The organism is Azospirillum argentinense (genome assembly GCF_000632475.1).
Taxonomy (GTDB): Bacteria; Pseudomonadota; Alphaproteobacteria; order Azospirillales; family Azospirillaceae; genus Azospirillum; species Azospirillum baldaniorum.
Genome location: NZ_CP007793.1, coordinates 1 through 222,343, shown reverse-complemented (window position 1 = coordinate 222,343; position 222,343 = coordinate 1). Strand labels below are relative to the sequence as shown.

Here is a 222,343-nt window from a genome sequence, read left to right as displayed (position 1 = left end):
GGGCGGCGGCGCGGGTCAGTGAAGGCGCCCTCCGCGGTGATCCACAGCATGGAGCGCGGGTCGGCCAGGATGCGCCGGCCGTGGCGCAGAAAGGCGGCGGCCCCGGCCCGGCCCGGCTCGACCCCGAACAGGCCGATGCGCGCCATGAAGCGGTAGCGGCGCAGCATCGCCGCGTCGATGGGGCCGTAGCCCGGCCGGTCGCGGTAGCGGGTGGTCCCCATCACGATCAGCAGGGCGGGGTCCCACCAGGACGGGTGGTTCAGGCAGACGATCACCGGCCGGTCCGCCGGCAGGGCCGGCCAGCCCGGCCGGGCCAGCCGCACCGCGTGGAAGTCGTGCCGCATCCGCCGCGCCATGACGGCGCCGAAGAAGCGGCAGAGCGCCGGCGAGCGCCACGCGACCGGATCGTCCTTCAGCCCATCATCCCCCTTACCCTGCCCCATGCCTGGCCCGCCGCTCAGGCGACGGCGCGCAGGTCGCCGTCGCGCGCTCTGCTCCGGAGGTCCTGGTCCAGGCTGTCGGCGGCGATCCAGCCCGACATCAGCACCATCGGCATGCCCGGCCCCGGATGGGCGGCCCCACCGGCCAGATACAGCCCCGCCACGTCGCGCGAGCGGTTGCCCGGCTTGAAGGCGCCCATGAAGCGGCCGTGGCTGGCCAGCCCGTAGATGGCGCCGTTCAGCACGCGGTAGCGGTCGTGGATGTCCTGCGGGGTCAGGACGCGCTCGACGCGGATGCGGTCCTCCAGGTCGGCCATGCCGGCGGTGCGCTTCAGCTTGTCGAAGACCACGCGGCGGTAGTCCGGCAGCATCCGCGACCAGTCGTGGTGCGGCCGCAGGTAAGGGGTGTGGACCAGCACATAGAGCGCCTCGCCCCCCGGCGGCGCCACGCCGGGCTCGGTGCGGGCGGGGGCGGCGATGTAGCAGGTCGGGTCGGGGGCCGGCTCACCGCGGCGGTAGATCCAGTCGAACTCCTCCGCCGGGTCGCGGGAGAAGACGAAGTCGTGGTGCAGCAGGTGATCGTAGCCGCGGTCGAGCCCGAGATAGAAGACCACGCCCGAACAGGCCGGCTCGTAGCGGCGGCGCTTGCGGAAGCGCTTGGCCGGGGCCCCACCCACCAACTCCTCGTAGGTGCGGACGGAATCCATGTTGGAGACCACCGCCGACACCGGAATGCGCTCTCCGCCCTCGGTCTCGACGGCGGTGACGCGCTTGTCGGTCACCTCCAGCCGGCGCACGCCGGTGCCGGTGCGGATCTCGACGCCGAGGCGCCGCGCCACCCGCTCCAGCGCCACCGGAACGGCGCGGGTGCCGCCCATCGGGTACCAGACGCCGTCGTTGGTCTGCATGTGCGCGATGGCGCAGAGTACCGCCGGGGAGCCGTAGGGGGACGAGCCGACATACTGGGTGAAATGGTCGAGCATCTGGGCGGCGCGGGCGTCGGGGACGTGGCTGCGGATGGTGCCGGCCACCGTGCTGCCCATGCGCAGCGCCAGCACGTCGGACAGGGTGCTGGCGTTCATGCTCTCGCGGACCTTCAGCGTGTCGCCCAGATCCTCCACCGACTTCCAGAAGAAGAAGCGTTCGGAAATGCCGTGCAGACGCTCCGACAAGGCCTGGAAGCGGCGATAGCCCTCCCCGGCGCCGCGGCCGGGGGTCAGCCGGTCGAGTTCCGCGGCCATCGCGCCGATGTTCTCCGACAGGTCCAGCACGGTGCCGTCGTCGAAGAAGCAGCGCCATTGCGGCTCCAGCCGAACCAGCTCCAGCTCGCGGTCGAGGTCGCAGCCGGCCTCCGCCAGGATGCGGCGCAGGACGCGCGGCACCGTCAGGATGGTCGGCCCCATGTCGAAGCGGAAGCCGCCCTCCTCCAGCACCGCCGCCTTGCCGCCGACCCAGCCGTTCTTCTCCAGAAGCACCACCTTGTGGCCGCGCGCCGCCAGAACCACCGCCGACGCCAGCCCTCCCAGGCCGCCGCCGATCACCGCGATCCGATCCGTCATGCCAATCCCCCCGCTACGGCCCGCTTGGGCAGGCCGGACAGTCCCATGGTCTCGCTGCGCCAAGGCGTCGGCAGGCCCAGTTCCGAGGCCAGCAGCCGCGACGTGATGCGCGCGCCTTCGAAGATCACCGGCAGGCCGCTGCCGGGGTGGGTGCCGCCGCCGACCAGATAGACGCCGTCCAGATCCTCGAAACGGTTGTGCGGACGCAGGTGGAGCATCTGGCCCAGGCTGTGCGCCAGATTGAAGGTGGCGCCGCGGTGCACCGCGAACTGGCGGTCCCAGTCGGCCGGAGTCACCACCCGTTCCACCCGGATGCGGCGCTCCAGATCGCTCAGGCCGAAACCGGCCAGCCGGTCGAGCACGAGGCGGCGATAGCGCGGCGCCTCGGCCGTCCAGTCGATGTGGCCGCGCTGGTGGCCGACCGGCACCAGGATGTAGAGGGTGCTGCCGCCGGGCGGGGCGAGATCCGGGTCGCTGACGCAGGCGTTCTGGACATAGATCGACGGCCGGCGCGGCATCTCGCGGCCGTCCTCGATCTCGGCGAGGTTGCGGGCGTAGTCCTCCGCCAGATAGACGGTGTGGTGGTCCAGCCCCTCCATCCGGCCCTCGATCCCCAGATAGAGCATGAAGGTGGAGCAGGAGAATTTCTTGGTGGCGATGCGGGCGTCGCTCCAGCGGCGGCGCAGGTCGTCGGGCACCAGGGTCGTCATCGCGCGCGCGAAGTCGGCGTTGATGACCAGCGCGTCGGCCGGATACTCGCCGGCCTCCGTCCGCACCCCCACGGCGCGCCGGCCCTGGAAGCGGATGTGGCGCACCGTCTCGTTCAGCCGCACGGTGACGCCGAGATCCTCGGCCACCCGCCGCATCGCCTCCATCACCGCCTCGGTGCCGCCGCGCGGGTGGAAGACGCCGTGCTCATGCTCCAGGAAGGAGAGGATGGTGAACAGGCTGGGGCAGCGGAAGGGCGACATGCCCAGATACTTGCTCTGGAAAGAAAAGGCGAGGCGGACGCGCGGGTCCTGGAAGTAACGGGACAGGTCGCGATCGACCGAGCGCTGCGGCGAGAGCCGTCCCAGCGCCTTCAGCATCGGCAGCGAGGCCAGCGCCCAAGGGCTGGAGAAGTCGGTCTCCAGGATCGGGCGGAACAGCCCCATCTTCGCCCGGTTGTCGGCCAGGAAACGCGGCAGCCCCTGGGCGTCGCGCGGGTTGAGGCGCGCGATCTCCGCCATCAGCGCCTTCATCTCGCCGTGGACCCGCAGCTCCCCACCGGCCTCGAAGACCAGCCGGTAGAGCGGGTCGAGACGGATCAGGTCGACCTCGTCCGACAGGCGGCGCCCGCAGGCCTCGAAGATCTCCTCCAGGATGCGGGGATAGAGGAAGAAGGTCGGGCCGCTGTCGAAGCGGTACCCGTCGAGCGCAAAACCGGCCGACCGGCCGCCGACGCGGTCCTGCCGTTCCAGCACGGTGACCTTCGCCCCGGTGAGCGCCAGAAGCATTGCGGATGCCAATCCACCCGGCCCAGCGCCAATGATCACGACTTGCCGTTCCATCCGCTTGTCAAACGCTCCCGAGCTGCCGACTTGTGTGAAGGCAGTTACGAACATGGACCGGAAATGGATCACAGCCACAATCACACCCCTCCGGGTGTAACCCCTTGGACAGGCGGGAGCGGCGATCCATTTTCATCTGCGCGCGCGGCGTGGGCCGTCGGCAATACAGGCGAAAGACTGTCCATCATCCGCAAAATCCGCCGCCGCATCGCGGCGGATGCGGAGGAACTTGTGCACACGCTGGCGACCCGCCCCGGACGCAGCGCGGCCGAAAGCCTGAGCGCGGAGGTCCTGCCGCTGGCCGAGGCCTGCCGCTTCCTGGAGCGCGAGGCCGCCGCGCTGCTGGCGCCACGGCGCCTGGGCGCGCGTGGCCGCCCGGTCTGGCTGTTCGGAGTCACCGCGGAGGTGCGACGGGAGCCATTCGGCACCGTCCTGATCGTCGGCCCGTCCAATTACCCGCTGCTGCTGCCGGGGGTGCAGGCGCTTCAGGCGCTGACCGCCGGGAACGCGGTGCTGGTCAAGCCGGCGCCCGGCTGCTCCGCGCCGATGGAGCGGCTGGCCGACTGGCTGGCCGAGGCCGGACTGCCGGACGGCCTGTTCCAGCTTTTGGACGAGTCCCCCGACGCGGTGTCCGACGCGATCACCGCCGGCATCGACAAGCTGGTGCTGACCGGATCGGCCCCCACCGGCCGGGCCGTGGCCCGCCAGCTCGCCGACGGGCTGGTGCCCTCCACCATGGAATTGTCGGGCAACGACGCGGTCTTCGTCCTGCCGGGGGCCGACCTCGGCACGGTCGCCCGCGCGCTGGCCTTCGGCCTGCGCCTCAACGGCTCCGCCACCTGCATCGCGCCGCGCCGGGTCTTCGTGCCGCGCGCCCTGGCGGCCGAGCTGGAGCATTCCTTGACGCGCAGCGTGGCGGCGATCCCGCCGGCAGCGGTGCCCCTGCCGGTGCGGCGGCGCCTCGTCGGGCTGGTCCGCGCGGCGATGGCGGAGGGCGCCCGCCCGGTTGGTCCGCTGCCCGAGGACGCCGACCCGGCGATGGCGCCGCTGATCGTGGCCGACGCGCGGCCGGGCATGGCGCTGCTGCGCGAGGAGCTGTTCGCCCCCATCCTGTCGCTGGTGCCCGTCCGCGATGTCGAGGAGGCGCTGGAGGCCGCCGCGCAGAGCCCCTACGCGCTCGGCGCCTCGGTCTTCGGGCCGGAGGAAGAGGCGCGCGCCCTGGCCGGACGGCTGGACGCCGGGACGGTGACGGTCAACGACCTGATCGTGCCGACCGCCGACCCCCGCCTGCCCTTCGGCGGACGGCGTGCCAGCGGCTGGGGTGTCACGCGCGGGGCCGAAGGGCTGCTGGAGATGACGCGGGTGAAGACCGTTTCGGTGCGGCGCGGCCGGCGGCTTCCCCACACCGACCCGCCGCGCGACGGCGACGCGGCGCTGATGCTGGCGGCGCTCCGCCTGCTCCATGGCGGTCCCGGCGCCCGCGCCGGGGCGGTCCGGACCCTGATCCAGGCCCTGCGCGACCGCCGGACCGACTGACGCGGAGACCCCCGTGACGATAGCTTTGATCCTCGCCGTCCTGATCGGCGCCGTCGCCGGTTCGCGCACCATGCTGGCGCCGGCGGCGGTCTCCTGGGCCGCCTATGGCGGCTGGCTCGACCTGTCGGGAAGCTGGCTGTTCTTCCTCGGCCACCCGGTCTCGCCCTGGGTCTTCACCGCCATGGCGGTGGGGGAGCTGGTCACCGACAAGTTGCCGAACACCCCCAGCCGCAAACGCCCCTTCCCCTTCGCCAGCCGGATCGCCAGCGGCGCCATCGCGGGCGCGGCCATCGGCGCGAACGCAGGCGCATGGGTCCCCGGATTGCTCGCCGGCGGGCTCGGCGCGGTCGCCGGCACGCTCCTCTGCTACGAGGCGCGCCGGCGCATGGCCGCCGCCTTCGACCGCGACCGGCCGGCGGCGCTGATCGAGGACGCGGTGGCGCTCACCGTCGCGCTGCTCGTCGTCGCCGCGGCGTAAACGGCTTTCCGGAAAGAGGGCGTCAGCGCGGCGCGGCGCCCTGCTCCGGGAACAGACCCAGCAGCCCCTCCCGGCTCGCCGGGCAGACGCCGCGCTCGGTCACCAGACCGGTCACCAGACGGGCCGGGGTGACGTCAAAGCCGTAATTGACCGCCGGGCTGCCGGCCGGGGTGACGCGGATGGTCTCGATCCGCCCGTCGGCGGTGATGCCGGTCAGCTCGGTCACCTCGCGAGCGTCGCGCTCCTCGATGGGGATTTCCCTCACCCCGTCCGCCATGCCCCAGTCGATGGTCGGCGAGGGCAGCGCGACGTAGAAGGGCACGCCGTTGTCGTGGGCGGCCAGAGCCTTCAGGTAGGTGCCGATCTTGTTGCAGACGTCGCCGGTCGCCGTGGTGCGGTCGGTGCCGACGATGCACAGATCCACCATGCCGTGCTGCATCAGATGGCCACCGGTGTTGTCCACCACCACCGTGTGGGGCACGCCGTGGCGGTTCAGTTCCCAGGCGGTCAGGCTGGCGCCCTGGTTGCGCGGACGCGTCTCGTCCACCCAGACATGCAGGCGGATGCCCTCCTCGAAGGCGACATAGACCGGGGCGAGCGCCGTGCCCCAATCGACGGTGGCGAGCCAGCCAGCGTTGCAGTGGGTCAGCACGTTCACCGGCTCGCCCGGGGCCTTGCGGCGGGCGGCCTCGCGGATCAGAGCGGCGCCGTGCTCGCCGATGGCGCGGTTGATAGCGACATCCTCGTCGCAGACCGCGGCGGCCTCGGCGTAGGCGGCCTCGGCGCGGGCGGCGGGCGGCAGCGGCGCCAGACGGGCGCGCATCCGCTCCAGCGCCCAGCGCAGGTTGACCGCGGTCGGGCGGGTGGCGAGCAGCCGGGCATGGGCCGCCTCCAGCGCCGCGTCGGACGGGTCGGCCCGCATGGCCAGCGCGACGCCATAGGCGGCAGTCGCCCCGATCAGCGGCGCGCCGCGCACCAGCATGGCGCGGATGGCGTGGGCGGCCTCTTCCAGGTTGGTCAGCCGCGCGACGGCGAAATCATGCGGCATCCGTGTCTGGTCGATGATCTCCACCGCCCTGCCGTCCTGCGCCAGCCAGATGGTGCGGTAGGCCGTGCCGTCGATCTTCATACGCCATACTCCCCGCGCTCGATGCCGCTTCGGCCTTTCGGCCCGACGCGACAATAGGGGGTGGCGCGGCGCGGTTCAACGGGCGTACCCAGGGAACAGGAGCCTGCAAAAAAGTGTTGGTCCGCCACGAAAGCCACCACCTTCCATGCCCCGAAGCATCGTCCCCATGCCCCTGCGCGCCCTGCGATCCAAAGGTTCCCCTCTGCTCTACCGGATGCCGGGGTCGGCGCTGGTCCTGATGGTCTGCGCGGTGGCGCTGCTGCTGACGCTCGGGCTGTCGGCCAGCTTCGCGTTGCGCGACCGGGCGGCGGCCCTGCAGCACGCCCAGGACACCGCCGGCAACGCCAGCCTGCTGGTCGCGGAGCACGCGGCCCGGCTGGTGGAGACCAGCGACCTGATCCTGAAGCAGGCGGTCCAGCTCGCCGGGCCGGCGGACGCCCCGCTGCCCAGCGACCGGGCGGGCTGGGAGCGCTACGCGGCGCTGGTGCGGGGCACGCCTTATCTGGTGTCGATCTGGCTGTTCGACGCCGAAGGGAACGCCGTCCTGAGCACCCGCCGCTTTCCCACCCCGGCGATGAACGTCGCCGACCGCGATTACTTCGTAGCCCAGCGGGCCGGCGGCAGCGAGGCGGGGGGAAATCTCTTCATCACCGCTCTGGACAGCAACCGCTACAGCCAGGAGCCGCTGATCCTCCTCGCGCGCCCGCTGGCCGCCGCGCCGGGGCAATTCCGCGGCGTGGCCCTGGTCGCTGTCTCGCCGCGCTACGTCCGCGACATCTACAAGAGCTTCGACTTCGACTACGCCCGCTCCATCACCCTGCGCCGGGCCGACGGCACGGTGCTGCTGCACGAGACCCAGGGACCGGACGCCACCGACAGCGCCGCGGCGGAGGCCGCCGGGGAGCCGGAAATTTCGGCGCTGCGCCGGGTGGACAGCGTGCCCGTGACCGCCGAGGTGGCCATCCCGGTGAGCAGCGTCATGGAGCGCTGGCACGGCCAGTTGTGGACCTACATCTCCTACGCGCTGGCGGCCTTGGCCGCCGTGTCGGTGGTCGGCGGAATGGCCCTTCAGCGCGCCCGGCGCGAGCGGCAGGCGGAGAGCGCGCTCCAGCACGCCTACGACACGCTGGAGGAACGGGTCCACCAGCGCACGGCGGAGCTGGAACAGACCAACGCCCAGCTCGAAACGGCGGTGACCGACAAGGAGGTCCTGCTGAAGGAGGTCCAGCACCGGGTGAAGAACAACCTTCAGGTCATCTGCAGCCTGCTCCGCCTCCAGGCCGCCCGCATCGACGAGCCGGCCCGCCGCGCCTTCGACGAGAGCCTGCGCCGCATCCAGTGCATGAGCCTGATGCAGGAGCTGCTCTACCGCTCCGACCAGCCGGCGCGCGTCGACTTCGCCGATTACCTACGCCAGCTCTGCGACGGGCTGGTCCGCTCGACCAACCCGACCGGGGCGCGGCTGACCGTAAACGCCCCCCAGCCCTGGAGCCTGGACGTGGATCAGGCCACCCCGCTCGCCCTGATTGCCAGCGAGCTGGTGTCCAACGCGCTGCTCCACGCCTTCCCCCTCGGCCACCCCGGCACGATCACGGTCGAACTGCTCCCGGAGGGTGAGGAGGGCATGCGGATGGTGGTGCGCGACGACGGCACCGGCCTGCCGCCGGACCCATCTGCCACCCAGGGCCGCCCGAACGAAAAGCGCCAGAACGGGCTGGGGCTGGTTCTGGTCCGCGCGCTGGCCCAGCAGGCCGGAGCAGCGGTAACCATCGACCGCCAGCCGGACGGCAGGCCGGGCACCCGCTTCATCGTGTCGGTGTCCACCCTCGCCAAGTCGCAGACGAAAGCCGCCTGAATGGGGCTGCCTGAGGAGCCGTCAGGGCCGTGGCGGCTCCAGGCGCAGATAGACCATGGCGGCGGCGAGCGCACTGGCGTAGGCGTCCTCCCCGCCACGCGGCGGCAGGTCGAGATCGCGCAGGATGCTGTCCAGCCGCAGATCGACCGCGTATTTGCCGGGCGCCTTGGCCTTGCGGCCGTAATAGAGGCTCGACACCTCGATGCGCTGGTTCGGCAGGGCCATGCCGACCATCGGCTGCACCAGCCGGTCGAGAAGCCCCACGGTGAAATCCAGGTAATAGCCGACCAGCGGCCGGTTGCCGATGAAGGCCAGCAGGCGGGACAGCGCGGGCTCCGCCGGTTCGGTGGGCCAGAAGGACAGGATCAGACGCTGGCTGGTCAGGACGCGCCCGCCGCGGATGCGCAGCGCCGCGATGCTGCGCAGATCGGCCGTGGCCGCGTCGAAGGAGGTGGCCTCGCAATGGATCGCCACCCGCTCCCCGCTCTCCTCCCCCGACAGCAGCAGGGCGCGGTCGGGATGCTCGGGCATCGCCGGAACGGACGGCGCCCCCCCGATGGCGACCACGCTGGCAATGGTTTCGGTCGGCATGCCGCCTCCTCTCCCCGCGCGCCCGGCGGGTCAGTGGTTCAGGGTCAGTGGTTCAGGTGGAAGTGGTAGGCGAGCAGTTCCTTGAACTTCTTCACCAGCGCCAGGCAGTCCTTGAACTGGTCGCGGTCGAGCTTGCCCAGGGACTCCGTGCGGACGAGGTTGTCGGTCTGGGTGCCGGACACGCTGCCGTCCAGCCCGGCCTTCAGCCGCAGCGTCGACAGGAAGGTGAAGGCGTCGGCCAGTTCGCCCGCCATGCCGCGATCGAGAACGCCCTGGTCGGCGAGCGCCCAGATGCGTTCGGTCGTGTTGGTCTCCGCCATGTGCTTTTCCAGCGCCAGCGCGCGGACTCCGTGGACGATGGGGAAGATGCCGGCCTTCTTGATGTCCACCGCCTCGCTGCGGCGCCGCTCGAACAGCCCGCCGAACAGACCCGACGGCGTGTCGAAGGCGAGCGCCGGGCGGGCGAAGGCGGTGAAGAACATCTGGTTGTCCTGAAGCCGGCCGAGCAGATAGCCCTTCGCCTCGGCCAGCAGGGCGGCGTCCCCGGCCACCGCCGCCGCGTCGTAGAAGATGGCGAGGTTCATCTGCGCCGCCTCGTCGGGCCGGTGGATCCAGTGGAAGAGGGAATCCTTGTAGAGCGCCAGCGGGCGCGTCCAGTCCGGGTTGGACACCATGATGCGTCCCGGACAGGGCGGGTAGCCGAACTCGACCAGATGGCGGGTGAAGGCGCCGGTCACCTGCGACAGCGACGGGCAGTCGTAGCCGTCGCGCAGGATCAGCCCATTGTCCTGGTCGGTCTTCAGAAGCTGCTCGCCGCGCCCCTCGCTGCCCATCACGATCAGGCAGGAGTTGGCCAGCAGGTCCGGCGGCGCCAGCAGTTCGAACAGGCGGCGGAAGATCTTGCGGTTCAGCTCGGTCACGAGGTCGGCGATGAAGGACACCTTGACGCCGGTACCGTGCAGCGTGCGGATCAACCCGACGATGTCCTGGCTGGCCCGGCCCAAATCCTCCGGCGTGGCGGCGCGGTCGACCTTCAGCGCGACGACCTGGGAATGATTGGACAGGACGGCCAGCAGGTCGGTCTGCTCCAGCAGGCCGACGACCGCCCCCTGCTCGGTGATGACCAGACGGCGCACCGAATGCTTGGTCATCAGGATCAGCGCGTTGAACAGCAGGTCGTCGCGATCCAGCGCCAGCAGCTCGTAGCGGGCGAGCGGCCCCACCGGGCTGTCCACCGGCCGCCCCTCCAGCACCACGAGGTCGCGCAGGTCGGTGCCGGTCAGAATGCCGACGCGGCCACCCTTTTTGGGATCGCCGTCGCGGACCAGGACACTGCTCGCCTGGTCCCTCTTCATCGCCGCCGCCGCGTCGCGCAGGGACGCCCCGGCCTCGACGAAGACCGGTGGGCGGAGATAGGCCTCCCGGATGCGCGCCATCGTCAGCGCGGCGGTTTCGCGGTTGGACCGCTCGTTGGCCAGCGCGCTCAGCCGGTCGGCAAACTCCTGCTGGATCACCGCGCCGAAGGCGGCGTTCTCGTGCGCCAGTTCGAGAAGGATCGGACGGGGCACCAGATCGCACAGCGTGTCCTCCGCCGCGACGAAGCTGCGCGCCTGCCCATCGGAGAACAGCGCCTGAAGGTCGAAGCTGTCGTGGGCGCCGTACACCGCCACCACCTCGCCGCCCCGGCGTTCGTGGACCAGCCCCTGCCGCACCACGAACAGGCAATCCGCCGGCTCGTCCCGGCTCAGGATCACCCCGTCCCGCGCATAGACGCCGAGGTCGAGCGCGGCGGCGAGCCGCTGCCGCTGCTCCGGCGTCAGACGGTCGAAGGGCGGAACGGAAAAATCGAAGGCGTCGGACAAAAGCCGCTCCACGAACCGGTGGGGTGAATAAAAAAGGCGCCCCAAGACCGCGGTCTTGAGGCGCCTTGAAGATTACACCAGCCCCTTCATCTGCGGAAGGCGGGTGCGACCATTCGCATTAGTGAGCGGAAGCCCCTTCAGCACCCAGGCCGGTCTGCGACCGGATGTACTGGGCCTTGTAGGCCTCGCGCTCGTCCTGCGCCGCCTTGCTGTTGTCGGTGATCGAGAAGAACCAGATCGCCAGGAACGACAGCGGGATGGTGAAGACGCCCGGGTTGTCGTACGGGAAGAGGGCGGCCGGGTTGCCCAGCACCGACTTCCACACGGTCGGGCCCATGATCAGCAGGCTGACCGACGAGACCAGCCCGATCCAGCCGCCGAGAACGGCGCCGCGGGTGGTCATCCGGCTCCAGAACATCGACATCAGCAGAACCGGGAAGTTCGCCGAGGCCGCGATCACGAAGGCGAGGCCGACCATGAAGGCGACGTTCTGGTTCTCGAAGGCGATGCCGAGGAAGATCGAGACGATGCCGATGACCACGGTGGTGATCTTCGACACGCGGATCTCGTCATGCTCCGACGCACGGCCCTTGGCGATCACCGAGGCGTACAGGTCGTGCGACACGGCCGAAGCGCCGGCCAGCGTCAGGCCCGCGACCACTGCGAGGATCGTGGCGAAGGCCACGGCCGAGATGAAGCCGAAGAACAGGTCGCCGCCCACCGCGTGCGCGGTGTGGATGGCCGCCATGTTGGAGCCGCCGATGATCATCGACGGGTTGGGCTTGCCGCCCGCCGCCGCCAGCTTGGCCGCGTCGAGGAACGGATAGGCGCCGGTGGCGTCCGGGGCCAGCAGCAGCACGATGGCGCCGAAGCCGATGATGAAGGTCAGGATGTAGAAGTAGCCGATGAAGCCGGTCGCGTAGAACACCGACTTGCGGGCCTCCTTGGCGTCCGACACCGTGAAGAAGCGCATCAGGATGTGCGGCAGGCCGGCGGTGCCGAACATCAGCGCCATGCCCAGCGAGATTGCCGAGACCGGGTCGGTGATGAGGGCGCCCGGCGCCATGATGCCGGTCGCCTTCGGGTGGACCTGCACGGCCGTGGAGAACATCGCCTCCGGGCTGAAGCCGAACTTGGCGAGCACCGCGAAGGCCATGAAGGAGGCGCCCGACAGCAGCAGCACCGCCTTGATGATCTGCACCCAGGTGGTGGCGAGCATGCCGCCGAAGGTCACGTAGGCGATCATCAGGACGCCGACGATCACCACCGCCCACAGGTAGTCCATGCCGAACAGCAGCTGGATCAGCTTGCCGGCGCCGACCATCTGGGCGATCAGGTAGAAGGTCACCGTGGCGAGCGAGCCGCAGGCGGCCATGGTGCGCATCGGGGTCTGCTGGAAGCGGTAGGAGGCGACGTCGGCGAAGGTGTACTTGCCGAGGTTGCGCAGGCGCTCAGCGACCAGGAACAGGATGATCGGCCAGCCGACCAGCCAGCCCACCGAGAAGATCAGGCCGTCGAAGCCGGAGGTGTAGACGAGGCCGGCGATGCCGAGGAAGGAGGCCGCCGACATGTAGTCGCCGGCGATGGCGAGGCCGTTCTGGAAGCCGGTGATGCCGCCGCCCGCAGCGTAGAAGTCCTTCGCCGACTTCGTGCGGCGCGCCGCCCAGTAGGTGATGCCGAGCGTGGCCAGCACGAAGACCAGGAACATGACGATCGCCGAAAAATTCGTCGCCTGCTTCTGGACCGCACCTTCGACCGCCGCCGCGTGCACCGACGCGGGGATGAGCGCGCCGGCCGCGACGGCCGCGACGCCCACACGATTGACCAGCGAACGCATCACTTCGACTCCTCCATGATCTGCCGGTTCAGCTCATCGAACTCGCCGTTCGCCCGATGCACGTAGATGCCGGTCAGGATGAAGGCCGAGATGATGGTGAAGAGGCCGACGGGGATACCCCAGGTGGTCACGCCGCTGCCGATCGGGGTACCCAGGAACCCCTTGCCGAAGGCGACCAGCAGGATGAAGCCGAAGTAGATGACGAGCATGGCGATCGAAAGCGTCCACGCGAATGCGCTACGCTTCTGCACCAGCTCCTGAAACTTGGGATTCGCGAGAATCCTCTGAGCGTTTTCTTTCATAGTGCGTCCCCTCGCGAGTGCCGAGCGATTTTTGCAAGGTCATATTAGACACTCGGACCATATGGTCTTTGTAACGAACTATCCCGTCAACAACTTTGATGCAGGCCAACCGCTAAAAAGCGCCTTGACGCAGCCCGCGGCCGTTGTTCCGGGGGATCGTTCACTAACCCATGGCAGCGAAAGGGCAAGGGGTGCACGAAATATTGTGAAGCGTGGGCTTAAGAATTGGTGCGCGGAAGCCAAGGTATGCGACCAAAAGTCACACCTTCCTCCTTCAACTCCTCCGCTTCCTTGTCGGTGGCCTCGCCATAGATTCCGCGCGGATCGGTTTCGCCGTAATGGATGCGCCGCGCCTCCTCGGCGAAGCGGTCCCCGACGTAATCGCAATTCGTTTCAACCGTGCGGCGAACTTCCGTCAAATGACGCATGACTTCCGCCGCGAAACGCTAGTCCGTGGTGTGGTCGGCGTCTCTCAAGGGCGAGACGCCGACCACACCACTCGTACCGCGCCGCCGCCCGCCGCGGGCGCGGCCTCCGGCGCGCCGCCCTCCCGGGCCGCGTCGTCCTTGGCGCGCCCCCCCTTGGCGATGCGCGGGGCCATGGGGGCCTTGGTGATGTGCGTGTCGCCGCAGACCGGGCAGGCGATGGCCTTGGCGGCGGCCTGCGTCTCGTAGGCGTCGCCGTTGCGGAACCAGGCTTCGAACCGGTGGTCGGCCGTGCATTTCAGAACGAAGAGGATCATGTCCCCGTCGGATGCTCCAGGATGAGAAGACCGGATGGTCATGATATACGGTCGGTGACCGCTTGCCAGTTCAGCACGACGGCGGCGTCGCGGTCAAACACACGTCATGAGAAGAGCGGGAGCGTCCGTCCCTTGTCCACACCGCCGTCCACCTCCGGGTCGCCGCACGCCGCGATCAGTCCGCCCTCCCCCTGGGTCGCGCGTTTCGCGCCGCTGGTGCCCACGGGCGGCACGGTCCTCGACCTCGCCTGCGGGTCGGGACGGCACCTGCGGCTGTTCCAGGCGCGCAACCACCCGGTGGTCGGGCTGGACCGCGACCTGCGCGGGGTGGCCGACCTGTCCGGGACGGCGGGGGTGGAACTGGTGGAGGGCGATCTGGAGAGCGGAGCGCCCGTGCCGCTGCTGCGCGACCGCCGCTTCGCCGCGATCGTGGTGACCAACTACCTGCACCGCCCGCTGTTCCCCGCCATCCTCGACGCGCTGGAGCCGGGCGGCCTTCTCCTTTATGAGACCTTCGCCCTGGGCAACGCCCGCTTCGGCCGCCCCGCCTCCCCCGCCTTCCTGCTGCGCAGCGGCGAGCTTCTGGAGGTGGCGCGCGGGCGTCTCCAGGTCGTCGCCTACGAGCATGGCGAGGTCGCCTCGCCCAAGGCGGCGGTGATGCAGCGGCTGTGCGCGGTCAAGGACCTGGAGGCCGGACACGACCTGGACGGCGACCCGGAACCCCGGCCCCTGCCCGCCTGACGGCCGCTCAGAAGCCGACCCGGTCGAGCGTGAAGGTCCGGTCGTGAGTGAGGGCCGGCACCATGCGGCGGGCCTCCTCGACGCGGGCCATGTCCAGCTCGGCCAGGACAAAGCCCACCGCCTCCTCGGCGTCGGCCAGCACCTCGCCCCAAGGCGCGACGATCAGGGAATGGCCGTAGGTCAGCCGCCCCTGGTCGTGGCTGCCGGTCTGGGCGGGGGCCAGCAGGAAGCAGCCCGTCTCGATGGCGCGGGCGCGCAGCAGCGTGTGCCAGTGCGCCCGCCCGGTCGGCACGGTGAAGGCCGCCGGCACCGTCAGGATCGCCGCCCCGGCCTGGGCCAGCGCCCGGTAGAGATAGGCGAAGCGCAGGTCGTAGCAGACGGTCATCCCCACCCCGCCCCAGGGCGTGGCGGCCAGCACCGCGCGGTCGCCGGGCCGGAAGGTCGCGGATTCGCGATAGCTCTCCCCGCCCTTCAGGTCCACGTCGAACATGTGGAGCTTGTCGTAGTGGGCGACGGCCCGCCCCTCGGCGTCGAACAGGTAGCTGCGGTTGGCCACCCGCCCGTCGTCGAGCAGGACGCCCAGCGTCCCGGCGAGCAGCCAGGCCCCGGTCTCCCGCGCCAGATCGGCGAAGAAGGGGATCGCCGGATGCTCGTCGGCCGTCCTCACCCGCTCGAGCACCTTGGCGCGGCCCTGGACGATCATGCTGACATTCTCGGGCAAAGCGATGAAGTCCGCCCCGGCGTCGCGCGCCCGGCGGACCAGATCGCCCGCCGCCTGAAGGTTCGGAAGGATCTCCGTGCCCGCGTTGACCTGGACGCAGGCGGCCTTCAGGACGCCGCTCATCCCCCGATTCCCAGGATCGGGTCGAGCTTGCCGGCGCGGTCCAGCGCGTGGATGTCGTCGGAGCCGCCGTAGGGCTTGCCGTCGATGAAGACCTGCGGGACGGTCATGCGCCCCTCGGCCCGCTGCACCATCTCCTCGCGGCGGCCCGGCTGCATGTAGAGGTCGATCTCCTCGTACGCCACCCCCTTGCTGTCGAGCAGACGCTTGGCGCGCGAGCAATAGGGGCAGAAGGGCGTGGTGTAGATGACGACGTCGGCCATGCGGAGGGCTCCTTGGCTGTTTTGAACGGTTATAAGATCAACCGCCGCACGGCGTCACCCGTTACGTTTTCATGGCTCACGTTCACGGTTCACGTCTTGACGACGCGCGCCAGGGTCAACGCGTCCACCCGCTCCGCCCCGGCGCGCAGCAGAACCCGCGCGCATTCCGACAGGGTCGCCCCGGTGGTCAGCACGTCGTCGACCAGGACGATCCGCTTTCCCGCCACCCGCGGCTCCAGCCCCGGCCGGACCGCGAAGGCCCCCTTCACGTTCCGCCGCCGCCCCGAGCGGTCGAGCCCGCCCTGCGACGGGGTAGACCGGCGGCGGACCAGCAGGTCGGGAATCACCGGGCGCCCGGCCTGCCGGCCCGCCGCCTGGGCGAGCAGGGCCGCCTGGTTGTAGCGGCGCCGGAACAGCCGAAGGCGGTGCAACGGCACCGGGGCCAGCAGGTCGGCGTCGGCCAGCAGCTCCGCCCCGGCGCGGGCCATCCAGGCGCCGTAGGCGCTGGCGGCGTGGATGCGGTCGCCGTGCTTGAAGCCGAGGACCAGCGGGCGGCTGCCGTCGTCGTAGGCCAGGACGGCGCGGGCGCGGGCAAAGAGCGGCGGTTCGGCGATGCAGGCGCCGCACAGCGGCTCCCCCTCCAGCGCGAAGTCGAAGGGCGTGCCGCAACAGGCGCAAGCGGGCGGCGCGATGAAGGTCAGGCCGCTCCAGCACGGCGCGCACAGCCCGCCCTGCCGGTCCACCGCCCCGCCGCAGCACAGGCAGCGCGGCGGCAGCAGCGTGTCGAGAATTCCCCCGAGAACCCTGGTCGCTAGCCGCTGCGGAAGGGCCATGGCGGCGCGCCCCCTCAATTCAGGCCGGCGATGCGGTCGAAGATCACGAAGGTGTAGTCGCGCAGCGCGATGTAGATCGCCGGCCCGGTGATGAACAGGATCGCCAGCGTGGCGAAGATCTTCAGATCCTGCTGCAGCGTCGATTCGTTGATGTTGGTCGCCTGCTGGAAGATGGTCAGCAGCATGCCGAGCACCGTGGTGACGACGAGGACCGGGGTGGTGATCTTGATGATGACGATCAGCGCCTCGTAGGTGGCGCCGATGGCTTCCTCGATGCCCATGGCAAGCTCCCGCAGGTTCGCGGCCGACCATAGCACGATGGCGCCCTTTCGCCGATGGTTGTAGCCCGCCGGGGCTGGGCTATATTGCGGGCATGACCACGCCCGACAGCATGACCGTCTTCGACCGCGCGCTCGTCCGCCGCCGCCGCGACCGCGCCGTCCCCGCCTTCGCCGAACACGCCTTCCTGTTCGAGGAGGTCGCCGAACGCCTCGTCGACCGGCTGGAGGATGTGGCCCGGCCCTTTCCCACCGTCCTCGACCTCGGCGCCCACGACGGGGTGATGGGGCGGACGCTGCGCGGGCGCAAGGGCGTCGAGACGCTGGTCGCCTGCGACCTCTCCCCCGGCTTCGCCCGGCGGGCCGGTCCGCTGGCCGTCGCCGCCGACGAGGAGCTTCTGCCCTTCGTGCCGGAGACCTTCGACCTCGTGGTCAGCAACCTCAGCCTCCACTGGGTCAACGACCTGCCCGGCGCGCTGGTCCAGGTGCGGCAGGCGCTGAAGCCCGACGGCTTCTTCTGCGCGGCCATGCTGGGCGGGGAAACGCTGCTGGAACTGCGCCGCTGCCTGTACGAGGCGGAGATGGAGGTGGCCGGCGGCGTGTCGCCCCGCGTGTCGCCCTTCGCCGAGATCCGCGACGTCGGCGGGCTGATGCAGCGCGCCGGATTCGCCCTGCCGGTGGTGGACAGCGACGTCATCACCGTCACCTACAGCGACGCCTTCCGCCTGATGCGCGACCTGCGCGGCATGGGCGAGACCAACGCCGTGCTGGCCCGCCGCAAGGTGCCGGCCACCCGCGCCCTGCTGTTCGACGCCGCCCGCCGCTACGCCGAGCGCTACGCCGAGCCGGACGGGCGCATCGAGGCGACCTTCCAGATCCTCTATCTGGCCGGCTGGTCGCCGCACGAAAGCCAGCAACAGCCGCTCAAGCCCGGCTGCGGCGAGGTCCCGCTGGGCGAGGCGTTGAAGGGATCGGCGGAAAAGCTCCGGTAATCCGGAGCGGGAAGGCGTTCACCCGATCATCCGGATCGCCATCCAGCCGAGCACTCCGGCGTTCACCACCATGATGACCGGCGCCGCCCGCGCCACCGCGGAGCGCCACGTGCGCCCCGCCAGATGCCCGGCGAGGCCGACCGCCAGCAGGCTCGGCAGCGTGCCCAGCGCGAAGGCCGCCATGCCCAGCGCCCCGGTCAGCGCGCTGCCGCTGGCCGCGGCCACCGCCACGGCGCCATAGAGAAGGCCGCAAGGGATGAAGCCCAGCGCCAGTCCCAGCCCGTAGCCGCGCCAGCCCGTGGGGTTGCCGAACAGGGGGCGGGCCAGCCGGGACACCCGGTCGCCCCACCAGCGCTGCACCGCGCCGTCGAGCTTGGGCACCCAGGCGGTCAGCCCCTTCACCGCGTAACCGAGGAAGAACAGCGCCGCGAAGGCCAGCAGCGCCACCGACAGCCATTTCAGCCCGGGCAGCGCCCCGACATGGCCGGCGACCGCCGCCGCCGCTGCGCCGATCAGCGTGTAGGTGGTGCCGCGCCCCAGATGGTAGGGCAGCACTGCCGCCCCGGCCAGCCGGTGGAACTCGCTCATCCGCGAGGCCGGGACCTGCTCCAGCCGGGCGGTGACCTGGGCCAGCACGAAGGGGCCGCACATGCCCGCGCAATGGGTCGATCCCCCGACCAGCCCTGCGGTCAGCAGCGCGACCAGCAGCCCGCCGTCGCGGTCGATGACGACGGCGCACTGGTTGAGGCCGGCTTCGAGAAGCGTCAGGGCCGAGTGGGCGTCCAAGGCGGACCTCCGGTTGGAAGACCGCCCGTGTATAGGGGAAGCCCGCCGCGAAGGCCATGACCTGAGTCAACGCGCTCCAGCCCGCGCCGGGTCGGTCTTCGGGATCAGGTCTCGGAACCGGACTGCGCCACCTCGTGCACCTCCACTGGCTGCGCGGCGTGGCGGTTCATGATCTCCAGCGCCTGCTGCTCACGCCCGGCGTCGGCCAGATTGACCCACAGCAGGATGCCGCCCTTGTCGAGGTGCTGGAGCATCGGCTCGTTGCGCTTGTCGGTCAGCCAGTTCGACATGACCGAGCCCATGGCGCCGCCGCCCACGCCCGCCGCCGCCGCCGCGGCCGCCGCGGCCAGGGCCGTGCCGCCGGTCGCCAGGACGGCGCCGGTCGCCAGGATCGCCCCGACATAGGCCGGGAACCCGACCGCCACGCCCTTCACGCTGCCGACATCCTCCGGCGAGACGTAGGACTGGCGCGGCGCGTCGGGATCATGGGCGATGTCCTCCGCCCGCTCCGGCACATGGCCGAGATGGTCGCGGATGGTCTGGTCGTTGGCGAGCACGCTCAGCTCATGGCGCTGGAAGCCGGCCAGGGTCAGCTCGTCGACGGTTTTCTGCAGGGCGTCGCGGCTGGCGAAGATGCCCACGGCCTCGCGCACGGCGCCGCGCAGATGGCCGGCGGAGCGGTTCGCGTTCACATCGTTCTCGAAGGTCATGGCGGTCTTCCCCTGTTGCGCTTCCCGGTTGAGCTTCAACCATGGGCGCGGAGCGGAGGTTCCCGCCGTGACACCAGGCGGCGTCAGGGCTTTGCCGCGGCGGCGGGCGGAGTCACCACGCCGCGCGGCTCCGGCATGGTCCCGAGGAACCACCACAGGCCCAGCGCGATCAGCGCGGCCTTCACCGCCAGGAACAGGGCGATGTGGCGGGCGAGCGGGTTGCGGACCATGGGCGGCTCCATTGCAGCGGGTCGCCGTCGCCAAACCGGGCCAAACTGGATAGTATCCCCGGCCGAAAGACGGATCACACACGGATCGCACAAAAGGACGCGCCATGAAACGGTTGCTGATGCTCAGCCTGCTGGCCCTCGGCCTGACTGCCCCCGTCGCCACGCCGGCCCTGGCCCAGATCAACCTCCTGGAAGGTCCCTCCATGGTCAAGGCGGTGGCGTCCAACGACGTCAGCGCGCTGCGGCTGCTGCTGCTGAAGGGGGAGAACCCGAATCAGGTCGATTCCAACGGGCGCCCCGTCCTGCTGGTGGCCATCGGCAACGGCCATCCCGAGCTGGTGCGTCTGCTGCTGGACGGCGGGGCGAACCCCAACCGCGCCGACAAGTCCGGCAACACCCCGCTGCACTACGCGGTGGAGGCCGACACGCCGGAGGCGGTGGACCTCCTGCTGGCCAAAGGCGCCAAGGTCGACCAGGACAACCGCCAGGGCGTCACCCCGCTGATGACCGCGGCGCGCTTCGGCCGCGTCGATCTGGTGGAGCGGCTGCTGAAGGCCGGGGCGCAGGCCGACCGCTCCGACTTCACCGGCCGCACGACGCTGAGCTGGGCGCAGGACAGCCGCAACGCCCGCGTGGCGAACCTGCTGCGTCAGGCCGGCGCGCGCTGAGGCCGCGATGGGCGACGCCCTGCTCACCTCCGTCCTCGGCGCCGCCCCCCTGAACGGTCCGGGGCCGCTGTTCTTGCTGCTGCTGGCCCTGGCCATCGACGCCGCCGCGGGCGACTGGATCGGGCGCGTCCTGCCCGACCCGGCGGCGCTGGCGCAACGCGTCTGCGCCTGGGCCGACCGGCGGCTGAACCGGGTGGAGCGCGGCAAGACCGCCCGCCTGCTGCGCGGCGCGTTGGTCGTGCTGGCGCTCGTGCTGGCCGCCGTCGCCATTGGCCTGATCGTCGAGCGGATCGGCGCGCAGAGCCGCGGTTGGCTGCTGGAACTGGCGGTGATCCTCGCCACCCTGCGCGGGCGGAGCGCCTGGGCGCGGGTGCGTGCGGTGCGCCGTGCCCTGGACAAGGGCGGCGTCGCCCCGGCGCGGGACGCCGTCGCCCCCCTCACCCGCCGCCACGCCTTCAGCCTGGACGAGCACGGCATCGCCCGCGCCGCCATCGAGGCCGCCGCCAAGGGCTTCGCCCGCAAGCTGGTGGCCCCGGTCTTCGGCTACGCCCTGCTCGGCGTGCCCGGCCTGCTGGTCTGGGCGGTGGTGGACGGCGCCGACACCGCGCTGGGCCACGCCGGCGTGCGGCACGAGCGGTTCGGCCAGACCGCGGCGCGGCTGGACGACGCGCTGAACGCCATCCCGGCGCGGCTGGCGGCGGTTCTCCTGGCGCTGGCCGCACCCTTTGCCGGAGCGAAGGCCGGCGGCGCCTTCCGCACGATGATGCGGGACGGCGGCAAGGCGGCTTCCCTCAACATGGGCTGGCCGACCGCCGCCATGGCCGGCGCGCTGGGTCTGGCGCTGGGCGGGCCGCACCGCGACGGCGGCGTGGTCATCACCGAACCCTGGATCGGCGAGGGCCGCGCCCGGGCCACCGCCGCCGACATCGGGCGGGCGCTGGCGGTCTACGCCGTGGCCGGGTTGATCCTGGCGCTGCTGGTGGCGCTGCTGCTGTGGGGGATCGCGGGGTTGTAAAGCCCTGCCCCCGTCGCCACGGTCATCCCAAGAAAAAAGGCGCGGCCCCGAGGGACCGCGCCTTTTTCATGTCAGCGGCGAACCGCTGTTACCACTTGGACGCCCGGTGCGCCGGCTTGCCGCCCTGGGAGTCGCGGCGGGCGTGACCGCCGTGCTCGTTGCGGGCATGGTCGCTGCGGCCATGCTCGTTGCGGTTCATCGGACGACCCTGCGGACGGCCACCCGGGGCGCCGTTCGGCTTGCCGCCCTCGGCGCCGCCGTTGGCGTTGCGCACCCACGGCTTCTTGTTGTAGCCGCCGCCGTTGCCGCCACCCGGACGGCCACCCGAACGGCCCGCCGGACGGCCGCCGCCGCCGGTCTGGAACGGACGCTGCGGCTCCAGGCCCGGAACGACGTGGATGTCGAGGCGGGTGCCGGTGTAGCGCTCGATCCGGAACAGGGCGTCGCGGTCGGCGCGGGCGGCGAAGGAGATCGCCACGCCCGAGGCGCCCGCACGGCCCGTGCGGCCGATGCGGTGGACATAGTCCTCCGCCGAGCGCGGCAGGTCGAAGTTGATGACGTGGGTGATGTCGCGCACGTCGATGCCGCGCGCCGCCACGTCGGTCGCCACCAGCAGGCGGACCTGGCCGGTGCGCAGGCGCTGGAGCGTGCGGTTGCGCTTGAACTGGTCCATGTCGCCGTGCAGGGCGGCGGCGGCGTGGCCGGCGTCGCTCAGCTCCTCGGCCAGCGCATCGGCGTCGCGCTTGGTGGCGGCGAAGATGATCGCCTTGCCGACCTCGGGCAGGTCCGCGAAGTGCTTCAGCAGGCGGCGCTTATGGTCCATGTCGTCGGCATGGTGCAGGCGCTGCTCGACGTTCACCGAGGTGGTGGCGCTTTCCACGGCGACGCGCACCGGGTTGCGCAGCAGGTTGCCGGCGAGCTGGGCCATGCGGCGGTCCAGCGTGGCGGTGAACAGCAGCGTCTGGCGGTTGTCCGGGCAGCACTTGGCGATGGTTTCCACATCGTCCAGGAAGCCCATGTCGAGCATGCGGTCCGCCTCGTCCAGGATCAGCACCTCGACGGCGCTGAGGTCGATGCGGTTGCGCGACACATGGTCGAGCAGACGGCCCGGCGTGGCCACCATCACGTCCACCGCGCGCGACAGCAGGCGCAGCTGGTCGCGGTAGGGCATGCCGCCGACCACGTCCACGATGTTGTACTTCATGAACTTGGCGTACTTGCGGGCGGCGTCGGTGACCTGCTTGGCCAGCTCGCGGGTCGGGGCCAGAACCAGCACGCGCGGGGCGGCCACGCCGAGGCGCGGCAGCTCGACGGTGCGGGTCAGCGCCGGCAGCATGAAGGCGGCGGTCTTGCCGGTGCCCGTCTCGGCGGTCGCCAGGATGTCGCGGCCTTCCAGGGCCGGCGGGATCGCCTCGGCCTGGACCGGGGTCGGGGTGTTGTACTCGAACGCCTCAAGCGCCTTCACGACGAGCGGGTGAACGCCCAGCCCGGCGAAAGCGTTGGCGGTAACGGTTTCAGTGGTGTCGGTCACGGTTTCGTCGGCGACGGCAACCTCGGTGACGGCAGTCTCGACGACAGAAGTCTCGGCGACGGCGGTCTCAACAACGAGGGCGTCGGCGGCGGTGATTTCGATGGACGACAAGTAGGGTAACCTTTCCTCAGGACCAAGACGGCGCACGGCCGCCGCACCAGGATGGTGAGCGGTGGAACGCCGGCGTTTTCGCCGGGAGGAGGTCGGAAGAGGGAGAGGCGTCTGTCCGAAGCAACGGGCGACCGGGTCCCAAGGAAGGCCGTCCCGCAATATCAAAGCGCGTCTCGCTCAAGAGACGCGCGAGCCTCCAGCGATCAAGACGCCTTACATAATGGGTTGCGCTGCACAATCCAAGAAGATTCTTTCACGCCCCCGGTCGCGTCGTGTCCCCCGGGGCGGGTGCCTGCCGTGCGCGCAGCGCATCGCGGATCTCCTCCAGCAGAACCTCCTGGCGGGGCGGTGCCTTCGGCTTGGAATCCTGGAGGAAATGCAGGCGGTTGACCTGCCGCACGATGAGGAACAGCGCCCCCGCCACGATGAAGAAGTTGATCAGGGCGTTGATGAAGCGGCCGTAGTTGATGGTCGCCGCCCCCGCCGCCGCCGCCGCGGACAGGCTCTCGTAATGGCCGCCGGACAGGTTCAGGAAGTAGTTGGAGAAGTCGATCCCGCCCATGACCCAGCCGATGGGCGGCATCAGCATGTCCTTGACCAGCGAGTTGACGATGCCGGTGAAGGCCGCGCCGATGATGATGCCGACGGCCAGTTCAACGACGTTGCCGCGGCTGATGAAGGTCTTGAACTCCTGCAACATGGCTGCGCTCCCGCTTGTTGACCGGAAGAACGCCACAGCCCAGCCGAAGTTTCCAGGGCCGCAAAAGGAAAGGGGCCAGACCCTGCGGCCCGGCCCTTTCCGAAACATCCCCGGCGGCGTTCTTCGCGGCGGCGCTTAGCCGACCTTGCCGTGGCAGTGCTTGTACTTCTGGCCCGAGCCGCAGGGGCACGGCGCGTTGCGCGGCGTGTTCGCCCAGGCATTGGGGTCGGCCCCCGGCACCACCGAGGCGGTGGCCTCGCGGCGGACCATGCCGGCGGGCAGCGGCGCGTCGGCCGGCGGGTAGCCCTGAGCGGCCCCGGCTCCCGCTTCGGCCATCGCCAGCGCCGGATCGTCGCGGCCCTCGTGCATCTCCTGCGGCGGACGGGCGTACAGCTCCTCCGGCTGCGGGGCAATGCGGATCTCGACATGCATCAGCACGGCGGTCACCTGCTCGCGCAGGGTCGACAGCATGGTCTCGAACAGCTCGAAGGCTTCGCGCTTGTACTCGTTCAGCGGGTCCTTCTGGGCGTAAGCGCGCAAGGAGATGCCCTGGCGGAGATGGTCGAGCTGGAGCAGGTGATCCTTCCATTCCTGGTCGAGGATCTGCAGCAGCAGGCTCTTCTCCACATGGCGCATCGTGTCGGCGCCGTAGGTCTCCACCTTCTCCGCATACTTGCGGTCGGCGGCCTCGCGGACGCGTTCCTCGATCTCCGGCTCGGCGATGCCCTCCTCCTTGGCCCAGTCGGCCACCGGCAGGTCCATGCCCAGGAGGCGGTTCACCTCCTCGTGCAGGCCGGCGATGTCCCAGGCCTCGGAGTAGGAGTTCGGCGGGATCGCCTTGTTGACCATGTTGGAAATGACCTGATGGCGCATCTCCAGGACGGTCTCGGCGATGTCCTCGGTGTCCATGATCTCGCGACGCTGCTCATAGACGACCTTGCGCTGGTCGTTCATGACGTTGTCGAACTTGAGCAGGTTCTTGCGGACCTCGAAATGGTGGGCCTCGACCTTGGTCTGGGCCTTCTCCAGCGCCTTGTTGATCCAGGGGTGGATGATCGCCTCCCCCTCCTTCAGGCCCAGGCGCTGCAGCATGCCGTCCATGCGCTCCGACCCGAAGATGCGCATCAGGTCGTCGTCCAGCGACAGGAAGAACTTCGACGCACCCGGATCGCCCTGGCGACCCGAACGGCCGCGCAGCTGGTTGTCGATGCGGCGGCTCTCGTGCCGCTCCGTGCCGACGACGTAGAGGCCGCCGGCCTGCTTGACCAGCTCGCGCGCCTCGGCCACCTCGGCCTCGATCTGCTTGACCTTGGCCTCGCGCTCCGGCCCCTCCGGCAGGTTGGCCAACTCCATCTGGATGCGCATCTCGACGTTGCCGCCGAGCTGGATGTCGGTGCCGCGGCCGGCCATGTTGGTGGCGACCGTGACGGCGCCCGGACGGCCCGCCTGCGCGACGATGTAGGCTTCCTGCTCGTGGTGGCGGGCGTTCAGCACATTGTGCGGGATGCCGCGCTTCTTCAGCAGCTCGGCGATCAGCTCCGACTTCTCGATGGAGGTGGTGCCGACCAGCACCGGCTGCTGGCGCTTGCGGGCGTCCTCGATCAGGTCGATGATCGCGTCGTACTTCTCCGACGCCTTGCGGTAGACCTCGTCGTCCATGTCCTTGCGCTGGACCGGCACGTTGGTCGGCATGTCCACGACCTCGAGGCCGTAGATCTCCGCGAACTCCGCCGCTTCGGTCATCGCCGTGCCGGTCATGCCGGCCAGCTTCGGGTAGATGCGGAAGTAGTTCTGGAAGGTGATGGAGGCGAGCGTCTGGTTCTCGCGCTGGATCGTCACCTTCTCCTTGGCCTCCAGCGCCTGGTGCAGGCCTTCCGAATAGCGGCGGCCCTCCATCATGCGGCCGGTGAACTCGTCGATGATGATGACCTTGTCGTCCTTGACGATGTAGTCCTTATCGCGCTGGAACAGCGTGTAGGCGCGCAGCGCCTGCTGGGAGTGGTGGACCAGCGCCACGTTCTGGATGTCGTACAGCCCGCCCGCCTTCAGCAGCCCGGCCTCGGACAGAAGCTGTTCCATATGCTCCTGCCCGGCCTCGGACAGACTGACCGTGCGGTTCTTCTCGTCCAACTCGTAGTCGTCCCGCGTCAGCTGCGGGATCAGCCGATCCACCTGCACGTACATCTCCGACGAATCGGTCGACGGGCCGGAGATGATCAGCGGGGTGCGCGCCTCGTCGATCAGGATCGAGTCGACCTCGTCGACGATGGCGAAGTTGAAGGGCCGCTGGACCATGTCCTCCAGCCGGAACTTCATGTTGTCGCGCAGATAGTCGAAGCCGAATTCGTTGTTCGTGCCGTAGGTGATGTCGGCGGCGTAGGCGGCGCGGCGCTCCTCGTCGTCCAGCCCGTGCACGATGCAGCCGGTGGTCAGGCCGAGGAAGCCGTAGATGCGGCCCATCCAGGCGCTGTCGCGCGAGGCCAGATAGTCGTTCACGGTGACGACGTGGACGCCCTTGCCCTCCAGCGCGTTCAGATAGACGGCCAGCGTGGCGACCAGCGTCTTGCCTTCGCCGGTGCGCATCTCGGTGATCTTGCCCTGGTGCAGGACCATGCCGCCCATCAGCTGCACGTCGTAATGCCGCTGCCCCAGCACGCGCTTGCCCGCCTCGCGCACGGTGGCGAAGGCGTCGGGCAGGATGGCGTCGAGCGTCTCGCCCTGCGACAGCCGGCCGCGCAGCCAATCGGTGCGGGCGCGCAGCGCGTCGTCGGAGAGCGCCGCCAACTCGGGCTCCAGCGCGTTGATCTGCTGGACGGATTTTTGCAGCGCCTTGACGGTGCGCGTGTTGGCGGTGCCGAAAATCTTGCGGGCGAGAGCACCGAACATGAAAACCTCGGGGGTGGAACGTCGTGAAGCCGGCTTTTTGACCGGTCTCACATAGGCCCGAAGCAAGTTTCTGTCAACGAGACCCGCCCCTTTGCCCGGCCCTTTGAGGGGTCGTCGCGGGGGTGCCGACGCTGCACGGGGCGGGGATCGGCGTGTGGCGCGCCCTGGAAGCACCACCGTTCCGCCGCCATATCGCCTTGAACACGGTCGAAGCAAGGGGCCGAAGGAAGGCGGCATGGCCGCTCATCACGACCGCTTGCCCCGCGCCGCGAACCCATGCTTAATCCCCCGCGGATTCGGGCGCGGGGCCGGATCGTCCGCACAGCCGCCACCAAATCAACGGCCGCCGCCAATCATAAGACGTTCTGTCATGCCATTGACCGTGACAAGACACATCCGCCGGAAGGAAAAGACTCCATGGTGAATCGAGTGTTCCGCGCCGCCCTGCTGTCGATGGCCGCCTGCGGCCTCGCGCTGGCCGCACACGCCCAGACTCCGGCGCCGACTCCGGCCCCCGCGGCCACGCCCGCCCCCGCCGCGCAGGCCGCTCCCGCCCCGGCGGACGCCGATCCGGTGGTGGCGCGCGTCAACGGCGAGGCGGTCCACCGCTCCGACGTCCAGCGCATGGTCGCCCAGCTTCCGCCGCAGGTGCAGCAGATGCCGCTGGAGATGATCTACCCGGCGGTGATCGAGCAGCTCGTGAACTCCAAGCTGGTGGCCGAGGCCGGCTACAAGGCCAACCTCGCCGGCTCGCCGGAGGTCAAGGACGAGATCAAGCGCGCCGAGGAGCGCGCGGTGCAGCGCGCCTACATCCAGAAGGAAGTGCAGTCGCGCATCACCCCGGCCAAGCTGGACGAGGCCTATCAGGCCTTCCTGAAGCAGAACCCGGCCCAGGAAGAGGTCAAGGCCAGCCACATCCTCGTCGAGAAGGAGGATGAGGCCAAGGCGATCATCGCCCAGCTCAAGAAGGGCGGCGACTTCGCCAAGCTGGCCAAGGAGAAGTCGAAGGACCCGGTGGCTGCCGAGCAGGGCGGCGATCTCGGCTACTTCACCAAGGACACGATGGTCGAGCCCTTCGCCGACGCCGCCTTCGCCATGAAGAAGGGCGAGGTGAGCAAGGAGCCGGTGAAGACGCAGTTCGGCTGGCACATCATCAAGGTCGAGGACAAGCGCACCCAGCCGCAGCCGTCCCTGGACGAGGTGAAGCCGCAGCTCGAGCAGCAGCTCAGCAAGGACATCGTGACCAACGTCGTCGACGACCTGCGCAAGGTCGCCAAGGTCGAGACCTTCCAGCTCGACGGCTCGCCGATGCCGAAGGAAGAGCCGGCCCCGGCCGCGGACGCACCGGCCCAGAGCGCCCCGAAGGCCGAAGAGCCGAAGAAGAACTAAGGTCCGGCAGCGGTTGCAAGCGCCCGCACATCAACACCCCCCACCCCCGCTCCACCAGCCCCACGAGCCCGTCCCCATGGCCACGACCGTCTCCCCCTTGGCACCCGCCGGCTTCCCGACGCTCCCGCCCGTCGCGGGCGTGCGCATCGCCACCGCCAACAGCGGCATCCGATACAAGGGCCGTGACGACCTCATGCTGGCCGTGCTCGACGCGGGCACGACGGTGGCCGGCGTGCTGACCAAGTCGCTGACCTGCTCCGCCCCGGTGATCTGGTGCCGCGACAGCCTGCCCCGCGGCTCGGCCCGTGCGGTCGTGGTCAACGCCGGCAACGCCAACGCCTTCACCGGCAAGGCGGGCGACGCCACCGTCCAGGCGACCGTCGAGGCCGCCGCCAGGATCGCCGGCTGCGCCACCGACGAGGTCTACGTCGCCTCCACCGGCGTGATCGGCATCCCGCTGGCCGCCGACGCCATCGCCAAGGTCCTGCCGGGCATGGTCCCGGCGCTGAAGGACGACTCGGCGGCGCTGGAGGCCGGTGCGCGGGCCATCATGACCACCGACACCTTCGCCAAGGGCTCGACCCGTCAGGTCGCCATCGGCGGGACGACGGTGACGATCAGCGGCTTCGCCAAGGGTTCCGGCATGATCGCCCCGGACATGGCGACCATGCTGGGCTTCCTCTTCACCGACGCGGCCATTGCCGCCCCGGCGCTGCAGTCCATGCTGTCGGAGTTCACCGAGCGCAGCTTCAATGCCATCACGGTGGACGGCGACACCTCGACCAGCGACACGCTGCTGCTGTTCGCCACCGGCAAGGCCGGCAACGCCCCGGTGACCGACGCCAACGCGCCGGAGCTGGCCGCGTTCCGCAAGGCGCTGGAGGAGGTGATGCTCGACCTCGCGCTGCAAATCGTGCGCGACGGCGAGGGGGCGACCAAGTTCGTCTCCATCACGCTGGTCGGCGCCGAGAGCGACGCTGCCGCCAAGCGCATCGCGCTCACCGTCGCCAACTCCCCGCTGGTCAAGACCGCGCTGGCCGGCGAGGACGCCAACTGGGGCCGCATCGTCGCCGCCATCGGGCGGGCCGGCGAGCGGGCCGACCGCGACCTCATCAAGATCACCATCGGCGGCACGCTGATCTGCGCCGAGGGCATGGAGGTTCCGGGTTACGACGAGGCGCCGGTCGCCGCCCACATGAAGGGCCAGGAGATCGACGTGCACATCGACCTGGGCATCGGCACTGGCACGTCCCGCGTCTGGACCTGCGACCTGACCCACGGCTACATCGACATCAACGGCTCCTACCGGAGCTGAGATCGAAGCGGAGACCATGACCGGCGCGCCTCTGCCCGACCGCCTCGACACGGCGCGACTGACGCTCCGCCCCTTCCGCCTGGAGGATGTGGAGCGTTTCGCGCCGCTGATCGGGGACCAGGAGGTGGCGCGCTGGCTCGCCCGCGTGCCCCATCCCTACGGCCCGGAGGACGGGCGCGCCTGGGTCGCCCTGGCTGCCCGCAACCGGGCGGAGCGCGCGGCGCTCGACCTGCTGGCGGTCCGTAAGGACGATAACCAGCCGGTCGGCGGCATCGGCGTGATCCTGGCGGACGGCGAGGTCGGCTATTGGCTCGGCCGGCCGCACCAGGGTATCGGCTATGGCACGGAGATGCTGCGGGCCGTCATCCCCGCCGCCTTCGCACTGGGCCTGCCCCGCCTGTGGGCGCGGATCGCGCCGGACAACCACCGCTCCCGCCGCGTGCTGGAGACGGTCGGCTTCACACCGCTCGATGCTGCCGACCATTATGAATTGACCGCCGGACGCTGGCGGTTCCTCACCCAGGAGACCGCGTGATGCCGGCTTGCTTCGATCCCTCCTCCACTCCGGCCCCCGGTTCCCTGCCAACCCTGCTGGTCGTCGCGGTCGCCCTGGTGGACGCCGACGGCCGCGTCCTGCTGGCCCAGCGCCCGCCTGGCAAGTCGTTGGCCGGGCTGTGGGAGTTCCCCGGCGGCAAGGTCGATGCGGGCGAGACGCCGGAGGCCGCGCTGGTCCGCGAACTGAAGGAGGAGTTGGGCATCGACACGGCGGCGAGCTGCCTTGCCCCCTTCACCTTCGCCTCGCACAGCTACGAAAAATTCCACCTGCTGATGCCGCTGTTCGTCTGCCGCGTCTGGGAAGGCGACGTGATGGCGCGGGAGGGGCAAAAGCTCGTTTGGGTCTACCCGAACCGCATGGGCGACTACCCCATGCCCCCCGCCGACGTGCCGCTGGTGGCGATGCTGCGCGACCTGCTGTAGCCGGCCGAAGAACGCCACGGTTTTTCCCGCATCGCGCGATGCGCCACCCTTGTCCCCACACCTCTTCCGGATTGCGGCTTCACGAATCGGGTGATCTGTGCCACATCATAGCCGTCGCGTTCGGGATCGCATCCCGGCCACCGGATTTTGACCCGACCACCAGATTCTGAATCGTCCAGAGACGGACCCGCATCTGAACCGCATCGGCGTGGACTCGCTTTTCAATCTCAAGGCCCCCCCGGCGGAGCCGGCCCAGGACCCTGACGGCAACCCCGCCCTGGAGGTGCTGCGGTCGGTCTTCGGCTACTCCGCCTTCCGTGGGCAGCAGGCCGACATCATAGCCCACGTCATCCGTGGCGGCGACGCGCTCGTCCTCATGCCCACGGGCGGCGGCAAGTCGCTGTGTTATCAGGTGCCGGCGCTGGTGCGCGACGGCGTGACGGTGGTCGTCTCGCCGCTGATCGCGCTGATGCGAGACCAGGTGACGGCGCTGCGCGAGCTGGGCGTGCGGGCGGCCTTCCTCAACTCCTCCCTCGACGCCGGCGAGGCGCGCGAGGTGGAGCGGGCCATGGTCCGCGGCGAGATCGACCTCGTCTACGTGGCGCCGGAGCGGCTGGTCACCCCGCGCTTCCTCGACCTGCTGGACCGCACCAAGCTCGCCCTCTTCGCGCTGGACGAGGCGCATTGCGTCAGCCAGTGGGGCCATGATTTCCGGCCCGAGTATCTCCAGCTCTCCATCCTGCACGAGCGGCACCCGACCGTGCCGCGCGTCGCGCTGACCGCCACGGCGGACGCGCAGACCCGCGCCGAGATCAAGGAGAAGCTGGGGCTGACCGAGGCCCGCGTCTTCCTGTCCAGCTTCGACCGGCCCAACATCACCTACCGCGTCGTCCCGAAGAAGAGCGAGCGCCAGCAGATGCTGGCGTTCCTGCGGGAGAACCACCCCGAGGACGCCGGCATCATCTATTGCATGTCGCGGGCGAAGGTGGAGGACACGGCCAACTGGCTGAACCAGCAGGGGCGGGAGGCGCTTCCCTACCACGCCGGGCTGCCGTCGGAAGTGCGCGAGGCGAACCAGGACCTGTTCATCAAGGGCGAGGGCATCGTCATGGTGGCGACGGTGGCCTTCGGCATGGGCATCGACAAGCCGAACGTGCGCTTCGTCTGCCACCTCGACCCGCCCAAGAGCCTGGAAGCCTATTATCAGGAGACCGGCCGCGCCGGGCGCGACGGCCTGCCCGCCGACGCCTGGATGAGCTACGGCATGGCCGACGTGGTGGGCTTGCGCCAGATGCTGGAGCAGTCGGAGGCCGGCGATTCCCACCGCCGCGTCGAGCGCTCCAAGCTGGAGGCGCTGCTCGGCTTCTGCGAGACCTCGGCCTGCCGCCGCAAGGTGCTGCTGAACTATTTCGGTGAGACGCTGGAGGCGCCCTGCGGCAACTGCGACACCTGCCTGGAGCCGGTGGAGACCTGGGACGGCACCGTCGCCGCGCAGAAGGCCCTGTCGGCGGTCTACCGCACCGGCCAGCGCTACGGCGCCGGGCACCTGATCGACGTGCTGCTGGGCAACGCCACGGAGAAGGTGGCGCAGCAGGCCCACGACGCGCTGAAGACCTTCGGCTGCGGCAAGGAACTGTCCAAGGCGGAATGGCAGTCGGTCTACCGCCAGCTCGTCGCCGCCGGCTATCTGACGGTCGATCTGGAGGGTTATGGCGGCTTCCGCCTGACCGACGCCGGCATCCCGGTGATCAAGGGCCAGCAGACGGTCAAGCTGCGCAAGGACCCGGTGGTGGAGAAGCGCCGCGGCGTCCACGACGCGCTGCGCCGCCACGTCTCCCGCGGCGGCTCTACTCCTTCCGGCGGCCTGTCCGGCGAGGGCGTGTCGCGGGCCGGCGCGCGCGGCGCCCTGTCGCCGGCCGACGACGCGCTGTGGCACGCGCTGAAGGACTGCCGCACCGAGTTGGCCCGCGCGCAGGGCGTGCCGCCCTATGTGATCTTCCACGACAGCACGCTGCTGGAGATGGTCGCGACGCGCCCGATGGACCGCGCCGCCTTCGCTCGCCTGCCCGGCGTCGGTGCCCGCAAGCTGGAGCGTTATGCCGACCCCTTTTTGGACGTCATCCGCCAGAAAGGATAATTTTATCCATCTCCCAAAAAAGCGCTTGCGCCGGTCCGCCCCCGCGGTTAATTTCCGCGCCCACGACGCACCGACGTCGGCGCCGCAGTAGCTCAGGGGTAGAGCAACTGATTCGTAATCAGTAGGTCCGGGGTTCAAATCCCTGCTGCGGCACCACTCTAAGGCCCTGGAAGGTAACGCCTTCCGGGGCCTTTCCATATGTGGCATGACTCATCGCGCCCGCTTTCCGCAGCAAGGCCGATGTCCCAGCCACTCACCACCTCCCCCCTCACCGACCTCGCCGCCGCACTGCGCCGGCCCGTGATGAGCGGGCGCGACCTGAAGGCCGTCGAAACCCTCTGCGAGGCTTTTCTCGACCGGCCCAGGGCCGAGCGGGCGCGGGCGGCACGGGAGTTGCCCCGCTTGGCGCGGGGAACGGACACCGTCCTGCTGCTGTCGGCCATGGCCGCCGTCTCCGGTGACCTGCGCTATTACGACGAGTTGCTCGACGTGGTGGAGGCCAACATCGCGCAATCCGGGCTGGAAGGGCTGCTGCACATCCACGCCGGCATCGGGCGCCAACTCTTCCTGATGCGCATGAACCCGGCGAGCCGCTCCGGCTTCTTCGAGGAACGGCAATTCCCCTTCTACCGCCGCATCCTCGACGAGATCCGCCGTCGTCAGGCCGTCGTTCCACCCGCCCGCCGGGCCGGGGGAGCGGACAGCGGGCGGGTTGTGCTGGTGACCAACCAGTTCCTGTCGCTGCGCCACCAGCCGTCGCGCGACTTGCTGTCCTACGCCGCCCTGCTGGAGGACCGCTGCGGGCGGGAGGTGGTGATCCTCAACACCAACATCATGCCGACGGAGGTGCACAGCCTGTTCGTGCCCTCCTTCGCGGCGTCGGTGGAGCCCACCCTCTCCGGCGATCAGAGAATCGAAGCGGACGGGCGTACGTACCGGATGCTGTCGTCGGTCGAGCCCTGCGTCAGCCCCGGCAAGATCGCCTGGTTCCTGGAGGCCATCACGGCGCTCGACCCGGACGCCGTTCTGTCGCTCGGCGGGTCCTGCGTCGTGGCCGACCTGATGGCCGGGGCGCGCCCCACCCTGTGCATCCCGACCACCAGCGGTGCCACCCTCTCGCTGGCCGACATCGTGCTGGATTTCGGCGGAGGCGCGGCACCCACCCACGGGCCGCTGGCCCGGTCCTGGCGGCCCTTCCGCTTCCTGCATTCGCTGGCCGGGGCCACCCCGAGGAAAGAGGGATCGCGCGCCACCTTCGGGCTCGATGAGGGCGCCTTCGTCTGCGCCGTCGTCGGCAACCGGCTGGACGAGGAGGCGGACGGCGCCTTCCTCACCATGCTGGAGGCGCTGTTCGACCGCGTGCCGCGCGCCGTTGCCGTCTTCACCGGGCACGCCGACGCCCTGCCCCGGCGGCTGGCCGTGTCACCCCATGCGGCACGGCTGCAATGCCTGGGCTATGTGTCGGACATGGGCGCCCTGCTGGCGGTCTGCGACGCCTATGTGAATCCCCGGCGGACCGGCGGGGGCGCCAGCGCCGCCGAGGCCCTGGCCGCCGGGGCGGTGCCGCTGTCGCTTCCCGGCGGCGACGTCGCCAGCGTCGTCGGCCCGCGCTTCATCCACCCCGACTACGGCGCCTTCGTCGAACGGCTGGCCGCGTTAGCCGCCGACCCCGCCGCCCTGGCCGCCGCCGCCGCGGAGGCCCGTGTCCAAGGGTCGCGCCGCGCCGGACCGACGGAGGCCGCCGCCGACCTGTCGCGCTATCTCGACGAGGCGGCGGCGCTGTTCCGCAGCCGGCGGTCCCGCGGAGTGATCGGTGCGGAGTGATCCGGGCCGCCGCCGTCAACCGCTTTATCGCACAGGCGGAGCAAACTCCCGGCTTGCTTTGGCGCCGGTGCCTTTCCAATATTCCGCGCTCCCCGACCGGGCGTCCGCTGGGACGCCGCGGCGGGTGTCTTATTTTCTGCAACGAGGACCTTTTCATGCGCGCCTTCGACGGCCAGCATTCCGACAACGTCGCCATCAAGCGCACGCGGGAGCAGAAGCAGCTTCAGCTCCAGCAGTTGAAGGAGCAGCTCGCCACCCTGAAGTCCCACGCGGCCCCGGCGATCCGTGAAGCGCTGGTGAAGCGCATCGCCGAGCTGGACGCGGAGATGCGCCAGCCGCCGAAGCCGCCGCGCGAAGGCCGCGGCGACGGTCCCCGTGGCGAGGGGCGCGGCCCCCGTGGCGATGGTCCGCGCAGTGACGGTCCCCGCGGCGACCGCCCGCGCCGCGAGGGCTTCTCCCGCAGCGAGAGCTTCCGGTCGGATGGCCCGCGCGGTGATGGTCCCCGGGGCGATGGTGCGCGTGGCGATGGCCCCCTTTCGCCCTTCGCCTCCCCGCGCCGCCGCGGCTGAGCCGCGGAACCCACCTTGAGGCGTCCAGTCCGATGAGTTGCCAGCCGTGAGCGAAAACGCCACCCCCGCCCGCCGCCGCCTGTTCGATCAGGCGTGGCTTCTGATGATGTTGCCGCCGCTGTTCTGGGCCAGCAACGCCGTCCTGGGCCGCGCGGTGTCGGGCGAGGTGCCGCCGGTCGGGCTGGCCTTCTGGCGCTGGACGCTGGGGATGCTGCTGGTGCTGCCCTTCGCGTGGCGGCACCTGCGGCACGACGCGCGGGCGCTGGCCGCCCAATGGCCGGTCGTGCTGCTGCTGTCGGCGCTGGGCATCGCCGTCTTCAACACCTTCCTCTATGTCGGGCTGCACACCACCACGGCGCTGAACGCGGTGATGATGCAGTCCTCCATGCCGGTGCTGATCGTGCTGATGAGCTTGGCGCTGTTCGGCGACCGGGTGACCCCGCTGCAGGGGGTGGGCATCGCCGTGTCGCTGGCCGGCGCCCTGACGCTGATCGCGCGGGGCGACCCGGCGGTGCTGATCGGGTTGCAGCTCGCCGCCGGGGATTTGTGGGTGCTGGCGGCGGTGCTCGGCTACGCCGCCTACACCGCCCTGCTGCGCCGCCGCCCGGCGGTGCACGGCCTCAGCTTCATCGCCGTCACCTTCGCGGGCGGGGCGGCGATGCTGCTGCCCTTCTATCTCTGGGAAAGCGTCGGCGGGAACCCCATGCCGATCACCCCGACGGCGCTGGGGGCGGTCGCCTATGTGGCGCTGTTCCCGTCAATCGCCGCCTATCTCTGCTTCAACCGCGCCGTGGCCCTGGTGGGCGCCAACACGGCGGGGATGTGCATCCATCTGATGCCGGTGTTCGGGAGCATCCTCGCCATCCTGTTCCTCGGCGAGCAGCCCCACCTCTACCACGCCGCAGGCATCGGGTTGATCGCGGCGGGCATCCTGCTGGCGACCCGCCGGAAGGGCTGAGGCGGGGACGCGCAAGGCGCCCCCGCGTCCGTCACCCTCAGTAGCCCAGGCTGCGCGGCAGCCAGAGCGCCAGCCCGGGGAAGACCACCACCGCGGCCAGCGCCAGGAACATCGCCAGGATCAGCCAGCCGACCCAGCGCACCGTGGCTTCCATGGTGGTGCCGGCGATCTTGCAGGTGACCATCAGGTTGACGGCCATCGGCGGGGAGAACTGGCCGATCGCCAGCTTCATCGTCAGGATCACGCCGAACCACACCAAGTCCCAGTTGAAGTGGTTGGCGATGGGCACCAGGATCGGCAGCAGGATCAGGAAGGTGGACACCCCGTCCAGGAACATCCCGATCACCACCAGCGCTGCGATCAGCAGGGCGAGAACGCCGTACTGCCCGATGCCGAGATCGACGATCCCCCGGGCGATGGGGTCGATGACGCCCAGCGTCCCGGTCGCCCAGGCGAAGACGCCGGCCAGCGCCACCACCATCAGGATGATCGCGGAGATCTCCGCCGACTCCACCAGCACGTCGTAGACCATGCGCAGGGTCAGCGTCCGGTAGATGAAGAAGCCGACGAACAGGCCGTAGACCGCGGCCACCACCGCCGCCTCGGTCGGGGTGAACAGGCCCGCGCGCATGCCGCCCAGGATGACCACGGGCGCCATCAGGCCCCAGATCGCCTCTTTGAAGGCCTTCCAGATCGACGGGCGCGTCTCGCCCGCCCGCGCGACCTCGCCGAAGCCGTTGCGGCGCGACATCCAGACCGCCGGGATGACCAGGGCCAGACCGGCCAGGATGCCGGGGATCATGCCCGCCGCGAACAGGGCCGGCACCGACGCCTGCGGCACCATCACGCTGTAGATGATGAAGGCGATGGAGGGCGGGATCAGGATGTCCGTCGCCGCCGCCGCGCCGATGACACTGGCGGTGAAGGCCCGCGGATAGCCCTCGCGCAGCATGGCCGCGGTCATCACCGCCCCCACCGCGGCGGAGGTCGCCGGGCCGGAACCGGAGATGCCGCCCATGAACATCGCCACGATGATGGCGACTGCCGGCAGGGCGCCCTGCCGCTTGCCGATCACGGCCAGCGCGAACTTCACCAGACGCTCCGCCACGCCCGACCGCTCGAAGATCAGGCCGGTCAGGACGAACATGGGAATGGCAAGCAGCGGGTATTTTGCCATGCCGGTGTAGACGGTGGTCGGCAGCGACATGATGCCAAGGCCGGCGACACCGATCACCACGGCCCCGGCGAGCGCCAGCGCCGCGCCGATGGGCACGCCGGCGATCAGCAGCGCGAAGAATCCGCCGAACAGCAGCGCGGTGGTCATTGCTCGTTCCCCCGCGCGACGCGGATGCCGCGGCCCAGCGCCCGCAGCACGATGACCACCGACAGGACCGGCAGCCAGATCGAGTAGATCCACTGCGGCACGCCCAGGCCGGGCGACGTCTCCTCGAACCGGTACTCGTCCCAGACCATCCGCGCGCCGTAGACGGCCAGCCCCAGGAAGACCAGCGCCGTGATGGCGATGGCGAACAGCTCGGCCCGGCGGCGCATGACCGGGCGCAGCCGGTCCACGAAATAGGTGATGCGGATGTGATGGTTGCGCACGACCGCGACCGAGGCGCCGAGCATGGTCATCACAACCATCAGGGCGATGGCGTATTCCTCCGTGAAGGCGAGCGAGATGTTGGTCAGATAGCGCGTGATCACGTTGGCGAAGGTGATCACCCCCATCGCCGCGATGGCCAGCGCCGCCAGCGCCTCCTCGATCCGGATGGGAACGCGCGGGCGCGGCTCTTCGCGCGGCGTCAGTTCGGGGTCTTCGGTCATGAACGGGTTCTCTGGACGGGGACGGGCGGGCTGGAACGGACTTTGGAAAGGAATGGCGCCCGCCCGCTCACCGCCGGAGCGGAAGCGGACGGGCGCCGGGCAGGCTTAGTTGCGGCCGGCGATCGAGGTCTCGGCGGCCTTTACGAGGTCGGGGCCGATGGTCTTGGCCCACTTGTCGTAGACAGCGCGGGTGGCGGCCTGGAAGGCCTTCTGCTGCTCGGGCGTGAGCTGCACGACCGCCACGCCCTGGCCGGCCAACTCCTTCAGCAGGCTGTCGTCCTGGGCGGTGATGCCCTTGCGGGCGATGGCGACCTCCTCCGCGGCGGCCTGGACGGCGGCGGCGCGCACCGCCTCCTGGTCCTCCTTGGACCAGCTGTTCCAGACCTCCTTGTTGACCACGAAGATCAGCGGGTCGGCGACGTAGCCCCACAGGGTCAGGTGCTTCTGGCCGAGCGTCGGCAGCTTGGCGGCGGTGAAGACGGCGACCGGGTTCTCCTGCCCGTCGACGGCGCCGGTGGACAGGGCGGGCTGCGCGTCGGCCCAGCTCATCTGCGTCGGGTTGGCACCCAGCGCGGTGAAGGTGTCGAGGTAGAGCGGCGAGCCGACGACGCGGATCTTCAGGCCCTTCAAATCCTCCGGCTTGCTGATGGCGTGCTTGGAGTTGGAGACCTCGCGGAAGCCGTTCTCGCCCCAGGCCAGCGGCACCACGTCCTTGGTGGCGAGCAGGTCGAACAGCTGCTTGCCGACCGGTCCCTGGGTCAGCGCGTCCATCGCCTTGTGGTCGGGCATCAGGAAGGGCAGCGAGAAGAGGTTCAGCTCCTTCACCTGCGGCGACCAGTTGATGGTGGAGCCCACCGCCATGTCGATCACGCCCTGGCGCAGCGCGGTGAATTCCTTGGTCTGGTCGCCGTTCACCAGGGCGGAGCCGGGATACATCTTCACATTGATGCGCCCGTTGGTCTTTTCCTTGACCAGCTCGGCCCAGCGGTCGCCGCCGATGCCCCAGGGGAACGGCTTGCCCAGCACGGTGGACAGCTTGTACTCGGCCTTGTAGTCCGCCGCCGCCGCGCCGTTGGCGACCACGCCTGGCAGAACCATGGCGGCCAGAGCCAGACCGGCGAACAGCGCCTTCATCGACTTCATTCTTGTTTCCTCCCGCATACCGCAAACGAAAGATCGGACCGGGATCGTACAGAGGCACGCACGACTGTTCCACGCGGAATTTGACGGCCCGCCCCCAAGCCTGGGACAATGCGGGCATGCACATGCGGATGTTCCCAACAATCGGGATTCTGGCGTTCGGACTTTTAGGGGACGGGCTGGCCCTTCCCGCGGGTCCGGCCCTGGCGCAATCGGCGGCGGCACCCGCCGTCCCGCTCGGCCCCAACCCCAGCGAATGCGAGATCCAGGCCGCCTTGTTCGGCGCCGCCGGACCCGGCTGCCCGCCCATCGTGATGAAGCGCCCGCCGCCGCCGCCCGTCGCGGCGGCATCGTCCCCGGCTCCCGCACCGGCCCCCGCACCGGTGGCGGTGCCCGCCCTGCCGGGGCCGCCGCAGGACCCGCCCGTCGCGGCGCTGAAGGCCGGGCTGCGCGCCGCCTTCCGGATCGGCTTCGACTTCAACTCGGCGCGCATCCGCCCGGAATCGCGGGCGGTGCTCGACCGCATCGGCGTGGTGATGACGGCGCCGGAGACGGCCAAGGCCCGCTTCCGCATCGTCGGCCACACCGACGCGGTGGGCGGCGACGCGGCCAACCGGGCGCTGTCGCAGCGCCGGGCCGACGCCGTGGCGGATTATCTGGCGGAGCGGCACGGCGTGCGCCGCGACCGGCTGGACACCGCCGGGATGGGCGCGCGGGAACCGCTGCTGCCCAAAAAGCCGAAGGCCGCGGAGAACCGGCGGGTGGAGATCGTGAATTTGGGCGGGTGAGGACTGTTCTCCTCCCCCTGCGAAGCGGGGGGAGGTCGGGAGGGGGGCTCGACGCTTGAACCTTTCCCCCTACCCGTCCAGATCGTCCCAGCCCCGCCGCTCCCAGGCGCCGTCGATGAAGGCGGCGGCGCGGGACGAGCGCGGCAGGCCGCAGCAGGTCAGCACCGAGGGCGGAACCCGCCCGCCGCCGCGGCTCCACCACAGGCTGGCGCGGGGCGGCAGCGGGCCGACGCGCTCCTCGACCACTGTGGCGACGGTGGGGTCGGCGCCGTTCGGTTCCGGGCGGCCCAGGATCGCCATGCGGGCGGGCAGCGCGTCCACGTCGGCCCCGGCGCGGCAGGCGTCGGCGGCGATGGATTCCGCGCGGGTGAACCAGTGCAGGCAGGCCACCGGCACCACCGCGAGGTCGGTGCCGTAGGGCAGCGTGCCGACGATGGTGAAGGGGTATTGCCGGCCCACCCGGTCGGCGCTGGGCATCATGATGCCGGCCAGCGGCGGCTCCCCGCACAGGCCGGGCGACAGGGCGAAGCGCCAGACCGGGGCCGACTGGAACAGCCGCTCCCAGGGCGAGCCGAGCTGGCGCACCGCCGCGTCCAGGACCTCCGTCAGCCAGGCGTCCCAGGGAAGCAGCACGCCGCGCGGCAGGCCGTAGCCGACAAAATCACCGCGCGCCGGCACCTTCCCGTGGAAGCCCACCGCGAAACCGGGGCTCATCAGCCGGCCCCGCCGTTGTTGGGGATGCGCGGCATCGGCGCGGTCGGCTGGCCCAGCACGTCGAGGACGCGCGACACCAGAGCCTCGTCCGGCGGCACCGGGGCGAAGCCGGCCTCGACCAGAGCGGCCAGATGGTCGCCGAGCGCCCGGCGCTCCGCCTCATGGGCGGCGCCGGGAAGCGTGCGCTGCCAGTCGGCGGCCAGCCATTCGGCCAGAACCGTTGGGTCCAGCGGCTCGCGCCCGCCGATCATGGCGTAGGCGCGCAGGCTCTGCCGCAGCAGGTCGGGCCGCGCCCAGCCGGTGCGCAACTGCTCCTCCAGCCGCAGCACGATGCGCGACAGGAACACGCTGCGCAGCGCCCGGCGGTAGACGTCCTCGGCGGGCAGGCCGACGCGCTCCCCCTGCGACAGGCCGAAGCCGAGCAGGGACGCCCGCCGCTCCGCCCGCTCGGTCCAACCGGCGGGCAGCGCGCGCAGCGCGTCGAGCGCCGGCAGGACGGCGAGGAAGTCGGAATCCTCCACCCGCGTCAGCGAGCGCGGCGGGGTGTCGAGGGCGCGCAGCCGCTCCTCCGCCACCGCCACGGCGGCCTCCGCTCGCGCCAGCAGCGCCTCGTTGGCGCGGTGGCTGCTCAGCCCGGCCAGCCCGAGCAGCAGCCCTGCCGCCGCCGTCCCGCCCAGCGCCCAGACGTGGCGCCGCCGCCGCGCCCGCTCCAGCGCGCGGTCCACCCCGACCATGTTGGCCTCGGGGAAGACCACCTCGGGCAGCAGACGCTCCAGGAAGAAGGTCTGGGCCGGCGATTCCGCGGAGGCGCCGGGCTGCGTGGCGCTGGTCAGGTAGATGCCGCGCAGCAGCGGCACCGCCTCCTCGGCCTCCGCGGTGAAGGCGGTGTCGACGAGGTCGGCCAGCGCCGCCTCGAAGCCCGCCATGCGCAGCGGGAAGGCGAAGGCGTCGCCGCGCCGCTGGATGTCCGGCTCCTGGTGCAGCCGTTCGGGAAGACGCTCCTCCAGCCGGCGCAGCAGCGCCGCGTATTGTGCGTGGAAGCTGGCCAGCGGGCCGGGCGGCAGGTCCTCCACCGGGAAGGTGATGCCCCAGATCTGGGCGCGCTCCGCCCGGTCCAGCGGGTCGAAATAGGTGGTGAAGCCGTCCACGAGGTCGGCCTTGGTGCACAGCAGATAGACCGGCACGCGGATGCCGAGATGGGCGCGCAGCTCGCCCAGCCGCTGGCGGATGGTGATGGCGTGGTTGTGCCGCTCCGCGTCGCTCCAGCCGGCGAGATCGGTCAGGCTGATGGTCAGAAGCACGCCGTTCACCGGCTGGCGCGGGCGGTGCTCCTTCAGCAGGTCGAGCAGGCCGGACCAGACGCGCCCGTCGATGGCGCGGCGGCTGTCCTGGGTGGTGTAGCGGCCCGCCGTGTCGATCAGCACCGCCTCGTCGGTGAACCACCAGTCGCAGTTGCGCGTGCCGCCCAGATTCTGCACCGGCATGCCGTCCAGACCGCCGCCCAGCGCCGCGCCCAGCCGGGCGTTGGCCAGCGCCGTCGTCTTGCCCGAGCCGGGGGCGCCGATCACCAGATACCAGGGAAGTTGGTAGAGATACTGACCGCCCCAGCGCGCGCCGAAGCGCTGCGTCTTCAGCCGGTCGATCACCGCGTCCAGCCGCTCGCGCACCGTGCCCAGCTCGTCCAGCGACGCCTTCAGCTCGGGATCGCGGGACGCCGCCAGCGCCTCGACGAAGCGGGCGTTGGCCGCACTCTGCCGGCCGTCCTCGTGCCGGTTCAGCGCGTACCACAGGCCGAGCAGGACCAGCGCCGGCAGCAGGCGGGCCAGGCCGCCGAAGCCGAGCAGCGGCATCACCGCCCAGCCGAGCAGCCCGACCGACAGGGCGACCGCGAGCGTGGTCCACCAGCGCAGGCGCGGCGCCATCGCCGGGTCGGCGCGGCGGGACCGGTTGCGGTTGCGGGAACGGGAGTCGGGGCGGGTGCGCGGGGACGGTTCGCTCATGGACCGCGGCCTATTCGGGGTAGAGGCGGACATCGACGCGCCGGTTGGCGCCCCGGTTGGCCGGCGTGGTGTTGGGGGCCAGCGGTTCGCGCTCGCCCCGCCCTTCGGCTGTCAGGCGCTCGGCGCCCAGCGTGCGCTCCAGGATCTTCAGAACGGCCACCGCCCGCGCCTCGGTCAGCGCCTCCGGCGTCGGCAGCCCGCCGCCGCGCGGGGTCTGGTCGTCGGTGTGGGCGACCACCACCACGCGCCCCGCCTCGGGACCCAGCGCCTGCCCGACGCGGTCGACCACGGCGCGGTAGCGGGCGCGGATGGCGTCGCTGCCGGTGGCGAACATGCCCGCCCCCTCGATGCGGATCACCAGCGCCCCGTCGTCGCCGGCCAGCACCGCCACGGCGCCGGAACGGATCTCCGGCTGGAGCAGGGCGGTGACGCGGACGGCCAGCGCCGGACCCGCGCTGGGCGGCGGCGGCGGGACGGCGCGGACCAGCTCCAGCGGCCGGTCGGGGAGCAGCGCGCCCATCCGGGCCACCACCGCGTCCGCCCGGCCGCCCAGCGAGGCCGACAGGGTCAGGAACAGCCCGCCGAGCAGCGTCGCCACCGCCACCGCGGCCAGCCAGGGCGGCAGCACATGCCCCAGCGGGCGGAAGCGTTCGGCGACGCCGCGCCATTGCGGCGACAGCGCGCGCTCCCGCTCGCCGCGCAGGCGGCGCAGCACGCGGAACAGCTCGTCCCGCAGATGGGCGAGGTCGTGGGCGCCGCGCGGCTTGTCGCGGAACTTGCCCTCGAAGCCCAGCGACAGGCAGGCGTAGAACAGCTCCAGCTCCAGCCGGTGCAGGCGCGGGTCGCTCAGCATGGTGTCGAGCAGGTCGAAGAAGCGGTCCGGCCCGCCGGCGCCGGGATCGACCACCACCGCCAGCCCCTCGCGCGCCCAGCGGCAGCGCGCCCCCCAGGGGGTTGCCCGCACCACGTCGTCCAGCATGGTGCACAGGGCGAAGCGGGCGACGCGCACCTCCTCCGGCGGGACGCCGATGGCGGCGGCCTCCTCCTCGAAGCGGCGGACCTCGGCGAGGATGACGTCGCGCAGCCCCTCCGGATTCTCGTGCCCCGAGCGTTCGCGCAGCGACCCGGCGAGGTCCAGCAGTGGCCCGGCAGCGGCCAGCAGCGGGTTCAGCGCCCCACGCAGCCGCGCCGGCTGGTCCGGCGGCGCCTCCGCCGGCGGGCGGTCCTCCGGGGCCACGGCGGGCCCCGCCGCGAGGAAGGCCGGGAGCGCGCGCGGCCCACCGCCGGACTCCGCGGAAAACTCCCCGCCGTCCCGCAGGCCCGCCCCGCCGCCGAAGCGTCCGTCCGATTCCATGCCCCCGCCGCCGCTCTGCTGTATGATGATCCGTGTGATGGGAAATCCCCCGCCGGAGGAGGTATAGCAGGCCCAGCCGGATGGGGAAATCGGAGGGTTTGATGCAAATCGCGGAAGAGGTGCGCGGCGATGTGACGATCCTGCGCCCGGTGGGGCCGATCGACAGCGCCGCCGCCCCCCGGTTCGAGGCGCGGCTGTCCGCAGCGCTGGCCCCCGCCACCCCGGACCCCGCATCGGACGCGCCCGGAAAGACGCCGGCCGGGCTGGTGCTCGACCTGTCGGCGGTGACGCAACTGACCCCGGCGGGACTGCGCTCGCTGCTGTTGGCGGTGCGGCAGGCGCGGCCGGGCGCGGGAAGCGCAGGGGTGCGGTCCGGCGTGCGGATCGTGCTGGCGGCGGTGCCCGGCCCGATCCGCGGCGTGCTGGAGGAGGCCGGGCTGGCGGCGCTTCTGGAGAGTCACGGCGACCTTGAGGCCGCCGTGCGCGCCGCCTCACGACAATGAACTAATCCATATTGCGAAGACTGGAGTCGTAGAGCTGCTGCGCCAGGATAGTCTTCAGCAGCGCCTCGACGGTAACGCTCATGTAGCGCGCCTGCTGTTCCAGACGCCGATAGACGTCGAGCGGCAGATCAAGCGTAACGTTGACCCTGCTGGCGTGGGGAAACTCGGCCATATCCCCTCTCCATCTCTGTGAACCGCGTCGCGCGACGCCGGGCCACAGACGATAAGACTCCCCTCGGGCGCGGTCCATGGCGCAGTCCGCGAAGCGCGCTGTGCGGTTGCGCCGGGCCTCTCCCCCAATTTGGAGCGCGTCAGGCCGCGGCCCGCAGCGCCCCGTGGACCTCCGCCAGAATCTCGTAGGAGCGCACCCGCGCCGCGTGGTCGTGGATGGCCGAGGCCACCATGATCTCGTCGGCCCCGGTCTCGGCGAGGAAGGCCTCCAGCCCGCGCCGCACCGTCTCCGCCGAGCCGACGAAGGAGCAGGACAGCATGTTCATCGCCTGCGCCTTCTCCAGCGGCGACCAGAAGCTCTCGATGTCGTCGATGGGCGGCGGCAATTGGCCGCGGGTGCCGCGGATCAGACGGGCGAAGCTCTGCTGGGCGGAGGTGAAGAGCCGGCGCGCCTCCGCGTCGGTCTCGGCGGCGACGACGTTCACCCCGACCATGGCGTAGGGCCGGTCGAGCTGCGCCGAGGGGGTGAAGTTCTCCCGGTAGACCTGCAACGCCCGCATCAGCGCGTCCGGCGCGAAGTGCGAGGCGAAGGCGTAGGGCAGGCCGAAGGCGGCGGCAAGCTGCGCGCCGAACAGGCTGGAGCCAAGGATCCACAGCGGCACGTTCGACCCGGCGCCGGGCACCGCCTGCACGCGCTGGCCCGGCTGGACGGGGCCGAGCAGGGCCTGAAGCTCCAGCACGTCCTGGGGGAACTGCTCCGCCACCGACGGGTCGCGGCGCAGGGCGCGCAGCGTCATCTGGTCGGTGCCGGGCGCCCGGCCCAGCCCGAGGTCGATGCGGCCGGGGAACAGCGCCTCCAGCGTGCCGAACTGCTCGGCGATGACCAGCGGCGAGTGGTTGGGCAGCATGATGCCGCCGGCGCCGACGCGGATGGTCGCGGTGCCCGCCGCCACATGGCCGATGACGACCGAGGTCGCGGCGCTGGCGATGCCGGTCATGTTGTGGTGCTCGGCCAGCCAGTAGCGGCGGTAGCCCAGCCGCTCGGCGTGGCGGGCGAGGTCCAGCGTGTTGCGCAAGGCGTCGCCCGGCGTGCTGCCTTCCGGCACCGGGGCGAGGTCGAGGACGGAGATGGGGAAGCGGGAGGTGTCGTCGGTCGGCATGACGGGGGTATCCAATGAAACGGGAGGTTTGGGGGAGGTGCTGTTGCACGAGGGAGGGGCCAAGCGTCTGCTAGAACGCCGCTCCCTCCTCCACCCAGTCCTGAACGCTCCTCGCCGGCGTCCGCCCCTCGGGCAGGAAGGCCAGCGAGACGGAGTTGATGCAGAAGCGCATGCCGGTCGGCGGCGGGCCGTCCGGGAAGACGTGGCCCTGGTGGCTGCCGCAGCGGGCGCACAGCGTCTCCACCCGCACCATGCCGTAGCTGTTGTCCTGCACCAGCTTCAGATGCGCGTTCTCATAGGGCGCGGTGAAGCTGGGCCAGCCGGTGCCGGATTCGAACTTCGTCCCGGACCGGAACAGCGGCAGGCCGCACAGCCGACAGGCGTAGGTGCCCGGCTTCTTGTTGTCGAGCAGGCCGCCGCAGAAGGGCGCCTCCGTCCCGTGGCTCAGCAGGACATGCCGCTCCTCGTCCGACAGGCGCTCCACCAGCACCGCGCGCTGCTCCGGTGTCGGCGGCGTCAGGTCGAAGGGTCCAGCGGTCGGGGAACGGTCGGCGGGGGCGGACATCGGGCGGCTCCAGTGACGGGGTGACGGTCCTAGGGGATATGGGCCAGTCGGTCGCGGATGACACCCGGCGTCAGGCTGCTATCTTCCCTGCACGGAACGAATGGAGGGAGAGACCAGCCATGACCGGAACGACCACCGGCACGACCGGCGCCTGGACGCACCTGACGGCGTCCGACGGGCACCGGCTGACCGCCTACGAAGCCCGGCCCGTCGGGCCGGAGAAGGGGCGGCTTCTGATCGTCCAGGAGATTTTCGGGATCAACAGCCACATCCGCCGCGTCTGCGACGGCTACGCGGCCGACGGTTACCGCACGCTGGCCCCCGCCTTGTTCGACCGGGCGCAGCGCGGGGTGGAACTGCCCTACGACGAGGCCGGCGTCCAGCGCGGTCGCGACCTGATGAATGCGGTCAGCGTCGAGGACGCTCTGACCGACGTGGCGGCGGGGCTCGCCCATCTCGGCGGGGCGGAGGGGGCGGCCATCGCCGGCTATTGCTGGGGCGGCACCATCGCCTGGGCCGCCGCGTCGCGCCTGCCGGTCCGCGCCGCCGTCGCCTATTACGGCGGCGGAATCGGCAACCGGCTGGACGAGGCGCCGCGCACGCCCGTGCTGCTGCATTTCGGGGAGACGGACCACGCCATTCCCCTGACGGTGGCCGAGGCGGTGCGCCAGCGCCATCCCGCCGCCATCACGCACCTCTATCCGGCCGGACACGGCTTCAATTGCGACGAGCGCGCCAGCTACGACGCGGCCAGCGCCGCCCTGGCCAAGCGGCGCACGCTGGGCCTGCTCCAGGCGGTGTTCTGAAAAGAAAAAGGCCCTTCCTCCGCCGCGGAAGGAAGGGCCTTTTCCGTCAACCGTCTTCGATCAGGTGGCAACGTCCGGCTTGGTGCGGCCGGTGTGGCGCTCGATGCCGGCCAGTTCCGCAGCCAGATCGGCCAGCGGCTTCAGTGCCACCGGGGCGTCCAGCCCATGCTCGCCGCCGACCGGTTCGTACCGCTCGAAATAGACGCGCAGCGTGGCGCCCGACGTGCCGGTGCCGGACAGGCGGTAGACGATGCGCGACCCGTCCTCGAAGCCGACGCGCAGGCCCTGCCGCTCCGACCGGCTGCCGTCCACCGGGTCGGTGTAGGCGAACTCGTCCGCCGCCGCGACGGTGCGCCCGCCGAGGACCGTGCCGGCCAGCCCCGGCAGCGTCCCGCGCAATTCGGCGATCAGGGCGTCGGCGGCCTCCTGCGGGATGGCCTCGTAATCGTGGCGGCCGTAATAGGTGCGCCCGTAGGTGCCCCAATGCTCGGCCATCAGCTCGGCCACCGACAGGCCGCGGGCGGCCAGCACGTTGAGCCACATCAGGACGGCCCACAGCCCGTCCTTCTCGCGCACATGGTCGGCGCCGGTGCCGAAGCTCTCCTCGCCGCACAGGTTGATGCGCCCGGCGTCGAGCAGCGTGCCGAAGAACTTCCAGCCCGTCGGCGTCTCGTAGCAGGAAATCCCCAGCTTCGCCGCCACGCGGTCCACCGCCCGGCTGGTCGGCATGGAGCGGGCGACGCCCGCCAGACCGCCCTTGAAGGCCGGGACGTGGGTGGCGTTGGCGGCCAGCACGGCGAGGCTGTCGCTGGGCGACACGAAGACGTTGCGGCCCAGGATCATGTTGCGGTCGCCGTCACCGTCCGAGGCGGCGCCGAAGTCCGGCGCGTCCGGCCCGAACAGCCGCTCGACCAGCTCCTCGGCATGGGCGAGGTTCGGATCGGGATGGTGCCCGCCGAAATCCTCCAGCGGCGTGCCGTTGATGACGGTGCCGGCGGGGGCGCCCAGCCGGCGTTCCAGGATCTCCGTGGCGTAGGGGCCGGTGACCGCGTGCATGGCGTCGAACACCATGCGGAAGCCCGACGCGAACAGCTTGCGGATCGCCGCCATGTCGAACAGCGATTCCATCAGCTCCGCGTAGTCGGCCACCGGGTCGATGACCTCCACCGCCATGCCGCCGAGCGCCGTCTCGCCGAGCCGGTCGAGGTCGAGGTCCGGCGACTCCAGCGTCCTGTATTCGGTGATGGCCTTGGAGCGGGCGAAGAAGGCGTCGGTCATCGACTCCGGCGCCGGGCCGCCGTTGGCGGCGTTGAACTTGATGCCGAAATCGCCGTCCGGGCCGCCGGGGTTGTGGCTGGCCGACAGGATCACGCCACCGATGGCGCCGCGCTTGCGGATGACGCAGGAGGCCGCCGGGGTGGACAGGATGCCGCCGCGCCCGACTACCGCGCGCGCGACGCCGTTGGCCGCGGCCATGCGCAGGATGGTCTGAACGGCGGTGCGGTTGTGATACCGCCCGTCGCCACCGATCACCAGCGTGGCGCCGGACAGGCCGTCCACGCAGTCGAAGATGGATTGGACGAAGTTTTCCAGATAGCGCGGCTGCTCAAAGACCTTCACGGCCTTGCGCAGCCCGGAGGTGCCGGGCTTCTGGCCGTCGAAGGGCGTGGTTGGACAGGTGACGGGAACCACTGGACGTCCTCTCTTGGTCGTGTCGGGCCGGGGCGGCGCGCCGTCGCACCGCCGTCCCGGCCCCGCCACGATGCGCGGCTTTGCGCCGCCGTTCAACTGGGCCGAACGACACCTTACCTTCGGTAGGCCAACGCTTTACGCCTCTTCGACCGAGACGGCTTCCGGACCCTTGTCGCCCTGGCGGATGGAGATGCGGACGCGCTGGCCGTCGTTCAGCCCCTGCAGGCCGGAACGCTCCACCGCCTTGACGTGAACGAATACGTCCTGGCCGCCACCGTCCTGGGCGATGAAGCCGAAGCCCTTGGTGGCGTTGAACCACTTCACGGTGCCCTCGGTCTGGGTGGTCGGGCCGCCCGCCGCCGGACGGCGCGGGCCGCCGAAGCCGCCGCGGTCGCCGCCCCGGTCATTGAAGCCGCGATCACCACCCCGATCGTTGAAGCCACGGCTGTCGCCCCGGCCAGCGAACCCGCGGTCGCCGCCACGATCACCGCCGCGATCCCCACCCCGGTCGTTGAAACCACGGTTGCCGAACCCGCGGTCGCCACCGCGGTCGTTGCGGTCGCCGAAGCCCCCGCGGTCACCGAAGGACGGGCGTGGGCCCTGGGCACGGGCCGGGCGGGCCGGAGCGGCGGTGGAGGTGTCCACGGAATGCAGGGCGGAGACCTGGTTGCCCTTGCGCCCCTCGACGATGTCCACCACGACGGTGGCGCCGTCCGGCAGGGACTCGTGGCCGGCGGTGCCGACGATGGCGGCGGGGATCAGGGCGTCGGGCGACCCGTCCTCGAACTTGACAAAGCCGAAGCCGCGGGTCGGATCGTACCACTTGACGGTGGCCTGAACCTGGGTGCCGAGGACGACGGGCTGGCGGTAGACGTGCTGGCGCGGGGGTTGACGGTGCATGAGACCCACTGAACTCCAAGAGGCGACTCGGCACCGACCTTCGGTGCCGAGAGAAGACATCGCCTTTCCCCGCGCGAATCACAAGACCGCAGGCGCGCCGTTTCGCGCTCCCGCGGCCCTGGTGCCATTTTTCTCCCGGACCAGCCTCTCGACCGGCCTCACTCAGGCCAGCCGCTCGGGGTTGGGCGGCGGTTCCTCCGGGGGAACGGGGATGGCGTCCGGCGGCTCCTTGATCGGCGGCCGCGAGGGGTCGCCGGGCATGTCCGGCATGCCGGGCGGCGGCACCGGCATGTCGGGAGTCGGCGGGGAAGGAGGAAGGGGGCCGGCGACGCTGAGGTCGGCGGCCATCAGTTCGGCCATCATCCGCACCGTCGCCATCAGCCTCCCCCGCCCATCGTGCCACCCGTAGCACCCGGCGCGGCGCGGGTCAGGCCGCGCGCCTTGTCCAGGGAGTCCATGCAAAGCTGCTCGTTGCCGTCCTTCGCGGCGGAGCGAGCGGCGGTCACCAGCGATTCGATCTGGGCGTTGCGCGCCGCCTGCCCCATCGACCCGCTTTCCATCGAGGAGCCGCTGTTCGGCGCGGCATCGGGCCGCACCGCCGGAGCGGTCGGCATGGGAGCGCCGGTGCGCGGCGGCTCGATCACCGCCCGGTCGCCCGAGGCCGGCGGCGCCACCACCCCGCCCGAGCGGGCGAGCTGGTCCGGCGTCGTGCCGGAGCTTCCACTCGGCAGCGATCCATCCCCCGCGGTGGAGCCGGAACTGCCCGGCGGAGTCGCGACCGGCGGTGGGCTGGCCGACAGATTGTTCTCGGCGGCGAAACGGTCGACCAGCGCGGCGCAGCTTCCCTGCGCCAGGGCGGGACCGGCGCCGCACAGCACGAGGCCGGCGGCGAGCAAAAGGCCCTGTGGGATCGGATGTCGTGCCATCGGTTGCCTCCCCATCAGCAATACCACCCTCAACCGGTGTAGCGGTGCTGCGGTTCCACCCGCCTTTGCCCGCATTTTTCCCGCCATGGACTCCATTCGGTGGTGCCGTTTCGCCCGCTCCTCCTGTTGAAGGCGCAACGGACAACGGCGGGGGAGAGGGGGTGCGATGGACGGCAACTGCGAAAGCCGGGAACGCGAAGGCCGTGCGCACGTTTCGGCCGAGGCCGAGGCCTTCTACACGGAGAGTCTGAAGGTCCTGACGGAGTCCGGCATACCTTTCCTGCTGGGCGGCACCTACGCGCTCAGCGCCTACACCGGGATCACCCGGCCGACCAAGGACATCGACGTGTTCTGCCGGGGCGGCGACTTTCCGCGTATCCTCGCGCATTTCCAGGACCGCGGCTTCGCGACGGAGATCGAGGACGAGCGCTGGATCGGCAAAGTCCTGCACGGCGACCTGTTCTTCGACGTGATCTTCAACTCCGCCGCCGCCATCAACCCGGTCAACGACCGTTGGTTCGAGGAGGATCACCGCGCGCTGGTCTGCGGCGCCGACGTGCAGCTCATCCCGCCGACGGAAATGGTCTTCTCCAAGGCCTTCGTGCAGATGCGGCACAAGTACGACGGCCCCGACGTCGCCCACATGATCCTGAAGCAGCACGCCCACATCGACTGGAAACGGCTGCTCGGCCACATGGAGCAGTATTGGGAAGTGCTGCTGATGCACGTCCTGAACTTCCGCTTCATCTACCCGACGGAGCGCGACCACATCCCCGCCTGGCTGTTGCAGGAGCTTCTGGACCGGCTGAACGAGCGCGCGAAGCTGCCGGTGCCGCAGACCCGCATCTGCCGGGGGCGGCTGTTCTCGCGCGAGGATTATCGGATCGACGTCACGGACTGGGGGTTCGCCGACGTCGTCGGCGAGGAAACGAAGCATGGTTGAACACACTCGGGCTGAAGGAACGATCAAGGTCGCCGCCATCGGCGACATCCATGTGGGGGAAACCTCCACCCACCCCTACCGCGAGCTGTTCCAGGAAATCGCCGACCGGGCGGACGTCCTGGCGCTGGCCGGCGACCTGACCAACCACGGCAAGCCGCGCGAGGCCGAGGTGCTGGCCGAGGACCTGCGCGCCATCGGCATCCCGGTGGTCGCCGTGCTGGGCAACCACGACCACGAATGCGGCCATGTCGAGGAGCTTCAGCGCATCCTGGAGCAGGCGGGCGTCCGCTTCCTCGACGGCAACCCGGTGGAGATCCGCGGCGTCGGCTTCGCCGGGGTGAAGGGCTTCGGCGGCGGGTTCGAGAACCGCATGCTCGACGCCTTCGGCGAACCGGCGATCAAGCAGTTCGTGCAGGAGTCGCTGAACGAGGCGATGCGGCTGGAAAGCGCGCTGCGCCAGCTGGAGACCGAGCGGACGATGGTCGTTCTGCACTACGCCCCGATCGCCGAGACGGTGCGCGGCGAACCGACCGAGATCTACCCCTTCCTCGGCTCCTCCCGTCTGGCGGAGACCATCGACCGCTTCCACGTCCAGGCGGTCGTCCACGGCCACGCCCACCACGGCAGCTACGCCGGCAAGACCCTGCGCGGCACGCCGGTCTACAACGTCGCCCAAACCATCGAGAAGGAGTCGGGGAGGCCCTACGCCCTGATCGAGCTGTGATCGAACCGGCGGGGCGTCAGCGCGGCCGCCGCGCGCCGGCCCACAGCGTGCCCAGCCCGGCCGCGGCGATCAGCGCCCCGCCCAGCAGCACCGCCGGCGACGGGCTTTCGCCCCACCACAGGAAGCCGATGGCCGCCGAGGCGGCGATCCCCAGATAGTCGATGGGCGCCAGCACCGCCGCCGGCGCCCGGCGGAAGGCGGCGGCGTTCAGCAGGATGGCCGCCCCCGCGGCAAGACCCAGCAGCAGGAAGGCCGGCAGGTCGGCCGCATCGGGCAGCCGGAAGCCGGTCAGCAGGGCCGCCGGGGCGGTCAGCAGGCACCCGGCCAGCACGAAGACCAGCCCGGTCGCCGCCGGGCCGTCGGCCTGGGCCGTCCGCCGGGTCGCCAGGATGCAGACCGCGTTCAGGAAGGCCATGGCGAGCATGGCGAGGCTCCACGGCTCCAGCCGCGTCGGCGGGGCGATAAGGAGGACCCCGGCCATCCCCAGCGCGACGCAGACGGCGGAGGCCGTCCCCGTCCGCTCCCCGATGGCCCGGCCGGACAGCAGCACCACGAACAGCGGGGCCGCGTAGGACAGGGCGACCAGATCGGCGAAGGGCAGATGCTGGGTCGCCGCGTAGAAGATCAGCGCCGCGCCGACGCCGCTCAGCGCCCGCACCGCGTGACCGCCGGGCCGGGTGACGGACAGGGCGCGCCGCCCGGCCATCGCGACGGCCGCCGGGACGACCACCAGCAGCGACAGCAGGAAGCGCAGGAACAGCACCTCCGCCGCGCCGTAGCGGGCGCCCAGCTCGCGGGCCAGCGCCCCGGCGGTCAGCACCAGGGCGAGCGACGCCGCCATGAGGACCGCCGCCCCCACGATGCCGGGTTGCCACCCCACGCCCGTCCGGATGGTCCGGGCGGGCAGGATGGCCCGCTCAGCGGGCGGACCGCTCAAGCGTCGCGCACTCCCTCAGGAACTCCTCGCGCAGCTCGCGCGACTCCAGCATCTCGCCGTGGAAGGAGCTGTTGACCATGCGGCTGTCATGGCCGGCGCGCACGCCTCGGTGGGTCTTGCACATGTGCACGGCGCTGATCCGCACGGCCAGCCCGCGGGGCCGCGTGGCCTCCACGATGAAGTTGGCAATCTGCTTGACCAGCTCTTCCTGGATCTGGAAGCGGGCGGCGAAATGGTCGACGATCCGGTCGTACTTGGACAGGCCCAGGATGTTGCCGCCCTTGGCCGGCAGGATGCCGATGAAGGCCGTGCCGTAGATCGGCATCAGATGGTGCGCGCAGGTGGAGCGCACGGCGATCGGGCCGGTGACGATCAGATGGTCGAACTCCTCGGCGTTCCGGAACTCGGTCAGTTCGGGCGGCGCCGTGAAGCGGCCCTTCAGAAGCTCGCGCACCAGCATCTTGGCGACGCGGCGCGGCGTGTCGCGGGTGTTGTGGTCGTTGCGGTGGTCGATCCGCAGCACGTCGAGCAGTTCTTCGACCTTCCGCGCCGCGGCGTCGATCATGGCAGCCTCGCCCGCGGCGTCCAGCGGCGTGTCGAGCGCCTCGTTCGACCGGCGCGCCTCCATCGCCTCTTGCACGAGGGCGAGAACATTTGCCTGCACCGTCATAAAACCCGATCCCTTCTTTCTTCTTTCCACACCCGGCGAGACTGACGCCGGCCTTCCTAAAGCTGGGCCTCAAAGCTGGCCGGCCGGCTCCGGACGCGTCATCGGCCCGCCGACCCGTTCCGCCGGGAAATGGAGGGACGCCCGAAGGCCGGCCCCCGCCTCGCCTTCCAGCAGCAGCTGGCCGCCATGCGCCTCCATCAGGCTCTTCACGATGCTGAGCCCCAGCCCCGACCCCTGGAAACGGCGGGTCGCCCCGTCCTCCGCCTGATAGAACGGCTGCGCGGCCTTTTCAATCTGCTCCGGCGTCATGCCGATGCCCTGATCCTGCACGGCGATGACGAAACCGCCCTGCGGGTCCAGCCACGCCTGAACCTCGATCGCCGACGGGGCGGAGCTGAACTTCACCGCGTTGGACAGCAGGTTCAGCAGCATCTGCCGCACCGCCCGCTCGTCGACCTGAAGCACCGGCCAGACCGCCCCCGCCGCCGTCCGGATCGTCCGGCCGCGCCCGGCCTGGGTGCCCTGCACCGTGGCGATGGCGGTGCCGACCACCTTGCGCGGGTCCACGGATTCGAAGGTCAGGTTGGCATGGCCCGATTCCATCTGGGCCACCGTCAGGATGTCGATGACCAGACTGAGCATGTGCCGGGCGCTGCCCAGGATGTAGCCCGCATATTGGGCGTGTTCCCGGCGGGTGCCTTCCTTCGCGCTTCCCGTTGCGCCCCCGCCGGAAGCTCGGCCGTCGCCCTGGACGCCTTCGTCGTCGCGGATCAGCTCCGAGAAGCCGATGATCGCGTTCAGCGGGGTGCGCAGCTCGTGGCTCATGGTCGCCAGGAAGCGGGTCTTGGCCTGGCTGGCTTCCTCCGCCTGGGCGATGGCCGTCTGCAGGGCGCCGGCCATCGCCTCCATCCGGTCGTGCGCGCGCCGGATGGTCCGGTTCTGGATCAGCAGCACCGTGATGAACAGGACGCCGCAGACCGCCAGACCGGCGGCCAGCATGGAGAACAGCCCATGCAGATAGAGCAGGTGGTCGTGTCCCTCGTCCACCAGCTCCCCGCCGAACTGGGAGGCGACGGAGGCGAAGGCGTTCAGCTCGCGGTCGACCGGTTCCAGCACCGCCAGGGCGGCAAGCGCCTTCTCCGCCGGCGGCAGCGGCCCGGCCAGGATCGTGCCGACGCTGTCCAGCGCCTGCTCCAGCCGCGCCACCGTGCGGCGATGCTGCGGGTAGCGGTCCATGAAGAGGGAGGCCTGCCCCCGCCCCAGCACGGCGATGCGGTTGCGCACGATGTCCAGGCGGAGTTGCACCTCCTGCGCATCGATGTTGGTTCCGGGAAGCGCGCTGGCCAGGATGCGCTGCTCCAGCCGCGTCACCTCGCCCACCGTCTGGCCGGCGGCCCAGGCGAAGTTGTAGGGGGCGGCCCCGCGCAGCGCCTCGCCGTAATTCACCACCAGCAGGGACAGATAGGCGGCGGCCAGACCGAATGCGCCGGTCAGGATGGCCAGCCAGAGACCCAGGCGGCGCGCGCGGTCCTCCGACGCCCAGCCCAACAGGCGGGACAGCCGCGTGCTCCCGTTCGGCGCGGTCTCGGTCGGCAAACTCACGGAGGGTGCCTTCACTTCACGGTCAACCGGGCGACCTGCCAGACCGAGCGTGCGAAATACTTCTGCCGGTTGGCTTCCGGATCATGGTCGAAATCATAGACGATGAACAGCGGCCCCTTGTCGCTGACCGGCATGTAGGCCCCGTCGCGCTTCAGCGCCAGGATCACCTTGCGGTTGCGCACGTCATCCATGGGGATTTCGCCGGTGTAGTCGTTCAGCGCCGTCGCGGTCAGCGTTTCGCCGCGCGCCTCGACACGCTCCATCAGGCGGGCCAGCGGCACGCCCTCGAAGGTCACCGGCTCCTTGTACCAGGGCGTGGCGGTGGTGAAGGACACCATGCCCAGCCCCTCCAGCATGGGACGGTCGAAAACCGCCATGCCGTCCTGGTTCGTCGTTCCGATCAGGCCTGACACGACCAGGACCGGCTTTTCCGTCGGCGTCGGCAGCGTTCCGGCGCTCGCTGCGCCGGCAAGTACAAACAACGCCAGGGCGACAAAACGGTAAAGGATTCCATTCACCATATCGGCTAACCGTCGGCAATTCGGCCATGCAACCTTTATCATGATTGCTTTCTATGAACGTTCCAACGAAAATTCTGTAAAAAACAGCCATCGAATTTTCACATACGGAAAGATGTATCGAAATTCGCTCATATTTGCCTCGTGAAATGATCGCCCTGCAACAATTCGGCATCATCGTTTCTGTTCGGCTTTTCACATCTTTCCTATGCACATCCCGATCGACGGAACGCCCATGGACGCCCTGATTCCGATGCCCGCCGCCATCGCGCCGACAGCCGGCTACATCCTGGGAATCGGAACCAATCTGGACCCGGACCGGAACGCGGCGCGAATCGCCGCCCATCTGGCCGATGTGTTCGGCGGTGTGCTGCTCAGCCGCTTCTACCGCACCGCACCGGTCGGCATGGCAAGCGCCCACGCCTTCGTCAATTACTGCGCCTATGTGCCGAGCGCGCTGGACCCCTCCTGCTGCAAGGGACTGTGCGTGGGGATCGAGCTGGCGCTGGGCCGCGACCGCGCCCACCCCGGCTGCAAGACTCGCGACCGGCCCGCCGACATCGACCTGATCGGGCGGGTGAACCGCTCCTTCCCGGCGGACGGCTTGGCGGCCCTGCGCCCGGACGCCTATCTGGCCGCCCCCTTCGCGGAAATCGTCGCGCTGCTGACTGGGCGGCCCGTCCCGCCGCCGCGGGGCGACCTGTGCGCCACCACCATCCCGGGCTGCCGCCTTGGCTCGCCCCGGTTAGGCGAGGCGCCGGCCACCGTCCACCGCGACGACGGCACCGGTCTGATAGTGGTTCCGCAGGATGGCTTCCACCGCCAAACCGATGGCCTCCACCCCGCCCTCCTCGCCGAGCAGCGTCTCTGACAGCACGCGCGCCCGCGCCTCGGGACCGTGCCACTCCTTGAACAGGATCGGCCCCGGCTGGACGACGTTGACCTTCACCTTGGGGGCCAGCCGCTTGGCGAAGGACAGCGCGAGGTTCTGGAGCCCGGCCTTGCTGGCGCAATAGGCGTCAAAGGCCGGGTTGGGGTTGTCGGCGTAGATGTCGGTGATGTGGACGATGTCGGCCCGCCGCGCCGAACAGGCGTCCAGCAGCGGCGCCAGTTCGCGGTTCAGCGCGAAGGGCGCGCGGACATGAACGGCGTAAAAGACGTCGAGCTGCCGCAGCGCGTCTCCGGTGTCCACCGCCGTCACTTCGAAGGCCGAGGCGTTGTGGATCACCGCACGCAGGCTGCCCGCCACGCCGCGCACCGCCGCGGCCAGCCGCGGCCCACCGTCCGGTTCGGCCAGATCGCCCGGCAGACAGGCCGCCCCGGCGGCGCGCAGCCGCTCCACATCGTCAGTGAGCGTGCGGTAATGGGCGACGACGGGGTGCCCCAACGCCATCATCCGCTCGGCCAGATGCAAACCGACGCGGCGGCCCGCGCCGGTGACGAGAACGGCGTCCTGCAACAGGGATGTGGTCATGGGAAAGCCCTTCGGCAGATGGCCGGCTGGCGGACGACGGATTGGTCGCGGAAATGAGGTGGTGACCCCGGCTGGACTCGAACCAGCTGCCTACGGTTTAGGAAACCGTCGCTCTATCCAGATGAGCTACGGGGCCACGGCGCTGAACATAGCGGCTCCGCCACGACTTGCCAACCATCCGTCTCTGGACGGCCCGCCGGGATGACCCGTCGGGACGGCCGACCGAAAAGGTCACCGCCGGCACCGGCGCGGCGCGCGGCGCGTGCGGCGAATCCGCTGGGCTTGGGCACGCCGCTGCGTATACTGCGCCCATGGCACGCATGCTTTACCTGCGCGACATCGAGGTCGATGTGCACGTCCGCTGCCGCGCCTGCGGCCACGAGGGCGTGCTGCCGCGCGCGGACATGAACCGGCGCTTCGGACCCAACTACCCCGTCCTGTCCATCGCCCCCCATTACCGCTGCTCGCGCTGCAATTCCCGCGACACCGAAAGCCGCCCGGCGCCCCCGCCCTTCGCCACGCCCGTGACGGCGACGACCATGGCGGAGGAGGCCCCGTCCTTCGCCGGACCGCTCGCCGCCCTGCAAGGGCTGCTCGACGCGGTGCGGGCCCGCGGCGATGCGATGGACGAGCCCGACGCGGAAGACGCGGCCCCGGTGACGCGGGCGCCCATCCCGGTGCCGGCCGCCGCCCGGCCCGCCCCCACCGCTCTGGATCCGGATTTGGACCTGGAGCTGGAACAGCTGGTTGCGGACGGTGACGCCACCCCCGAGTCGGGCCGGCGCCCGCTGTGGGAGCCGGTGTCGCTCGCCGATCTCGCCGGCCATGACGAAGACGCGGACAGCACCAAGCGGGACGCCGAGAGGGACGCCGACGACACGAATGCCGATGACACGGATTTCGATGACGGGGACTGGAGTCCGCGCCGCTGGACGCTCGTGGACCGGGACGCGGACGAGGATGACGGCGGGGACGACGAAGCAAATCGGGTCGAGGCCATGGCTCCGGCCCCTCGGACGAGCCACCCGGCGGCCGAGGACGATCCGGACGACGACGCTTCCCGCTCCTTCGACCGCACCATCGCGGCGCTGCGCAGCATCCTCGACGGCCGCGGCGACGGTGCTCGCGCGGAGGAGGCGCCTCCACCGCCGGCCCAACCGACAGCCTTTCCGCTCAGGAACGCCGTCGATCACCGGGACGACGAGCCGGACGAAGACGCCCCCAGTGCCCTCCCTAACGACGAACCCGAGAACGCGGAGCCGTCCAACGACGACATCCTGGGCTTCGCCATCCGCGACCCGGACAAGGCCCCGCCCCCCTGGGAGCGGCCGCGGGAGCGCGATCCCGCCCCGACCGGCAGCGAACCGCTGGACCGCACCATCGCCGCCCTGCGCAGCATGGTCCAGAAGGCCGCCGCCGACCGCGACGAGGACGATGACGCGGGGACGGGCCGTGGCCGGCCGGACGCGGAGGAGGAGCGCGACGGCGGCGTGGTGACTCCGCTGTTCGGCCGGTCGCGCAAGCCGGTCCTCGACAGCTCCGACGATCGGGAGGACGAGGACGCGGAGGAGGAGCAAGGCGACGCCGACGACGCCTTCTGGAGCCGCGACGACTCGGACGACGACGCCGGCCGGGACGACGACGAGCCGGACGAGGACGGCGCCCCGGTGCTGCGCAAGTCCACCCAGGAACAGGAGATGGAGGAGGCATTGCGCGCCCTGCGCGCTCTCGTCGAGGCGGAAAGCGATCTGGACGACCCGCCCAGCCCGGCCTGGACAAGCGAGGCGACCAGCCGTCCCGAGGCGGACGCCCTGCCCGGCTTCAAGCCGCTGCCGCGCCGCACGCCGGAAGAGGCCCCGGACGAGGACGACGAGCCTCTGGACCTCGTTGAGCCGGCCCCGGTGATCGAACCGGAAAAGCCCAAGCCCGGCGCCGGAAAGCGGGCCGAAAGCAACGAGTCCGCGAAGAAGACCGTGAAGGACGACTCGGGCACGCTCGGCAAGACCCTCGCCGCGCTGCGCAACATGCTGGAGTTGGACGGCAAGCAGGGACGCTGAGGCCCCGCTTGCCCATCCGTCAGATTCAGCCGTTCTCCGCCAGGACCGTGCCCGCCAGATAGAGCGAGCCGCAGATCAGCACGCGGGCCGGGCCATCGACCCGCCCCGTCAGATCCTCCAGGGCGCTGCCCACGTCCGCCGCCGCCGCGCTGTCGGCGATGCCGCAGGCGCGGGTGGCCGCGGCGGTGTCCTCGGCCGGCAGCGACGCCTCCTCGCCGGGGATGGCGACGGTGCGGGCGACGGTGACGAAGGGCGCCAGCGGACCCAGGAACTCCCGCGGCTCCTTGCTCGCCAGCATGCCGTAGACCAGCAGCAGCGGCCGTTTCGGCTCCTCCTCCGCCCAGCGCGCGGCCTGGATCGCCAGCACCTCGCCCGCCGAGTCGTTGTGGCCGCCGTCCAGCCACAGGTCCCAGCCGGCGGGCAGGGCCTCGGCCAGGGGGCCGCGGGTCAGCCGTTGCAGGCGGGCGGGCCACTCCACGGCGGCGAGGCCGCGGCGCACCGCCGCGTCGTCGACCTTGACCGGCAGATGGTCCAGGCAGGCCAGCGCCACCCCGGCGTTGAGGATCTGGTGCGCCCCGGCCAGCCCCGGCAGCGGCAGTTCGATGCGGCGGCGGTCGCTTTCGAAGCGGAAACCGCCCTCGGTCGGGGTGACCGACCAGCCGGGAACCGGCGCGCCCACCGTCTCGGCCCGGATGGCCAGGGTGCGGGCGGCCTCTTCCGCGGGCTGCGGGTAGATCACCGCGGGGACTCCCGGCTTGAAGATGCCGGCCTTCTCGCCCGCGATGGCCTCCAGCGTGTCGCCGAGGAACTGGCGGTGGTCGTAGGAGATGCGCGTGATCGCGGTGACCGCCGGGCGGTCCACCACGTTGGTGGCGTCAAGCCGCCCGCCCAGCCCGGTTTCCAGGAGGACCACGTCCGCCGGTTCCCGCGCGAAGGCGAGCAGGGCGGCGACCGTCGTCACCTCGAAGAAGGTGATCGGTCCGCCGCCGTTGGCCGCCTCGCACTCCTCCAGCAGAGCGGCCAGCCGGTCGTCGTCGATCAGCGTGCCGGCCAGCCGGATGCGCTCGTGGAAGCGCACGAGGTGGGGCGAGGTGTAAACATGCACCCGCAGCCCGGCGGCCTCCAGCATCGCCCGCAGGAAGGCGAGCGTGGAGCCCTTGCCGTTGGTGCCCGCCACATGGACCACCGGCGGCAGGCGCCGCTCCGGATGGCCCAGCGCGGCGAGCAGCCGGTGCACGCGGTCCAGCGACAGGTCGATGACCTTGGGGTGCAGCCCCTTCAGCCGGTCGAGAACCGGATCGGCGAGCGACTCAGCGAGCGGCATGGCGGGATCAGGCCGCCTGCTCGGAGCCGGTCCTCTCGGCGCCCGCCTGGGCCGGCGTCTCGTCGGCGGCCTCGGCCTGGCTGCGCGGCTCCTCCGTCTGGACGGCGGCCGGCGCGGCCGGCAGCGCTTCAGTCACCACGGCCAGGACCGGCTGCATCAGCAGGGTCAGGACGCGCGACAGGGTCGGGCGCAGGTCGCGGCGATGGACGACCATGTCCACCATGCCGTGCTCCTGGAGATACTCGGAGCGCTGGAAGCCCTCCGGCAGGGTCTCGCGGATCGTGCTCTCGATCACGCGGGCGCCGGCGAAGCCGATCTGCGCGCCCTTTTCGGCGATGTGGATGTCGCCGATCATCGCGAAGGAGGCGGTGACGCCGCCGGTCGTCGGGTCGGTCAGCACCACGATGTAGGGCAGGCCGGCTTCCTTGACCATCTCCACCGCGATGGTGGTGCGCGGCATCTGCATCAGCGACAGGATGCCTTCCTGCATGCGCGCCCCGCCCGAGGCAGGGACGACGATCAGCGCCGCCTTCTGGGCGATGGCGGTGCGGGCGGCGGCCAGGATGCCTTCGCCCACCGCGATGCCCATGGAACCGCCCATGAAGCCGAAGTCGAAGGCCGCGACGACCGCCGGCTGCCCGCCGATCAGGCCGGAGCCGACGACGATGGCGTCATGCCGGCCCGTCTTGGTCTGGGCCTCCTTCAGGCGGTCGGTGTAGCGCTTCTGGTCGCGGAACTTCAGCGGATCGACCACCGACTTCGGCAGTTCGACCGACTGGTAGTCGCCCTCGTCGAACATCGAGGCCAGCCGCTTGATCGGGTCCAGCCGCATGTGGAAGCCGCAATGCTGGCAGACGTTGAGGTTCTCCTCCAGATCGCGGTGGAAGAGCATCGCCTCGCAGCTCGGGCACTTGTGCCAGAGGTTGTCGGGAACCTCCTTGCGGGCATAGAGGGCGCGGATCTTGGGACGGACGTAGTTGGTAAGCCAGTTCATCGAATTCTTCCTGATATCCCGCTCAGCCAGCGCTCGCAGGCCGACGCACTCAGACGCGCGCGCCGCGCACGCCGTCGGCCAGTTCCCGGACGAAGCCCAGCACATCCTCGGCCAAGCCCGGACGGGCCTTGCCGTCCGCGTCCAGGCCGCCGGCCAGCCGCGTGACGATGGCCGAGCCGACCACCGCCGCGTCGGCGACGCGGGCAACATCGGCCGCCTGCTCCGGCGTCTTGATGCCGAAGCCGACCGCCACCGGCAGGTCGGTGTGGCGCTTCAGACGCTCCACCGCAGCACCCACCGCGGCGTTGTCGGCGCTGGCCGCGCCGGTGATGCCGGCGATCGACACGTAATAGACGAAGCCCGAGGTGTTCTGGAGCACCGCTGGCAGGCGCTTGTCGTCGGTGGTCGGCGTCGCCAGACGGATGAAGTTCACCCCGGCCTTCAGCGCCGGGATGCACAGCTCCTCGTCCTCTTCGGGCGGCAGGTCGACGACGATCAGCCCGTCCACCCCGGCCTCGATGGCGTCGGCCAGGAAGCGGTCCACCCCATAGGCGTGGATCGGGTTGTAATAGCCCATCAGGATCACCGGCGTGTCGGCGTCCGTTTCGCGGAAGCCGCGCACGAGGTCCAGCGTCTTGCGCGCCGTCGTCCCGGCGTGGAGCGCGCGCAGGCTCGCCGCCTGGATGGCCGGGCCGTCGGCCATCGGATCGGAGAAGGGCAGCCCCAGCTCGATCAGATCGGCGCCCGCGGCGGGCAGGCCGTGCAGGACGGCGCGGCAGGTCTCCAGGTCCGGGTCGCCCGCGGTGATGAAGGTGACGAGGCCGGCGCGGCCCTCCGCCTTCAGCGCGGCGAACCGCCGGGCGATGCGGCCATTGTCAACGGCCTTGTCGTTGAGGGCGCTCACAGCTTCACTCCCAGATGCTGGGCGACGGAGAAGATGTCCTTGTCGCCGCGGCCCGACAGGCAGAGCACCATCAGGTGGTCCTTGGGCAGTTTCGGGGCGCGCTTCACGATCTCCGCCAGCGCGTGCGCCGATTCCAGCGCGGGGATGATGCCCTCGGTGCGGGCGCAGAGCTGGAAGGCGTCCAGCGTCTCCTGGTCGGTGGCCGAGACATACTCGACGCGCCCGATGTCGTGCAGCCAGGAATGCTCCGGCCCGACGCCCGGATAGTCCAGGCCGGCGGAGATGGAGTGGCCCTCCAGGATCTGCCCGTCCTCGTCCTGCAGCAGGTAGGTGCGGTTGCCGTGCAGGACGCCGGGACGCCCGCCGGTGATCGAGGCGGCGTGGGCCAGCGGTCCCTTGTCGATGCCGTGGCCGGCGGCTTCCACCGCGACCATCTGCACCGACGGGTCGTCGAGGAAGGGGTGGAACAGGCCGATGGCGTTGGAGCCGCCGCCGACGCAGGCGACGAGGCTGTCCGGAAGACGGCCCTCCAGCTCCTGCATCTGCACGCGCACCTCGTCGCCGATCACCGACTGGAAGTCGCGGACCATGGCGGGGTACGGGTGCGGGCCGGCGGCGGTGCCGATCAGGTAGTAGGTGTCGGCGACGTTGGTGACCCAGTCGCGCAGCGCCTCGTTCATCGCGTCCTTCAGCGTCCGCGCGCCGGAGGTCACCGGAACCACCTCGGCCCCCAGCAGCTTCATGCGGAAGACGTTGGGCTGCTGGCGGGCGATGTCGGTCTCGCCCATGTAGATGACGCAGGGCATGTCGAACAGCGCGCAGACCGTGGCGGTCGCCACACCATGCTGGCCGGCGCCCGTCTCGGCGATGATCCGCTTCTTGCCCATGCGGCGGGCGAGCAGGATCTGGCCGATGCAGTTGTTGATCTTGTGCGCGCCGGTGTGGTTCAGCTCCTCGCGCTTGAAGTAGATCTTCGCGCCGCCGAGCTTCTCCGTCAGGCGTTCGGCGTAATAGAGCGGGTTCGGGCGGCCGACATACTGCTTGAGCTGCTCGCGGATCGCGCCCTCGAAGGCGGGATCGGCCCGGGCCTCGCGGTAGGCTTTCTCCACCTCAAGGATCAGGGGCATCAGCGTCTCGGCGACGAAGCGTCCGCCATAGATGCCGAAATGCCCGCGCTCGTCGGGACCGGAACGGTAAGTGTTGGGTCTGGTCATGGCCTGGGAAACTGCCTGAAGCGGGCCGCGCGGCGCCCGGAAGGCGCCACCATAGCGGCGGTTCGCCCGGATTTGAAGCGTTCGCCGAACCTTTCGCCGAACATGCCCACAACATGGGAAAAGCCGGGGCAAAGGCAATCCGGCAATGCGGCATGGCCGGCCGAGCGGCATGGCAAAACGCCGCCACCCTCAGGCCCGCCCTCACCCACCTTCATCCCCCCAGCGGCGGGGCGTAATGCAGACCGCCGTTCATCCACAGCCCGTTCATCCCGCGGTCGATGCCCAGCGGCGAGGCGGCTCCCAGATGGCGGTCGAAGATCTCGCCGTAGTTTCCGACCTGTGTGATCACGCGGAAGGCCCAGTCGTCGTCCAGCCCCAGCCCCCAGCCGACCCCGGTGGTGGCCCCGAGGAGGCGACGCACCTCCGGGTCCTCGGCCTCCTCCTTCAGGCGCGGGGCGTTGGCGGCGGTGATCCCCTTCTCCTCGGCCAGGACGGTGGCCAGGAACACCCAGCGCACGATGTCGAACCACCGCCGCTCGTCCGGGCGCACCATCGGCCCCAGCGGCTCCTTGGAGATCGCCTCCGGCAGGATGACGTAGTCGTCGCGCTCGGGCGCCTTCAGCAGGCGCTGGGCGTGCAGGCCGATGCGGTCGCTGGTGTAGAGGTCGCAATGGTGGTTGAAAAAGGCCGACAGCGCCCCCTCGGTCGAGCGCACCGGCTTCAGACGGAAGCGCAGGCCGGTGCGGGCCATCCAGTCCTCCAGGTTGCGCAGGGTGGTGGTCTGCTCAATCACGCAGACGGAGGCGCCGGCCGGCAGGTCGGACAGGCGGGCGACGCCCTGGGCGCGGTGCGCGATGAATCCCTGGCCGTCGAACAGGTAGACCACCGGAAAATCGATGCCGAAGGTGGCGTCGCGCTGCAGGGTCCAGGTCGTCCCCTCCATCACCACGTCCACCTCGCCGTTGCGCAGGATGGCGAAGCGGTTCTCGGAGTTGGTCTCGACAAACTCCACCCGGTCGGCCTTGCCGGCGACGGCGGCGGCCAGCGCCCGGCACATGTCCACGAAGAAGCCGCGCCAGTGGCCGCTGTCGTCCACCGCCGCCAGACCGGCGCCGCTGGACGAGACGCCGCAGCGCAGCAGCCCACGCTCCCGCACATCCTCCATGGTTTCGGCCCGCGGACCGCCGGATGGCGCGGACACCGCCGCCAGAACCGCGGCGACCACCGCGGCGCGCGCGAAAGACCGGACCAAGCCCATCGACCATCCCTCTTTGCCGCCGACCTTTGCCGCCCGGGGATCAGCTTTGGTCCGGCAACCGGCGCGGGTCAAGCCCGCCCGGTGCCCCCTTTCCCGATGCCCGAGTGCGCAGCGTGCGATTGCGGCGCGGGGGGTGTGAATTGCGCCCGGTCGATTGCCCGTGTTATCTCAAGCGGACGACAAGAAATCGAGGCACGGGCATGCGGCTTCCCCGGCTGGGCGTGGCGTTTCGCATCCTGGCGGGTCTGACCGTGATCGCCGGCCTGACCGCCGCCACCGGCGTGGTGGCCGTGTCCCTGTTCGGCCGCTTCCACCAGGGGTTCGAGCAGATCGCCACGGCCAAGGTGCCGGGCCTCGTCAACGCCTCGCAGCTGGCCCAGCAGAGCGGCACGCTGGCCGCCAACGCCCCGGCCCTGGTCGCGGTGCAGAGCCAGTCGGTGCGCGAATCGGTGATGGCCCGGCTGAGCGACCAGATCGCCCTGCTGGAAGACCTGATGACCCGGCTGCGCGACCGCGACACCGACGTGGCGGACGTGGCCGAGCTGCAGCGCCGCAAGAACGAGCTGGTCGCCAACCTGATGACCCTGAACACCCAGGTGGAGCGCCAGCTCGCCGCCGCGGCGGAGACGGGCGGGCTGGTCGGTCGCCTGATTCAGCTCGCCGAGCGCATCCGCGACGCCGAGGGCACGCTGCGGGACAAGACCGCCGCTCCCCGGACCCCGGAGGACTGGGAGGAGGCTCGGGGCGTCGAACGGCGGGTCGACCTGTGGACGGCGGAGGCGCAGCACGCCATCCTGCTGATGCTCGCCGCCTCCCGCGCCGACCACGAGGCGCGGGTGGACCGGCTGCGGCAGGACTACCGCGCCGCGATGGACCGCGCGGCGGAGGCGGTGTCCGGCCTGCCTCCGGGTTCCGCCTTCGACCTGGAGCCGCTGTACCGGGAGCTGGAGGCGCTGGGGCTGGGGGAACACAACCTGTTCACCAGCCGCCTGACGGAGATCGGGCTGGCCCGCGCCATCAAGGGCTCGGTCGCCCGCAACCAGAACGTCTCCGACCGGCTGGTCGGCGCCGTGTCCGATCATTTCCTGGCCATTGAGCAGGACATCGCAGCGCGCTCCGGCGAGTTCGAGCGGGTGATCCGGGACGGCAATCACGCCATCCTGGCGATGGCGGTGATCTCGATCCTCGGGGCCCTCGGCATCTTCCTCTACATCCACCGCAACGTGGTGCGGCGTTTGCGCGGGCTGCAGACGGCCATGGCCGCGTCGGCCGCCGGTCGGTCCATCGCCATCCCCACCCACGGGCAGGACGAGATCGCCGACATGGCGCGCGCCCTGCACTATTTCGTCGCCACCATCCGCTCGCGCGAGCACGCCCTGTCGGACAGCGAGCGCCGCCTGCGCGCGATCCTGGAGCAGAGCCCGGTCGGCGTGTCGATCGGACGGCCCGACGGCTCCGTGGCCTTCGCCAACGCCCGCGCGGCGGAGCTGGCCGGTCTGCCGCCGGACGCCTTCGTCGGGCGCCGCCACGCGCTGGCCCTGCCGGGCGCCACCCTGCAGGGGCGCGCGCCGCCGCACGACGGCGCCGGGCTGGTCGCCCGCGACGTCGAGGTGGCGGTGGACCGGCCCGACGGCAGCCGCGTCTGGGCACTCCAGACGCTGCAGCGCACGGAGTTCGAGGGGGAGCCGGCGATCCTCGCCTGGAGCTACGACATCACCGGCCGCAAGCGCGCCGAGGAGGATCTGCGCCACGCCAAGGACCAGGCGGAGGTCGCCGCCCGCTCCAAGTCGGAATTCCTGGCGACCATGAGCCACGAGATCCGCACCCCGATGAACGGCGTGCTGGGCATGCTGGAGCTGATCGCCCTGACGCCCCTGGACGCCGAGCAGACCGAGCTGGTCACCACCGTGCGCGACAGCGCGACGGCGCTGCTGCGGATCATCGACGACATCCTCGACCTGTCCAAGATCGAGGCCGGCAAGCTCGACCTCGACGAGATGGACCTCGACCCGCGTGAGCTGGTGGAAGGGGTGGCGGAGCTGCTGGCCCCGCAGGCCCACCACAAGGCGCTGCTTCTCGTCTGCGACCTCGACCGCAAGGTGCCCGCGGCGGTGCGCGGCGACCCCGGGCGGCTGCGCCAGATCCTCTTCAACCTGACCGGCAACGCCATCAAGTTCACCGACACCGGCCGGGTCGTCCTGCGCACCCGGCTGGAGCCCTCCGCCGCCGGGTCGGACCGGCTGCGGCTGCGCTTTTCGGTGGAGGACACCGGCATCGGCATCAGCAGCGCCGGTCAGGCCCGCCTGTTCCAGCCCTTCAGCCAGGCCGACAGCTCGACGACCCGCCGCTTCGGCGGCACCGGGCTGGGGCTGGCCATCTGCGCCCGTCTGGTGGAGATGATGGGCGGGCGCATCGGGGTGGAGTCGGCGCCGGGCTGCGGCGCCACCTTCTGGTTCACGGTCGATCTGGCGCCGGGAGACCCGCGCATGGTCCCCGGCGACGACACCGACCTGTCCGGCCTGTCGATCATCGTGGCCGAGCCCGACCCGGTGCAGCGCGCCGTCCTGATCCGCACGCTGGAGGACAAGCGCGCCGCGGTCGCCGACGCCACCACGGCGGACGAGGCGGTGGAACTGCTGACGATGACCGACGCCGACCTGCTGGTCCTCGCCGACGGCCTGCTGGAGCACCATCCCGACGACGCGCCCGGCGCGCCCAACCCGCGGCTGTCCGCTCCGGCGGTGCTCGCCCGCATCGCCGCCGCCGGTGTCCGTCCGCCGCCCACGCTGCATCTGGTGGACGGGCGGGAGCAGGCCAGCGACTGCCCGCCGGAAAGCGGTGAGGAGAGCGGCGCGCCGTCCACGGCGCACCCGCCGCGCCACGACCATCTCGGCCGCCCGATCCGCCGCGACGCGCTGTTCCGCCGTCTGGCCGCCCTGGCCGGGCGCGCCGTTCCCCCGGAGCGTCCCGCCGACTCACCCTCCTCCGTGACGGACGACGGTCCGGCCGCCCTCGACATGGCGGCCCAAGACATGACGGACCCCGGTGCGGCCGCGGCCCCGCCGATGATCCTGGTGGCGGAGGATCATCCGACCAACCAGCAGGTGATCCTGCGCCAGCTCCGCCAGCTCGGCTTCGAGGCCGACATGACCGGCGACGGGCTGGAGGCGCTGGCCGCTTGGCGGACGCGGCTCTACCGGCTGCTGATCACCGACTGCCACATGCCGCGCATGGACGGCTACGAGCTGTCGCGCCAGATCCGCAGCGCCGAGTCGGCTGCCGAGTCGGCCCCCGATTCGGCCTCCAACCCGGCGCCCGGCGCCCGCCCGCGCACCGCCATCATCGCCATGACCGCCAACGCCCTGGCGGGGGAAATGGAACGCTGCACCGCCGCGGGCATGGACGACTACATCGCCAAGCCAGTGACGCTGCGCCAGCTCGCCGCCGCCCTGAACCGCGCCTTCGGCGAGGGCAGCGCCGCGGCCCCCGACGAGCCGCCCGCTACGGAGGCCGCCGGGGCGGCGGACCGGGCGCTGGACCTCGACCATGTCCGCACCACCTTCGGCGCGCTCGACGGGATGGCGCTGGACATGCTGGATTTCTTCCTGGAGACCACCCGCCCGCTGCTGGACGAGGCCGCCGCCGCCCTGGAGCGCAACGACCTGGAGGCCCTGCGCGGCGCCGCCCACACGCTGGCCGGGGCCGCCCGCACGGCGGGGGCCGAGTGGCTGGGCCGCAGCGCGTCGGCCCTGGAGCTCGCCGCCCACCGCGGCGATCCGGACGGGGCGGCGCAGGCCCTGGCGGCGGTGCGCACCGCCTATCCGGCGGTGGAAACAGCGATCCGCGCCTTGCGGATCGGGGAAGCGGTGTAGCCGGGAGAACGCGCCTCACCACCCCGAAAGTGGCACCACCGCCGGCCCACCTTGCCCCGCCGGGAGGCGTGGACTAGTCTCACCCGCGTGAGCGTCCTGACCCGATCATACGCCTATGCCGCGCTGGGACTGGCGGTGGGAGTCGGCCTGATGGCCGGCCCCTCCGGCTCGTCAACCATGCTGGGCTTTGCCGGCGTCCTCGGCGCCGCCGGCTTCGGCGGGCTGTTCTGGACCGGCAAGGAGCGCCGCCGCAGCGACCGGCTGGCGGCCGACGTGGCGCGCCTGGAAGCCCTGCTGGCCGCCTCCCCCCACCCCTGGTGCGCCTGGAACGCCGACGGCGGCGCCAGCGCGGCTCCGGACTGCACCAAGCTGCTCGGCGCGGCGCCGGGCCAGGACATCGCGAACGCTTTCGCCGACGCCGACGCCCCCCGGGTCGCCGAGGCCGTCCGCCGCCTGCGCACCGCGGGCGAGGGCTTCCGAATCGAGGCGACGACCCGCGGCGGGCGGCGCCTGTTGCTGAGCGGGCGGCGGGCGGCCGAGCCGTCCACCGGGACCGGCGCCGCCGGACATCAGGACGTCGTCTGGCTGGAGGACATCACCGACCGCAGCGCCGAGCGCGAGGGGCTGACCCAGGGGCGGCACGACGCCGAATCGGCGCTGGCCGAGCTGCGCGCGGCGGTGGACGCCCTGCCGCTGCCGGTGTGGCTGCGCGGCGCCGGGCAGACGCTGTCCTGGTGCAACCGCGCCTACGCCCGCGCCGTGGATTCCGACCCCGCCGCCGTTCCGGACAGCGGCCGGGAACTGACCGCGGACGGCACCGGGCGCGCCCTGGCGCAGCGGGCGCTGCACAGCGGGGTCGCCCAGTCGGAGCGGGTCTCCGCCGTCATCGGCACCGAGCGCCGCCTGCTGGAGGTCACCGAGGCCCCCCTGCCCGCCCCCGACGGCGGCACGCTGGTCGTCGGCTACGCGCTGGACGTCACGGCGGTGGAGGAGATGCGCGGCGAGCTGAGCCGCCATCTCGCCGCCCACGGCGAGGTGCTGGAGCGGCTGGGCGCCGCTATCGCCATCTTCGGCGCCGACACGCGGCTGACCTTCTTCAACCAGGCCTACGCCCGGCTGTGGGACCTGGAGGAGTCCTGGCTGCGCAGCCAGCCCACCCACGGCGAGATCCTTGAGGAGCTGCGCACCCGCCGCCGCCTGCCCGAATACGCCGACTACCAGAGCTACAAGCGCGAGCGGCTGAGCCGCTACACCCGCCTGCTGGAGCCGGTCGAGGAGCTGATGCACCTGCCGGACGGCACGACCCTGCGCAGCCTCGCCGCCCCCCACCCGCTGGGCGGGCTGATGCAGATCCTGGAGGACGTGACCAACACGCTGGCCCTGGAATCCTCCTACAACACGCTGATCGCCGTGCAGCAGGAGACGCTGGACAATCTGGCCGAGGGCATCGCCGTGTTCGGCGGCGACGGCCGGCTGAAGCTGTCCAACCCGGCCTTCGCACGCGTCTGGGACCTGGACGACGAGGACCTGCTGGGCGAGCCGCACATCTCCAGCCTGTTCGAGCGGATGCGGCCCTTCCTGGAGAATGGCGGCGACTGGGACAGCCTGAAGGACGAGATGATCGGCGCGACGCTGGAACGCGCCGTGCGCTCGGGCCGGCTGGAGCGGGCGGACGGGTCGGTGGTGGAGTTCTCCACCCTGCCGCTGCCCGACGGGGCGGTGCTGAACAGCTATCTCGACGTCACCGACAGCGCCCGGCTGGAGCAGGCGCTGCGCGCCTCCAACGCCGCGCTGGAGGCCGCCGACCAGTTGAAGAGCGAGTTCATCGCCAACGTCTCGCACCATCTGCGCAACCCGCTGAACGGCATCATCGGCTTCGCCGAGGTGCTGGCGAACCAGTATTTCGGGGAGCTGAATCCGCGCCAGATCGAGTATGTGAAGGGCGTCCTCAACGCGGGCGAGCGGCTGCTGGAGCTGATCGACGACGTCGTCGACATGACCAGCCTGGGAGCCGGCGTGACCACGCTGGACCGCGCCGTCGTGGACGTGCCCGACCTGCTGGAGACGGTGGGCGAGCTGACCCGTGAATGGGCGCGGCGCGAGGGGCTGCGCCTCGACCTCACCGCCCCGTCGTCGCTGGGCGAGGCGGAGGGCGACGCCCGGCGGCTCAAGCAGGCGCTGTTCACCCTGGTCGTCGGCGCCATCCGCCACCCGCCGACGGACCGCCGCATCCTGCTGTCGGGGGAACGGACCGCCGGGACCATCGTGCTGACCGTGGGCAGCGTCGCCGGGCCGGGCGAGGCCGCCCTGCCCTCGCGCTACGACCGCAACGACCCGCGCGGCGCCGCGGCGCTCGGCCTGTCGCTGGTCCGCAACGTCATGGAGCTGCACGGCGGGCGGCTGGAGGTCGAGGAGTGGCCGGGCCACGGCACCCGCTTCCGCTGCGTCCTGCCGCTTCCCCCCGCTTCCGGTCCAAAGCCCTCCTGACCCGGAGCCGTCAGCCCTGGCCGCGCCTCACGTCCCGGAAGGGCTCGGCGCTCCCGCCATGCGGCGAGGTGACGGACTCGGCCGCCGACACCGGGCGGTCGGTGGTGATGAGCCGCGCGCCGCGCTGGTAGGTGGCCCAGCGCCACAGCCACTGCATGGTGACCAGCACCCGCTTGTGGAAGTTCACCAACAGATAGACATGAACGATCGCCCACAGCACCCAGGCGAACCAGCCCTTCAGCTTGCGCGTCCCGAAATCGAAGACGGCGGCGCTGCGCCCGACGATGGCGGTGTTGCCGCGGTTGCGGAAGCGGAAGGGCTCCAGCGGCTGGCCGCGCAGCAGGCTCGCCTCCAGCCCGCCGCCGAGATGCTCGCCCTGCTGCTTGGCAACCTGGGCCAGACCGGGCAGCGGCTTGCCGTCGTCGCCGGCCAGCGCCGCCGTGTCGCCCAGCGCGTAGACGTCGGGCACGCCCGGCACCGCCATGTCGGCGTTGACCAGGATGCGCCCGCTGCGGTCGGTCTCCACCCCCAGCCAGGAGCCGGCGGGCGACGCCTTGACCCCGGCGCCCCACACGATGGCCCCCGCCGGGATGAAGCGCCCGCCGACCGTCGCGCCCTCCGGCGTGATGCTCTCCACCGCCTGCCCGGTCAGCACGACGACGCCCAGCTCCTCCAGCTTGCGGCGGGCGTACTGGCCGAGGTCGTCGGGGAAGGTGGACAGGATGCGCGGCCCGGCCTCGACCAGCAGGACGCGGGCGGTGCGCGGGTCGATGCGGCGGAAGTCGCGGGCCAGCGTGAAGCGGGCCAGCTCGGCCACCGCCCCGGCCATCTCCACGCCGGTGGGACCGCCGCCGACCACGATGGTGGTCATCAGCGCCTTCTGCCGGGCCGGGTCCTCGCACATCTCCGCCTGCTCGAAATTCATCAGCAGCCGGGCGCGGATCCGCCGGGCGTTCTCGATGGTCTTGAGGCCGGGGGCGATCTCCGCCCAGTCGTCGTGCCCGAAATAGCTGTAGGAGGAGCCGGTCGCCAGCACCAGCCGGTCGTAGGGGACGAAGCTGCCGTCGGCCAGCTCCACCCGCTTGGCCGTACGGTCGATGCCGGTCACCTCGCCCATCACCACGTCGATGTTGGGGTGGCGGCTGACGATGCGGCGGATCGGCTCGGCGATGTCGGCGGGCGACAGGGCGGCGGTCGCCACCTGGTAGAGCAGCGGCACGAACAGGTGATAGTTGTTCCGGTCGATGATGGTGACGCGGATGTTCGTCCCGCCCAGGGCCTCCGCGCAGGCCAGCCCGCCGAACCCCGCCCCGACGATCACGACATGGGGGCGGCTGTCCACGGGCGAGGGGGTGCGGTCGATCTGCGGCACGGCGGCAACCTCCGGTGACGTTGATCCTGCACCGTTAAACGCCAATGCGCCGCCGATGTTGCGGTGCATTCCGGAGTCTAACGGATGCCGCCCTTGCCCCTCCCTAACCCTCCCCCGCCTTTGCAGGGGAGGGAACTGCCGCCCATTCGCAACAATCTCCCTCCCCTCGCGCAGCGGGGGAGGGCCGGGGTGGGGGCAAAGCTACCGAAATTGATGCCTATGCGAGGTCCATAAAGCTCACCGCGGCAGGGTCACCGTCACCCGCAGCCCTCCCTCCGGACGGTTGGACAGCGCGATGTCGCCGCCGTGGCCGCGCACCACCGTGCGGGCGGTGGCGAGACCCAGCCCCACCCCGCCGGTGTCGCGGGAGCGCGAACGCTCCAGCCGGTAGAAGGGGGCGAAGACCTTCTCGAACTCCGCCTCCGGGATGCCGGGACCGCCGTCCTCGATCTCCACCCGCAGCTCCCCGTCCGCGGGCCGTAGCCGCACGGTGAAGCCGCCGCCATAGGCGATGGCGTTGTCCATCAGGTTGGCGAAGGCGCGGCGCAGGGCCACCGGGCGCCCGTCCACCGTGGCGTGCGCCGGCCCCTCGTAGGCCGCCGCGTGCCCGGCGTCCACGCGGTCGTCGCACAGGCTCTGCAGCAGGTCGGCGAGGTCGAGCGGGCCGCGCGGCTCGTGCTTGGCGTCGTCGCGGGCGAAGGCCAGCGTGGCGTTGATCATCGCCGCCATCTCGTCGAGGTCGGCGAGCATCTTGCGCTGCATCTCCGGGTCCTCGACCAGCTCGGCGCGCAGGCGCAGGCGGGTCAGCGGCGTGCGCAGGTCGTGGCTCATCGCCGCCACCATCTGCGTGCGGTCGGCGACGAAGCGGGCCAGACGCGCCTGCATCCGGTTGAAGGCGCGGGTGGCGGCGCGCAGCTCCTGCGGGCCGGCTTCGGGCAGGGGCGGCGCCTCGCCGTCCACGCCCAGCCGCTCCGCCGCGTCGGCGAAACGCGCGATGGGGGCGGTCATGCGGCGCGCGGTCCAGACCGAGACCAGAGCCACCGCCCCGACGATGCCGGCCATCCACAGCGCGAAGCGCAGCAGCCGGAACGGCCCCTCCAGCGGGTCGCCGCCGACGAAGGTCAGCCAGGACCCGTCCTTCAGCCCCACCGACAGCCGGACGTCGGTGCCCCAGCGGTGCTCCTCCACCGGGAAGGGGCCGGGCATGGGGCGCTCCCGCCGGACCTCGACCACCACGGCGCGGTCGGGATCGTCCAGCTCGCCGCGGATGGCCCGGCGCAGCCGGTCGAAGGGAAAGCCCTCGCGCTGGTTGGCGAAGCGCGGCGTCTCGGGATTCCAGTCCACCCGCAGCACCGGGTCGTCAATCGCCTTGACCAGCCGCCGCCGCTCCTGCGGCGGGGTGCTCTCCACAAGCTGGACGATGGCCGTCACACGCTGGACGAGGACGCGCATGCTGTGGGCCGGCGGTCCCGGAGGGCGGTCGGTGAGGTAGACCAGCGCGCTGACCGCCTGGGTCAGCAGAAGCGCCAGCACCACGGTCAGCACCAGCCGCGAGGCGATGCTGTCCGGCAGCCAGCGCCGGGCCACCAGCAGGCGGCTCTTGCGGCCCACCTCCAAGCCGGGATTGCTCATCTCAGGCCCCCGTCACCGCCGGGGTGAACAGATAGCCGCCGCCGCGCACCGTCTTGATCATGGTGGGGTCGGCGGGGTCGGGCTCGATCTTGCGGCGCAGGCGGCTGACCTGCACGTCGATGGAGCGGTCGAAGGGCACCGCCGAGCGGCCGCGCGCCAGATCAAGAAGCTGGTCGCGGGTCAGCACCCGCTGCGGATGCTCCACGAAGGCGACCAGCAGGTCGTATTCCCCGGCGGACAGCTGCACCAGCACCCCGTCGGGCGAGCGCAGCTCCCGCTTGGCGAGGTCGAGCGTCCAGCCCTCGAAGCCCAGCGTCTTGCCCGCCGCACCACCGGACACCGGCGGGCCGGAGGCGCGGCGCAGCACGGCCTTGACGCGGGCCAGAAGCTCGCGCGGGCTGAAGGGCTTCGCCAGATAGTCGTCGGCGCCCATCTCCAGCCCGACGATGCGGTCCGTCTCCTCGCCCATCGCGGTCAGCATGATGACCGGCGTCTGCGCCGTCTCCGGCGTGGCGCGCAGGCGGCGGCACAGGCTCAGCCCGTCCTCCCCCGGCATCATCAGGTCGAGCACGATCAGGTCCACGCGCGCGCTGTCCAGCGTGCGCATCATCTCCACCCCGTCCTTGGCCCCGGTGACGCGGAAGCCGTGCCGCGTCAGGAACTGCGACAGGAGGGTGCGGATTTCGCGGTCGTCGTCGACCACCAGCAGGTGAGGGGTGCGGTCCATGGAACGCATGATCCGACGCGCGGGCGCCGGGGTGAAGAAGAAATGTGTAACGCCACGTTACGGGGAGGCCGGCTGTTACACAGCGTTACCAATTCACGGAAGGCCGGACATCAACCGGATACGTTGCCGGCCCATCATCGGGGTCATCGGGAACGCAAGACCCCGTCGATAACAAGGAGCATCCCCATGAAACGCGCTATGATGACCACCGCCGCGCTGGTTCTCGGCCTCGGCCTCGCCGTGCCGGTCTTCGCCCAGCAGCAGCCGGGTCCCGGCGCCGGCCCTGGCCCCGGTCCGGACGGCGGCCGGCATTTCTCCCGGATGTGCGAGGATCAGGACGCCCGGCTGGCCGGCATGCTGGCCTACGCCGAGAAGAAGCTGAACATCACCGACCAGCAGCGCGCCGCCTGGACCAAGTTCGCCGATGCCGCGAAGGCGAGCCAGAAGCCCACCCAGGACCTCTGCGCCAAGTACAAGGACCAGCCGATGCCCGCCGCGGCGCCGGCCCGGCTTGAGCGGATGGAGGCCATGATGTCGGCCCGCCTCGCCCAGCTCCAGCAGGTGCGCCCGGCGGCGACCGACCTCTACGCCCAGCTCACCCCGGACCAGCAGAAGCAGGCCGACCGCTTCCTCGATCGCGCCGGGCACGGCATGATGGGCGCCGGCATGGGCGGTCCCGGCCCGCGCCATCACGGCCCCGGCCATGGCCCCGGCCCGGGTCCCGACAAGGCCCCCCGCGGCGGCTGATCCCTTGCCTCCCAAGGCTGTCGCATTCGGACTTTATGAACCCTCTCCCCTCCGGGGAGAGGGTGGCCCGGAGGGCCGGTGAGGGGGATGTGCGTGGCGGCAAGTCCGGCAAAAGCGCAACCCCCTCACCCTAACCCTCTCCCCAGAGGGGAGAGGGAAACTTCGAATGCAGCCCCCCTGTCATGCCTCCCGTCAGCCGTTGACGGAGCGGGCCGCCGGTACTTCCGGCGGCCCGTTTCCGTTCTTACTCGGCGCCCGGAACGCCCTTGGAGGTCGAATATTCGAAGTGCAGCGCCTCGCCCGGATGGACCAGCGGGTGGATGGCGTGGGCCGCCTGCGCCGCCTCGGAGAAGCCGCAGAGGATCAGCTTCAGCTTGCCGGGATAGGTCGCGATGTCGCCGATGGCGTAGACACCGGGGGCGCTGGTGGCGCAGCCGGGCAGGCTGACGCCGATGTGGCTGCGCTCCAGATTCAGGCCCCACTCGGCGATCGGCCCCAGATTCATCGACAGGCCGAAGAAGGCGAGCAGCGCGTCGGCCGGCAGGTCCTTCTCCTCGCCGTCCAGCGTGGCGACGCGCACGGCGGACAACTGGCCGTTCTCGCCGACCAGACCGGAGAGCTGGTAGGGCACCACCATCTCCACCTTGCCCTCGCGGACCAGGACGTCCATGCGGGCGACGCTTTCCGGGGCGGCGCGGAACTTGGGCCGGCGGTGGACGACGTAGACCTTCTCCGCCACGTCGGCCAGCGACAGCGTCCAGTCCACGGCGGAGTCGCCACCGCCGGCGATGACCACGCGCTTGCCGGCGAAATCCTGCTTGCGGCGGACCATGTAGAAGACCGACGTGCCCTCATACTGCTCCAGCCCGTCCAGCGGCGGGCGGTTGGGGCCGAAGGCGCCGCAGCCGGCGGCGATGATCACCGCCTGGGTGTCGATGCGCGTGCCGATGCTGGTCTCCACCAGCCAGCGCCCGTCGTCGGTCCGGGTCAGCTTCTCGACCTGCTGGCCCAGATGATAGGTCGGGTTGAAGGGGGCGGCCTGCTCCGCCAGCCGGTCGATCAGGTCGGCGGCCTCGATGGCCGGGTGGGCCGGGATGTCGTAGATCGGCTTTTCCGGGTACAGCGCGGTGCACTGCCCGCCCACCATGTCCAGCGCGTCCACCACATGGCATCGCATCTTCAGCATGCCGCATTCGAACACGGCGAAGAGACCGACGGGGCCGGCGCCGACGATGACGACGTCGGTGCGATGGACGGTGTGCGACATGGGACGCGCTGCCTTGTGCAAACGGGGGAACGATGACGCCTTCAATTGTCCGGTTTCGTGCCCCCGGTCAACCCCGCCGTCACCAGTGCCCTGCACGGGGAGAGCGAACGGCGCGCGCAAAATGGGTGCGGTCCCGCCGATTTCCTTCTGGGCGTGCGGTCGCGGTGGGGTAGGATTTGCCCGTTTCCTCCGTGCCGGAGCGGCCGCAATGAAGGACTGGCGATGAAGGAGCTGCGCTGCCTCGTGTTCACCGACCAGGAGGTCGTGAAGGCCGTGCTCGACCGCCGCCGCCGGATGAAGGAGCCGCTGCCCAGCGGCACGGTCGGCACGGTCACCTACCGCCCCGGCCAGCCCGGCGGCGGCGGGGTGGAGACGCTGATCCAGGTGACCGGGGACGAGGGCGACGACCGCAGCATGACCCTGCACGAGTCCGAGGTCGCCGCGGCGCTGGTGTCCTATTGCATGGGCCGCAAGATTCCCCTGCCCGTCGAGTCCGACAAGATGCTCCACCTGATCAACGGCGCCCTGACGCTGATGATCACCATGAACTTCAAGAAGCCGCCGCGTCTGGTGGAAGACCGCGTCGAGGCGACGGAACCGCCCCCCGCTCCTCCCCCGGTGCCGCGCAAGGCCGCCTCCCGCCGTTGATTGCCGCCGTTGATTTGACCGATCCCGTGACATGACCCAGACCGATTCCCCCAACACGCGCGCCGTCACGCTGCCGAGCGAGGAGGCGACCGCCGCGCTGGCCCGCCGTTTGGCCGCGGCGCTGGTTCCCGGCGACCTCGTCGCCTTGCGCGGCGACCTGGGCGCCGGCAAGTCCGCCCTGTGCCGCGCCCTGATCCGCGCCGTGACGGAGGACGACGCGGAGGTGCCGTCCCCCACCTTCACGCTGGTGCAGACCTACGACACCGACATCGGCCCGGTCTGGCATTTCGACCTCTACCGCCTGTCCGGCCCCGACGAGGTGACGGAACTGGGCTGGGACGAGGCCCGCGCCGAGGCTGTCCTGCTGGTGGAATGGCCGGACCGGCTGGGTCCGCTGCTGCCCGCCGACCGCCTCGACATCGCGATGAGCTTCGCCGGACCGACCGAGCGCCGCGCCACCCTGACCGGCCATGGCGTCTGGGAAGCGCGCTTGCACGCCCTCGACCTCACCGGACTGGGCCTTTCCGGACTGGAGGGGCCGTGACCGACCGCGCGTCGCAGATCGCCGCCTTCCTCGCCCGCCACGGGCTGGAGGGGGCCAAACGCGAGCCGCTGGCCGGCGACGCCTCGGCGCGCCGCTACGAGCGCCTGACCACGCTGGACGGCGGCACGCTGATCCTGGTCGACACCCCCGTCCCGGCCGAGGATCTGGTGCCCTTCATCGCCATCGGCGCGACGCTGGACCGGCTGGGCTTCTCCGTCCCCGCCATCCTGGCGGCGGAGGTCGAGGCGGGGCTCGCCATCCAGGAGGATTTCGGCGACGGCACCCTGACCCGCCTGCTGAACGCGGGGGAGGAGCCGCGCCCGCTCTACGAACTGGCGACCGACGTCCTGATCGAACTGCACCGCCGCTTCCCGGTGGAGGAGGCAGCCTGCCTGAACCTGCCGCTCTACGACGCGGCCCTGTTCACGCAGCAGGTGGCGCTGTTCGCCGACGTCTACCTGCCCGCGGCGACGGGAAAGCCCCTGTCGGACAAGGCCCGCTCCGACTTCGACGCGGCCTGGGCCGCCGTCGTTCCGGAAGCCTGCGCCGGGCCGCAGTCGCTGCTGCTGCGCGATTACCATGTGGACAACGTGATGCGGCTGCCGCGGCCCGGCCTGCGGGCGGCGGGGCTGATCGATTACCAGAGCGCCGGGCTCGGCCCCGTCGCCTACGATCTGGTGTCGCTGCTGGAAGACGCCCGCCGCGACCTGCCCGCCGGGCTGGAGGGCGTGCTGCTGGACCGCTACCGGGCCTCCTTCCCGGATCGGGACTGGGGCGCCTTCCGCCGCTCCTACGCGGTGCTGGGCGCGATCCGGCACACCCGCATCGTCGCCATCTTCGTGCGTCTGGCGTTGCAGCGCCGACGCGGCTATCTCCTTCACCTGCCGCGCGTCTGGCGGCTTCTGGAAGGCCAGCTCGCCAAGCCCGAACTGGCCCCGGTCGCCGACTGGTTTGCCCGTCATCTGCTGCCGGGTACCCGCGCGGAGCTTGTCGTTCCGGAGCCGGATTGATTATGTCGCCTGTCTCGAAGAAGACCCGTCCCAAGACGCCGCCTGTGACCACCGCCCCCGCCAAGGCCATGGTGATGGCCGCCGGACTGGGCCTGCGGATGCGCCCGCTGACCCTGGAGCGCCCGAAGCCCCTGATCCCGGTGATGGGCAAGCCGATGCTCGACCACGCGCTCGACCGGCTGGAGGAGGCCGGCGTGGCCTCCGCCGTGGTGAACAGCCATTACAAGGGCGAGATGATCGCCGCCCATCTGGCGGGACGGACCAGCCCGGCCATCACCCTGTCGCCGGAGGACACGCTGCTGGAGACCGGCGGCGGCGTGAAGAAGGCCCTGCCGCTGCTCGGCACCGACCCGGTCTATGTGGTCAACGCCGACATCCTGTGGCTCGACGGCCCCTCCCCCACGCTGGCGCGGCTGGCCCGCCACTGGAACCCGGACGAGATGGACGCGCTTCTGCTGCTGATGGCGACCACCAAGGCGGTGGGATACGAGGGGCGCGGCGATTACCACATGGACCCGCTGGGCCGTCTGACCCGGCGCGGCGAGCAGGAGATCGCCCCCTTCGTCTACGCCGGCGTCCAGATCGTGAAGCCGGGTCTGTTCGGGCAGGACACCCCCGACGGCGCCTTCTCCACCAACCGCGTCTGGGACCGCGCGCAGGAGGCCGGGCGCCTCTTCGGCCTCGCCCATGACGGGCTGTGGTTCCACATCGGCACCCCCGACGCGCTGGCCGAGACGGAGGAGATGCTGTCGATGAGCGACGTGTCGGTGGTCACCACCTGACCGGCCTCCTAACCGTCCCTTTGTGAGAATTTTTGTATTCCTTGACGCTTTGTGGTCTCATTGCCCCACATCTAGTATCCTCACGCGTCTGACGATACAGCTTCCGGGGCAGGCATGAGCGGCAGGGCGGAGCCCAAGGTCTATTCGATTCCCACCGGCGTGTCCTTCGTGGACCAGCTCGCCGCGGGCATCCTGGACCGCGTGGGGAACGACCCGCTGGCGTTGGCCGGGGTGACCGTCCTGCTGCCGACGCGCCGCTCCTGCCGCTCGCTGCGCGAGGCTTTCCTGCGCCGCTCCGGCGGGCAGCCGATGCTGCTGCCGCGGATGAGCCCGCTGGGCGAGCTGGACGCCGCCTCCCTCAGCCTGACCTCGGCGGAGGAGCTGCCCGGCGTCCCGCTGGAACTGCCGGACGCTGTTAAGCCATTGTCACGCCAACTCACGCTTGCACGTTTCGTTCTAGCAGCTGAAGGCATGTCCTCCACCACTGCACAAGCAATTCGTCTCGGCGCAGACTTGGGTCGGCTTATTGATGCCGTTTGGACCGAAAGCATAGACTTTGAGCGTTTGGCCACACTTGTCCCCGAAGATTATGCGGCACACTGGCAGGAAACGCTGAAGTTCCTCCGGATTATTACCGAGCAATGGCCTGGAGTGCTCGGCGCCAGCGCGCTGACCGACCCGGCGCAGCGCCGCAACCTCGTGCTTCAGACCCAGGCTGCGCTGTGGCGGGCGGAGCCGCCGCAGGGGCTTGTCATCGCCGCCGGCTCCACCGGCTCCATCCCGGCCTCCGCCGACCTGCTGGCGGTGGTCGCCGCCCTGCCGCAGGGCGCCGTCGTCCTGCCCGGCCTCGACCTTGAGGCCGACGAGGCGAGCTGGGACGCCATCCGCGCCGACGAGGCGCACCCGCAACACGGCCTCGCCCATCTGCTCGACCGGCTGTCGGTCGGCCGCGCCGCCGTCCGCCGCTGGAACGACGCGGAGGAGCCGCGGGCCGCCCGCGCCCGCCTGCTCGCCGAGGCCATGCGCCCCGCCGCCACCACGGAAAGCTGGCGGGAGCTGGACGGGCTGGACGCCGCGGCCCTGGAAGGGCTGACCCGCATCGACGCCCCGACCGCGGAGGAGGAGGCGTCGGTCATCGCCTTGCTGCTCCGCCACGCGCTGGAGACGCCGGGCAAGACGGCGGCGCTGGTCTCCCCCGACCGCAACCTCGCCCGCCGGGTCGCCATGGCGCTGACCCGCTGGGGCATCGCGGTCAACGACTCGGCGGGCCAGCCGCTGGTCCACACCGCGGTCGGCACCTATCTGCGGCTGACCGCCGAGCTGGCCGCCAGCCGCGCCCACCCGCTGGCCCTGCTGGCGCTCGCCAAGCACCCGCTGGCCGCCGGCGGCCACGACCCGGCGGAGTTCCGCCGCTCCGCCCGCGCGCTGGAGCGCACCGTGCTGCGCGGCCCTCGCCCGGCGGAGGGCTTCGCCGGGCTGATCGCCGCGCTGAAGGCCGCCGACCGCTTCGACCACCCGGACCAGCAGGCTGCCCTGCTCGGCTGGCTGGAAAATCTGGAAACGCTCGCCGCCCCCTTCATGGAGGCGCTGTTCAGCGAGGCCCCGCTCAGCGACCTCGTCCGCGCGCACATCGCCTTCGCGGAGGCGCTGGCCTCGCGCACCGACGCGCCGGGATCGGAATTCCTGTGGCGGCAGGACGACGGCGAGGAGGCCGCAACCTTTATCCATGAACTGCTGGAGGCGGTGGACGGCTTCCCCGCCGTTCCCGGCAAGGACTATCCGGCGCTGATCGACGCGCTGATGGCGATGCGCCCGGTGCGCCCGCGCTTCGATCTGCATCCGCGCCTCTACATCCTCGGCCCCATGGAATCGCGCCTTCAACGTTTCGACCTGCTGATCCTCGGCGGGCTGAACGAGGGGACTTGGCCGCCCGACCCCGACGCCGATCCCTGGATGTCGCGCCCGATGCGCCGCGACTTCGGCCTGCCCAGCCCGGAACGCATGGTCGGCCTGTCCGCCCACGACTTCATCCAAGCCTGCGGCGCCGAGGAGGTCGTGCTGACCCGCGCGGAGCGGGTGGACGGCACGCCGACCGTGCCCTCGCGCTGGCTGCTGCGGCTGGAGACGGTGCTGCGCGCGCTGGGTCTGGACGGGCGGATCGAGCTGGCCGGGGAGCCCTGGCTGGCCTGGGCGCGCGGTCTGGACGAGCCGGACGCCGTGCGCCCGGTTTCCCCGCCGGAGCCGCGCCCGCCGGTGTCCGCCCGCCCGCGCAAGCTGTCGGTCACCAAGATCGAGAAGTGGATGCGCGACCCCTACGCCATCTACGCCGAGCATGTGCTGCGCCTGCGCAAGCTCGACCCCATCGCCGCCGATCCCGGAGCCGCCGACCGCGGCCAGTTCATCCACGCCGCGCTGGACGCCTTCGTGAAGGCCTATCCGGGCCAACTGCCCGACGACGCGCTGCACCGGTTGCTGGCGATGGGCCGCGAGTCCTTCGGCCCGCTGCTGCACAGCCATCCCGACGTCTGGGCCTTCTGGTGGCCGCGCTTCGAGCGCATCGCCGAGTGGTTCGTCGGGCTGGAGCGCGACCGCCGCCGCACCCTGAAGCCGCTCGCCACCGAGGTGTCGGGCGAGCTGACGCTGAGCGGTCCCGCCGGCCCCTTCCTGCTGACCGCCAAGGCCGACCGCATCGATTCGGGCGGCGAGGGGCTGGTCCTGATCGACTACAAGACCGGCACCCCGCCCTCGACCCGCGAGATCGAGCTGGGCTTCGCCCCGCAGCTGCCGTTGGAGGCCGCCATGGCCGAGGCCGGCGGCTTCGCCGGGGTTGCGAAGAACCGGGTGGCCGAGCTGGCTTTCTGGCGCCTGTCCGGCGGCGACCCGCCGGGCGAGGAGAAGGCGGTGAAGGGCGACCCGGCGACTCTGGCCGCCGAGGCCCGCGCCGGTCTGGAGGAGCTGATCCGCCATTTCGACGCCCCCGCCACCCCTTACCGCTCCTGCCCCCGCCCGGCCATGGCCCCGCGCTACACCGACTACGCCCACCTCGCGCGGGTGCAGGAGTGGTCGGCGGGTGGCGATGGGGGTGAGGGGTGATGCGCCGCGGCCCCCTCCCTAACCCTCCCCCGCCTTCGGCGAGGGAGGGGATTTTGCGCGAAGCGGCGGCAGTCCCCTCTCCCGCAAAGCGGGGGAGGGTTAGGGAGGGGGCACCCGCCACCCCCACCGCCCCACACCCCACGACCCGCCCATGACCGTCCTCGACTTCCCCGTCCGCGAGCTTCCGCTGGACCCCAACGTCGCACAGCGGCTCGCCTCCGACCCGCTGTCGTCGGTGTGGGTGGGCGCCTCCGCCGGGTCCGGCAAGACGAAGGTGCTGACCGACCGCGTGCTGCGGCTGATGCTGTCCGGCACCGCGCCGGCGCGCATCCTCTGCCTGACCTTCACCAAGGCCGCGGCGGCGGAAATGTCCATCCGCATCAACCGCACGCTGGGCATCTGGGCGACCCTGCCCGACGAGGGGCTGGAGGACCGGCTCGCCGACCTCTGCGGCGAGCGGCCGAGCGCCGAGACCCGGACCATCGCCCGGCGGCTGTTCGCCCAGGTGGTGGATTGCCCGGGCGGCATGAAGATTCAGACGATCCACGCCTTCTGCCAGTCGCTGCTGCGCCGCTTCCCGCTGGAGGCCGGACTCGCCCCGCATTTCGAGGTGATGGACGAGCGCACCGCCGCCGGCCTGCTGACCGAGGCGCGGGACGAGGTGCTGCACGCCGGCCGCGCCGCGCCCAACAGCCCGCTCGGCAAGGCGATGGCCCGCCTGACCGCCGAGCTGAACGCCGAGGAGTTCGCCGACATCCTGGCCGAGCTGGCCAGCGAGCGCGGGCGCATCCAGCGCCTGTTCGAGAGCTTCCACGGGCTGGACGGCGCGGTGGACGCGGTTCACGAGGCGCTGGGCGTGCCGCCGGGCATCACCGAGGCGGCGATCCTGCGCGAGGCCTGCGCCGACCACGCCTTCGACGTTCCGGGGCTGCGCGACGCCTGCCGGGCGCTGTCCACCGGCAGCAAGACCGACGAGGAGCGCGGGGTCGGCATCCAGGGCTGGCTCGACGCCGCGGAAAACCGTGTGCGCGCCTTCCAGATCTACGCCCGCCACTTCCTGACGGCGGAGGGCGGGGCGCGCAAAACCCTGATCACCAAGAAGCCGGCGACCTCCTTCCCCGCCGCCCTGACGGCGCTGGAGCGTGAGGCGGAGCGACTCGTTTCGCTGATGAAACGGGTTCGCTCGGCCGGAGTCGCCGCCTCCACCACCGCCCTGCTGACCCTGGCCGAGTCGCTTCTGAGCGCCTATGAGGCGAAGAAGAAGGCCAAGGCGCTGCTCGACTACGACGACCTGATCCTGTCGGCCAACGCCCTGCTGCGCGGCAAGGACGGCGTCCCCGCCGTGCCCTGGGTGCTGTTCAAGCTGGACGGCGGGCTGGACCACATCCTGATCGACGAGGCGCAGGACACCAACCCGGAGCAGTGGCAGGTCGTTGGCTCCATCGCCGAGGAGTTCTTCGCCGGCCTCAGCGCCCGTGACGGGGGCGAGACGACGCGCACCGTCTTCGCCGTGGGCGACGAGAAGCAGTCGATCTTCAGCTTCCAGCGCGCCGATCCCGCTGAGTTCGCCCGGATGCGCCGCCATTTCCAGACCCGCGCCAAGGCCGCCGAGCGCGACTGGCACGCGGTGGCGCTGGACATCTCCTTCCGCTCCACCGCCACCGTGCTGCAGACCGTGGACGCAGTGTTCGGGCTGGACGGCGCCAAGGATGGTGTCGCGTCCGAAACGAGCCCGGTGATCCGCCACCGCGCCTTCCGCCGCGGCCACGCCGGTCTGGTCGAGCTGTGGCCCCCGGTGAAGCCGGCGGAGGCCGCCGATCCGCCCGCCTGGGCGCCCCCGGTGGAGCGCGAGGCCGCCGATTCGCCGTCGGCCCGGCTGGCCGCGGTCATCGCTGACACCATCCGCGACTGGACCCAGCGCGGCGAGTCGCTCGAGTCGCGCGGCCGGCCGATCCAGCCCGGCGACGTCATGGTGCTGGTCCGCCGCCGCACCGCCTTCGTGACGGAGCTGGTGCGCGCCCTGAAGGACCGCGCCGTGCCGGTGGCCGGCGTCGACCGCATGGTGCTGACCGAGCAGCTGGCGGTCATGGACCTGATGGCGCTGTGCGAATTCCTGCTGCTGCCGGAAGACGACCTGACGCTGGCCACCGTCCTCAAGGGGCCGCTGATCGGCCTGACCGAGGACCAGCTGTTCGACCTCGCCCACGGGCGGCGCGGCACGCTGTGGCGGGCGCTGGTGGCGAAGGCGGAGGACGACCCGGCCTACCGCCCGGCCCGCCGCTATCTGGGCGCCCAGCTCGCCCGCACCGACTTCCTGGCGCCCTACGAGCTCTTCGCCGGGCTGCTGGCCGCCCCCTGCCCGGCCGATCCGGACGGGTCGGGCCGCCGCGCCCTCCTGAAGCGGCTCGGCCCCGACGCGCAGGACCCGCTGGACGAATTCCTGGCCGTATGCCTGGCCTTCGAGAAGACCGAACCGCCGTCCCTTCAGAACTTCCTGGCCTGGCTGGCGGCCAGCGAGGCGGAGATCAAGCGCGAGCTGGAGCAGGGCGGCGGACGCGTACGCATCATGACGGTGCACGGGTCGAAGGGGCTTCAGGCGCCCATCGTCTTCCTGCCCGACACGCTGGGCACGCCGACCCAGAGCCCGCCGATCCTCTGGCCCGACGAGGGCTGCGCCGTGCCTCTCTTCGCCGCCCGCCGCTCGCAGGAGGACGCGCTGTGCGCCGAAGCGCGCGCCCGCGCCAACCGCCGCCGCGACCAGGAGTACAGGCGCCTGCTGTACGTCGCCCTGACCCGTGCGGAGGACCGGCTGTACGTCTGCGGCTACCAGGGCAAGAAGGAGCCGTCCGACGCCTGCTGGTACAAGCTGGTCGAGGCCGCGATGGGCGAGATCGGCGTGCCGCACCCCTTCGACTTCTCCACCCTCTGCCCGGACGGCTGGAGCGGCGAGGGCTGGCGGCTGGCCGACCCGCAGACCGCCGTGCCCAAGCCGGACGGCGCCGGGGCCGGCCGCGTGCTGACGGCGCAGGAGGCCCCGCCCTGGCTGACCGCCACCGCGCCGGAGGAGCCGGAGCCGTCGCGCCCCCTCACTCCCTCCCGCCCGGATGGCGACGAGCCGGCGATGCGCTCCCCGCTGGGCGAGGACGACGGAGCGCGCTTCAAGCGCGGCCTGCTGATCCACCGGCTGATGCAGACCCTGCCGGACCTGCCGCCCGACGCGCGGGAAGCCGCCGCCCGACGTTACCTTGCTCGTCCCGGGCATGAGCTGACGGCCGAGCGCCAGGATGAAATCGCATCCGAAACGATGCGCGTCCTGACCGACCCGCGCTTCGCCCGCCTGTTCGGCCCCAACTCCCGTGCCGAGGTCGAGGTGGTCGGTCTGGTCACCGGGCGCGCCCTGTCGGGCCGGGTCGACCGGCTGGTGATCGAGGACGACGCGGTGTGGATCGTCGACTACAAGACCAACCGTCCGCCGCCCGTCCGGGCGGAGGACGTGCCGCCGGTCTACGTCCGCCAGATGGAGGCCTACCGCGCGGCGCTGCGCGCCATCTACCCGGACAAGGCGGTGCGCTGCGTCCTGCTGTGGACCGATACCCCCGCTTTGATGGAGTTGCCGGAGTGAGGCGCGCGCGATAGTCCGCCGTGGGAACTTTTCACCCCCGGCCGCGTTGCACGGGGCGGCGGATTGGGTTGACGAGACCGCATTCGCGCCCCGGCTTGACCAGTGAGGGGGCTCGGTCATACATTTTGGCAAATTCCACCGATGAGGGATGGGTCCGCCGCCGGTGGAAAATCGGCGCGGCGGTGCCCCTGAACCCAGGCATAGAGGTCACATGAGCGATCCCATCAAGGTCACCGACGACAGCTTCGAGCAGGACGTGCTGAAGGCCGACGGTCCGGTCCTGGTCGATTTCTGGGCGGAGTGGTGCGGCCCCTGCAAGATGATTGCTCCCGCGCTCGACGACCTCGCCAAGGAGTATGGCGGCAAGGTCACCGTCGCCAAGCTGAACATCGACGACAACCCCGGCACCCCGACCAAGTACGGCGTGCGCGGCATCCCGACGCTGATGCTGTTCAAGAACGGCAACGTCGCCGCCACCAAGATCGGCGCCCTGCCGAAGACCGCCCTGTTCACGTGGGTCGACGAGGCTCTCTGAGCCCCGCTCCCCGGACGATCGAAAAGCCCCGCCCCTCCGGCGGGGTTTTTTGTTTGCGCCGCCTTGCGGCCTGTCGGAGACTGCGCGGGCCATGGCCTACCGTCTGCCGCCCCTCAACACCCTGCGCCTGTTCGAGGCCGCCGGCCGCCACCAGAGCTTCAAGGCGGCGGCGGAAGAGCTGCACCTGACCCCCAGCGCGGTCAGCCACGGCATCCAGACGCTGGAAGACTGGCTGGGGGTGGAGCTGTTCCTGCGCGGCAACCGCAGCCTGTCGCTGACCCCCGCCGGCCACGCCTATCTGCCCCGCGTGCGCGACGCGCTGCAGTCGCTGGCGCTGGCGACGGAAAGCGTGCCCGGCCGTGCGCCCAGCGGGCGGCTGTCGGTCAGCGCCGCCCCGACCTTCGCCCTGCGCTGGCTGATTCCCCGCCTGCCCGCCTTCCGGGAGCGTCACCCGGCGATCACGGTGGCCCTGGACACCGCCCACCGGGTGGTCGAGTTCCCCCGCGACGGCATCGACGCCGGCATCCGGCTGGGCCGCGGCGACTGGCCCGGTCTGGCCGCGCTGAAGCTGATGGAGGAGGATCTCGTCCCGGTGGCCGCCCCCGCCCTGGCGGCGCGCATCGCCTGCCCCGCCGACCTCGCCACCGTCCCGCTGCTCCACGTCGCCGACGTGTCGGAGGACTGGACCGCCTGGGCCGAGGCCGCGGGCCTGCCGCCGTCGGCGCTGGACGACGGGCTGAAGCGCGGGCTGCGGCTGGACGCCATCCACATGGCGGTGGACGCCGCGGTTCGCGGGCTGGGCGTCATCATCGGACGGTGTCCGACCGTCGATCCGGAGCTGACGTCAGGCCAGCTGGTCGAGGTGATGGGGCCGCGCCTGCGCGCAAAAAGCGCCTATTGGCTGGTCACCGCCCAAGACAGCCTGCGCCGCCCGGAGGTCGCCGCCTTCCGCGCCTGGATGCGGGCGGAGTTCGCCCAGGGGCGGTGATATGGCGGTGACCCGCTTCGGGTGAAATCCGCTCATTCGACGATGAAAAGGTCCCGTTTGCCGGAGCGGCGGGGACGGCCCGATGCTGGTGCTCACCACACCCGCCGGAGGTCACCATGACCCTGCACGTCCTTCCCCGCACCGCGCCGCCACCGGCCCGCCGGCTTCGCGGGCTGTTGGCCTGGATCGCCCATCTCCGCGAACAGAGCCGCCAGCGCGACGCCCTGCTGTCCCTGTCCGACCGCGAGTTGCGGGACATCGGCATCAGCCGCTACGACGCCGTCACCGAGGCGCGCAAACCGCTCTGGCGCTGATCCATCCGGGCGGACCCGTCCGGCGCTGGCCCTCACCCCACCAGACGCCGCACCGTCCGCTCCACCGACCCGACGTAGGAGCCGCCGAACAGCCGCGCATGCACCAGCAGCGGGTAGAGATTGTAAAGGTCCCGCCGCAGCTCGAAGAAGCCCGGACGGAGGGGCCGGATCTCCCCGTAACGGCGGAAGAAGGCGTCCCCGAAGGTGCCGAACAGGGTGGTGAAGGCAAGCTCGATCTCCGCGTCGGCGTGGTACAGCGCCGGATCGATGAAGGCCGCCACCCGCCCGTCGCGGGACAGCACGTTGCCGCCCCACAAGTCGCCATGGATCAGCGAGGGCGGCCCCGGCTCCCCGATCAGCTCCGGCAGGCGGGCGGCCAGGCGCTCCAGACCGGCCATCAGGCCGGAGTCGATGCGCCCCTCCTCCAGCGCCTTGCGGCCCATGTGGAGAAGGCGGCGGTCGCGGAAGAAGGCGATCCAGTCCGCCGTCTCGCCGTTCGGCTGGGGCAGCGGCCCGATCAGCGTGTCGCGCGGGAAGCCGTAACGGTCCGCCGTGATGCCGTGCAGGGCGGCGACCAGCTCCGCCGCGTGCTCCTCGACCGCCGGGGTGATGCCACCGCCGGCGTCGATGCGGTCCATTACCAGCAGCCGGTCGTCGGCGTGATGCACCGCCGGCACCGGCAGTGCGGAGCGTTCGGCGAGATGGCGCAACATGAAGCCCTCCGGCTCCAGCCCAGCCCCGCGCCCGGAGGCGACCTTCGCCACCAGCCGCCGGCCGTCCGCCAGGGTGACGGCCCACAGCGCCGCGTTGTGCCCGTCGGCCAGCCGGTCGAGCGACCGGACCGCGCTGCCCAGCGCCTCCTCCAGACCCTTCCGCAGGCTTGGCGCGCCGGTCATGGCACGCGTCACAGCCGGTCCCGCCGGATGGCCTCCAGCAGCCCCATGGCCCCGGCTTCGCAAAGGTCCAGCACCTCGGTGAAGTGCAGCCCCTCGCCGTAATAGGGATCGGGCACCTCGCGCTTCGGCGCGTCGGGGGCGTAGTCGAGGAACAGGGCGACCGTCGCCCGGCTGTCCGGCGGGGCCATGCGCCGCAACTGCGCCAGATGCCCACCGTCCATCGCCAGAATATAATCGAAGTCGGCGAAGTCCGCCGCGGTCACCTTGCGGGCGCGCAGGTCCGACAGGTCCACTCCGCGGGCCTTGGCGGCGCGCTGGCTGCGCGGGTCCGGCGCTTCCCCCACATGATAGCTGTGGGTGCCCGCCGAATCGGTGCCGATGCGGCCCGCCAAACCGGCTTGCCGAACCCGGTCGCGGAACACACCTTCCGCGGTGGGCGACCGGCAGATGTTGCCCGTGCACACGAACAGGACCTTGACCATTCCGGTCTCCTCCTTTCTGTTTCCCGCATCCGAGATCTAGCAGCCGTTCCCCGAACCCGCCAGGGCGCCATGACCAACGCCATCACGACCATCGCCAATCATCTGAAACCCACGGACTCCATCGTCATCCTGACCGGGGCCGGCATTTCCAAGGAATCCGGCCTGGACACCTTCCGCTGCGCCGACGGCATCTGGGCCAAGGTCGATCTGGAGGACGTCGCCACGCCGGAGGGCTTCGCCCGCGACCCGGCGCTGGTCCACCGCTTCTACAACGACCGGCGGCGCGGCCTGCGCGACCCCGCGGTGCAGCCGAACGCCGCCCATCTGGCATTGGCCGAGCTGGAGGGGCGCTGGAAAGGCGACCTGCTGCTGGTCACTCAGAACATTGACGACCTGCATGAGCGCGGCGGGTCGCAGACGCTGATCCACATGCATGGGGAGCTGAACGCGGTCTTCTGCCGCCACTGCCACAACAAGGTCGAGCACTGGACCAGCGACCTGTCGGTGGAAGACGTCTGCCCGTCCTGCGCCCGCAAGGGCGGCATGCGCCCCGACGTGGTGTGGTTCGGCGAGATGCCCTACCAGATGGAGCGGATTTACCGCGCGCTGGGCGCCTGTGACCTGTTCGTCTCCATCGGCACCTCCGGCAACGTCTATCCCGCCGCCGGCTTCGTGGCCGAGGCGCGCAACGCCGGCGCCCTGACGCTGGAGCTGAACCTGGAGCCGTCGGCGGGCGCCAGCCTGTTCGCGGACTCCGTCAACGGCCCGGCGACCGAGCTGGTCCCGGCCTTCGTGAGCGAGCTGCTGAGCCTTTGAGCCCCGACCTGAAGGAACTGTTCGAGCAGGCCCGTGCCTGCCGGCTGTGCGCGGGGGTGTTGCCGCACGGCTGCCGCCCGGTTCTGCGCGGCAGCCCGTCCGCCCGCCTGCTGATCGTCGGGCAGGCGCCGGGCGCGCGGGTGCACGCCAGCGGCATCCCCTGGAACGACCCGTCCGGCGACCGGCTGCGCCAGTGGCTGGCCATGGACCGTGACGCCTTCTACGACGAGAGCCGGATCGCCATCGTCCCCATGGGGCTCTGCTACCCCGGCACGGCGCCGAAGGGTGGCGACTACCCGCCGCGTCCGGAATGCGCCCCGCTCTGGCACCCGCCGCTGCGCGCCGCCCTGACCGGGGTGCGGCTGACCCTGCTGGTCGGCAGCTACGCCCAGGCCCACTATCTGGGAAACCGCCGCCAACGGACGATGACCGACACGGTGGCGGCGTGGCGGGATTACCTGCCGGAGTTCCTGCCCCTGCCCCACCCGAGCTGGCGCAACACCGCCTGGCTGAAGAAGAACCCCTGGTTCGATGCGGAGCTGGTGCCCGCGCTGCGCCGCCGCGTCGACGAGGCCCTGGACGGGTGACTCACCCCTCCATGGCCTCGATGCGCTCCATGTCCTCGTCCGACAGGCCGAAATGGTGGCCGATCTCGTGGATCAGGACGTGGCGGACGATGGCGAACAGGTCCTCGCCGGTCTCGCACCAGTAGTCCAGGATCGGGCGGCGGTAGAGGAAGATCATGTCCGGCCCGCTGCGCAGGTCGGCGACGCTCTGCCGCGTCATATCGACGCCCCGATAGAGGCCGAGCAGGTCGAAGGGGCTTTCCAGCTCCATCTCGCGCTCGGTCTCCTCGTCGGGGAAATCCTCGACATGGATCGACAGATTGGCGATCGGGGCCAGGAGTTCCCACGGAATCGTCTCCAGCGCGTCCTCGGCCATCCGCTCGAGGTCGGGGGTGGAGGGGGGAACGCTGTGGGTGTGTGCCGGTTTGCGCATCATACGGGGGAAGGTAGCGTTGCTTGCCGCCCAGGCCAAGCGGCGCTAAACCGGAAGGCGGACCGGAACACCGATTTGATCCACAATCGATCCGTGTCCGTTACGCCTTGCACAAGCCAACCAAGTTTAGGCCAACCAACAACGGGGGAAGGAATGTCGGACAAGCTGGTGGGTGCCAAGCGGCAGACCGCGCTGAAGGAACTGCATGGCTGGGCGGAGGTGCTGGAGCGCGACGCGATCCGCAAGACCTACCATTTCCCCGACTTCCCCGCCGCCTGGGGCTTCATGAGCCAGGTCGCCCTGCTGGCGGAGCGGACGAACCACCATCCGGAATGGTTCAACGACATGGGCCGGGTGGAGATCATCCTGTGCACCCGCAGCGCCGACGGCCTTACCCAGGCCGACGTCGACTTCGCCCACCGCGTGGACCAGATCGCCCCGAACCGCGACCGCTGATCCCAGCGCGCCCGGAGGGCGTCAGGCCGGTTCCAGAACCACCTTCACATCCGCCGGGCGCCCGAAGAAGGGGGCGGTGGTGACCAGCAGCGGACAACCGGCCGCGGCGTAGGCCGCCGCGTTGTCCTCGGTCACGCCGCCCGCCGCCGCGATGACCGGTGGGCGCGGCAGGCCGCGCGTCGCCTCGACCACGGCGCGGGCCTCCTCCGGCGGGCGCTTCTCCAACTGCAGCACGTCGGCCCCGGCCCGCGCAAAGGCGATGGCGTCCGCCACCGTGTCGACCTCCACCACGATCTTCTTTTCCGGCGCCCGGCGGCGCAGATCGGCGATCCACATCTCCGGCGACCCGGACAGGAAGGCGCGGTGTTCGGGGAAGACCAGGATGGTTTCCGACAGGCCCAGCCGGTGCATCACCGCCCCGCCGGCCAGCACCGCCTTGACCGACAGGTCCTTGGCGCCGGGGAAGTTCTTGCGGGTGCAGGCGACGGTCACGCCGGGGGCGGCCTCGACGATGCGGCGGGCGCGGGAGGCGATGCCGGAAGCATATTCGACCAGCGTCTGCGCCACCTTCCAGCTGCGGTGCAGGGCGCCCGCCGGGCCATGCCCCTCCAGGAAGGGCGCCCCGGCCTCGACCGCCGTGCCGCTGGGCCGGACGGACGTCACCGTGCCGCCGGCCTTCCCGATCAGGCGGGCGGCTTCCTCCGTCCCGGCCAGCACCATGGCGCCGCGCGCCGTGAACCGGATGCGCGCCGGGGCGGCGGCGATGCCCAGCGAGTCGGTGGTCAGGTCGCCGTAGGGAACGTCCTGGGCGAGGAGCGCGTCGAGCGCGGCATCGGACAGGACGATCATCGGCGGTTCCCTTCTTCGTGTTAAAGCCACCCGCGGCGGCGGAAGTACCAGAGCGGCACGACGGCGGACAGCACCATCATCACGATGGCCATGGGATAGCCGAAGTCCCAGTCCAGCTCGGGCATGTGGTGGAAGTTCATGCCGTAGGCCGACGCGATCAGGGTCGGCGGCATCAGCGCCACGGAGACGACCGAGAAGATCTTGATGATCGCGTTCTGCTCGATGTTGATCAGGCCGAGCGTGGCGTCGAGCAGGAAGTTCGCCTCGTGCGCCAGGAAGCCGGCGTGCTCGTTCAGGGACCGCAAGTCGCGCGTCAGGGTCTTCAGCGCGGCCTTCTGCTCCTTGGTCAGCCGCCCGGCGGCGACGGAGGAGAGGAAGGCGACCAGCCGGTCCAGCCCGGCGAGGCTGTCGCGCACCTTGTGCGTCAGGTCGCCGGCCCGCCCGATGCCGCGCAGCACGTCCTGCAGCTCGTCCGGCTTCTTGGAGCTTCCGACCCCCTTGCTGTTCAGCGAGTCGGTGAAGATGCGCGTGGACAGCCCGTCGATGCGGGCGCCGATCAGTTCCAGCACGTCGGCCACCCGGTCGATCACCGCGTCCAGGATGCCCAGCAGCGCGTCCTCCGCGCTGGCCAGAAGCTCCGGCTGGCGGCTGGTCCGCGCGGCGAAGGTGGCGACGGAGCGCGGCTCGGTGAAGCGCACCGTGATCATATGCCGGGGGGTCAGGACGAAGGTGACCTCGCCCTGCTCCGGCATCGGCGAATCGGCCCGCGCGATCACCGAGGAGGTGAGGTAGACGGCCTCCCCCTCGGTGTAGAGCTGGCTCGACGCCTCGATTTCCTTCATTTCCTCGCGCGTCGGCAGGTCGCAGCCGGTGACGGCGCCGACATGCGCGCGCTCCGCCTCGTCGGGACGGAGAAGATCGATCCACACCGTGTTGGGCGGCAGCGGCTCGCCGAGGGCGAGCGGCTGCTCGACCACGCGGCCGCCCACCCGGGCGTGGACCGTGATCATGCAAGGGCCTCGGCGGGGACCGGGGCGCCGGCGGCCCGGCAGGCGGCGGCCAGCGTGTTCAGCATCAGGCAGGCGATGGTCATCGGCCCGACGCCGCCCGGCACCGGGGTGATGGCGCCGGCGACCTTGACCGCCTCGTCGTAGGCGACGTCGCCGACCAGCTTGGTCTTGCCCGGCTCGGTCGGGTGCGGGATGCGGTTGATGCCGACGTCGATGACCACGGCGCCCGGCTTGATCCAGTCGCCGCGCACCATCTCCGGACGGCCCACCGCGGCGACCAGGATGTCGGCGCGGCGGCATTCGCCGGGCAGGTCCTGGGTGCGGGAATGGGCGACGGTGACCGTGCAGTCCTGCTGGAGCAGAAGCTGCGCCATCGGCTTGCCGACGATGTTGGAGCGGCCCAGCACCAGCGCCCGCTTGCCCTTCAGGTCGTTGCCCAGCGTGTCGCGGAGCAGCAGCAGGCTGCCCAGCGGCGTGCAGGGCACGATGGCGCCTGCGCCGCCGGTCGCCAGCAGGCCGGCGTTGACGACGTGGAAGCCGTCCGCGTCCTTTTCCGGGACGATGCGGGCCAGCACGCGGGCCGTGTCGATGTGCCTGGGCAGGGGAAGCTGGACCAGGATGCCGTGCACCGCCGGGTCGGCGTTCAGCCGGTCGATCAGGGCCAGCAGCTCCGCCTCGCCGAGATCGGCCGGCATGTGGTGGTCGAAGCTGTTCATGCCGAGGTCGGCCAGGGCCTTTTCCTTGGACCGGACATAGACCTGGCTCGCCGGGTCCTCGCCCACCAGCACGACGGCGAGGCCGGGGGTGACGCCGTGGCTGGCCTTGAGCGCGGCCACACCCTCCGCCACGCGGGCGCGCAGCCCCGCGGCGAACGCCTTGCCGTCGATGATCCTCGCCTCAGCCATCGCTCTTCCCCGTATCAGGCTTTGCTGTTTCCACCAGCGCCGTCAGCCGGCGCATCAGGTCGGCCGGGTCGCCGGCCATATGGACAATCTTGTTCCGGTCGGTGGCGCCGGCCACCACAGTCAGGCTGGTCTTGGGCAGTTTCCACGCCTTGGCCAGCAGCTTCACCACCGCCTCGTTCGCCTTGCCGTTCTCCGGCACGGCGGTGACGGTCACCTTCAGGGCCGTTCCTCCGGACGCCGTCGCGGCCAGCCCGGCGATGGCGTTGCGCGACGCCTTGGGCGTCACCCGCAGCGCCAGCCGGACACCGTCCGCCACGGCTTCGAAGGGAACGGCTTCCAAAGGCCCCGGCATCAGAAGCGCGGCCAGTATTCCGCCAACAGGTTGCGGATGAAGAAGATCAGCAGGATCAGCGCGATCGGCGACAGGTCCAGGCCGCCCATGTTCGGCAGGACGCGGCGGATCGGGCGCAGGACCGGTTCCGTGATGCGGTAGAGGAAGTCGCCGATGACATAGACCGCGCGGTTGCGGGTGTTGACGACGTTGAAGGCCACCAGCCAGCTCAGCACCGCCGAAGCGATGAGCAGCCACACATAGAGGCTGAGAACGGTGTCGATCAGCAGGTAGAGCGCAATCATGCCCGGCCCGTCCCTTTATTGTCCGATTTTGCGGGGCACCCTAAGCACAAGCGGCGAGTGCTGTCCAGTGCCGCGCGGCGGGCCGCTATCATGCCCTTGGCCATCCCCTTGGCGCCACCGCCGATGCCCGCGACCGGGCGCGTTCAGGGGGCTTGACAGGCTTCCTCCGCATCACCATTATCCGCCGCACGCCGGTGACGGTGTGTGGGGCCGTAGCTCAGCTGGGAGAGCGACGCGTTCGCAATGCGTAGGTCGGGAGTTCGATCCTCCTCGGCTCCACCAAATCCCCCAAGACAGTGATGCGACACAGGAATTCGCCCGGAAGCGGCGGAATTCCCCGCGGTGTGATGCCGCCCTGTCGCACGACGCCTTCAGCCAAATCGCGTCCATCCCCGGCATAAGACCGCTTCTACTCGAAGAAGTCCTCGTCCACACGCTTGATGTGCAGGGTCTCTTCGATCCGGCAGCCGACCTCGTGCCGGATCATCAGCTTGGCCAGTTGGATACCGTCGATCAGCACGATGCGGGTGCCGAGCCGGTCGGCCGTCTCTCGGGCTGACGTCGTGAAGGCGGAGGTGGTGACGAACAGCCCCTTGGTCGCCTTGAACAGGTTCAGGCTGCCGAAGAAATCACGAATCGCCCCGGCTCCGACGGTGTTCCCATCGGCGTACCGCTTGGCCTGGACATAGACCCGATCCAGCCCAAGCGGGTCCTGGTCGATGATACCGTCCACACCATCGTCGCCGGACTTGCCGACCAGAGCCTTGTCGAGTTCCGTCACCGACCCGCCGTAGCCCATGGTGATCAGCAGGCGAACGACGGTCTTCTCGAAGAAGGCCGGCGTCCCGGACCGCACCCGCTGGAGAATCTCCTCCGCCAACGACGCCTCGATCCGCAAATGGGCCTGCCGCATCACCTCATCGGGGGTCAGGGGACTTTCGGCAACCGAAAGCACGACCTCGGCCGCCTCGGCCGCCCCGGCCTCGCCGTCGCGGAAACTTTTGAAGCTCGGGAATTGCTCCAAGAACCGAACGGTGATCCGGTCGGGGGGCGAGTTCAGCACCTGCCGGCCGGTCTCGGTGATACGGAAATGTGCCCGTCGGGTCGGTTCGACCAACCCGGCTTTGCTGAGATAGCTCTTCGCCCAACTCACGCGGTTGCCGAAGGTCGTCTGTTGCTTCGACGGCACGAGATGAGCCCGCTCCTCGTCGGTCAGGGCGAACTCATCCGCAAGAATGTCCACCACATCGCGGATGCGGACCTCGCCACCCCCGGCGGCGGTCTTCAGCACGGGGAGCATCAGGGTCTGAAAATCGGGAACACCCATTGCGAGCCCAACGTCTCTTCAAAAGTGTGCAAAGCGACGGCACTCTATCAGACCGGGTGCCACAGGCAACGGCGTTCCGGATAGCGACGGCATCCCGTTTCTACTCCACCGCCTGACGCAGGGCGGCGGCGCTCGCCCAGGGGGCCAGCGGCAGGGCGCCGGCCAGAAGGCCGCCCAGCAGCAGCAGATGCGGGCGCGGAGTCAGGCCGTTCAGCGCGGCGTCGATGGCCCCGGCGCCGAAGATCAGCACGGGGATGTAGAGCGGCAGGATCAGCAGCGACAGCAGCACGCCGCCGCGCCGGGCGCCCAGAGTCAGCGCGGCGCCGATGCTGCCGATCAAACTGAGGATCGGCGTGCCGACCAGCAGGGTCAGCACCAGCACCCCGAACCCTTCCGCGTCCATGTTCAGCAGCAACGCCAGCAGCGGGGCGGCGGCGATCAGCGGCAGGCCGGTCACCAGCCAGTGGGCCAGCGTCTTGGCCAGCACCACCGCCTCCATCGGCAGGGTGGACAGCGACAGCAGCTCCAGCGAGCCGTCCTCGTAATCGTTCTGGAACAGCCGCTCCAGCGACAGCAGCGAGGCGAGCAGGGCCGCCACCCAGATCACCCCGGCGGCGATGCGGGCGAGGATGTTCGGCTCCGGCCCGACGCCGAAGGGGAACAGGACCACGCACAGAACGAAGAACATCACGGCGATGCTGGCGTCCGACCCCTGGCGCAGCGCCAGCCGCAGGTCGCGCCCGATCAGGCGCAGGAAGCGGGTCACGCCGCGTCCTCCTCTTCCAAAACGTCGTCGTCCTCGCCCCCGTCGTCCTCGCCATGAGGGACGGGGGTGAACTCGTCGAGGTGCAGCTCGCCGGCGCCGGGCATGGCGATGTCCACATGGGTGGAGACGGCGACCATGCCGCCGCCGGCCCGGTGCTCCGCGATGATCTCCTCGAACAGGGTGATGGCCGCGCGGTCGAGCGCCACGGTCGGTTCGTCGAGCAGCCACAGGGCGGCGGGGGCGGCGATGATGCGGGCGAGGTTCAGGCGCCGCTTCTGCCCGGCCGACAGGTAGCGCCCCGGCACGTTGGCGATGTGCGGCACGCCCAGCCGGTCCAGCGCCTTCAGCGCGTTGCCCCGCGGATCGGCGGCGCCGCCCAGCGTGGCCCAGAAGGACAGGTTCTCCACCGCGCTCAGCACCGGCTTCACCGCGTCGAGATGGCCGACGTAGTGGATGCGGCCGCGGTGGGCGTCGGGATCGTCGGTCACCGGCACGCCATCCCAGGACAACTGGCCGCGGATCGGCTTCAGCAGCCCGGCCATGACGCGCAGCAGGCTGGACTTGCCGCTGCCGTTGGGGCCGAGCAGGAACAGCGCCTCCCCCGGCGCGATCCGGAAGTCCAGCCCGGTGAAGACCAGCCGGTCGCCACGGAGGCAGGTCAGCGCGGAACCGGCGAAAACGGGCATGGCGACGGGCGGGCTCTTGCGGTGGACGAAGCGGGGGGAGCTATAGCACAGCCTGTCCGGGTGCCAAAAAGAAACGGCCTCACAAAAGGTCGGGCCAAACAGAAACGGCCCCAAAAAGAAACGGCCCCAAAAAGAAACGGCCATCGCAAGGGGGTTCTTGCGATGGCCGCCGATCCAGCCGGGGCCTGGCTGGGGGCGCCGGAAAACCGGAGCCCTGATCGTCGCTTAGGGGCCGGGCCGCAGGGGTTCACGGGTCCGGCCAGCCACTTCATGCCGTAAGGCTCCGTCCGGTTTAGGGCCAGAAAGTGGCGAAATTTTGATCCGATGAATGTCCCTTTCCATTCCAGGGCATTGCCCGGGCGAAGCGGAGCGGGCATTCATAGGCGCCTTCGCCCCCTCGCTGCTCAACCGGACCGGGTGCCTGCCATGACCCTGCTGATCGACCTGTTCAACGGCCTTCCCGACATCGCCCGCATCATGCTGATGCTCAGCGTGGTGGCGGCGTCGGGGCTGGCGCTGGGACAGATCAAGGTGCGCGGCGTGGGGCTGGGCATCGGCGGGGTGCTGTTCGCCGGCATCGCCGCGGGGCACGTCGCCAAGGCGCTGGGCCTGACCTTCGACCATCACGTCCTGCATTTCATGCGGGAGTTCGGGCTGATCCTGTTCGTCTACACCATCGGCGTGCAGGTCGGCCCCGGCTTCTTCGCCGCCCTGAAGAAGTCCGGCCTGACGCTGAACCTGCTGGCCGCCTCGCTGGTCGGGCTGGGGGTGCTGGTGGCGGTGGCGATCCACGAGATCGGCGGGGTGCCGCTGCCGGCGGTGCTGGGCATCTTTTCCGGCGCCGTCACCAACACGCCGTCGCTGGGTGCCGCGCAGGAGATGCTGCGCGAGGTCGGGGCCTCGGCGGCGGAGATCAACACGCCGAGCCTCGGCTACGCCGTCGCCTACCCCTTCGGCATCGTCGGCATCCTCATCACCATGGGGCTGATCCGCGTCGTCTTCCGCATCGACCCGGCGGCGGAGGCCGAAACCTTCGAACGCAAGCGCCGCGCCCAGGTGGAAACCTTGGAGACGCTGGACGTCGCCGTGCGCAACCGGTCGGCCATGGGGCTGCCGCTGCGCGACATGGCGCTGTTCGGCGACCAGGGGGTGATGATCTCCCGCCTGCTGCGCGAGGGGCGGCTCCAGGTGCCGCACCCGGACACCTGCCTGCGCGCCGGCGACGTCGTGCATCTGGTCGGGCCGCGGGTCAAGCTGGAGGCGACGAAGCGGCTGCTCGGCGAGGCGGCGGAGGTCACCCTGACCACCAAGGGCACCGACATGCGCTGGGACCGGCTGGTCATCACCAACGAGCATGTGCTGGGCAAGGCCATCGGCCAGCTCGACCTCGCCGACGCCTACGACGTGGTGGTCAGCCGGGTCAACCGCGCGGGCGTGGAGCTGGTGCCGAGCCCGGCCCTGCACCTCCAGTTCGGCGACATCCTGACCGCCATCGGCAAGCCGTCGGACCTCCAGCGGGTGGCGGCGCTGATGGGCAACTCGGCGCGGCGGCTCCAGCAGGTGGAGTTCGTGCCGGTCTTCATCGGCATCCTGCTGGGCGTGCTGCTCGGCTCCATCCCCTTCTACATTCCGGGGATGCCGGCGCCGCTGAAGCTGGGTCTGGCCGGCGGGCCGCTGGTGGCGGCGATCCTGCTGGCGCGCATCGGCCACATCGGGCCGCTGGTCTGGTTCATGCCGCCCGCCGCCAACATGGCGCTGCGCGAGATCGGCATCGTCCTGTTCCTGGCGGTGGTTGGGCTGATGTCTGGCGACCGCTTCGTCGAGACGCTGGTGCACGGCGACGGGCTGCTGTGGATCGGCTGCGGCGTGCTGGTGACGCTGATCCCGTTGCTGGTCGTGGGCGTCATCGCGCGGGCTTTCGCCCGGCAGAACTACCTGACGATCTGCGGGCTGCTGTCCGGCAGCATGACGGACCCGCCCGCGCTCGCATTTGCAAACGCAATGAGCGCATCGGAGGCTCCCGCCCTCGCCTATGCCACTGTTTACCCTATGGTTATGTTTCTGCGTATCCTTGCGCCGCAGTTGATCGTCCTGTTCCTTTGGTAAGGAGGCGGCCCGGCGGGGACGCTTCCCACGGGATCGGCGGGCGGTCTGTCCTCGCGTGAGGAGACGTGGCCATGCACGCGCTCATCGACCTCTTCCTGGCCATGCCGCCCATTGCGCGCGTGGTGTTCATGCTGGGCATCACCTCGGCCCTCGGGCTGGCGCTCGGCCACATACGGCTGCGCGGGGTCGGGCTGGGCATCGGCGGCGTGCTGTTCGCGGGCATCGCGGTCGGCCACTTCGCCAAGCAGGCCGGGGTGACGCTGAACGCCGAGATGATGGAGTTCATCCGCGACTTCGGCCTGATCCTGTTCGTCTACACCATCGGCATCCAGGTCGGCCCCGGCTTCTTCGCGGCGCTGAAGAAGTCCGGGCTGGCGCTGAACGGGCTGGCGCTGCTGATGGTCGGGTCGAGCATCCTGCTGACCGCGATCCTGGTGCTGTTCGACCTCGTGCCGCTGGGCTCCGGCCTCGGCGTCTTCGCGGGCGGGGTGACCAACGCCCCGGCGCTGGCCGCCTCGCAGCAGGTGCTGAAGGAGGTCGGGGCCGACGCCGCGGTGATGGCCCTGCCCGGCCTGGCCTTCGCCGTCACCTACCCCTTCGGCATCGCCGGCAACCTGCTGGCCATGGCGGCGGTGCGGATCGCCTTCCGCATCGACCCGCAGGAGGAGGCCAGGGCCTTCGAAGCCGCCCGGCGCGCCGAGGTCGCGGCGCTCGACACCATGGACATCGCCGTCACCAACCCGGCCCTGCGCGGGGTGCGGCTGGGCGACCTGACCCTGCTGCCGAGCCTGGGGGTCTGCGCGTCGCGGCTGCTGCGCGGCGGCCAGCTCCGCGTGCCCGGCGAGGACACGCGGCTGGAGGAGGGCGACGTGCTGCATGTGGTCGGCCCGCGCCCGAAGCTGGAGCAGGTCCGCCTGCTGATGGGGCGGGAGGCCGACGTCCGGCTGACCACCAAGGGCAGCGACCTGCGGTGGGAGCGCATCGTCGTCACCGCCAACCCGGTGCTGGGCAAGTCCATCGCCGCGCTGAACCTCAAGGGGGCGTGCGACGTGGTGGTCAGCCGGGTCAACCGCGCCGGCGTGGAGCTGGTGCCCAACGCCGCGCTGAAGCTGCAGTTCGGCGACATCCTGACTGTGATCGGCAAGCCCGACGACCTCAAGGCGGCCGCCTGCATCATCGGCAACTCCGAACGGCGGCTGCAGACGGTGGAGATGATCCCGGTCTTCGTCGGCATCACGCTGGGCGCGCTGCTGGGCGCCATCCCGCTGTTCCTGCCGGGCATGCCGGCGCCGCTGCGGCTGGGCATGGCCGGCGGGCCGCTGATCGTCGCCATCGTGCTGGCGCGCATCGGCCACATCGGGCCGCTGGTCTGGTTCATGCCGCCCGCCGCCAACCTCGCCTTGCGCGAGATCGGCATCGTCCTGTTCCTCGCCGTGCTGGGCATAGCCTCGGGCGACCGCTTCGTCGAGACGATGGCGAGCGGCGCCGGACTGCCCTGGATGGCCTGGGGCGTGCTGGTGACCATCGTGCCGCTGCTGCTGACCGGGCTGCTGGCGCGCGGAATGATGAAGCTGAACTTCCTCAGCATCTGCGGCGTGCTGGCCGGGGCACAGACCAACCCGCCGGGCCTCGCCTACGCCAACGCGGTGGTCGCGTCCGAGGCGCCGGCGCTGGCCTACGCCACCGTCTACCCGCTGGCCATGTGCCTGCGCATCCTGGCGCCGCAGCTTCTGGTGCTGATGCTGTGGTGAAAAACCCGCCGGCTTCCCCCGTCGTGCGGTTGCCCCGGAGCCCGCAAAATCCGCGTTGCGGGAGTTTGTCCGCCGGACTAGCCTAGCGGCACCGTCCATGGTTGGCCGGTCCAGTCTTCTCCCGCCGACAAGCCCCGCATGCACCGACACCCGCCCACGAATCCCAACGCCCCCGAAGCCGTCCTCGTCGAGAATGTCCACAAGCGCTTCGGTCCGCTGGAGGTGCTGAAGGGCGTCTCCCTGACCGCGCGCGAAGGCGACGTCATCACGCTGATCGGCTCCTCCGGCTCCGGCAAGAGCACGCTTCTGCGCTGCATCAACATGCTGGAGGTGCCGGACGAGGGGCGGATCGTCATCGGCGGCGAGGCCATCGGCCTGAAGAAGGCGCGCGGCGGCCAGACCGTCCCCGCCGATTCCCGGCAGGTGGACCGCATCCGCACCCGGCTCGGCATGGTGTTCCAGAGCTTCAACCTCTGGACCCACATGACCATCCTGGAGAACGTCATCGAGGCGCCGGTCCATGTGCTGGGCGTCCCGAAGGCGGAGGCGGTGGACCGCGCGCGCAAGCTGCTGGACAAGGTGGGCATCCTGGCCAAGGCCGAGTCCTACCCGGTGCAGCTCTCCGGCGGGCAGCAGCAGCGCGCCGCCATCGCCCGCGCGCTGGCCATGCAGCCCAAGGTGATGCTGTTCGACGAGCCGACCTCCGCGCTCGACCCCGAGCTGGTGGGCGAGGTGCTGCTGGTCATCCGCCAGCTCGCCGAGGAGGGCAACACCATGATTCTGGTGACGCACGAGATGGGCTTCGCCCGCGAGGTCGCGTCGGAGGTGGTGTTCCTTCACCAGGGTCGGATCGAGGAGCGGGGGCCGCCCGACCGGGTTCTGGTCAATCCGGAATCGGACCGCGTGCGACAGTTCCTGTCGCGCCACCTGTCCGGCGGCGGCTGATTCGGTCGCGCGAGGACGACCCGCTCAATTCCCTTGACTGGCGCTGTAAAACCGTAAACCTCAGAGCCTGCCCGAGCATAAGAGCCATCCATAAGGGCATCAGAACAGAGGAGGTTTTCCCGTGAAGAAGATCGTTGCGGCCCTGGCGCTCGGCGCCATCGTGGCGGTTGCCGGCACCGCCGCCGAAGCCAAGGACTGGAAGAAGATCCGCATCGCCACCGAGGGCGCCTACGCCCCCTGGAACGCGACGGACCCATCGGGCAAGCTGGTCGGCTTCGAGCCGGACCTCGCCCTGGAACTGTGCAAGCGGATCAAGGCCGAGTGTGAGATCGTCGCCCAGGATTGGGACGGCATGATCCCGGCCATCCAGCAGGGCAAGTACGACGCCATCATGGCGGCGATGTCGATCACCGACGAGCGTGAAAAGGTCATCGCCTTCGCCGGTCCCTACGGCACCGAGCCGTCGATGTTCGGCACCATGAAGTCCTCGCCGCTCGCCAAGGCGACCTTCCCCGGCGAGCGCTACGACCTGTCGAAGGACGACCCGAAGGCCGCCATCGCCGCCCTGGCCGACGCGCTGAAGGGCAAGACGGTCGGTGTGCAGACCTCGACCATCCAGGCGAACTTCATGGAGAAGCTGCTGCCGCAGGTGGCGGTCCGCACCTACGACAAGCTGGACAACGCCGGCATCGACATGGCCGCCGGCCGCGTCGACGCCATCTTCGGCGACCGTTCGGCGGTGGATGCCATCCTCAAGGCCGACGCCGGCAACGGCATGACCCTGTTCGGCCCGGCCTTCGCGCGCGGTGTGCTGGGCAAGGGCGTGGGCGTGGGCCTGCGCAAGGCCGACGGCGACCTGAAGGAGCTGTTCAACAAGGCCATCGCCGAGGCCAACCAGGACGGCACCATCACGAAGCTGAGCACCCAGCACTTCGGCTACGACATCTCGATCAAGTAACTGGTCGATCAAGTAACCGGCCATCATGTGAAGGGATGCCCCTCTCCCCCGTCGCGGGGGGAGGGGAACCCGGTTCGGAGCCCTTTCGGAGCCCATTTCGGAGCGCATGTTCGAACTTCTCTCCTTCGGCCCGAACGGGTGGGGCGGCCAGCTTCTCGGCGGGGCCGCGATGACGGTCGCCGTGTCGGTGTCGGCCTTCGTCCTCGGCCTCGTCTTCGGCTCGCTCGGCGCGTCGGCGAAGCTCAGCCGCAACCTCGCCCTCACCGGCGTGGCGGAGGTCTACACCACCGTCGTCCGCGGCGTGCCCGAACTGCTGGTCATCTACCTGCTGTTCTTCGGCGGCAGCGGCGCGGTCATGGCCGTCGGCCGGGTCTTCGGCTACGAGGGCTACATCGAGCTGAACGCCTTCTCCATCGGCGTGCTGGCGGTCGGGCTGATCTCCGGCGCCTATTCGACGGAGGTGATCCGCGGCGCGGTCCAGGCGGTGCCCCACGGCCAGATCGAGGCGGCGCGCGCCTGCGGCATGTCGCGCTGGCTGATCCTGCGCCGCATCCTGGTGCCGCAGACCCTGCGCTACGCCCTGCCGGGACTGGGCAACGTCTGGCAGCTCACCCTGAAGGACACGGCGCTGATCTCCGTGACGGCGCTGGCCGAGATCATGCGCGTGTCGCATGTGGCGGCGGGGTCGACCCGCCAGCCGTTCCTGTTCTACACCACCGCGGCGGTGCTCTACCTCCTGCTCACCACCGTCTCCACGGTGGCGTTCGAGCGGGCGGAACGCTACGCCAATCGCGGCGTGCGGAGGGCCTGACCCATGAACTGGGAACTGATGTGGGACAGCGTGCCCACCCTCCTGCGCGGCGTTCCGGTGACCCTGCAGCTGGTCGGGCTGGCGCTGCTGTTCGGCGCGGGCGTGGCCTTCGCGGTGGCTCTGCTGCGGCTGTACGGCAATCGCGTCACCGAGCGGCTGATGGCCGCCTATGTCTTCGTGTTCCGCGGCACGCCGCTGCTCGTGCAGATCTTCCTGATCTATTACGGCATGGGCCAGTTCGAGCTGGTGCGCAGCAGCTTCCTGTGGATCTACCTGCGCGAGCCCTTCTGGTGCGCGATCCTGGCGCTGACGCTGAACACCGGCGCCTACACCAGCGAGATCCTGCGCGGCGCCATCCTGTCGGTGCCGCAGGGGCAGATCGAGGCGGCGCGGGCCTGCGGCATGTCGCGCACGCTGCTGTTCCGCAGGATCGTGATGCCGGTGGCGATCCGCCAGATGCTGCCGGCCTACGGCAACGAGGTGATCCTGATGGTCAAGGCCAGCTCGCTCGCCAGCACCATCACGCTGCTGGAGATCACCGGCATCGCCCGCAAGATCATCGCGCAGAGCTTCGCGGTGTTCGAGGTGTTCATCGTGGCGGGCAGCATCTATCTGCTGCTGAACTTCATCGCCTCGCGCCTGATCCGCTACGCGGAGTGGCGCATGACCCCCTACCTGCGGGCGCGGGGGTAGCCTTCATCCCCTCCCCTGCGAGAGCGGGGGAGGGTTAGGGTGGGGGCAAGAGTTCTTCCCTCACTCAACAGGCGTGCGAGGCGCTCACGAACCGCTCGCCATCGTGGCGGCAACGGTCGCGCTGCCCTGGGGTTGGCACCGTGACCCTTACGACCGGTTGGGGACCGGCCGCGGTCGCCGCTACCCTACGTTAGACGGTGGAGTAGGACCGGCTTCCTGGGAAGCCGGTCCGCAACCATCAATTTTGCAGGCTTGCCATGAAATAAGTGATCGGCGCATCACAGATGACCGCACCGGTCGATGAATTGGTGTTGTTGACGCAAAGCTCAACATAGTCCGTCGTGCCGTTGAGATAGACCAGCGCCGTCGTTCCGGCAGCAGCGTTGAAGCTGGACGCGGCATAGCATTTGGCCGAGGCGTTCAGAACACCGTTCAGGTAAAGGCCGACATGCAGGGTGTTCGCCGTATTGGTGGCCATCATCGCCTGTCCGCCAATCAGATAGTGCCCTTCCTTCGACGGCTGGAACCGTGAGTTGGCGGTGTCGAAGGCGCCACCGACGTTGAAATCGGTATGGGTCAGAGCGACCTTCGTCCAGACATTGTTCACGATGCCGCTCTGATTCACGCCGTTGCGGTGCGCGCGGCAAGCGATGCGCGTTTCGGCGGCTGGCGCCAGATCGGACAGTGCTCGCTCGTCGACAATGACGTCATTGGCAATGGCCGCGGTCGTCTCGGTCAGGAAAACCCGCGCAACCGGCAGGGTGCCCGCAGGAAGGGCCGGGGGAGTCAGGCTGTTCACGCTGCCGGTGACGATCGCCGCGCTTCCCGAAACCCGATCGATGACCACACGGTCGATGCGGAAGCCCGACACGGGCGGCGTGAAGGAGCCGACGACCTGCGCTTTCACCTCAAGCAAATTCGTGTTGTGAAGCAGATATCCCGGATCGAGCGCTATGGTCAAATCGGGTGACACTTGGGCGTGCGGAGCGAATGGGCCAACGACGCGCTGAGCCACGGCCCAGTTGGCAACGCTTTGCGACTGGCTGGTCGGGTTGAAGGTTTGCACGGACATATGTCTGCTCCTTTGGAAAAACCATCATTGCGAAGCCATACCCCCTTTTGCGCCGGGGTTTTTTGGCACACTCTTATCTTTAAATTCCTACTGAAGCCCTGTAAAGGAAAATTTACCTATGAAGCGTTCTTTCCGCTGCGGGACGCAGCGTTGGGAGACGGCATCGGTTGTGAAACGGTGACGGGGAGGAAGGGCCGGAAAGCATGGCCTCCATCAGGCGGAGGTGGCAGGCCGACGCTTCGGCCAATTGCGCTGCGCCTACGGATCGTGCTTGGTCCGGCCGGTGGACTTTTTTGCTCATCCCACACCAACGTAGCATGGAAAGGCCGCGTCAACCCGTCGTACCGTCAGTGCGACAGGCCGCCGCACCGTCCTGAAAACACCACGGTGTGCGGCCATGTTTCCTGACCAAGATCAAGGCGAAACCCCTCGCGCTGGGGCATCACTGAGCTTATATCGTCCGCAGCACGACCAGAGGCCCATAGGTCCTATGCATCGATTTGCAAATCCTGCCCGCTTCCAGCGCCTGTCGGCGGCGATCCTGCCCTGGACGGCGGGGGCGACCGTGATCCTGCTGATCGTCGGGCTCTACGTCGCGCTGATCGGCTCGCCCCGCGACTATCAGCAGGGCGACACCGTTCGGATCATGTACATCCATGTGCCCGCCGCCTGGATGAGCCTGTTCGTCTACGTCAACATGGCCATCGCCGCGGCCTGCGGGCTGGTGTGGAAGCACCCGCTGGCCGACCTGTTCGCCAAGGCCGCCGCCCCGGTCGGCGCCGGCTTCACCTTCATCTGCCTCGTCACCGGCTCGCTGTGGGGCGCGCCGATGTGGGGGACGTGGTGGGTGTGGGACGCGCGGCTGACCAGCGTGCTGATCCTGTTCTTCCTCTATCTCGGCTACATGGCGCTGGTGAACGCCTTCGACGACCCGCAGCGCGGGACGCGGGCGGGCAACGTGCTGCTTCTCGTCGGCATCGTGAACGTGCCGATCATCAAATTCTCGGTGGACTGGTGGAACACCCTGCACCAGCCGGCCAGCGTCATCCGCATGGGCGGGCCGACCATCGACGGGTCCATGCTGGTCCCGCTGCTGGTCATGGCGCTGGGCTTCACCGCCTACTTCATCACGGTGGTCCTGCTGCGCCTGCGGGCGGAGATCGTGCAACGCAAGATCCAGACGATGCGCCTGACCGAGGCGCAGGGCTGAGGCACGGGAACAGGCGGGGCCGGAGGTAAGGATGGCAGAGTTTTTCGCGATGGGCGGCTACGCCGCGTATGTCTGGTCGTCCTACGCGCTGGCGGCGCTGGTGATGGTCGGCCTGTTGGCCGCCACGCTGAAGGCGCTTCGTAGCGCCGAGACGACCCTGAAGGCGCTGGAAGGCAGCCGTCCGCCGCGGCGGCGCCGGGCGCGCAACGGAGCCGCGGCGTCGCCCGCGGCGGAGGTTGGTGAAGGATGACCCGCAAGAAACGGCGCCTCTACATGCTGGGCCTCGCCCTGCTGGGCCTTGGCGCGGCCACCGCCCTGACGCTGACGGCGTTCGAGGACAACATCGTCTTCTTCTTCAGCCCCACGCAGTTGCAGACCCAGGACATCGGCGACCGCAACTTCCGCCTGGGCGGTCTGGTCGAGGAAGGCAGCGTCAGCAAGATGCCCGACGGGGTGACGACGCAGTTCCGCGTCACCGACACGGTGCACACCGTCGCGGTCAGCTACCGCGGCCAGCTTCCCGACCTGTTCCGCGAGGGCCAGGGCGTCATCACGGAAGGCCGCATGATCAACGGCGTCTTCCAGGCGCGCGAGGTGCTGGCCAAGCACGACGAGAACTACATGCCGCCGGAGGTCGCCGCCGCGCTGAAGGAAGCGGAGCACTTCAAGGCGAACTCGAAGGAGCAGAAGCCCAGCTCGTGACGCTGGCGGCTTCCTGCATCCTCCTCATTCCGTTCTTTTAGGGAGCATCGGGCCCGTGATTCCCGAACTCGGCCATTACGCGCTGGTGCTGGCGCTGTTCGTGGCGCTGGTGCAGTCCGGCGTTCCCCTGGTGGGTGCCGCCACCGGCAACGCCGCCTGGATGGGCGTCGCCCGCCCCGCCGCCATCGCGCAGTTGCTGCTGGTGCTGGTCGCCTACGGCGCCCTGACCTGGGCCCATGTGGTGTCGGACTTCAGCGTGTCGAACGTGGTCCAGAACAGCCACTCGATGAAGCCGATGCTCTACAAGGTGTCGGGCGTGTGGGGGAACCACGAAGGCTCGATGATGCTGTGGGTCGTCATGCTGACGGCGTTCGGCGCGGCGGTCGGCATCTTCGGGCGCAACCTGCCGCCCTCGCTGAAGGCCCGCGTCATCTCCGTGCAGGGCATGATCGGCGTCGGCTTCCTGCTGTTCATCCTGATCACGTCGAACCCCTTCATCCGCGTGGTTCCGGCGCCGCTCGACGGCAACGACCTGAACCCGCTGCTCCAGGACCCCGGCCTCGCCTTCCACCCGCCCTTCCTCTACGCGGGCTATGTCGGCTTCTCCATCGCCTTCTCCTTCGCGGTCGCCGCGCTCATCGAGGGGCGCGTCGACCCGGCCTGGGCGCGCTGGGTGCGTCCCTGGACGCTGGCCGCCTGGTCGACCCTGACCGCCGGCATCGCGCTCGGCTCCTGGTGGGCCTATTACGAGCTGGGCTGGGGCGGCTGGTGGTACTGGGACCCGGTCGAGAACGCCTCCTTCATGCCCTGGCTGGCCGGCACCGCGCTGCTGCACTCCGCCATCGTGGTGGAGAAGCGCGACGCGCTGAAGACCTGGACCATCCTGCTGGCGATCATCACCTTCTCGCTGTCGCTGATGGGCACCTTCCTGGTGCGCTCGGGCATCCTGACCTCGGTCCACGCCTTCGCGGTGGACCCGGCGCGCGGCGTCTTCATCCTGGTCCTGCTGGCCATCGCCACCGGCGGCTCGCTGCTGCTCTACTCCGTGCGGGCGCCCAGCCTGAAGACCGGCGGCCTGTTCGCCCCGGTCAGCCGCGAGGGCTCGCTGGTGCTGAACAACCTGCTGCTGTCCACCGCGACGGCGACGGTCTTCATCGGCACGCTCTACCCGCTGTTCCTCGACGTGCTCGACCTCGGCAAGGTGTCGGTCGGCCCGCCCTTCTTCAACGCCACCTTTATCCCCGTCGCCATCCCGATGGTGATCGCCATGGTGGTCGGCCCCTTCCTGGCCTGGAAGCGCGCCGACCTGCTGGGCGCCCTGACCCGGCTGTGGACGGCCGGCGTGGCGACCGTGGCCTGCGTCGCCATCGCCGCCTACGTCACCAACGGCGGCGGCCCGCTGCTGGCGCTGGTCGGCGTCGCGCTCGCCGCCTGGGCCTTCTTCGGCTCGATCGCCGAGTTCGCGGAGCGCATCCGCCTGTTCCGCATCCCGGTGAAGGACAGCTGGAACCGCGCGGTCAACCTGCCGCGCAGCGCCTGGGGCATGACCATCGCCCACGCCTCCATGGGCATCGCCATCGCCGGCATGACCGGCACTTCGGCGTGGCAGAGCGAGACCATCCAGGCGATGAAGCCGGGCGACAACGCCACGGTCGGCGCCTACGCTGTGCATTTCGACCGCGTCGGCGCAGTGCAGGGGCCGAACTACAGCGCCGAGCAGGGCGTCTTCACCGTCACCCGCGACGGCAGGACCATCGCCACCCTGACGCCGCAGCGCCGCAGCTACCCGGTCACCCGCATGACGACGACCGAGGCGGCGATCCACACCACCTGGCTGTCCGACGTCTATGTGGCGCTGGGCGACCCGACGCAGAATGGCACGGCCTGGACCGTGCGGCTGTACCATCACCCGCTGGTGCCGTGGATCTGGATCGGCTCGCTGGGGATGATGCTGGGCGGGCTGGTCAGCCTGTCCGACCGCCGCTTCCGCGTCGGCGCCCCGGAGCGCCGCCGCGCCGCCAAGGGCACCCTTCAGCCCGCCGAGTAAGGACACGCTTCCGATGCGCCGCCTGATCTATCTGTTGCCGCTGCTGCTGTTCGTCGGTGTCGGCGTGGCCTTCCTGCGCGGGTTCGACCGCGACCCGCGCGACATCCCCTCCGCCCTGATCGACAAGCCGGCGCCGGAATTCTCGCTGCCGCCGCTGCCGGGCTACAAGGAAGGGCTGTCCAACGCGACGCTGAAGGGCGACGTCACGCTGGTGAATGTGTTCGCCTCCTGGTGCATCCCGTGCAAGGCCGAGCACCCGATCATCACCCGTCTGGCCCGCGAGCAGGGCGTGACGGTGCGCGGCATCAACCACAAGGACAAGGCGGAGGACGCCATCGCCTGGCTGAACCGCAACGGCGACCCCTACGCCAGCATCGGTGTCGACCTGGACGGCCGCGTGTCCATCGACTGGGGCGTCTACGGCGTGCCGGAGACCTTCCTGCTCGACCGCCAGGGCCGCATCCGCTTCAAGCATGTCGGCCCCCTGACCCCGCAGGTGGTCGAGGAGCAGATCCTGCCCATGGTCAAGCATCTGCGGAGCGCGTCGTGAGAGCCTTCCTTCTCGCTGTCCTGCTGGCGTTGACCCCGGTCACCGCCTCCGCCGTCCAGCCCGACGAGGTGCTGAAGGACCCGGCGCTGGAAGGCCGCGCCCGTGAGATCAGCAAGGATCTGCGCTGCCTCGTCTGCCAGAACCAGTCGATCGACGATTCCAACGCGCCGCTCGCCCGCGACCTGCGCGTGCTGGTCCGCGAGCGGCTGACCGCCGGCGACAGCAACCAGCAGGTGCTGAGCTTCGTCACCGACCGCTACGGCGACTATGTGCTGCTGCGCCCGCCCTTCAAGGCGACGACGCTGTTCCTGTGGATCGGCCCCTTCGTGATCCTGGCCATCGGCGGCGTCGTGACGGCAGTGTACCTGCGCGGGCGGAAGGGGGCTGCCGCCGATGGCCCGATGACCGCGGGCGGCGACACCGCCCCGCTGACCGAGGACGAGCGGCGGCGCCTGGACGCCCTGCTCCGCAAGGACAAAGCCTGATGCTGTTCTGGATCGTCGCCGCCGCCCTGACGGCGGCCGTGGTGCTGCTGATCGTGCCGCCGCTGCTGAGGAAGCCCGAGGGCGCCGCCGAGGAGCGCGCCGCCTACGACCTGGAGGTCTACCGCGACCAGCTGGGCGAGCTGGAGCGCGACCAGGGCCGCGGCCTGATCAGCGAGGCGCAGGCCGCCGCCGCCCGCGCCGAGATCGGCCGCCGCATGCTGGCCATCGCCGACCGCGGCAAGGCCTCTGCGAAGGATGGGGCGAAGGGCAGCGCGACGGGCAAGACCGCCGCCGCCCGCGCCCCGCGCAGTGCGATGGCGCTGGCCGCCCTGCTGGCCGTCCTGCTGCCGCTCGGCACGCTGGCCGTCTATGGCAAGCTGGGCCGTCCGGAGTTGCCGGCCCAGCCGCTGGCCTCGCGCAATCTCGACCATGAGCGCGGCGGGCCGCCGAAGAACGTGCTGGCGGCGATGGACAAGCTGAAGGCCCAGCTCGCCGAGACCCCCGACGACCCGCAGGGCTGGGCCATCCTCGGCCAAGCCTACGCCAAGATGGGCCGCCTGTCCGAGGCCGCCGACGCGCTGGGCAAGGCGGTGGCCCTGGCCGGCGACGATCTGGAGCTTCTCGGCAGCTACGGCGAGGTCCTGATCTCGGCCAACGGCGGCACCGTGCCGGACGAGGCCCGCAAGACCTTCGATCGCGTGCTGGCGAAGGACCCGACGGAGCCGCGCGCCCGCTTCTACGCCGCGCTGGCCCGTTTCCAGGCCGGCGACAGCAAGGATGCGCTGGAGCGCTGGAGCGCCCTGCTCGCCGAGTCCCACGCCGACGCGCCCTGGGTGCCGATCGTCCGGACGCAGATCGCGGAGGCCGCCAAGGCGCTGAACCTCGACCCGGCCAAGGTGACGCCGGAACCGCTGCCCGCCCAGCAACAGCCGCCGGTCGCCCAAAACCAGGGCCAGAACCAGGGCCAGGGCCAGGGCCAAACCGAGGGCGAGGACCAGCAGCAGATGATCCGCGGCATGGTCGACGGGCTGGCCGCCCGGCTGGAGGCCAACCCGGACGACGTGGACGGCTGGCTGCGGCTGTCGCGCTCCTACGGCGTGATGGGCGAGTCGGCGAAAGCCATCGACGCCGCCCGCAAGGCGCGGGAGCGGGCGCCCCAGCGGCCCGACGTGCTGGTCGCCTACGCCTCCGCTCTGTTGTCGGCGGAGCCGCGGAGCAGCAAGCCCGGCCCGATGCCGGAGGAGGCCGTCGCCTCGCTCCGTCAGGCGCTGGCGGCCGAACCCGACAACCGCGACGCGCTCTGGCTGCTCGGCCTGAACGCCGCGGGCGTCGGCCAGACCGCCGAAGCCACCGACCTGTGGACCCGCCTGCTGGCCCAGTTCAAGCCGGAGGAGCCGGAATACACGCTGATTCGCGCCCGCCTCGAGTCGCTGAAGGCCGGCGGCTGATCCTCTCCCGAATGTCCCTTGCACCCGGACCGGTCCGAAGAGCAGGATAGCGATGCACGCTGGGGTGGCGTTTCCGGCAATGGAGCGCCACCCGCAGGCCGATCCGCCAGGGACGCGACCGATTGCCCACCCACGCGCTCACCGCCAAAGGTCCCGCCACCGGCCCCGGCATGGCGGGAAAGCCGCTGGAGGCGGCCTTCTGGATGCTGGGGGCCGCCCTGTTCATCGCCATCGGCAACGCGATGATCCGCCACGTCAGCGGCGAGCTTCACCCCTTCGAAATCGTCTTCTTCCGCAACCTGTTCAGCCTGATGTTCATGCTGCCCTGGATCGCGGCGGTCGGGCTGGGGCGGCTGCGCACCGGACGGGCGGGGCTCTACGCTTCGCGCTCGGCGACCAGTCTGGTGGCGATGCTGTGCTGGTTCTACAGCGTCACCCACATGCCGCTGCCGGACGCCACGGCGCTCAGCTTCACCATCCCCCTCTTCGTCACCGCCGGGGCCGCGCTGTTCCTGAACGAGACGGTGCGGGCGCGGCGCTGGGCCGCCGTTCTGGTCGGGCTGGCCGGGGTGATGATCGTCATCCGCCCCGACGAAGCCACCCTGGACCCGACGATCCTGGTCATGCTCCTGCATTGCGTCGCCGCCGCCATAACCACGCTCCAGGTGCGGGCGCTGGCGACCTCCGACGGGGTGATGGTGGTGGTCGCCTACATGGGGCTGTTCCTGACCCCGATGGCGCTGGTGCCGGCGCTGTTCGTATGGGAGTGGCCGAGCTGGACGGCGCTCGGCTGGCTCGTCCTGCTGGGCGGCATCCTGACCCTGGGACAGTTGGCGATGACCCGCGCCTTCAAGCTGGCGCCGGCCTCGGCGATGATGCCCTACGACTACGCCCGCCTGCCCTTCACCGCCCTGCTCGCCTGGCCGCTGTTCGGCGAGGCCATGGACGTCTGGGGCTGGGTCGGGGCCGGGGTGATCGCCGCCTCCGCCCTCTACACCGCGCATCGCGACGCCGCGCAGTCCCGCGCTGAGCGGAGCGCGGCCAAGGCGTGAGCCGTCAGCCGTTTCCGGCGGGTTTCATCCCGGAAGCGTCACCCGCGGCAGGCTTCATCTGCTGCTCCTTGCGCAGGGCGGCGCGGGCACGCTCCTCATGCTCCGGCTTAAGATTGCTCCGCACCGCATGGACGGCCGTGGCCAGCACCGCCGCATCGTCCACGAAACCGACCGCGATCAGCCAGTCCGGGATGGAGTCGGCGGGCAGCACGAAATAGGCCAGCGCCGCCATCAGGATCGCCTTCGCCTTGAAGGGCGTCTGCGGGTCGGTCGCGCAGAAGAAGGCGGCCAGCGCCTGCTCCAGGAAAGGAACGCGGTGCAGGTTGGCGCGCAGCGTGTTCCAGAAGCGGCGGCGGACGTAGCGCTCGTTCCGCTCCACGCGGACGGGGTCGATGACGGTGGGCAAAGCGGCGGCGGCTTCGGTGGGTCCGTCGGTGGCGATCGGCATGGCTTTCCCTGGGCTCCCCCTGCACCGGCCGCCCTTCCCGGTGGACCGGGCGGGGCGGCCTGTTGCACAGTTGCGTGGAGTGACAACAGCGCAGACGCGCCAACGGTCCCGCCAAGGGTTCGACTACGGCCAAAGCGTCAAAAGGAGGAAACCGCCATGCCGATGAAGAAGGGCTACAAGGAGTTGCTGGCCGAGGCAAACGCCCGCATCCAGGCGATCACGCCGCAGGAGGCGCTGTCCCTGCACGGCGACCCCGACGTGGTCTTCGTGGACATCCGCGACCCGCGCGAGCTGACGCGCGACGGCATGATTCCCGGCGCCTTCCCGGCCACCCGCGGCATGCTGGAATTCTGGGTGGACCCGGACAGCCCCTATCACAAGCCGGTCTTCGCGTCGGGCAAGCGCTTCGTCTTTTACTGCGCCAGCGGCTGGCGCTCGGCGCTCGCCACCGACACCGTGCAGTCGATGGGGCTGGAGAACGTCTGCCACCTCGACGGCGGATTCAAGGGCTGGAAGGAGGCCGGGCTGCCCGTCGCCATGCCGCCCGCCACCGAACGCAAGGGAAGCTGAGATGGAACAGAGGGTCAGCCTGATCACGCTGGGGGTCGCCGACCTCGCGCGCAGCCGCCGCTTCTACGAGGAGGGGCTGGGCTGGACCCCCTCCCCGGTCAGCCAGGATGCCATTACCTTCTACCAGCTGGGCGGCGTGGCGCTCGCCCTGTTCGGGCGGGAGGCGCTGGCCGAGGACGCGCATCTGGCGGAGTCCGGCCCGACCTCGGGCTTCGGCGGCATCACGCTGGCCCACAACCTGCGCAGCAAGGCGGAGGTGGACGCCGTCATGGCCCAGGCCGAGCGGGCCGGCGGACGCATCCTGAAGCCGGCGCAGGACGTCTTCTGGGGCGGCTACAGCGGCTATTTCGCCGACCCGGACGGCCACCCCTGGGAAGTCGCCTGGAACCCCTTCGCCGCGCTGGGCGAGGACGGAAGCTTCAAGCTGGAGGGATGACGGGCGCTCATTCTTAAGCGCCTCTCTGCACTGGATGCGGCTCCAAACCGTCCCTTCATCACAAATTTCAAATTTTTCTGATGTGCGGCATTTTCATCACCAAATCTTCTTTATGCTCGAGATGGGTCCTTCGCCCCGCAGCACTGGCCTCCCTTGCTCCCCCCTAAAGGGGGGAGCAAGGGAGGCCAGTGCTCGCTTCTATCGGATGAGGCTCCGCACCTCTCCTCCTTCGGAGGAGAGGTGCGGAGCCTCATCCGACTGGACCATTGCTTTCTTTGGAAAGAATGCTATATCCTGATTTCGCAGGAAAGGAGGTGGCCATGCTGACGCATCAAACGATAAACAGTGCGATATCCAACGCGCAGGTTGTCACTAAGGCTGTCCTCCGCGCCGCCGATCAGCTTGATATCCCCAACACAATCCTGGCGAAAATCCTGGGCGTCTCGGAGCCTACGGTGTCGCGCATGCGCAAGCATGGTCTGACACTGTCAACCAGCGATAAGTCTTTCGAACTTGCAATTCTCTTCATTCGTCTTTATCGGTCGCTTGATGCCATTGTTGGCGGCGATCCGAACGTTGCCCGCGCGTGGCTGAGAAACGTCAACACAGCGCTGGACGACAGCAAGCCGCTGGATAAAGTCCAGACCATAACCGGGCTGGTGCATGTCATCCATTACCTGGACTCCCGCCGAGCTGTCCTCTAGCCAACGCACCTTGGTGGGCGAATGCTGGCGCTTGGTGGAGGCCCAAAACAAGGTCTCCACACTCAAGCTGGTTGACAGCTTGGACGAGCAGGACCTTCTCGAACGGTTGATCGAAGGCACGAAGCCCCCGGTTCCCAACGAATGCCAGGGGCTTCACTTTCTCCTGTTCACACCGTTCCGGTACGATGCCCCCTACCCTGCGGGATCACGCTTTCGGCGTGCCGGACTGACGCCGGGGGTCTACTACGCCGCGGAGAGCGTGCGCACGGCGGTCGCCGAACTTTCCTTCTACCGCCTGCTGTTCTTTGCGGAGTCGCCCAGCACGCCGTGGCCGGCCAATCCCAATGAATACACCGCTTTCTGCATCGCCTACGGAACGGATCGGGGATTGGACCTGACCGCCCCACCTCTGGACCGGGACACCGCGACGTGGTCGCACCCGACCTATTACGAGCCCTGCCAGAGCTTGGCCGAGACGGCGCGGCAAGCCGGCATCCAAACCATTCGCTACGCTTCGGTGCGCGATCCGGACAAAGGCGCTTGCCTCGCCCTGCTGACCGGCGCGGCCTTCCGGGAACCAAAGCCAACCACCTTCCAGACTTGGCGGATTTACTTGCGCGGTTCGGGCATCCAGGCGCTGTGCGAGTTCCCGGACATTCGCCTGGAGTTCAACCGTTCCACCTTCACCGGCGACGCCCGCATCGCCGCGATGCGCTGGGACCGCTGAGCCTTCCCCCAAAAGGAAACAGGGGGCTGCGAGAGCCCCCCGTTCCAAAAGACACCGAGCCTGCTCGCGCTTACTTGACGTTCGCGCGGGCCATGGCGCCCAGACGCAGGCGGAGCGCATTCAGCTTGATGAAGCCTTCTGCGTCCTTCTGGTTGTAGACGCTGTCTTCCTCGAACGTCACATAGTCCATGCGGTAGAGGCTGTTCGGCGACTTGCGGCCGACGACCGTGACGTTGCCCTTGAACAGCTTCAGGCGGACCACGCCGTTCACCGGCTCCTGGGTCTGGTCGATCAGCGCCTGGAGCGCCAGACGCTCCGGGCTGAACCAGTAGCCGCAATAGATCAGCTCGGCGTAGCGCGGCATCAGCTCATCCTTCAGATGGCCGGCGCCGCGGTCGAGCGTGATGCTCTCCATCGCGCGGTGGGCGGCCAGCAGGATGGTGCCGCCCGGCGTCTCGTACACGCCGCGCGACTTCATGCCGACATAGCGGTTCTCGACGAGGTCGAGGCGGCCGATGCCGTTCTCGCCGCCCAGGCGGTTCAACTCGGTCAGCAGGGCCGCCGGGGACAGGGCCTTGCCGTCGATCGCCACGGCGTCGCCGCGCTTGAACTCGACTTCGACGTAGGTCGGAGTGTCCGGGGCCTTCTCCGGGGCGACGGAGCGGGTGTACATGTCCTCGAACGGCTCGACCCACGGGTCCTCAAGCGCCTTCCCCTCGTAGGAGATGTGCAGGAGGTTGGCGTCGGTGGAGTACGGGGCCTCGCCGCGCTTGTCCTTGGCGATCGGAATCTGGTTCTTCTCGGCGTAGTCGATCAGCCGGGTGCGGCTGTTCAGATCCCACTCGCGCCACGGGGCGATGATCTTGATGTCCGGGCGGAGCGCGTAGTAGCCCAGCTCGAAGCGGACCTGATCGTTGCCCTTGCCGGTGGCGCCGTGGGCCACGGCGTCGGCGCCGACCTGGTTGGCGATCTCGATCTGGCGCTTGGCGATCAGTGGCCGGGCGATCGAGGTGCCGAGCAGGTAGGTGCCCTCATAGAGGGTGTTGGCGCGGAACATCGGGAACACGAAGTCCCGCACGAACTCTTCGCGCAGGTCGTCGATGAAGATGTTTTCCGGCTTGATGCCCAGAAGCTCGGCCTTCTTGCGCGCCGGCTCCAGCTCCTCGCCCTGGCCGAGGTCGGCGGTGAAGGTCACCACCTCGCATTGATAGGTTTCCTGGAGCCACTTCAGGATCACCGAGGTGTCGAGGCCGCCCGAATAGGCGAGCACCACTTTCTTGATCTGTTTGCCGGACGCACCGCTCATGGGACTACTCACGCGGGTGGGGAAAAATATCGGTGCCGGACAGTAGCCCTACGACCGATGCGAATCAATCGGTCCCGCTCATAAGTCACCTCTCCCCAGAGGGGAGAGGGCTGGGGCACTTAATCCGTCCCGGCGTCGGCCGCAACGGTGCTCTCCGCGGCGGGGCGGGCGGGCGCCCGGTCCACGAAAGGCCAGCGGATGTAGGCGTAGAGCCACATCGCCAGGATGTCCGCCCCGTTGATCAGCAGAACCAGCGCCCACAGCGGGCTGCGCCCGCCCTTGGCCAGCACCCAGCCGCCGAAGATCAGCTTCAGCATCAGCAGGATCGCCATGACGAGGTTGGCCGTCCACGGGTCGGTGGACATGATCGCCGCCCAGGGCTGCCAATAGACGGCGTTGAGCAGGGCGACGATGGACTCGAGCATCTCCATCACGCGGCCCTCCGCGCCTTGCGCGGACGCGCCGGCCCGTCGACCAGGACCCGCGCCGGCCAGCGCCGCACCGTCAGCAGCCCCAGCACGCCGACCAGCCCGATCACCGGCACGAAGATCACCAACGCCCACCAGGGCGAGAAGCCCGCCCGGCGGAAGATGCGCATCAGCGGCCAGACCGCCGCGGCGTTGAACAGGAACAGGATCAGGCCGGGATCGACGGCGAACTCAGGCACGGAGCACTCCCAGGGATAGGTCCGGCCTTATCCGGCCAGCGCCGCGTCCTTCTCGGCCAGCACCTTCTCGATGGCGGCGCGGTCGGCGGCGGACAGGCGGACGGACGCGCTCTTCAACTGGCCGCAGGCGGCCATGATGTCCTCGCCGCGGGTGGTGCGGACGGGGCTGGCGTAGCCGGCGTTGTTGACGATGTCACCGAAGACCTGGATCGCCCGGTCGGTCGAACGCTCGTAGGGGGCGCCCGGCCAGGGGTTGAAGGGGATCAGGTTGATCTTCGACGGGATGCCTTCCAGCAACTTGACCAGGGCGCGGGCGTCCGCCGGGCTGTCGTTGACGCCCTTCAGCATCACGTATTCGAAGGTAATGCGCCGCGCGTTGTTCAGGCCGGGGTAGTTGCGGCAGGCGTCCATCAGCTCCTTCAACGGGTATTTCCGGTTGATGGGCATGATGATGTCGCGAAGCTCGTCGGTCACGGCGTGCAGGCTGACAGCGAGGTTGACGTTCAACTCCTCGCCGCAGCGCTTCATGGCCGGGACGACGCCGGAGGTCGAGAGCGTGATGCGGCGCTTCGAGATCGAAATCCCGTCGCCGTCCATGACGATCTTCAGCGCCTTGGCGACGTTCTCGTAGTTAAAGAGCGGCTCCCCCATCCCCATCATGACGATGTTGGAGATCATCCGCCCGTCCGGCGGCGCCGGCCATTCGCCGAGCGCGTCGCGGGCCAGCATGACCTGCGCCACGATCTCCGAGGCGTCGAGGTTGCGCACCAGACGCTGCGTGCCGGTGTGGCAGAAGCGGCAGGTCAGCGTGCAGCCGACCTGCGAGGAGACGCAGAGCGTGCCGCGGTCCTCCTCGGGGATGTGGACGCTCTCCACCTCCTGCCCGTCGGGCATGCGCAGCAGCCACTTGCGCGTGCCGTCCACCGATTTCAGGTCGCGCACGATCGTCGGGCGGGCCACGGCGTAGCTCTCCGCCAGCTTCTCGCGCACCGGCTTGGCGAGCGTGGTCATCACCGCGAAGTCGGTGGCTCCGCGGTGGTAGATCCAGTGCCAGAGCTGGCGGGCCCGGAATTTCTCCAGGCCGACGGACAGCATTTCGGCTTCCAGCTCGTCGCGGGACAGGCCGACAAGGTTCTTGCGCCCGCCAAGGGACGACGAAAGGGCGTCGGTCGCCGGCAGGGCAAAGGCAGCAGCATGGTTGGAGGCGCTCATGGCCCCCTAAATAGGGCCACGAGCGTCAGGAGTCAAAAGACGAAACGAGGAGCGTCCAAGTGAAAAGAGCAGCGCTGCTCAGCGCTTCACGCCGCAGGCCTGGTTGATCGCGTCGTAAGCCTGGGCGAAGCCGTCGGTGCTGTAGGTGTCGGTGGTCTTCGTGCCGCGGCCCGAAACACCCTTCACCACCATGGACTTGCCCTTGGCGTCGCGCATCGCGGCGGTGACGGCCTTGTCGGTGTCGGCGTCGCGCGCCCAGGCGGTCTCGCCGTCGGTGAACAGCTTGAAGGACTTGCCGCCCACGTCCACCGTGGACTCGCTGTCCTTCTTCAGGGGATAGCCGACGACGACGCTGACGACGTCCAGCGCCTTCTCCGCCGGGCGGTGGGTCACCAGCACATAGATGTCCCCGCGCTTGGCCGCGGCGGGTTCCTTCTTCTTGGGCTGGCTGGACAGGTAGCAGACCTTGTGCCCGCCCTCGTCGAAGGCGAAGGCGTTCCAGTCCTTGAAGGTCCCCAGCAGGCGCGGGTCGGCGGCCGAGGCCGTGGTGACGGTGCCCATGGTGACGGCGGCGGCGAGGATCGGACCGGCCAGAAGCAGAGCGGCGCCGGCGGTGCGACGGATGGTGCGGATGGGCAACATCGGTTGGCGAAGGCTCGAATGGTTTCGCGGACGGGTTCGGGAGTGGGTCGGACCCTACCCCAATTCGGTGAGGCTTTCCAGGGCCGCCGCCCCGTCCCGGCGGCGAAGTCACGGGTTGTCCCGACGGCCGGTCCTGCAATCGATCGCTCGATTTCGTATCGAAAGCCGGTGATCCGATGGCATGCGGGGTGCGTAGAAGACCCATCGAACCTCAAGTCCAACGCCCGACGGAACGTCGCAGCCCCCATGACACCCTTGGCCGCCCGAGCAGACGACTGCGCACAGGACGCGGGGGAGCGCCAAACACGCTTTGCAGCGGGGCGCTCCGCGCACCATGTGTTGCGGGGCTTGCCATCTTGCGCAAAGCCCATGCGCGCAGAGACGGCGCCCCCGAAGACGTGCCCGAAGACGTGGATGCAGGATCTTGGTTCCCCAGCCGCCGGCGCCGACCGGACCTTCGAAGAGCTGCTGACCGCGGTCGGGCGGGACCGCGACCGCGCGGCCTTCGCGGCGCTGTTCGGCCATTTCGCCCCGCGGTTGAAGGCCTATCTGCGCCGCCAGGGCTGCGACGCGGGCGGTGCGGAGGAGTTGGTGCAGGACGTGATGCTGTTGGTGTGGCGCCGCGCGGAAACCTATGACCCGACCCAGGCGTCCGCCGCCACCTGGGTGTTCACCATCGCCCGCAACCGTCGGATCGACGCGCTGCGGCGGGAACAGCGGCCCGAGATCGACCCCGCCGACCCCACGCTGGTGCCCGACCCGATGGAAAGCGCCGACGACGGGGTGGCGGCGCGGGAGACCGCGGGACGCCTGCGGGCCGCGCTGAGGACCCTGCCGCCGGAGCAGGCCGACCTGCTGCGTCTGGCCTATTTCGAGGACAAGCCGCACAGCCTGATCTCCGCCGAACAGGGCATTCCGCTGAGCACCGTCAAGTCGCGCCTGCGGCTGGCCATGGAACGGCTGCGCAAGGCCATGAGGGACTCCCGATGACCGTGCCCACCCACCATCCCGGCGACACCCTGCTGATCGACTACGCCGGCGGCGCTCTGGGCGAGGCGGCGTCCCTGATCGTGGCGACCCATCTGGCGCTGTGCCCCTGCTGCCGTCTGAACGTCGCCGAGATGGAGGCGGTCGGCGGCGCCCTGCTGGAGAGCATCGAGCCGGAGGAGGTCGACCCCACCTGCCTGGAGACGGTGCTGGCCCGGCTGGACGACCTGCCGCCCCTGCCCCGCGCGCCCCGGCCGAAGCTGGTCTGCCAGCCGGCCGAGGTGCCGCTGCTGCCCGAACCGCTGCGCCGCTATGTCGGCAACGACCTGTCGCGCCTGCCCTGGAAGCGGCTGATGCGCGGCATGGACTGCTACGACATCCCGCTGGGGTCCGGCTCCAGTTATGATTCCGAACGCCGCGGCAAGGCCCGGCTGATGCGGCTGGCGAGCGGCGTCGGGCCGCCCCACCACACCCACCGCGGGATCGAGCTGACGCTGGTGCTGGACGGCGGCTTCACCGACGATCTGGGACAGTTCGCCCGCGGCGACCTGTCCGTCGCCGACGACTCCGTGCGCCACCGCCCGGTGGCCGACGAGGAGGGCTGCCTGTGTCTGGCGGTGACCGACGCGCCGCTTCATTTCACCGGCGCGCTGGGGCTGATCCTCAACCCGTTTGTGAAATTCTGAGCCGGATCACTCATCGTCGCGGACGAAATCAGTCATCGTCTTGGACGATCACCGGCTTCTGGATGCCGCGCATGCGGCGGCGGCGCTCCGGGTTGCGCATGATCTGGCGGCCGTGCTGGTGATCGCGCAGCGGCTCGGTCGGGCCGCCGACGCGCACCGGGCGTTCGGCGAAGCGGCCCAGGCTGATCATCCGGTCGTACATCACCAGGGCGCCGGCCACCCCGACGTTGATGCAGAACTTCATCGGGATCTTCACCGTGAAGTCGCAGCGCTCCAGCAGCGGTTCGGACAGGCTGCCGCGCTCCGGCCCCAGCACATAGGCGGCGCGCGTCGGGTGACGGAAGCTGGGCAGTTCCACCGCGTCCTCGGTCAGTTCCACGCCGACGAGCTGGCAGTCCTTGGGCAGCGCCAGATCGGCCACCCGGTCGTAGACATAGAGCGGCAGATGCTCCGACGCGCCGGAAGTGTCGACGATGTGCGCCTCGTGCAGGTCGGGTTCCGGGTCGATGGCGAAGAAGAAGGAGGCGCCGAAGGCGTGGGCGGAGCGCATCAGGTTGCCGACGTTGCCCGGCTTGCTGATCCGCTCCACCCCGATGGCGAAATATCCACGCATGGCTTGCACAATCACTCGTAGTTTCGGCCCGCACACACCGAGAATCGGCCGCGAATTGGCCATGATCCGGCGGGTCCGATGGTGCGACACCTTGCCTCGCGACCCGGAGAGAGGCAAGCTCTCCACCCATGAGCCACGACCATTCCTCCTGCTGCGGCGGCCACGGTGACCACCACGGCCACGCCGACCCTCACCCCCCCGCCGAGGGGCACGCCGACCTGTCCGGACCGCCGGAGGCGCCGATCCTCGTCGAGGTGACGCGCGGCGGCATGGTGGAATCCGTCCATCGCGGGCGCGCCTGCATCGTCGATTCCGACGGTCGTGTGCTGGCCCAGTGGGGCGACATCCAGGCGCCGGTCTACCCGCGCTCCGCCATCAAGTCGATCCAGGCGATCCCGCTGGTCGAGACGGGCGCGCTCGACGCCTACGAGCTGGGCGACCAGGAGCTGGCGCTGGCCTGCTCCTCCCACCACGGGGAAATCCGCCACACCCGCATCGCGGAGGCCTGGATCAAGCGCATCGGCCTGACCGTGGGCGATTACGAGTGCGGGGCGCATCTGCCGACCGACACCGAGACCGCCCACGAGATGATCCGCCACGGCGAGACGCCGACCGCCTTCCACAACAACTGCTCCGGCAAGCACGCCGGCTTCCTGACCACCGCCCTGCACAAGGGCGAGCCGACCAAGGGCTATGTCCGCTTCGACCATCCGGTGCAGCAGCGCATCCTGGGCGTGATGGAGCAGATGACCGGCCAGGACCTGTCGCAGGCCCCCTGGGGCGTCGACGGCTGCGCCATCCCGACCATCGGCATCCCGCTGGGCGCCATCGCCTACGCCATGGCCCGCATCGGCGACCCCAAGGACCTGCCCGACTCCCGCGCCGAGGCGGTGGCCCGCATTCGCCGCGCCTGGCGGTCGCACCCGCACCTGATCGCCGGCAAGGACAGCTTCGACACCGGCATGATGCAGGCGGCGGGCGGTCTGGTGCTGGTCAAGGGCGGGGCCGAGGGCGTGGGCTGCGCCGTCCTGCCCAAGCAGGGGCTGGGCATCGCCCTGAAGATCGACGACGGCACCCCGCGCGCCCGCGAGGTCGCCCTGGCCGCCCTGATCCGCGCCACCAAGGTTCTGTCCGACGAGCAGTGGGCGCGGGCCGGCCAGCTCATCAACCAGCCGGTGACCAACCGCAACGGCCTGGAGGTCGGCGTGGTCCGCCCGGCGGAGGGCTGAAGGTCCGCAAGCGCGATCAAGCCGCCCTCGGCTAGGGTGCCGGGCATGGAGGACCCATGACCAAGCCCGACACCCTGCTGGACTACGGCCGCCGCATCGAGCGTGTCATCGACCACATCGCCGCCCATCTGGACGAGACGCTGGAGTTGGAACGGCTGGCCGCCGTCGCCTGCTTCTCGCCCTACCATTTCCACCGCATCTACCGCGCCATGGCGGGGGAAACGGCGGCGGACACGTTGCGTCGGCTGCGTCTGCACCGTGCCGCAGGCGACCTCGTGAAGGGCGAAGACGGCATGGTGCAGGTCGCACGGCGCGCCGGCTACGGCAGCGTGGAGGCGTTCACCCGCGCCTTCGGGCAGGTCTATGGGCTGAGCCCCGGTGCCTACCGGCGGCAAGGCTGCCTGGTTCCTCCACCCGACCAACCACCGGACGAGGAGCGAAACATGCACGACGTCACCATCCGCGATCTGCCGCCGCTGCGCGTGGCCGCCATGGCTCACCAAGGCCCCTATATGGATATCGGCACGACCTTCGAGCGGCTGTACGCCTGGGCCGCGGGCCGCGGCCTCGTGGGACCGGAGACGCGGTCCTTCGCCCTCTATTACGACGACCCGGAGTCGGTTCCGGCGGACCGCCTCCGCTCCGAGGCCGCGTTGCTGGTCGACGGACCGATCCCCGGGGACGGACCGGTTCGCGCACTTGACATTCCCGGCGGCCGGCACGCCGTTCTGATCCACAAGGGTCCCTACGCGGAGTTGGAACGCCCCTACCGCTGGCTCTACCGCGACTGGCTGCCGTCGAGCGGCCACGCGCCGGCCGACCGCCCCTGCGTCGAGGAGTATCTGAACAATCCCCGCACCCTTCCCCCCGAGGAGTGGCTGACGGAGATCCGGTTGCCTTTGGCGTGAGAGGAGGCAGAGGGGAGGCGTTCCTCCCCTCCCCATCCCCCAAGCCCGTTCCATTGATGCTATGGTCCGGCACCCGTCCACCTGACCGGTTGCCCGATCCATGAGCATCGACACCCTGCGCGCCCAGTACGAAGCCTTCCCTTATCCCGCGCGCAACCCCGCCGACGAGAAAAAGCGCCTGATCACCGGATCGCCCAGCCATCTGGACGAGGTGAACCACAACGTCTTCGGAGGGCGCCTCGACCACGCCAGGCCCCTCAGGGTGCTGGTGGCCGGCGGCGGGACCGGCGACGGGACGATCATGATCGCCCAGCAGCTGGCCGACGCCGGCAATCCGGGGCGCGTCACCTACCTCGACCTCTCCGACGCCGCGCGGGACGTCGCCGAGGCGCGGGCCAAGGCGCGCGGGCTGACCAACATCGACTTCCGCCGCGGCTCGCTGCTCGACCTCGGCGCGCTGTTGGAGGAGGGGGGGCCGTTCGACTACATCGACTGCTGCGGCGTGCTGCACCATCTGGACGAGCCGGCGGCGGGCGTCCGCTCGCTGGCCGGGGCGCTGAAGCCGGGCGGCGGGATCGGGCTGATGGTCTACGCGCCGTACGGGCGCACCGGCGTCTATCCTATGCAGGCGGCGCTGCGCACCATCGCGGTGGACCTGCCGCCCAAGGAGCAGGTGGCGCTGGCCCGCCGGCTGATCGAACGCCTGCCGACGTCCAACTGGCTGCTGCGCAACCCCTTCATCAACGACCACAAACAGGCCGACGCCGACCTCTACGACCTGCTGCTGCATTCCTGCGACCGGCCCTTCACCGTGCCGGAGCTGGCGGAGCTGGCCGCGGCGGGCGGGCTGGCCATCGCCGCGCTGGTGGACCCGTACCGCTACGACCCCGCCGTCTGGGTGAAGGACCCCCGCGTGCTGAAGCGGCTCGACGGGCTGTCCCGGCTGGAGCGCGCCGCCTGGGCCGAGCAGGTCACCGGCAGCATGACCAAGCACATCGCCTATCTCGTCCGTCCCGAGGACGCCGAGGGTGCCGTCGCCCGCCCCGACGGGCCGGAGGTGGTGCCGGTGCTGCGCGACCTCGACGGCGCGGCGGTGGCCAAGGGCCTGCCCCCCGGCGGCGTGCTGGAGGCCGAGTTGATGGGGGCCGTCGTCCCCCTGCCCCTGCCCCGTCTGGCCGGGCCGATCCTGGCGCGGGTGGACGGGCGGACCAGCCTGGGGGCCATCCACCAGGCGCTGGCGGAAAAGGCCGGTCCCCTGGCCTGGGACGCCTTCCTGGCGCAGTTCGCGCAGCTTTTCACGGCGCTGAACGGCGTCGGCAAGATGTATCTGCGCCGCTGAGCGCTTCACCGCTTCCAAAATGAAAAATCCGCCGCCGGGAGGCCCCGGCGGCGGAAGTTCATGGAGGAAACAACCAGACTGCAAAAGGGTGCTTAGTGGATGGTCTCGCCGTGCAGGGCGAGGTCCAGGCCGTCGCGCTCGACGTCCTCGTCGACGCGCAGGCCCATCACCACGTCGATGACCTTCAGGATGATGAAGGAGCCGACCGCCGAGTAGGCGATGGTGGCCAGGATGCCGTAGACCTGCGTCCAGATCTGGCCGACGTTGCCTTCCAGGGCGCCGGCGGTGCCGCCGATGGCTTCCTGGGCGAAGACGCCGGTCAGGATGGCGCCGACGATGCCGCCCACGCCGTGCACGCCGAAGGCGTCCAGCGAGTCGTCATAGCCGAGGGCGCGCTTCAGGCCGGTGGCGCCCCAGTAGCAGATCACGCCGGCGGCCAGACCGATGACCAGGGCGCCGGTCGGACCGACGAAGCCCGAGGCCGGGGTGATGGCGACCAGACCGGCGATGGCGCCGGAGATGATGCCGAGGACCGAGGGCTTGCCCTTGGTGGCCCACTCGACCAGCAGCCAGGACATGGCGGCGGTGGCGGCGGCGATCTGCGTGACCAGCATGGCCATGCCCGCACGGCCGTCGGCGGCCACGGCGGAACCCGCGTTGAAGCCGAACCAGCCGACCCACAGCATCGAGGCGCCGATCAGGCTGAGCACCAGATTGTGCGGGGCGAAGTTCTCGTTCGGGTAGCCCTTGCGCTTGCCCAGCACGATGGCGGCGACGAGACCGGCCACGCCCGCGTTGATGTGCACCACGGTGCCGCCGGCGTAGTCGAGCACGCCGTCACCCGCCAGATAGCCGCCCGGACCCCAGACCCAGTGGGTGATCGGCGCGTAGACGATCAGCGACCACAGGCCCGTGAAGACCAGCATCGAGGAGAACTTCATGCGGTCGGCGAAGGCGCCGGTGATCAGGGCCGGCGTGATGATGGCGAAGGTCATCTGGAAGACGACGAAGATCGTCTCCGGAATGACGCCCGTCAGGCTGTCCTTGGTGATGCCGGCCAGCATGAACTTCGAAAGGCTGCCGAAATACGGGGTGCCTTCGGTGAAGGCGATGCTGTAACCGGCGAAGAACCACAGGATGCTGACCAGGCAGCAGATCGCGAAGCTCTGCATCACGACCGACAGCACGTTCATCTTGCGGACCATGCCGCCGTAGAACAGGGCCAGACCCGGGATGGTCATGAACAGAACCAGCGCCGTGGCGACCAGCATCCAAGCCGTGTCGCCGCTGCTCAGGGTGGGCTCGGCCGCGGCGGCGGCCGCTTCCTGGGCGAGGGCGGCGGCAGGCAGACCGGCCAAGCCCAGAATCGCCGCCATCGTCGGCGCGGCGAGGGTGAAGAGACGGCTCATCGAGGCTCCTCTTTATTCGAATGCTTCTGGCCCGTTTCGCCCCGTCCCCGGTACAGACGGGGCGGCGGGAGGGGACCGTGTACGCCGATTTCTCTTCAAGAAGCGTGCCAACCCAAAAGGGCTAGGAATCGCGGTGATTGCGGCCTTTCGGATGACCGCAAAGCAGCATAGGACCCGAGTCGCCGGACGGCCTTGCCCAGAAATTGAGCAGAAAATCGGACCACCCAAAGCCTTGCACCGCAGCGTGATTCGCCCATGGATTGCAGGTTGCCTGCCCCCTGTTGAGGCGTTGCACGCCCGTTTCCCGCGCGCTTGCCTGTTTTTTATGCACAATGATGCGTCTGAATTCCGCACAACCGTTGGGCAGCCCCCCTCTATTTCCGGCCTGTTCCCCTCGGCCTATTGGCCCGCCCCCGTGAAATGTGGCACGGTCACCCTCTCAACCGGCGGAGCCGGACGGGGCCGGGGACAAACGGCCTCCGCCCATTCGGGTCCGACGGTCGCTTCCGGATGGCCGACAGCAAAAAAGAGAACCGAAAGGGGAGACACATGCTCGACAAACGGGATCTGCGGCTGGCGCCGCGCCGTGCCGTGGCCCTCGTCCTGGCTGGCGGCCGGGGCAGCCGGCTGAAGCAGCTGACCGACCGTCGCGCCAAGCCGGCCACCTATTTCGGGGGCAAGTTCCGGATCATCGACTTCGCCCTGTCGAACTGCATCAACTCCGGCTTCCGCCGCATCGGCGTGCTGACGCAGTACAAGTCGCACAGCCTGCTGCGCCACCTGCAGCGCGGCTGGAACTTCTTCCGCGGCGAGATGAACGAGTTCTGCGACCTGCTGCCGGCCCAGCAGCGCATCAGCGAGACCGCCTGGTACCAGGGCACCGCCGACGCGGTGTACCAGAACCTGGACATCCTGCGCGACCACGAGCCGGAATACATCCTGATCCTGGCCGGCGACCACATCTACAAGATGGATTACGGCGCGCTGCTGCTCGACCACATCGCCAAGAAGGCCGACGTGACGATCCCCTGCATCCAGGTGCCGCGCCCCCAGGCCACCGGCTTCGGCGTCATGCATGTGGACGAGACCCAGCGCGTCATCGACTTCGTCGAGAAGCCCGCCGACCCGCCGCCGATGCCGGGCAACCCGGACAAGTCGCTGGCCAGCATGGGCATCTACGTCTTCAACGCGCAGTTCCTCTACGACCAGCTGGAGCGCGACTTCAACGATCCCGCCTCCTCGCGCGACTTCGGCAAGGACATCATCCCCCATCTCGTGACCAGCGGGGCGCGGGTGATGGCCCACGACTTCGCCGATTCGGCCATCCTGAACGGCCACGAGTCCGAGCCCTACTGGCGCGACGTCGGCACCATCGACGCCTACTGGGAGGCCAACCTCGACCTCTGCCACGTCACGCCGCAGCTCAACATGTACGACCGCGAGTGGCCGATCTTCACCTACCAGGAGCAGCTGCCGCCGGCGAAGTTCGTCTTCGACGACGAGAACCGGCGCGGCATGGCGGTGGACAGCCTGGTGTCGGGCGGCTGCATCATCTCCGGCTCGCTGGTGAAGAACTCGCTGCTGTTCAGCGAGGTGCGCGTCAACTCCTTCAGCGAACTGCACCAGGCAGTGGTCCTGCCGGACGTCGACATCGGCCGCCACTGCCGCCTGACCAAGGTGGTGATCGACCGCGGCGTGGTGATCCCCGAGGGGCTGGTCGTCGGCGAGGACCCGGAGCTGGACGCCAAGCGCTTCCACCGCAGCGAGGGCGGCGTCTGCCTGATCACCCAGGACATGATCGACCGCCTGCCCAAGGACTGACCCTCCCCATCCCCCTTCGCCCCCCTGGGGCGAGGGGGCGGTGAGCAAGACCAAGAAGAAACCGAAAGACCCCGCCTCCATGCGCGTCCTGTTCGTCACGCCGGAATGCTACCCCCTGGTGAAGACCGGCGGGCTGGCCGACGTTTCCGCCGCCCTGCCCCCCGCCCTGAACCGCGCCGGAGCCGAGGTCCGCCTGCTGCTGCCCGGCTATCCGGCGGTGCTGAACGGGCTGAGCGACCTGCAACCGGTCGGCAAGCCCCTCACCGATTTGCCTGGCACCGATCTGCCCGGCGGCGCCCCGGCGACCTTGCGGATCGGACGGATGCCGGACGGGGTGCTAGCCTATGTGCTGGACGCGCCGGCGCTCTACGATCGGCCCGGCAACCCCTATCTGGGGCCGGACGGCAAGGACTGGCCGGACAACGCGGAACGCTTCGCCGCCCTGTCCTGGTGCGCGGCGGGCTTCGCGGCGGAGGACGGCCTCGACCCCTGGTGGCGTCCCGACGTGCTGCACGGGCACGACTGGCAGACCGGGCTGATCCCGGCCTATCTGGAGCTGCGCCCCGACCGCTTCGCCGGGCCGTTCCGGCCGGGCACGGTGACGACGATCCACAACATCGCCTACCAGGGCCTGTTCGGCGCCTGGATGATGAGCGACCTCGGCCTGCCGTCGGCCGCCTTCCGGATCGACGGGGTGGAGTATTACGGCGGCGTCGGCTTCCTCAAGGCCGGCTGCTTCTATTCCGACCGCCTGACCACGGTCAGCCCGACCTACGCCCACGAAATCCAGACAGCGGAGCACGGTTCGGGCCTGGAAGGGCTGCTCGCCACGCGGGCCGAGGCGCTGACCGGCATTCTCAACGGCGTGGACTATGACATCTGGGACCCCGCCATCGACCCGCACATCGCCGCCCGTTACGGCGCCGCGGACCTCGGCGGCAAGGACCTGTGCAAGGCCGATCTCCAGGCGACCTTCGGCCTGGACCGCCGGGCGGACGCCCCGCTGGCCGCGGTGGTCAGCCGCCTGACCGGTCACAAGGGGCTGGATCTGGTGCTGGAGGCGGCGTCGCAGTGGATCGCCTGGGGCGGCCAGCTCGCCGTCCTCGGCAGCGGCGAACCGGCGCTGGAGGCCGGCTTTCGCCACCTCGCCACCTGGTACCCGAAGTCGGTCGGCGTGCGCATCGGCTATGACGAGGCGCTGTCCCACCGCATCCAGGCCGGCGCCGACCTGTTCCTGGTGCCCTCACGGTCGGAGCCCTGCGGCCTGACCCAGATGTACGCGCTGAAGTACGGCACCCTGCCGCTGGTCCGCCGCACCGGGGGCCTCGCCGACACCATCGTGGACGCCAACCCCGCAGCGGTGAACGACGCCAGCGCCACCGGCTTCCAGTTCGTCAACGCCAATGTCCAGGAGCTGACCTGGGCGCTGCGCCGCGCCGCCGCCCTCTACCGCAAGCCCGAGCGCTGGCACGCCATGCAGCAGCACGCGATGACCCGCGACTTCGGCTGGCACGGCCCGGCGGAGGAGTACATGGAGCTATACCGCGCGGTGGCGCCGGTTCTGGTGGCGTAGGAGAGCGCGGGGCCGACCCCCGCGTTTCCCGCGAAAGGAGTGGAACGGGGATGGGGCCTTTCCATAGGGCCTGTCCACGCCGCCATTGCGCGCATCGTCCGTCCGCCCTATGTTCCGCCCCAAACCAGGGCTCCGGGCACCGATGACTGACCTTTCGCACATCCGCAATTTCTCGATCATCGCGCACATCGACCACGGCAAGTCGACCCTTGCCGACCGTCTGATCCAGCAGTGCGGCGGCCTCGATTCGCGCGAGATGCGCGAACAGGTGCTCGACAGCATGGACATCGAGCGCGAGCGCGGCATCACCATCAAGGCGCAGACCGTCCGCCTGCTCTACAAGGCCAAGGACGGGCAGCAGTACACGCTGAACCTGATGGACACGCCGGGCCACGTCGACTTCGCCTACGAGGTCAGCCGCAGCCTCGCCGCCTGCGAGGGTTCGATCCTGGTGGTGGACGCCTCGCAGGGTGTGGAGGCGCAGACGCTCGCCAACGTCTATCAGGCGATCGACAACAACCACGAGATCATCCCGGTCCTCAACAAGATCGACCTGCCGGCGGCGGAGCCCGACCGCGTGAAGCAGCAGATCGAGGATGTGATCGGCCTGGACGCCACCGACGCCGTGGAGATTTCGGCCAAGACCGGCCTGAACATCGACGCCGTGCTGGAAGCCGTGGTGCAGCGCCTGCCCGCGCCCAAGGGCAACGCCGACGGTGAGCTGAAGGCCCTGCTGGTCGATTCCTGGTACGACCCGTATCTCGGCGTGGTCATCCTGGTGCGCGTGGTGGACGGGCGGCTGAAGGTGAACCAGAAGGTCCGCTTCATGGCCGCCGGCAGCGCCCACGAGGTCGACCGCGTCGGCGTCTTCACCCCGAAGGCCCTGCTGACCGGCGAGCTGGGGCCGGGCGAGATGGGCTTCATCACCGCCGCCATCAAGGACATCACGCTGACCAAGGTCGGCGACACCATCACCGAAGACCGCCGCCCGGCGGCCGAGCCGCTGGCCGGCTTCAAGCCCTCCATCCCCGTGGTGTGGTGCGGCCTGTTCCCGGTGGACGCCGCCGACTTCGAGCGGCTGCGCGACAGCCTGGGCAAGCTGAAGCTGAACGACTCCAGCTTCCATTACGAGGCCGAGACGTCGGCGGCGCTGGGCTTCGGCTTCCGCTGCGGCTTCCTCGGCCTGCTGCATCTGGAAATCATCCAGGAGCGGCTGGAGCGCGAGTTCAACCTCGACCTGATCACCACGGCGCCGTCGGTGGTCTACAAGCTGTACATGACCGACGGCACGGTGATGGATCTGCACAACCCGGCGGACATGCCGGACGTGATGAAGATCGACCGCATCGACGAGCCGTGGATCAAGGCCACCATCATGCTGCCCGACGAGTATCTGGGCGGCATCCTCCAGCTCTGCACCGAGCGGCGCGGCCAGCAGATCGAGCTGACCTACGCCGGTGCCCGCGCCATGCTGGTCTACCGGCTGCCGCTGAACGAGGTGGTCTTCGACTTCTACGACCGTCTGAAGTCGATCAGCCGCGGCTACGCCAGCTTCGACTACCAGATGGACAGCTACGAGGAAGGCGACCTCGTCAAGATGTCGATCCTGGTGAACGCCGAGCCGGTGGACGCCCTGTCGATGATCGTCCACCGCTCCCAGTCGGAGCGGCGCGGCCGCCAGCTCTGCGAGCGGCTGAAGGAGCTGATCCCGCGCCAGCTCTTCAAGATCGCCGTGCAGGCGGCCATCGGCGGCAAGATCATCGCCCGCGAGAGCATCGGCGCGCTGCGCAAGGACGTGACGGCCAAGTGCTACGGCGGCGACATCAGCCGCAAGCGCAAGCTGCTGGACAAGCAGAAGGAAGGCAAGAAGCGCATGCGGCAGTTCGGCCAGGTCGAAATCCCGCAGAGCGCCTTCATCGCCGCCCTCAAGATGGGCGACGAATAAGCGCCGGCCTCTTGGTGGAATGACGGAAAGCGGGTCCGGCAAGGCCCGCTTTCTTTTTGTCCGCCCGGCGCAGCAGCCCAGAGCCCACAAAAAGTCGAATGACTCCCCGCATGGAATCGCCTATCACCCGGACAGGCTTCCAAACGGATGATGTCCCGTGACGCGCACTGTCATGTTTGGCCTGCCAGCCGCCGCCCTGGTCGTCGGCATCCTCGCAGGCTGCACCCCGAACTACTCGCCCAACACCTACGCCGCCACCGCGACCCAGCAGGCGAACAAGGTGGAGCGGGCGGTCGTCATCGGATTCCGTCAGGTCAAGATCAGCACCAGCGGCACCGTCGGCGCCGTCACCGGCGGGGCCGCGGGCGGCGTTCTGGGGTCGCAGTCCGGCACCTTCGGCATCAACTCGGCGCTGGGCGCGGTCGGCGGCACGGCCATCGGCGGGCTGATCGGCACTTCGATCGAGCATGTGACCGGTGACACCACGGGATGGGAATACATCGTCCGCAAGCCGGACGGCGAGCTTCTGTCGGTCACCCAGCGGGAAGAGAAGCCCATCGAGATCGGGCAGAAGGTGCTGGTCATCGCCGGCAGCCAAGCCCGCATCGTCGCCGACTATTCCACGGACCCCGAGCCGGCTCCCGCCCTGAAGGAAGCGGCGAAGGACGCCCAAAAGGACGCACCTAAGGACTCTAGGCCCGCCGAGACGATCGAGGCGAAGGAGCTTCCCACCCCGCCCCCTGCGGAGGTTCCTGCGGAGGTCCCCGTGGAAGCTCCGGCGGCTTCGACTCCCGACAGCGGCGGACCGGCGCCCATCCGCCTCACCCCGCCAGCAACGCCGGCCCCCGAGCCGGTGCCGGCGGCCGAGGCCCCGGCGGACAAGCCCGCCGACGGCACGCCCGCCACCTGACCCGGCCCTCACGCCACCAGGATCGTCAGCAGCAGCACCGGCAGAGCCGGCATCCGCGGCAGCCGGAAGCGCCACGGCGACGGCGCTGCCGCCGTCACCGTCATCGGGCGGCGCTCCTCCTCGCGGTCCAGCCGTCCGGCCTCCAGCACCACCGTCGTCATCGCGTCGAACACACCCATCGCTCCGTCCTCCCAAAATCGGAGGGCACCCTGCGCCCGCGCGAAAAATCTTGGAAACGAATAGGCTTTATGAGGTTCATCACAGATCGTGATGGTCCTTCCGCGCGTTGAACCCGCGCGCCCCCTCTGCTTGAATGCGTGACCATGCCGGCCAACCTCGACACCGACCTTCTGCGCGCCTTCGTCGCCGTCGCCGACGCGCGCAGTTTCACCCGTGCCGGCGACACGCTGGGCCGCACCCAGGCCGCCGTCAGCCAGCAGGTCCGCCGGCTGGAGGAGGTCGTTGGCACCCGCGTCTTCCAGCGCGACACCAAGAGCGTCCACCTGACCCAGCAGGGCGAGCTTCTGCTGACCTACGCCCGGCGGATGCTGACCCTGAACGACGAGATTCTGGCCCTGATGCACCGCCCCGCCACGGTGGCCAGCGTGCGCATCGGCACGCCGGACGATTACGCCACCATGCTGCTGCCCGGCGTGCTCGCCCGCTTCGCCGCCGCCTACCCCGACGTGCCGGTGGAGGTGATCTGCGACAACAGCCCCGATCTGGTGGCGGAGATCGACAAGGGCCGCTACGACCTCGCCCTGGTCACCCGCCACCCCGACAGCCGCAGCGGCGAACTGGTGCGGCGGGAGCCGGTCGCCTGGGTCGCCCCGCCGCGCTCCACCGCCGTCGATTCCACCCCCATCGAGCGCGAGGACCCGCTGCCGCTGGCCCTGTTCCCCAAGGGCTGCGTGGTGCGCGACCTCGCCGTCGCGGCGCTGGAGGGCATCGGGCGCGGCTGGCGCGTCGCCTTCATCAGCAAGAGCGTGGTGGCGGTGCACGGCGCCGTGCTGGGCGGGCTCGGCGTCACCGCCATGGAGGAATGCACCGTTCCGCCCAGCCTGCGCCGGCTGACCGCGGCGGACGGCTTCCCCGACCTGTCGGACATCGACATCGCGTTGCACCGCGCCCCCGGCATGGCCGCCAAGCCGGTCCGCCTGCTGGCCGAGGCCATCCACGATCTGGTGGGCGGGAATCGGGCGGCCTGACCGACCGTGCGGCTCCGTGACATCCGTCCCGGCGCGCACGCGCCGGGTTGCCCCGGCGGGCCGGACCGATGCAAAATGGCCCCTCCTCCAAAGGGGCAAACCGCCGTGCGCACGCGTTCCACCACCGCCCTCCGCGCCCTGGCGCTGCGGCTGATCCTGGCCGCGGCGACGATGTGGTTCGCCCCGGACGCCGCCCTGGCGCAGAGCCCCGTCGCCATCGGCGCGCCGCTGACCGGCGAGGTGGTCCTCAACCGCGACATCGAGGTGCGCATCGGCCCCAACGCTGACGCCCGGATCATCCAGACCCTGCCGCGCGGCAAGGCGCTGAACGCGCTGGGCACGCCCCGCGGCACCAGCTGGACGGAGGTCGCCATCGGCGGCCAGCCCATCGGCTACGTCCCCTCCGACTCGCTGGACCCGGCGCTGATGGTGTCGCGCTCCATCACCGCCGCCATGGGCGCCACCGCCGCCGGGGCCAACGCCGGCGGATCGCCCCCCTCGACCGGCAAGCCGCCGGTCATCCACCGCAGCGCGGCCGTGGTGCCGCGCAGCGCGTGGGAGATCGCCGCCCAGGTGCCGGCCCAGGGCTATGTCGTCGCGGCGGACGCCATCAAGGCGACGGAGATCCTCGACAACAAGAAGCGACGCAGCTTCACCCTGCGCAAGGGCGACGTGGTCAGCCTGATCGATTCCGCGAACGGGCGGGTGACGCTGGGCATGCCCGGCCGGACTCGCGCGGTCGCCACGGCCGAGGGGCTGATCGGGGTGGTCGCCCCCTACCCGCTGCCCGGCATGCCGCCCATCGAGCCGGGGGCGCTGTTCGCCGCGCGGCTCGGCGAGTATGTCAGCCACGCCGAGGGGCTGCGGGCTTGGCAGGAATTCACCTACGGTCCCGGAACGGCCTACCGCGACCTGCCGCCGATGGTCTGGCCGGTCTTCCGCGGCGCCCGCACCACCTACCAGATGGGCGTCGGCCCCTTCACCCGGACGCAGGTGGACAATGTCTGCGGCGCGCTGGCGCAGCGCTCCCTGGACTGTTGGGTGATCGAGCTGGAGACCTTCTGACCCCAGGGCTGACCCGGGGCTGACCCTGGCCTGCCCCCGGCGCCGTCCTCCGCCAAGCGGCAGCAGCGCGTCGCCTCCGGTAAACTACTGAGCTTTTTCGACGAAAATGCATCGATCGTGGCGGTAGGCGGGCGCGGCCGTGCCGTGTTAATCTTTCTTACCCCCGCCCGCTCCGCCCCAGGCTTTGCCCATGACCGACTCCGACGACGAGTTCCTCTTTCTGGACGACCAGGACGGCGACGGAAACGGCGAAACCGGGTCGCCGGCCACCGGAAACCGGTGGAAGATGATGATCGTGGACGACGAGCCTGAGGTGCACTCCATCACCAAGCTCGTCCTGGCCGATTTCGCCTACAAGGGCCGCTCCGCCCAGTTCATCTCGGCCTATTCCGCCGCGGAGGCGCGGACGATCCTGGAGCGCGAGGAGGACATCGCCATCATCCTGCTGGACGTGGTGATGGAAACCGACGACGCCGGGCTGCAACTCGTCCACCACATCCGCGAGGAATTGAAGAACCGCCACGTCCGCATCATCCTGCGCACCGGCCAGCCCGGCCAGGCGCCGGAGCGCGCAGTGATCCTCGACTACGACATCAACGACTACAAGGCCAAGACTCAGCTCACCGCCCAGCAGCTGTTCACCACCACGGTCGCCGCCCTGCGCTCCTACGAGGACATCATGGCGATCGAGATGAACCGGCGTGGGCTGGAGAAGATCATCGAGGCGTCGTCGTCGCTGTTCCAGGCACGCTCGATGAAGCTGTTCGCCGCCGGGGTGCTGACCCAACTCTCCGGCATCCTCGGCGTCGGACCGGACGCCATCCTGTGCGTGCAGCGCGGCCCGGTCATCAGCGGCGCGGCGGACGGGCTGTATGTCCTGGCCGGCTCGGGCCGGTTCGAGACGCTGATCGACGAGCCGGCGGCCAACCATGTCGAGCCCGCCGTGCTGGCGGAGGTGAAGCGCTGCCTGGAGTCGCGCAGCAACCGCTACGCCGCCGATCATTGCACGCTCTACATCCGCACCCCGAACGACCGGGAGAACGTGGTCTATCTGAGTTCCGACCGGCCGCTGTCTGACCTCGACCGCAACCTGATCGAGGTGTTCTGCCGCAAGATCTCGGTCGGCTTCGACAATCTGCACCTGTACGAACAGCTGCGGCGCAGCCAGGAGCACACGGTCATCGCCATGGCCGATCTGGCGGAGCGCGCCGGTCATCCCAGCGCGGAGGCCGAGGCCGGCCCGCGCATCGCCATGGTGACCGACCGCATCGCCCGTCGGCTGGCCGAGGAGGGGCGCTATCCCGCCATCCTCGACACGGTGTTCCTGGAGTCGGTCGGTCTGGCCGCCATCCTCCACGACGTCGGCAACGCCACGCTGGACCCCGCCATCCTCGGCAAGACCGGGCCGCTGACCCCGGAGGAGCGGGCCGTCATGCAGGCCCACACAACCACGGGCTGGGATTTGCTGGATCGCGCGAGCCAGCGGTCCGACGGACGGACGCATCTGCATCTGGGGGCGGAGATCGCCCGGGCGCATCATGAGAATTGGGACGGCACCGGCTATCCCGACCGCCTGAAGGGCGACGCCATCCCGCTGAGCGCCCGCATCGTCGCGGTGGCCGACAGCTTCGACGCCATGACCCGCGACCGCCCCTACCGCAAGGCGCTGGACCATGACGTGGCGGTGGCGGAGATCCGGCGCCTGTCGGGCAGCCGGTTCGATCCGGCGGTGGTCGACGCCTTCCTGGCGGTGTCCGGCAGCCTGCGCCGGGGGTGACGCCCTTCGGAGAAGGAGGCGGACGCGGGATCAGCCGGCGCCGCTCATCAGCGTGTCCACCATGTCCTTCAGCGGACCGATCTGCACCGGCTTGTGCAGCAGCCGGCAGCCCAGGGCGGCGGCTTCGGCCTGACGCTCCGGCATCGTATCGCCGGTCAGGATCAGGGCGGGCACCGGGGCGCCGACATGGGCGCGCACCATCTCCACCGCCTGGGCGCCCGTGCCGCCAGCCGGCAGGAAGTGATCGGCCAGGACCAGCCCGGGACGGCCGGGCGCCTGCGGCAGCCGCTGCGCCAGTTCGTTCAGCGACAGGGCGGTCAGCACGTCGTATCCCCAGGCTTCGAGAAGCAGCGCCAGCCCTTCCACGATCGACCGGTCGTCGTCCACCACGATGACCAGCCGGCTGGCTTCGGCCGGCGCTCCCCCATCGCCGTCCTCGCGGCGGAGCGCGCCGCCGCCGTCCACCGAACCATTGCCGGCATCCCCGGTCATGGCGAGGACGGAGGCGGTTTTGGCGTGGTCGTTCGTTAAGCTCACCATCGGATTCTTCACCAGCTCTGAGGGCGACGGGGCCGGAGCATCCCGCGCCGTTTGTCCGCATGACCGATTCAAAAAAGAACGAAAAATATTAAAAAAATCGAAATATCAGCCTAACGATTTTTTTGGAATGTCTGCCATGTATCGTGGAAAGAAAACATTCCATTTCTGAAATTTATAGGCAGCGATGCGCAGCATCGAGACAATACGGACGCATGTTTTGCAAACTTATGTTCATTCGCTTTATCTGATGGACCAACTCTATTCAACTCTGAAAAAGCGCATATGAGGCGCACCCGGATGCCATGCCGAAACGTGCTTCAAACAACGGACCGCGGCATGTTCTGCGAATCCAGACGTGACGCCTCCGGAACAATCCTTTGAACTGTCCGGATTGGGAGCCGTTCCATCCGGACATGGAAAAACAATGGGCCCCCACCTTGCGGCGGAGGCCCGAACTTTGTCTTACGAAATTGAACCCTTTTCCGGATCCGCAGCCTTTGGATGCGCCCGCGTCAGGAGCGCGAACGTCAGCTGCGCAGGCTGCCGCCCGTGGCCTTGGCGACCGCGGCGACGATCTTCTGGCCGATGGCCTCGATCTCCGGCTCGGTCAGGGTCCGCTCGGTCGGCTGAAGCGTGACGGAGAGGGCGACGGACTTCTTGCCCTCCTCCAGGTTGGTGCCCTGGTAGACGTCGAAGACGGTCACGTCCTTGACCAGCGCCTTGTCGGCGCCCTTGGCGGCGCGGATCAGCTTGTCGGCCTCCACGTCCTTGCCGACGACGAAGGCGAAGTCGCGCTCCAGCGGCTGGAAGGGCGAGAGCTGGACCAGCGGACGCGCCGTGCCGCCCTTCTTCTTGGGCAGCGGGACGGCGTCCAGGAACACCTCGAAGCCGACCACCGGACCCTTGACGCCCAGCGTGCCGAGCACGGTCGGGTGGATTTCGCCGAAGCGGGCCATCACCGTCGGGCCGAGGCGCAGCACGCCCGAGCGGCCGGGATGGTACCAGCCCGGCGCGTCGGTGGTGACCTGCAGGTTGGTCACCGGCGCGCCGGCGGCCTCCAGGACGGCCATGGCGTCGGCCTTGGCGTCGTAGGCATCGACGCCGCGGGCCTTCTCGGCCCAGTGGCGCGGCACCGCGTTGCCGGCGCGGATGCCGGCGGCCACGATGTCCTGCCCGTCCGGCGACGGCTTGCGGAAAGCCGGGCCGACCTCGAACAGGCCGACGTCGGCGTAGCCGCGGTCGGCGTTGCGCCCGGCGGCCTGGATCAGGTTGCCGAGAATGGACGGGCGCATCACGTCGAGGTCGGCGCTGATCGGGTTGACCAGCGTCAGCCCCTCGCCAACCCCGCCGAACAGCTCGGCCACCGGACCGGCCATGAAGGACCAGGTGACGGCTTCGGACAGGCCGCGGACGGCCAGCGTGCGCTTGGTCAGCCCGACGCGGCGCTGTTTGGTGGTCAGGGCCGGACGGGTCAGCACGCTGTCGCGCGGCAGCGGGGTTGCCGGGATGGCGTCGAAGCCGTGGATGCGCAGCACCTCCTCCACCAGATCGGCCTCGCCGTGGATGTCGGCGCGCCAGGAGGGCGGAACGACGCGCAGGGTGCCGTCCACATCCTCGCCGACGATCTCGCAGCCGAGGTCGATCAGGATGCGGGTCTGCTCGTCGCGCGGCACCGCGACGCCGCCCAGGGCGGCGACTCGGCCCGGACGCAGCGTCAGGGTGCGGCGCCACTGCGGCTCCTCACCGGCGATCACGAGGTCGGAGGCCTCGCCGCCGCAGATCTCCAGGATCAGGCGGGTGGCGCGCTCCATCCCCGAGACGACCGCCGCCGGATCGACGCCGCGCTCCAGCCGGTAGCGGGCGTCCGACTCGATGCCCAGCTTGCGGCCGGTCTGCGCCGTGCGCACGGTGTCGAAGATCGCCGCTTCCAGGAAGACGTTGACCGTCGTCTCGGTGCAGCCCGACGCCTCGCCGCCGATGATGCCGCCCAGCGCCTCGGCCCGCTCATGATCGGCGATGACCGTCATGCTCGGGTCGAGCGGGTATTCCTTGCCGTTCAGCGCCGCCAGCGTCTCACCCTCGCGGGCCATGCGGACGACGATGCCACCCTTCACCTTGTCGGCATCGAAGGCGTGCAGCGGGCGCGACAGGTCGAAGGTGATGAAGTTGGTGATGTCGACCAGCGCCGAGATCGGGCGCAGGCCGATGGCGACCAGCTTGTCGTGCAGCCACTTCGGCGACGGGCCGTTCTTCACACCGCGGAAGTAGCGGCCGACATACATCGGGCAGGCGTCCGGCGCCTCGATGGTCACGCCGAGCGGGCTCGGGAAGGCGCCCTTCACCGGCTCCGCCGCCAGCGGCTTCAGCGTGCCCAGCCCGGCGGCGGCGAGGTCGCGGGCGATGCCGCGCACCCCGGCGCAGTCGGCGCGGTCGGGCGTCAGGCTGATGTCGATGACCGGGTCGCCCAGGCCGGCGTAGTCGGCGTAGGCGACGCCGACCGGCGCGTCCTCGGGCAGCTCGATGATGCCGTTGTGCTCCTCCGACAGCTTCAGCTCGCGTTCGGAGCACATCATGCCGTTCGACTCGACGCCGCGGATGACGCCCTTCTTCAGCGTGATGTCGGAGCCGGGGATGTAGGCCCCCTCCGGCGCGAAGACGCCCTTCAGGCCGGCGCGCGCGTTGGGCGCGCCGCAGACGACCTGGAGCTTCTCGGTGCCGGTGTCGACGACCAGGACGCGCAGCTTGTCGGCGTCCGGGTGCTTCTCGGCGGAGACGACGTGGGCGACGCGGAAGGGCTTCAACTCCTTGGAGCGATCCTCCACCCCTTCGACCTCCAGGCCGAGGGCGGTCAGCTTCTCCACGATCTGGTCGAGCGTGGCGTCGGTCTCCAGATGGTCCTTCAGCCAGGACAGCGTGAACTTCATGGGTCCGGCTCCTTTAGCGCGTCAGGCCCTGGGCCATGCTGGGAACGTCGAGCGGCACGAAGCCGTAATGCTTCAGCCAGCGGAGGTCGGCTTCGAAGAAGGTGCGCAGGTCGGGGATGCCGTATTTCAGCATCGCCACGCGCTCGATCCCCATGCCGAAGGCGAAGCCCTGGTACTTGGTGCTGTCGATGCCGCAGGCCTCCAGCACGTTGGGGTGCACCATGCCGCAGCCCAGAATCTCCAGCCAATCGCCGTAGTTGCCGAGCTTCAGCTCGCCGCCCTTGCGGGAGCAGCCGATGTCCACCTCCGCCGACGGTTCGGTGAAGGGGAAGAAGCTGGGGCGGAAGCGCAGCGGCAGGTCGTCCACGTCGAAGAAGGCGCGGCAGAACTCGATCAGGCAGCCCTTCAGGTGGCCCATGTGGGTCGCCTCGTCGATGACCAGCCCCTCGATCTGGTGGAACATCGGGGTGTGGGTCATGTCGTAGTCGGACCGGTAGGTGCGGCCCGGCGCGATGATGCGGATCGGCGGCTTCTTGTTCAGCATGGTGCGGACCTGCACCGGGCTGGTGTGGGTGCGCAGCAGCATCTTCTTCTCGCCCGCATCGGGGAGATAGAAGGTGTCGTGCATGTCGCGGGCGGGGTGGCCCGGCGGGAAGTTCAGGGCGGTGAAGTTGTGGAAGTCGTCCTCGACGTCCGGCCCCTCGGCGACGCTGAAGCCCATCTCGGCGAAGATCGCCACCATCTCGTCGATGGTCTGGCTGATCGGGTGGATGCGCCCCTCGGTCTCCGGACGGACCGGCAGGGTGACGTCGATGCGCTCGGCCTGGAGGCGGGCCTCCAGATGGGCGCGGGCGAGGTCGGCCTTGCGGCCGTCGATGGCGGCGGCAATCTCGTCCTTCAGCGCGTTGAGCTGCTGGCCGCGCTCGCGCCGTTCGTCGGGCGACAGCCCGCCCAGCTCCTTCATGAAGCCGGTGATGCGCCCCTTCTTGCCGAGCGCGGTGACCCGCACCTCTTCGAGGGCCGCGAGGTCGCCAGCGGCGTTGACCTGCGACAGGAGTTCGTCTTTCAGCGCATCGAGCATGTCATTTCCCGCGAGCCATAAGGAAGTGCGAGCGTAAAGAAAAAGGGAGCCGGCCCAGAGGCACGGCTCCCTTCTTTCGTGTCCGGCGCCGGACCGGGTTTCCGCTTGCGCGGCGGACCCTTTAGGCGGCGGCCTTGGAGGCGAGAGCGGCCTGGGCCTGATCGACGATGGCCTTGAAGGCCTCCGGCTCACGGGCGGCCAGATCCGACAGGACCTTGCGGTCGATCTCGATGCCGGCCAGCTTGATACCGTTGATGAAGCGCGAGTAGGTCAGGCCGTACTGGCGGACACCGGCGTTGATGCGCTGGATCCACAGGCCGCGGAAATCGCGCTTCTTGTTGCGGCGGTCGCGATACGCGTATTGAAGGGCCTTTTCGACCTTCTCAATCGCGATGCGGAAGTTCTTGGAATTGCGACCCCGGTAGCCCTTGGCGAGCTTCAGGATCTTGCGGTGACGGGCGTGCGTGGTGACGCCGCGCTTAACACGAGCCATGGTTCAGATTCCCTTACGATATCAAGCGTTGCGCAGCCAGTTCTTCAGCACGATCTTCTGGTCCGGCTCGGCCAGGGTCATCATGCCGCGCGCGTTGCGCTTCATATTCGGGCTCTTCTGCTCCAGGCAGTGGCGCTTGAAGGCCGCCTGGGCGCGCACCTTACCGGACGCGGTCACCTTGAAGCGCTTCTTGGCGCCGCTCTTCGTCTTCAGCTTGGGCATTTTCAATCCTTGCGTTGGATGTTCCCGACTGACGGTTGGGCATGCCCTGGGTCTCGGACCCGGCCTCGCCGCCCGTTGGAGCGCAGGGTTATACGCGCGGCCACGCCGCAACGCAAGGGGGAGCGAATGCGGGAGAGGTATGAGGGGGTCCGGCGCGCCCCCTCCCCTACCGGTCTTTCTACCGGTATTCCTTGAACCGCTCCGTCGCCTGGACCAGGGCGGCGCGGATGCCCGGCTCCATGGCGGAATGGCCGGCATCGGGTACCACGCGGTAATCGGCCTCCGGCCAGGCGCGGCGCAGCTCGTCGGCGCTGGTGATGGGGCAGACGATGTCGTAGCGGCCCTGGACGATCGCCCCCGGCAGATGCCGGATGCGGTGCACGTCGCGCAGCAGCCTGTCCTCCGGGGTGAAGCGGTTGGAGCGGAAGTAGTGCGCCTCGATGCGGGCGAGGCCCAGCGCGTGGGTGTCCTCCGCGCTCGTCGCGATCAGCTCCGGCGAGGGCAGCAGCGAGGAGCAGGAGCCCTCATACAGGCTCCACACCCGCGCCGCCGCCATGCGGGTCGCCGCATCCGGCGAATCCAGCCGCCGCCAATAGGCCTCCAGCAGGTCGCCGCGCTCCTCCGGCGGGATGTGGCCGGCGAAGGTGGCCCAGGCTTCCGGGAAGATCGTGCGCATGGAGTAGAGGAACCAGTCGATCTCCGTCTTCCGCATCAGGAAGATGCCGCGCAGGATCAGCCCCAGGCAGCGTTCCGGATGGGTCTGCCCGTAGGCCAGCGCCAGCGTCGACCCCCAGCTTCCGCCGAACAGCAGCCAGCGCTCGATCCCCAGATGGCGGCGCAGCCGTTCGGCGTCCTCCACCAGCAGCTCGGTCGTGTTGCGCCGGACCTCGCCCAGCGGGGTGGAGCGGCCCGCCCCGCGCTGGTCCATCACGACGATGCGGTAATGGCCGGGATCGAAGAAACGCCGGTGCGTCGGCGAGGCGCCCGCCCCCGGCCCCCCATGCAGGAACAGCACCGGCACGCCGCGCGGGTTTCCCGACTGCTCCCAATAGAGCGTGTGGATCTCGTCCACGGGCAGGAAGCCGGTCTGGTAGGGGTCGATGGGCGGGAAAAGCTCGCTGCGGGGCATGAAGAGGTCCTGTCAGTCCGGGCCGAATGGAAGCAAGTGTAGGACGCCCGTCCGTCGTCCGCCACAGGCTCACTCCTCGTCGTCGGAAAGGTCCGGCGGCGGAGCGGACGGGCGCGGCGTCGGACGGAGGGGCGGGCCGGCTTCGTCCAGCCGCTCGATCTGCTCGGGATGGGTCGCCTCGATCAGCGGGCCGGCGCGCAGGCCCACCCAGCCGCGCACCCGGACGGTCCGCCCTTCGTAGGACAGGGGGTCGATGCCGGCGACCACGAACTCGCGCAGCGCAGCCCGCCCGATGTGCACCGTGACGTCGGTCCGCCAGTCCTCGCCGAAATCCAGATAGGCGTCGCCGCCGGCCTTGCTCACCCGCAGCACCCGCCCCTCGACGATCTGGAAGCTGTCGCGGTCCCGGCGCAGCGCGTCGGGGTCGGCGGGCCGCACCGCGTAGGCGCGGGTCCGCCAGATGCCGCGCCCGGCGTCCCGCGCGGCGGCCTCCGCCGCCAGCATCTCGCGGGCCAGGGCGCGGGCGTCGGGCCGGGTGTGCACGCGGGCGAGGCCGCGCGCCAGCAGCTCGCCCTGGAGCCACAGACCGTCGCCGCGCACCACCTGGGCCAGCAGGCGCCCGTGCCGGTCGGTCCGCGCCTCCCCCCGCACCGTCAGGCGCTGCCCGACGGCCAGCTCCGCCAGCGCCTGCCGCGCCGCCTCGGCCAGCGGCCAGCTCTGGCCCGGCTCCGCCCCCATGGGCGGCGCGGCGGATTCGATGCCGGCCAGACGCAGGCCGCGGCCGTCCTCCAGCAGCAGCGTGGCGTCATCGGTCACCGCGGCGACGCGCAGCTCCGCCGACCCGGCGGTGTTCGCCATCAGCAGCAGGGCGGACAGCATCAGAGAAGGAATGCGGCGCAGCATGGCGGGCGAAGGGGTGGAGCCGTGGAACAGGCGGGCCGGACGGGGAGTTTGATCTCAGCGAGCCCCCTTCCGATATGACGACTCATGACGCCCGAACCGACGACCGAACGCAAGCCGTCTTCCTCATCTCCACTGCGCCGGATCGCCGCCGCAGGGCTGGCCGTCCTGCTGCTCACCTCGGCCTGTGCCCCGGCCAGCGCCCAACTCCTCGGCGGCAGCGAGGAGTCGATCGGCGCGCAGGAGCATCCCAAGATCCTCGCCCAGTATGGCGGGGCCTACCCCGACCAGCGGCTGCAGGCCTACATCACCGGCATTGGCAACCGGCTGGCCGCCCAGACCGACCGCTCCGGCCCCTGGACCTTCACCGTCCTGGACAGCGACGTGGTCAACGCCTTCGCCCTGCCCGGCGGCTACGTCTACATCACCCGCGGCCTGCTGGCGCTCGCCAAGGACGAGGCGGAGGTGGCGAGCGTGCTGGGGCACGAGATCGGCCACGTCATCGCCCACCACGGCCAGGAGCGGCAGACCAACCAGACCATCGCCGGGCTGCTCGCCGCCGGCATCGGCCTCGTGCTGGGCAGCCCGGAGCTGGCGCAGATCGCCAACATCGGCGGCACCGCCCTGCTCGCCCGCTATTCGCGCGGCCAGGAGTCGGAGGCCGACCGGCTGGGCATCGAGTATCTGCACCGCGCCGGCTACGACCCCTTCGCCATGGCGACCTTCCTGGAGACCATGCGCCGCGACACCCAATATTCCGGCCTGCGCTCCGGCAAGGGTGCCGGGGAGGGCGGCTTCGACTTCTTCGCCACCCACCCGCAGACCGCGTCGCGCGTCGACGAGGCGGCGGCCATCGCCCGCGAACTGCCCCGCGGGGCGCGGCCCGTCGATCCCTACATGACGGCGATGGATGGGGTGATCTACGGCGACAGCCCGGAGAACGGCTTCGTCCGCGGCCGGACCTTCGCCCACCCGCAGCTGGGCATCGCCTTCGACGTGCCGCAGGGCTACAGCCTGCTCAACGGAGCGCAGCAGGTGATTGCCAAGGGTCCCAACGGCGGGGCCATCGTCTTCGACGGCGGCAAGGCGCCGGGGGCGCGCGACCCGGCCGCCTATCTGACCGGCAGCTGGGCGCAGGGGGCGCCGTTGCGGGACCTGCAATCCTTCGCCGTCAACGGCATGCCGGCGGCCACCGCGCTGACCCAGGGCAAGACCGACGCCGGGGCGGTGGACGTGCGGCTGGTCGCCATCCGCGCCGACTCCGGCACCCTCTACCGCTTCACCTTTCTGGCGCCCGGCGGCGCGCTGTCGCGCTTCGACGGCGATTTCCGCCAGACCGCCGTCAGCTTCCGCCGGCTGACCCAGCAGGAGGCCGCGTCCTACCAGCCCCGGCGCATCCGCGTGCAGACCGCCCGCCCCGGCGACAGCGTGGAGGGCTTCGTGCGCCAGATGCCGCGGGAGCCCTACGCGGAGGAGTTGTTCCGGATCATCAACGATCTTCCGCCGGGCACGCCGATCCAGCCCGGACGTCCGGTGAAGATCATCACCGGCTGACGGCACCCGGTTGGCGGCGCCCGGTTGACAGCGGAGTGACCGTTGCGGGACGCGGCGCGATGGCCGATTGCCGATGGCCGCGTGCGTCCTGTAGGCTCCGCGCCATGGCTGACCACCCCACCAAACGGCGTTTTCTGCAAACCGGCTTGCGCGTCGCCCGGCTGAAGGAGGCTGTGCGCAAAAAGGGGGGTCCACGCCGGACGCGCCCGCCCGCGCTGGGCCGCCCGCGCCTGCGCCTGCCCATCGCGGCGGTGCTGGTGGCCGGCTTCGGGTCGCTGATGCTGCTGGCGGTGGCCAGCGTGCTCGTCCTCGGACTCGTCAGCGCCAGCCGCAACACCTTCGCCCTGCTCAACGACCGCGCCGACCTCGCTTTGTCGGGGGTGGAGGTGCGCATCCGCAACCAGCTCAACCCCGCGCGGGACATGGCCCGTTTCGTGGCCGGACTGATGGAGCGGGGGGAGCTGGACCCCGCCGATTCCCGCTCGCTCCAGGACACGCTGCGCGGCGCGCTGGCCGGGGCGCCGGACGTGACGGGCATCGCCTTCTTCCATCCCGACCGCACCGGCCTGCGCGCCGACCGGCTGGGCAACCAGCTCCACATCGGGCGGGAGGATCTGCGCCACGAGCCGGAACTGGGGCCGGAACTGCGCAACGGCTCCGACCGCACCACCGCCGTCTGGGCCGACCCGCTGTGGTCGAAGGAGGCGGGGACCAGCTTCGTCACGCTGTTCCAGCCGGTGCGGCGCAACGGCACCTATCTGGGGCAGGTGGTCGTCGGGGTGTCGCTGGGCGACCTGTCGCGCTTCCTGTCCACGCTCTATGTGGAGCAGGGGCTGAACGCCTTCGTCCTGTTCGACCGGCAGCACGTTCTGGCCCACCCGTCGCTGGCCGGCATGAAGTTCGACTTCTCCACGAAGACCGACGGCCCGCCCCTGCCGCGCATCGATCAGGTGGCCGACCCGGCGCTGGCGGCGCTCTGGCAGACCGGCCAGCCGGTGGACGCCCTGAAGAAGCGGGTGGAGGGCCGGCTCGTCAACGTGCTGGACGAGGATTACCTGTTCCTGATGCGCAGCATGGCCGGTTACGGCCAGCAGGACTGGACCATCGGCATCAGCTTCCGCGCCAACGAGGCCAGCGCCGAGGTCCGCCGCCTCTACACCACCGGCCTCGCCGGTCTGGGCATCCTGCTGATCTCGGTGGCGGTGGCGCTGATCGTCGGGCGGCGCATCAGCACCCAGGTGGCCCATCTGGCCGAGGCCGCCGACCATGTCCGGACCTTCGACTTCCGCGCGATCGACGAGCTTCCCGATTCGCGCCTGCGCGAGCTGGCCCGCGCCAACAGCGCCTTCAACGCCATGGTCGCCGGCCTGCGCTGGTTCGAGACCTATGTGCCGAAGGCCCTGGTGCTGCGGCTGATGCACCGCCGCGGCGGCCTGACCAGCTTCCAGTCGGAGGAGCGGGAGGTGACGGTGATGTTCACCGACATCCGCGGCTTCTCGCGCATGGCCGAGCATATGGGCGCCGCCGACACCGCCGCCCTGCTGAACGAGCATTTCACCCTGCTCGCCAACTGCATCGAGGCGGAGGGCGGCACCGTGGACAAGTTCATCGGCGACGCCATCATGGCCTTCTGGGGCGCGCCGGAGGAGCAGCCGGACCACGCCGCCCGCGCGCTGCGCGCCGCCCATGCCATCACCCGCGCCGTGCGCGAAGGCAACCGCCGCCGCGCGGCGGAGGGGCTGCCGGCGATTCGCGTTCGCATCGGCCTGCATTCCGGGCCGGTGGTGGTCGGCAACATCGGGTCGGCCAGCCGAATCAACTACACCATCGTCGGCGACACCGTGAACGTTGCCGCCCGCATCGAGGAACTGGCCTCCGCCCTCCAGGGGGACGAGGAGGTCATCGTCCTGTCGAGCGCCGCCACCGCCTTCCAGGGCGACGGTGCCGCCCCGCTGGACTGCGTCGGCGACCGCACGCTCCGTGGCCGCACCGGCACGACCGAGGTGTGGCGGGTGACTTTGGATGGCGACGGCGGCGGAGATGGCGCGGGGGCGATGCGGGAGGAGGAGAAGGCGTAGCCGACCGCGCGCCCTCCCCGGCCCTCCCCCGCTGGGCGGGAGAGGGTGCCTTACGCGAGGCGGCGGCAGTTCCCTCCACCTCGAAGAGGGGGAGGGTTAGGGAGGGGGCGTTGATCTATCCTTCGAAACAACACCTCACGCGTCCGCCAGCAGATCCCCAAACCCCTCCACCCGCTTCAGCATCGACTGACGCAGCTTCAGCAGGGCGCGGTGTTCGAGCTGGCGCACGCGCTCCTTGCTCACCCCCAGTTCGCGGCCCAGCTCCTCCAGGGTGGCGCCCTCCTCGCGCAGGCGGCGCTCCTGGATGATGGTGCGTTCGCGCGGGCTGAGTTCGCCCAGCGCCTCAGCCAGCCATTGCGAGCGGGTGCGGCTGTCGCGCATGCCGATCACCACCTCCTCCGGCGAGGGACGCTGGTCGGCCAGGAAATCCTGCCAGTCCTCATCCGAGCCGTCGGCGACCGGGGAGTTCAGCGACTGGTCGGAGGCGGACAACCGCATCTCCATCGCCTCCACCTCGGTCACGTCGACCTGGAGTTCGCCGGCGATCCACTCCCGCCCTTCTTTGGTCAGGCCGTTGCCTCCGCCGCTGTTGCCCTGGGTGATGCTCTCGATGCGGGCGCGCAGGCGGCGCAGGTTGAAGAACAGCGACTTCTGCGCGGCGGTGGTGCCGGTGCGGACGATGGACCAGTTGCGCAGGATGTAGTCCTGCATGGCCGAGCGGATCCACCAGGCCGCGTAGGTGGAAAAGCGCACCTCACGGTCCGGCTCGAAGCGGCTGGCCGCCTGCATCAGCCCGACATTGCCCTCCTGAACGAGATCGCCCATGGGCAGGCCGTAGTTGCGGAACCGCGCGGCGGTCGCCACCACCAGCCGGGTGTAGGCGCGGACCAGTTCGTGAAGGGCCCGTTCGTCACCGCCCTCGCGCCATTTGCGGGCGAGATCGAATTCGTGATCGCGCGTCAGCAGAGGCTCACGCATGGAAGCCTTGATGAAACTCAGATTCGCGCGCTGAGTCTCGGGATCGTCGATGTAGGCCATACGTCCCTTCCTTCCCGTCTGGGCGGCCGCGTTTCAGGCTGCTCGTGCCCTGTGCTGCGGAGTCCGAAGGGACAGGCCCCCTCAGGTCCAATGGTCCGTCGGTTCACCATGGCCGGTTCGCCTCGGATTGCCGACGGTTGGGACAACAGCCGTTCCCCTCGCCCTGTTGCACGTCATACGCAGCACAAGACGTTTCGGATCATCCGCACCGGAAGGGATTCGGTGGCGGAGGCCGAGGGGATGGGTAAGACGGTTAGGAAAAAGGGAGATGGGTCAGACCTGGAACAGGTCCAGGATCTCACCCGAAGGCGACAGGCATCCACAAACGAGATGCCCACCCAACCCGCAATTGCCGTCCAGGGTCGCCACGCGGTCGGTCACCGCAACGCCCTTGCGGGCCGGGTCGTAGCCCCGCACGACGCGGGCGAAACCACCGTAAGGCTCTGACATCTGGGCAAAACCGGGCGCCCCCCACCAGAAGGCGTCGCCCTGATGGTTCAGCGGGCGGCGGATGTCCACGCCGGCGCTGACCAGCAGCACGCCGCCCTGCCCCTGTTCCGGTCCGGTGCAGTAGGCGGCGCGGCGCAGGGTGTTGAACACATTTTCGTGACCGGGCTGCGCGTGCATCGCCTGACGCAGCCCCTGGGTCCAGCGGCCGAGCGTCATGGTGCCGCCGCGGGCCGCCGCCATCCCCTGCTCCACCGTGCCGCCATAGGCGGCCAGCGTCGCCCCCGCGCCGTGGCGGGTCATCCAGTCGAGCACCTGCTGGGGATCGGGCGCGAACTGGAGCTGGAGCAGCTTGTGCCACATCTCCTCCTGCGCGCCGCGCAGATAGACGATGTCGTCGGCCTCCATGCCCCGCCAGCTCAGCAGCCAGGTGCGGAAGGCCAGCAGCGCGTCCACCGTCTCCAGCACCCGCTCGCCCCAGCCGACCATGTTGCCGAGATAGACGAGCCGGTCGCCGGGCAGGAAGCGCGCCGCGATCACCTCGTGCACAGCGTGGAGATGGTCCGTCTGCGCGTGGATCGAGCCGACGGCCCAGATGCGCCGCGGGTTTCGGAGATCGATGAATTTCTGCGCTTCAGACATGCCGGAGACGCTCACCCCATCCAGCGGTCACGGACCGGCCCAGAACAGGCCGGGGGCGGGAGTGTAGGCGCCGCGCAGGCCCGGCGAAAGACGAAAACTTAAGACAAAGGCGCGGCCAAAGCGCCGCGCCTTCATCGTCAACATCATGGTCTGAGAAACAGTTCCCTCTCCCGTCCCGGGAGAGGGAGGGACCCGCCGCGAAGCGGTGGGAGGGTGAGGGTACCGCCAAGGATAAGCACCCCAATCCTCGTGCGCCCCTCACCCGCCTGCTTCGCAGGCACCCTCTCCCAGGGCGGGAGAGGGTTTTCATCCAAAGTCAGGCGGCCTTCTTGAGGACCAGCTCCAGCCGCTCGGTGGCCTTGGTCTCGTCGATCTTCTCGACGGCGGCCAGCTCGCGGGCCAGACGCTCCAGGGCGGCCTGATAGATCTGGCGCTCGCTGTAGGACTGGTCGGACTGGTCGGCGCCGCGGTACAGGTCGCGCACGACCTCCGCGATGGCCACCGGGTCGCCCGAGTTGATCTTGGCCTCATACTCCTGGGCGCGGCGGCTCCACATCGTGCGGCGGACGCGCGAACGGCCCTGCAGCGTCTCCAGGGCGACCTTGATGCGGTCCTTCGTGCTGAGGCGACGCAGGCCGGCGGCCTTGGCCTTGCCGACCGGAACCTTGAGCGTCATGCGCTCTTTTTCGAACGTGATCGCGTAGAGCTGAACATCCATGCCAGCGATGCTGTGGGTCTCGATTCCCTCGACCCGACCGACGCCATGGGCCGGGTAGACGACGAAGTCACCGGCCTCGAAGTCAAGCTTGTTCGACATTTGGGTTGGCTCTCACTTCTCGCGATCGCGCCATTTTGCCGCCCCGGTGGAGGGGGCGAAAAAGGCCCGGTGACAACGACACACCGTGGGGATGGGGTCCTCCACGCCGCGCACTGTTGCACTGAGCCCTTGGTCGATGGGAAATCCGGCAATGACGCTGAGGCCGGCTCCGGGCGCGTATTATAGCGATGTTACGGCCGGGTTACAAAGGCTACGCGCGGGCAGCCGTCCGGATTCTGACGTTGCCCGCCGATGGCCGACCTGTCGTTTTTGCATGGCGGCAAAAGAATGCCATGCGCCGCAATAGTCCCGACTCCGCTTAGCCACCGGCCTTCGGAGAGAAGAACTTGTCGAACTTGCCGTCCACGCCCTTCATGGCGTCGGCGTCGGGCAGCGCGTCCTTCTTGCGGGTCAGGTTGGGCCACTGCGCCGCGTAGTCGCGGTTCAGCTCCATCCACTTCTCCGCACGGCCGTCGGTGTCCGGCACGATGGCCTCGGCCGGGCATTCCGGCTCGCACACGCCGCAGTCGATGCACTCATCCGGGTGGATGACCAGCATGTTCTCGCCCTCGTAGAAACAGTCCACGGGGCAGACCTCGACGCAATCGGTGTACTTGCACTTGATGCAGTCTTCCGTCACGACGTAGGGCATGATTTGTTCTCCGCTGTTCTCGCCAGTTCCGGCGGTGTTCACGCGCCGGGGTTCGAGTCGCTTCGATGGACGCTTCGACTGACGTGCTCGCGCGTGGGCGCGGCCGGGGGCATGAATGGACCATGGCCCGACCGCGGCGCTTGCCTAGCACGCCGCCCGAGACGGGATCAACCCCGCCGGTTGTGTGGGCGCAAGCGACGCAGCCCCACCCTCCATATTCCCCTCCGCGACCGCCTCCAGGAAGGTGCGCAGGGCCACCGTCTCCATGGAATCCACCCGCCGGACGAAACGGGTGGGCATACGGGCCAGTTCCGGCGGCAGCGGGCGGGCGGTGAACAGGCCGCGCCAGGGCTCCCGCTCCACCACCACGCGGGGCAGGACGGTGACGCCCATGCCGGCGCCGACGCAGCCCAGGATGGCCTCCAGCGCCCCGAACTCCATCACCCGGTAGGGAACCCGCCCGGCCTCGCGCATCGCCGTCTCGGCCCGCGCGCGGTAGGCGCAGCCGCGCCGGAAGGCCAGCAGGGTGTTCCGCCCGGACTCGCTGGTGATGCCGCTGGCCGGTTCGACCAGCACCAGTTCCTCCTCGAAGACGGGCTGGCTGACCAGTTCGGGATGCTCCACCGCCCCGGAGACGAAGGCGCCGTCGATGCGCCCGGCCAGAACCTCCCCCAGCATGGTTTCGGTGGGGCCGGGGACGATGGTCAGATCGACGTCCGGATTCTCCGCGTGGAAGCGGGCGAGGATCGGCGGCAGCCGCACGGCGGCGGTGGTCTCCATGGTGCCCACGGACAGCCGTCCGCCCCGCCCCGCCGCGTCGGCCACCGCGTCGCGCGCCTGGGCGACGAGGCGGAGCACGCGGTCGGCATAGTCGGCCAGCACCCGCCCGGCCGGCGTCGGCGCCATGCCGCGGCTGAGCCGCAGGAACAGCGGCACGCCGAGATCCTCCTCCAGCCGCTTCAGCCGCGCCGTCACGTTGGACTGGACGCAGTTCAGCGTCTCCGCCGCCCGGCTGACGCTGCCGGTGTCCGCCACCGCCTTGACCACCCGCAGGCCCGCGAGGTCCATCGCCTCCTCCCCGATCCGCACGCTTCCCATCACTCACAGTGAAGCATAGCATCGAAACAAATCATTAGAAATGAGGGTTCCGTCACGCCAGGATGGACCCACACGAAAAAAGAACCTGCGGGAGGAAGCCATGGTCCGGGTGCTGATCGGCGGCGTGCTGGTGCTGGTCATCTCCATGGGGGTGGGGCGCTTCGCCTTCACGCCGATCCTGCCGGCGATGCAGGCGGCCACCGGGCTGGGCACCGACGCCGCGGGGCTGCTCGCCTCGCTGAACTATCTCGGCTACTTCCTGGGGGCGCTGGGCGTCGGGCTGGTGCCGCAGGGCGCGGCGCGCACCGCCGTCTTCCGCACCGCGCTGATCGCCAGCGTCACCTCCACCGCCGGCATGGGCTTCACCGAGGGTATGGTGGCCTGGGCCATGCTGCGCTTCGTCTCCGGGCTGGCCAGCGCCGGCCTGTTCATCCTGGGCATCGCCATGACGCTGGACGCGCTGGCCCGCGCCGGGCGGGAGTCCTGGAGCGGCTGGCTCTACACCGGCGTCGGCCTCGGCATCGCGTCGAGCGGCCTGTTCGTCGCCGTGATGGGCGACCGGCTGGGCTGGCGCGGCGACTGGCTGTGGCTGGGCTTGGCCTGCCTGGGCTTCGGCACCCTGTCCTGGCTGTGGGTGAGCGACCCGCCGCGCGAGCCCGGCCACACCGTCGCCGCCCGGCCCACATCCGCGCCCGCCTTCCGCCCTTCCGTTCCCATGGTCCTGCTGACGCTGGCCTATTTCCTGGAGGGGGCCGGCTACATCGTCACCGGCACCTTCCTGGTCGCCATCCTGAAGACCATGCCGGAGACGGCGCAGCTCGGCGCCGCGGCTTGGATGGTCACCGGTCTGGCGGCCATGCCGTCCGGCATCCTCTGGGCGGCGGCGGGGCGGCGGCTCGGCCTCTGGCGGGCGCTGATCCTCGCCCATGTCGTGCAGGCGGTGGGCATCCTGCTGCCGATCACCGGCTCCCCGGCGGCGGCCCTGCTGTCAGCCGTGCTGTTCGGCGGGACCTTCGTCGGCATCGTCACCCTGTCCTTCACGCTGGGGCGCCACCTGTCGGGCGGAGCGTCGGCCCGCGTCATCGGCGCGCTGACCGCCGTCTACGGGCTGGGACAGATCATCGGGCCGGTGCCGGCCGGGCTGGTGGTGGCGCGTACCGGCAGCTTCGATTCCGCCCTGCTGGGCGCCGCCGCCGCGGTGCTGGCCGGCGCGCTCCTCCTCGCTGCCGGGGCCTGGATGGCCGGGCGCCGCGACCCCGCCGCGGTTGCCCTGGGCGCCGGGCGCGGGTAGCCTGCCCGGCATGTTCGATCCGCTGCACCCCGAGGACTTTCGCCGCCACGCCCCCGCGACGGAGCGCAACCGCGCCCCCATCCTGGAGGTGCTGCGCCGCGTCCTGCCGCCGCAAGGTCTGGTGCTGGAGGTGGCGAGCGGCACCGGCCAGCACGCCGTCGCCTTCGCCGAAGCGCTGCCCGCCGTGACGTGGCAGCCGAGCGACCCCGACCCGGGCCTGCGCGACAGCGTCCGTTCCTGGGCCGCCGCCGCGGCGCTGCCCAACCTGCGCGACCCGCTGGACCTCGACGCCGCCGCGCCCGACTGGCCGGTCCGCAGCGCCGACGCGGTGGTCTGCATCAACATGATCCACATCGCCCCGTGGGAGGCGGCGCTCGGCCTGTTCGCCGGGGCCGCCCGCCTTCTGCCGGTGGGCGGTCCGCTGCTGCTTTACGGCCCCTTCACGCGCGGCGGGCGGCACAGCGCGCCCAGCAACGCCGCCTTCGACGCCGACCTGAAGGCCCGCAACCCCGCCTGGGGCGTGCGCGACCTCGGCGCGGTGGAGCGTGCCGCCACCGGCTTCACCCTCGCCGAGCTGGTGGAGATGCCGGCCAACAACCTGACCGTCGTCCTCCGGCGCAACTGACCCCCACCCGATCCCCTATCCGGACCACCCCATCCGAGGTGCGGTCTTCTGCCGCAGTTTTGCACCCGCGAGATTTGCTATTGTTTCCCTGTAGCGCTTAAGTTTGTAAACAAATTACAAATTGGGGGAAATGATGAAGCGGAAGCTGGTTCCGGACGTGGTGAAGTCGCAGGAACTCATCCTGGTGACGGAGGACACCTCCGTCCTGACCGTGTCGAAGCTGATGGCGGAGAAGAACATCGGCGCCGTTCTGGTGGTGAACCACGGCGACCTCGTCGGCATCGTCACCGAGCGCGACCTGAACAACAAGGTGCTCTCCACCCAGATCGACGCCTTCGAGACCGAGGTGTCGGCGATCATGACCCGCAACCCGGACACCCTGCCGCCGGACGCGGACGCCATCGAGGCGCTGACCCTGATGCAGTCCAAGCACTACCGCCACCTGCCAATCACCCAGGGCAAGCGCGCGGTCGGCATCGTCTCGATCCGCGACCTGTTCAAGCTCGCCTACGAGCATCTGGTGGAGGAGGTGGAGTTCCGCGACAGTCTGATGCGGACCTGATCCCCGGAAAGCGAACGGGCCGCCCCCGCGAAGGGGCGGCCCGTCGGAGGACCCGTTCAGGAAGGCCGGAGCGTCAGTGCGCTTCGGCCTTCTTCCGTTTGCGGCGGGCGGCGGCCATCAGGTTCAGCGCCTCGACCAGGGTCGAGAAGGCGATGGCGAAGTACAGGTAGCCCTTCGGGATGTGGAAGCCGAAGCCGTCGGCGATCAGCGCCACGCCGACCAGCAGCAGGAAGGACAGGGCCAGCATCTTCACGGTGACGTGACGGTTCACGAAGTCGCCCACCGGGCGGGCGGCGAACAGCATCACCGCCATGGCGATGACGACGGCGGTGACCATCACCGGCAGGTCGTTGGACATGCCGACCGCGGTGATCACGCTGTCCAGCGAGAAGACGATGTCCAGCACGATGATCTGCCCGACCACCGCGCCGAAGCTGGCGAGCTTGGGGGCGGCGCTGTCCTCCTCGTGGCCTTCCACGGTGTTGTGGATCTCAATGGTGCCCTTGGCCAGCAGGAACAGGCCGCCGCCAAGCAGGATCAGGTCGCGACCCGAGAAGCCCATGCCGAGCACGGTGACCAGCGGTTCCGTCAGGGTCGCCACCCAGGAGATGGAGGCGAGCAGCGCAAGCCGCATCAGGAGCGCCAGCGCCAGACCGAGCTGCCGGGCCTTCTGCTGCTGGTGGACCGGCAGCTTGGCCGCCATGATCGAAATGAAGATGATGTTGTCGATGCCGAGCACGATCTCCAACGCGGTGAGCGTCAGGAGGCTGGCCCAGACCTGCGGGTCGGAGAACAGTTCGAGCATGGGGGCGGCGGGCTCCGAAAAAGTCGGCCGTTGCGGGATTATTTTGCGCAGATGAGGTTGCGGCCCCGGAATGGCAATGACCCCGCCCGCGCTTCACCGCCGCTTTTCCCGGCTGTTCCGGCTTACTCCTCTCCGTACAACTGGTCGAGCGCCCGGCGGTCGCGCTTGGTCGGACGCCCGGCGCCGGGCTCCCGCGGGGCCGGCGGCGCGCGGTAGGGGTCCTGGATCGCCTCCTCGCGCACCGGCGGGGCGAGATCCTCGTAGAGAGCCTGAGCCTCCGGCGCCGGGCCGCGCCGGCTGCCGAGCGCGACCACCTTGATGACGCGGATGTGCCGCCCCTGCGCGAAGGTCAGCACGTCGCCGGGCTTCACCGCGTAATGCGCCTTGCCGACCACCGTGCCGGACACCCGAACGCCGCCGCCATTGCACAGCTTCGCCGCGAGGCTGCGCGTCTTGAAGAAGCGCGCGAACCACAGCCACTTGTCGATCCGCAAGCGGCCCGCCGGGGTGGGGTCGGAGCCGGAGTCGGGGAGATCGTCATCGTCGTCGAGGTCGGTCATGCGGCGCCCCCACCCTTCCCACGGCTGACGCCGCGGGCCCCTTCCCTCCCCCGCTGGGCGGGGGAGGGAGTTTTCCACCATGCAAACGTCATCCCCTCCCCCGCCCAGCTCTCGCGCAAACCAAAGGTTTGCGCTGACGCGGCAGGCGGACCGAAGGTCCGCCAAGAGCGGGGGAGGATCAGGGTGGGGGCAAGTGTGTATCTCTTCATCCAATTCCCGAAAGCTGGCGCAGCTTGGCGAAGGGGTGGTCGGCGTTGACGGGGGTCTCGCGGCGGGGCTTGTGGCGCGGGTTGCGGCGGCGGCGCCAGGAGACCGCCCCATCCTCCGCCACGGAGCGGGTGTAGCCAAGCCCCTTCATCACGGCGCCCAGCTCGTCCGGCTTGGCGCCGATCATCTGGGCCAGCGCCGGCTCGGCCACCGCCCGGCCCTCCTTGGCGGCGGTCAGCAGCTCGGTCTCAAGCCGGTCGAGCATGTCCACGCGCAGCGCCCGCGGCCCGGCCGCCGGGTAGCCGATGGCCTCCCAGAAGGCCGGCGGCGCGCCGGTGGCTTCCACCGAAACGCGGCCCGGCGGCGGAATCGGTACGGGCAGGGGTAGCCGGTGCTTCACCGCCCACAGCAGCCCGCGCAGTTCCACCGCACCCGGCTTGGCGAGCGCCGTCAGGTAGAGGTGCGACACGCCGAGCCGCACCCCATGGCGGGACAGCGCCTTGCGGTCGGCCTTCTCCAGCCCCTCGACCATCGGGGCGACCGGCGCGCGGGGCAGCGCCCCCATGTTCTCGACGAGTTGGAAGGCCAACCCCCGCGCCGCGCCTGTCAAATCGTCCGCATCGCGCAACGCCAGCAGGGGGCGCAGCCGGGCGGCGACGCGGTCCTTCAGCCAGCGCTCCAGCCGGGCGCGAACGCGGTCGAGCTGCCCCTGGTCGAGCAGCCCCTCGTCGAAGGGCAGGACCGCCGGGGTCAGCACCGACGGGCCGGGGCCGAGCCGGGCCACCGGCAAGCCGTCCGCCGTCAGCACCCCGTCCGGCCCCAGGGCGAACACGTCGTCCGGCTCCTGCTCGAAGGCGCGCAGGCGGGACGCCACCTCCTCGCGCAGCGCGCGGCGGGCGGCGGTCAGCAGGGACTTGGCCTCCTCCGAGCGCTCCGGCGCGTCGGGGACGAAGCGGAAGCCCTCCAGACGGCCCACCGGGTGTCCTTCCACCACCACCTCGCCGTCGGCGCGCACGCCGCCGATCAGGTCCCGCCCGTCCTTCAGCGTGCGGGCCAGCGTGGCCGAGCGGCGGTCGATGAAACGCTGCGTCAGCCGCTCGTGCAGGGCGTCGGACAGCTTGTCCTCGATGGCGCGGGTGCGGGCCTGCCAATGCACCGGGTCAGCCAGCCAGCTTGGCCGGTTGGAGATGTAGGTCCAGGTGCGGATGTGGGCGATGCGGGCGACCAGCGCGTCGATGTCGCCCTCGGTCCGGTCGAGCCGGGCGATCTGCTTGGCCGCCCAGTCCTCGTCCAGCCGCCCGATGCCGGTGCGCAGCTGCCGGAAGATCTGCCCGAGCAGCCGGGTGTGGGCGTCCGACAGCACCTTGCGGAAGTCGGGGACCTGGCAGACCTCCCAGAGCAGGCGCACGTTGTCGCGGCCCTTGGCGAGGTCCATCACCTCATGGTCGCGGACCAGCGCCTGGAGCGCCAGATGGTCGTCGGCGTCGCGGGCGCGCAGCAGCTCTGGAATCGGCGGACGCTCCTCCAGCGATTTCAGCAGGAAGCCCGGCGTGTCGAAGCGCAGCTTGCTGTTGCGCCACATCAGCGTCTTGATCGTCTCGAACTGGTGGTTCTCGACGCGGTCGACCACGTCGGCCTCCAGCTCGCCCACCTCGTCGGTGGTGCCGAAGGTGCCGTCGCGCATGTGCCGCCCGGCGCGCCCGGCGATCTGCGCCACCTCCGGCGCGCGCAGGCGGCGCGGGGCGAAGCCGTCGAACTTCACGATGCGGGCGAAGGCGACATGGTCGACGTCCATGTTCAGCCCCATGCCGATGGCGTCGGTCGCCACCAGATAGTCGACCTCCCCCGCCTGATAGAGCCCGACCTGGGCGTTGCGGGTGCGCGGGGACAGCGCCCCCAGCACCACCGCCGTGCCGCCGCGCTGGCGCCGGATCATCTCGGCCAGCGCGTAGACGTCGGTCGCCGAGAAGGCGACGACGCAGGAGCGCGGCGGCAGGCGGGTCAGCTTGCGGTAGCCGGCGTAGGTCAGCTGCGAGAAGCGCGGCCGGCTGATGAACTCGGCCCGCGGCACCAGCCGGCGGATCAGCGGCTGCACCGTGTCGGAGCCGAGGAACATCGTCTCCACCAGCCCACGCGCGTTGAGCAGCCGGTCGGTGAAGATGTGCCCGCGCTCCGGATCGGCGCAGAGCTGCACCTCGTCCACCGCCAGGAAGTCCACCGCCCGGTCGAGCGGCATGGATTCCACCGTGCACACCCAGTAGGACGGGCTGGGCGGCAGGATCTTCTCCTCCCCCGTCACTAAGGCCACGGCGTTCCTGCCCTTGATCGACACGATGCGGTCGTAGTTCTCGCGGGCCAGCAGGCGCAGCGGAAAGCCGATCATCCCCGTCCGGTGGCCGAGCATGCGCTCGATGGCGAGATGGGTTTTCCCGGTGTTGGTCGGCCCCAGCACGGCGACCACCCGGCCACCCGCACCCAGACCGCCCCCGGACGAAGAAAGGACAGAGGTCATAAGCGTAAGTTTTGGGCCTGGGGACCGGCAATGCAAGCGTCAGGGCGGCCGTGCCGTGCCGCAACGCCCATCCGGGGCCGAACTCTTTCGGAAACGGTATAAAACCTCGGGCCGATGGACGGGCGCCGGTTATCCCGTCTACCCTGGCGCGCTCCACCCTAAGGGATTCCTCATGCGCCGTCTTCCCGCCCGTCCGCTCGCCGCCGCGCTGATGCTCGCAACCCTGGCGCTGCCGCCCGCCACCGCCCGCGCGGAGGCCCCCCCGGTGACCGAGGACGGGGCCAGGGCGCTGGCCGCCGCGCTGAAGGACGGGCTGGCCCGCTGGTTCCCCAAGAGCGAGGGCGACGCGACCGAGCTGCGCTGGACCGGCGAGCCGGTGGCGACTCCGGCGGGCGACCATTACGAGGTGGCGCTGCCCGCCCTGACCGCGGTGGCGGACGACGGCACCACCGCCGACATCGGCACCATCCGCCTGACGGTGAAGCCGCAGGAGGGCAACACCCACGCCGTCACCGCCACCCTGCCCGACCGCGTCGCCATCCTGGACAACGGCAAGCCGTCGGCCACCGTCAAGCTGGGCCGCCAGCGCATCAGCGCCCTGTGGTCCGGCGCCTACGAGACGGCGCTGTCCATGGACGCGGAGCTTGGCGACCTGTCGGTCACCAGCGACCGCAAGGGCAAGAAGGGCAAGAAGGACGAGAGCGCCCTGACCGTCGGCGCCATCACCGTCGCCGGGGAGCTGAAGCCGGACGGCACCGCCGCCGGCGGCACCCCGCTGTGGAGCGGTCCCGGCGCCCTGTCGGTCAGCAACCTGCGCTTCCTCGACGAGACGAAGAAGGAGGTGCTGAACCTCGGCGGCCTGACGATGGAGGGCACCTACACCCGCGTCGACCTTGCCCGCGCCGACGCCATGCAGCGGCTGACCCAGACCCACGCCCTGGCCGGCACCCAGCCCCCGGCGGCGGAGCTGATCCCGCTGATGCAGAACCTGATGGGCGGGGCCAGCGGGCGCGTCCGCCTGTCCGGCCTGACGGCCCTGAACCCGGAGGACGGCACCCGCCTCGCCCTCGGCCAGCTCGTCCTGCGCGGCAGCGCCGAGGACCTGGACAAGCCGATGGCCTCGACCACCTTCGGGATCGAGTCCAGCGGCCTGACGCTGGAGCCGGAAGTGGCCCCGAAGGCCTTCATGCCGGAAAAGCTGGACATCCAGATCAGCACCGCGAAGCTGCCGACCGCCTCGCTGTGGCGGGCCTTCGCCGACCTCGCCACGCTCGCCGAATCCCAGGCCGCCGCCGGTGAGGAGGATGAGGAAGAGGGTGAGGGCGAGGAGGAAGCCGCCCTGCCGGACGATGGCGCCGATGTTGGGACCGACGAGGCGGCGGTGGCCGCCATCGGCAACCGGCTGATGGGCGCCATGGCGGAGGTCGGGACGGAGCTGCGCATCGACCGCTTCGTCGTCAACACCCCGGCGGCCTCCGGCACCATGACCGGCGCCATGCGCATGGCCGCCAACTCCGCCTTCGGCGCGGTGGGCAGCAGCACCGTGCTGCTGCGCGGCCTGGACGCCGCCACCAAGGCGATGCAGCCCAAGCCGGGCAAGAAGGCCGACGAGAGCACCCAGAACGCGCTGGGCGTGATCGCCATGCTCCAGGCCTTCGGGCAGGCGTCCAAGGACGATGCCGGCAACGACGTGCGCAGCTACAAGATCGACGTCACCGAGACCGGCCAGTTCCTGCTGAACGGGGCGGACATGAGCGCGATGATGGGCATGGGCCAGCCGGCGCCGGAGCCGGAGCCGATCCAGGGCAAGAAGCGCTGAGGCTTGGGGGCGGGTTGCCCCCACCCTTCCCACTCTTAGTCCCCTCCCCTGCTTTAGCGGGGGAGGGTCAGGGAGGGGGCAAGCGTCCCCGCCCCAACCCACCACTCCGGTTGCGAAACTCCCGCACAACGCCAGCCGATCGCTCTTGCATGGGGCGGCGCGCTCGCACATATCTGCGCCGTCCTCCGGACCCATCGGCAAGCCCACCACCAACAAAAACGATCAAGGATGACACCATGACCGAGGAACGGCTCAGCTTCCAGGCCGAGGTCAGCCGCCTGCTCGACATCGTCGCGCACTCGCTCTACAGCGAGAAGGAAGTCTTCCTGCGCGAGCTGGTCTCCAACGCCTCCGACGCCTGCGACCGGCTGCGCTACGCCGCGCTGACGCAGCCCGAACTGTCCGCCGACGATCCGAACCTGAAGGTCCGGCTGCTCGTGGACAAGGAGGCGCGGACCCTCACCGTGGCCGACAACGGCATCGGCATGAACCGTGAGGATCTGGTCGAGAACCTCGGCACCATCGCACGCTCCGGCACCGCCGCCTTCATGCGCAACCTCAAGGACAGCGCGAAAGAGGGCGACGCCAAGAAGGACGTCAACCTGATCGGCCAGTTCGGCGTCGGCTTCTACTCCGCCTTCATGGTCGCCGACCAAGTGGAGGTGCTGACCCGCAAGGCCGGGGAGACGCAGGGCTGGCGCTGGCTGTCGGACGGCAAGGGCGAGTTCACCATCTCCGACGTCGCCGACCTGCCGCGCGGCACGCAGATCAAGCTGCACCTGCGCGAAGGCGACGACGAGTATCTGGAGGAACACCGCCTCTCCGGCATCGTCCGCAAATACTCCGACCACATCGCCATCCCGATCCTTTTCGGGGAGGGCGAAGACGCCAAGCCGCTGAACAGCGCCTCGGCCCTGTGGATGCGCTCCAAGAACGAAATCACGGCGGAGCAGTACACGGAGTTCTACCACCATGTCGGGCACGCCTTCGACGATCCGTGGCTGACCCTGCACTGGCGGGCCGAGGGCGCCATCGAATACACGAACCTGCTGTTCGTGCCGTCCTCCAAGCCGTTCGACCTGTTCGACCCCAAGCGCGCCCACCGGGTGAAGCTGTACGTCAAGCGCGTCTTCATCACCGATTCGGCGGAAGGCCTGCTGCCGCCTTACCTGCGCTTCCTGCGCGGCGTGGTGGACAGCGAGGATCTGCCGCTGAACATCAGCCGCGAGATGCTCCAGCACAACCCGATGCTGGCCAAGATCCGCGCCGGCATCACCCGCCGCGTCCTGTCGGAGCTGGGCAAGAAGGCCCGCGACACCGAGAAGGCGGAGGAATACGCGGCCTTCTGGGAGAATTTCGGCGCCGTCCTCAAGGAAGGCCTCTACGACGACTACGAGCACCGGGACGATCTGCTGAAGCTGATGCGCTTCCGCAGCACCGCCGGTGACGGTCTGGTCTCGCTGGAGGAGTATCTGGGCCGCATGAAGGAGGGCCAGGAGGCCATCTTCACGATCAGCGGCGACGACATCGAGACGCTGAAGCGCAGCCCGCAGCTCGAAGGCTTCAAGGCCAAGGGCGTCGAGGTGCTGTTGCTGACCGACCCGGTGGACGAGTTCTGGGTGCCGTCGGTCGGCAGCTTCCAGGACAAGCCCTTCAAGTCGGTGACCCGCGGCGGCGCCGACCTCGGCAAGATCCAGGGCGGCGAGGAGAAGCCGGCCGAGGAGAAGGCGTCCGAAGGCGAGCTGACCGACCTGCTGGTCCTGCTGAAGCTGACGCTCCAGGACGTGGTGAAGGACGTCCGCCCGTCGGAGCGCCTGACCGACAGCGCCGTCTGCCTCGTCGCCGACGAGAACGACATGGACATGCATCTGGAGCGCCTGCTGAAGCAGCACAAGCAGCTCGGCATGGACGCCCCGGCGGCCAAGCGCATCCTGGAGGTCAACCCCGCCCACCCGCTGATCAAGCGCCTCGCCGAGCGCGCCAAGGCGAGCGGTGCGGCGACCTCGCTGGACGACGCGGCGTGGCTGCTGCTCGACCAGGCGCGCATCGTGGAAGGCGAGGCCCTGCCCGACCCCGCCGCCTTCGCCCGCCGCCTGGCGAGCGCGATGGAGAAGGGGCTGGCGTAAACCGCCCCCCCGTTGCCCCCTCCCTAACCCCAACGCTACCCGCCCACCCGCTCCGCCGGGAAGACCAGCGTCATGGTGGTGCCGCGGTCGGGGGCGGTGTCGATGTCCAGCCTCCCGCCGTGCAGCTCCACCAGCCGCTTGGTCAGGGGCAGGCCGAGGCCGGTGCCGATGTGGTTGCGGCCCAACGCGCTGTCGATCTGGCCCCAGGGCTCCAGCGCCTTTTCCAGTTCGTCGGCGGTCATGCCGATGCCGGTGTCGTGGACCGACAGGCAGAGCGTCCCGTCCGCCGCCACGCGGCCGTTCAGAGTGACCACCCCGTCGGGCGGCGTGAACTTCACCGCGTTGGACAGCAGGTTCAGCAGCATCTGCCGCAGCTTGCGCTCGTCGGCGCGCAGCGGCGGCAGGTCGGGCGGCAGGTCCGTCTCGATCCCGACCCCGGCCCGCCCGGCGCGGTCGGACAGCAGCCGGGCGCTGCCCACGGCGACGCGCGGCACGTCCACCAGCGATTCGGCCAGTTCCAGCCGTCCGGCCTCGGCCTTCGACAGGTCGAGCAGGTCGTTGATGAGGTCCATCAGGTGGCGGCCGCTTTCCGCGATGTCGCGGGCGTAGTCGCGGTAGAGCGGGTTGGCGATCGGACCCAGAACCTCCTGCTCCAGCAGTTCCGCGAAGCCCATCATGGCGTTCAGCGGGGTGCGGATCTCGTGGCTCATGCAGGCGAAGAAAGCGGTCTTGGCGCGGTTGGCGCGCTCCGCAGCGCGGCGGGCCTCGTCGAGCTGGCGGGTCCGCTGGATGATCTGCTCGTCCGTTCGCGCCAGCAGGGCCACCCCCGACCCGATGCCGAGGTACCGCCCGTCCTCGAGCACGACGAAGCCGGAAGCCAGCGCGCCGGGATTGTCCTGCATGATCCGCCGCGCGACCTCGCAGAGCGGCACATCCGCCTCGACCAGCAGCGGCGCCGGGTCCATCGCCGTCCGCGCCGGCGCCTGCGGATCGGCCATCCCCGCCAGCGCCAGACGGTCCACCAGCCCCAGAACGTGCCCGTCCTCCGCCGTCACGGCGAGCGCCGGCAGGCCGGGCTGGGCGGCCAGCCGGTCCCGCAGGGTATGGCAGGGCGTGTCCGGCCCGACGGGCGGCTCACGGACGGCCAGCAGGGCCGCGACCAGGGCGGGAGCAGCCTCCGTTTCCGGTGTGCCGCTGGGGGCGGGACTGGTCGGATCGGAATCGAGCACGGGGTGACGCAGCCTCGTCTGTCGGATGGGACGGTCGGTCCGGACCCGAAACGGCCCCGGACCCTCCATTCTGCCAGACGTTCGTTTGCAATTGGTTGCCGTGTCAGGCGGCGCCGGCCGCCGGCATCGGGTTTTCCGGAGCACCGCCGGCACCCGCCCCGCCGGTCGCGGTGACCTGCACATCCACCGTCATGCCGAGGAAATCCGCCGGCGCCCCGGTCCAGGAACCACTGAGCGGCACCGCCTGCGAGGGATCGCGGGCGACGGCGACGCGGATCAGGTTCTTGCCGCCGATGATGCCGTTGGTCGGATCGAACTCCACCCAGCCGCAGCCCGGCAGATAGATCTCCACCCAGGCATGGGTCGCCCCGCCGCCGGTCATCGCGCCCTCCTGACCGTCCCGCGCGGGATCGTAGAGGTAACCGGACACGAAGCGCGCCGCGAAGCCCAGCGAGCGCACGGCCTCCATCATCAGAAGCGCAAAATCGCGGCAGGAGCCGCTCTTCCACGTCAGGGTGTCTACCGGGCTCTGGGTGCCTTCCAGGTCGCGGGCCTGATAGGTGAAGGTCTCCTTGATGGCGCGGGTCATCGACACCAGCATGTCCTGCGTGTCGGGCGGCCCGCCCTCGCCCAGCGTCACGAACTGCCGGGCCCATTCGTCCACCAGATGGTCGGGGTCCGGGTAGTGCCGCTGGGTGGTCAGCGCCAGATCCGGCACCTCCTCCGCGGAATAGCTGAAGGGATAGGAGCGCGCGTAGTCCTCGATGGGAAACTCCAGCTCGCCCATCGGGTAGTGGTCGACCCGGATGTGGCTTTCGAAGCGCAGCTCCGTCGCCGGCTGGTCGAAGCTCGCCACCGCGATGGAGTTGCCGAAGACGTCGTGGAGCCAGCGCACGGAGGCCGGCGGCGGGCTGATCACCAGACCCGTTTCGATCAGCCGCAGATCGTGGCTGTCGCGGGGCCGGAACATCAGGCGATGGTCGCCGAAGGTCACCGGGTTGGCGTAGCGGTAGGTGGTGGTGTGGTGGATGTCCAGGGTCATCATGGCCCGCGCCCTTTCCGTAAGCCGACACCAAACGTCGGCGTTTGTGAATGGTTCCGAATCACAGTATGGTGCTCGGGCATTCGGGTGGCCGTACCGGGGAGGGACGGCGGCCAGCGCAAGGACCGGGCCACATCGGCCGGAATATGCGCGCCCATGAGACGACAACAAGGGGACTTCCATGCCTTCGCGCCTCGAACAGCTCTGCATCGAGAAAGGGCTGAAGATGACCGACCAGCGCCGCGTGATCTCGCGCGTGCTGTCGGAGGCCGCCGACCACCCCGACGTGGAGGAGGTTCACCGCCGGGCGTCCACCATCGACCCGCGCATCTCCATCGCCACCGTCTACCGCACGATGCGCCTGTTCGAGGATGCGAACGTCATCGACCGGCTGGACTTCGGCGACGGCCGCGCCCGCTACGAGGAAGCCGGGTCGGAGCACCATCACCACCTGATCGATCTCGAATCCGGAAAGGTGGTGGAGTTCCAAAATGAAGATCTCGAACGGCTGAAGGAAGTCATAGCCCGCGAATTGGGCTATGAACTGCTCGGCCATAGGCTTGAACTGTATGGTGTTCCGCTGAGCCGCCGCACCACCACATCGGAGGGGGAATAACGACCGGGCGTGCCCGTGCTTGAGTCCTTTGGGACTCGCCGGGCACCATCCGGACGATAATCCCATCAATTGTGGGTTGCGCCGGGCGCGGGTCTGTCCAGAGGCGATGCGTGGTCCTAGCTTCAGGAACGCACACGAATCATCGACGGACCAACCGCCGCTATGGACGATACGAACAACGACCCGGTTCTCGCCCGCCTCGACCGGCTGACCGACAGCGTCACCCGCCGTCTGGACAAGCTGGAGGAGCGCCTGCGCATCCTGGAGCAGGACAACGGCGAGATCATCAACCTCCTGATCGCCGTCAAGGCCGGGCTGGAGGAATGCGCCGGAGAAATCGCCATGGGCGAGATGCTCATCGACGCGGACGACGCGGATGATTCCCCCAGCCCGTCGCTGCACTAAGTTGCCCAGGACGGCCCCGTTCAACGCATTTGGCTTGTGACGCGGCGCGTTCCGCCGGATAAGGGCGCATGCAGACCAGCGCCACTCCCGTTTTCGACGCCATCGCCTCCGGTCCCTCCACCGGAAGCCCCACCACACATGGCGCCGGCCCCCTGGCCTCCATCGCGCCGGGGGTGGCCTTCTTCGACTTTGACGGGACGCTGATCCACGGCGACAGCCTGCTGATGTTCATCGGCGAGGTCATCGGGCGCAACCGCGCCCGGCTGGCCTTCCTGGACGCCCTGCGGTCCGGCCTGCACCGCCACGCGCGCGGGCGCGGGCCGGGGGTGGATTTTCCGGGATCGGTCAAGACCATCCTGCTCCGCCGCACGCTGCGGGGCGTTCCGGTGGCCGACGCGCTGGCCGCCGCGGAACGGCTGGTCCACCGCATCCGCTGGCACGCCCCGCTGGTCGAGACCCTGAAGATGCACCGGCGCGAGGGGCGCCGGGTGGTGGTCGCCACCGGGGCGCTCGACGTCTATATGCCGGCCCTGCTGCGCGGGTTGAACGTCGACGACCTGCTCGCCACCGGGATGGAGGTGGAGGACAACACCCTGACCGGGCGCCTGTGCACCGGCAACTGCGTCCGGCTGGACAAGCTGGAGCGGGTGCGTGGCTGGATCGCCGCCAACGGCCCGTTCGGCGAGACCTGGGGCTACGGCAACCGGCCCAGCGACCTGCCCATGCTGTCGATTGTCGACCGTCCCACCGTCGTCAAGATCCGCTGACCGGACGGCGCGTGCCGCCCATGGGGATTTGCAACCGACTTCCGCGTGGCGTAGAACCCCCCTGAAGTTCAGAGAAGCCCGTGGTGAGCCCCCCATGACGACCGGCTTTTCCATCGACGCCGACATTCGCCTCCCCGGCCAGGGGGGCCGCAGCGCCGTCGTCGCCGACGACGATCCCGGCCAGCGGGACGCGCTGGCCCGCCATCTGGCCGAACGCGGCTTCACCGTGTCCACGGTGTCCGGCGGCTTCGAGGCGCTGAGCCTCATCGGGGCCGAGGGTCCGGCCGTCGCCCTGCTCCGCCGTCACCGGCTGGAGGATGAGGGGGACCGGGCCGCGGCGCTGGCCTGCATGCTCTACCCGCACACCCGGATCATCCTGACCGCCGGCGCGCCGGACGCCCAGTTGGACGCTGAGCCGGGCAACAGCCCGGTCACCGTGCTGGCCCGCCCCGTGGATCTGGCGCTGCTCGACCGCTGCCTGGACGGGCTATAGGACGACCTCCACCGGCGTGCCCACCGCCAGCCCGGCGTCATGGTCGGCGCGGCCCCGGTTGACGGCGATCTCCGCCAGACCGCTGGAGTTCGCGTACCACAGCGCCTCCCCCACCGGGACGTCGGCGAAGGTCCGGCCCCGGCGCACCGTGCGCCCGCCGGCCCGCAGCACCGCGTCCTCCGGCAGCCGGTCGGCACGCAGGCCGGTCATGGCGTTGCCGTAGACATCCACATAGACGATCCGCGCCAGATCGTCCGGCCAGTCGGGCCGCGCGAGGCCGGCCGGATCGACGGGTTCCAGCGCGACCGGGTTCCCCATGGCGAGGCTGGCCGCCACCGGGGCGAACAGGTCCCGCCCGTGGAAGCTGGCCGACAGCCGCTCGGGCCGCCAGCCGATGCTCCAGGCGCGCACCGACTCGGCCCGCCGCCGCAGCAACTCGAACAGGCCGTTGTCCGGCCCGACGAAGCGGCGCCCGTCGGCCTCGAACACCAGCGGGCGGCGGTCGGTCCCGACGCCGGGGTCGACGACGCAGAGGAAGACGCTGTCCGCCGGGAATTCCGGAGCGTAGGCGGCCAGCAGATAGGCCGAGAACTGCGGGTCGAAGGCGGGCGCGTCGGCGAACAGGTCGATGACCGGCAGGCCCGGCGCCATCCGCGCCAGCACCGCCTTCATCTGCCCGGTGTAGGGGCCGGACAACCCGAAATCCGTAAAGAGCACGATCATCCCGCCACTGTAGCGCACTTCACCCCGTTCGGTAAGACACGGATCGTCACGAGCCGCCTTGCAAGGCCAGAGAGGCGGTTCATATATTCATGGAACGCAAATGCACTCCGCCCCGTTTACTTGGTCCGCCTGCCCTAACCTTGCCGATCTTTGTCGGGACCAATGAATATGAACATATGTTCAAAAACCTTCGCAACGAAGAGCCTGACGAAGTTTATTGCCATCATGGGCTTGGCCGCCGCCCTGCTGCTGCCGGGAGCCGCGATGGCCGAGGGTGAACGGCCCCAAGGCGAGCGCCCGAAGATCGTCGCCACCACCGGCATGGTCGCCGACCTCGTGCGGGCGGTGGCCGGCGACCGGGCAGTGGTGGAGGCGCTGATGGGCGAAGGCGTCGATCCGCACCTGTTCAAGCCCACCCGCTCCGACACGGTGAAGCTGCTGCGGGCCGACGCGGTGTTCATCAGCGGCCTGCATCTCGAAGGCAAGATGACCGCCGCCTTCGACCGGCTGCGCGAGTCCGGCAAGCCTGTGGTGGCGCTGGGCGACGCGGTGCCCAGGGAGCGGCTGCTCAGCCCGCCTGAGTTCGAGGGCGCCCACGACCCGCACATCTGGATGGATGTGGGCATCTGGGCCGGCACCCTGCCGTCCATCCGCGACGGGCTGGCCCGGCTCGACCCCGCGGGAGCCGAGACGTACGCCCGCAACGCCGACGCGTACGGGGCGGAGCTGGCGCGGCTCGACGCGTACGCCCGGCGCATCCTGTCCTCCATCCCCGGCAAGGCCCGCGTGCTGGTCACCGCCCACGACGCCTTCAACTATCTGGGCCGCGCCTACGGGATCGAGGTGCGCGGCATCCAGGGGATCAGCACGGAATCCGAGGCCGGGCTGCGGATCATCGAGGAACTGGCCGCGCTGCTGGCGGACCGCGGCGTGCCGGCGGTCTTCCCGGAAACCAGCGTGTCCGACCGCAACGTCCGCGCCCTGGTCGAAGGGGCGGGGGCGCGCGGCCACCGGGTGACGCTGGGCGGCGCCCTGTTCTCCGACGCCATGGGCGCGCCGGGCAGCTACGAAGGCACTTACATCGGCATGATCGACCACAATGTGACGACCATCGCCCGCGCGTTGGGCGGCGAGGCGCCGGCCGACGGTTTCCAGGGCAAGCTCGCCCTGGCGCAGCGCTGACGCGGCGGAGGAGAAACGGACCATGCAGTATCTCTGGCGCACCCCCGGCAGCCGCACCGCCCCCGAAGAGGCCTCGCCCATCGGGCCGCCGCCCCTGGAGATCCGCGGCCTGACCGTCGCCTACCACCGCCGGCCGGTGCTGTGGAACGTCGATTACGCCGCCCCGCCGGGCGGGCTGATCGCCGTGGTCGGGCCGAACGGCGCGGGCAAGTCGACCCTCATCAAGGCGTGTCTCGGGCTGGTCCCGCGGGTGTCGGGAACGGTCGAGGTGTTCGGGCGCCCGATCGCCAGGCAGCGCCGCCTGATCGGCTACGTGCCGCAGCGTGAAAGCGTGGATTGGGACTTCCCCGTCTCGGCGCTCGACGTGGTGGCGATGGGCCGCTACGGGAAGATCGGCTGGTTCCGCCCGGTCACCCGCTCCCACAGGGAGGCGGCACTGCACGCGCTGGAGCGGGTGGGCATGGCCGACTTCGCCAAGCGCCAGATCGGCCAGCTCTCCGGCGGGCAGCAGCAGCGCGTCTTCCTGGCCCGCGCGCTGGCCCAGGAGGCGCAGCTCTACTTCATGGACGAGCCCTTCGCCGGGGTGGACGCGGCGACGGAGCGCGCGGTGCTTCAGGTGCTGCGCGACCTCGACGCCGCCGGGCGGACGGTGATCTGCGTCCACCACGACCTGCAGACGGTCAGCGACTATTTCGACCACGCCCTGCTGCTCAACACCCGCGTGGTCGCCCAAGGGCCGGTCGCACGGGTGATGACGCCCGACCTGCTGTCCCGCACCTACGGCGGACGGCCCATGCCGACACCCGCGGCATTGGGAGCGGAGGCGTCATGATCGACTCCGTGTTCGACGAGGCGTTGCGCATCCTGACCTTCCAGTCCGGCTTCAACAGCGCCGTGGTTGTTGCCGGGACCGCCGCGCTGGGGTTGGCCGGCGGGACGGTCGGCACCTTCCTGCTGCTGCGCCGCCGCGCCCTGGTCAGCGACGCGCTGAGCCACGCCACCCTGCCCGGCATCGCTATCGCCTTCCTGGTCGGGGCGGCGCTCGGCCTGCCGGAGCGGTCGCTGCCCCTGCTGCTGGCCGGGGCGGTGGCCAGCGGGGTGGTCGGGCTGCTGACCGTGCAGGCGCTGTCCCGCTTCACCCGGCTGACCGAGGATTCGGCGATCGGGGCGGTGCTGTCAGTCTTCTTCGGGCTGGGCGTCGTGCTGCTCAGCGTCATCCAGAATTTGGAGTTGGGCGGGCAGGCCGGGCTGAAGACCTTCATCCTGGGCCAGACCGCCGCCATGGCCCAGGGCGAGGCCATCGCCATCGGCCTGCTGGCCGCCGGGGCGGCGCTGGCCGTCGCCCTGCTGTTCAAGGAATTGCGGGTGCTGGCCTTCGACCCCGGCTTCGCCGCCGTGCAGGGCTGGCCGGTGGGGGCGCTCGACCTCGCGCTGATGGGGCTGGCGACGCTGGTGACGGTGATCGGACTCCAGACGGTGGGGCTGATCCTGGTGGTCGCGCTCCTCATCATCCCGCCCGCCGCCGCCCGCTTCTGGACCGACCGGCTGCCCGCCCTGACCGTCGCCGCGGCGGTGATCGGCGCGCTGTCCGGCTGGCTCGGCGCCGCCCTGTCGGCCCTGCTGCCCAAGCTGCCGGCGGGGGCGGTGATCGTCCTGGTCGCCGGGGGCTTCTTCCTGCTCAGCTTCCTGTTCGCCCCGGCGCGCGGGCTGGTCGCCGCCGCGCTGCGCCAGGGGCGGCTGCGCCTGACCTTCGCGGAGCGGCGCGCCCTGGCCGACCTGCTGGACGGCCGGCCGGTGGAGGGCTCCGTGGCGCTCTGGCTGCGCCTGCGCGGCTACATCCGGGACGGCGCCCTGACTCCCGCCGGGCAGACCGCCGCCGGTGCGGCGGCGCGCGACCGCCGGCTGTGGGAGCGGTTCCTGGCCGACTACCCGGCGCTGCTGCCCGCCCACGCCAATTGGGGCGTCGACCCCATCGACTCGGTCCTGCCCGGCGACATGGTCCGGCTGCTGGAGGAGCGGAGCGCCCCGTCATGATGCCCGACGTCCAGGAATTCCTTCAGATCGACGCCCCCGCCCTGCTCGCCGCGGTGCTGGCCTGCGCCGCCTGCGCGCTGGTCGGCAATTTCCTGGTGCTGCGGCGCCAGGGGATGATGGGCGACGCGGTCAGCCACGCCATCCTGCCCGGCATCGTCGGCGGCTTCCTGGTCGCCGGCACGCGGGAGACGCTGCCGATGATGCTCGGCGCGCTGGCCGCCGCGGCGCTGGCCGGCCTGCTGATCGAGGCGGTGCGGCGGCTGGGCCGGCTGGAGTCCGGCGCCGCCATGGGGGTCGTCTTCACCGTGATGTTCGCCGCCGGCGTGGTGATGATCGAACAGGCGTCGGCCGGTGGGGTCGATCTGGATGCCGACTGCGTGCTCTACGGCCAGTTGGAGACCATCCTGTGGCTCGCCCCCAAGGGCTGGGCGTCGCTGACCGACCCGGCGGTGTGGGCGGCCCTGCCGCGGGAAGTGCTGACGCTGGCCGCGGTCTTCGCGCTCTGCGTCGCCCTGGTCGGGCTGTTCTACAAGGAGCTGAAGATCACCACCTTCGACCCGGCGCTGGCCTCCACGCTGGGCATCCCGGCCGGGCTGTTCCATTACGGGGTGGTGCTTCTGGTGGCGGCCACCGCCATCGCCGCCTTCGAGGCGGTGGGCTCCATCCTGGTGATCGCCATGCTGATCGCCCCGCCCGCTGCGGCGCGCCTGCTGACCGACCGGCTGGCCGCGCAGATCCTGCTCAGCGTCGCGCTGGGGGTGCTGGCGGCGCTGGCCGGCTACGGTACTGCGGCCTTCGGGCCGATGCTGCTCGGGGTCTCCCATTCGCTGAACGCAGCGGGGATGATCGCGGTGGCGTCCGGCCTCATCCTGGCGCTGGCCGTCCTGTTCGGACCGCGCCACGGCCTGCTGGGCCGGCGGCGCGCCGTCGGCCGGCTGCGCGCCGCCCCCGGATTCGTTGCTCCGGAGGCGTAAAAGCCGTAACGTTTTCGCCTCGTCCCATGCGGAGCGCCGAATGCCGTTCCCCCACCGCCGGCCGCGCCGCTGGAGCTGGCTCACCCTGGTCGCGTTCCTCCTTCTGATGGCGAGCGCGCTGCACACGCTGCAGCATCTTCTGGAGCATGGGACCGACGAGCTGATCTGGCCCTTTTTCGGGATCGGGCTGGCCGGCGTGGTGATGGGTCTGGCGGTGCTGCGCGAACGGGAGGCCACCCAGCGCGCCCAGGCGGAGGCCCGCGCCGCCGACAGCCGGGCGGCGGACGCCCACCGCCGCCTGTCCGAGGCCATCGAGGTCGTCAACGAGGGCTTCGCGCTGTTCGACGCCGACGACCGGCTGGTCCAGTGCAACGCCCGTTTCCGCGAGATCTACGCCCTGCTGGGGCCTCTGGAGCCCGGCATCCCCTTCGAATCGCTGATTCGCCGCGCCGCCGCCACCGGCCATTACCCCGACTGCGGCCCCGGCGACATCGACCGCTGGGTCGAGCGGGAGATGGAGCGGCACCGCAACCCACAGGGGCCGCAAGTGCTGCGGATCGGCGACGGGCGCTGGTTCAAGATTGAGGAGCGGCGGACCAGCGACGGCGGCTATGTCGGGCTGCGCACCGACATCAGCGAGCTGAAGCGGCGCGAGCAGGAGCTGGCCTACAAGTCCGACCTGCTGGAGGCCACCTTCAGCGCCATGTCGCAGGGCCTCGTGGTGTGGAGCGCGGACGGCCATTTCCTGACCTGCAACCGGCGCCTGCGCGAGATGCTCGACCTGCCGGACGACGCGCTCCATCCCGGCCTGACCATGCCCGGCTTCCTGCGCTTCATGGCCGAGCGCGGCGAGTTCGGCCCCGGCGACACGGCGGAGATCGTCGGGCGACACCTGACCAACCTGCGTCCCGAAGGCGTCAGCCGCATCGAGCGCACGCGCCCCGACGGCCGGGTGCTGGAGATCACCGCCAGCTTCCTGCCCGACCGCTCGGTCCTGATGACCTACACCGACATCACCGATCACCGCCGGGTGGAGCAGGCCCTGCGCGAGAGCGAGGACCGTTTCCGCAAACTGTCGGACGCCGCCATCGACGGCATCCTGGTGCACGAGCAGGGGGTGATCGCCGACGCCAACCGCGCCGCGGCCGCCATCCTGGGCTATGCGCCGGACGAGCTGACGGGGCAGTCCATCACCGCGCTGATGGCGCCGGAGGACCGCGACCTCTCCTGGCAGCGCATCCGCGCCCGCGACGAGACTCCCTTCGAGACCGTCTGTCTGCGCCGCAACGGCGAGCGGCTGACGGTGCAGGGGGAGACCCGCTACGTGCCCTACCGCGGGCGGACCATGGCGATGGTGTCCTTCCGCGACATCACCGCCCACCGCCGCACCGAAGCGCAGCTCCGCCTCGCCAAGGAGCAGGCGGAGCTGGCGAGCCGCGCCAAGTCGGAATTCCTGCGCACCATCAGCCACGAGATCCGTACCCCGATGAACGGCGTTCTGGGCATGCTGGGGCTGCTGCTCGACGGCCCGCTGGGGGAGGAGCAGCGCGCCTACGCCCGCACCGCCCGCGAATCGGCGGAGGCGCTGCTGTCCATGCTCAACGACATCCTGGACATTTCCAAGATGGAGGCCGGGAAGCTGACCCTGGAATCGGGCCGCTTCTCCCCCGCCGAGGTGGTGGAGAGCGTGGTCGAGCTGCAGGCCGCCCGCGCCTTCGCCAAGGGGATCGAGCTGGCCGTCTGCATCCCCGGCGGCCTGCCGGCGATGCTGCGCGGCGACTCGGGCCGGGTGAGGCAGGTCCTGCTGAACCTCGTCGGCAACGCCGTGAAGTTCACCGACCGCGGCGGCGTCGCCGTCACCCTGTCGGAATGTGGGAGCGAAGCCCACGCGCCGCCGCGCCTGCGCTTCGAGGTGACCGACACCGGCATCGGCATTCCGCAGAACGCGCAGGCCGATCTCTTCACCGAATTCTCCCAGGTGCATCCCCGCCTGTCGCGCCGCCACGACGGCGCCGGGCTGGGGCTGGCGATCTCCCGGCGGCTGGTCGAGATGATGGGGGGAAGCATCGGCTTCGACAGCGCCGCCGGCCAGGGCAGCCGCTTCTGGTTCACCCTGCCGCTGGAGACCGGGCCGTTGGAGCCAGGAGCGCAGCGGACCGCTGGCGCGGAGACGCCGCCGCTGGCCGGGCAGACGGTCCTGCTTCTGGAATCCAACCCCGTCGCCCGGCGGGCGCTGGCCGAACAGTTCCGCTCATGGGGGGCGACGGTGAGTGCGCCGGACGTGATCGCGATGGTGGCCGGGCTGGACGCCGGAACCCTGCCCGCCGCCGGCATCGCGGTGATCGGCAGCGTGGAAACCCCGGTCGCCGGGTCCCTGCCCGACCGGCTGCGCGCGCACGGAGTGGAACGGATCGTCCGGCTCGCCTTGCCGCACCGCACCGTGGGCGGGGGCGGCAACGGCACCGACGCCACGGTGACGAAGCCGGCCCGGCCCTCCCGCCTGCTCGCCGCCATGACCGGACGGGGCGCGGCGGAGGCACCGCCCGCCGCGGAGCCGGGTCCGCACGGCGCAGCCACGCCATCCGGCGGCGGAGCGGGCCAGCGGATTCTGCTGGTCGAGGACAGCCCGACCAACCAGATGGTCGCCGCTCTGCTGCTGCGCGGCGCCGGCTATCGGGTGGACATCGCCAACAACGGGCGGGAAGCGCTGGAGGCGGTGGAAACCGTGGCGTCCGGCCCGTCGCCCTACGGGCTGGTCCTGATGGACCTCGCCATGCCCGAGATGGACGGGCTGACCGCCACCCGCCGGCTGCGCGCCCTGCCGCCGCCGGTCGGCACCGTCCCGATCATCGCCATGACCGCCGATGCCATGGACAGCGACCGCGAACGCTGTCTGGCCGCCGGGATGAACGGCCATGTCGCCAAGCCCATCGACCGCCCGCATCTGCTGGAAACCGTGGCCCGCTGGCTGGACGCCACCCCGGCGGAGCACGCCCTGGTGGAGTCTTCTGGGCCCGCCGCGCCATCGGACACCCCCGCCATGGCGGGCGTGCTGGACATGGAGGTGCTCCAGCAGCTCGCCCGGGATCTCGACGCGGATCTGCTGGCCGACGTCATCCGCCAGTTCGTGGAGGAGACGCTGGAGCGGGCCGAGAGGATCGCCCGCGGCGGGGCGGAGGCGGTGGAGGGAGGCCCGGCCGATCTCGCCGGGCTGGCGAAGGAGGCCCACACGCTGAAGAGCACCGCCGGGACCTTCGGCGCCCGCGACCTGTCGGCGGCCGCCCGGGCGCTGGAGCTGGCCTGCCGGAGCAACGCGGTGGGCGAGGTGACGTCGCTGTGCCGCGACATCCCCCGCCTCACCCGGGAAGCCGTGGAGGCTTACCGGCTGCGCGGCTATGTCATCTCATGACGTCGCTTCACTCCATGACGCTGATGTTGACCGCGGCGTCCTTGCCGTTGTTGCCGCGCGCGACCTCGAACTCGACGCGCTGGCCCTCGGACAGGGCGTGAAGACCCGACTTCTGCACGGCCGTGATGTGCACGAACACGTCCTTGGCGCCGGCCTCCGGCGCGATGAAGCCATATCCCTTGGTGGTGTTGAACCATTTGACGGTGCCGGTGGTCATAAGGCGAACTCCTGCTCCTCGGTCGGGGGGCTGCCGCCGGTCCGCGCCGCGGGGCGCAAGGGGCCGGCGAAGGACGATGGACGGTGTGGCGGTCATGTCCGGCGATCCGGTGTAGCGGTCCGGTGTGGCGCCACGCGGAAGCGCAAGCAAAGCAACGCGAGGGGAGGCTAGCCGGATGGCACCGGAACCGGCAAGGCGGCTTCACGGCATATGCCCAATGTGGCCAGACCGGTCATTTGGAAATAAGCCGATGGCGGCAGGTCCCGGCACGGCAAGACTTTCGATGGTCTTGCGTGAATTGAACGCACACGAAGCCTATGCTTCGGCAGGACCAGTGGCGCAGGGCCGGGAACGGGGCCTGGAACGGGAACGGGGGACGGGACTCAGAGTTTCCCTTCGGCCTGCCAGGCGAGGCGCTTGCGGTAGATCGTCGAGGCGCTGATCTCCAACAGGGCCGCGGCGCGGGGGATGTTGCCGTCGCAGGCGGCGATGGCCTCCTCGATGGCGTCGCGCTCCACCTCCCACAGCGGCTTCACCGTCTTGGGCGACGGCGCCTGGGCCGCGGAGCCTTGGGCGTGGCCGCCGCCATGACCGTTTCCGCCACCGTTGGCGGGCGGCGGCGCGGCGGTCCCCGCCGGGGTGCCGAACGGGGCCGGCAGCATGGCCGGCGTCACCGTGTCGCCGTCGTGCAGCACCACGATGTTGCGCACCACGTTCTGCACCTGCCGCACGTTGCCCGGCCAGTGGTAGGTGCGCAGCGCCTGCTCCGCCGCCGGTGAGAAGCGGACGAAGCCCTTGCCCTCCTCCCGGGTGTAGTCGGCCAGGAACTGGCGGCAGATCTCCAGGACGTCGTCCTCGCGCTCGCGCAGCGGCGGCAGATGGATGGGGATGACGTGGAGGCGGTAATAGAGATCCTCGCGGAACCGCCCCTCCTCCACCTCGCGCAGGGGGTCGCGGTTGGTCGCGCAGATGATGCGCAGATCGACCTTCTCCAGCTTGCTGCCGCCGACCGGGGTGAAGGTGCCGGTCTGGATGAAGCGCAGCAGCTTGGTCTGGAGGTCGGGCGCCAGCTCGCAGATCTCGTCGAGGAACAGGGTGCCGCCGTTGGCCCGCGCCGCCGCGCCCTCGCGGTCGGCCACCGCCCCGGTGAAGGAGCCCTTCATGTGGCCGAAGATCTCGCTCTCCATCAGGTCCTTGGGGATGGCCCCGCAGTTGATGGCGATGAAGGGCCGGTCGGCCCGCGGGCTCTGCCGGTGGATGGCCTCGGCGCAGACCTCCTTGCCGGTCCCCGACTCGCCGGTGATGAAGACCGTCGCACGGGAGGAGGCGGCGCTGTCGATGATCCGGTAGACCGCCTGCATCGCCAGCGAGGAGCCGAGGAAGCCGTGGTAGCGGCTGCGCCCCAGATCCTTCTCGAAACTGTCGACCAGCTGGGCGAGGCGCAGCCGCTCCATGGCGTTGCGCACGGTGACGGTCAACCGCTCCGCCGAAAAGGGCTTCACCAGGAAATCATAGGCGCCGTAGCGCATCGCCTCCACCGCCACCCCGACCGACCCGTGGGCGGTGATGATGATGACCGCGCAGGGCAGCGCCTGGGCGTTGATCCGCTTCAGCACGTCCATCCCGTGCATGTCGGGAAGCTGGAGGTCCAGCAGCACGATCCGCGGCACGCCATCGGCCAGCTGCTCCAGCGCCGCGGCCCCCGTCTCCACCGTGGTGACGGCGCTGCAGTCCTTCTTCAGGAACTCCGCGTAGACGCGGGCCAGCGACGGCGTGTCTTCGACGAGCAGAACGGGCGTGGAGCGCGCGGGCATGGACCGTTTGAATTCAAATGGAAAATAGGGAAAAGAGCCTCCGGATTGCCTTGGTTATCAGCAAATCCTTAAAAATGCACTCTACGCGATGACGGGCCATGGGCGAAAGACCTGGAATGCGGCCGCGCAACGAAATATCCCGTCCATGGTTTCACATTCCGGTCATGGATGTGCATTTCACACCGGATTTGCTGTGTGGATGAGCGAAGGACGCTTGTACCGGACGCCGTGATGGAATATCTGAATTCTACAAAATCCATAGCAAGGAGCGGCGGACCCCCGTGGCCGAAACATCCGTGCTGTCCGGCAAGCGCATCCTGCTCGTCATTGCGGGCGGCATCGCGGCCTACAAGAGCCTGGAGCTGATCCGCCGCCTGAAGGAACGGGGCGTGCGCGTGCGCGCGGTCCTGACCCGGGCCGGGGCGCAGTTCGTCACGCCCCTGTCCGTGCAGGCGCTGACCGAGGACACCGTCTACCAGGACCTGTGGTCCCTGACCGACGAATCGGAGATGGGGCACATCCAGCTGTCGCGCGACGCCGACCTGCTGGTCGTCGCCCCGGCCACCGCCAACCTGCTGGCCCGCATGGCCGCCGGCATGGCCGACGATCTGGCCGCCACCGTTCTGCTGGCCACCGACAAGCCGGTGCTCGTCGCCCCGGCGATGAACGTCCGCATGTGGGAGCATCCGGCGACCCGCGACAATCTGGCCCTCCTGGAAAAGCGCGGCGTGCGCCGGGTCGGCCCGAATAAGGGCGAGATGGCCTGCGGCGAGTACGGATTCGGGCGCATGGCCGAGCCGATGGAGATCGTCCAGGCCATCACCACCCATTTCGAGGAGCTGGACGCGCCCATGCCGCTGGCCGGCAAGCGCGCCCTGGTCACCAGCGGCCCGACGGTGGAGCCCATCGACCCGGTGCGCTACATCGCCAACCGCTCCTCCGGCAAGCAGGGCCACGCCATCGCCGAGGCGCTGCGGCGGCTGGGGGCGGAGGTGACGCTGGTCACCGGCCCGACCCGCCTGCCCGACCCGGCCGGCTGCACCGTGCGCCCCATCGAGACGGCGCGGGAGATGCTGGCGGCCTGCGAGTCGGCCCTGCCCGCGGACATCGCGGTCTGCGCCGCCGCCGTCGCCGACTGGCGCGTGGCCGGCGAGTCGGACCGCAAGCTGAAGAAGGACGGCGGCGGCCCGCCGAGCCTGGCCCTGACCGAGAACCCCGACATCCTGGCGACCCTGTCCCAGGCCGGGCCGCGCCGCCCGGCGCTGGTCGTCGGCTTCGCCGCGGAGACCGGCAACGTGGTGGACTACGCGACCGCCAAGCGCGCGCGCAAGGGCTGCGACTGGATCGTCGCCAACGACGTGTCGCCGGGCACCACCACCTTCGGCGGGGCCGACAACACCGTCCATCTGATCCGCGCCGACGGCGCCGAGGACTGGCCCACCATGGGCAAGGACGCCGTGGCCGCCCGCTTGGCCGAGGCCATCGCCCGGCATTTCAACCCGCCTTCCCCCCCTGCCCCCCAGGAGACCATTCCGTGAGCGCAACGGCATCCGCCATTCCCGTTCCCATCGTCCGGCTCGCCCACGCCGCGGGGCTGGACCTGCCGGCCTACGCGACCGAACACGCGGCGGGCATGGACCTGCTGGCCGCGCTGGCGGAGCCGGTCGTCCTGGAACCGGGCCGCCGCGCGCTGATCCCCACGGGCGTCGCCTTCGCCCTGCCCGACGGCTACGAGGCGCAGGTGCGGCCGCGCTCCGGCCTGGCGCTGAAGCACGGGATCACGGTGCTGAACAGCCCGGGCACCATCGACGCCGATTACCGCGGCGAGGTCGGGGTGATCCTGATCAACCACGGCGACCAGCCCTTCACGGTGGAGCGCGGGCAGCGCATCGCCCAGCTGGTGATCGCCCGCTACGAGCGCGCCGCCTGGTCCGAGTCGGCCGTTCTGCCCGACAGCGCCCGCGGCACCGGGGGCTTCGGCTCCACCGGCCAGTTCGTCTCGACCTCCCCCGCGCAGGAGTCGCACTGATGCTCCGCATCTCCAAGAAGCTGATGTTCGCGATCGAGGCGGTGCTGGACATCGCCTACAACGCTGGCACCGAACCCGTGCAATCCGGCGAGATCACCCGCCGCCAGGGCATTCCCAAGCGCTACCTGGAGCAGGTTCTCCAGCAGCTCGTCCGCGACGGCGTCCTGGCCGGCGTGCGCGGGCCGCGCGGCGGCTACCGGTTGGCCCGCGAGCGCCGGCGGATCACGCTGGGCGAGATCGTGAAGGTCGTCCGCTCCATGGAGACCGCCACCGACCCCATCGAGGAGCCGGCCGGCTCCATCCTGGGGCACAAGGTGGTGCGCCCGCTGTGGAACGAGCTTCAGGAGGAATGCATGAAGAAGCTCGACGACATCACCATCGAGGATCTCTGCCTGCGCGCCCGCACCGCCGGCGTCGAGAGCGAGACCGAAGACCGCATCGATTTTACGATTTGATCCCACACGGAAAACGGTTAAATTCTACGCATGATGTAGAAAGTGGGAAAATACCACACACCGGAGGAGTGAAAAATGCCGGGTTCCGAGTTTCGCGGTAAGATCTACGACAGCATTCTCGACACCGTCGGCGCCACGCCGCTGGTGCGCGTCAACCGGCTGGCCGAGGACGCCGGGGCCAAGGCCCAGATCGTCGGCAAGCTGGAGTTCTTCAACCCGCTGGCCAGCGTGAAGGACCGCATCGGCTTCGCGATGATCGACGCGGCGGAGCGTGCCGGCACCATCGAGCCGGGCCGCACCACCCTGGTCGAGCCGACGTCGGGCAACACAGGCATCGCGCTGGCCTTCGTCGCCGCCGCCAAGGGCTACCGGCTGATCCTGACCATGCCGGAAAGCATGTCGGTCGAGCGCCGCAAGATGCTGAAGCTGCTGGGCGCCGAGCTGGTGCTGACCCCGGCGGCGGAGGGCATGAAGGGCGCCATCCGCCGGGCCGACGAGATCGTCGCCACCGATCCGAACGCCTACATGCTCCAGCAGTTCAAGAACGCTGCCAACCCGGAGATCCACCGCAACACCACGGCGGAGGAGATCTGGAAGGACACCGACGGCAAGGCCGACTTCCTGATTTCCGGCGTCGGCACCGGCGGCACGCTGACCGGCGTGTCGGAGGTTCTGAAGGCCCGCAAGCCGGGCTTCCGCACCATCGCGGTGGAGCCGGAGGACAGCCCCGTCCTGTCCGGCGGCATGCCCGGCCCGCACAAGATCCAGGGCATCGGCGCCGGCTTCGTGCCGGACGTCCTGAACAAGGACCTGATCGACGAGGTCGTCCGCATCTCCAACCAGCGCGCCTTCGAGACGGCCCGCAAGGTGGCGAAGCTGGAAGGCATCCCGGTCGGCATCTCCTCGGGTGCCGCGCTGGCTGCGGCGCTGGAGATCGGCTCCCGTCCGGAGAACGAGGGCAAGCTGATCGTCGTGATCCTGCCGTCCTTCGCCGAGCGCTATCTCTCCACCGCCCTGTTCGAAGGGCTGGAGTAACACCGGCATCCCTTCCCGCGCCCGCTCACGGGCGTGGGAAGGGACTCCCGACGCGCAACCGGGCGGCGAATATTGCATCGCCACGCATCCTGCTGTAGAGTGGACTGCGTCCGGTCTTTGTGCCCGCCCCCGGAATCGGGAGGCGATTTGACAAAAAGATTGGATTTTAGTAATTTAACCTGTCGGCGCTGGGAATTTCGGCCGGCGCGGCTCCGCCGTTCCGGGCAACGGACCGGCTTGCGGCGCGGCTGCGCGACGATGCGGAGCGGACGGCACAGGACCAGCGGGGGAGGCCACCATGGGCGTCACGATTCCGAATGCCTCGACGATGAACTGGTTCCAGTTCCGCGGCATCACCAACGAATTGGACTCCAACCTCGCATCCACCGACTACCGCCAGTTCACGGTGTCGAAGACCGGCGAATTCAATTTCAAGATCGCCGACATCAACACCAACATCAAGATCGTCGACCAGAACAACAAGGTCGTCGCCGAGGCGAAGGCGAAGAACGAGGCGGCGGAAACCAGCGCCAAGCTCGGCCCCGGCACTTACACCGCGGTCATCTCCCAGGCCGTCCGCGGGGTGAACGAGCGCGAATACACGCTGGACATCACCGAACGCCAGAACATCATGATGGTGGGGACCGGTGCCCAGATGAAGGGCATCGCCCGCGCCGTCGTCGGCAACGACAGCGGCGTCCAGAAGCACACGCTGACCGTCGCCCAGGGCGGCGAGTTCGTCGGCAACATGTCCCTGCCCTACACGCGCTGGGCCCTCATGAGCAAGGAGGGCAAGGTCGTGGCCTCCGGCGACACGATGGACCCGACGAAGGCGGGCGAGGACATGCTGAAGAAGCCCAGCTTCAAGATCGACCCCGGCCAGTATGAGTTGGTGATCGTCCCGCCGAAGAACGTGGTCGGCGAAATCCCCTATCAGCTGAACTTCATCCAGAAAGTCGCCAAGACACCCGAATCGACCGAGGAACGCCCGTTCGACAAGATCATGCGGGAGCGCGAGGCGCGGCTGAAGCAGTGGGCGGCGGAGGATGCGAACAAGTCGTCCAGCACGTCGAAGACCACCCCCTACAAGATGAGCCTGCTCGCCTGACGCTGCCGCCCGCGTCAGGCTCCCGAGCGAGGGGGCTTGCGCGGCATGGGGCGTTCCGCGCTATTCTGCGGATCATGGATTTCACCGATACCCAGCTTCACCGCTATTCCCGCCACATCATCCTGCCGGAAGTCGGCGGGATCGGGCAGGAGGCGCTGTTGCGCGCCCGCGTCCTGGTCGTCGGGGCCGGCGGGCTGGGCGCACCGCTGCTGCTCTACCTCGCCGCGGCGGGTGTGGGCACCATCGGCGTCATCGACGACGACACGGTGGACCTGTCCAACCTGCAACGGCAGGTCATCCACGACGAGTCGTCGCTCGGCGTTCCGAAGGTGGAGAGCGCCGCCGCCCGCATCCGCGCGCTGAACCCCGACGTGGCGGTGGAGGTGCACAAGGCACGGCTGACGAAGGACAACGCGCTGGACCTGATCGGGCGCTACGACATCGTGGCCGACGGGTCGGACAATTTCGCCACGCGCTTCCTGCTGAACGATGCCTGCTACTTCGCGAAAAAGACGCTGGTGTCGGCGGCAATCCTGCGCTTCGACGGGCAGGTCTCCACCTTCAAGGCGCATCTCGGCGACCCGCACCCCTGCTACCGCTGCCTGTTCCCGGAACCGCCGCCGCGCGGTCTGGTGCCGTCCTGCTCCGAAGGCGGCGTTCTGGGAGCGCTGGCCGGCTTCGTCGGTTCGCTCCAGACGACCGAGGTGCTGAAGGAGATCATGGGCATCGGCGAGGGCTTGTCGGGCAGCCTGATGATGCTGGACACGCTGCACGCCTCCTTCCAGCGCATCACCGTGCGCCGCGACCCGGACTGCCCGCTGTGCGGCACCCACCCGACCATCCACGACCTGTCCGCCCACTGAGCGGCGATTGGGAGAGCCCTTTAGTCATGGAAGGCCCCGAGTCCCTGTCTATCGTCCTGTTCGCGGGCGGCTTCGACCGGGTGCACTACGCCCTGGTGATGGCCAGCGCGGCGGCGGCGACCAACCGCAAGGTCACACTGTTCTTCACCGGCCGCGCCCTGAACACGCTGCTGGCCGGAGACACCGACGGCGTGCCGGGCTGGCACCGGCTGGACCCGGCCGACGACGGCAGCCGCCCGGCGGAGCGCGACGCCGCCTTCACCGCCAACGGGCTGGCCGGCTTCGAGGAGTTGCTGGAAGCCTGCGTGATGCTCAAGGTCACGGTCATGGCCTGCGAGATGGGGCTGCGCGCGCTCGGCCTGCCGGCCGGCGTGCCGCTGCGCCCCGACGTGCCGGTGACGACCGGCGGGGTCGTCACCTTCCTGAACGACGCGCCGAAGACCGGCGCGATCCTGTTCGTGTGAACGCGATGACGGACGACCACAGCCCGGTGGACCACAGCCTGGTGATCGAACACGCGAACCGCTTCGAGGCGATCGCCGCGGAGGGCTTCGAGGGCCGGCCCTACCGGGACGCGCTGGTCCATCTGGCGCAGCATGTGACCGCGCATCCCGACCTCGCCCCGCGGGTGGCGCACGCCCTGCGCATGATGATCGGCTTCATCGAGGACAGCGACCCGGCGAAGCGCTTCGGCCCGAAGGTGGCGATCCTGCGGGAGGCGGTGGGGCTGCTGGAGGGGTAGCTTTCGCATTGCACACGGAACCCCCACCCTTCCCACGCTGACGCGTGGGCCCCTTCCCTCCCCCGCTTCGCAGGAGAGGGAAACAACCCCCTCCCCTGCGAAGCGGGGGAGGGTTAAGGGAGAGGGCAAGGCCGGCGCTTGGCGCATTTCGGTCAGATGGACTTGCTGTCCAGCGCGTAGCCCGCCGAGCGGACGGTGCGGATCAGGTCCATCTCCGTCTCCTCGTTCATCGCCTTGCGCAGGCGGCGGATGTGAACGTCCACGGTGCGCGGCTCGACATAGACGTCGTGGCCCCACACCACGTCGAGAAGCTGCTCGCGCGAGAAGACGCGGCCGGGATGCTGCATGAAGTGGCGCAGCAGGCGGAACTCGGTCGGCCCCAGATGCACGTCGCGCCCGTTCCGGCGCACCCGGTGGGCGGCCAGATCCATGGTCACGTCGGCGAATTGCAGCGTCTCGTCGGTCATGCCGGGGGCCGAGCGGCGCAGCACGGCGCGCATGCGGGCGACCAGCTCGGTCGGGGAGAAGGGCTTGGTGATGTAGTCGTCGGCGCCGGAATTCAGGCCGCGCACGCGGTCCGCCTCCTCGCCGCGGGCGGTCAGCATGATGATCGGGATGTCGCGCATCTTGCTGTTCCGGCGCATCTGGCGGCAGACCTCCAGCCCCGACATCAGCGGCAGCATCCAGTCGAGCAGGACGATGTTCGGCGTCTGCTCGCCGGCCAGCAGAAGGGCTTCCTCGCCGTCGGTGGCGGCGTTCACGCGGAAGCCTTCCTTCTCCAGATTGTACTTCAGCAGCGTCACGATGTCGGCTTCGTCCTCGACGATGAGAACGAGCGGCTTCAGCGCCGAATTCATGCTTGTCCCGCTCCCACTGCGCGTCTCGCCGTCACGCGGCATGTCCCGCTCCATCGTTATCCGGGCCGTCGTCCCGCGGCAATCCCCGTTCCACTGGCCCCCGTTCCACCGACTCCGTAGCCGCATCCATGACCGAACCGCCCGGCTCGACCACGGCGAAGCTGCTGCCGTCGTTCTTTGGACGCGCGGCGCGCAGCGTCGTCCCGACCACCAGATAATGGATGGTCTCGGCGATGTTGGTGGCGTGGTCGCCGATCCGCTCCAGGTTCTTCGCCATGAACAGCAGGTGCGTGCAGGGCGTGATGTTGCGCGGGTCCTCCATCATGTAGGTCAGGACTTCGCGGAACAGGCTGGTGTAGAGGTCGTCCAGCTCCTCGTCGCGTTCCCAGGCGGCGATGGCGCGCTGGACGTCGCGCTCGATGTAGGCGTCCAGCACGTCCTTCATGATCGACTCGACCAGCCGCCCCATGCGCGGGATGGCCACCGCCGGGCGCACCACCGGCACCTGGGCCAGCGCCAGCGAGCGCTTGGCGATGTTGGAGGCGTAGTCGCCGATCCGCTCCAGGTCCGACGCGATCTTCAGCGCCGACACGATCTCGCGCAGGTCCTGGGCCAGCGGCTGGCGCAGGGCGAGCAGGCGCACGGCCTCGGCGTCGATGTCGCGCTCGTAGGCGTCGATGCGCCGGTCGGCCTGCATGACCTGGGCGGCCAGCGCGACGTCGCGGCGGGCCACCGCCTTCACGGCGGCGTCCACCTGCGCTTCGGCGACGCCGCCCATCTGGGTGATCAGATTGGACAGGCGCTCAAGTTCGTGCGCGAAGGAACGCACGATGTGTTCGTTGCTCATGCTTCACGTCCTTCGCTGATGGAAAGGATGCGGCGATGCCGGGGATCAGCCGTAGCGGCCGGTGATGTAGCCCTGGGTGCGCTCGTCCCGCGGGTTGGTGAAGATTTCCTCGGTGTCGTCGCACTCCACCATGTCGCCCAGATGGAAGAAGGCGGTCTTCTGGGAGACGCGGGCCGCCTGCTGCATGTTGTGGGTGACGATGACGATCGTGTAGTTCTCGCGCAGCTCGTCGATCAGCTCCTCGATGTGGGCGGTCGCGATGGGGTCGAGCGCCGAGCAGGGCTCGTCCATCAGGATCACCTCGGGGCTGACGGCGATGGCGCGGGCGATGCAGAGGCGCTGCTGCTGGCCACCGGACAGGCCGGTGCCCGGCTCGCGCAGGCGGTCCTTCACCTCGTTCCACAGGCCGGCGCGCTTCAGCGAGGTCTGGACGATCTCGTCCATCTCGTCGCGGTGGCTGGCGATGCCGTGGATGCGCGGGCCGTAGGCGATGTTGTCGTAGATCGACTTCGGGAAGGGGTTCGGCTTCTGGAAGACCATGCCGACGCGGGCGCGGAGCTGCACGGCGTCGATGGATTTGCCGTAGACATCCTCGCCGTCGAGCGCGATCAGCCCCTCGACGCGGCAGTTCTCGATGGTGTCGTTCATGCGGTTCAGGCAGCGCAGGAACGTCGACTTGCCGCAGCCGGACGGGCCGATCAGCGCCATCACGCGGTTTTCCTGGATCTCCAGGTTGATGCCCTTGAGCGCCTGTTTGGCCCCGTAGAACACCTTGACGTCGCGGGCGACCATCTTGGTGCCGTGGATGCCGGCGGCGGGACGCGAAGCCATGGCCGTGGCCGGGATGTGGGTCTGGACGCTCATGGGGTTACCAACGCCTCTCGAATTTCTTGCGCAGGAAGACGGCCAGGCCGTTCATCAGGATGAGGAAGGCGAGCAGGATCAGGATCGCCGCGGAGGTGCGCTCCGTGAAGGCGCGCTCGGGGCTGTCCGCCCACATGTAGATCTGCACCGGGATGGCCGTGGCGCTGTCGGTCAGGCCGCCCGGGATGTCCACGATGAAGGCCACCATGCCGATCATCAGCAGCGGCGCCGTCTCGCCCAACGCGCGGGCCATGCCGATGATGGTGCCGGTCAGGATGCCCGGCAGGGCCAGCGGCAGGACATGGTGCGTCACCGTCTGCAGCGGCGAGGCGCCGACGCCCAGCGCCGCCTCGCGGATCGACGGCGGCACCGCCTTCAGCGCGACGCGCGAGGCGATGATGATGACCGGCAGGGTCATCAGCGCCATCACCAGACCGCCGACCAGCGGGGCGGAGCGCGGCAGCCCGAAGAAGCCGAGGAACACCGCCAGACCCAGCAGGCCGAAGATGATCGACGGCACCGCGGCGAGGTTGTTGATGTTCACCTCGATCAGGTCGGTCCAGCGGTTCTTCGGCGCGAACTCCTCCAGATAGACCGCGGCGGCGATGCCGATGGGCACCGACAGCAGCATGGTCACCACCAGCGTCAGGGCGGAGCCGACGACGGCCCCCAGGATGCCCGCCTGTTCCGGCTCGCGGCTGTCGCCGGCGGTGAACAGGGTGGTGTTGAAGGTGCTGCGGATGGAGCCGTTGGCGACCAGCGCGTCGATGGCGGCGATCTTGACGTCGTTCAGCCGGCGCTCGCTCTCCGGCACGTCGCGCCGGATGAAGCCCTTCATGAACTGGTCGATCTCGTCGTCGGCGCGGACCCAGACCGTCTGCGTGGTGCCGACGAGGGAGGGGTTGGCGTTGACCATCGCCTCCAGCTCGTACGGCGCGCCGGAGGACAGCAGGTCGTTCAGCGAGCGGCGGGTGGCGCGGTCGGTGGCCGCCGGGACCTGGGCGTAGAGCGCCTGCCGGACGAGGGCGGTGTAGTTCCGCTCCTCGACCTGCTGCTTGTCCAGGGTCACCTCAAGCCGGATCTGCGCCTGCCAGAAGGCGGTGTAGCCCTTGCTGACGATGGAGCCCAGCAGGATCACCAGCATCAGGGACGCGACCCCGACGGCGAGCATCCCGGCGATCCGGAACCGGCGCTCCGCGGCGTAACGGCGGCGCAGCCGGGCGGAGAACTCCTCGCTCTGGTAGCGCGACTTGGTGACGGCGACCGACATGGCCCGCGTATCCTGTTCCACGAGGTCAGTCATATTTCTCTCGATACTTCTGGACCACCCGGAGGGCGACCATGTTGAGGGTGAGCGTCACGACGAACAGGACGAGACCCAGCCCGAAGGCCGACAGCGTCTTGGGGCTGTCGAACTCCTGGTCGCCGACCAGCAGCGTGGCGATCTGCGTCGTCACCGTGGTCACGGCGTCCAGCGGGTTGGCGGTCAGGTTGGCGGTGAGGCCGGCGGCCATGGTGACGATCATCGTCTCGCCGATGGCGCGGCTGACCGCCAGCATGATGGCGGCGACGATGCCCGGCAGGGCGGCAGGCAGCACGACCAGCCGGATCGTCTCCGACTTGGTGGCGCCCAGCCCGTAGGAGCCGTCGCGCAAGCTCTGCGGCACCGCGTTGATGACGTCGTCCGACAGCGAGCTGACGAAGGGGATGATCATCACGCCCATCACGAAGCCGGCGGCCAGCGCCGATTCCGAGCTGACGCTCAGCCCCAGGCTGTTGCCCACGTCGCGGACGAAGGGCGCCATGGTCAGGGCGGCGAAGAAGCCATAGACCACGGTCGGGATGCCGGCCAGCACCTCCAGGATCGGCTTCAGCCAGGTGCGCAGGCCCGGGCTGGCGTATTCCGACATGAAGATGGCCGCCATCAGCCCGACCGGAACCGCCACCGCCATGGCGATGCCGGTGATCAGCAGCGTGCCGGCGAACAGCGGGATCGCGCCGAAGGAGCCGCTGGAGCCCACCTGATCGGCGCGCATGGCCATCTGCGGGCTCCAGTGCGTCCCGAACAGGAAGTCCAGCGGGTTGACCACCGCGAAGAAGCGGATCGCCTCGAACAGAAGCGACAGCACGATGCCGATGGTGGTCAGGATGGCGACCAGCGAGCAGATCACCAGCGCGATGTTGACCGTGCGTTCCACCCGGTTGCGGGCGCGCAGGTCGGGGTCGATCCGGCCGCGGGCGTAGAGCAGGCCGCCGATGGCGATGCAGCAGCCGATGACCAGCAGGCTCCAGTCGCCGAGCGCGTGCAGCCGCAGATAGCGCTCCGCCGCGGCGACCACCTCCGGATCGGGCTCGCGGCCGGTGGTGACGCCGTGGGCGAGGTTCAGGATGTCGGCGCGCAGCAGGCCGAGCGACTGGGCGTCGCCGTTGACCAGCCGGTCCGGCAGGCCGGACAGGACCATCTGCATGACCAGCCAGCCTTCCGACGCCCCCCAGAAGGCGAAGAGCAGCAGGGCCGGAAGCCCCGCCCAGAGGGCGACGTAGAAGCCGTGGTAGGACGGCACCGAATGAAGCTCGACGATGCGGCCGCCGACGGAGGCGACGGCACGCGACCGGCCCATCTGGTAACCGATCACTGTGAGCAGGGCCAGAATGATGAGCAGTACCGTGAGCTGCATGCGAAACCGCCGGAAATGGGCTGAGAATTGGCTCCTGGCACAAACGGGAAACCGGCGGCCCTCCGAGGAGAGCCGCCGGTGCCGTCAGCCGGTCAGAGCTGGAGCGGGGTCAGGTTGGTCGCCGAAGTGCGGGCAGCGTCGCGCTCCGCCTTGGGCATGGAGATCAGGCCCTTGTCGCCCAGATAGCCGTCCTCACCCATCGCGCGCTCCGAGGTGTACTCGGCGATGAACTCGCGGATGCCCGGGATGACGCCGGCGTGGGCGTTCTTGATGTAGATGTACAGCGGGCGCGACAGCTCGTACTTGCCGGCCTGGACCGCTTCCGGCGACAGCTCGACGCCGTCCATCTTGGCGGTCTGCAGCTTGTCGCGGTTCTGGTCGTAGAAGCTGTAGCCGAACACGCCGAAGGCGTCCGGGTTGGCGGTCAGCTTCTGGACGATCAGGTTGTCGTTCTCGCCGGCCTCGACGTAGCCGCCGTCCTCGCGGATGGTCATGCAGGCCTTTTCGCGGGCCTTCTCATCGGCGACCGCGGCCTTCACCTCGGCGACCTTCTTGCAGCCTTCGAGCATCACCAGCTCGTTGAAGGTGTCACGGGTGCCGGACGTCGGGGGCGGGCCGAGGACCTCGATCTCCTTGTTCGGGAGCTTCGGGTCGATGTCCGACCACTTCTTGTAGGGGTTGGCGACCATCTTGCCGTCGACCGGCACGTCCTTGGCCAGGGCCTTCCACAGGATCTGGGTGGTCAGGTCGGTGTGCGGGGCCTGCTTGGAGTAGGCGAGCGCGATGCCGTCGAAGCCGACCTTCAGCTCGGTGATCTGGGCGACGCCGTTGGCGGCGCACTGCTCGACCTCGGACTTCTTGATGCGGCGCGACGCGTTGGCGACGTCCGGGTGCTGCGGGCCGACGCCCGCGCAGAACAGCTTCAGGCCGCCACCGGTGCCGGTCGATTCGACGACCGGGGTCTTGAACTTGCCGCCCTTGCCGAAGGCCTCGGCAACCGCCGTGGTGAACGGGAACACGGTCGAGGAGCCGACGGCGCGGATCTGGTCGCGCGACTGGGCGTTCGCAGCACCCGCGAAGGCGGCGGTCATGGCGACGACCGCGGCGGCGGTGACGGCGAGCTTCTTGGAATTCACGGTATCCCTCCGATGGTCCGGTTGCCCCTTTGCCGGGGAACGCGATGGTTCAACCCCGTGCCGCTTCCCCCAGGGGCAGGCGGCTTGCGGGGCGGACACTAGTCGGGGTCCGCGACGCGCTGATTACGGTTTTATGACAGTTTCATGACGACGCCCACTTTCGGTCACGCCGGACGGGGTAGACGCAACCTCTAGGCTTGGCGCCGCGCGGGCTCCTCGGCGCGGCCCTCTGTGGACTCCTCCGACGCCGCCGGTAGATAGACCGTGAAGGTGCTGCCCACCCCGACCGCACTTTCGATGGTCAGGCGACCGCGGTGGCGGTTCACGATGTGCTTCACGATGGCCAGCCCCAGCCCGGTGCCGCCCATGGCGCGCGAACGCGCGGCGTCGACGCGGTAGAAACGTTCGGTCAGGCGCGGCAGGTGGGTGCGGGCGATGCCCTCCCCCTGGTCGCGCACGGCGACGGCGACCATCGGCATCCCCCGCCCGCCGCGGCCCGCCGGGCCGGACACCCCGACCGCCACGCCGTCGGCGAGCGACACCGCGACCGTCACGTCGGTGTTTTCGCGCGTGTATTTGATCGCGTTGCTGACGAGGTTCTGGAAGACCTGGGTGAGCTGGTCCTCGTCGCCGATCACCGCGGGCAAGCCGTCCGGCGCCTCCAGCGTCAGGCGGATGCGGCGGCTGGCCGCCTTCAGTTCCAGCGCCGCCATAACCCCGTCCAGCCGGTCCAGCACATCGACCTTGCCGGCGGGCGGCATGTGCTCGTCCAGCTCGATCCGCGACAGCGACAGCAGGTCGTTGACGAGGCGGGCCATCCGGCTGGCCTGGTCCTGCATGATCGACAGGAAGCGCTCGTGCGCCTCCAGATCCTCGCGGGCAGGGCCGCGCAGCGTCTCGATGAAGCCGAGCAGGGAGGACAGCGGGGTGCGCAGCTCGTGGCTGGCGTTGGCGATGAAGTCGGCGCGCATCTGCTCCGACCGGCGCAGCGCGGTGATGTCGTGCAGCGTCAGGATGACCATCCGCCCCGGCACGGTTCCGGCGGGCACCCCGTCCTCGCCGGGGGCCGGGCGGGGGACGCGCCGCTGGAAGGGCTTGACCCGCACCTCGAACATGCGCTCCACCGGCACCGGCAGGCTGAATTCCAGGATGCGCGAGGCGCCGCCCTTCAGCACGGCGTCCACCGCCTCCAGCACCGCCGGGTTGCGCAGCGAGGCGGCAAGGTCGCGGTCGAGGATGCGGTCGCCAAACAGGGCGCGCGCCGCCTGGTTGGCCCGCGCCACCTGCCGCTCCGCCCCGACCAGGACCAGCGGGTCGTGCAGCGCCTCGATGATGGATTCGTTGGCTTCGAGCTGGGCCAGCGCCAGTTCGGTGCGGGCGTTCATCACCCGGTGCAGCCGCACCGCCGCCGCCGCCGCCGCGCGCACCGGGCGGGAGGCGGTGACGGGCAGGGAGGGCACCGCCTCCGTTGGGCCGGCGGCGAGCTGTGCCGCGTGGGCGGCCACCGTGCGCAGGTCGCGGAAATAGAGCTGAAGCATCAGCGCCACCCCGCCGATCCCGGCCAGCCCGCCCAGCACCGCCACCGCCGGACCGATGGCCCCCTGCCGCCACAGCCACCACAGGGCCGGCAGCAGCGGCGCCAGCACCAGCGCGGCGGCGAGGATCAACCGGAGGGGCGGCATCGGCTTGGGAGTCATGATCGGCGCTTTCGTGCGTCGGACGGACGGCAGGAAGACGGTTGGGGGGACGGAACTCCGCTTTTACACCATCCCGCATAGCCGGTGAGCGGGCGTCACAAAAGATTAACGCGCGGGCCGGGGAAATGCCCGGCCCGCGCGTCGTTCGAAGACAGCTCCCTCCGCTTACCAGGGCAGCGAGTCGTGGGCCGCCAGCGCCGCCGCGGTGACCAGATCGTTGACCGAGGCGCCCATGGTGACAATCTGCGCCGGCTTGTCCAAGCCGATCAGCAGCGGGCCGATCATCTGGCCGCCGGCCATCTTGTGCAGCATCTTTGCCGTGATGTTGGCCGAATGCAGCCCGGGCATGATCAGCACGTTGGCCGGGCCGGACAGCCGGCAGAAGGGGTAAACCCGCTTCATCAGCTGATAGTCCAGCGCCACGTCCGCCGACATCTCCCCATCATACTCGAAATCGACGCGGCGGCTGTCGAGGATGTCGATGGCCTCGCGCAGCGGGTCGGTGTTCGGGTGGGGATGCTGGCCGAAGTCGGAGAAGGACAGCAGCGCCACCCGCGGCTCGTGCCCCATCTGGCGCGCCTTGGCCGCGGCGCCGATGGCGATGTCGGCCAGCGTCTGGCCGTTCGGGCGGACATGCACCGTGGTGTCGGCGATCAGCACCGTGCGGTTGCGCGTCAGGAAGACGTGCAGGCCGAAGACCGGCTCATTCGCCTTGGCGTCGATGACCCGGCGGATCTCCTCGAAGGCCACGCCGAAGGTGCGGGTCAGGCCGGTGACCATGGCGTGGGCATCGCCCTGCGCCACCATCAGAGCGGCGAAGACGTTGCGGTCCTGGTTCACCATGCGCTGGCAGTCGCGCAGCAGGGCCCCCTTGCGCTGCATCCGGCGGTACAGATAGTCGCTGTAGCGGCGGTTGGCGTCGGAAACGCGGGCGTTGTGGATCTCCAGCGAGACGCCGGACTGGCCCATCGCCGCCAGCTGCTCCTTGATGACCTCCTCGCGCCCGATCAGCACCGGCGTGCCGAAGCCGGCGGCGCGGTAGGCGAGCGCGGCGCGGATCGTCCGCTCCTCCTCGCCCTCGGCGAAGACGACGCGGCGCGGGTTGGCCTTCACCTTCTCCAGGATGAGCTGGAGGCTGTCCGCCGTGGGGTTGAGCCGGGTGCGCAGCGCGTTCCGGTAGCCCGCCAGATCGACGATGGGCTTGCGCGCCACGCCGGTCTCCATGGCGGCCTGGGCCACCGCGGCGGGGACCGTCACGATCAGCCGCGGGTCGAAGGGCACCGGGATGATGTATTCCGGCCCGTAGCGCAGGCGGCGGCCCGCATAGGCGGCGTCCACCTCGTCCGGCACGTCCTCGCGCGCCAGGGCGGCCAGCGCCTTGGCGGCGGCGACCTTCATCGCCTCGTTGATGGTGGTCGCCCGCACGTCGAGCGCGCCGCGGAACAGGTAGGGGAAGCCCAGGACGTTGTTGACCTGGTTCGGGTAGTCGGAGCGGCCCGTCGCCACGATGGCGTCGGAGCGGACGGCCTTCACCTCCTCCGGGGTGATTTCCGGGTCAGGGTTGGCCAGCGCGAAGATGATCGGCTTCGCCGCCATCGACTTGACCATCTCCGGCGTCATCGCGCCCTTGGCCGACAGGCCGACGAAGACGTCGGAGCCGGCGACCGCCTCTTGGAGCGTGCGCTTGTCCGTCTCCACCGCGAAGGACGACTTCCACTGGTTCATGCCGTCGGTGCGGCCGCGGTAGACGACGCCCTTGGTGTCGCACAGGATGATGTTCTCGCGCGGCACACCCATGGTCGTGAACAGCTCGGCGCAGGCGATGCCCGCCGCCCCGGCGCCGTTGACCACCATCGTCACGTCCTTGAGGGCCCGCCCGGTGATGTCGCAGGCGTTGATCAGGCCGGCGGCGGCGATGATGGCGGTGCCGTGCTGGTCGTCGTGGAAGACGGGGATATCCAGCAGCTCGCGCAGGCGCTCCTCGATGATGAAGCAGTCCGGCGCCTTGATGTCCTCCAGGTTGATGCCGCCGAAGCTCGGCCCGAGAAAGCGGACGCAGTTGACGAACTCGTCGACGTTCTTCGTATCGACTTCCAGGTCGATGCCGTCCACGTCGGCGAAGCGCTTGAAGAGCACCGCCTTGCCTTCCATCACCGGCTTGGAGGCGAGCGCGCCGAGGTCGCCCAGGCCCAGCACCGCCGTGCCGTTGGAGATGACGGCGACGATGTTGCCCTTGGCCGTGTAGTCGTAGGCCGTGCTGGGGTCCTCGGCGATGCGCAGGCAGGGAACGGCCACGCCCGGCGAATAGGCCAGCGACAGGTCGCGCTGGGTCGTCAGCGGCTTGGTGGGTGCGATCTCCAGCTTGCCCGGACGCCCGGAGGAGTGCAGCAGAAGGGCTTCTTCGTCGGTGACGCGCTTTGTATCGGGTTCGGTCATCGGGGTTCGGTTCCTGAGCGTAGGCTGTTGCAGCCGTTCTTCTTTGGGCCGGCCGGCGTTATTGTTTTCGGTTCCGGCCGGTCGGGCGGCGGATGTTAGCCTGCCTGGACACGCAGAGCTAGCCCGAGCGACGGGTGTTTCGCATGTTTGTTTCGAAATGACGCACTCAAGCGACATTCGGAGAAAGGACCAGCCGCCATTTTATGCCGGATCAAACTTTGTGCTGGCGAATGGCTCTCAGCACGGCCAGACAATCCGGTGACCGGCGGATGTTTTCGGGCGCCTGGGGGCTCTCGGCAGCGGCGGAAAAACCTTCCATCAGCTTGTGGCGGGCAAAGGCATCGTAGAAGAAGCTTCCTTGCACAAGCCCTGTGGCGTCATACAACAACTCGGCCATGGGAAGGCCGCCGTTTGACGCGCGGCAGCACCACAGGTATTTGGGCATGTTCCGGGTCAGCAGACGTGACATGGCCGCCCGTACGGAGGACACCGCATCGGGCATTTCCGCAAGGAAGCGTTCCTTCAACCCCTGCACGCTTTCCAGTCGGATGGTCCATTCGAGTGGCGTGCCGGCGCAGCGGACGTCCCGGCTTTGCAGGAAAAGGACGAACGAATTGTAGGCCGAATCGAAGTCCGACACGGCACGGTACACGTTGTCGAAGGGAATGCGGATTTTGTGGTAAAGCGGAACAATCACATGGCGCGGTTCGGCCACCACGACGTCGCCGTTGTCACGGGGCGGCAGGGCGGTCTGGATGTGGTTGTTGTGAAACCACAGCCGCGCGAAGGGGCCGGCCTGATCGTCGTGCACGAAAATCCGGCTCAGGCGCGTGGCGGTCAGACGCGGACCGTCGTCCTTGACGGCCCCCGCCTCGACAGCCTCCAGGCGGTGACCGACGGCGGTGACGGCGTGAAACCCCAGCGACCGGGGCGTCCTGGGCGCATGACCCTCCCCCGGTGCCGCGGCCGGGTTCTCGACAGCCTGCAATTCGAGCGAGATCAGGATCGGCAGCCCCAGGCCGCTGTAGGCGTGGGTGACCGCCCGCAGATAGTCCCACTTCCGGGCGATCCCGGACTCCGGCATGCCGATCAGGAACGGTTCCAGGCCAATGCTGCGGATCGCGTTGGCTTGTTGGCGTGGGGTGAGCCCATCGTTCGGCAGCGATCGCGAGCCGTCCTCGTCCGACGCCGTGGCTGCGCGGGTGATTTCGACCGGAGACGGAATGCCGTGATGAAACAGCACCCCGGTTTTCTGGAACATCGACCAGAGGGCACTGGTCGCACATGCTGCAACCTCGCGGTCCTGCTCCTGAAATGCAACGGACCGGACTTTCAAGGCAATGCCGAACAGACTCACCTCATAGGAGCGCAATGCCGGAAATTCGCGGGTTGCGGAGTCCGTGTCCGGGTAGGTCGAGAGACAGGTGCGCCCAATGATCCGGTTCGGCAGAGGCCGCACCACGATGAATCCCAGATAGCTCCGCTTCAGGGCGTCGAATAATGGAGATGCGCCGTTTTCCAACGCCCCGCGCAGATCATCCTGACAAAAATCAGCAGAAAAGAAATGTATACGGCGGCAAAACCGCTCAAAGCTCTGAAAACAGCGGGAATAATAGGCCGCATAGTCTTCTAGAAAATCATGATCGACATATTGCTTTTCGATCACAATCGTTCGCGGCGCCCGACTCTCCAGCGCCGTGAAGTATTTGGTCAGAAACCGATAGTGCTGTTTAGACTCCACCCGCTTTCGCGTATCCGCCACGGCCCCTGGCGATCCGTCCCCCTGATATGAGCCATCAGCGAGCGCGCCGAGCAGCGCATCCGGCGAATACGCAATGACGCTGTAAGGCACGGCACCCGCCCTGGCCGGAAAGTTCAGAAGGATACGGGTTGATCAAGAGAACGGCTATCGATCCGTGTGCCTTCAAAGAAAGCGTCGCAGGAGGTTTGCGAACGCTCCAGCGCCCGATCGATGCTAGCCCCTTGCGTGCTGGCCCATTCCATAGCAAGTGCTTCGATGCGTTCCAAATCCAGGGGAGTTATGGTCGGGTCATTCATGGTCGTTCGGTGGCTGGATCGGATCCCGAATCGCGGCGCCATCATCGGCGGGAGCGACTCGGCGTTTTCCAACCTGATCTTTTCCGTTGGTTTCCGCGTCGAACATCAATGCCACACACCAGCCCAGCGTCAACAAAAATATTATTACTTCTCAGAAGACTTTCGCGTCACGCGATAATGCATTGATTTGAAAAGAACATACAAAGACTTTCCGGGGCACCGGACACGTTGTTCAAAGCGGCACCCCGCCGCGGACGCCGTTCCATCGGTTCCACCGGGACGAATGCATGACCAACACCGCTCCGAGTCGCCGGAAGCTCAGAAGCTCTGACACCCTTTCCCATTGCCTACGAACAACGACCTTCAGCAGCCCTCGGCCATGTCGTAGATGGCGTCCATGTCGCTGATCAGGACCTTGTTGCCTTCCTGCAGCGAGATCACGCCGACGGTCTTCAGCTGGGTGAAGGTGCGGCTCACCGTCTCGGTGGTCAGGCCCAGGTAATCGGCGATGTCGGCCCGGCTCATCGGCACGTAGACGGGGTTTTCCTTGTGACCGCGCCGGGCGGCGCGCTGGGACAGCATCAGCAGGAAGGAGCAGATCTTCTCCTTCGCCGTCTTGCGGCCGAGCAGGAGCATCTGGTCCTGCGCCGCCGCCAGCTCGTTCGAGGCCATGGAGAAGAGACGGCGCTGCATCTTCGGAAACTCGTCCATCAGCGCGTCGATCTTCTTGCGCGGGAAGCGGCAGAGCGTCGCCGCCGTGACCGTTTCCGCGGTGTAGGCGTAGCTGTCGTTGACGGCCAGCCCCAGGAAGTCGCCGGTGACGAGGAAGCCGGTGATCTGGCGGCGCCCGTCCGGCAACAGCTTGTAGAGCTTCACGGTGCCGGCGGTGACGTTGTAGAGCGCGTCGGCCGCGTCGCCTTCGCTGAACAGGGTCTGTCCGGCTTCGACGCGGGACGTCTGGAGAATGTCGGCGAGACGGCGCAGTTCCTCGGGGTCCAGAGCGGCACAGACGGTCAGACTGCGCACGGGACAGGCCCCACAGGGATTCATCTCACTCGCCACGCCCTTTTCGCGGGCGCGTCCCATGTCAAAGGGTGGCATGGCATGACCCAGCCCTTAGCCGTACAACGCCCCCATAATCGTCATATTCGGTCTGTTTCGCAACGGTGCTCACAGGGACCGTGGCCGAATTGCCATACGAATGCCTTATGAGCAGCCCGCCGGAGCGGCCAATCAGCGCCCTTTCGGGGGGCTCGACGGCTCGGCGTTCGGGCGCGGCGGCTCGTCGTCGAACAGGATGCGGTGGGCCGCCCCGTCGAGATCGTCAAACTGCCCGGACTTGAGAGCCCACAGGAACGCCCCCAGGCCCATCAGCCCCAGGCTCAGCGCGATCGCGATCAGATAGAGAAGCTCGGTCATCGGTCAGGTCCTTGGTCACCGCGCCGCGGCTGAGCCGCAGGGCGTTGGCGATAACGATCAGCGAGGAGGAGGACATGGCCAGCGCCGCCAGCAGCGGCGTCAGCATGCCCGCCATGGCGATGGGCACCGCGAACAGATTGTAGACCAGCGCGATGCCGAAATTCTGGCGCACCAGCCGCCCGGAGCGGCGGGACACCTCGAACGCCTCCAGGATGGGGCGCAGGCGGCGGCCCTGGAACACCACGTCGGCGGCGGTCTGGCTGACGTCCACCGCGGTGGACGGCGACATCGACACGCTGGCCGCGGCCAGTGCCGGGGCGTCGTTCAGCCCGTCGCCGACCATCAGCACCTTGCGGCCCTCGGCGGCGAGCGCGTCCAGAACGGCGGTCTTGTCGGCGGGGGTCTGGCCGGCCCGCCAGTCCTTGATGCCCAGCTGCGCGGCCACCGCGGCCACGGCGCCGCGGCGGTCGCCGGACAGCAGCCGGACGTCGAGGCCCCGCGCCTTCAGCCCGCGCACCACCGCCGCGGCGTCGGCGCGCGGCGCGTCGAGGAAGGTGATGCGCACCGGGGCGGCGCCGGGGCGGGCCAGCCACAGCTCCGGCCCGGCGGCGTCCTCCGCCGTGTCCGGCGCGCCGGTGAAGGCGCGGCTGCCCAGCCGGATCTCCCCAGCAGAGTCATCCAGGGCGAGGCCGGCGCCGGGAATCTCGCGCACGCCGACGGCGACGGGGACGTTGGGCAGTGCGCGGGTCAGGGCGCGGGCCAGCGGGTGGCGGCTGGCCCCGGCGAGCGCCGCGGCAAGGCGCAGGTCGTCCTCGGCCACGCCGTCGAGTTGCGGGACGGGCCGCCCCTCGGTCAGCGTGCCGGTCTTGTCGAAGACCACCGTGTCGATGACGGCCAGCCGCTCCAGCGCCGTGGCGGTCTTCAGCAGGATGCCCTGCCGCATCAGCCGCCCGCTGGCGATCACCTGCACCACCGGCACGGCCAGCGCCAGCGCGCAGGGGCAGGTGATGATCAGAACGGCGACTGCGTTCATCAGCGAATCCTGCCAGGGCAGCCCGCCGAGCAGCAGCCAGCCCAGGAAGGTGCCCAGCGCCGCCACATGGACGACCGGGGCGTAATGGCGCGACACACGGTCGGCGATGGCGACGTATTTGGCGCGGCCCTGCTCCGCCACCTCCATCAGCCGGACGATCTCGGCCAGCAGCGTGCCCTCGCCCACCGCCGTCACGGTCACGCGCAGCGGGGCGGTGAGGTTGAGCATGCCGGCGAACACGCGGTCGCCGGGGCGCACGCTGCCCGGCACCGTCTCGCCGGTGATCAGGGCGGTGTCGAGGTCGGACACGCCGTCGGCCACCGTGCCATCCACCGCGACCCGCTCGCCCACCGCCACCAGGATGGTGGAGCCGGGGCTGACCTGATCCGGCGGGACGATGGCGCTGCGCCCGTCCTCGCTCAGCACGGTCACCGAGGTGGCGTGCAGGCCGAGAAGCTGCTCCGCCGCCGAGCGGGCCCGGCCGCGCGCCCGCTGGTCGAGATAGCGCCCGATCAGCAGGAAGAACAGCAGCATCATCGCACCGTCGAAATAAGCGTGCTGGCCGCTGTTGATCGTCTCGAACAGGCTCATGCTGGTGGCGAGCAGGACGCCGATGGTGATCGGCACGTCCATGTTCGTCCGCCCGCGCCGCAGCGCCTGAAAGGCTGAACGCGCGAAGGGCCGCACGGCGTAGGCGATGGCCGGCATGCAGACCAGCGCCGACAGCCAGTGCATCAGGTCGCGCGTGGCGGAGCCCATGCCCGTCGCGTGCCCGGCCCAGACCGACACCGACAGCAGCATCACGTTGCTGGCGCCGAAGCCGGCGACGGCCAGCGCGCGCAGAAGCTCCTTCTCCGTCTTCAGCTGCGCATCGCCCAGCCGCTCCGGGTCGAAGGGCACGGCGCGGTAGCCGATGCGGGCGACGGTGTCGACGACCGTGTTGGCGTCGGTCTCGGCCGCGCGCCACGTCACCGAGAGACGGCGCGTCGTCATGTTCAGCCGCGCGTGGGTCACCCCCGGCTGGCGGGCCAGCGCCGTCTCGATCAGCCAGACGCAGGCCGCGCATTGCAGCCCGTCGATCATCAGGTGCAGGGAGGCGGTACCATCCTCGGCGTGCTTGGCGTGGGGGGCGTAGTCGAGCGGCGGCGCCTCGCCGTCCGGGCGCAGCGGCCGGGCGCCCGGATCGACGCAGCGCCGCTCGTAATAGCGTTCCAGCCCGAGCCCGCGGACGAGGTCGTAGGCCGCCGCGCAACCGGTGCAGCAGAAGGGGCCGGCGCCGTCGGAGGCGGTGGTGCCGGTGCCCTCGGGATGCTCCTGCCCGCAGTGGAGGCAGACGGTCATGTCACGAAACCCGTGTGCTGGTGTGCCGTAATCTTGAGGACGGGGCGCCTACTTGACGAAGAGGCGCTGTTCGTCCTGATAGTCGCCCGTGGAATGGTGGATCTCCACGCGCAGGTCCCACTGGCCGGGCAGCGGCAGCGCCACCGGAGCGGCGAAGCGGCCCTCGCCCAGATAGGGCAGGTCGAGGCGCACGTCGTGGCCCTCGCTGGTCGGACGGATGAAGGCGACCTTCACCTCGGCGTCCTTCAGCAGGTTGCCGTGCTTGTCGTGCAGAGTCAGCGCCAGGATGCCCTTCTGCGCCTCGGTGCTGGTGAATTCGGTGGCGACCTTCCAGCCGCGCTCGGCCTGGGCGCGGGCGCCGGCCAGATCCTCGTTGTATTTCAGGCCCTTCATGAAATGCTGCTCGGTCTGGACGCCGGTCCAGCTCGACAGGGCGAAGTGCAGCATCACGCCGTTGACCGCGATCACGACGGCGAAACCGGCCACGAAGATCCAGGGGATGTACCAGCCGGGCTGGCGGCCGGTCCGGCGGGGCGGGGTGCGGCGGGTTCCGGCGTCGGTGGACAGCGTCATCGTCGTCTTGACCTTTGGTGAATGCAGCGCGAAGAGCCGGTCGGGATCAGTTGGCCGGCCCCATGAAGACGGAGTCATAGGTCGCCACCTCACCATCGGCCGAGGTAAGCCTGAAGGTAAGGGGCTGGGAGGCGCCTTGCAAACCGGTGCGCGGCGCGGTCACGAAAATTCTGTAGGTCGCCACCATGTCCGGATCGGCGGTCAGGCGCTGGGTGCCGGCCTGCTCGTCCTGGCCGTCGCCGGCCACCGACAGGCTGGCCCCCGTCACCCCGGAAACCGCCAGCGTGTAGGAGCGCGGGTCGCGGGTCATGTTGGAGATCTTGAAGGTGTAGGCGTTGCGCACCGACCCGTCCGACAGCGCCACGAACAGCGGGGCGCGGTCGCGCAGGACGCTGATGTCCAGCCCCGGCTTCAGCAGCAGCCCGACCCCGATGCCGCCGGCGATGACCAGCATCATCAGCGTGTAGAGGATCGTGCGCGGGCGCAGCAGGCGGAAGGGCACCGGCTGGCCGCCGGTGGCGACGGCCACCTGGCTGGTCTGGGTGTCGAATTTGATGAGGCCGGCCGCCCGCCCGACCTTGGTCATGATCTCGTCGCAGGCGTCGATGCACAGGCCGCAGCCGATGCACTGCATCTGCAGACCGTCGCGGATGTCGATGCCGGCGGGGCAGACCTGGACGCAGTTGAAGCAGTCGATGCAGTCGCCGAGACCTTCGGCCCTGCGCTCCTCCCAGCTCTGCGACTTGCGCATCAGGCTGCGGCCTTCGCCGCGCCAGTCCTGGTAGGTGACGATCAGGCTGTCCTCGTCGATCATCGCCGATTGAAAGCGCGGCCACGGGCACATGTAGGTGCAGACCTGCTCCCGCGCGAAACCGGCCAGCAGATAGGTGGTGGCGGTGAAGAGCCCGATGAAGCCGAGGGCGGTCGAGGACACCTCGAACCGCAGCATCTCCCCCAGCAGAGTCGGCGCGTCGGTGAAGTAAAAGATCCAGGCGCCGCCGGTCGCCACGGCGATCAGCAGCCAGATCAGGTTCTTCAGAACCTTGCGCCCGGCCTTCCGGGCGGTCCAGGGACCCTGGTCGAGGCGGATGCGCTCGCCGCGGTCGCCTTCGACCAGCCGTTCGACCCAGACATAGAGGTCGGTCCACACCGTCTGCGGGCAGGCGTAGCCGCACCAGACGCGGCCCGCCAGCGAGGTCGCCAGGAAGAGGCCCAGCGCCGCCAGGATCAGCGCGCCGGTCAGGTAATAGATCTGCTGCGGCCACAGCTCCACGAAGAACAGGTAGAAGCGGCGGTTGGCGAGGTCGAGCAGCACCGCTTGGTCGGGGGCGTTCGGCCCGCGGTCCCAGCGGACCCAGGGCAGCACGTAGTAGATCGCCAGGAGAACCGACAGCGCCGCCCATTTGATGCGGCGGAAGGTGCCGTGCACCGCCTTGGGATAGACCTTGGCGTGCTTCTGGTACATCGAGCGCGACGCGCGACGCTGCGCCTTCGGCGGGGCAGCGGCGGGCGCGTCCCCGGCGGTCGGGCGTTCCAACCGGTCGCCATCCAATCGGTCGCTTCCCAATCGATCGCTTTGGGGCGGTTGCTGTTCGGTGGTCGTGCTCATGACCTCGCCCTTTTTCGTCTGGCGACCGCCGCGCGGGCGGCTTGGCCATGCCGACATGGTTCGGCCGTGGCGAGGGGACTATGGCGGCAGAACGTCACAGGGGCATTGCGCTGGATCAAAGGATTCGGGGGTGGATTCGGGGGCGGATCGGAGCATCATCACCCGCCTCGACGCAGCCATCGCGGGCCGGACAACAAGCCGCCCGGAAAAAGAAAATGCCGGGGAGTCGCCTCCCCGGCACCGAAGTCCGGCGGACCCGCCAGGGGGGCGTCCCCCTCCCCGGCCGGTTCCTCCTGGCTGGACGGCTTACTTGCCGCCGCCCAGGTTGTGGACGTAGACGGCCAGCGACTTGATCGTCGCGTCGTCCAGACGCTTCGACCAGGCGGGCATCACGCCGGCGCGGCCGTTCGTGATGGTCTCCACCAGCGTGGCCTTGTCGCCGCCATAGAGCCAGTTGGCCGTGACGAGCGGCGGAGCGCCGACGTCCATGCCGACCGCGACCGAGCCCTGCGCGCTGTCGCCGTGGCAGGCGGCGCAGTTCTCTTCATAGACGGTCTTGCCCTTTTCCGCGGCGGCGGCGTCGGTCGACCGCTTGTTCAGCGACAGGACGTACTCGGCGACCTGACCGATCTGCTCGCGGTTCAGGATGCCGTCCCGGCCGAAGGCGGTCATGCCGATGCCGACCGTCCCGCGGGTGTCGCCGTCATCCGCACGGATGCCGTGCTGGATGGTCTTGTAGATGTCGGCGGAAGTGCCGCCCCACAGCCACACGTCGTCGGCGAGCGTCGGGAAGCCCTTGGCGCCCTGACCGCCGGCGCCGTGGCAGGCCGCGCAGTTCTCGTTGAAGTAGGAGCGGCCGCCGGCCATCGCGAAGGCAAGGAGGTCCTTGTTCTTCTGGATGTCCTCGACCGAGGTCGCCGCGATGGCCGTCAGGTACTTTTCCTGAGCCTTCTTGCCGTCGGCGACCTTCTGCACCAGCTCCTCGCGCTGCGAGTAGCCGAGCAGGCCCTTCGTGTAGCTCTTGCCCAGCGGCCAAGCCGGGTAGAGCACGTAGTAGACGAGGGACCACGCGATGCAGACGTAGAAGATGTACAGCCACCATTTGGGCAGGGGGTTGTTCAGCTCCCGCAGGCCGTCCCACTCGTGGCCGGTGGTCTCGACGCCGGAAAGGGCGTCCTTTTCTTTCTGTGCCATGGCCTAAAACTCCTGACCATCTTCCTTGAGCGGGATCCGGGAGGCGTCTTCGAACTTGCCCCGGTTGCCTGGCCACATGGCGTAGACCACGATGCCGGTGAAGAGCAGGGCCAGCCAGACGGTCCAGAAGGACCGCAGGGCGACAGTGATCGAATCCAAGTCCATGGATCCCTCCCGGTTACTGCTGGAGCTGCTTGGGCGACTGGTACTTGGTGAAGTCCACCATTGTGCCCAGGACCTGCAGGTAGGCCACCAGCGCGTCCATTTCGGTGACGCCCTTGTTGCCCGTGAAGTTGGCCACGACGGCCTTCGGGTAGCGCTTCATCAGACCGGCCGTGTCGGCGTCCGGGTTCTTCTGCGCTTCGAGGTCGGCCTTGGCGCTGGCGATCTGCTCGTCCGAGTAGGGGACGCCGACGATGCGCAGGGTCTTCATGTGATCCTGGATGTCGGTGTACTTCAGCGGACGGTCCTTCATCCAGGCGTAGCCCGGCATGATCGACTCCGGCACCACGGCGCGCGGATCGACCAGATGGGCCACCTGCCAGTCGTTGGAGTACTTGCCACCCACGCGGGCCAGGTCCGGACCGGTGCGCTTGGAGCCCCACTGGAAGGGATGGTCGTACATGCTTTCCGCGGCCAGCGAGTAGTGACCGTAACGCTCCACCTCATCGCGGAACGGACGGATCTGCTGGCTGTGGCAGTTGTAGCAGCCTTCGCGGAAGTAGATGTTCTGGCCAGCCAGTTCGAGCGGCGAGTAGGGACGGACCCCATCCACCTTCTCGATCGTCGACTCGATCGTGAACAGCGGGACGATCTGGACGAGGCCGCCGATCGACACGGTGATCAGGATCAGAACGATGAGCAGAAGCGTGTTCCGCTCGATCGTGTCGTGACTAAAGCCCTTTTTTTGCTCAGCCATTTTCTCAGTTCCTCCGGCGTCAGGCCGCACCGACCGCCGCCTTGTGCGGGGCGGAGGCATAGGGCTTCTCGATGCGGACGTCACCCTTGGCCGTGCGCCACAGGTTGTAGACCATGATCAGGGCACCAGCCAGGAACAGGACGCCGCCCAGAGCACGGATCACGTAGAAGGGATGCATGGCCGCGACCGTCTCGACGAACGAGTACTGGAGGAAGCCGAGGTTGTCGTAGGCGCGCCACATCAGGCCCTGCATGATGCCCGACACCCACATGGCGGTGATGTAGAGCACGATGCCGATGGTGGCGGTCCAGAAGTGATAGCTGACCAGACGCAGGCTGTAGAGCTGCGAGCGCTTCCACAGGACCGGGACCAGATAGTAGATCGCGCCGAAGGAGATGAAGGCCACCCAGCCGAGCGCACCGGAGTGCACGTGGCCGATCGTCCAGTCGGTGTAGTGCGACAGGGCGTTGACCGGCTTCACCGACATCAGCGGGCCCTCGAAGGTCGACATGCCGTAGAAGGCCACCGACGTCACGAGGAAGCGCAGGACCGGGTCGGTGCGCAGCTTGTCCCAGGCACCCGACAGGGTCATGATGCCGTTGATCATGCCGCCCCAGGACGGCATCCACAGCATGACCGAGAAGGTCATGCCCAGCGTCTGCGCCCAGTCCGGCAGGGCCGTGTAGTGCAGGTGGTGCGGGCCGGCCCAGATGTAGAGGAAGATCAGCGTCCAGAAGTGCACGATCGACAGGCGGTACGAATAGACCGGCCGCTCCGCGCGCTTCGGAACGAAGTAGTACATGATGCCGAGGAAGCCGGCGGTCAGGAAGAAGCCGACCGCGTTGTGGCCGTACCACCACTGCACCATGGCGCTCTGCACGCCCGAGACGAACGGGTAGGACTTCATCCCGGTCAGCGACACCGGGACGTTGACGTTGTTGCCGATGTGGAGGATCGCGACGGTCAGGATGAACGCCATGAAGAACCAGTTGGCGACGTAGATGTGCGACTCCTTGCGGGTCATCACCGTGCCGACGAACTGGATGGCGTAGAGGACCCAGATGACCGTCAGGTAGAGGTCGAGGATCCACTCCGGCTCCGCATACTCCTTGCCCTGGGTGTAGCCGAGCACGTAGCTGAGCGCCGCCAGGACGATGAAGATGTTGTAGTTCCAGAAGACGAACTTCGTGAGGCCCTCGCCGCCGAACAGGAACTGGCGGCTGGTGCGCTGCACGGAGTAGAGCGAGGTGGCGAACAGGACGTTGCCGCCGAACGCGAAGATCACGGCCGACGTGTGGACCGGCCGCAGGCGCCCGAAGCTCGTCCACTCAAGGCCGAGATTCAGCGCCGGAAAAGCGAGCTGCAGCGCGATGAAGACGCCGGCGAGGAAGCCGACGACGCCCCAGAACACTGCAGCGATGACGAAGAGTCGGACGGCGTCTTCGTAGTAACGCACATTTTCCGACACCCGCTGGCTGCCCAGGGCGGCCCCTGGCGTCAGAGTCGCTGATGTCATTCAATCTCTCCCGTTTGCCCCGGGCGGCTCGGGCCGCTTCCCCTGAGGTTGCACCACCGCTGGGTACGTACTGTTAAGGAGGGGGGCAGGTTCACATACGATGCACTTCTTATGCGGACGCCGGTTGCGCCTGCCTCCAATAATCCCAATATGTGTAGGGGTGGACCTTGCAACATTGATCTACGTCAACGACCGGTCTTACCGGTGCCTGCCATCGTTCACCGTCCTTCACGCGGTCGGACGGGCATGGACGAAAGCTTCATCGCGAAACCTCTCGGTCAGCGTCAGATCGACCAGGCCTATCCGCTGGTGCGGGCCATCTTCCCGGACTTGCCGGTGGAGCAATGGCGCGCATTTGCCGCAGCACTTATCGGGCCGGTTGATACCCCCGCGACGCCGACGGGCATCATGACCGTGCAGAATGCACGGGGGTACCTCCATGGACTTTTCTCATACGCTATTGCGGAGCATCTTCGCCATGGCCGAATTCTGGCCGTGGAGAATTTCGTCGTGCTCGACCTGTTCGACATGACGGGTCCGGCGGAGACTTTGCTGCGCTCCATGGATCGTCTGGCGCGCAGCCACGGATGCACGGCGATCCACACCTCCCTGCCGGAATTGCTGGCCGGGGAGACCGGGTCGCGCGGGTCCCTGCTGACCTGCTTTCACCAGGACGGGCACCGCACGGAAACCTTGCGGCTGTGCAAGGCGATGGACGGCGCCAACGACAACCGCGCGCATCGGTCGCAGGCGGAAAGCCCGCTCGGCATCCCGTAAGTCCCGCCGGAACGGGCCGGCGCCCTGCCCCCTCCCGCGACTCCACCCTCCGTTTCCCACGACTCCGGCGATGTGACCGTTTGCTCGGCGGGCGCGAGCGGCTAGGATGCGCCATCATGACCGACACCCCCACCACCCCCGTCAAGTACCGGGCGATCCATCTGCAGGCCGGCCGCCAGCGGCGCGTCCTGCACGGCCACCCCTGGGTCTATTCCAACGAAGTCCAGATGGACACGGCGGCCAAGGCCATCCCGCCGGGCAGCCCGGTGCGCCTGCTGGACCCCGGTGGGAAACCGCTGGGCATCGCCACCTTCAACCCGCACACCCTGATCGCCGCGCGGATGCTCTCCGGCGACCCGGCGACGGTGGTCGACCACGCCTTCCTCGCCGGACGGCTGAGGAGCGCGGTGGCGATGCGCGATGCGCTGTTCGAGCGGCCCTACTACCGCGTCGTGCACGCGGAGGCCGACGGGCTGCCGGGGCTGATCGTGGACCGCTACGGCGATGTGGTGACGGTGCAGGCCAACAGCGTCTTCATGGACCAGCGCATCGACGCCATCCTGGCCGCCATCGACGAGGTGCTGGCTCCGCGCGCGGTCATCCTGCGCAACGACAGCACCCAGCGCGCGCTGGAGGGGCTGCCCGAGGAAAGCCGGCTGGTGAAGGGTGAGATCGACGGCCCGATCCGGCTGGAGGAGAACGGCGCCACCTTCTTCGCCGACCCGCTGGGCGGGCAGAAGACCGGCTGGTTCTACGACCAGCGCGACAACCGCGCCTTCATCGCCAAGCTTGCGAAGGGCAAGCGGGCCATCGACTTCTTCAGCTACAACGGCGGCTTCGGCGTGCTCTGCGCCGTCGAGGGCGCGTCGTCGGTGGTGTCGGTCGACCGCTCGCAGGGGGCGCTGGACAACGCCACCCGCGCCGCGGAGGCCAACGGCGTGGCCGACCGCTTCGAGGCACGCCGCGCCGACGCCTTCAACGAACTGGAGCGGCTGAACGCCGAGGGTGAGACGTTCGAGGTCGTCATCGCCGACCCGCCGGCCTTCGTGAAGTCCAAGAAGGACCTCGCCGTCGGCTGCCGCGCCTACCGCAAGATGACCCGTCTGGCGGCGAAGATCACGGCGCCGGGCGGCTTCCTGCTCTGCGCGTCGTGCAGCCACAACGTCGACCCGCCGACCTTCGCCGAGCAGGTCGCCCGCGGCCTGCACGACGCCGGACGGACCGGGCGCATCCTGCGCAGCGCCGGGGCCGGGCCGGACCATCCGGTGCACCCGCATCTGCCGGAGTCGGCCTATCTGAAGGCCATCGTGATGCAGCTGGACTGAGGGGCCTCGCCACGAAGGCACGAGGATGGGGATGATCCTCGTGCCTTCGTGGTCCCCTTAGCGGACCCTACGGGCGGCTAAACACCCCGACGACCTCGACGTGGGCGGACCACAGGAACTGGTCCACGGGATAAACGCGGCTCAACACGTACCCGCCGTCCACCAGCGTCCGGGCATCGCGGGCGAAGGTCGCCGGGTTGCAGGACACCGCCACCACCCGCGGCACCTTCGACCCGGCCAGCGCCTGTGCCTGGGCGGCGGCGCCGGCGCGCGGCGGGTCGAAGACCACCGCGTCGAACCGCGCCAGTTCCTTCGCCGTCAGCGGGTTCTCGAACAGGTCGCGCCGCTCCGTGGTCAGGCGCAGCGCCCCCGCCGCCTTGTTCAGCGCGGCCAGCGCCGGGGCGTCCCCCTCCACCGCATGAACCGCCGCCCGCTGGGCCAGCGGGACCGCGAAGGTGCCCAGCCCGGCGAACAGGTCGGCCACCCGCTTCGGCTCCCCGATGTTGGCGAGGACGGCGGCGACCAGGGCGGCCTCCCCCTCGGCGCTCGCCTGGAGGAAGGCGCCGGGTGGCGGAGTCACCGGCAGGCCGGCGAAGGACACCGCCAGCGGGCGGCGATGGGCGATGGGCTCCGGCGTGCCGCGGCCATCCGGCTGCCGTTCATCGGCCTGCCAGGAGATGCGGGCAACTCCGAATTCCTCTCCAAAGCTCACCAGCCGTTCCCGCGCCGCGCGGTCCAGGCTGCGCGGGCCGACCAGCACGAGGTCGATCCCGCCCTCCAGGTCGGTGGCGATCACGTCGCAGCCGCCGCCGTCCGGCAGAACCGACAGCAGCAGCCCGCGCAACGGCTCCACCAGGGCGAACAGGCCGGGCCGCAGCACCGGACACTCCGCCAAGTCGGTCAGCCGGTGGCTCATCCGCTCGTTGAAGCCGAGCCAGACGCGGCGCCCTCGCTTCAGCGCGGCGAAGCGGGCGCGGCGGCGCGCGGCCGGCGGCGTCCGGGACAGCGGCTCCAGGGGCGTGTCGCCCAGCCCGACGCGGGCCAGCGCGCCCTGCACCAGCCCGACTTTCCAGGCGGCGTAGGCGGCGTCCTCCATATGCTGGAGCGTGCAGCCGCCGCAGGTTCCGAAATGGGAACAGGGCGGCGCGGCGCGTCCCGGGCCGGGCTCCAGGATCTCTAGCAGGTCGGCGCGCAGGCCGTCTCCCTTGGCGTTGGCAGCCTCCTTCACGGCCACTCGCACGCGGTCGCCGGGAACGGTCAGCGGCACGAAGAGCTTGGCATCGTCGAAGCTGGCGATGCCGTCGCCACGGGCGCCGACCTCGGTGACGGTCACCTCGGCGGTGCGGGTAGCGGTGCGGGGTTCGCTGCCGCGGGGGGACGGGCGGTGTTTGGGGGCGGGTCGTTTCACGCGGTCACTCTCAGGACGGCCATCATGCCGGTCTCCTGATGCTCCAGAACATGGCAGTGGAGCATCCAGTCGCCGGCCTCTTCGGCCACGAAGGCGATCTCGGCCGTCTCACGGGGGCCGAGCAGGACGGTGTCGCGCCACTCGCGGTGTTCGGCCGGCCGGCCGTTGCGCGAGAGGACGCGGAAGGGAAAGCCGTGCAGGTGCATGGGGTGCCACCAGCCGGTCTCGTTGACGAAGGCCGTCACCTGCGTTTGACCGCGTTTGACGGTGATGAGCGGTTCCAGGTGGTGATGCCCCATGGCCGCCACGCCGTTCAGCGCCCAGAAGGGGCCGCGCGGCCCGGCGTTCTTCGGCATGGCGCCGTGCATCCCGCCGTCCAGCACCACGTCCTGGCGGACGGCGCCGACGAGATCGGGCTCCGGCAGCGGGTTGGCGGGCAGCGCGATCGGGGCGTCCAGCGGCGAGTCGCGCAGGGGCGCCTCGGTGCTGTAGGTCAGGCGGGTCAGCCGGTAGGCCATGCGCGGGTAGAAGCCGTCGACCACGTCGAACCCCTCACCCGGCCTGCCGGCCATGTCGATCACGAGGTCGGCGCGCTGGCCGGGTCCCAGCACCACCTTGCCGTCCGGCGGGGCGTGCGGCGTCACCGGCTGGCCATCGAGCGCGATCACCCGCGGCGCGTGCCCCTGGAAGTCGAGCGCGAAGACGCGGGCGTTCGCCGCGTTGATCAGGCGCAGACGGACACGCTCCCCGGCGCGGACCGGCACGCTGTCCCGGACGGCGCCGTTGATGGTGACGGTGTTGCCGATGCGCCCAGCGTGGGTGGCGTCCATGGGATGGCCGAACCCGCCGGCCAGTTCCGCCTCCTTCGTCAGTCGCCAGTCGCCGAGCAGCCAGAGCAGGTCACGGTCGACGCGGATCGGCTCGCGCTCCTCCACGATGAAGGCGCCGGTCAGGCCGTGGGCCACCTGCACGCCGCTGTTGACGTGGGGGTGGTACCAGAAGGTGCCGGCGTCCTTCAGCGGGAATTCATAGTCGAACCGCCCACCCGCCGGCACCACGGCTTGCGACAGGCCGGGCACCCCGTCCATGGCGTTGGGGACGCGCAGGCCGTGCCAGTGGATGGTCGTCGGTTCCGGCAGCGCGTTGGCGAAGGCGATGCGCGCCGTGTCGCCCTGGCGGAAGTGCAGCTCCGGCCCCGGAATCCGCCCGTCATAGGCCCAGACCGCCGTGTCGGGAAAGCCCGCCCCCGCCAGACTGGCGCGGGCCGGACCGGCGGACAGGTGGACCGCCGTCCCCTCCCCCACCGCCGCACGGGCCGCGCGCGGCAGCAGAGCGGCCCCGGCCAGCAGGGCGGAGCCGGTCAGCAGATCGCGGCGGGTCAGCGGGAGAAACGGCGGCACGGCGTCCTCACACGTAGCGGGCCAGGGCGTCGCGCAGGTCGGCCGGCACCGGGGTCGGGCGGTGGCTGTCCTTGTCGACGATGACGCAGACGGCCTCCTGTACGGCGATGCAGCGGTCGCCCTCGAAGATCGCCGCCCCCAGCACGACGGAGGTGTTGCCGACCTTCGCCACCCGCGCGCCGACGCGGATGTCCGCCGGGAACCGCAATTCCGCCTTGTAGTCGATGACGCTGCGCGCCAGCACCACGGTCCAGGGGGACTCGCCGCGGAAACCGCCGCACTCATGGACCAGCGACACGCGCAGCTGCTCGAAATACACGCCGATGGCGTTGTTGTTGACGTGACCGAGCGCGTCGAGGTCGGCGAAGCGCACATGCTCCGCGATCCAGAAACGGTAGAGGTCGGGGCGGGTCGGATCGGTCATGGTCGCCTGTCGGATGGTGGTTCCGGCCGAATGTGGCCGGTGCGGCGGGCCGGGGCAAGCCCGGGCATGACGGTCATTCCCCGCACCGTCCCGATTTGCCGCGCCAACCCGGGCGGGCCGGTGTTATAGGAGTCGCACCATACACCCGCAACGGACCGCAAGATGAGCAAGGACAGCACCAACCAGACGGCCGAGGCCCTCTTCGAGAAGGCCCTGTCGGTCGCCGAGAAGCATCTCGAGGCGGCGATCAAGGAAGGCGGGGTCCTCGGCCCCTACATCGCCGTCGCCATGATCGAGGCCGCCGTGAACACCGCCGTGGACGAGACCAGCCACGAGGACGTCATCGACATGCTGCGCGATCTGGCCGCCCAGATCGAAGCCGACGCGGACGAGAGCGAAGAATAAAGCGAACGTCGTTCGCTTTAGTTTTTAACGCCTCATTCGCCGGCGGGCTTCGGCCGCATGTGCGGCCGGGACCGCCGTCGCGGTCCGAAGCGGATGAACATCCGCTTCAAGCGCCGCCGTCACGCGGGGTCCGGCTGCCGGCGCGCTTCGCGCCGGCGCAGGATTTCGTAGACGACGGCGCCCAGGATGGTCAGCGCGATCAGGATCAGCGACAGCGCGTTGACCGCGGGTGTCAGGCCCGTGCGCACCTTCGAGGCGATGTAGACCGTCAGCGTGGTGTCCAGCCCGCGGACGAACAGCGTCGTGTTGTAGTTCTCGAAGCTCTGCAGGAAGGCCAGGAAGGACGCCGACAGGATGGCCGGCGTCAGATACGGCAGCGTGATCCGCCGGAACACCTGCCCGTGGGTGGCGCCCAGATCCAGCGCCGCCTCCTCCAGCGTCGGGTCGAACCGTTGCAACCGCGCCAGGAACAGCAGCATCGCATAGGCCGCGATGAAGCTCGACTGCGCCAGGATGGTCAGGAACAGGCCGCCGGTCACCCCGAACCACTCCCGCCAGAAGACCAGCGTGGAGATGCCGACGATCACCCCCGGCGTCAGCAGCGGCGACACCATCACGGCGTAGAGGAAGGTCCGCGCCCGGCTGTGCAGCCGGTCAAGCAGCAGCGCCGCCGCCAGCCCCAGCGGCACCGCCACGGCGATCACCCCCGCCCCGACCAGCAGGCTGGTCCCCAGCGCCTGCCACATGCGCTGATCGGCCCACAGGGCGCCGAACCATTGCAGCGTGAAGCCCATCCAGGGGATGACGGTCGGGAAGCGGCTGCTGTTGAAGGTCGCCGCCGCCATGATCCCCAGCGGCAGGAACAGATAGCCGAAGAACAGGACCAGATAGGCCCCGGTGACCCAGCGGCGGAAACTTGCGGCGGTCATGTCGGCCCCATCATTTCGCAATATCCGTGAGGCCGACGCGGAACAGCCGCATCATCAGCAGGATGAAGACGACGCACAGGATCAGCAGGATGAAGGCGTAAGCCGCCCCCTGGTTCCAGTTCCCACCCTCGAAGAACCAGTTGTAGATGACCTCGGTGAACCAGCGGCTCTGCGGTCCGCCCAGCAGGGCCGGCACGGCGTAGCTGCCCGCCGCCAGCATGAAGGTCATGATGCAGCCGACCGCGATGCCCGGCTTGGCGTGGGGGATGACGATGCGGCGGTGGATGCGCAGCCAGCCGGCCCCCAGGTCGCGCGCCGCCTCGATCTGGTTGCGGTCCAGCGACTCCATGGCGTTCATGATCGGGAACACCATGAAGAGGATGTAGACGTAGACCATCCCGATGATCACCCCGGCGTCGCCGCCGAGCAGCCGCTGCGGCTCCGAAAAAATGCCCAGCCCGACCAGGAGCGCGTTCAGCGGCCCGTTGAAGGCCAGGATGATGTACCAGGCGAAGGTGCGCAGCAACTCGTTGATCCAGAAGGGCACGACGAGCATCAACACGAGCAGCGGCAGGCGCCGCCGCGGCGCCACCTGCGCCATGTAGAAGGCGATGGGGTAGCAGACGGCCAGCGTCACCGCGGTGACGAGGCTGCTCGCCCAGATCGTCTTCAGGAAGATCGCCAGATGGATCTGGTTGGTCCACAGCGTCGCGTAGTTGCGCAGCGTGTAGACGTCCTCCGGCCCGCCGGCCTTGCTGGGCGGCAGCGACGGGCGGAAGGAGAAATCCACCATCAGCAATTGCGGCAGCACGACCAGCAGCAGCAGCCACGCGGCCACCGCCAGCAGGATCGCCGCGGTCAGAACCGGACCGTACCGGCGCAGCACGCCGCCCATGACCACTCCCCCAACCCGCCGATATACTAGGATCGAAAGCCTCTCATGACCCAGGTCCGGAGCGCAAGCGAGGCCATGCCCCGTCCAATAACCACAACTTTATTGCCTTTTTTTGAGGCTTGGACTGTGCCCATAGTGGGGTCATGCGTGCATGGCGGACATCCGGCGTGATGAGGGAGGCAACAGCGTGGGTCGCCGCGCTGGTGCTGATCTTTCACGCCCTGGTCATGGCCACCCACATCCCGGCGCCGCTGGCCAGGGTGCTGGCGGAGTCGGTGCCGTTCGCCATGGCCGGCTCGATCTGCCATTCCGGCGCCGCGCCCGACGCCTCCGCCGCGCCGCACGCCGACCATGGTCCCGTCCCCGACGGCACGCCGGGCCACATCACCTATTGCCCGATCTGCCTGTCGCTGGGCGGCGGGTCCCTGCTGGGTCCGGCCGTGGCGCCGGCCCCGCTGCCGCCGGCCGGGATCGTGGCTGGCCGCCGCTCCGCTGCCCGCGGACGACGAGGCGGGGGCCGGCCGCGCCCCGCGCGCCTTCTCCGCCCGGGCGCAAGCGGGGGAGGGCCGGGGTGGGGGCCGCGCTGCGGAAACGGAGACGCCGTCGGTCGGAACCAGGCCCTACGGCCAAACCCGGCGCCTGTGCACACACCGGAGAGTTCCCATGATCCGCAACACCCGCGGCGCCCTGCTGGCTGCCGCCGTCCTCGCTTGCCTGCCCCTGTCCGCCGCCCTCGCCCACACCACGCTGGAAACCAAGCAGGCCCCCGCCGCCAGCACCTACAAGGGCGTGCTGCGCGTCGGCCATGGCTGCGGCGCCTCCCCCACCGTCGCCCTCCGCGTGCAGATTCCGGAGGGGGTCATCGCGGTGAAGCCGATGCCCAAGCCCGGCTGGACCCTGACGACCAAGGAAGGCCAGTACGCCAAGGCCTACGACTATTACGGCGAGTCGCTGAGCAAGGGCGTCACCGAGATCGCCTGGACCGGCGGCTCGCTGCCCGACGCCCATTACGACGAGTTCGTCTTCCGCGCCCGCCTGCCCGACGCCGCCCCCGGCACCGTGGTCTATTTCCCCGTGGTGCAGGAATGCGAGACGGGCGTGCACCGCTGGATCGAGATCCCGGAACCGGGCAAGACCGACCACGACTACAAGGAGCCGGCCCCCGGCGTTACCCTGACCGCCAAGCCGTAAGGGAAGGAAAAACGCATGCGCCGGCTGGTCGTGGGGTGGGTCGCCGCCCTGATGCTGCTGTCCCTGTCCGCGCCGGCCTTGGCGCATGCCGTGCTGGTCGAGAGCGCCCCGGAGGACGGGGCGCGGCTCGACAGCCCGCCCGCCGAGGCCGTGCTGCGCTTCAACGAGCCGGTGCGGCCGGTGTCGGTGACGCTGATCGGTCCCGGCGGGGTGACGCTTCCCCTGCCCGCCCCGGCCGCCGGGGACGGGGCGCTGCGCATCGCGCTGCCCGGCGGGCTGGCGGTGGGGACGCACATCCTCAGCTACCGCGTCAGCTCAGCGGACGGCCACCCGGTCGCCGGATCGCTCCTGTTCGGGATCGGTGCGGAACCGGAACGACCGGCGGAGCTGGGCGGGGCGACGCCGCCGGCGACGCTGCTGGCCGCGGCGGCGGTCCGGGCGGCCCATTACGGAAGCCTGCTCGCCGCGGTGGGCGGCGGGCTGTTCCTGGTGCTGGTGGCGGGGCGCTGGAGTCCGTTGAACCGCCGCCTGCGCCCCGGCCTGTGCCTGGGCGTCGGCGTCGCCGCCCTGGTGGCGCTGCTGAGCGCCGGGCTGGCCGGCGCGGTGCTGGAAGGGGCGCCGCTGTCCGCCCTGGCCGGCGCCTCGCCCTGGATCGCCGGCCTGACCAGCACGGCGGGGCCGAGCGTCCTGCTGGCGCTGCTCAGCCTGATTGCCGCCGCGCTGGGGCTGGCGCTGGAAGACCGCGGGACGATGGGCCGCGTGTTGCTGGTCATCGGGGCGGTCGGGGCAGCGCTGGCGCTGGCCGCCACCGGCCACGCCGCGACCGCGGAGCCGCGCTGGCTCAGCGTGCCGCTGGTCGCCCTGCACGGTCTGGCGGTGGCCTTCTGGATCGGCAGCTTCTGGCCGCTGGCCGTGCTGCTGCGGACGGAGCCGCCGGCCGAGTCGCTGTGGCTGGTCCGGCGCTTCTCGGGCTGGGCGGTTCCGGCGGTGGCGGTGCTGCTGCTCGCCGGGGCGGGGCTGAGCGTGTTGCAGATCGCCGACCCGCGCAGCATCCTGACCACCGCCTACGGCCAGATCTGGATCGGCAAGATCGTCTGCGCGCTGGCCCTGCTGGCGCTGGCGGCCATCAACCGCTGGCGGCTGACGCCGCGGCTGGAGGTCATGGGCGGACAGGCCGCGGTCCGGCTGCGCGCCAGCGTCCACACCGAAATGGTGGTGGCCGCGCTGGTCGTGCTGTTCACCGCCGGGCTGGGCACCACACCGCCGCCGCGCACCCAGGCCCTGCCGGTCTTCGCCGAGAAGCCGGCGGGCTTCAGCACCGCGGTTGTGGCGCGCGGGCGCACCGCCATCGTCACGGTGACCCCGGCGACGCCGGGAGCGAACCGCGTCGAGATGCGCCTGACGGGACCGGACGGCACGCCGATCGACGCCCTGGAGGTGTCGGCGGAATTGGCCCTGCCCGCCGCCGGGATCGAGGGCATCACCCGCCCCCTGCCGAAGGTGGCGCCCGGCGTCTACGCGGCGGACGGGGTGGCCCTGCCGGTGGCCGGGTCCTGGGCGGTGCGGCTGGACGCCCTGGTCAGCGACTTCGAGAAGGTGCCCTTCCGCGCGGTTGTCCCCGTGGGTCGCTGAACGGCTTTACGCCGGCGCGTCGGGCAGCACCACGGCGTCCTCCGCCCGGAAAGCGATGCGGGCGGGTTCGCCGGGGGTCAGCGGCGGCTCGTCGCCGAGATGCGGGACCTGGACGGTGATGCCGCCCTCCAGGAAGGCGTTGATGAAGGCGCCCTCGAAATCGCGGTGGGTGACCCGCGCCTCCAGCGCGTTCTCCGCCCCCGCGCCCGCCGCCATGCGCTCCGGCCGGACGAACAGGGTGGCGCGGTCGCCGGGCGAGAGGCGGCGCGGGTTGCGCCCGACCAGACGGCCACGGGGCGTGTCCAGAGCGGCCAAGCCCCCCGCCGACTCGGCGACGGTGCCGGCAAAACGGTTGTTCTCCCCCACGAAGGAGGCGACGAAGGCGGTTTCCGGATGGTCGTAGATGGCCCGTCCGTCGCCCACCTGCTCCAGCACGCCCCTGGACATCACGCCGATCCGGTCGGACATGGTCAGCGCCTCGCCCTGGTCATGGGTGATGTAGATGAAGGTCACGCCGGTCCGCTTCTGCAGGTCGCGCAGCTCGGCGCGCATGTGCTGGCGCAGCTTCAGGTCCAGCGCCGACAGCGGCTCGTCGAGCAGCAGGACGGCGGGCTCCACGGCCAGCGCGCGGGCGATGGCGATGCGCTGGCGCTGGCCGCCCGACAGCTCCGTCACCTTCTTCTCCGCGGCGTCCGGCAGGGCCACGAGGTCGAGCAGCTTGCGCACCCGCCCCTGGCGCTCCGCCGAGGGCACGCCGCGCACCTCCAGCCCGAAGCCGATGTTCTCCGCCACCGTCATCAGCGGGAACAAGGCGAGATTCTGGAAGATCAGCGCGGTCGGGCGCTTGTTGGGGCCGATGCCGCGCATGTCCCGGCCGCCGATGCGGATGGCACCCTCCGTCGGCTCCATGAAGCCGGAGACCATGCGCAGGATGGTGGTCTTGCCGCAGCCCGACGGGCCGAGGAAGCTGAAGAATTCCCCCGCCCCGACCGTCAGCGACACGTCGCGGACGGCGGTGACGGAACCGAACCGCATGGTGACGGACTCGAGCTGGACGTCCTGACTCATAGGCACCTGATTGGAAGGTCAATCCCTTGTGGGGCGATCACACGTCGCCGCCCTTAGCCCTCTCCCCTCCGGGGAGAGGGTGGCCCAGAGGGCCGGTGAGGGGGTTGCGCGTGACGGTACGTCCGGCCAAAGCGCATAGAGGGCCGGTGAGGGGGTTGCGCGTGACGGTACGTCCGGCCAAAGCGCATCCCCCTCACCCCAGCCCTCTCCCCGGAGGGGAGAGGGGAATTGTCACGCGGCCAGGAAGCGGTCCTGGTACTCGTTGCGGATGGAGACGTACCAAGCCTCCTGGATCGGCCACCACCACAGCTTCTGCAGCGCGTCGCCCGGATAGGCGTCGGCGAAGAACTGCTTGTTCAGGTCGGACAGATGCGCCTCCGCCCCAACCGCCGTGCTGGAGATGCCGGAATGGTTGGTGTAGAGGGCGCCCGCCTCCGGTGTGTAGAACCAGTTGATCCAGGCGTAGGCCTGCTCCAGGTTCGCCGCCTTGGCCGGAATCGCGAAGCCCTCCATCCAGGCCAGCGCCCCTTCCTTGGGCGCCAGGAAGCGGACCGGCAGCCCCTCCTTGCGCAGGGCGACCGCCGTCGAATCCCAGGTCTGGCCGATGACGCAGCCATTGGTGCGGAAGGCGCCCTGGGCCTCGTTCTCGTTCGACCAGAACTGGCCGATGGCCTTCTTGTTGGCGGAGGCGACCTGGAGGATCGCGTCGAAGTTGGCGCGCGCCTTCGCCTCGTCCTTGAACTGCTCGCGGATCGGGTGGGGCAGCTTGCCCTGGCCTTCCAGCCACAGGCCGATGCCGATCAGGCCGGAATGGCCGCGCACCGTCACCTTGCCGGCGTGCTCCGGCTTCCACAGGTCGCCGTAGCTGGCGGTGCCGTAGGTCAGCGGCGCCTTGGACTGGTCATAGGCGATGGCCTCGGTCCCCCAGTCGGCGGGCGCGAAGAAGCGCTTGCCGCCGACCACGCCGCCCATGGCGGCGGAGCCCTCGACCGCCGATTTCAGGCAGCCGTCCCACTTGACCTTCGACTCGTCCAGCGGCTGGACCAGCTCGAACTCCACATAGTTCGGCACGCGGTCCACCGTGGGGTGGATGATGTCGAAGCCGGCGCCGCCGGTGGCCTTGAGCTGGTTCAGCAGCTCGTCGTTGGTGCCGTATTCGGTCAGGGTGGCCTTGATGCCGGTCTTCTTCTCGAAGTCGGCCAGCATGTCCGGGCTGATGTAGCCGGCCCAGGAGAAGATCTTGACGCTGCCCGACGCGGCGCGGCCCTCGCGCAGGATGAAGGGGCCGACCGCGGCGACGCCCGCGGCGGCGGCGGTCCCCTGGAGCAGCAGGCGGCGGGTGAAGCCCTTGGCGGCGCGCTGCGTCTCGGCGCTGGAGCGCTGTTCCAAGCTGGTGGTTTCCGGAACCTTGGTCATGGCACCTGCTCTCCCCTTTTCTTATTGGCCCGAATTCATGCCGGCCATGCCCATCGCGGGGCCGGCCGCGGGGCCGGTCCAGCCGGACTCCGCCGCAGCGGCAACTGTGCCGCGATATCCGGGCGCCGTCCATGGCTCAAGCGGGAGTGGGCGCAAACTTCATCGACCTGTAACGGCCCAAGGGACCGTCTCGAAGTCGTCAGCTCTCCAGCATGCGGCGGAGAAGCTCGACGTCCTCGGCGAAGGCGGGGTCGGTGGTGCGCAACTCCTCCACCTTCTTCACCGCGTGCATCACGGTGGTGTGGTCGCGCCCGCCGAACTTGCGACCGATCTCCGGCAGGGAGCGGGCGGTGAGCTGCTTGGCGAGATACATGGCGACCTGCCGCGGGCGCGCCACGGCGCGGGCGCGGCGGGCCGAATGCATGTCGGCGACGCGGATGTTGAAATGCTCCGCCACCCGCTTCTGGATCTCGTCGATGGTGACGCGGCGGTCGTTGGCGCGCAGCAGGTCGTGCAGCACCTCCTGCGTCGATTCCAGCGAGATGGCCCGGCCGACCAGCTCGGCGTGGGCGACGATGCGGTTCAGCGCCCCTTCCAGCTCGCGCACGTTGGAGGTGATCTTGTGGGCGAGGAACTCCAGCACCTTCAGCGGGATGGCCGCGTTCAGCGCGTCCGCCTTGGCCTGGAGGATGCCCAGCCGCAACTCGTAGGTGGTCGGGTGGATGTCCGCGACGAGGCCCCAGCCGAGGCGGGAGCGCAGCCGCTCCTCCATGCCTTCCAGGTCGGACGGGCTCTTGTCGGCGGAGATGATGACCTGACGGTTCTGGTCCACCAGCGCGTTGAAGGTGTGGAAGAACTCTTCCTGGGTGCTGTCCTTGCCGCTGATGAACTGCACGTCGTCGATCATCAGCACGTCCACCGAGCGGAACTGCTGCTTGAAGGCCATGGTGTCCTTGAAGCGCAACGCCCGGATGAACTGGTACATGAACTTTTCCGCCGACAGGTAGATCACCTTGCGGTTCGGATCGTTCCGCCGGATCTGCCAGGCGATGGCGTGCATCAGGTGCGTCTTGCCGAGCCCGACCCCGCCGTAGAGGAACAGCGGGTTGAAGGTGACCGAGGTGGCGTCGGCGACGCGCCGGGCGGCGGCGTGGGCCAGCTCGTTCGGCTTGCCGACCACGAAATTCTCGAAGGTGAAGCGGGGGTCCAGCGGCGCGGAGATGTCGGTCCGGTCCTCCAGCACCGAGGCGACCGCCGTGGGCGACTCGTCCGACGCGAAAGAGGGCGGTCCCGCCGAATAGGACGAGCCGATGTAGGAATTGGCCCCGTAGGAGGCGGCTCCATAGGGAGCGGATTGGCTGAGCGCCGCGGCCCGCGGGGCGGGCGCCGGGGGAACCGGGCCGCCGCTGGCGGCGCCGTCGGCCGGAGCGGAGTCGCGCGACGGCTCGCCCGCGTCCCCATCCGACGTCAATTCCGGCATCAGCATGGACGGGGCGTTGGCCGAGGCGACCACGACGTCGATGGACAGGACGTCCGGATTCTCGCCGGCCCACAGGTTGCGGATGCGGTCGGCGTAGTGGGTCAGCACCCAGTCGCGCATGAAGCGGGTGGGCACGACAATGCGCACCTCCCCGCCGCGGATTCCGGCGAAGGAAAGCGGCTGCAGCCAGCTGCGGTAGGCGATCTCGCCCACCTCGTCCTTGAGGCGGCCCCGGATGCGGGCCCACTGCTGATCCAACGACGCGCCGACCGACAT

At 69.9% G+C, this 222,343-nt stretch carries 209 protein-coding genes, 3 tRNA genes and 2 pseudogenes (1 of these 214 cut by a window edge); 99 read left to right on the top strand and 115 right to left on the bottom strand.

Features of this window, described 5'->3' with window-relative positions; translation table 11 throughout:
* The 3 genes in view from ABAZ39_RS01045 to crtI are tightly spaced (at most 14 nt apart) and all read right to left on the bottom strand, a layout consistent with a single transcriptional unit that may run on beyond the window.
* Positions 1–443, bottom strand: the 5' portion of a protein-coding gene (locus tag ABAZ39_RS01045) for a lysophospholipid acyltransferase family protein (protein WP_038525854.1). Its footprint begins 391 nt before the window's first position; only the first 443 of its 834 coding nucleotides appear in the window; the start codon lies at positions 441–443; its stop codon lies beyond the left edge, outside the window.
* A 14-nt stretch (positions 444–457) separates the two neighbouring features.
* Positions 458–1,999, bottom strand: coding sequence for a phytoene desaturase family protein (locus tag ABAZ39_RS01040; protein ID WP_038525852.1), 1,542 nt, complete (start codon positions 1,997–1,999; stop codon positions 458–460).
* Positions 1,996–3,549 (bottom strand): phytoene desaturase family protein, encoded by a 1,554-nt coding sequence (gene crtI, locus ABAZ39_RS01035; protein ID WP_038525851.1) that lies wholly within the window; start codon positions 3,547–3,549, stop codon positions 1,996–1,998. Before crtI ends, ABAZ39_RS01040 begins: the two co-directional genes overlap by 4 nt.
* A 63-nt stretch (positions 3,550–3,612) precedes the next feature.
* Between crtI and ABAZ39_RS01030 the strand changes: the two genes are divergently transcribed.
* A complete protein-coding gene (locus tag ABAZ39_RS01030) occupies positions 3,613–5,085 on the top strand; it encodes an aldehyde dehydrogenase family protein (RefSeq protein WP_081862842.1) in 1,473 nt (490 codons plus the stop codon).
* 13 nt (positions 5,086–5,098) lie between these two features.
* Positions 5,099–5,563 carry a DUF4126 family protein gene (locus ABAZ39_RS01025; RefSeq protein WP_144243441.1) on the top strand — a complete coding sequence of 155 codons (465 nt, stop codon included), beginning with the start codon at positions 5,099–5,101 and terminating at the stop codon, positions 5,561–5,563.
* Between the two features lie 22 nt (positions 5,564–5,585).
* Here ABAZ39_RS01025 and mtnA read toward each other — a convergent pair whose 3' ends face one another.
* Entirely contained in the window at positions 5,586–6,692 is a 1,107-nt protein-coding gene (gene mtnA, locus ABAZ39_RS01020; protein WP_038525849.1) for an S-methyl-5-thioribose-1-phosphate isomerase, read from the bottom strand.
* Positions 6,693–6,858: 166 nt separating this feature from the next.
* On the opposite strand from mtnA, the gene ABAZ39_RS01015 reads away from it, so the two are divergent.
* On the top strand, positions 6,859–8,547 hold the full coding sequence (locus ABAZ39_RS01015) for a sensor histidine kinase (protein WP_038525847.1): 1,689 nt from the start codon (positions 6,859–6,861) through the stop codon (positions 8,545–8,547).
* A 21-nt stretch (positions 8,548–8,568) separates the two neighbouring features.
* On the opposite strand, the gene ABAZ39_RS01010 is transcribed toward ABAZ39_RS01015, so the two are convergent.
* The 6 genes from ABAZ39_RS01010 to ABAZ39_RS37350 all read right to left on the bottom strand — a co-directional run bounded on the left by ABAZ39_RS01010 (position 8,569) and on the right by ABAZ39_RS37350 (position 13,881).
* Positions 8,569–9,138, bottom strand: coding sequence for a 3'-5' exonuclease family protein (locus ABAZ39_RS01010; RefSeq protein WP_247874879.1), 570 nt, complete (start codon positions 9,136–9,138; stop codon positions 8,569–8,571).
* A gap of 44 nt (positions 9,139–9,182) precedes the next feature.
* Positions 9,183–11,000, bottom strand: coding sequence for a putative nucleotidyltransferase substrate binding domain-containing protein (locus tag ABAZ39_RS01005; RefSeq protein WP_038525845.1), 1,818 nt, complete (start codon positions 10,998–11,000; stop codon positions 9,183–9,185).
* Between the two features lie 118 nt (positions 11,001–11,118).
* Positions 11,119–12,837: a cation acetate symporter gene (locus ABAZ39_RS01000; RefSeq protein ID WP_038525843.1), complete on the bottom strand. Its 1,719-nt coding sequence runs from the start codon at positions 12,835–12,837 to the stop codon at positions 11,119–11,121.
* Positions 12,837–13,139, bottom strand: coding sequence for a DUF485 domain-containing protein (locus ABAZ39_RS00995; protein WP_014239204.1), 303 nt, complete (start codon positions 13,137–13,139; stop codon positions 12,837–12,839). Before ABAZ39_RS00995 ends, ABAZ39_RS01000 begins: the two co-directional genes overlap by 1 nt.
* 218 nt (positions 13,140–13,357) lie before the next feature.
* Entirely contained in the window at positions 13,358–13,567 is a 210-nt protein-coding gene (locus tag ABAZ39_RS37355) for a DUF1178 family protein (RefSeq protein ID WP_257722216.1), read from the bottom strand.
* 44 nt (positions 13,568–13,611) lie between these two features.
* Positions 13,612–13,881 carry a DUF1178 family protein gene (locus ABAZ39_RS37350; RefSeq protein WP_038525841.1) on the bottom strand — a complete coding sequence of 90 codons (270 nt, stop codon included), beginning with the start codon at positions 13,879–13,881 and terminating at the stop codon, positions 13,612–13,614.
* A 132-nt stretch (positions 13,882–14,013) separates the two neighbouring features.
* Between ABAZ39_RS37350 and ABAZ39_RS00980 the strand changes: the two genes are divergently transcribed.
* On the top strand, positions 14,014–14,622 hold the full coding sequence (locus tag ABAZ39_RS00980) for a class I SAM-dependent methyltransferase (protein ID WP_038525839.1): 609 nt from the start codon (positions 14,014–14,016) through the stop codon (positions 14,620–14,622).
* Positions 14,623–14,629: 7 nt separating this feature from the next.
* Here ABAZ39_RS00980 and ABAZ39_RS00975 read toward each other — a convergent pair whose 3' ends face one another.
* The 4 genes from ABAZ39_RS00975 to ABAZ39_RS00960 all read right to left on the bottom strand — a co-directional run bounded on the left by ABAZ39_RS00975 (position 14,630) and on the right by ABAZ39_RS00960 (position 16,840).
* A complete protein-coding gene (locus tag ABAZ39_RS00975; protein WP_038525837.1) occupies positions 14,630–15,466 on the bottom strand; it encodes a carbon-nitrogen hydrolase family protein in 837 nt (278 codons plus the stop codon).
* On the bottom strand, positions 15,463–15,726 hold the full coding sequence (gene grxC, locus ABAZ39_RS00970) for a glutaredoxin 3 (protein ID WP_014239199.1): 264 nt from the start codon (positions 15,724–15,726) through the stop codon (positions 15,463–15,465). Before grxC ends, ABAZ39_RS00975 begins: the two co-directional genes overlap by 4 nt.
* 89 nt (positions 15,727–15,815) lie before the next feature.
* The gene (locus ABAZ39_RS00965) at positions 15,816–16,559 is read right to left on the bottom strand and encodes a ComF family protein (RefSeq protein WP_038525835.1); all 744 of its coding nucleotides are present in this window, start codon (positions 16,557–16,559) and stop codon (positions 15,816–15,818) included.
* A gap of 14 nt (positions 16,560–16,573) precedes the next feature.
* Positions 16,574–16,840, bottom strand: a complete 267-nt coding sequence (locus ABAZ39_RS00960) for a flagellar biosynthetic protein FliQ (RefSeq protein WP_035669536.1) — start codon at positions 16,838–16,840, stop codon at positions 16,574–16,576.
* A 92-nt stretch (positions 16,841–16,932) separates the two neighbouring features.
* On the opposite strand from ABAZ39_RS00960, the gene ABAZ39_RS00955 reads away from it, so the two are divergent.
* A complete protein-coding gene (locus ABAZ39_RS00955) occupies positions 16,933–17,829 on the top strand; it encodes a methyltransferase domain-containing protein (protein ID WP_038525832.1) in 897 nt (298 codons plus the stop codon).
* 18 nt (positions 17,830–17,847) lie between these two features.
* On the opposite strand, the gene ABAZ39_RS00950 is transcribed toward ABAZ39_RS00955, so the two are convergent.
* The 3 genes from ABAZ39_RS00950 to ABAZ39_RS36460 all read right to left on the bottom strand — a co-directional run bounded on the left by ABAZ39_RS00950 (position 17,848) and on the right by ABAZ39_RS36460 (position 19,555).
* On the bottom strand, positions 17,848–18,615 hold the full coding sequence (locus tag ABAZ39_RS00950) for a sulfite exporter TauE/SafE family protein (RefSeq protein WP_038525830.1): 768 nt from the start codon (positions 18,613–18,615) through the stop codon (positions 17,848–17,850).
* 104 nt (positions 18,616–18,719) lie between these two features.
* Positions 18,720–19,325: a hypothetical protein gene (locus ABAZ39_RS00945; RefSeq protein WP_038525829.1), complete on the bottom strand. Its 606-nt coding sequence runs from the start codon at positions 19,323–19,325 to the stop codon at positions 18,720–18,722.
* Positions 19,326–19,408: 83 nt separating this feature from the next.
* The gene (locus tag ABAZ39_RS36460; RefSeq protein WP_014239193.1) at positions 19,409–19,555 is read right to left on the bottom strand and encodes a hypothetical protein; all 147 of its coding nucleotides are present in this window, start codon (positions 19,553–19,555) and stop codon (positions 19,409–19,411) included.
* Positions 19,556–19,659: 104 nt separating this feature from the next.
* Here ABAZ39_RS36460 and ABAZ39_RS00940 point away from each other — a divergent pair, with 104 nt between their 5' ends.
* Both ABAZ39_RS00940 and ABAZ39_RS00935 read left to right on the top strand, forming a co-directional pair.
* The gene (locus ABAZ39_RS00940; RefSeq protein WP_038525827.1) at positions 19,660–20,223 is read left to right on the top strand and encodes an ankyrin repeat domain-containing protein; all 564 of its coding nucleotides are present in this window, start codon (positions 19,660–19,662) and stop codon (positions 20,221–20,223) included.
* Positions 20,224–20,230: 7 nt separating this feature from the next.
* Positions 20,231–21,238 (top strand): cobalamin biosynthesis protein CobD/CbiB, encoded by a 1,008-nt coding sequence (locus ABAZ39_RS00935; protein ID WP_051657729.1) that lies wholly within the window; start codon positions 20,231–20,233, stop codon positions 21,236–21,238.
* Positions 21,239–21,326: 88 nt separating this feature from the next.
* On the opposite strand, the gene ABAZ39_RS00930 is transcribed toward ABAZ39_RS00935, so the two are convergent.
* The 3 genes from ABAZ39_RS00930 to secA form a co-directional block, all read right to left on the bottom strand.
* Positions 21,327–22,880, bottom strand: coding sequence for a DEAD/DEAH box helicase (locus tag ABAZ39_RS00930; protein ID WP_247874881.1), 1,554 nt, complete (start codon positions 22,878–22,880; stop codon positions 21,327–21,329).
* Between the two features lie 253 nt (positions 22,881–23,133).
* On the bottom strand, positions 23,134–23,580 hold the full coding sequence (gene mscL, locus ABAZ39_RS00925; protein WP_051657728.1) for a large conductance mechanosensitive channel protein MscL: 447 nt from the start codon (positions 23,578–23,580) through the stop codon (positions 23,134–23,136).
* A gap of 135 nt (positions 23,581–23,715) precedes the next feature.
* Positions 23,716–26,466: a preprotein translocase subunit SecA gene (gene secA, locus ABAZ39_RS00920; RefSeq protein WP_038525825.1), complete on the bottom strand. Its 2,751-nt coding sequence runs from the start codon at positions 26,464–26,466 to the stop codon at positions 23,716–23,718.
* Between the two features lie 417 nt (positions 26,467–26,883).
* On the opposite strand from secA, the gene ABAZ39_RS00915 reads away from it, so the two are divergent.
* From ABAZ39_RS00915 to ABAZ39_RS00875, 9 genes are all read left to right on the top strand, one after another.
* On the top strand, positions 26,884–27,855 hold the full coding sequence (locus tag ABAZ39_RS00915) for a peptidylprolyl isomerase (protein WP_038525823.1): 972 nt from the start codon (positions 26,884–26,886) through the stop codon (positions 27,853–27,855).
* Positions 27,856–27,931: 76 nt separating this feature from the next.
* Positions 27,932–29,170, top strand: a complete 1,239-nt coding sequence (argJ, locus tag ABAZ39_RS00910) for a bifunctional glutamate N-acetyltransferase/amino-acid acetyltransferase ArgJ (protein WP_038525821.1) — start codon at positions 27,932–27,934, stop codon at positions 29,168–29,170.
* 16 nt (positions 29,171–29,186) lie between these two features.
* Complete coding sequence (locus tag ABAZ39_RS00905) at positions 29,187–29,705, top strand: GNAT family N-acetyltransferase (RefSeq protein WP_051657727.1); 519 nt, start codon at positions 29,187–29,189, stop codon at positions 29,703–29,705.
* Positions 29,705–30,148 carry a (deoxy)nucleoside triphosphate pyrophosphohydrolase gene (locus tag ABAZ39_RS00900; RefSeq protein ID WP_051657726.1) on the top strand — a complete coding sequence of 148 codons (444 nt, stop codon included), beginning with the start codon at positions 29,705–29,707 and terminating at the stop codon, positions 30,146–30,148. The genes ABAZ39_RS00905 and ABAZ39_RS00900 overlap by 1 nt, the downstream gene beginning before the upstream one ends.
* 208 nt (positions 30,149–30,356) lie before the next feature.
* On the top strand, positions 30,357–32,285 hold the full coding sequence (gene recQ / locus ABAZ39_RS00895; protein ID WP_038525819.1) for a DNA helicase RecQ: 1,929 nt from the start codon (positions 30,357–30,359) through the stop codon (positions 32,283–32,285).
* An 81-nt stretch (positions 32,286–32,366) separates the two neighbouring features.
* Positions 32,367–32,441, top strand: a tRNA-Thr gene (locus tag ABAZ39_RS00890).
* An 84-nt stretch (positions 32,442–32,525) separates the two neighbouring features.
* Positions 32,526–34,109: a glycosyltransferase gene (locus ABAZ39_RS00885; RefSeq protein WP_038525818.1), complete on the top strand. Its 1,584-nt coding sequence runs from the start codon at positions 32,526–32,528 to the stop codon at positions 34,107–34,109.
* Between the two features lie 155 nt (positions 34,110–34,264).
* Complete coding sequence (locus ABAZ39_RS00880; RefSeq protein ID WP_038525816.1) at positions 34,265–34,678, top strand: hypothetical protein; 414 nt, start codon at positions 34,265–34,267, stop codon at positions 34,676–34,678.
* A 46-nt stretch (positions 34,679–34,724) separates the two neighbouring features.
* Complete coding sequence (locus ABAZ39_RS00875) at positions 34,725–35,636, top strand: DMT family transporter (protein ID WP_014239136.1); 912 nt, start codon at positions 34,725–34,727, stop codon at positions 35,634–35,636.
* Positions 35,637–35,673: 37 nt separating this feature from the next.
* On the opposite strand, the gene ABAZ39_RS00870 is transcribed toward ABAZ39_RS00875, so the two are convergent.
* The 3 genes from ABAZ39_RS00870 to ABAZ39_RS00860 form a co-directional block, all read right to left on the bottom strand.
* Positions 35,674–36,960, bottom strand: a complete 1,287-nt coding sequence (locus ABAZ39_RS00870) for a TRAP transporter large permease (protein ID WP_038525814.1) — start codon at positions 36,958–36,960, stop codon at positions 35,674–35,676.
* Positions 36,957–37,463: a TRAP transporter small permease gene (locus tag ABAZ39_RS00865; protein ID WP_038525812.1), complete on the bottom strand. Its 507-nt coding sequence runs from the start codon at positions 37,461–37,463 to the stop codon at positions 36,957–36,959. Before ABAZ39_RS00865 ends, ABAZ39_RS00870 begins: the two co-directional genes overlap by 4 nt.
* Positions 37,464–37,568: 105 nt before the next feature.
* Positions 37,569–38,606 (bottom strand): DctP family TRAP transporter solute-binding subunit, encoded by a 1,038-nt coding sequence (locus ABAZ39_RS00860; RefSeq protein ID WP_162473406.1) that lies wholly within the window; start codon positions 38,604–38,606, stop codon positions 37,569–37,571.
* 128 nt (positions 38,607–38,734) lie between these two features.
* On the opposite strand from ABAZ39_RS00860, the gene ABAZ39_RS00855 reads away from it, so the two are divergent.
* On the top strand, positions 38,735–39,391 hold the full coding sequence (locus tag ABAZ39_RS00855; protein ID WP_247881601.1) for an OmpA family protein: 657 nt from the start codon (positions 38,735–38,737) through the stop codon (positions 39,389–39,391).
* Positions 39,392–39,460: 69 nt separating this feature from the next.
* Here ABAZ39_RS00855 and tagF read toward each other — a convergent pair whose 3' ends face one another.
* The 3 genes from tagF to icmH are packed head-to-tail and all read right to left on the bottom strand — an operon-like array spanning position 39,461 to position 43,459.
* The gene (tagF, locus tag ABAZ39_RS00850) at positions 39,461–40,105 is read right to left on the bottom strand and encodes a type VI secretion system-associated protein TagF (RefSeq protein ID WP_014239131.1); all 645 of its coding nucleotides are present in this window, start codon (positions 40,103–40,105) and stop codon (positions 39,461–39,463) included.
* Complete coding sequence (gene tssM / locus ABAZ39_RS00845) at positions 40,105–42,105, bottom strand: type VI secretion system membrane subunit TssM (protein ID WP_247875117.1); 2,001 nt, start codon at positions 42,103–42,105, stop codon at positions 40,105–40,107. The genes tagF and tssM overlap by 1 nt, the downstream gene beginning before the upstream one ends.
* Before the next feature lie 10 nt (positions 42,106–42,115).
* A complete protein-coding gene (gene icmH, locus ABAZ39_RS00840; protein ID WP_051657724.1) occupies positions 42,116–43,459 on the bottom strand; it encodes a type IVB secretion system protein IcmH/DotU in 1,344 nt (447 codons plus the stop codon).
* A 101-nt stretch (positions 43,460–43,560) separates the two neighbouring features.
* On the opposite strand from icmH, the gene ABAZ39_RS00835 reads away from it, so the two are divergent.
* Positions 43,561–43,962: an STAS domain-containing protein gene (locus ABAZ39_RS00835; protein ID WP_038525810.1), complete on the top strand. Its 402-nt coding sequence runs from the start codon at positions 43,561–43,563 to the stop codon at positions 43,960–43,962.
* Between the two features lies 1 nt (position 43,963).
* Here the strand turns inward: ABAZ39_RS00835 and ABAZ39_RS36000 are convergent, their stop codons facing one another.
* The 3 genes from ABAZ39_RS36000 to msrB form a co-directional block, all read right to left on the bottom strand.
* Complete coding sequence (locus tag ABAZ39_RS36000; RefSeq protein WP_014239127.1) at positions 43,964–44,134, bottom strand: hypothetical protein; 171 nt, start codon at positions 44,132–44,134, stop codon at positions 43,964–43,966.
* Between the two features lie 139 nt (positions 44,135–44,273).
* On the bottom strand, positions 44,274–45,293 hold the full coding sequence (locus ABAZ39_RS00830; protein WP_014239126.1) for an LLM class flavin-dependent oxidoreductase: 1,020 nt from the start codon (positions 45,291–45,293) through the stop codon (positions 44,274–44,276).
* Positions 45,294–45,363: 70 nt separating this feature from the next.
* Positions 45,364–45,858: a peptide-methionine (R)-S-oxide reductase MsrB gene (msrB, locus tag ABAZ39_RS00825; protein WP_051657723.1), complete on the bottom strand. Its 495-nt coding sequence runs from the start codon at positions 45,856–45,858 to the stop codon at positions 45,364–45,366.
* A gap of 119 nt (positions 45,859–45,977) precedes the next feature.
* On the opposite strand from msrB, the gene ABAZ39_RS00820 reads away from it, so the two are divergent.
* Positions 45,978–46,664, top strand: coding sequence for a dienelactone hydrolase family protein (locus ABAZ39_RS00820; protein ID WP_038525807.1), 687 nt, complete (start codon positions 45,978–45,980; stop codon positions 46,662–46,664).
* A 60-nt stretch (positions 46,665–46,724) separates the two neighbouring features.
* Here the strand turns inward: ABAZ39_RS00820 and ABAZ39_RS00815 are convergent, their stop codons facing one another.
* The 4 genes from ABAZ39_RS00815 to ABAZ39_RS00800 all read right to left on the bottom strand — a co-directional run bounded on the left by ABAZ39_RS00815 (position 46,725) and on the right by ABAZ39_RS00800 (position 50,182).
* Entirely contained in the window at positions 46,725–48,356 is a 1,632-nt protein-coding gene (locus ABAZ39_RS00815) for an alpha-D-glucose phosphate-specific phosphoglucomutase (RefSeq protein WP_038525805.1), read from the bottom strand.
* Positions 48,357–48,491: 135 nt separating this feature from the next.
* Positions 48,492–49,256 carry a cold-shock protein gene (locus ABAZ39_RS37450; protein ID WP_038525803.1) on the bottom strand — a complete coding sequence of 255 codons (765 nt, stop codon included), beginning with the start codon at positions 49,254–49,256 and terminating at the stop codon, positions 48,492–48,494.
* A gap of 162 nt (positions 49,257–49,418) precedes the next feature.
* Positions 49,419–49,634: a hypothetical protein gene (locus tag ABAZ39_RS00805; protein ID WP_038525801.1), complete on the bottom strand. Its 216-nt coding sequence runs from the start codon at positions 49,632–49,634 to the stop codon at positions 49,419–49,421.
* Complete coding sequence (locus ABAZ39_RS00800; protein WP_144243439.1) at positions 49,634–50,182, bottom strand: hypothetical protein; 549 nt, start codon at positions 50,180–50,182, stop codon at positions 49,634–49,636. Before ABAZ39_RS00800 ends, ABAZ39_RS00805 begins: the two co-directional genes overlap by 1 nt.
* Positions 50,183–50,348: 166 nt before the next feature.
* Between ABAZ39_RS00800 and ABAZ39_RS00795 the strand changes: the two genes are divergently transcribed.
* Both ABAZ39_RS00795 and ABAZ39_RS00790 read left to right on the top strand, forming a co-directional pair.
* A complete protein-coding gene (locus tag ABAZ39_RS00795; protein WP_038525799.1) occupies positions 50,349–51,125 on the top strand; it encodes a nucleotidyltransferase family protein in 777 nt (258 codons plus the stop codon).
* Entirely contained in the window at positions 51,118–51,849 is a 732-nt protein-coding gene (locus ABAZ39_RS00790; RefSeq protein WP_038525797.1) for a metallophosphoesterase family protein, read from the top strand. Before ABAZ39_RS00795 ends, ABAZ39_RS00790 begins: the two co-directional genes overlap by 8 nt.
* Before the next feature lie 16 nt (positions 51,850–51,865).
* Here ABAZ39_RS00790 and ABAZ39_RS00785 read toward each other — a convergent pair whose 3' ends face one another.
* The 4 genes from ABAZ39_RS00785 to ABAZ39_RS00770 form a co-directional block, all read right to left on the bottom strand.
* Positions 51,866–52,786 carry a DMT family transporter gene (locus ABAZ39_RS00785; RefSeq protein ID WP_038525795.1) on the bottom strand — a complete coding sequence of 307 codons (921 nt, stop codon included), beginning with the start codon at positions 52,784–52,786 and terminating at the stop codon, positions 51,866–51,868.
* Positions 52,767–53,456 carry a GTP cyclohydrolase I gene (gene folE, locus ABAZ39_RS00780; RefSeq protein WP_038525793.1) on the bottom strand — a complete coding sequence of 230 codons (690 nt, stop codon included), beginning with the start codon at positions 53,454–53,456 and terminating at the stop codon, positions 52,767–52,769. The genes ABAZ39_RS00785 and folE overlap by 20 nt, the downstream gene beginning before the upstream one ends.
* 69 nt (positions 53,457–53,525) lie before the next feature.
* Complete coding sequence (locus ABAZ39_RS32760) at positions 53,526–55,058, bottom strand: sensor histidine kinase (protein WP_144243438.1); 1,533 nt, start codon at positions 55,056–55,058, stop codon at positions 53,526–53,528.
* 11 nt (positions 55,059–55,069) lie between these two features.
* Positions 55,070–55,471 carry a putative pterin-binding protein gene (locus tag ABAZ39_RS00770; RefSeq protein ID WP_247881600.1) on the bottom strand — a complete coding sequence of 134 codons (402 nt, stop codon included), beginning with the start codon at positions 55,469–55,471 and terminating at the stop codon, positions 55,070–55,072.
* 313 nt (positions 55,472–55,784) lie between these two features.
* Between ABAZ39_RS00770 and ABAZ39_RS36680 the strand changes: the two are divergent.
* Positions 55,785–56,138: pseudogene (locus ABAZ39_RS36680) on the top strand (2-amino-4-hydroxy-6-hydroxymethyldihydropteridine diphosphokinase); the annotation flags it as partial.
* Positions 56,139–56,321: 183 nt separating this feature from the next.
* Here ABAZ39_RS36680 and ABAZ39_RS00760 read toward each other — a convergent pair.
* Complete coding sequence (locus ABAZ39_RS00760; protein ID WP_038525789.1) at positions 56,322–57,050, bottom strand: SDR family NAD(P)-dependent oxidoreductase; 729 nt, start codon at positions 57,048–57,050, stop codon at positions 56,322–56,324.
* A gap of 59 nt (positions 57,051–57,109) precedes the next feature.
* A tRNA-Arg gene (locus ABAZ39_RS00755) sits at positions 57,110–57,186 on the bottom strand.
* Positions 57,187–57,361: 175 nt separating this feature from the next.
* Between ABAZ39_RS00755 and ABAZ39_RS00750 the strand changes: the two genes are divergently transcribed.
* Positions 57,362–59,107, top strand: coding sequence for a hydrogenase maturation nickel metallochaperone HypA (locus ABAZ39_RS00750; protein ID WP_144243437.1), 1,746 nt, complete (start codon positions 57,362–57,364; stop codon positions 59,105–59,107).
* Positions 59,108–59,132: 25 nt separating this feature from the next.
* Here ABAZ39_RS00750 and ABAZ39_RS00745 read toward each other — a convergent pair whose 3' ends face one another.
* The 5 genes from ABAZ39_RS00745 to ABAZ39_RS00725 all read right to left on the bottom strand — a co-directional run bounded on the left by ABAZ39_RS00745 (position 59,133) and on the right by ABAZ39_RS00725 (position 64,795).
* Positions 59,133–60,431, bottom strand: a complete 1,299-nt coding sequence (locus tag ABAZ39_RS00745; RefSeq protein WP_038525786.1) for a bifunctional folylpolyglutamate synthase/dihydrofolate synthase — start codon at positions 60,429–60,431, stop codon at positions 59,133–59,135.
* A 7-nt stretch (positions 60,432–60,438) separates the two neighbouring features.
* Entirely contained in the window at positions 60,439–61,425 is a 987-nt protein-coding gene (gene accD / locus ABAZ39_RS00740; RefSeq protein ID WP_038525783.1) for an acetyl-CoA carboxylase, carboxyltransferase subunit beta, read from the bottom strand.
* A gap of 49 nt (positions 61,426–61,474) precedes the next feature.
* Positions 61,475–62,329, bottom strand: coding sequence for a tryptophan synthase subunit alpha (gene trpA, locus ABAZ39_RS00735; RefSeq protein WP_051657720.1), 855 nt, complete (start codon positions 62,327–62,329; stop codon positions 61,475–61,477).
* Positions 62,326–63,543 carry a tryptophan synthase subunit beta gene (gene trpB / locus ABAZ39_RS00730; RefSeq protein WP_014238652.1) on the bottom strand — a complete coding sequence of 406 codons (1,218 nt, stop codon included), beginning with the start codon at positions 63,541–63,543 and terminating at the stop codon, positions 62,326–62,328. The genes trpA and trpB overlap by 4 nt, the downstream gene beginning before the upstream one ends.
* Positions 63,544–63,754: 211 nt before the next feature.
* Positions 63,755–64,795 carry an amino acid ABC transporter substrate-binding protein gene (locus ABAZ39_RS00725; protein ID WP_160174791.1) on the bottom strand — a complete coding sequence of 347 codons (1,041 nt, stop codon included), beginning with the start codon at positions 64,793–64,795 and terminating at the stop codon, positions 63,755–63,757.
* 206 nt (positions 64,796–65,001) lie between these two features.
* On the opposite strand from ABAZ39_RS00725, the gene ABAZ39_RS00720 reads away from it, so the two are divergent.
* Together ABAZ39_RS00720 and ABAZ39_RS00715 are read left to right on the top strand one after the other, a co-directional pair.
* Positions 65,002–68,673: an ATP-binding protein gene (locus ABAZ39_RS00720; protein ID WP_038525778.1), complete on the top strand. Its 3,672-nt coding sequence runs from the start codon at positions 65,002–65,004 to the stop codon at positions 68,671–68,673.
* An 87-nt stretch (positions 68,674–68,760) separates the two neighbouring features.
* Positions 68,761–71,160: a PAS domain-containing sensor histidine kinase gene (locus ABAZ39_RS00715; RefSeq protein WP_038525776.1), complete on the top strand. Its 2,400-nt coding sequence runs from the start codon at positions 68,761–68,763 to the stop codon at positions 71,158–71,160.
* A 10-nt stretch (positions 71,161–71,170) separates the two neighbouring features.
* Here the strand turns inward: ABAZ39_RS00715 and ABAZ39_RS00710 are convergent, their stop codons facing one another.
* From ABAZ39_RS00710 to ABAZ39_RS00700, 3 genes are all read right to left on the bottom strand, one after another.
* Positions 71,171–72,532 carry an NAD(P)/FAD-dependent oxidoreductase gene (locus ABAZ39_RS00710; protein WP_038525774.1) on the bottom strand — a complete coding sequence of 454 codons (1,362 nt, stop codon included), beginning with the start codon at positions 72,530–72,532 and terminating at the stop codon, positions 71,171–71,173.
* Positions 72,533–72,769: 237 nt separating this feature from the next.
* The gene (locus ABAZ39_RS00705; protein ID WP_063922616.1) at positions 72,770–74,164 is read right to left on the bottom strand and encodes an ATP-binding protein; all 1,395 of its coding nucleotides are present in this window, start codon (positions 74,162–74,164) and stop codon (positions 72,770–72,772) included.
* Position 74,165: 1 nt separating this feature from the next.
* Entirely contained in the window at positions 74,166–74,891 is a 726-nt protein-coding gene (locus ABAZ39_RS00700; protein WP_038525773.1) for a response regulator, read from the bottom strand.
* A gap of 186 nt (positions 74,892–75,077) precedes the next feature.
* Between ABAZ39_RS00700 and ABAZ39_RS00695 the strand changes: the two genes are divergently transcribed.
* Positions 75,078–75,638 carry a Spy/CpxP family protein refolding chaperone gene (locus tag ABAZ39_RS00695; protein WP_038525771.1) on the top strand — a complete coding sequence of 187 codons (561 nt, stop codon included), beginning with the start codon at positions 75,078–75,080 and terminating at the stop codon, positions 75,636–75,638.
* A 244-nt stretch (positions 75,639–75,882) separates the two neighbouring features.
* Here the strand turns inward: ABAZ39_RS00695 and ABAZ39_RS00690 are convergent, their stop codons facing one another.
* Positions 75,883–76,905 (bottom strand): NAD(P)/FAD-dependent oxidoreductase, encoded by a 1,023-nt coding sequence (locus ABAZ39_RS00690; RefSeq protein ID WP_038525769.1) that lies wholly within the window; start codon positions 76,903–76,905, stop codon positions 75,883–75,885.
* Between the two features lie 222 nt (positions 76,906–77,127).
* Between ABAZ39_RS00690 and ABAZ39_RS00685 the strand changes: the two genes are divergently transcribed.
* The 9 genes from ABAZ39_RS00685 (at position 77,128) to ABAZ39_RS00645 (ending at position 88,441) form a co-directional block, all read left to right on the top strand.
* Positions 77,128–77,553, top strand: coding sequence for a hypothetical protein (locus tag ABAZ39_RS00685; RefSeq protein WP_038525767.1), 426 nt, complete (start codon positions 77,128–77,130; stop codon positions 77,551–77,553).
* A gap of 31 nt (positions 77,554–77,584) precedes the next feature.
* Entirely contained in the window at positions 77,585–78,097 is a 513-nt protein-coding gene (gene tsaE / locus ABAZ39_RS00680; RefSeq protein WP_038525765.1) for a tRNA (adenosine(37)-N6)-threonylcarbamoyltransferase complex ATPase subunit type 1 TsaE, read from the top strand.
* Positions 78,094–79,107 carry an aminoglycoside phosphotransferase family protein gene (locus ABAZ39_RS00675; protein ID WP_051657719.1) on the top strand — a complete coding sequence of 338 codons (1,014 nt, stop codon included), beginning with the start codon at positions 78,094–78,096 and terminating at the stop codon, positions 79,105–79,107. Before tsaE ends, ABAZ39_RS00675 begins: the two co-directional genes overlap by 4 nt.
* 2 nt (positions 79,108–79,109) lie before the next feature.
* The gene (locus ABAZ39_RS00670; RefSeq protein ID WP_038525763.1) at positions 79,110–79,889 is read left to right on the top strand and encodes a nucleotidyltransferase family protein; all 780 of its coding nucleotides are present in this window, start codon (positions 79,110–79,112) and stop codon (positions 79,887–79,889) included.
* A gap of 114 nt (positions 79,890–80,003) precedes the next feature.
* Positions 80,004–82,982, top strand: a complete 2,979-nt coding sequence (addB, locus tag ABAZ39_RS00665) for a double-strand break repair protein AddB (RefSeq protein WP_038525762.1) — start codon at positions 80,004–80,006, stop codon at positions 82,980–82,982.
* Positions 82,983–83,133: 151 nt separating this feature from the next.
* Positions 83,134–86,604, top strand: a complete 3,471-nt coding sequence (gene addA, locus ABAZ39_RS00660; protein ID WP_038525760.1) for a double-strand break repair helicase AddA — start codon at positions 83,134–83,136, stop codon at positions 86,602–86,604.
* A 211-nt stretch (positions 86,605–86,815) separates the two neighbouring features.
* The gene (gene trxA / locus ABAZ39_RS00655; protein WP_014238663.1) at positions 86,816–87,139 is read left to right on the top strand and encodes a thioredoxin TrxA; all 324 of its coding nucleotides are present in this window, start codon (positions 86,816–86,818) and stop codon (positions 87,137–87,139) included.
* A gap of 91 nt (positions 87,140–87,230) precedes the next feature.
* Positions 87,231–88,127 (top strand): transcriptional regulator GcvA, encoded by an 897-nt coding sequence (gcvA, locus tag ABAZ39_RS00650; protein ID WP_038525758.1) that lies wholly within the window; start codon positions 87,231–87,233, stop codon positions 88,125–88,127.
* Positions 88,128–88,243: 116 nt separating this feature from the next.
* The gene (locus ABAZ39_RS00645; RefSeq protein ID WP_038525756.1) at positions 88,244–88,441 is read left to right on the top strand and encodes a DUF1127 domain-containing protein; all 198 of its coding nucleotides are present in this window, start codon (positions 88,244–88,246) and stop codon (positions 88,439–88,441) included.
* Between the two features lie 32 nt (positions 88,442–88,473).
* On the opposite strand, the gene ABAZ39_RS00640 is transcribed toward ABAZ39_RS00645, so the two are convergent.
* Together ABAZ39_RS00640 and ABAZ39_RS00635 are read right to left on the bottom strand one after the other, a co-directional pair.
* Complete coding sequence (locus tag ABAZ39_RS00640; RefSeq protein WP_038525754.1) at positions 88,474–89,337, bottom strand: fructosamine kinase family protein; 864 nt, start codon at positions 89,335–89,337, stop codon at positions 88,474–88,476.
* Positions 89,338–89,345: 8 nt separating this feature from the next.
* A complete protein-coding gene (locus ABAZ39_RS00635; protein ID WP_038525752.1) occupies positions 89,346–89,819 on the bottom strand; it encodes a low molecular weight protein-tyrosine-phosphatase in 474 nt (157 codons plus the stop codon).
* A 69-nt stretch (positions 89,820–89,888) separates the two neighbouring features.
* Between ABAZ39_RS00635 and cobB the strand changes: the two genes are divergently transcribed.
* Both cobB and ABAZ39_RS00625 read left to right on the top strand, forming a co-directional pair.
* Positions 89,889–90,635 (top strand): Sir2 family NAD+-dependent deacetylase, encoded by a 747-nt coding sequence (gene cobB / locus ABAZ39_RS00630; protein WP_051657718.1) that lies wholly within the window; start codon positions 89,889–89,891, stop codon positions 90,633–90,635.
* Positions 90,632–91,222: a uracil-DNA glycosylase family protein gene (locus ABAZ39_RS00625; protein WP_038525750.1), complete on the top strand. Its 591-nt coding sequence runs from the start codon at positions 90,632–90,634 to the stop codon at positions 91,220–91,222. The genes cobB and ABAZ39_RS00625 overlap by 4 nt, the downstream gene beginning before the upstream one ends.
* A 1-nt stretch (position 91,223) precedes the next feature.
* On the opposite strand, the gene ABAZ39_RS00620 is transcribed toward ABAZ39_RS00625, so the two are convergent.
* Positions 91,224–91,637, bottom strand: coding sequence for a metallopeptidase family protein (locus tag ABAZ39_RS00620; protein ID WP_038525748.1), 414 nt, complete (start codon positions 91,635–91,637; stop codon positions 91,224–91,226).
* Between the two features lie 150 nt (positions 91,638–91,787).
* Between ABAZ39_RS00620 and ABAZ39_RS00615 the strand changes: the two genes are divergently transcribed.
* Positions 91,788–92,090: a 4a-hydroxytetrahydrobiopterin dehydratase gene (locus ABAZ39_RS00615; RefSeq protein WP_014238670.1), complete on the top strand. Its 303-nt coding sequence runs from the start codon at positions 91,788–91,790 to the stop codon at positions 92,088–92,090.
* 21 nt (positions 92,091–92,111) lie between these two features.
* Here the strand turns inward: ABAZ39_RS00615 and modD are convergent, their stop codons facing one another.
* Genes modD through ABAZ39_RS00590 form a run of 5 tightly spaced genes read right to left on the bottom strand, consistent with a single transcriptional unit; the run spans position 92,112 to position 95,490 of the window.
* A complete protein-coding gene (gene modD / locus ABAZ39_RS00610) occupies positions 92,112–92,939 on the bottom strand; it encodes a ModD protein (protein WP_038525745.1) in 828 nt (275 codons plus the stop codon).
* A gap of 20 nt (positions 92,940–92,959) precedes the next feature.
* Positions 92,960–93,949, bottom strand: a complete 990-nt coding sequence (locus ABAZ39_RS00605) for a magnesium transporter CorA family protein (RefSeq protein ID WP_038525742.1) — start codon at positions 93,947–93,949, stop codon at positions 92,960–92,962.
* Complete coding sequence (folD, locus tag ABAZ39_RS00600; RefSeq protein WP_038525739.1) at positions 93,946–94,854, bottom strand: bifunctional methylenetetrahydrofolate dehydrogenase/methenyltetrahydrofolate cyclohydrolase FolD; 909 nt, start codon at positions 94,852–94,854, stop codon at positions 93,946–93,948. The genes ABAZ39_RS00605 and folD overlap by 4 nt, the downstream gene beginning before the upstream one ends.
* Entirely contained in the window at positions 94,847–95,206 is a 360-nt protein-coding gene (locus ABAZ39_RS00595; protein WP_051657717.1) for a DUF167 family protein, read from the bottom strand. The genes folD and ABAZ39_RS00595 overlap by 8 nt, the downstream gene beginning before the upstream one ends.
* Positions 95,206–95,490, bottom strand: coding sequence for a YggT family protein (locus ABAZ39_RS00590; protein WP_038525733.1), 285 nt, complete (start codon positions 95,488–95,490; stop codon positions 95,206–95,208). Before ABAZ39_RS00590 ends, ABAZ39_RS00595 begins: the two co-directional genes overlap by 1 nt.
* A 206-nt stretch (positions 95,491–95,696) precedes the next feature.
* On the opposite strand from ABAZ39_RS00590, the gene ABAZ39_RS00585 reads away from it, so the two are divergent.
* A tRNA-Ala gene (locus tag ABAZ39_RS00585) sits at positions 95,697–95,772 on the top strand.
* 127 nt (positions 95,773–95,899) lie between these two features.
* Here ABAZ39_RS00585 and ABAZ39_RS00580 read toward each other — a convergent pair.
* The 3 genes from ABAZ39_RS00580 to ccmA form a co-directional block, all read right to left on the bottom strand.
* Positions 95,900–96,817 carry a restriction endonuclease gene (locus ABAZ39_RS00580; RefSeq protein WP_038525731.1) on the bottom strand — a complete coding sequence of 306 codons (918 nt, stop codon included), beginning with the start codon at positions 96,815–96,817 and terminating at the stop codon, positions 95,900–95,902.
* A 100-nt stretch (positions 96,818–96,917) separates the two neighbouring features.
* Complete coding sequence (ccmB, locus tag ABAZ39_RS00575; RefSeq protein ID WP_014238686.1) at positions 96,918–97,583, bottom strand: heme exporter protein CcmB; 666 nt, start codon at positions 97,581–97,583, stop codon at positions 96,918–96,920.
* Complete coding sequence (gene ccmA / locus ABAZ39_RS00570) at positions 97,580–98,269, bottom strand: heme ABC exporter ATP-binding protein CcmA (RefSeq protein ID WP_038525728.1); 690 nt, start codon at positions 98,267–98,269, stop codon at positions 97,580–97,582. Before ccmA ends, ccmB begins: the two co-directional genes overlap by 4 nt.
* A 426-nt stretch (positions 98,270–98,695) precedes the next feature.
* Here ccmA and ABAZ39_RS00565 point away from each other — a divergent pair, with 426 nt between their 5' ends.
* From ABAZ39_RS00565 to ABAZ39_RS00540, 6 genes are all read left to right on the top strand, one after another.
* Positions 98,696–100,375 carry a putative transporter gene (locus ABAZ39_RS00565; RefSeq protein ID WP_038525725.1) on the top strand — a complete coding sequence of 560 codons (1,680 nt, stop codon included), beginning with the start codon at positions 98,696–98,698 and terminating at the stop codon, positions 100,373–100,375.
* A 71-nt stretch (positions 100,376–100,446) separates the two neighbouring features.
* Complete coding sequence (locus tag ABAZ39_RS00560; RefSeq protein ID WP_103040550.1) at positions 100,447–102,126, top strand: putative transporter; 1,680 nt, start codon at positions 100,447–100,449, stop codon at positions 102,124–102,126.
* A 138-nt stretch (positions 102,127–102,264) separates the two neighbouring features.
* On the top strand, positions 102,265–103,071 hold the full coding sequence (locus ABAZ39_RS00555) for an ABC transporter ATP-binding protein (protein ID WP_014238681.1): 807 nt from the start codon (positions 102,265–102,267) through the stop codon (positions 103,069–103,071).
* A gap of 121 nt (positions 103,072–103,192) precedes the next feature.
* A complete protein-coding gene (locus ABAZ39_RS00550; protein WP_038525723.1) occupies positions 103,193–104,029 on the top strand; it encodes a transporter substrate-binding domain-containing protein in 837 nt (278 codons plus the stop codon).
* A gap of 106 nt (positions 104,030–104,135) precedes the next feature.
* Complete coding sequence (locus ABAZ39_RS00545; protein ID WP_014238679.1) at positions 104,136–104,840, top strand: ABC transporter permease; 705 nt, start codon at positions 104,136–104,138, stop codon at positions 104,838–104,840.
* A 3-nt stretch (positions 104,841–104,843) separates the two neighbouring features.
* Positions 104,844–105,533: an ABC transporter permease gene (locus ABAZ39_RS00540; RefSeq protein WP_035669708.1), complete on the top strand. Its 690-nt coding sequence runs from the start codon at positions 104,844–104,846 to the stop codon at positions 105,531–105,533.
* 238 nt (positions 105,534–105,771) lie between these two features.
* Here the strand turns inward: ABAZ39_RS00540 and ABAZ39_RS00535 are convergent, their stop codons facing one another.
* Positions 105,772–106,605 carry a hypothetical protein gene (locus tag ABAZ39_RS00535; protein ID WP_038525720.1) on the bottom strand — a complete coding sequence of 278 codons (834 nt, stop codon included), beginning with the start codon at positions 106,603–106,605 and terminating at the stop codon, positions 105,772–105,774.
* A gap of 490 nt (positions 106,606–107,095) precedes the next feature.
* On the opposite strand from ABAZ39_RS00535, the gene ABAZ39_RS00530 reads away from it, so the two are divergent.
* From ABAZ39_RS00530 to ABAZ39_RS00495, 8 genes are all read left to right on the top strand, one after another.
* Positions 107,096–107,815 (top strand): heme ABC transporter permease, encoded by a 720-nt coding sequence (locus tag ABAZ39_RS00530; RefSeq protein WP_014238690.1) that lies wholly within the window; start codon positions 107,096–107,098, stop codon positions 107,813–107,815.
* 31 nt (positions 107,816–107,846) lie between these two features.
* A complete protein-coding gene (gene ccmD, locus ABAZ39_RS00525) occupies positions 107,847–108,065 on the top strand; it encodes a heme exporter protein CcmD (protein WP_038525718.1) in 219 nt (72 codons plus the stop codon).
* Entirely contained in the window at positions 108,062–108,517 is a 456-nt protein-coding gene (ccmE, locus tag ABAZ39_RS00520) for a cytochrome c maturation protein CcmE (protein WP_038525715.1), read from the top strand. Before ccmD ends, ccmE begins: the two co-directional genes overlap by 4 nt.
* Before the next feature lie 55 nt (positions 108,518–108,572).
* A complete protein-coding gene (locus ABAZ39_RS00515; RefSeq protein ID WP_038525712.1) occupies positions 108,573–110,564 on the top strand; it encodes a heme lyase CcmF/NrfE family subunit in 1,992 nt (663 codons plus the stop codon).
* Between the two features lie 13 nt (positions 110,565–110,577).
* On the top strand, positions 110,578–111,114 hold the full coding sequence (locus ABAZ39_RS00510) for a DsbE family thiol:disulfide interchange protein (protein WP_038525709.1): 537 nt from the start codon (positions 110,578–110,580) through the stop codon (positions 111,112–111,114).
* The gene (locus ABAZ39_RS00505; RefSeq protein ID WP_038525706.1) at positions 111,111–111,599 is read left to right on the top strand and encodes a cytochrome c-type biogenesis protein; all 489 of its coding nucleotides are present in this window, start codon (positions 111,111–111,113) and stop codon (positions 111,597–111,599) included. Before ABAZ39_RS00510 ends, ABAZ39_RS00505 begins: the two co-directional genes overlap by 4 nt.
* Positions 111,599–113,047: a c-type cytochrome biogenesis protein CcmI gene (gene ccmI, locus ABAZ39_RS00500; RefSeq protein WP_038525704.1), complete on the top strand. Its 1,449-nt coding sequence runs from the start codon at positions 111,599–111,601 to the stop codon at positions 113,045–113,047. The genes ABAZ39_RS00505 and ccmI overlap by 1 nt, the downstream gene beginning before the upstream one ends.
* A gap of 122 nt (positions 113,048–113,169) precedes the next feature.
* The gene (locus ABAZ39_RS00495) at positions 113,170–114,099 is read left to right on the top strand and encodes a DMT family transporter (RefSeq protein WP_081862838.1); all 930 of its coding nucleotides are present in this window, start codon (positions 113,170–113,172) and stop codon (positions 114,097–114,099) included.
* A 4-nt stretch (positions 114,100–114,103) separates the two neighbouring features.
* Here the strand turns inward: ABAZ39_RS00495 and ABAZ39_RS00490 are convergent, their stop codons facing one another.
* Complete coding sequence (locus ABAZ39_RS00490) at positions 114,104–114,547, bottom strand: YkvA family protein (RefSeq protein ID WP_014238698.1); 444 nt, start codon at positions 114,545–114,547, stop codon at positions 114,104–114,106.
* Positions 114,548–114,703: 156 nt separating this feature from the next.
* Between ABAZ39_RS00490 and ABAZ39_RS00485 the strand changes: the two genes are divergently transcribed.
* The 4 genes from ABAZ39_RS00485 (at position 114,704) to ABAZ39_RS00470 (ending at position 116,984) form a co-directional block, all read left to right on the top strand.
* Entirely contained in the window at positions 114,704–115,117 is a 414-nt protein-coding gene (locus ABAZ39_RS00485) for a rhodanese-like domain-containing protein (RefSeq protein WP_198129134.1), read from the top strand.
* Position 115,118: 1 nt separating this feature from the next.
* Positions 115,119–115,553: a VOC family protein gene (locus ABAZ39_RS00480; RefSeq protein ID WP_035669751.1), complete on the top strand. Its 435-nt coding sequence runs from the start codon at positions 115,119–115,121 to the stop codon at positions 115,551–115,553.
* A 320-nt stretch (positions 115,554–115,873) separates the two neighbouring features.
* Positions 115,874–116,257 (top strand): antitoxin Xre/MbcA/ParS toxin-binding domain-containing protein, encoded by a 384-nt coding sequence (locus ABAZ39_RS00475; RefSeq protein WP_038525701.1) that lies wholly within the window; start codon positions 115,874–115,876, stop codon positions 116,255–116,257.
* Positions 116,217–116,984, top strand: a complete 768-nt coding sequence (locus tag ABAZ39_RS00470; protein ID WP_038525698.1) for an RES family NAD+ phosphorylase — start codon at positions 116,217–116,219, stop codon at positions 116,982–116,984. The genes ABAZ39_RS00475 and ABAZ39_RS00470 overlap by 41 nt, the downstream gene beginning before the upstream one ends.
* A gap of 70 nt (positions 116,985–117,054) precedes the next feature.
* Here ABAZ39_RS00470 and ABAZ39_RS00465 read toward each other — a convergent pair whose 3' ends face one another.
* The 5 genes from ABAZ39_RS00465 to ABAZ39_RS00445 form a co-directional block, all read right to left on the bottom strand.
* Positions 117,055–118,290: an argininosuccinate synthase gene (locus ABAZ39_RS00465; protein ID WP_035669763.1), complete on the bottom strand. Its 1,236-nt coding sequence runs from the start codon at positions 118,288–118,290 to the stop codon at positions 117,055–117,057.
* 119 nt (positions 118,291–118,409) lie between these two features.
* Positions 118,410–118,721: a hypothetical protein gene (locus ABAZ39_RS00460; RefSeq protein WP_038525694.1), complete on the bottom strand. Its 312-nt coding sequence runs from the start codon at positions 118,719–118,721 to the stop codon at positions 118,410–118,412.
* A complete protein-coding gene (locus ABAZ39_RS00455) occupies positions 118,721–118,957 on the bottom strand; it encodes a hypothetical protein (protein ID WP_014238704.1) in 237 nt (78 codons plus the stop codon). The genes ABAZ39_RS00460 and ABAZ39_RS00455 overlap by 1 nt, the downstream gene beginning before the upstream one ends.
* A 27-nt stretch (positions 118,958–118,984) precedes the next feature.
* Positions 118,985–120,169, bottom strand: coding sequence for a dual-specificity RNA methyltransferase RlmN (gene rlmN, locus ABAZ39_RS00450; protein WP_038525690.1), 1,185 nt, complete (start codon positions 120,167–120,169; stop codon positions 118,985–118,987).
* A gap of 78 nt (positions 120,170–120,247) precedes the next feature.
* Positions 120,248–120,811, bottom strand: a complete 564-nt coding sequence (locus tag ABAZ39_RS00445) for an invasion associated locus B family protein (protein ID WP_038525687.1) — start codon at positions 120,809–120,811, stop codon at positions 120,248–120,250.
* A gap of 414 nt (positions 120,812–121,225) precedes the next feature.
* On the opposite strand from ABAZ39_RS00445, the gene ABAZ39_RS00440 reads away from it, so the two are divergent.
* Positions 121,226–121,801, top strand: coding sequence for a sigma-70 family RNA polymerase sigma factor (locus ABAZ39_RS00440; protein WP_038525684.1), 576 nt, complete (start codon positions 121,226–121,228; stop codon positions 121,799–121,801).
* Complete coding sequence (locus ABAZ39_RS00435; RefSeq protein WP_038525681.1) at positions 121,798–122,484, top strand: ChrR family anti-sigma-E factor; 687 nt, start codon at positions 121,798–121,800, stop codon at positions 122,482–122,484. The genes ABAZ39_RS00440 and ABAZ39_RS00435 overlap by 4 nt, the downstream gene beginning before the upstream one ends.
* A gap of 28 nt (positions 122,485–122,512) precedes the next feature.
* Here ABAZ39_RS00435 and ABAZ39_RS00430 read toward each other — a convergent pair whose 3' ends face one another.
* On the bottom strand, positions 122,513–123,097 hold the full coding sequence (locus ABAZ39_RS00430; RefSeq protein WP_038525678.1) for an RNA methyltransferase: 585 nt from the start codon (positions 123,095–123,097) through the stop codon (positions 122,513–122,515).
* 128 nt (positions 123,098–123,225) lie between these two features.
* Here ABAZ39_RS00430 and ABAZ39_RS00425 point away from each other — a divergent pair, with 128 nt between their 5' ends.
* The 3 genes from ABAZ39_RS00425 to ABAZ39_RS00415 all read left to right on the top strand — a co-directional run bounded on the left by ABAZ39_RS00425 (position 123,226) and on the right by ABAZ39_RS00415 (position 126,573).
* A complete protein-coding gene (locus ABAZ39_RS00425; RefSeq protein WP_038525675.1) occupies positions 123,226–124,326 on the top strand; it encodes an asparaginase in 1,101 nt (366 codons plus the stop codon).
* A 56-nt stretch (positions 124,327–124,382) separates the two neighbouring features.
* Positions 124,383–125,234, top strand: a complete 852-nt coding sequence (locus ABAZ39_RS00420; protein ID WP_051657716.1) for an AraC family transcriptional regulator — start codon at positions 124,383–124,385, stop codon at positions 125,232–125,234.
* Between the two features lie 100 nt (positions 125,235–125,334).
* Positions 125,335–126,573: a class I SAM-dependent methyltransferase gene (locus ABAZ39_RS00415; RefSeq protein ID WP_038525673.1), complete on the top strand. Its 1,239-nt coding sequence runs from the start codon at positions 125,335–125,337 to the stop codon at positions 126,571–126,573.
* A 92-nt stretch (positions 126,574–126,665) separates the two neighbouring features.
* Here the strand turns inward: ABAZ39_RS00415 and ABAZ39_RS00410 are convergent, their stop codons facing one another.
* Positions 126,666–127,982 (bottom strand): ammonium transporter, encoded by a 1,317-nt coding sequence (locus ABAZ39_RS00410; protein ID WP_014238715.1) that lies wholly within the window; start codon positions 127,980–127,982, stop codon positions 126,666–126,668.
* A gap of 549 nt (positions 127,983–128,531) precedes the next feature.
* On the opposite strand from ABAZ39_RS00410, the gene glgC reads away from it, so the two are divergent.
* The 4 genes from glgC to ABAZ39_RS00390 all read left to right on the top strand — a co-directional run bounded on the left by glgC (position 128,532) and on the right by ABAZ39_RS00390 (position 134,231).
* Entirely contained in the window at positions 128,532–129,803 is a 1,272-nt protein-coding gene (gene glgC / locus ABAZ39_RS00405; RefSeq protein ID WP_038525668.1) for a glucose-1-phosphate adenylyltransferase, read from the top strand.
* Between the two features lie 79 nt (positions 129,804–129,882).
* The gene (gene glgA / locus ABAZ39_RS00400; RefSeq protein ID WP_038530388.1) at positions 129,883–131,376 is read left to right on the top strand and encodes a glycogen synthase GlgA; all 1,494 of its coding nucleotides are present in this window, start codon (positions 129,883–129,885) and stop codon (positions 131,374–131,376) included.
* 142 nt (positions 131,377–131,518) lie between these two features.
* Positions 131,519–133,321 (top strand): translation elongation factor 4, encoded by a 1,803-nt coding sequence (lepA, locus tag ABAZ39_RS00395; RefSeq protein ID WP_014238719.1) that lies wholly within the window; start codon positions 131,519–131,521, stop codon positions 133,319–133,321.
* Positions 133,322–133,478: 157 nt separating this feature from the next.
* A complete protein-coding gene (locus ABAZ39_RS00390) occupies positions 133,479–134,231 on the top strand; it encodes an outer membrane lipoprotein (protein ID WP_247881655.1) in 753 nt (250 codons plus the stop codon).
* 8 nt (positions 134,232–134,239) lie between these two features.
* Here ABAZ39_RS00390 and ABAZ39_RS35995 read toward each other — a convergent pair whose 3' ends face one another.
* Entirely contained in the window at positions 134,240–134,410 is a 171-nt protein-coding gene (locus ABAZ39_RS35995) for a hypothetical protein (protein WP_160174790.1), read from the bottom strand.
* Positions 134,411–134,554: 144 nt separating this feature from the next.
* Here ABAZ39_RS35995 and ABAZ39_RS00385 point away from each other — a divergent pair, with 144 nt between their 5' ends.
* From ABAZ39_RS00385 to ABAZ39_RS00375, 3 genes are all read left to right on the top strand, one after another.
* Positions 134,555–135,439 (top strand): LysR substrate-binding domain-containing protein, encoded by an 885-nt coding sequence (locus ABAZ39_RS00385; protein WP_038525663.1) that lies wholly within the window; start codon positions 134,555–134,557, stop codon positions 135,437–135,439.
* 105 nt (positions 135,440–135,544) lie between these two features.
* Complete coding sequence (locus ABAZ39_RS00380) at positions 135,545–136,504, top strand: SH3 domain-containing protein (protein WP_038525660.1); 960 nt, start codon at positions 135,545–135,547, stop codon at positions 136,502–136,504.
* A 190-nt stretch (positions 136,505–136,694) separates the two neighbouring features.
* Positions 136,695–138,281, top strand: a complete 1,587-nt coding sequence (locus ABAZ39_RS00375; RefSeq protein ID WP_038525657.1) for a DUF3369 domain-containing protein — start codon at positions 136,695–136,697, stop codon at positions 138,279–138,281.
* 30 nt (positions 138,282–138,311) lie between these two features.
* Here ABAZ39_RS00375 and ABAZ39_RS00370 read toward each other — a convergent pair whose 3' ends face one another.
* The 7 genes from ABAZ39_RS00370 to ABAZ39_RS00340 all read right to left on the bottom strand — a co-directional run bounded on the left by ABAZ39_RS00370 (position 138,312) and on the right by ABAZ39_RS00340 (position 145,549).
* Entirely contained in the window at positions 138,312–138,821 is a 510-nt protein-coding gene (locus ABAZ39_RS00370) for a response regulator (protein ID WP_247881599.1), read from the bottom strand.
* Positions 138,822–139,348: 527 nt separating this feature from the next.
* The gene (pheT, locus tag ABAZ39_RS00365; RefSeq protein ID WP_038525655.1) at positions 139,349–141,745 is read right to left on the bottom strand and encodes a phenylalanine--tRNA ligase subunit beta; all 2,397 of its coding nucleotides are present in this window, start codon (positions 141,743–141,745) and stop codon (positions 139,349–139,351) included.
* 13 nt (positions 141,746–141,758) lie between these two features.
* On the bottom strand, positions 141,759–142,826 hold the full coding sequence (pheS, locus tag ABAZ39_RS00360; RefSeq protein WP_038525652.1) for a phenylalanine--tRNA ligase subunit alpha: 1,068 nt from the start codon (positions 142,824–142,826) through the stop codon (positions 141,759–141,761).
* A gap of 121 nt (positions 142,827–142,947) precedes the next feature.
* Positions 142,948–143,319 carry a 50S ribosomal protein L20 gene (gene rplT / locus ABAZ39_RS00355; protein ID WP_014238729.1) on the bottom strand — a complete coding sequence of 124 codons (372 nt, stop codon included), beginning with the start codon at positions 143,317–143,319 and terminating at the stop codon, positions 142,948–142,950.
* A gap of 21 nt (positions 143,320–143,340) precedes the next feature.
* Entirely contained in the window at positions 143,341–143,541 is a 201-nt protein-coding gene (gene rpmI, locus ABAZ39_RS00350) for a 50S ribosomal protein L35 (protein ID WP_014238730.1), read from the bottom strand.
* A 178-nt stretch (positions 143,542–143,719) separates the two neighbouring features.
* On the bottom strand, positions 143,720–144,670 hold the full coding sequence (gene pip / locus ABAZ39_RS00345) for a prolyl aminopeptidase (RefSeq protein ID WP_038525649.1): 951 nt from the start codon (positions 144,668–144,670) through the stop codon (positions 143,720–143,722).
* 69 nt (positions 144,671–144,739) lie between these two features.
* Entirely contained in the window at positions 144,740–145,549 is an 810-nt protein-coding gene (locus ABAZ39_RS00340; protein WP_247875083.1) for a thermonuclease family protein, read from the bottom strand.
* A gap of 108 nt (positions 145,550–145,657) precedes the next feature.
* On the opposite strand from ABAZ39_RS00340, the gene ABAZ39_RS00335 reads away from it, so the two are divergent.
* Positions 145,658–147,124 (top strand): M48 family metalloprotease, encoded by a 1,467-nt coding sequence (locus tag ABAZ39_RS00335; RefSeq protein ID WP_038525644.1) that lies wholly within the window; start codon positions 145,658–145,660, stop codon positions 147,122–147,124.
* A gap of 104 nt (positions 147,125–147,228) precedes the next feature.
* Positions 147,229–149,202: an adenylate/guanylate cyclase domain-containing protein gene (locus tag ABAZ39_RS00330; RefSeq protein WP_038525641.1), complete on the top strand. Its 1,974-nt coding sequence runs from the start codon at positions 147,229–147,231 to the stop codon at positions 149,200–149,202.
* Between the two features lie 135 nt (positions 149,203–149,337).
* On the opposite strand, the gene ABAZ39_RS00325 is transcribed toward ABAZ39_RS00330, so the two are convergent.
* From ABAZ39_RS00325 to ABAZ39_RS00305, 5 genes are all read right to left on the bottom strand, one after another.
* The gene (locus tag ABAZ39_RS00325) at positions 149,338–150,240 is read right to left on the bottom strand and encodes an RNA polymerase factor sigma-32 (protein ID WP_038525638.1); all 903 of its coding nucleotides are present in this window, start codon (positions 150,238–150,240) and stop codon (positions 149,338–149,340) included.
* A 273-nt stretch (positions 150,241–150,513) separates the two neighbouring features.
* Positions 150,514–151,329, bottom strand: coding sequence for a hypothetical protein (locus ABAZ39_RS00320; protein ID WP_038525635.1), 816 nt, complete (start codon positions 151,327–151,329; stop codon positions 150,514–150,516).
* A 316-nt stretch (positions 151,330–151,645) separates the two neighbouring features.
* A complete protein-coding gene (locus tag ABAZ39_RS00315) occupies positions 151,646–152,146 on the bottom strand; it encodes a CarD family transcriptional regulator (protein ID WP_014238739.1) in 501 nt (166 codons plus the stop codon).
* A gap of 319 nt (positions 152,147–152,465) precedes the next feature.
* On the bottom strand, positions 152,466–152,798 hold the full coding sequence (fdxA, locus tag ABAZ39_RS00310) for a ferredoxin FdxA (RefSeq protein ID WP_014238741.1): 333 nt from the start codon (positions 152,796–152,798) through the stop codon (positions 152,466–152,468).
* A 144-nt stretch (positions 152,799–152,942) separates the two neighbouring features.
* Positions 152,943–153,866, bottom strand: coding sequence for a LysR family transcriptional regulator (locus tag ABAZ39_RS00305; RefSeq protein WP_038530383.1), 924 nt, complete (start codon positions 153,864–153,866; stop codon positions 152,943–152,945).
* A gap of 130 nt (positions 153,867–153,996) precedes the next feature.
* Between ABAZ39_RS00305 and ABAZ39_RS00300 the strand changes: the two genes are divergently transcribed.
* From ABAZ39_RS00300 to ABAZ39_RS00290, 3 genes are all read left to right on the top strand, one after another.
* Positions 153,997–155,187 (top strand): YbfB/YjiJ family MFS transporter, encoded by a 1,191-nt coding sequence (locus ABAZ39_RS00300; RefSeq protein ID WP_038525632.1) that lies wholly within the window; start codon positions 153,997–153,999, stop codon positions 155,185–155,187.
* A 10-nt stretch (positions 155,188–155,197) separates the two neighbouring features.
* Positions 155,198–155,812: a DUF938 domain-containing protein gene (locus ABAZ39_RS00295; RefSeq protein WP_051658040.1), complete on the top strand. Its 615-nt coding sequence runs from the start codon at positions 155,198–155,200 to the stop codon at positions 155,810–155,812.
* Between the two features lie 133 nt (positions 155,813–155,945).
* Positions 155,946–156,374, top strand: a complete 429-nt coding sequence (locus tag ABAZ39_RS00290) for a CBS domain-containing protein (protein ID WP_014238744.1) — start codon at positions 155,946–155,948, stop codon at positions 156,372–156,374.
* A gap of 73 nt (positions 156,375–156,447) precedes the next feature.
* Here ABAZ39_RS00290 and ABAZ39_RS00285 read toward each other — a convergent pair whose 3' ends face one another.
* The 3 genes from ABAZ39_RS00285 to ABAZ39_RS00275 form a co-directional block, all read right to left on the bottom strand.
* Positions 156,448–157,179: a TerC family protein gene (locus ABAZ39_RS00285; protein WP_038525629.1), complete on the bottom strand. Its 732-nt coding sequence runs from the start codon at positions 157,177–157,179 to the stop codon at positions 156,448–156,450.
* Positions 157,180–157,301: 122 nt separating this feature from the next.
* Positions 157,302–157,739 (bottom strand): RNA-binding S4 domain-containing protein, encoded by a 438-nt coding sequence (locus tag ABAZ39_RS00280; protein ID WP_014238746.1) that lies wholly within the window; start codon positions 157,737–157,739, stop codon positions 157,302–157,304.
* 205 nt (positions 157,740–157,944) lie between these two features.
* A complete protein-coding gene (locus ABAZ39_RS00275; protein WP_051657715.1) occupies positions 157,945–160,458 on the bottom strand; it encodes a helicase-related protein in 2,514 nt (837 codons plus the stop codon).
* A 172-nt stretch (positions 160,459–160,630) separates the two neighbouring features.
* On the opposite strand from ABAZ39_RS00275, the gene ABAZ39_RS00270 reads away from it, so the two are divergent.
* Both ABAZ39_RS00270 and htpG read left to right on the top strand, forming a co-directional pair.
* On the top strand, positions 160,631–162,277 hold the full coding sequence (locus ABAZ39_RS00270; protein ID WP_038525623.1) for a hypothetical protein: 1,647 nt from the start codon (positions 160,631–160,633) through the stop codon (positions 162,275–162,277).
* Positions 162,278–162,513: 236 nt separating this feature from the next.
* A complete protein-coding gene (htpG, locus tag ABAZ39_RS00265; RefSeq protein ID WP_038525620.1) occupies positions 162,514–164,403 on the top strand; it encodes a molecular chaperone HtpG in 1,890 nt (629 codons plus the stop codon).
* Positions 164,404–164,438: 35 nt separating this feature from the next.
* Here htpG and ABAZ39_RS00260 read toward each other — a convergent pair whose 3' ends face one another.
* Positions 164,439–165,632, bottom strand: a complete 1,194-nt coding sequence (locus tag ABAZ39_RS00260) for a sensor histidine kinase (protein WP_038525617.1) — start codon at positions 165,630–165,632, stop codon at positions 164,439–164,441.
* 103 nt (positions 165,633–165,735) lie between these two features.
* The gene (locus tag ABAZ39_RS00255) at positions 165,736–166,677 is read right to left on the bottom strand and encodes a transglutaminase family protein (RefSeq protein WP_038525614.1); all 942 of its coding nucleotides are present in this window, start codon (positions 166,675–166,677) and stop codon (positions 165,736–165,738) included.
* Positions 166,678–166,855: 178 nt separating this feature from the next.
* On the opposite strand from ABAZ39_RS00255, the gene ABAZ39_RS00250 reads away from it, so the two are divergent.
* The 4 genes from ABAZ39_RS00250 (at position 166,856) to ABAZ39_RS00235 (ending at position 168,955) form a co-directional block, all read left to right on the top strand.
* Positions 166,856–167,290 carry a Fur family transcriptional regulator gene (locus ABAZ39_RS00250; RefSeq protein ID WP_038525613.1) on the top strand — a complete coding sequence of 145 codons (435 nt, stop codon included), beginning with the start codon at positions 166,856–166,858 and terminating at the stop codon, positions 167,288–167,290.
* Positions 167,291–167,452: 162 nt separating this feature from the next.
* Positions 167,453–167,695: a hypothetical protein gene (locus tag ABAZ39_RS00245; protein WP_051657714.1), complete on the top strand. Its 243-nt coding sequence runs from the start codon at positions 167,453–167,455 to the stop codon at positions 167,693–167,695.
* Positions 167,696–167,763: 68 nt separating this feature from the next.
* Complete coding sequence (locus tag ABAZ39_RS00240; RefSeq protein ID WP_038525609.1) at positions 167,764–168,462, top strand: HAD-IB family hydrolase; 699 nt, start codon at positions 167,764–167,766, stop codon at positions 168,460–168,462.
* Positions 168,463–168,556: 94 nt separating this feature from the next.
* The gene (locus ABAZ39_RS00235; protein WP_038525605.1) at positions 168,557–168,955 is read left to right on the top strand and encodes a response regulator; all 399 of its coding nucleotides are present in this window, start codon (positions 168,557–168,559) and stop codon (positions 168,953–168,955) included.
* Here the strand turns inward: ABAZ39_RS00235 and ABAZ39_RS00230 are convergent.
* Complete coding sequence (locus ABAZ39_RS00230) at positions 168,950–169,678, bottom strand: SAM hydrolase/SAM-dependent halogenase family protein (RefSeq protein WP_038525602.1); 729 nt, start codon at positions 169,676–169,678, stop codon at positions 168,950–168,952. The two genes, ABAZ39_RS00235 and ABAZ39_RS00230, sit on opposite strands and share 6 nt — an antisense overlap.
* Positions 169,679–169,903: 225 nt before the next feature.
* Between ABAZ39_RS00230 and ABAZ39_RS00225 the strand changes: the two genes are divergently transcribed.
* From ABAZ39_RS00225 to ABAZ39_RS00205, 5 genes are read left to right on the top strand one after another with little or no spacing between them, the layout of a single operon-like run.
* The gene (locus ABAZ39_RS00225) at positions 169,904–170,860 is read left to right on the top strand and encodes a metal ABC transporter solute-binding protein, Zn/Mn family (protein ID WP_038525599.1); all 957 of its coding nucleotides are present in this window, start codon (positions 169,904–169,906) and stop codon (positions 170,858–170,860) included.
* Between the two features lie 22 nt (positions 170,861–170,882).
* Positions 170,883–171,692, top strand: a complete 810-nt coding sequence (locus ABAZ39_RS00220) for a metal ABC transporter ATP-binding protein (protein ID WP_038525598.1) — start codon at positions 170,883–170,885, stop codon at positions 171,690–171,692.
* The gene (locus ABAZ39_RS00215; RefSeq protein ID WP_051657713.1) at positions 171,689–172,894 is read left to right on the top strand and encodes a metal ABC transporter permease; all 1,206 of its coding nucleotides are present in this window, start codon (positions 171,689–171,691) and stop codon (positions 172,892–172,894) included. The genes ABAZ39_RS00220 and ABAZ39_RS00215 overlap by 4 nt, the downstream gene beginning before the upstream one ends.
* On the top strand, positions 172,891–173,868 hold the full coding sequence (locus ABAZ39_RS00210) for a metal ABC transporter permease (RefSeq protein WP_038525595.1): 978 nt from the start codon (positions 172,891–172,893) through the stop codon (positions 173,866–173,868). Before ABAZ39_RS00215 ends, ABAZ39_RS00210 begins: the two co-directional genes overlap by 4 nt.
* A 40-nt stretch (positions 173,869–173,908) precedes the next feature.
* Entirely contained in the window at positions 173,909–177,277 is a 3,369-nt protein-coding gene (locus ABAZ39_RS00205) for a PAS-domain containing protein (RefSeq protein WP_051657712.1), read from the top strand.
* A gap of 7 nt (positions 177,278–177,284) precedes the next feature.
* Here ABAZ39_RS00205 and ABAZ39_RS00200 read toward each other — a convergent pair whose 3' ends face one another.
* Both ABAZ39_RS00200 and ABAZ39_RS00195 read right to left on the bottom strand, forming a co-directional pair.
* Positions 177,285–177,494, bottom strand: coding sequence for a cold-shock protein (locus ABAZ39_RS00200; RefSeq protein ID WP_014238764.1), 210 nt, complete (start codon positions 177,492–177,494; stop codon positions 177,285–177,287).
* A gap of 383 nt (positions 177,495–177,877) precedes the next feature.
* Positions 177,878–179,308: a sigma-54-dependent transcriptional regulator gene (locus tag ABAZ39_RS00195; RefSeq protein WP_038525592.1), complete on the bottom strand. Its 1,431-nt coding sequence runs from the start codon at positions 179,306–179,308 to the stop codon at positions 177,878–177,880.
* A 281-nt stretch (positions 179,309–179,589) separates the two neighbouring features.
* Here ABAZ39_RS00195 and coaBC point away from each other — a divergent pair, with 281 nt between their 5' ends.
* The 8 genes from coaBC to ABAZ39_RS00155 all read left to right on the top strand — a co-directional run bounded on the left by coaBC (position 179,590) and on the right by ABAZ39_RS00155 (position 185,540).
* Positions 179,590–180,846 carry a bifunctional phosphopantothenoylcysteine decarboxylase/phosphopantothenate--cysteine ligase CoaBC gene (gene coaBC / locus ABAZ39_RS00190; protein ID WP_038525589.1) on the top strand — a complete coding sequence of 419 codons (1,257 nt, stop codon included), beginning with the start codon at positions 179,590–179,592 and terminating at the stop codon, positions 180,844–180,846.
* Positions 180,843–181,337, top strand: coding sequence for a dUTP diphosphatase (dut, locus tag ABAZ39_RS00185; RefSeq protein ID WP_038525586.1), 495 nt, complete (start codon positions 180,843–180,845; stop codon positions 181,335–181,337). Before coaBC ends, dut begins: the two co-directional genes overlap by 4 nt.
* Complete coding sequence (locus tag ABAZ39_RS00180) at positions 181,337–181,792, top strand: RrF2 family transcriptional regulator (protein ID WP_014238770.1); 456 nt, start codon at positions 181,337–181,339, stop codon at positions 181,790–181,792. The genes dut and ABAZ39_RS00180 overlap by 1 nt, the downstream gene beginning before the upstream one ends.
* 75 nt (positions 181,793–181,867) lie before the next feature.
* Positions 181,868–182,827, top strand: a complete 960-nt coding sequence (gene cysK, locus ABAZ39_RS00175; protein WP_014238771.1) for a cysteine synthase A — start codon at positions 181,868–181,870, stop codon at positions 182,825–182,827.
* 298 nt (positions 182,828–183,125) lie between these two features.
* Entirely contained in the window at positions 183,126–183,935 is an 810-nt protein-coding gene (locus tag ABAZ39_RS00170) for a hypothetical protein (protein WP_051657711.1), read from the top strand.
* Positions 183,936–184,009: 74 nt separating this feature from the next.
* Complete coding sequence (locus tag ABAZ39_RS00165; RefSeq protein WP_038525583.1) at positions 184,010–184,798, top strand: HesA/MoeB/ThiF family protein; 789 nt, start codon at positions 184,010–184,012, stop codon at positions 184,796–184,798.
* 26 nt (positions 184,799–184,824) lie between these two features.
* Positions 184,825–185,262: a DsrE family protein gene (locus ABAZ39_RS00160; RefSeq protein WP_038525582.1), complete on the top strand. Its 438-nt coding sequence runs from the start codon at positions 184,825–184,827 to the stop codon at positions 185,260–185,262.
* A 5-nt stretch (positions 185,263–185,267) separates the two neighbouring features.
* On the top strand, positions 185,268–185,540 hold the full coding sequence (locus ABAZ39_RS00155; RefSeq protein ID WP_014238775.1) for a hypothetical protein: 273 nt from the start codon (positions 185,268–185,270) through the stop codon (positions 185,538–185,540).
* Positions 185,541–185,692: 152 nt separating this feature from the next.
* Here the strand turns inward: ABAZ39_RS00155 and phoB are convergent, their stop codons facing one another.
* The 18 genes from phoB to ccoN form a co-directional block, all read right to left on the bottom strand.
* Positions 185,693–186,397 (bottom strand): phosphate regulon transcriptional regulator PhoB, encoded by a 705-nt coding sequence (phoB, locus tag ABAZ39_RS00150; protein WP_014238776.1) that lies wholly within the window; start codon positions 186,395–186,397, stop codon positions 185,693–185,695.
* A 31-nt stretch (positions 186,398–186,428) separates the two neighbouring features.
* Positions 186,429–187,244 carry a phosphate signaling complex protein PhoU gene (gene phoU, locus ABAZ39_RS00145; RefSeq protein ID WP_038525577.1) on the bottom strand — a complete coding sequence of 272 codons (816 nt, stop codon included), beginning with the start codon at positions 187,242–187,244 and terminating at the stop codon, positions 186,429–186,431.
* Positions 187,245–187,289: 45 nt separating this feature from the next.
* Positions 187,290–188,075 carry a phosphate ABC transporter ATP-binding protein PstB gene (gene pstB, locus ABAZ39_RS00140; RefSeq protein WP_172428312.1) on the bottom strand — a complete coding sequence of 262 codons (786 nt, stop codon included), beginning with the start codon at positions 188,073–188,075 and terminating at the stop codon, positions 187,290–187,292.
* A 37-nt stretch (positions 188,076–188,112) separates the two neighbouring features.
* Positions 188,113–189,411, bottom strand: a complete 1,299-nt coding sequence (pstA, locus tag ABAZ39_RS00135; protein ID WP_081862837.1) for a phosphate ABC transporter permease PstA — start codon at positions 189,409–189,411, stop codon at positions 188,113–188,115.
* Positions 189,404–190,786, bottom strand: a complete 1,383-nt coding sequence (gene pstC / locus ABAZ39_RS00130; protein ID WP_038525572.1) for a phosphate ABC transporter permease subunit PstC — start codon at positions 190,784–190,786, stop codon at positions 189,404–189,406. The genes pstA and pstC overlap by 8 nt, the downstream gene beginning before the upstream one ends.
* A 92-nt stretch (positions 190,787–190,878) precedes the next feature.
* Positions 190,879–191,922, bottom strand: a complete 1,044-nt coding sequence (locus tag ABAZ39_RS00125; RefSeq protein WP_014238781.1) for a PstS family phosphate ABC transporter substrate-binding protein — start codon at positions 191,920–191,922, stop codon at positions 190,879–190,881.
* Between the two features lie 191 nt (positions 191,923–192,113).
* Complete coding sequence (locus tag ABAZ39_RS00120) at positions 192,114–193,619, bottom strand: ATP-binding protein (RefSeq protein WP_051657709.1); 1,506 nt, start codon at positions 193,617–193,619, stop codon at positions 192,114–192,116.
* Positions 193,620–193,784: 165 nt separating this feature from the next.
* Entirely contained in the window at positions 193,785–196,055 is a 2,271-nt protein-coding gene (locus ABAZ39_RS00115; RefSeq protein WP_038525570.1) for an NADP-dependent malic enzyme, read from the bottom strand.
* Between the two features lie 211 nt (positions 196,056–196,266).
* Positions 196,267–197,907 carry a hypothetical protein gene (locus tag ABAZ39_RS35365; RefSeq protein ID WP_144243436.1) on the bottom strand — a complete coding sequence of 547 codons (1,641 nt, stop codon included), beginning with the start codon at positions 197,905–197,907 and terminating at the stop codon, positions 196,267–196,269.
* 569 nt (positions 197,908–198,476) lie between these two features.
* Positions 198,477–199,139, bottom strand: a complete 663-nt coding sequence (locus ABAZ39_RS00105; RefSeq protein ID WP_247881598.1) for a Crp/Fnr family transcriptional regulator — start codon at positions 199,137–199,139, stop codon at positions 198,477–198,479.
* A 207-nt stretch (positions 199,140–199,346) separates the two neighbouring features.
* Positions 199,347–199,484: a cbb3-type cytochrome oxidase assembly protein CcoS gene (ccoS, locus tag ABAZ39_RS36675; RefSeq protein ID WP_247873944.1), complete on the bottom strand. Its 138-nt coding sequence runs from the start codon at positions 199,482–199,484 to the stop codon at positions 199,347–199,349.
* The gene (locus ABAZ39_RS00100) at positions 199,438–201,906 is read right to left on the bottom strand and encodes a heavy metal translocating P-type ATPase (RefSeq protein ID WP_038525562.1); all 2,469 of its coding nucleotides are present in this window, start codon (positions 201,904–201,906) and stop codon (positions 199,438–199,440) included. The genes ccoS and ABAZ39_RS00100 overlap by 47 nt, the downstream gene beginning before the upstream one ends.
* 48 nt (positions 201,907–201,954) lie before the next feature.
* Entirely contained in the window at positions 201,955–202,479 is a 525-nt protein-coding gene (locus ABAZ39_RS00095) for a FixH family protein (RefSeq protein ID WP_038525559.1), read from the bottom strand.
* A 46-nt stretch (positions 202,480–202,525) separates the two neighbouring features.
* On the bottom strand, positions 202,526–204,088 hold the full coding sequence (gene ccoG, locus ABAZ39_RS00090) for a cytochrome c oxidase accessory protein CcoG (RefSeq protein WP_038525557.1): 1,563 nt from the start codon (positions 204,086–204,088) through the stop codon (positions 202,526–202,528).
* 306 nt (positions 204,089–204,394) lie between these two features.
* A complete protein-coding gene (ccoP, locus tag ABAZ39_RS00085) occupies positions 204,395–205,282 on the bottom strand; it encodes a cytochrome-c oxidase, cbb3-type subunit III (protein WP_014238791.1) in 888 nt (295 codons plus the stop codon).
* 3 nt (positions 205,283–205,285) lie between these two features.
* Positions 205,286–205,447 carry a cbb3-type cytochrome c oxidase subunit 3 gene (locus tag ABAZ39_RS00080; protein ID WP_014238792.1) on the bottom strand — a complete coding sequence of 54 codons (162 nt, stop codon included), beginning with the start codon at positions 205,445–205,447 and terminating at the stop codon, positions 205,286–205,288.
* A 13-nt stretch (positions 205,448–205,460) separates the two neighbouring features.
* On the bottom strand, positions 205,461–206,201 hold the full coding sequence (gene ccoO, locus ABAZ39_RS00075) for a cytochrome-c oxidase, cbb3-type subunit II (RefSeq protein WP_014238793.1): 741 nt from the start codon (positions 206,199–206,201) through the stop codon (positions 205,461–205,463).
* Between the two features lie 19 nt (positions 206,202–206,220).
* Positions 206,221–207,717, bottom strand: a complete 1,497-nt coding sequence (ccoN, locus tag ABAZ39_RS00070) for a cytochrome-c oxidase, cbb3-type subunit I (RefSeq protein ID WP_014238794.1) — start codon at positions 207,715–207,717, stop codon at positions 206,221–206,223.
* A gap of 246 nt (positions 207,718–207,963) precedes the next feature.
* On the opposite strand from ccoN, the gene ABAZ39_RS00065 reads away from it, so the two are divergent.
* Both ABAZ39_RS00065 and ABAZ39_RS00060 read left to right on the top strand, forming a co-directional pair.
* Entirely contained in the window at positions 207,964–208,494 is a 531-nt protein-coding gene (locus tag ABAZ39_RS00065) for a hypothetical protein (protein ID WP_038525553.1), read from the top strand.
* Between the two features lie 116 nt (positions 208,495–208,610).
* A complete protein-coding gene (locus ABAZ39_RS00060; protein WP_038525551.1) occupies positions 208,611–209,819 on the top strand; it encodes a class I SAM-dependent rRNA methyltransferase in 1,209 nt (402 codons plus the stop codon).
* A gap of 67 nt (positions 209,820–209,886) precedes the next feature.
* Here ABAZ39_RS00060 and ABAZ39_RS00055 read toward each other — a convergent pair whose 3' ends face one another.
* The 3 genes from ABAZ39_RS00055 to ABAZ39_RS00045 are packed head-to-tail and all read right to left on the bottom strand — an operon-like array spanning position 209,887 to position 213,051.
* Entirely contained in the window at positions 209,887–211,227 is a 1,341-nt protein-coding gene (locus tag ABAZ39_RS00055) for a class I SAM-dependent RNA methyltransferase (RefSeq protein ID WP_051657708.1), read from the bottom strand.
* On the bottom strand, positions 211,224–212,627 hold the full coding sequence (locus ABAZ39_RS00050; protein ID WP_038525546.1) for a multicopper oxidase family protein: 1,404 nt from the start codon (positions 212,625–212,627) through the stop codon (positions 211,224–211,226). The genes ABAZ39_RS00055 and ABAZ39_RS00050 overlap by 4 nt, the downstream gene beginning before the upstream one ends.
* 7 nt (positions 212,628–212,634) lie before the next feature.
* Positions 212,635–213,051, bottom strand: a complete 417-nt coding sequence (locus ABAZ39_RS00045) for an acyl-CoA thioesterase (protein WP_038525544.1) — start codon at positions 213,049–213,051, stop codon at positions 212,635–212,637.
* 162 nt (positions 213,052–213,213) lie between these two features.
* Between ABAZ39_RS00045 and ABAZ39_RS00040 the strand changes: the two genes are divergently transcribed.
* Positions 213,214–213,456: a hypothetical protein gene (locus ABAZ39_RS00040; protein WP_035670021.1), complete on the top strand. Its 243-nt coding sequence runs from the start codon at positions 213,214–213,216 to the stop codon at positions 213,454–213,456.
* 119 nt (positions 213,457–213,575) lie between these two features.
* Here the strand turns inward: ABAZ39_RS00040 and ABAZ39_RS00035 are convergent, their stop codons facing one another.
* Together ABAZ39_RS00035 and ABAZ39_RS00030 are read right to left on the bottom strand one after the other, a co-directional pair.
* A complete protein-coding gene (locus ABAZ39_RS00035) occupies positions 213,576–214,385 on the bottom strand; it encodes an ABC transporter permease (protein ID WP_038525540.1) in 810 nt (269 codons plus the stop codon).
* 10 nt (positions 214,386–214,395) lie between these two features.
* A complete protein-coding gene (locus ABAZ39_RS00030; RefSeq protein WP_038525537.1) occupies positions 214,396–215,280 on the bottom strand; it encodes an ABC transporter permease in 885 nt (294 codons plus the stop codon).
* Between the two features lie 143 nt (positions 215,281–215,423).
* Between ABAZ39_RS00030 and ABAZ39_RS37630 the strand changes: the two are divergent.
* From ABAZ39_RS37630 to ABAZ39_RS00020, 3 genes and pseudogenes are all read left to right on the top strand, one after another.
* Positions 215,424–215,750 (top strand): annotated as a pseudogene (locus tag ABAZ39_RS37630) (DUF2946 family protein); the annotation flags it as partial.
* A gap of 193 nt (positions 215,751–215,943) precedes the next feature.
* Positions 215,944–216,471, top strand: a complete 528-nt coding sequence (locus ABAZ39_RS00025) for a YcnI family copper-binding membrane protein (RefSeq protein WP_038525536.1) — start codon at positions 215,944–215,946, stop codon at positions 216,469–216,471.
* A gap of 15 nt (positions 216,472–216,486) precedes the next feature.
* The gene (locus ABAZ39_RS00020; protein WP_038525534.1) at positions 216,487–218,103 is read left to right on the top strand and encodes a copper resistance CopC/CopD family protein; all 1,617 of its coding nucleotides are present in this window, start codon (positions 216,487–216,489) and stop codon (positions 218,101–218,103) included.
* Positions 218,104–218,109: 6 nt separating this feature from the next.
* Here the strand turns inward: ABAZ39_RS00020 and ABAZ39_RS00015 are convergent, their stop codons facing one another.
* The 3 genes from ABAZ39_RS00015 to dnaA all read right to left on the bottom strand — a co-directional run bounded on the left by ABAZ39_RS00015 (position 218,110) and on the right by dnaA (position 222,343).
* Positions 218,110–219,171, bottom strand: coding sequence for an ABC transporter ATP-binding protein (locus ABAZ39_RS00015; RefSeq protein ID WP_038525531.1), 1,062 nt, complete (start codon positions 219,169–219,171; stop codon positions 218,110–218,112).
* Positions 219,172–219,402: 231 nt separating this feature from the next.
* On the bottom strand, positions 219,403–220,587 hold the full coding sequence (locus tag ABAZ39_RS00010) for an extracellular solute-binding protein (RefSeq protein ID WP_200885624.1): 1,185 nt from the start codon (positions 220,585–220,587) through the stop codon (positions 219,403–219,405).
* A 199-nt stretch (positions 220,588–220,786) separates the two neighbouring features.
* Entirely contained in the window at positions 220,787–222,343 is a 1,557-nt protein-coding gene (dnaA, locus tag ABAZ39_RS00005; protein ID WP_038525529.1) for a chromosomal replication initiator protein DnaA, read from the bottom strand.

What these genes read in the sequence shown, in the direction of transcription:
- ABAZ39_RS01040 (WP_038525852.1), bottom strand. Translation starts at nt 1,999, where the DNA reads ATGACGGATCGGATCGCGGTGATCGGCGGCGGCCTGGGAGGGCTGGCG.
- crtI (WP_038525851.1), bottom strand. Translation starts at nt 3,549, where the DNA reads ATGGAACGGCAAGTCGTGATCATTGGCGCTGGGCCGGGTGGATTGGCA.
- ABAZ39_RS01030 (WP_081862842.1), top strand. Translation starts at nt 3,613, where the DNA reads ATGGATCACAGCCACAATCACACCCCTCCGGGTGTAACCCCTTGGACA.
- mtnA (WP_038525849.1), bottom strand. Translation starts at nt 6,692, where the DNA reads ATGAAGATCGACGGCACGGCCTACCGCACCATCTGGCTGGCGCAGGAC.
- ABAZ39_RS01015 (WP_038525847.1), top strand. Translation starts at nt 6,859, where the DNA reads ATGCCCCTGCGCGCCCTGCGATCCAAAGGTTCCCCTCTGCTCTACCGG.
- ABAZ39_RS01010 (WP_247874879.1), bottom strand. Translation starts at nt 9,138, where the DNA reads ATGCCGACCGAAACCATTGCCAGCGTGGTCGCCATCGGGGGGGCGCCG.
- ABAZ39_RS01000 (WP_038525843.1), bottom strand. Translation starts at nt 12,837, where the DNA reads ATGCGTTCGCTGGTCAATCGTGTGGGCGTCGCGGCCGTCGCGGCCGGC.
- ABAZ39_RS00995 (WP_014239204.1), bottom strand. Translation starts at nt 13,139, where the DNA reads ATGAAAGAAAACGCTCAGAGGATTCTCGCGAATCCCAAGTTTCAGGAG.
- ABAZ39_RS37355 (WP_257722216.1), bottom strand. Translation starts at nt 13,567, where the DNA reads ATGCGTCATTTGACGGAAGTTCGCCGCACGGTTGAAACGAATTGCGAT.
- ABAZ39_RS37350 (WP_038525841.1), bottom strand. Translation starts at nt 13,881, where the DNA reads ATGATCCTCTTCGTTCTGAAATGCACGGCCGACCACCGGTTCGAAGCC.
- ABAZ39_RS00975 (WP_038525837.1), bottom strand. Translation starts at nt 15,466, where the DNA reads ATGAGCGGCGTCCTGAAGGCCGCCTGCGTCCAGGTCAACGCGGGCACG.
- grxC (WP_014239199.1), bottom strand. Translation starts at nt 15,726, where the DNA reads ATGGCCGACGTCGTCATCTACACCACGCCCTTCTGCCCCTATTGCTCG.
- ABAZ39_RS00965 (WP_038525835.1), bottom strand. Translation starts at nt 16,559, where the DNA reads ATGGCCCTTCCGCAGCGGCTAGCGACCAGGGTTCTCGGGGGAATTCTC.
- ABAZ39_RS00960 (WP_035669536.1), bottom strand. Translation starts at nt 16,840, where the DNA reads ATGGGCATCGAGGAAGCCATCGGCGCCACCTACGAGGCGCTGATCGTC.
- ABAZ39_RS00955 (WP_038525832.1), top strand. Translation starts at nt 16,933, where the DNA reads ATGACCACGCCCGACAGCATGACCGTCTTCGACCGCGCGCTCGTCCGC.
- ABAZ39_RS00945 (WP_038525829.1), bottom strand. Translation starts at nt 19,325, where the DNA reads ATGACCTTCGAGAACGATGTGAACGCGAACCGCTCCGCCGGCCATCTG.
- ABAZ39_RS36460 (WP_014239193.1), bottom strand. Translation starts at nt 19,555, where the DNA reads ATGGTCCGCAACCCGCTCGCCCGCCACATCGCCCTGTTCCTGGCGGTG.
- ABAZ39_RS00940 (WP_038525827.1), top strand. Translation starts at nt 19,660, where the DNA reads ATGAAACGGTTGCTGATGCTCAGCCTGCTGGCCCTCGGCCTGACTGCC.
- ABAZ39_RS00935 (WP_051657729.1), top strand. Translation starts at nt 20,231, where the DNA reads ATGGGCGACGCCCTGCTCACCTCCGTCCTCGGCGCCGCCCCCCTGAAC.
- mscL (WP_051657728.1), bottom strand. Translation starts at nt 23,580, where the DNA reads ATGTTGCAGGAGTTCAAGACCTTCATCAGCCGCGGCAACGTCGTTGAA.
- secA (WP_038525825.1), bottom strand. Translation starts at nt 26,466, where the DNA reads ATGTTCGGTGCTCTCGCCCGCAAGATTTTCGGCACCGCCAACACGCGC.
- ABAZ39_RS00915 (WP_038525823.1), top strand. Translation starts at nt 26,884, where the DNA reads ATGGTGAATCGAGTGTTCCGCGCCGCCCTGCTGTCGATGGCCGCCTGC.
- argJ (WP_038525821.1), top strand. Translation starts at nt 27,932, where the DNA reads ATGGCCACGACCGTCTCCCCCTTGGCACCCGCCGGCTTCCCGACGCTC.
- ABAZ39_RS00905 (WP_051657727.1), top strand. Translation starts at nt 29,187, where the DNA reads ATGACCGGCGCGCCTCTGCCCGACCGCCTCGACACGGCGCGACTGACG.
- ABAZ39_RS00900 (WP_051657726.1), top strand. Translation starts at nt 29,705, where the DNA reads ATGCCGGCTTGCTTCGATCCCTCCTCCACTCCGGCCCCCGGTTCCCTG.
- ABAZ39_RS00885 (WP_038525818.1), top strand. Translation starts at nt 32,526, where the DNA reads ATGTCCCAGCCACTCACCACCTCCCCCCTCACCGACCTCGCCGCCGCA.
- ABAZ39_RS00880 (WP_038525816.1), top strand. Translation starts at nt 34,265, where the DNA reads ATGCGCGCCTTCGACGGCCAGCATTCCGACAACGTCGCCATCAAGCGC.
- ABAZ39_RS00870 (WP_038525814.1), bottom strand. Translation starts at nt 36,960, where the DNA reads ATGACCACCGCGCTGCTGTTCGGCGGATTCTTCGCGCTGCTGATCGCC.
- ABAZ39_RS00865 (WP_038525812.1), bottom strand. Translation starts at nt 37,463, where the DNA reads ATGACCGAAGACCCCGAACTGACGCCGCGCGAAGAGCCGCGCCCGCGC.
- ABAZ39_RS00860 (WP_162473406.1), bottom strand. Translation starts at nt 38,606, where the DNA reads ATGAAGTCGATGAAGGCGCTGTTCGCCGGTCTGGCTCTGGCCGCCATG.
- ABAZ39_RS00855 (WP_247881601.1), top strand. Translation starts at nt 38,735, where the DNA reads ATGTTCCCAACAATCGGGATTCTGGCGTTCGGACTTTTAGGGGACGGG.
- tagF (WP_014239131.1), bottom strand. Translation starts at nt 40,105, where the DNA reads ATGAGCCCCGGTTTCGCGGTGGGCTTCCACGGGAAGGTGCCGGCGCGC.
- tssM (WP_247875117.1), bottom strand. Translation starts at nt 42,105, where the DNA reads ATGAGCGAACCGTCCCCGCGCACCCGCCCCGACTCCCGTTCCCGCAAC.
- icmH (WP_051657724.1), bottom strand. Translation starts at nt 43,459, where the DNA reads ATGGAATCGGACGGACGCTTCGGCGGCGGGGCGGGCCTGCGGGACGGC.
- ABAZ39_RS00835 (WP_038525810.1), top strand. Translation starts at nt 43,561, where the DNA reads ATGCAAATCGCGGAAGAGGTGCGCGGCGATGTGACGATCCTGCGCCCG.
- ABAZ39_RS36000 (WP_014239127.1), bottom strand. Translation starts at nt 44,134, where the DNA reads ATGGCCGAGTTTCCCCACGCCAGCAGGGTCAACGTTACGCTTGATCTG.
- ABAZ39_RS00830 (WP_014239126.1), bottom strand. Translation starts at nt 45,293, where the DNA reads ATGCCGACCGACGACACCTCCCGCTTCCCCATCTCCGTCCTCGACCTC.
- msrB (WP_051657723.1), bottom strand. Translation starts at nt 45,858, where the DNA reads ATGTCCGCCCCCGCCGACCGTTCCCCGACCGCTGGACCCTTCGACCTG.
- ABAZ39_RS00820 (WP_038525807.1), top strand. Translation starts at nt 45,978, where the DNA reads ATGACCGGAACGACCACCGGCACGACCGGCGCCTGGACGCACCTGACG.
- ABAZ39_RS37450 (WP_038525803.1), bottom strand. Translation starts at nt 49,256, where the DNA reads ATGCACCGTCAACCCCCGCGCCAGCACGTCTACCGCCAGCCCGTCGTC.
- ABAZ39_RS00805 (WP_038525801.1), bottom strand. Translation starts at nt 49,634, where the DNA reads ATGGCGACGGTGCGGATGATGGCCGAACTGATGGCCGCCGACCTCAGC.
- ABAZ39_RS00800 (WP_144243439.1), bottom strand. Translation starts at nt 50,182, where the DNA reads ATGGCACGACATCCGATCCCACAGGGCCTTTTGCTCGCCGCCGGCCTC.
- ABAZ39_RS00795 (WP_038525799.1), top strand. Translation starts at nt 50,349, where the DNA reads ATGGACGGCAACTGCGAAAGCCGGGAACGCGAAGGCCGTGCGCACGTT.
- ABAZ39_RS00790 (WP_038525797.1), top strand. Translation starts at nt 51,118, where the DNA reads ATGGTTGAACACACTCGGGCTGAAGGAACGATCAAGGTCGCCGCCATC.
- folE (WP_038525793.1), bottom strand. Translation starts at nt 53,456, where the DNA reads ATGACGGTGCAGGCAAATGTTCTCGCCCTCGTGCAAGAGGCGATGGAG.
- ABAZ39_RS00760 (WP_038525789.1), bottom strand. Translation starts at nt 57,050, where the DNA reads ATGACCACATCCCTGTTGCAGGACGCCGTTCTCGTCACCGGCGCGGGC.
- ABAZ39_RS00750 (WP_144243437.1), top strand. Translation starts at nt 57,362, where the DNA reads ATGGCACGCATGCTTTACCTGCGCGACATCGAGGTCGATGTGCACGTC.
- ABAZ39_RS00745 (WP_038525786.1), bottom strand. Translation starts at nt 60,431, where the DNA reads ATGCCGCTCGCTGAGTCGCTCGCCGATCCGGTTCTCGACCGGCTGAAG.
- accD (WP_038525783.1), bottom strand. Translation starts at nt 61,425, where the DNA reads ATGAACTGGCTTACCAACTACGTCCGTCCCAAGATCCGCGCCCTCTAT.
- trpB (WP_014238652.1), bottom strand. Translation starts at nt 63,543, where the DNA reads ATGACCAGACCCAACACTTACCGTTCCGGTCCCGACGAGCGCGGGCAT.
- ABAZ39_RS00720 (WP_038525778.1), top strand. Translation starts at nt 65,002, where the DNA reads ATGCGGCTTCCCCGGCTGGGCGTGGCGTTTCGCATCCTGGCGGGTCTG.
- ABAZ39_RS00705 (WP_063922616.1), bottom strand. Translation starts at nt 74,164, where the DNA reads ATGAGCAATCCCGGCTTGGAGGTGGGCCGCAAGAGCCGCCTGCTGGTG.
- ABAZ39_RS00700 (WP_038525773.1), bottom strand. Translation starts at nt 74,891, where the DNA reads ATGGACCGCACCCCTCACCTGCTGGTGGTCGACGACGACCGCGAAATC.
- ABAZ39_RS00695 (WP_038525771.1), top strand. Translation starts at nt 75,078, where the DNA reads ATGAAACGCGCTATGATGACCACCGCCGCGCTGGTTCTCGGCCTCGGC.
- ABAZ39_RS00690 (WP_038525769.1), bottom strand. Translation starts at nt 76,905, where the DNA reads ATGTCGCACACCGTCCATCGCACCGACGTCGTCATCGTCGGCGCCGGC.
- ABAZ39_RS00685 (WP_038525767.1), top strand. Translation starts at nt 77,128, where the DNA reads ATGAAGGAGCTGCGCTGCCTCGTGTTCACCGACCAGGAGGTCGTGAAG.
- tsaE (WP_038525765.1), top strand. Translation starts at nt 77,585, where the DNA reads ATGACCCAGACCGATTCCCCCAACACGCGCGCCGTCACGCTGCCGAGC.
- ABAZ39_RS00670 (WP_038525763.1), top strand. Translation starts at nt 79,110, where the DNA reads ATGTCGCCTGTCTCGAAGAAGACCCGTCCCAAGACGCCGCCTGTGACC.
- addB (WP_038525762.1), top strand. Translation starts at nt 80,004, where the DNA reads ATGAGCGGCAGGGCGGAGCCCAAGGTCTATTCGATTCCCACCGGCGTG.
- addA (WP_038525760.1), top strand. Translation starts at nt 83,134, where the DNA reads ATGACCGTCCTCGACTTCCCCGTCCGCGAGCTTCCGCTGGACCCCAAC.
- trxA (WP_014238663.1), top strand. Translation starts at nt 86,816, where the DNA reads ATGAGCGATCCCATCAAGGTCACCGACGACAGCTTCGAGCAGGACGTG.
- gcvA (WP_038525758.1), top strand. Translation starts at nt 87,231, where the DNA reads ATGGCCTACCGTCTGCCGCCCCTCAACACCCTGCGCCTGTTCGAGGCC.
- ABAZ39_RS00645 (WP_038525756.1), top strand. Translation starts at nt 88,244, where the DNA reads ATGACCCTGCACGTCCTTCCCCGCACCGCGCCGCCACCGGCCCGCCGG.
- ABAZ39_RS00640 (WP_038525754.1), bottom strand. Translation starts at nt 89,337, where the DNA reads ATGACCGGCGCGCCAAGCCTGCGGAAGGGTCTGGAGGAGGCGCTGGGC.
- ABAZ39_RS00635 (WP_038525752.1), bottom strand. Translation starts at nt 89,819, where the DNA reads ATGGTCAAGGTCCTGTTCGTGTGCACGGGCAACATCTGCCGGTCGCCC.
- cobB (WP_051657718.1), top strand. Translation starts at nt 89,889, where the DNA reads ATGACCAACGCCATCACGACCATCGCCAATCATCTGAAACCCACGGAC.
- ABAZ39_RS00620 (WP_038525748.1), bottom strand. Translation starts at nt 91,637, where the DNA reads ATGATGCGCAAACCGGCACACACCCACAGCGTTCCCCCCTCCACCCCC.
- ABAZ39_RS00615 (WP_014238670.1), top strand. Translation starts at nt 91,788, where the DNA reads ATGTCGGACAAGCTGGTGGGTGCCAAGCGGCAGACCGCGCTGAAGGAA.
- modD (WP_038525745.1), bottom strand. Translation starts at nt 92,939, where the DNA reads ATGATCGTCCTGTCCGATGCCGCGCTCGACGCGCTCCTCGCCCAGGAC.
- ABAZ39_RS00605 (WP_038525742.1), bottom strand. Translation starts at nt 93,949, where the DNA reads ATGATCACGGTCCACGCCCGGGTGGGCGGCCGCGTGGTCGAGCAGCCG.
- folD (WP_038525739.1), bottom strand. Translation starts at nt 94,854, where the DNA reads ATGGCTGAGGCGAGGATCATCGACGGCAAGGCGTTCGCCGCGGGGCTG.
- ABAZ39_RS00595 (WP_051657717.1), bottom strand. Translation starts at nt 95,206, where the DNA reads ATGCCGGGGCCTTTGGAAGCCGTTCCCTTCGAAGCCGTGGCGGACGGT.
- ABAZ39_RS00590 (WP_038525733.1), bottom strand. Translation starts at nt 95,490, where the DNA reads ATGATTGCGCTCTACCTGCTGATCGACACCGTTCTCAGCCTCTATGTG.
- ABAZ39_RS00580 (WP_038525731.1), bottom strand. Translation starts at nt 96,817, where the DNA reads ATGGGTGTTCCCGATTTTCAGACCCTGATGCTCCCCGTGCTGAAGACC.
- ccmA (WP_038525728.1), bottom strand. Translation starts at nt 98,269, where the DNA reads ATGCCCGTTTTCGCCGGTTCCGCGCTGACCTGCCTCCGTGGCGACCGG.
- ABAZ39_RS00565 (WP_038525725.1), top strand. Translation starts at nt 98,696, where the DNA reads ATGACCCTGCTGATCGACCTGTTCAACGGCCTTCCCGACATCGCCCGC.
- ABAZ39_RS00560 (WP_103040550.1), top strand. Translation starts at nt 100,447, where the DNA reads ATGCACGCGCTCATCGACCTCTTCCTGGCCATGCCGCCCATTGCGCGC.
- ABAZ39_RS00555 (WP_014238681.1), top strand. Translation starts at nt 102,265, where the DNA reads ATGCACCGACACCCGCCCACGAATCCCAACGCCCCCGAAGCCGTCCTC.
- ABAZ39_RS00545 (WP_014238679.1), top strand. Translation starts at nt 104,136, where the DNA reads ATGTTCGAACTTCTCTCCTTCGGCCCGAACGGGTGGGGCGGCCAGCTT.
- ABAZ39_RS00540 (WP_035669708.1), top strand. Translation starts at nt 104,844, where the DNA reads ATGAACTGGGAACTGATGTGGGACAGCGTGCCCACCCTCCTGCGCGGC.
- ABAZ39_RS00535 (WP_038525720.1), bottom strand. Translation starts at nt 106,605, where the DNA reads ATGTCCGTGCAAACCTTCAACCCGACCAGCCAGTCGCAAAGCGTTGCC.
- ABAZ39_RS00530 (WP_014238690.1), top strand. Translation starts at nt 107,096, where the DNA reads ATGCATCGATTTGCAAATCCTGCCCGCTTCCAGCGCCTGTCGGCGGCG.
- ccmD (WP_038525718.1), top strand. Translation starts at nt 107,847, where the DNA reads ATGGCAGAGTTTTTCGCGATGGGCGGCTACGCCGCGTATGTCTGGTCG.
- ccmE (WP_038525715.1), top strand. Translation starts at nt 108,062, where the DNA reads ATGACCCGCAAGAAACGGCGCCTCTACATGCTGGGCCTCGCCCTGCTG.
- ABAZ39_RS00510 (WP_038525709.1), top strand. Translation starts at nt 110,578, where the DNA reads ATGCGCCGCCTGATCTATCTGTTGCCGCTGCTGCTGTTCGTCGGTGTC.
- ccmI (WP_038525704.1), top strand. Translation starts at nt 111,599, where the DNA reads ATGCTGTTCTGGATCGTCGCCGCCGCCCTGACGGCGGCCGTGGTGCTG.
- ABAZ39_RS00490 (WP_014238698.1), bottom strand. Translation starts at nt 114,547, where the DNA reads ATGCCGATCGCCACCGACGGACCCACCGAAGCCGCCGCCGCTTTGCCC.
- ABAZ39_RS00485 (WP_198129134.1), top strand. Translation starts at nt 114,704, where the DNA reads ATGCCGATGAAGAAGGGCTACAAGGAGTTGCTGGCCGAGGCAAACGCC.
- ABAZ39_RS00480 (WP_035669751.1), top strand. Translation starts at nt 115,119, where the DNA reads ATGGAACAGAGGGTCAGCCTGATCACGCTGGGGGTCGCCGACCTCGCG.
- ABAZ39_RS00475 (WP_038525701.1), top strand. Translation starts at nt 115,874, where the DNA reads ATGCTGACGCATCAAACGATAAACAGTGCGATATCCAACGCGCAGGTT.
- ABAZ39_RS00470 (WP_038525698.1), top strand. Translation starts at nt 116,217, where the DNA reads ATGTCATCCATTACCTGGACTCCCGCCGAGCTGTCCTCTAGCCAACGC.
- ABAZ39_RS00465 (WP_035669763.1), bottom strand. Translation starts at nt 118,290, where the DNA reads ATGAGCGGTGCGTCCGGCAAACAGATCAAGAAAGTGGTGCTCGCCTAT.
- ABAZ39_RS00460 (WP_038525694.1), bottom strand. Translation starts at nt 118,721, where the DNA reads ATGGAGATGCTCGAGTCCATCGTCGCCCTGCTCAACGCCGTCTATTGG.
- rlmN (WP_038525690.1), bottom strand. Translation starts at nt 120,169, where the DNA reads ATGAGCGCCTCCAACCATGCTGCTGCCTTTGCCCTGCCGGCGACCGAC.
- ABAZ39_RS00445 (WP_038525687.1), bottom strand. Translation starts at nt 120,811, where the DNA reads ATGTTGCCCATCCGCACCATCCGTCGCACCGCCGGCGCCGCTCTGCTT.
- ABAZ39_RS00440 (WP_038525684.1), top strand. Translation starts at nt 121,226, where the DNA reads ATGCAGGATCTTGGTTCCCCAGCCGCCGGCGCCGACCGGACCTTCGAA.
- ABAZ39_RS00435 (WP_038525681.1), top strand. Translation starts at nt 121,798, where the DNA reads ATGACCGTGCCCACCCACCATCCCGGCGACACCCTGCTGATCGACTAC.
- ABAZ39_RS00430 (WP_038525678.1), bottom strand. Translation starts at nt 123,097, where the DNA reads ATGCGTGGATATTTCGCCATCGGGGTGGAGCGGATCAGCAAGCCGGGC.
- ABAZ39_RS00425 (WP_038525675.1), top strand. Translation starts at nt 123,226, where the DNA reads ATGAGCCACGACCATTCCTCCTGCTGCGGCGGCCACGGTGACCACCAC.
- ABAZ39_RS00420 (WP_051657716.1), top strand. Translation starts at nt 124,383, where the DNA reads ATGACCAAGCCCGACACCCTGCTGGACTACGGCCGCCGCATCGAGCGT.
- ABAZ39_RS00415 (WP_038525673.1), top strand. Translation starts at nt 125,335, where the DNA reads ATGAGCATCGACACCCTGCGCGCCCAGTACGAAGCCTTCCCTTATCCC.
- ABAZ39_RS00410 (WP_014238715.1), bottom strand. Translation starts at nt 127,982, where the DNA reads ATGAGCCGTCTCTTCACCCTCGCCGCGCCGACGATGGCGGCGATTCTG.
- glgC (WP_038525668.1), top strand. Translation starts at nt 128,532, where the DNA reads ATGCTCGACAAACGGGATCTGCGGCTGGCGCCGCGCCGTGCCGTGGCC.
- glgA (WP_038530388.1), top strand. Translation starts at nt 129,883, where the DNA reads ATGCGCGTCCTGTTCGTCACGCCGGAATGCTACCCCCTGGTGAAGACC.
- lepA (WP_014238719.1), top strand. Translation starts at nt 131,519, where the DNA reads ATGACTGACCTTTCGCACATCCGCAATTTCTCGATCATCGCGCACATC.
- ABAZ39_RS35995 (WP_160174790.1), bottom strand. Translation starts at nt 134,410, where the DNA reads ATGGGTGTGTTCGACGCGATGACGACGGTGGTGCTGGAGGCCGGACGG.
- ABAZ39_RS00385 (WP_038525663.1), top strand. Translation starts at nt 134,555, where the DNA reads ATGCCGGCCAACCTCGACACCGACCTTCTGCGCGCCTTCGTCGCCGTC.
- ABAZ39_RS00375 (WP_038525657.1), top strand. Translation starts at nt 136,695, where the DNA reads ATGACCGACTCCGACGACGAGTTCCTCTTTCTGGACGACCAGGACGGC.
- ABAZ39_RS00370 (WP_247881599.1), bottom strand. Translation starts at nt 138,821, where the DNA reads ATGGTGAGCTTAACGAACGACCACGCCAAAACCGCCTCCGTCCTCGCC.
- pheT (WP_038525655.1), bottom strand. Translation starts at nt 141,745, where the DNA reads ATGAAGTTCACGCTGTCCTGGCTGAAGGACCATCTGGAGACCGACGCC.
- pheS (WP_038525652.1), bottom strand. Translation starts at nt 142,826, where the DNA reads ATGCTCGATGCGCTGAAAGACGAACTCCTGTCGCAGGTCAACGCCGCT.
- rplT (WP_014238729.1), bottom strand. Translation starts at nt 143,319, where the DNA reads ATGGCTCGTGTTAAGCGCGGCGTCACCACGCACGCCCGTCACCGCAAG.
- rpmI (WP_014238730.1), bottom strand. Translation starts at nt 143,541, where the DNA reads ATGCCCAAGCTGAAGACGAAGAGCGGCGCCAAGAAGCGCTTCAAGGTG.
- pip (WP_038525649.1), bottom strand. Translation starts at nt 144,670, where the DNA reads ATGCCCCGCAGCGAGCTTTTCCCGCCCATCGACCCCTACCAGACCGGC.
- ABAZ39_RS00340 (WP_247875083.1), bottom strand. Translation starts at nt 145,549, where the DNA reads ATGCTGTCCGCCCTGCTGCTGATGGCGAACACCGCCGGGTCGGCGGAG.
- ABAZ39_RS00335 (WP_038525644.1), top strand. Translation starts at nt 145,658, where the DNA reads ATGACGCCCGAACCGACGACCGAACGCAAGCCGTCTTCCTCATCTCCA.
- ABAZ39_RS00330 (WP_038525641.1), top strand. Translation starts at nt 147,229, where the DNA reads ATGGCTGACCACCCCACCAAACGGCGTTTTCTGCAAACCGGCTTGCGC.
- ABAZ39_RS00325 (WP_038525638.1), bottom strand. Translation starts at nt 150,240, where the DNA reads ATGGCCTACATCGACGATCCCGAGACTCAGCGCGCGAATCTGAGTTTC.
- ABAZ39_RS00320 (WP_038525635.1), bottom strand. Translation starts at nt 151,329, where the DNA reads ATGTCTGAAGCGCAGAAATTCATCGATCTCCGAAACCCGCGGCGCATC.
- ABAZ39_RS00315 (WP_014238739.1), bottom strand. Translation starts at nt 152,146, where the DNA reads ATGTCGAACAAGCTTGACTTCGAGGCCGGTGACTTCGTCGTCTACCCG.
- fdxA (WP_014238741.1), bottom strand. Translation starts at nt 152,798, where the DNA reads ATGCCCTACGTCGTGACGGAAGACTGCATCAAGTGCAAGTACACCGAT.
- ABAZ39_RS00305 (WP_038530383.1), bottom strand. Translation starts at nt 153,866, where the DNA reads ATGGACCTCGCGGGCCTGCGGGTGGTCAAGGCGGTGGCGGACACCGGC.
- ABAZ39_RS00300 (WP_038525632.1), top strand. Translation starts at nt 153,997, where the DNA reads ATGGTCCGGGTGCTGATCGGCGGCGTGCTGGTGCTGGTCATCTCCATG.
- ABAZ39_RS00295 (WP_051658040.1), top strand. Translation starts at nt 155,198, where the DNA reads ATGTTCGATCCGCTGCACCCCGAGGACTTTCGCCGCCACGCCCCCGCG.
- ABAZ39_RS00290 (WP_014238744.1), top strand. Translation starts at nt 155,946, where the DNA reads ATGAAGCGGAAGCTGGTTCCGGACGTGGTGAAGTCGCAGGAACTCATC.
- ABAZ39_RS00285 (WP_038525629.1), bottom strand. Translation starts at nt 157,179, where the DNA reads ATGCTCGAACTGTTCTCCGACCCGCAGGTCTGGGCCAGCCTCCTGACG.
- ABAZ39_RS00280 (WP_014238746.1), bottom strand. Translation starts at nt 157,739, where the DNA reads ATGACCGACCTCGACGACGATGACGATCTCCCCGACTCCGGCTCCGAC.
- ABAZ39_RS00275 (WP_051657715.1), bottom strand. Translation starts at nt 160,458, where the DNA reads ATGACCTCTGTCCTTTCTTCGTCCGGGGGCGGTCTGGGTGCGGGTGGC.
- ABAZ39_RS00270 (WP_038525623.1), top strand. Translation starts at nt 160,631, where the DNA reads ATGCGCCGTCTTCCCGCCCGTCCGCTCGCCGCCGCGCTGATGCTCGCA.
- htpG (WP_038525620.1), top strand. Translation starts at nt 162,514, where the DNA reads ATGACCGAGGAACGGCTCAGCTTCCAGGCCGAGGTCAGCCGCCTGCTC.
- ABAZ39_RS00255 (WP_038525614.1), bottom strand. Translation starts at nt 166,677, where the DNA reads ATGATGACCCTGGACATCCACCACACCACCACCTACCGCTACGCCAAC.
- ABAZ39_RS00250 (WP_038525613.1), top strand. Translation starts at nt 166,856, where the DNA reads ATGCCTTCGCGCCTCGAACAGCTCTGCATCGAGAAAGGGCTGAAGATG.
- ABAZ39_RS00245 (WP_051657714.1), top strand. Translation starts at nt 167,453, where the DNA reads ATGGACGATACGAACAACGACCCGGTTCTCGCCCGCCTCGACCGGCTG.
- ABAZ39_RS00240 (WP_038525609.1), top strand. Translation starts at nt 167,764, where the DNA reads ATGCAGACCAGCGCCACTCCCGTTTTCGACGCCATCGCCTCCGGTCCC.
- ABAZ39_RS00235 (WP_038525605.1), top strand. Translation starts at nt 168,557, where the DNA reads ATGACGACCGGCTTTTCCATCGACGCCGACATTCGCCTCCCCGGCCAG.
- ABAZ39_RS00230 (WP_038525602.1), bottom strand. Translation starts at nt 169,678, where the DNA reads ATGATCGTGCTCTTTACGGATTTCGGGTTGTCCGGCCCCTACACCGGG.
- ABAZ39_RS00225 (WP_038525599.1), top strand. Translation starts at nt 169,904, where the DNA reads ATGGGCTTGGCCGCCGCCCTGCTGCTGCCGGGAGCCGCGATGGCCGAG.
- ABAZ39_RS00220 (WP_038525598.1), top strand. Translation starts at nt 170,883, where the DNA reads ATGCAGTATCTCTGGCGCACCCCCGGCAGCCGCACCGCCCCCGAAGAG.
- ABAZ39_RS00215 (WP_051657713.1), top strand. Translation starts at nt 171,689, where the DNA reads ATGATCGACTCCGTGTTCGACGAGGCGTTGCGCATCCTGACCTTCCAG.
- ABAZ39_RS00210 (WP_038525595.1), top strand. Translation starts at nt 172,891, where the DNA reads ATGATGCCCGACGTCCAGGAATTCCTTCAGATCGACGCCCCCGCCCTG.
- ABAZ39_RS00205 (WP_051657712.1), top strand. Translation starts at nt 173,909, where the DNA reads ATGCCGTTCCCCCACCGCCGGCCGCGCCGCTGGAGCTGGCTCACCCTG.
- ABAZ39_RS00200 (WP_014238764.1), bottom strand. Translation starts at nt 177,494, where the DNA reads ATGACCACCGGCACCGTCAAATGGTTCAACACCACCAAGGGATATGGC.
- ABAZ39_RS00195 (WP_038525592.1), bottom strand. Translation starts at nt 179,308, where the DNA reads ATGCCCGCGCGCTCCACGCCCGTTCTGCTCGTCGAAGACACGCCGTCG.
- ABAZ39_RS00180 (WP_014238770.1), top strand. Translation starts at nt 181,337, where the DNA reads ATGCTCCGCATCTCCAAGAAGCTGATGTTCGCGATCGAGGCGGTGCTG.
- cysK (WP_014238771.1), top strand. Translation starts at nt 181,868, where the DNA reads ATGCCGGGTTCCGAGTTTCGCGGTAAGATCTACGACAGCATTCTCGAC.
- ABAZ39_RS00170 (WP_051657711.1), top strand. Translation starts at nt 183,126, where the DNA reads ATGGGCGTCACGATTCCGAATGCCTCGACGATGAACTGGTTCCAGTTC.
- ABAZ39_RS00165 (WP_038525583.1), top strand. Translation starts at nt 184,010, where the DNA reads ATGGATTTCACCGATACCCAGCTTCACCGCTATTCCCGCCACATCATC.
- ABAZ39_RS00160 (WP_038525582.1), top strand. Translation starts at nt 184,825, where the DNA reads ATGGAAGGCCCCGAGTCCCTGTCTATCGTCCTGTTCGCGGGCGGCTTC.
- ABAZ39_RS00155 (WP_014238775.1), top strand. Translation starts at nt 185,268, where the DNA reads ATGACGGACGACCACAGCCCGGTGGACCACAGCCTGGTGATCGAACAC.
- phoB (WP_014238776.1), bottom strand. Translation starts at nt 186,397, where the DNA reads ATGAATTCGGCGCTGAAGCCGCTCGTTCTCATCGTCGAGGACGAAGCC.
- phoU (WP_038525577.1), bottom strand. Translation starts at nt 187,244, where the DNA reads ATGAGCAACGAACACATCGTGCGTTCCTTCGCGCACGAACTTGAGCGC.
- pstB (WP_172428312.1), bottom strand. Translation starts at nt 188,075, where the DNA reads ATGGCTTCGCGTCCCGCCGCCGGCATCCACGGCACCAAGATGGTCGCC.
- pstA (WP_081862837.1), bottom strand. Translation starts at nt 189,411, where the DNA reads ATGACTGACCTCGTGGAACAGGATACGCGGGCCATGTCGGTCGCCGTC.
- pstC (WP_038525572.1), bottom strand. Translation starts at nt 190,786, where the DNA reads ATGCAGCTCACGGTACTGCTCATCATTCTGGCCCTGCTCACAGTGATC.
- ABAZ39_RS00120 (WP_051657709.1), bottom strand. Translation starts at nt 193,619, where the DNA reads ATGACTCCCAAGCCGATGCCGCCCCTCCGGTTGATCCTCGCCGCCGCG.
- ABAZ39_RS00115 (WP_038525570.1), bottom strand. Translation starts at nt 196,055, where the DNA reads ATGACCGAACCCGATACAAAGCGCGTCACCGACGAAGAAGCCCTTCTG.
- ccoS (WP_247873944.1), bottom strand. Translation starts at nt 199,484, where the DNA reads ATGGGCCTGGGGGCGTTCCTGTGGGCTCTCAAGTCCGGGCAGTTTGAC.
- ABAZ39_RS00100 (WP_038525562.1), bottom strand. Translation starts at nt 201,906, where the DNA reads ATGACCGTCTGCCTCCACTGCGGGCAGGAGCATCCCGAGGGCACCGGC.
- ABAZ39_RS00095 (WP_038525559.1), bottom strand. Translation starts at nt 202,479, where the DNA reads ATGACGCTGTCCACCGACGCCGGAACCCGCCGCACCCCGCCCCGCCGG.
- ccoG (WP_038525557.1), bottom strand. Translation starts at nt 204,088, where the DNA reads ATGAGCACGACCACCGAACAGCAACCGCCCCAAAGCGATCGATTGGGA.
- ccoP (WP_014238791.1), bottom strand. Translation starts at nt 205,282, where the DNA reads ATGGCACAGAAAGAAAAGGACGCCCTTTCCGGCGTCGAGACCACCGGC.
- ABAZ39_RS00080 (WP_014238792.1), bottom strand. Translation starts at nt 205,447, where the DNA reads ATGGACTTGGATTCGATCACTGTCGCCCTGCGGTCCTTCTGGACCGTC.
- ccoO (WP_014238793.1), bottom strand. Translation starts at nt 206,201, where the DNA reads ATGGCTGAGCAAAAAAAGGGCTTTAGTCACGACACGATCGAGCGGAAC.
- ccoN (WP_014238794.1), bottom strand. Translation starts at nt 207,717, where the DNA reads ATGACATCAGCGACTCTGACGCCAGGGGCCGCCCTGGGCAGCCAGCGG.
- ABAZ39_RS00065 (WP_038525553.1), top strand. Translation starts at nt 207,964, where the DNA reads ATGGACGAAAGCTTCATCGCGAAACCTCTCGGTCAGCGTCAGATCGAC.
- ABAZ39_RS00060 (WP_038525551.1), top strand. Translation starts at nt 208,611, where the DNA reads ATGACCGACACCCCCACCACCCCCGTCAAGTACCGGGCGATCCATCTG.
- ABAZ39_RS00045 (WP_038525544.1), bottom strand. Translation starts at nt 213,051, where the DNA reads ATGACCGATCCGACCCGCCCCGACCTCTACCGTTTCTGGATCGCGGAG.
- ABAZ39_RS00040 (WP_035670021.1), top strand. Translation starts at nt 213,214, where the DNA reads ATGAGCAAGGACAGCACCAACCAGACGGCCGAGGCCCTCTTCGAGAAG.
- ABAZ39_RS00035 (WP_038525540.1), bottom strand. Translation starts at nt 214,385, where the DNA reads ATGACCGCCGCAAGTTTCCGCCGCTGGGTCACCGGGGCCTATCTGGTC.
- ABAZ39_RS00030 (WP_038525537.1), bottom strand. Translation starts at nt 215,280, where the DNA reads ATGGGCGGCGTGCTGCGCCGGTACGGTCCGGTTCTGACCGCGGCGATC.
- ABAZ39_RS00025 (WP_038525536.1), top strand. Translation starts at nt 215,944, where the DNA reads ATGATCCGCAACACCCGCGGCGCCCTGCTGGCTGCCGCCGTCCTCGCT.
- ABAZ39_RS00020 (WP_038525534.1), top strand. Translation starts at nt 216,487, where the DNA reads ATGCGCCGGCTGGTCGTGGGGTGGGTCGCCGCCCTGATGCTGCTGTCC.
- ABAZ39_RS00015 (WP_038525531.1), bottom strand. Translation starts at nt 219,171, where the DNA reads ATGAGTCAGGACGTCCAGCTCGAGTCCGTCACCATGCGGTTCGGTTCC.
- ABAZ39_RS00010 (WP_200885624.1), bottom strand. Translation starts at nt 220,587, where the DNA reads ATGACCAAGGTTCCGGAAACCACCAGCTTGGAACAGCGCTCCAGCGCC.
- dnaA (WP_038525529.1), bottom strand. Translation starts at nt 222,343, where the DNA reads ATGTCGGTCGGCGCGTCGTTGGATCAGCAGTGGGCCCGCATCCGGGGC.